The 225,124-nt window shown below is 58.1% G+C and carries 227 protein-coding genes, 1 tRNA gene and 1 riboswitch (2 of these 229 only partly in view); of the genes, 133 read left to right on the forward strand and 95 right to left on the reverse strand.

The features are described from left to right. Positions 1–631, reverse strand: partial view of an alpha/beta fold hydrolase gene (locus tag ACR0MJ_RS00250; protein ID WP_480758333.1) — the 5' portion only. 197 nt of this gene lie to the left of the window's left edge; the window shows 631 of its 828 coding nt (coding positions 1–631); the start codon lies at positions 629–631; its stop codon lies beyond the left edge, outside the window. Then, positions 631–1,317, reverse strand: coding sequence for a haloacid dehalogenase type II (locus ACR0MJ_RS00255; protein WP_480758335.1), 687 nt, complete (start codon positions 1,315–1,317; stop codon positions 631–633). The genes ACR0MJ_RS00250 and ACR0MJ_RS00255 overlap by 1 nt, the downstream gene beginning before the upstream one ends. A gap of 124 nt (positions 1,318–1,441) precedes the next feature. Between ACR0MJ_RS00255 and ACR0MJ_RS00260 the strand changes: the two genes are divergently transcribed. Beyond that, positions 1,442–1,870: an FKBP-type peptidyl-prolyl cis-trans isomerase gene (locus ACR0MJ_RS00260; RefSeq protein ID WP_170397592.1), complete on the forward strand. Its 429-nt coding sequence runs from the start codon at positions 1,442–1,444 to the stop codon at positions 1,868–1,870. Positions 1,871–1,881: 11 nt separating this feature from the next. Here ACR0MJ_RS00260 and ACR0MJ_RS00265 read toward each other — a convergent pair whose 3' ends face one another. Genes ACR0MJ_RS00265 through fabA form a run of 4 tightly spaced genes read right to left on the reverse strand, consistent with a single transcriptional unit; the run spans position 1,882 to position 4,696 of the window. Further along, on the reverse strand, positions 1,882–2,070 hold the full coding sequence (locus ACR0MJ_RS00265; RefSeq protein WP_480705656.1) for a hypothetical protein: 189 nt from the start codon (positions 2,068–2,070) through the stop codon (positions 1,882–1,884). Positions 2,071–2,129: 59 nt separating this feature from the next. Beyond that, positions 2,130–2,921 (reverse strand): enoyl-ACP reductase FabI, encoded by a 792-nt coding sequence (locus ACR0MJ_RS00270; RefSeq protein ID WP_480758337.1) that lies wholly within the window; start codon positions 2,919–2,921, stop codon positions 2,130–2,132. A 5-nt stretch (positions 2,922–2,926) separates the two neighbouring features. Further along, the gene (gene fabB, locus ACR0MJ_RS00275) at positions 2,927–4,156 is read right to left on the reverse strand and encodes a beta-ketoacyl-ACP synthase I (protein ID WP_480758340.1); all 1,230 of its coding nucleotides are present in this window, start codon (positions 4,154–4,156) and stop codon (positions 2,927–2,929) included. Between the two features lie 30 nt (positions 4,157–4,186). Then, positions 4,187–4,696 (reverse strand): bifunctional 3-hydroxydecanoyl-ACP dehydratase/trans-2-decenoyl-ACP isomerase, encoded by a 510-nt coding sequence (fabA, locus tag ACR0MJ_RS00280; protein ID WP_170397581.1) that lies wholly within the window; start codon positions 4,694–4,696, stop codon positions 4,187–4,189. Between the two features lie 187 nt (positions 4,697–4,883). Between fabA and irrA the strand changes: the two genes are divergently transcribed. Beyond that, positions 4,884–5,300 (forward strand): iron response transcriptional regulator IrrA, encoded by a 417-nt coding sequence (gene irrA / locus ACR0MJ_RS00285; RefSeq protein WP_170397577.1) that lies wholly within the window; start codon positions 4,884–4,886, stop codon positions 5,298–5,300. Between the two features lie 3 nt (positions 5,301–5,303). Here the strand turns inward: irrA and ACR0MJ_RS00290 are convergent, their stop codons facing one another. After that, positions 5,304–6,200 (reverse strand): LysR family transcriptional regulator, encoded by an 897-nt coding sequence (locus ACR0MJ_RS00290; protein WP_480758344.1) that lies wholly within the window; start codon positions 6,198–6,200, stop codon positions 5,304–5,306. Between the two features lie 85 nt (positions 6,201–6,285). Between ACR0MJ_RS00290 and ACR0MJ_RS00295 the strand changes: the two genes are divergently transcribed. Next, complete coding sequence (locus tag ACR0MJ_RS00295; RefSeq protein WP_480758349.1) at positions 6,286–7,083, forward strand: phytanoyl-CoA dioxygenase family protein; 798 nt, start codon at positions 6,286–6,288, stop codon at positions 7,081–7,083. Positions 7,084–7,086: 3 nt separating this feature from the next. Here ACR0MJ_RS00295 and ACR0MJ_RS00300 read toward each other — a convergent pair whose 3' ends face one another. After that, entirely contained in the window at positions 7,087–7,950 is an 864-nt protein-coding gene (locus tag ACR0MJ_RS00300) for a glycosyltransferase family 2 protein (RefSeq protein WP_480758353.1), read from the reverse strand. A 120-nt stretch (positions 7,951–8,070) separates the two neighbouring features. Between ACR0MJ_RS00300 and miaB the strand changes: the two genes are divergently transcribed. The 10 genes from miaB (at position 8,071) to cmk (ending at position 18,557) form a co-directional block, all read left to right on the forward strand. After that, positions 8,071–9,390 (forward strand): tRNA (N6-isopentenyl adenosine(37)-C2)-methylthiotransferase MiaB, encoded by a 1,320-nt coding sequence (gene miaB, locus ACR0MJ_RS00305; RefSeq protein WP_480758357.1) that lies wholly within the window; start codon positions 8,071–8,073, stop codon positions 9,388–9,390. A 165-nt stretch (positions 9,391–9,555) separates the two neighbouring features. Further along, positions 9,556–10,320, forward strand: a complete 765-nt coding sequence (locus ACR0MJ_RS00310) for an outer membrane protein (protein ID WP_480758361.1) — start codon at positions 9,556–9,558, stop codon at positions 10,318–10,320. A 146-nt stretch (positions 10,321–10,466) separates the two neighbouring features. Next, positions 10,467–11,489: a PhoH family protein gene (locus ACR0MJ_RS00315; RefSeq protein ID WP_170404555.1), complete on the forward strand. Its 1,023-nt coding sequence runs from the start codon at positions 10,467–10,469 to the stop codon at positions 11,487–11,489. Positions 11,490–11,530: 41 nt separating this feature from the next. Beyond that, the gene (ybeY, locus tag ACR0MJ_RS00320; protein WP_170404552.1) at positions 11,531–12,025 is read left to right on the forward strand and encodes an rRNA maturation RNase YbeY; all 495 of its coding nucleotides are present in this window, start codon (positions 11,531–11,533) and stop codon (positions 12,023–12,025) included. A gap of 36 nt (positions 12,026–12,061) precedes the next feature. Beyond that, positions 12,062–12,946, forward strand: coding sequence for a hemolysin family protein (locus ACR0MJ_RS00325; protein ID WP_170397541.1), 885 nt, complete (start codon positions 12,062–12,064; stop codon positions 12,944–12,946). After that, positions 12,943–14,475: an apolipoprotein N-acyltransferase gene (lnt, locus tag ACR0MJ_RS00330; RefSeq protein ID WP_480758366.1), complete on the forward strand. Its 1,533-nt coding sequence runs from the start codon at positions 12,943–12,945 to the stop codon at positions 14,473–14,475. The genes ACR0MJ_RS00325 and lnt overlap by 4 nt, the downstream gene beginning before the upstream one ends. A gap of 15 nt (positions 14,476–14,490) precedes the next feature. Further along, positions 14,491–14,539: riboswitch (SAM-SAH riboswitch) on the forward strand. Positions 14,540–14,544: 5 nt separating this feature from the next. Continuing rightward, positions 14,545–15,726, forward strand: a complete 1,182-nt coding sequence (metK, locus tag ACR0MJ_RS00335; RefSeq protein ID WP_480561127.1) for a methionine adenosyltransferase — start codon at positions 14,545–14,547, stop codon at positions 15,724–15,726. A 93-nt stretch (positions 15,727–15,819) separates the two neighbouring features. Next, a complete protein-coding gene (gene trmB, locus ACR0MJ_RS00340; RefSeq protein WP_170511477.1) occupies positions 15,820–16,530 on the forward strand; it encodes a tRNA (guanosine(46)-N7)-methyltransferase TrmB in 711 nt (236 codons plus the stop codon). Positions 16,531–16,599: 69 nt separating this feature from the next. Then, positions 16,600–17,946, forward strand: a complete 1,347-nt coding sequence (aroA, locus tag ACR0MJ_RS00345; protein ID WP_480758371.1) for a 3-phosphoshikimate 1-carboxyvinyltransferase — start codon at positions 16,600–16,602, stop codon at positions 17,944–17,946. Beyond that, positions 17,943–18,557, forward strand: coding sequence for a (d)CMP kinase (gene cmk, locus ACR0MJ_RS00350; RefSeq protein WP_480758373.1), 615 nt, complete (start codon positions 17,943–17,945; stop codon positions 18,555–18,557). Before aroA ends, cmk begins: the two co-directional genes overlap by 4 nt. A gap of 26 nt (positions 18,558–18,583) precedes the next feature. Here cmk and ACR0MJ_RS00355 read toward each other — a convergent pair whose 3' ends face one another. Continuing rightward, on the reverse strand, positions 18,584–19,060 hold the full coding sequence (locus ACR0MJ_RS00355; RefSeq protein WP_170424393.1) for a YHS domain-containing (seleno)protein: 477 nt from the start codon (positions 19,058–19,060) through the stop codon (positions 18,584–18,586). Between the two features lie 219 nt (positions 19,061–19,279). Between ACR0MJ_RS00355 and ACR0MJ_RS00360 the strand changes: the two genes are divergently transcribed. From ACR0MJ_RS00360 to ACR0MJ_RS00400, 9 genes are all read left to right on the forward strand, one after another. Continuing rightward, entirely contained in the window at positions 19,280–19,816 is a 537-nt protein-coding gene (locus tag ACR0MJ_RS00360; protein ID WP_170397520.1) for a hypothetical protein, read from the forward strand. Between the two features lie 200 nt (positions 19,817–20,016). Further along, on the forward strand, positions 20,017–21,702 hold the full coding sequence (locus ACR0MJ_RS00365) for a tryptophan halogenase family protein (protein ID WP_170404526.1): 1,686 nt from the start codon (positions 20,017–20,019) through the stop codon (positions 21,700–21,702). A gap of 336 nt (positions 21,703–22,038) precedes the next feature. After that, positions 22,039–23,715 carry a 30S ribosomal protein S1 gene (gene rpsA, locus ACR0MJ_RS00370; RefSeq protein WP_039532111.1) on the forward strand — a complete coding sequence of 559 codons (1,677 nt, stop codon included), beginning with the start codon at positions 22,039–22,041 and terminating at the stop codon, positions 23,713–23,715. A gap of 270 nt (positions 23,716–23,985) precedes the next feature. After that, positions 23,986–24,270, forward strand: coding sequence for an integration host factor subunit beta (ihfB, locus tag ACR0MJ_RS00375; RefSeq protein WP_050603110.1), 285 nt, complete (start codon positions 23,986–23,988; stop codon positions 24,268–24,270). Positions 24,271–24,277: 7 nt separating this feature from the next. Beyond that, the gene (locus ACR0MJ_RS00380) at positions 24,278–24,628 is read left to right on the forward strand and encodes a LapA family protein (protein ID WP_170397774.1); all 351 of its coding nucleotides are present in this window, start codon (positions 24,278–24,280) and stop codon (positions 24,626–24,628) included. A gap of 9 nt (positions 24,629–24,637) precedes the next feature. Continuing rightward, positions 24,638–25,282, forward strand: a complete 645-nt coding sequence (locus tag ACR0MJ_RS00385; RefSeq protein WP_170424387.1) for a phosphoribosylanthranilate isomerase — start codon at positions 24,638–24,640, stop codon at positions 25,280–25,282. 45 nt (positions 25,283–25,327) lie between these two features. Beyond that, positions 25,328–25,663: a hypothetical protein gene (locus ACR0MJ_RS00390; protein ID WP_170424385.1), complete on the forward strand. Its 336-nt coding sequence runs from the start codon at positions 25,328–25,330 to the stop codon at positions 25,661–25,663. A 67-nt stretch (positions 25,664–25,730) separates the two neighbouring features. Beyond that, positions 25,731–26,978, forward strand: coding sequence for a tryptophan synthase subunit beta (gene trpB, locus ACR0MJ_RS00395; RefSeq protein ID WP_170397508.1), 1,248 nt, complete (start codon positions 25,731–25,733; stop codon positions 26,976–26,978). Between the two features lie 51 nt (positions 26,979–27,029). After that, positions 27,030–27,662 carry a class I SAM-dependent methyltransferase gene (locus ACR0MJ_RS00400; RefSeq protein ID WP_170404514.1) on the forward strand — a complete coding sequence of 211 codons (633 nt, stop codon included), beginning with the start codon at positions 27,030–27,032 and terminating at the stop codon, positions 27,660–27,662. Here ACR0MJ_RS00400 and ACR0MJ_RS00405 read toward each other — a convergent pair. The 7 genes from ACR0MJ_RS00405 to ACR0MJ_RS00435 form a co-directional block, all read right to left on the reverse strand. Beyond that, a complete protein-coding gene (locus tag ACR0MJ_RS00405; protein ID WP_170511469.1) occupies positions 27,659–28,039 on the reverse strand; it encodes a DUF2237 domain-containing protein in 381 nt (126 codons plus the stop codon). The genes ACR0MJ_RS00400 and ACR0MJ_RS00405 overlap by 4 nt on opposite strands. A 9-nt stretch (positions 28,040–28,048) precedes the next feature. Then, the gene (locus tag ACR0MJ_RS00410; protein WP_480758377.1) at positions 28,049–29,212 is read right to left on the reverse strand and encodes a serine hydrolase domain-containing protein; all 1,164 of its coding nucleotides are present in this window, start codon (positions 29,210–29,212) and stop codon (positions 28,049–28,051) included. A 72-nt stretch (positions 29,213–29,284) separates the two neighbouring features. Continuing rightward, entirely contained in the window at positions 29,285–29,968 is a 684-nt protein-coding gene (gene pth, locus ACR0MJ_RS00415; RefSeq protein WP_170511466.1) for an aminoacyl-tRNA hydrolase, read from the reverse strand. 130 nt (positions 29,969–30,098) lie between these two features. After that, positions 30,099–30,752 (reverse strand): 50S ribosomal protein L25/general stress protein Ctc, encoded by a 654-nt coding sequence (locus tag ACR0MJ_RS00420; RefSeq protein WP_170397494.1) that lies wholly within the window; start codon positions 30,750–30,752, stop codon positions 30,099–30,101. Positions 30,753–31,006: 254 nt separating this feature from the next. Next, complete coding sequence (locus ACR0MJ_RS00425; protein ID WP_170397492.1) at positions 31,007–32,173, reverse strand: alpha-hydroxy acid oxidase; 1,167 nt, start codon at positions 32,171–32,173, stop codon at positions 31,007–31,009. A 163-nt stretch (positions 32,174–32,336) separates the two neighbouring features. Then, a complete protein-coding gene (gene trpA, locus ACR0MJ_RS00430; RefSeq protein ID WP_170511464.1) occupies positions 32,337–33,128 on the reverse strand; it encodes a tryptophan synthase subunit alpha in 792 nt (263 codons plus the stop codon). Positions 33,129–33,207: 79 nt separating this feature from the next. Further along, positions 33,208–33,693, reverse strand: a complete 486-nt coding sequence (locus ACR0MJ_RS00435) for an acyloxyacyl hydrolase (protein WP_170404502.1) — start codon at positions 33,691–33,693, stop codon at positions 33,208–33,210. Between the two features lie 202 nt (positions 33,694–33,895). Here ACR0MJ_RS00435 and ychF point away from each other — a divergent pair, with 202 nt between their 5' ends. Further along, complete coding sequence (ychF, locus tag ACR0MJ_RS00440) at positions 33,896–34,993, forward strand: redox-regulated ATPase YchF (protein WP_170626499.1); 1,098 nt, start codon at positions 33,896–33,898, stop codon at positions 34,991–34,993. Positions 34,994–35,021: 28 nt separating this feature from the next. Here ychF and ACR0MJ_RS00445 read toward each other — a convergent pair whose 3' ends face one another. Continuing rightward, complete coding sequence (locus ACR0MJ_RS00445; protein ID WP_255612130.1) at positions 35,022–35,414, reverse strand: DUF4275 family protein; 393 nt, start codon at positions 35,412–35,414, stop codon at positions 35,022–35,024. Between the two features lie 305 nt (positions 35,415–35,719). Between ACR0MJ_RS00445 and ACR0MJ_RS00450 the strand changes: the two genes are divergently transcribed. From ACR0MJ_RS00450 to fdhF, 3 genes are all read left to right on the forward strand, one after another. Then, positions 35,720–36,601, forward strand: coding sequence for a LysR family transcriptional regulator (locus ACR0MJ_RS00450; protein WP_170397481.1), 882 nt, complete (start codon positions 35,720–35,722; stop codon positions 36,599–36,601). An 85-nt stretch (positions 36,602–36,686) separates the two neighbouring features. Further along, on the forward strand, positions 36,687–38,390 hold the full coding sequence (locus ACR0MJ_RS00455) for an NAD(P)H-dependent oxidoreductase subunit E (RefSeq protein ID WP_170564607.1): 1,704 nt from the start codon (positions 36,687–36,689) through the stop codon (positions 38,388–38,390). An 11-nt stretch (positions 38,391–38,401) separates the two neighbouring features. After that, on the forward strand, positions 38,402–41,188 hold the full coding sequence (gene fdhF, locus ACR0MJ_RS00460; RefSeq protein WP_480758383.1) for a formate dehydrogenase subunit alpha: 2,787 nt from the start codon (positions 38,402–38,404) through the stop codon (positions 41,186–41,188). Between the two features lie 50 nt (positions 41,189–41,238). On the opposite strand, the gene ACR0MJ_RS00465 is transcribed toward fdhF, so the two are convergent. From ACR0MJ_RS00465 to ACR0MJ_RS00475, 3 genes are all read right to left on the reverse strand, one after another. Continuing rightward, entirely contained in the window at positions 41,239–45,321 is a 4,083-nt protein-coding gene (locus tag ACR0MJ_RS00465) for a translocation/assembly module TamB domain-containing protein (protein ID WP_480758385.1), read from the reverse strand. After that, complete coding sequence (locus ACR0MJ_RS00470) at positions 45,321–47,126, reverse strand: autotransporter assembly complex protein TamA (protein ID WP_480758388.1); 1,806 nt, start codon at positions 47,124–47,126, stop codon at positions 45,321–45,323. The genes ACR0MJ_RS00465 and ACR0MJ_RS00470 overlap by 1 nt, the downstream gene beginning before the upstream one ends. 153 nt (positions 47,127–47,279) lie before the next feature. Then, positions 47,280–48,503 (reverse strand): urate hydroxylase PuuD, encoded by a 1,224-nt coding sequence (locus tag ACR0MJ_RS00475; protein WP_480758390.1) that lies wholly within the window; start codon positions 48,501–48,503, stop codon positions 47,280–47,282. 95 nt (positions 48,504–48,598) lie between these two features. On the opposite strand from ACR0MJ_RS00475, the gene ACR0MJ_RS00480 reads away from it, so the two are divergent. Continuing rightward, complete coding sequence (locus ACR0MJ_RS00480) at positions 48,599–49,513, forward strand: LysR family transcriptional regulator (protein WP_170511345.1); 915 nt, start codon at positions 48,599–48,601, stop codon at positions 49,511–49,513. A 2-nt stretch (positions 49,514–49,515) separates the two neighbouring features. On the opposite strand, the gene uraH is transcribed toward ACR0MJ_RS00480, so the two are convergent. Then, positions 49,516–49,872 carry a hydroxyisourate hydrolase gene (uraH, locus tag ACR0MJ_RS00485; protein ID WP_170404478.1) on the reverse strand — a complete coding sequence of 119 codons (357 nt, stop codon included), beginning with the start codon at positions 49,870–49,872 and terminating at the stop codon, positions 49,516–49,518. 163 nt (positions 49,873–50,035) lie between these two features. Between uraH and puuE the strand changes: the two genes are divergently transcribed. From puuE to ACR0MJ_RS00500, 3 genes are all read left to right on the forward strand, one after another. Then, the gene (gene puuE, locus ACR0MJ_RS00490; RefSeq protein WP_480758393.1) at positions 50,036–51,454 is read left to right on the forward strand and encodes an allantoinase PuuE; all 1,419 of its coding nucleotides are present in this window, start codon (positions 50,036–50,038) and stop codon (positions 51,452–51,454) included. Beyond that, entirely contained in the window at positions 51,451–51,936 is a 486-nt protein-coding gene (locus ACR0MJ_RS00495; protein ID WP_170663892.1) for an ureidoglycolate lyase, read from the forward strand. Before puuE ends, ACR0MJ_RS00495 begins: the two co-directional genes overlap by 4 nt. Positions 51,937–52,003: 67 nt before the next feature. Beyond that, the gene (locus ACR0MJ_RS00500; RefSeq protein WP_170511354.1) at positions 52,004–53,431 is read left to right on the forward strand and encodes a nucleobase:cation symporter-2 family protein; all 1,428 of its coding nucleotides are present in this window, start codon (positions 52,004–52,006) and stop codon (positions 53,429–53,431) included. Between the two features lie 39 nt (positions 53,432–53,470). Here ACR0MJ_RS00500 and ACR0MJ_RS00505 read toward each other — a convergent pair whose 3' ends face one another. The 3 genes from ACR0MJ_RS00505 to ACR0MJ_RS00515 all read right to left on the reverse strand — a co-directional run bounded on the left by ACR0MJ_RS00505 (position 53,471) and on the right by ACR0MJ_RS00515 (position 55,774). Next, on the reverse strand, positions 53,471–54,460 hold the full coding sequence (locus tag ACR0MJ_RS00505) for a type I glyceraldehyde-3-phosphate dehydrogenase (protein WP_480758396.1): 990 nt from the start codon (positions 54,458–54,460) through the stop codon (positions 53,471–53,473). Positions 54,461–54,514: 54 nt separating this feature from the next. After that, positions 54,515–54,838, reverse strand: coding sequence for a hypothetical protein (locus ACR0MJ_RS00510; RefSeq protein ID WP_170397457.1), 324 nt, complete (start codon positions 54,836–54,838; stop codon positions 54,515–54,517). A gap of 102 nt (positions 54,839–54,940) precedes the next feature. Further along, the gene (locus ACR0MJ_RS00515) at positions 54,941–55,774 is read right to left on the reverse strand and encodes a bifunctional allantoicase/(S)-ureidoglycine aminohydrolase (protein ID WP_170511358.1); all 834 of its coding nucleotides are present in this window, start codon (positions 55,772–55,774) and stop codon (positions 54,941–54,943) included. Positions 55,775–55,950: 176 nt separating this feature from the next. Between ACR0MJ_RS00515 and ACR0MJ_RS00520 the strand changes: the two genes are divergently transcribed. From ACR0MJ_RS00520 to ACR0MJ_RS00540, 5 genes are all read left to right on the forward strand, one after another. Beyond that, positions 55,951–56,307 carry a hypothetical protein gene (locus tag ACR0MJ_RS00520; RefSeq protein ID WP_170404458.1) on the forward strand — a complete coding sequence of 119 codons (357 nt, stop codon included), beginning with the start codon at positions 55,951–55,953 and terminating at the stop codon, positions 56,305–56,307. A gap of 222 nt (positions 56,308–56,529) precedes the next feature. Beyond that, positions 56,530–57,765, forward strand: a complete 1,236-nt coding sequence (locus ACR0MJ_RS00525; protein WP_480758399.1) for an acyl-CoA dehydrogenase family protein — start codon at positions 56,530–56,532, stop codon at positions 57,763–57,765. Positions 57,766–57,780: 15 nt separating this feature from the next. Further along, a complete protein-coding gene (locus ACR0MJ_RS00530; protein WP_170424351.1) occupies positions 57,781–58,581 on the forward strand; it encodes a thioesterase family protein in 801 nt (266 codons plus the stop codon). 69 nt (positions 58,582–58,650) lie between these two features. Continuing rightward, the gene (locus ACR0MJ_RS00535; RefSeq protein ID WP_170636446.1) at positions 58,651–59,298 is read left to right on the forward strand and encodes a DUF1007 family protein; all 648 of its coding nucleotides are present in this window, start codon (positions 58,651–58,653) and stop codon (positions 59,296–59,298) included. After that, positions 59,283–60,248, forward strand: coding sequence for a HoxN/HupN/NixA family nickel/cobalt transporter (locus tag ACR0MJ_RS00540; RefSeq protein ID WP_170636445.1), 966 nt, complete (start codon positions 59,283–59,285; stop codon positions 60,246–60,248). The genes ACR0MJ_RS00535 and ACR0MJ_RS00540 overlap by 16 nt, the downstream gene beginning before the upstream one ends. 2 nt (positions 60,249–60,250) lie before the next feature. Here ACR0MJ_RS00540 and truA read toward each other — a convergent pair whose 3' ends face one another. Next, positions 60,251–61,018 (reverse strand): tRNA pseudouridine(38-40) synthase TruA, encoded by a 768-nt coding sequence (gene truA, locus ACR0MJ_RS00545; RefSeq protein WP_480758402.1) that lies wholly within the window; start codon positions 61,016–61,018, stop codon positions 60,251–60,253. A gap of 107 nt (positions 61,019–61,125) precedes the next feature. Between truA and ACR0MJ_RS00550 the strand changes: the two genes are divergently transcribed. From ACR0MJ_RS00550 to ACR0MJ_RS00595, 10 genes are all read left to right on the forward strand, one after another. Continuing rightward, positions 61,126–62,541 carry a YcjX family GTP-binding protein gene (locus tag ACR0MJ_RS00550; RefSeq protein WP_480758404.1) on the forward strand — a complete coding sequence of 472 codons (1,416 nt, stop codon included), beginning with the start codon at positions 61,126–61,128 and terminating at the stop codon, positions 62,539–62,541. Further along, the gene (locus tag ACR0MJ_RS00555; RefSeq protein WP_480758406.1) at positions 62,538–62,993 is read left to right on the forward strand and encodes an N-acetyltransferase family protein; all 456 of its coding nucleotides are present in this window, start codon (positions 62,538–62,540) and stop codon (positions 62,991–62,993) included. The genes ACR0MJ_RS00550 and ACR0MJ_RS00555 overlap by 4 nt, the downstream gene beginning before the upstream one ends. Next, positions 62,986–63,975: a YcjF family protein gene (locus ACR0MJ_RS00560; protein ID WP_480758410.1), complete on the forward strand. Its 990-nt coding sequence runs from the start codon at positions 62,986–62,988 to the stop codon at positions 63,973–63,975. The genes ACR0MJ_RS00555 and ACR0MJ_RS00560 overlap by 8 nt, the downstream gene beginning before the upstream one ends. 54 nt (positions 63,976–64,029) lie before the next feature. Next, positions 64,030–64,740, forward strand: a complete 711-nt coding sequence (locus tag ACR0MJ_RS00565; RefSeq protein WP_480758412.1) for a VIT1/CCC1 transporter family protein — start codon at positions 64,030–64,032, stop codon at positions 64,738–64,740. A gap of 289 nt (positions 64,741–65,029) precedes the next feature. Further along, positions 65,030–65,128 (forward strand): hypothetical protein, encoded by a 99-nt coding sequence (locus ACR0MJ_RS00570; RefSeq protein WP_480758414.1) that lies wholly within the window; start codon positions 65,030–65,032, stop codon positions 65,126–65,128. Next, the gene (locus ACR0MJ_RS00575) at positions 65,128–65,547 is read left to right on the forward strand and encodes a DUF2269 domain-containing protein (RefSeq protein WP_170404425.1); all 420 of its coding nucleotides are present in this window, start codon (positions 65,128–65,130) and stop codon (positions 65,545–65,547) included. Before ACR0MJ_RS00570 ends, ACR0MJ_RS00575 begins: the two co-directional genes overlap by 1 nt. 101 nt (positions 65,548–65,648) lie before the next feature. Next, positions 65,649–68,357 carry a DUF2339 domain-containing protein gene (locus tag ACR0MJ_RS00580; RefSeq protein ID WP_480758417.1) on the forward strand — a complete coding sequence of 903 codons (2,709 nt, stop codon included), beginning with the start codon at positions 65,649–65,651 and terminating at the stop codon, positions 68,355–68,357. Between the two features lie 164 nt (positions 68,358–68,521). After that, positions 68,522–71,431 (forward strand): isoleucine--tRNA ligase, encoded by a 2,910-nt coding sequence (ileS, locus tag ACR0MJ_RS00585; RefSeq protein ID WP_480758419.1) that lies wholly within the window; start codon positions 68,522–68,524, stop codon positions 71,429–71,431. Positions 71,432–71,568: 137 nt separating this feature from the next. Next, positions 71,569–72,027, forward strand: coding sequence for a methylated-DNA--[protein]-cysteine S-methyltransferase (locus ACR0MJ_RS00590; RefSeq protein ID WP_170626480.1), 459 nt, complete (start codon positions 71,569–71,571; stop codon positions 72,025–72,027). A 76-nt stretch (positions 72,028–72,103) separates the two neighbouring features. Continuing rightward, the gene (locus ACR0MJ_RS00595) at positions 72,104–72,571 is read left to right on the forward strand and encodes a hypothetical protein (protein WP_170397423.1); all 468 of its coding nucleotides are present in this window, start codon (positions 72,104–72,106) and stop codon (positions 72,569–72,571) included. Here the strand turns inward: ACR0MJ_RS00595 and ACR0MJ_RS00600 are convergent. The 4 genes from ACR0MJ_RS00600 to fsa form a co-directional block, all read right to left on the reverse strand. Further along, positions 72,556–73,269 (reverse strand): CDP-alcohol phosphatidyltransferase family protein, encoded by a 714-nt coding sequence (locus ACR0MJ_RS00600; protein ID WP_170397421.1) that lies wholly within the window; start codon positions 73,267–73,269, stop codon positions 72,556–72,558. The two genes, ACR0MJ_RS00595 and ACR0MJ_RS00600, sit on opposite strands and share 16 nt — an antisense overlap. 54 nt (positions 73,270–73,323) lie before the next feature. Continuing rightward, positions 73,324–74,244: a tyrosine recombinase XerC gene (locus tag ACR0MJ_RS00605; protein WP_170397419.1), complete on the reverse strand. Its 921-nt coding sequence runs from the start codon at positions 74,242–74,244 to the stop codon at positions 73,324–73,326. Beyond that, the gene (locus ACR0MJ_RS00610) at positions 74,241–74,948 is read right to left on the reverse strand and encodes a DUF484 family protein (protein ID WP_170397417.1); all 708 of its coding nucleotides are present in this window, start codon (positions 74,946–74,948) and stop codon (positions 74,241–74,243) included. Before ACR0MJ_RS00610 ends, ACR0MJ_RS00605 begins: the two co-directional genes overlap by 4 nt. A gap of 196 nt (positions 74,949–75,144) precedes the next feature. After that, the gene (gene fsa / locus ACR0MJ_RS00615; protein ID WP_170404410.1) at positions 75,145–75,798 is read right to left on the reverse strand and encodes a fructose-6-phosphate aldolase; all 654 of its coding nucleotides are present in this window, start codon (positions 75,796–75,798) and stop codon (positions 75,145–75,147) included. Positions 75,799–75,886: 88 nt separating this feature from the next. Between fsa and ACR0MJ_RS00620 the strand changes: the two genes are divergently transcribed. The 4 genes from ACR0MJ_RS00620 to ACR0MJ_RS00635 all read left to right on the forward strand — a co-directional run bounded on the left by ACR0MJ_RS00620 (position 75,887) and on the right by ACR0MJ_RS00635 (position 80,783). Further along, positions 75,887–78,082 (forward strand): primosomal protein N', encoded by a 2,196-nt coding sequence (locus ACR0MJ_RS00620; protein ID WP_480758425.1) that lies wholly within the window; start codon positions 75,887–75,889, stop codon positions 78,080–78,082. A 79-nt stretch (positions 78,083–78,161) separates the two neighbouring features. Next, positions 78,162–79,394, forward strand: a complete 1,233-nt coding sequence (locus ACR0MJ_RS00625; protein WP_170397410.1) for an MFS transporter — start codon at positions 78,162–78,164, stop codon at positions 79,392–79,394. Between the two features lie 66 nt (positions 79,395–79,460). After that, positions 79,461–80,333 (forward strand): 50S ribosomal protein L11 methyltransferase, encoded by an 873-nt coding sequence (locus tag ACR0MJ_RS00630; RefSeq protein WP_480758428.1) that lies wholly within the window; start codon positions 79,461–79,463, stop codon positions 80,331–80,333. A 105-nt stretch (positions 80,334–80,438) separates the two neighbouring features. Then, on the forward strand, positions 80,439–80,783 hold the full coding sequence (locus ACR0MJ_RS00635) for a hypothetical protein (RefSeq protein WP_480758432.1): 345 nt from the start codon (positions 80,439–80,441) through the stop codon (positions 80,781–80,783). Between the two features lie 108 nt (positions 80,784–80,891). On the opposite strand, the gene ACR0MJ_RS00640 is transcribed toward ACR0MJ_RS00635, so the two are convergent. Next, positions 80,892–81,107: a DUF1127 domain-containing protein gene (locus tag ACR0MJ_RS00640; protein WP_170397404.1), complete on the reverse strand. Its 216-nt coding sequence runs from the start codon at positions 81,105–81,107 to the stop codon at positions 80,892–80,894. A 333-nt stretch (positions 81,108–81,440) separates the two neighbouring features. Here ACR0MJ_RS00640 and ruvC point away from each other — a divergent pair, with 333 nt between their 5' ends. The 18 genes from ruvC (at position 81,441) to ACR0MJ_RS00730 (ending at position 97,873) form a co-directional block, all read left to right on the forward strand. Continuing rightward, on the forward strand, positions 81,441–81,938 hold the full coding sequence (gene ruvC / locus ACR0MJ_RS00645; protein WP_170404395.1) for a crossover junction endodeoxyribonuclease RuvC: 498 nt from the start codon (positions 81,441–81,443) through the stop codon (positions 81,936–81,938). Next, positions 81,935–82,612 carry a Holliday junction branch migration protein RuvA gene (gene ruvA / locus ACR0MJ_RS00650; RefSeq protein WP_170424326.1) on the forward strand — a complete coding sequence of 226 codons (678 nt, stop codon included), beginning with the start codon at positions 81,935–81,937 and terminating at the stop codon, positions 82,610–82,612. The genes ruvC and ruvA overlap by 4 nt, the downstream gene beginning before the upstream one ends. Positions 82,613–82,628: 16 nt before the next feature. Next, complete coding sequence (gene ruvB, locus ACR0MJ_RS00655; RefSeq protein ID WP_480758435.1) at positions 82,629–83,648, forward strand: Holliday junction branch migration DNA helicase RuvB; 1,020 nt, start codon at positions 82,629–82,631, stop codon at positions 83,646–83,648. Positions 83,649–83,712: 64 nt separating this feature from the next. Continuing rightward, entirely contained in the window at positions 83,713–84,336 is a 624-nt protein-coding gene (locus tag ACR0MJ_RS00660; RefSeq protein ID WP_170397395.1) for a hypothetical protein, read from the forward strand. After that, on the forward strand, positions 84,333–84,716 hold the full coding sequence (ybgC, locus tag ACR0MJ_RS00665; RefSeq protein WP_170404386.1) for a tol-pal system-associated acyl-CoA thioesterase: 384 nt from the start codon (positions 84,333–84,335) through the stop codon (positions 84,714–84,716). The genes ACR0MJ_RS00660 and ybgC overlap by 4 nt, the downstream gene beginning before the upstream one ends. Before the next feature lie 105 nt (positions 84,717–84,821). Then, entirely contained in the window at positions 84,822–85,517 is a 696-nt protein-coding gene (gene tolQ, locus ACR0MJ_RS00670; RefSeq protein ID WP_170397391.1) for a protein TolQ, read from the forward strand. A gap of 2 nt (positions 85,518–85,519) precedes the next feature. Next, complete coding sequence (tolR, locus tag ACR0MJ_RS00675) at positions 85,520–85,990, forward strand: protein TolR (RefSeq protein ID WP_480561152.1); 471 nt, start codon at positions 85,520–85,522, stop codon at positions 85,988–85,990. Positions 85,991–86,005: 15 nt separating this feature from the next. Beyond that, the gene (locus tag ACR0MJ_RS00680) at positions 86,006–87,109 is read left to right on the forward strand and encodes an energy transducer TonB (protein ID WP_480758439.1); all 1,104 of its coding nucleotides are present in this window, start codon (positions 86,006–86,008) and stop codon (positions 87,107–87,109) included. Next, a complete protein-coding gene (gene tolB, locus ACR0MJ_RS00685; RefSeq protein WP_170466163.1) occupies positions 87,106–88,425 on the forward strand; it encodes a Tol-Pal system beta propeller repeat protein TolB in 1,320 nt (439 codons plus the stop codon). Before ACR0MJ_RS00680 ends, tolB begins: the two co-directional genes overlap by 4 nt. A gap of 86 nt (positions 88,426–88,511) precedes the next feature. Next, complete coding sequence (gene pal, locus ACR0MJ_RS00690; RefSeq protein WP_170466160.1) at positions 88,512–89,015, forward strand: peptidoglycan-associated lipoprotein Pal; 504 nt, start codon at positions 88,512–88,514, stop codon at positions 89,013–89,015. 4 nt (positions 89,016–89,019) lie between these two features. After that, positions 89,020–89,850 carry a tol-pal system protein YbgF gene (gene ybgF, locus ACR0MJ_RS00695; protein ID WP_480760251.1) on the forward strand — a complete coding sequence of 277 codons (831 nt, stop codon included), beginning with the start codon at positions 89,020–89,022 and terminating at the stop codon, positions 89,848–89,850. Then, positions 89,847–91,100, forward strand: coding sequence for a tRNA lysidine(34) synthetase TilS (gene tilS / locus ACR0MJ_RS00700; RefSeq protein ID WP_480758441.1), 1,254 nt, complete (start codon positions 89,847–89,849; stop codon positions 91,098–91,100). The genes ybgF and tilS overlap by 4 nt, the downstream gene beginning before the upstream one ends. A 77-nt stretch (positions 91,101–91,177) precedes the next feature. Then, entirely contained in the window at positions 91,178–93,094 is a 1,917-nt protein-coding gene (gene ftsH, locus ACR0MJ_RS00705) for an ATP-dependent zinc metalloprotease FtsH (RefSeq protein ID WP_170397380.1), read from the forward strand. A 94-nt stretch (positions 93,095–93,188) separates the two neighbouring features. Next, entirely contained in the window at positions 93,189–93,764 is a 576-nt protein-coding gene (locus ACR0MJ_RS00710) for an MOSC domain-containing protein (protein WP_480758445.1), read from the forward strand. Positions 93,765–93,930: 166 nt separating this feature from the next. Then, a complete protein-coding gene (locus ACR0MJ_RS00715) occupies positions 93,931–95,607 on the forward strand; it encodes a formate--tetrahydrofolate ligase (RefSeq protein ID WP_480758448.1) in 1,677 nt (558 codons plus the stop codon). A gap of 57 nt (positions 95,608–95,664) precedes the next feature. After that, positions 95,665–95,970 carry a chorismate mutase gene (locus ACR0MJ_RS00720; RefSeq protein WP_170404363.1) on the forward strand — a complete coding sequence of 102 codons (306 nt, stop codon included), beginning with the start codon at positions 95,665–95,667 and terminating at the stop codon, positions 95,968–95,970. A 53-nt stretch (positions 95,971–96,023) separates the two neighbouring features. Beyond that, positions 96,024–96,914: a bifunctional methylenetetrahydrofolate dehydrogenase/methenyltetrahydrofolate cyclohydrolase FolD gene (gene folD / locus ACR0MJ_RS00725; protein WP_170397373.1), complete on the forward strand. Its 891-nt coding sequence runs from the start codon at positions 96,024–96,026 to the stop codon at positions 96,912–96,914. Positions 96,915–97,288: 374 nt separating this feature from the next. Beyond that, complete coding sequence (locus ACR0MJ_RS00730; protein WP_480758450.1) at positions 97,289–97,873, forward strand: LytTR family DNA-binding domain-containing protein; 585 nt, start codon at positions 97,289–97,291, stop codon at positions 97,871–97,873. Positions 97,874–97,876: 3 nt separating this feature from the next. On the opposite strand, the gene pdeM is transcribed toward ACR0MJ_RS00730, so the two are convergent. The 14 genes from pdeM to ACR0MJ_RS00800 all read right to left on the reverse strand — a co-directional run bounded on the left by pdeM (position 97,877) and on the right by ACR0MJ_RS00800 (position 113,122). After that, the gene (gene pdeM / locus ACR0MJ_RS00735; RefSeq protein WP_480758454.1) at positions 97,877–98,539 is read right to left on the reverse strand and encodes a ligase-associated DNA damage response endonuclease PdeM; all 663 of its coding nucleotides are present in this window, start codon (positions 98,537–98,539) and stop codon (positions 97,877–97,879) included. A 40-nt stretch (positions 98,540–98,579) separates the two neighbouring features. After that, a complete protein-coding gene (locus tag ACR0MJ_RS00740) occupies positions 98,580–100,991 on the reverse strand; it encodes a ligase-associated DNA damage response DEXH box helicase (RefSeq protein ID WP_480758458.1) in 2,412 nt (803 codons plus the stop codon). Between the two features lie 49 nt (positions 100,992–101,040). Beyond that, on the reverse strand, positions 101,041–102,348 hold the full coding sequence (locus ACR0MJ_RS00745) for an ATPase (protein WP_170397365.1): 1,308 nt from the start codon (positions 102,346–102,348) through the stop codon (positions 101,041–101,043). A gap of 116 nt (positions 102,349–102,464) precedes the next feature. Then, positions 102,465–103,010: a prepilin peptidase gene (locus ACR0MJ_RS00750; protein ID WP_170404351.1), complete on the reverse strand. Its 546-nt coding sequence runs from the start codon at positions 103,008–103,010 to the stop codon at positions 102,465–102,467. Positions 103,011–103,013: 3 nt separating this feature from the next. After that, on the reverse strand, positions 103,014–103,865 hold the full coding sequence (locus tag ACR0MJ_RS00755; RefSeq protein ID WP_480758462.1) for a tetratricopeptide repeat protein: 852 nt from the start codon (positions 103,863–103,865) through the stop codon (positions 103,014–103,016). 30 nt (positions 103,866–103,895) lie between these two features. Continuing rightward, complete coding sequence (locus ACR0MJ_RS00760; protein ID WP_480503818.1) at positions 103,896–104,438, reverse strand: tetratricopeptide repeat protein; 543 nt, start codon at positions 104,436–104,438, stop codon at positions 103,896–103,898. Between the two features lie 52 nt (positions 104,439–104,490). Next, positions 104,491–105,468, reverse strand: coding sequence for a type II secretion system F family protein (locus tag ACR0MJ_RS00765; RefSeq protein WP_170404348.1), 978 nt, complete (start codon positions 105,466–105,468; stop codon positions 104,491–104,493). A gap of 11 nt (positions 105,469–105,479) precedes the next feature. Then, on the reverse strand, positions 105,480–106,448 hold the full coding sequence (locus tag ACR0MJ_RS00770; protein ID WP_170397358.1) for a type II secretion system F family protein: 969 nt from the start codon (positions 106,446–106,448) through the stop codon (positions 105,480–105,482). 12 nt (positions 106,449–106,460) lie between these two features. After that, positions 106,461–107,900 carry a TadA family conjugal transfer-associated ATPase gene (locus ACR0MJ_RS00775; protein WP_170799817.1) on the reverse strand — a complete coding sequence of 480 codons (1,440 nt, stop codon included), beginning with the start codon at positions 107,898–107,900 and terminating at the stop codon, positions 106,461–106,463. A 17-nt stretch (positions 107,901–107,917) separates the two neighbouring features. Next, the gene (locus ACR0MJ_RS00780) at positions 107,918–109,150 is read right to left on the reverse strand and encodes an AAA family ATPase (RefSeq protein ID WP_170397347.1); all 1,233 of its coding nucleotides are present in this window, start codon (positions 109,148–109,150) and stop codon (positions 107,918–107,920) included. Between the two features lie 201 nt (positions 109,151–109,351). After that, positions 109,352–109,975: an OmpA family protein gene (locus ACR0MJ_RS00785; protein ID WP_480758469.1), complete on the reverse strand. Its 624-nt coding sequence runs from the start codon at positions 109,973–109,975 to the stop codon at positions 109,352–109,354. Positions 109,976–109,992: 17 nt separating this feature from the next. After that, on the reverse strand, positions 109,993–111,399 hold the full coding sequence (locus ACR0MJ_RS00790; protein ID WP_170397343.1) for a type II and III secretion system protein family protein: 1,407 nt from the start codon (positions 111,397–111,399) through the stop codon (positions 109,993–109,995). 197 nt (positions 111,400–111,596) lie between these two features. Continuing rightward, positions 111,597–112,478: a Flp pilus assembly protein CpaB gene (gene cpaB, locus ACR0MJ_RS00795; protein WP_170404333.1), complete on the reverse strand. Its 882-nt coding sequence runs from the start codon at positions 112,476–112,478 to the stop codon at positions 111,597–111,599. 443 nt (positions 112,479–112,921) lie between these two features. Further along, positions 112,922–113,122, reverse strand: a complete 201-nt coding sequence (locus ACR0MJ_RS00800) for a hypothetical protein (protein ID WP_170404329.1) — start codon at positions 113,120–113,122, stop codon at positions 112,922–112,924. Positions 113,123–113,474: 352 nt separating this feature from the next. Between ACR0MJ_RS00800 and ACR0MJ_RS00805 the strand changes: the two genes are divergently transcribed. Further along, positions 113,475–114,341: a lytic transglycosylase domain-containing protein gene (locus ACR0MJ_RS00805; RefSeq protein WP_480758472.1), complete on the forward strand. Its 867-nt coding sequence runs from the start codon at positions 113,475–113,477 to the stop codon at positions 114,339–114,341. 45 nt (positions 114,342–114,386) lie between these two features. On the opposite strand, the gene ACR0MJ_RS00810 is transcribed toward ACR0MJ_RS00805, so the two are convergent. From ACR0MJ_RS00810 to tldD, 5 genes are all read right to left on the reverse strand, one after another. Beyond that, the gene (locus ACR0MJ_RS00810; RefSeq protein ID WP_170397333.1) at positions 114,387–115,013 is read right to left on the reverse strand and encodes a 3-oxoacid CoA-transferase subunit B; all 627 of its coding nucleotides are present in this window, start codon (positions 115,011–115,013) and stop codon (positions 114,387–114,389) included. Then, positions 115,013–115,717 (reverse strand): CoA transferase subunit A, encoded by a 705-nt coding sequence (locus ACR0MJ_RS00815; RefSeq protein ID WP_480758474.1) that lies wholly within the window; start codon positions 115,715–115,717, stop codon positions 115,013–115,015. Before ACR0MJ_RS00815 ends, ACR0MJ_RS00810 begins: the two co-directional genes overlap by 1 nt. A gap of 92 nt (positions 115,718–115,809) precedes the next feature. After that, a complete protein-coding gene (gene topA / locus ACR0MJ_RS00820; protein WP_480754463.1) occupies positions 115,810–118,434 on the reverse strand; it encodes a type I DNA topoisomerase in 2,625 nt (874 codons plus the stop codon). A gap of 169 nt (positions 118,435–118,603) precedes the next feature. Next, positions 118,604–119,740, reverse strand: a complete 1,137-nt coding sequence (gene dprA / locus ACR0MJ_RS00825) for a DNA-processing protein DprA (protein ID WP_480758476.1) — start codon at positions 119,738–119,740, stop codon at positions 118,604–118,606. A 241-nt stretch (positions 119,741–119,981) separates the two neighbouring features. Beyond that, a complete protein-coding gene (tldD, locus tag ACR0MJ_RS00830) occupies positions 119,982–121,403 on the reverse strand; it encodes a metalloprotease TldD (protein ID WP_170564721.1) in 1,422 nt (473 codons plus the stop codon). Positions 121,404–121,579: 176 nt separating this feature from the next. Here tldD and coxB point away from each other — a divergent pair, with 176 nt between their 5' ends. From coxB to ACR0MJ_RS00885, 11 genes are all read left to right on the forward strand, one after another. Then, positions 121,580–122,491, forward strand: coding sequence for a cytochrome c oxidase subunit II (gene coxB / locus ACR0MJ_RS00835; protein WP_170397324.1), 912 nt, complete (start codon positions 121,580–121,582; stop codon positions 122,489–122,491). A 74-nt stretch (positions 122,492–122,565) separates the two neighbouring features. Next, positions 122,566–123,522, forward strand: coding sequence for a heme o synthase (cyoE, locus tag ACR0MJ_RS00840; protein ID WP_170397322.1), 957 nt, complete (start codon positions 122,566–122,568; stop codon positions 123,520–123,522). Beyond that, entirely contained in the window at positions 123,519–123,680 is a 162-nt protein-coding gene (locus ACR0MJ_RS00845; RefSeq protein WP_170397320.1) for a hypothetical protein, read from the forward strand. The genes cyoE and ACR0MJ_RS00845 overlap by 4 nt, the downstream gene beginning before the upstream one ends. Continuing rightward, positions 123,680–124,255, forward strand: a complete 576-nt coding sequence (locus ACR0MJ_RS00850; protein ID WP_170397318.1) for a cytochrome c oxidase assembly protein — start codon at positions 123,680–123,682, stop codon at positions 124,253–124,255. Before ACR0MJ_RS00845 ends, ACR0MJ_RS00850 begins: the two co-directional genes overlap by 1 nt. A 22-nt stretch (positions 124,256–124,277) precedes the next feature. Next, complete coding sequence (locus tag ACR0MJ_RS00855) at positions 124,278–125,093, forward strand: cytochrome c oxidase subunit 3 (RefSeq protein ID WP_170397316.1); 816 nt, start codon at positions 124,278–124,280, stop codon at positions 125,091–125,093. Positions 125,094–125,249: 156 nt separating this feature from the next. Continuing rightward, positions 125,250–125,927: an SURF1 family protein gene (locus tag ACR0MJ_RS00860; RefSeq protein WP_480758480.1), complete on the forward strand. Its 678-nt coding sequence runs from the start codon at positions 125,250–125,252 to the stop codon at positions 125,925–125,927. Beyond that, positions 125,924–127,312 carry a threonine synthase gene (thrC, locus tag ACR0MJ_RS00865; protein WP_480758483.1) on the forward strand — a complete coding sequence of 463 codons (1,389 nt, stop codon included), beginning with the start codon at positions 125,924–125,926 and terminating at the stop codon, positions 127,310–127,312. The genes ACR0MJ_RS00860 and thrC overlap by 4 nt, the downstream gene beginning before the upstream one ends. Then, positions 127,309–128,571 (forward strand): M16 family metallopeptidase, encoded by a 1,263-nt coding sequence (locus ACR0MJ_RS00870; protein WP_170626462.1) that lies wholly within the window; start codon positions 127,309–127,311, stop codon positions 128,569–128,571. The genes thrC and ACR0MJ_RS00870 overlap by 4 nt, the downstream gene beginning before the upstream one ends. Next, positions 128,571–129,155 carry a GNAT family N-acetyltransferase gene (locus ACR0MJ_RS00875; protein ID WP_170397308.1) on the forward strand — a complete coding sequence of 195 codons (585 nt, stop codon included), beginning with the start codon at positions 128,571–128,573 and terminating at the stop codon, positions 129,153–129,155. Before ACR0MJ_RS00870 ends, ACR0MJ_RS00875 begins: the two co-directional genes overlap by 1 nt. Before the next feature lie 128 nt (positions 129,156–129,283). After that, the gene (locus tag ACR0MJ_RS00880; protein ID WP_480760254.1) at positions 129,284–130,075 is read left to right on the forward strand and encodes an MBL fold metallo-hydrolase; all 792 of its coding nucleotides are present in this window, start codon (positions 129,284–129,286) and stop codon (positions 130,073–130,075) included. A 38-nt stretch (positions 130,076–130,113) separates the two neighbouring features. Continuing rightward, positions 130,114–131,526: an FAD-binding oxidoreductase gene (locus ACR0MJ_RS00885; protein WP_480758486.1), complete on the forward strand. Its 1,413-nt coding sequence runs from the start codon at positions 130,114–130,116 to the stop codon at positions 131,524–131,526. Between the two features lie 39 nt (positions 131,527–131,565). Here ACR0MJ_RS00885 and ACR0MJ_RS00890 read toward each other — a convergent pair whose 3' ends face one another. The 3 genes from ACR0MJ_RS00890 to ACR0MJ_RS00900 all read right to left on the reverse strand — a co-directional run bounded on the left by ACR0MJ_RS00890 (position 131,566) and on the right by ACR0MJ_RS00900 (position 132,976). Further along, on the reverse strand, positions 131,566–132,048 hold the full coding sequence (locus ACR0MJ_RS00890; protein ID WP_480758488.1) for a fasciclin domain-containing protein: 483 nt from the start codon (positions 132,046–132,048) through the stop codon (positions 131,566–131,568). A 171-nt stretch (positions 132,049–132,219) separates the two neighbouring features. Further along, entirely contained in the window at positions 132,220–132,759 is a 540-nt protein-coding gene (locus tag ACR0MJ_RS00895) for an adenine phosphoribosyltransferase (protein ID WP_010441681.1), read from the reverse strand. 82 nt (positions 132,760–132,841) lie between these two features. Further along, the gene (locus ACR0MJ_RS00900; protein ID WP_255612018.1) at positions 132,842–132,976 is read right to left on the reverse strand and encodes a hypothetical protein; all 135 of its coding nucleotides are present in this window, start codon (positions 132,974–132,976) and stop codon (positions 132,842–132,844) included. A 107-nt stretch (positions 132,977–133,083) separates the two neighbouring features. On the opposite strand from ACR0MJ_RS00900, the gene ACR0MJ_RS00905 reads away from it, so the two are divergent. Further along, positions 133,084–133,257 (forward strand): hypothetical protein, encoded by a 174-nt coding sequence (locus ACR0MJ_RS00905; protein WP_170404284.1) that lies wholly within the window; start codon positions 133,084–133,086, stop codon positions 133,255–133,257. 2 nt (positions 133,258–133,259) lie between these two features. On the opposite strand, the gene ACR0MJ_RS00910 is transcribed toward ACR0MJ_RS00905, so the two are convergent. After that, positions 133,260–133,889, reverse strand: coding sequence for a LysE family translocator (locus ACR0MJ_RS00910; protein ID WP_170397298.1), 630 nt, complete (start codon positions 133,887–133,889; stop codon positions 133,260–133,262). A gap of 284 nt (positions 133,890–134,173) precedes the next feature. Between ACR0MJ_RS00910 and ACR0MJ_RS00915 the strand changes: the two genes are divergently transcribed. Continuing rightward, positions 134,174–135,031, forward strand: a complete 858-nt coding sequence (locus ACR0MJ_RS00915) for an alpha/beta hydrolase (protein ID WP_480758490.1) — start codon at positions 134,174–134,176, stop codon at positions 135,029–135,031. Positions 135,032–135,033: 2 nt separating this feature from the next. Here the strand turns inward: ACR0MJ_RS00915 and ACR0MJ_RS00920 are convergent, their stop codons facing one another. Next, a complete protein-coding gene (locus ACR0MJ_RS00920) occupies positions 135,034–135,906 on the reverse strand; it encodes an S-methyl-5'-thioadenosine phosphorylase (protein WP_170511367.1) in 873 nt (290 codons plus the stop codon). Positions 135,907–136,111: 205 nt separating this feature from the next. Between ACR0MJ_RS00920 and ACR0MJ_RS00925 the strand changes: the two genes are divergently transcribed. Next, entirely contained in the window at positions 136,112–137,746 is a 1,635-nt protein-coding gene (locus ACR0MJ_RS00925; protein ID WP_480758494.1) for a SulP family inorganic anion transporter, read from the forward strand. A 30-nt stretch (positions 137,747–137,776) separates the two neighbouring features. Here ACR0MJ_RS00925 and ACR0MJ_RS00930 read toward each other — a convergent pair whose 3' ends face one another. Together ACR0MJ_RS00930 and ACR0MJ_RS00935 are read right to left on the reverse strand one after the other, a co-directional pair. Beyond that, complete coding sequence (locus tag ACR0MJ_RS00930; RefSeq protein ID WP_480758496.1) at positions 137,777–138,421, reverse strand: CatB-related O-acetyltransferase; 645 nt, start codon at positions 138,419–138,421, stop codon at positions 137,777–137,779. After that, positions 138,421–139,026: a flavin reductase family protein gene (locus tag ACR0MJ_RS00935; protein ID WP_170397289.1), complete on the reverse strand. Its 606-nt coding sequence runs from the start codon at positions 139,024–139,026 to the stop codon at positions 138,421–138,423. Before ACR0MJ_RS00935 ends, ACR0MJ_RS00930 begins: the two co-directional genes overlap by 1 nt. A 72-nt stretch (positions 139,027–139,098) precedes the next feature. Here ACR0MJ_RS00935 and ACR0MJ_RS00940 point away from each other — a divergent pair, with 72 nt between their 5' ends. From ACR0MJ_RS00940 to ACR0MJ_RS00960, 5 genes are all read left to right on the forward strand, one after another. Then, positions 139,099–139,593: a GNAT family N-acetyltransferase gene (locus ACR0MJ_RS00940; RefSeq protein WP_170397287.1), complete on the forward strand. Its 495-nt coding sequence runs from the start codon at positions 139,099–139,101 to the stop codon at positions 139,591–139,593. A gap of 53 nt (positions 139,594–139,646) precedes the next feature. Next, on the forward strand, positions 139,647–140,414 hold the full coding sequence (locus tag ACR0MJ_RS00945; protein WP_480758499.1) for an EcsC family protein: 768 nt from the start codon (positions 139,647–139,649) through the stop codon (positions 140,412–140,414). A gap of 80 nt (positions 140,415–140,494) precedes the next feature. After that, a complete protein-coding gene (locus tag ACR0MJ_RS00950; protein ID WP_170736487.1) occupies positions 140,495–140,980 on the forward strand; it encodes an NUDIX hydrolase in 486 nt (161 codons plus the stop codon). Between the two features lie 71 nt (positions 140,981–141,051). After that, a complete protein-coding gene (locus ACR0MJ_RS00955) occupies positions 141,052–141,507 on the forward strand; it encodes a DUF1178 family protein (protein WP_170736481.1) in 456 nt (151 codons plus the stop codon). 3 nt (positions 141,508–141,510) lie between these two features. Then, complete coding sequence (locus tag ACR0MJ_RS00960; RefSeq protein WP_480758502.1) at positions 141,511–142,149, forward strand: SDR family NAD(P)-dependent oxidoreductase; 639 nt, start codon at positions 141,511–141,513, stop codon at positions 142,147–142,149. Here ACR0MJ_RS00960 and ACR0MJ_RS00965 read toward each other — a convergent pair. Next, positions 142,143–142,499: a hypothetical protein gene (locus ACR0MJ_RS00965; RefSeq protein WP_170397277.1), complete on the reverse strand. Its 357-nt coding sequence runs from the start codon at positions 142,497–142,499 to the stop codon at positions 142,143–142,145. The genes ACR0MJ_RS00960 and ACR0MJ_RS00965 overlap by 7 nt on opposite strands. 155 nt (positions 142,500–142,654) lie before the next feature. Here ACR0MJ_RS00965 and ACR0MJ_RS00970 point away from each other — a divergent pair, with 155 nt between their 5' ends. From ACR0MJ_RS00970 to ACR0MJ_RS00995, 6 genes are all read left to right on the forward strand, one after another. Beyond that, positions 142,655–143,893: an aspartate kinase gene (locus ACR0MJ_RS00970; protein WP_170397275.1), complete on the forward strand. Its 1,239-nt coding sequence runs from the start codon at positions 142,655–142,657 to the stop codon at positions 143,891–143,893. A 45-nt stretch (positions 143,894–143,938) separates the two neighbouring features. Then, positions 143,939–146,182, forward strand: coding sequence for a phosphoenolpyruvate--protein phosphotransferase (ptsP, locus tag ACR0MJ_RS00975; protein WP_170511353.1), 2,244 nt, complete (start codon positions 143,939–143,941; stop codon positions 146,180–146,182). A 165-nt stretch (positions 146,183–146,347) separates the two neighbouring features. Further along, positions 146,348–147,793 carry a glucose-6-phosphate dehydrogenase gene (gene zwf, locus ACR0MJ_RS00980; RefSeq protein WP_480758503.1) on the forward strand — a complete coding sequence of 482 codons (1,446 nt, stop codon included), beginning with the start codon at positions 146,348–146,350 and terminating at the stop codon, positions 147,791–147,793. 2 nt (positions 147,794–147,795) lie between these two features. Beyond that, positions 147,796–149,601, forward strand: a complete 1,806-nt coding sequence (gene edd / locus ACR0MJ_RS00985) for a phosphogluconate dehydratase (protein ID WP_480754437.1) — start codon at positions 147,796–147,798, stop codon at positions 149,599–149,601. A 4-nt stretch (positions 149,602–149,605) separates the two neighbouring features. Further along, entirely contained in the window at positions 149,606–150,238 is a 633-nt protein-coding gene (locus ACR0MJ_RS00990) for a bifunctional 4-hydroxy-2-oxoglutarate aldolase/2-dehydro-3-deoxy-phosphogluconate aldolase (RefSeq protein WP_170397269.1), read from the forward strand. Positions 150,239–150,289: 51 nt separating this feature from the next. Next, positions 150,290–151,480 carry a pyridoxal-phosphate-dependent aminotransferase family protein gene (locus ACR0MJ_RS00995; protein WP_480758505.1) on the forward strand — a complete coding sequence of 397 codons (1,191 nt, stop codon included), beginning with the start codon at positions 150,290–150,292 and terminating at the stop codon, positions 151,478–151,480. Between the two features lie 80 nt (positions 151,481–151,560). Here the strand turns inward: ACR0MJ_RS00995 and ACR0MJ_RS01000 are convergent, their stop codons facing one another. Beyond that, a complete protein-coding gene (locus ACR0MJ_RS01000; protein WP_480760256.1) occupies positions 151,561–152,670 on the reverse strand; it encodes a pyridoxal phosphate-dependent aminotransferase in 1,110 nt (369 codons plus the stop codon). A gap of 149 nt (positions 152,671–152,819) precedes the next feature. On the opposite strand from ACR0MJ_RS01000, the gene ACR0MJ_RS01005 reads away from it, so the two are divergent. Continuing rightward, positions 152,820–153,602: a crotonase/enoyl-CoA hydratase family protein gene (locus ACR0MJ_RS01005; RefSeq protein ID WP_480758506.1), complete on the forward strand. Its 783-nt coding sequence runs from the start codon at positions 152,820–152,822 to the stop codon at positions 153,600–153,602. Here the strand turns inward: ACR0MJ_RS01005 and ACR0MJ_RS01010 are convergent, their stop codons facing one another. The 4 genes from ACR0MJ_RS01010 to ACR0MJ_RS01025 form a co-directional block, all read right to left on the reverse strand. Continuing rightward, positions 153,603–153,935 carry a DnaJ family domain-containing protein gene (locus ACR0MJ_RS01010; protein WP_480758507.1) on the reverse strand — a complete coding sequence of 111 codons (333 nt, stop codon included), beginning with the start codon at positions 153,933–153,935 and terminating at the stop codon, positions 153,603–153,605. A 39-nt stretch (positions 153,936–153,974) separates the two neighbouring features. Next, complete coding sequence (locus ACR0MJ_RS01015; protein WP_480758509.1) at positions 153,975–155,135, reverse strand: benzoate/H(+) symporter BenE family transporter; 1,161 nt, start codon at positions 155,133–155,135, stop codon at positions 153,975–153,977. A 146-nt stretch (positions 155,136–155,281) separates the two neighbouring features. Then, positions 155,282–158,443, reverse strand: a complete 3,162-nt coding sequence (locus ACR0MJ_RS01020; RefSeq protein WP_480758512.1) for a valine--tRNA ligase — start codon at positions 158,441–158,443, stop codon at positions 155,282–155,284. Between the two features lie 93 nt (positions 158,444–158,536). Then, positions 158,537–159,436 (reverse strand): phytanoyl-CoA dioxygenase family protein, encoded by a 900-nt coding sequence (locus ACR0MJ_RS01025; RefSeq protein ID WP_170404230.1) that lies wholly within the window; start codon positions 159,434–159,436, stop codon positions 158,537–158,539. 177 nt (positions 159,437–159,613) lie between these two features. On the opposite strand from ACR0MJ_RS01025, the gene ACR0MJ_RS01030 reads away from it, so the two are divergent. The 3 genes from ACR0MJ_RS01030 (at position 159,614) to ACR0MJ_RS01040 (ending at position 164,161) form a co-directional block, all read left to right on the forward strand. Beyond that, on the forward strand, positions 159,614–161,905 hold the full coding sequence (locus tag ACR0MJ_RS01030) for a xanthine dehydrogenase family protein molybdopterin-binding subunit (RefSeq protein WP_480758514.1): 2,292 nt from the start codon (positions 159,614–159,616) through the stop codon (positions 161,903–161,905). Beyond that, a complete protein-coding gene (locus ACR0MJ_RS01035; RefSeq protein ID WP_170397244.1) occupies positions 161,883–162,959 on the forward strand; it encodes a DUF2235 domain-containing protein in 1,077 nt (358 codons plus the stop codon). Before ACR0MJ_RS01030 ends, ACR0MJ_RS01035 begins: the two co-directional genes overlap by 23 nt. A gap of 158 nt (positions 162,960–163,117) precedes the next feature. Beyond that, entirely contained in the window at positions 163,118–164,161 is a 1,044-nt protein-coding gene (locus ACR0MJ_RS01040; protein ID WP_480758516.1) for a Hint domain-containing protein, read from the forward strand. A gap of 53 nt (positions 164,162–164,214) precedes the next feature. Here ACR0MJ_RS01040 and ACR0MJ_RS01045 read toward each other — a convergent pair whose 3' ends face one another. After that, complete coding sequence (locus tag ACR0MJ_RS01045; RefSeq protein WP_170397240.1) at positions 164,215–164,784, reverse strand: GcrA family cell cycle regulator; 570 nt, start codon at positions 164,782–164,784, stop codon at positions 164,215–164,217. 126 nt (positions 164,785–164,910) lie between these two features. Between ACR0MJ_RS01045 and ACR0MJ_RS01050 the strand changes: the two genes are divergently transcribed. Further along, positions 164,911–165,714, forward strand: a complete 804-nt coding sequence (locus ACR0MJ_RS01050; protein ID WP_480592168.1) for an ABC transporter permease — start codon at positions 164,911–164,913, stop codon at positions 165,712–165,714. On the opposite strand, the gene ACR0MJ_RS01055 is transcribed toward ACR0MJ_RS01050, so the two are convergent. After that, the gene (locus ACR0MJ_RS01055) at positions 165,696–166,586 is read right to left on the reverse strand and encodes a DMT family transporter (protein ID WP_480758519.1); all 891 of its coding nucleotides are present in this window, start codon (positions 166,584–166,586) and stop codon (positions 165,696–165,698) included. The two genes, ACR0MJ_RS01050 and ACR0MJ_RS01055, sit on opposite strands and share 19 nt — an antisense overlap. A 294-nt stretch (positions 166,587–166,880) precedes the next feature. Between ACR0MJ_RS01055 and ACR0MJ_RS01060 the strand changes: the two genes are divergently transcribed. Genes ACR0MJ_RS01060 through ACR0MJ_RS01070 form a run of 3 tightly spaced genes read left to right on the forward strand, consistent with a single transcriptional unit; the run spans position 166,881 to position 169,423 of the window. Next, positions 166,881–168,068: an aspartate aminotransferase family protein gene (locus tag ACR0MJ_RS01060; protein WP_170424237.1), complete on the forward strand. Its 1,188-nt coding sequence runs from the start codon at positions 166,881–166,883 to the stop codon at positions 168,066–168,068. Between the two features lie 27 nt (positions 168,069–168,095). Next, a complete protein-coding gene (gene argF / locus ACR0MJ_RS01065) occupies positions 168,096–169,022 on the forward strand; it encodes an ornithine carbamoyltransferase (RefSeq protein WP_170404219.1) in 927 nt (308 codons plus the stop codon). A 56-nt stretch (positions 169,023–169,078) separates the two neighbouring features. After that, a complete protein-coding gene (locus ACR0MJ_RS01070; RefSeq protein ID WP_170397231.1) occupies positions 169,079–169,423 on the forward strand; it encodes a tautomerase family protein in 345 nt (114 codons plus the stop codon). Positions 169,424–169,450: 27 nt separating this feature from the next. On the opposite strand, the gene ACR0MJ_RS01075 is transcribed toward ACR0MJ_RS01070, so the two are convergent. Both ACR0MJ_RS01075 and ACR0MJ_RS01080 read right to left on the reverse strand, forming a co-directional pair. Further along, complete coding sequence (locus ACR0MJ_RS01075; protein WP_480592288.1) at positions 169,451–170,047, reverse strand: ferric reductase-like transmembrane domain-containing protein; 597 nt, start codon at positions 170,045–170,047, stop codon at positions 169,451–169,453. Between the two features lie 6 nt (positions 170,048–170,053). Further along, positions 170,054–170,542, reverse strand: a complete 489-nt coding sequence (locus ACR0MJ_RS01080; RefSeq protein WP_480758524.1) for a twin-arginine translocation pathway signal — start codon at positions 170,540–170,542, stop codon at positions 170,054–170,056. A 256-nt stretch (positions 170,543–170,798) separates the two neighbouring features. On the opposite strand from ACR0MJ_RS01080, the gene ACR0MJ_RS01085 reads away from it, so the two are divergent. Further along, positions 170,799–171,764 (forward strand): pirin family protein, encoded by a 966-nt coding sequence (locus tag ACR0MJ_RS01085; protein WP_170424227.1) that lies wholly within the window; start codon positions 170,799–170,801, stop codon positions 171,762–171,764. Between the two features lie 65 nt (positions 171,765–171,829). After that, a complete protein-coding gene (locus ACR0MJ_RS01090) occupies positions 171,830–172,804 on the forward strand; it encodes a 2-dehydropantoate 2-reductase (protein WP_480758526.1) in 975 nt (324 codons plus the stop codon). A 61-nt stretch (positions 172,805–172,865) separates the two neighbouring features. Here ACR0MJ_RS01090 and ACR0MJ_RS01095 read toward each other — a convergent pair whose 3' ends face one another. The 3 genes from ACR0MJ_RS01095 to hrpB all read right to left on the reverse strand — a co-directional run bounded on the left by ACR0MJ_RS01095 (position 172,866) and on the right by hrpB (position 177,523). Beyond that, the gene (locus ACR0MJ_RS01095; RefSeq protein ID WP_480758530.1) at positions 172,866–174,344 is read right to left on the reverse strand and encodes an inorganic phosphate transporter; all 1,479 of its coding nucleotides are present in this window, start codon (positions 174,342–174,344) and stop codon (positions 172,866–172,868) included. A gap of 89 nt (positions 174,345–174,433) precedes the next feature. Continuing rightward, a complete protein-coding gene (locus ACR0MJ_RS01100) occupies positions 174,434–174,892 on the reverse strand; it encodes an NUDIX hydrolase (protein WP_480758532.1) in 459 nt (152 codons plus the stop codon). A gap of 192 nt (positions 174,893–175,084) precedes the next feature. Continuing rightward, on the reverse strand, positions 175,085–177,523 hold the full coding sequence (gene hrpB / locus ACR0MJ_RS01105) for an ATP-dependent helicase HrpB (RefSeq protein WP_480758537.1): 2,439 nt from the start codon (positions 177,521–177,523) through the stop codon (positions 175,085–175,087). Positions 177,524–177,643: 120 nt separating this feature from the next. On the opposite strand from hrpB, the gene meaB reads away from it, so the two are divergent. From meaB to ACR0MJ_RS01130, 5 genes are all read left to right on the forward strand, one after another. Then, on the forward strand, positions 177,644–178,621 hold the full coding sequence (gene meaB / locus ACR0MJ_RS01110; RefSeq protein WP_480758539.1) for a methylmalonyl Co-A mutase-associated GTPase MeaB: 978 nt from the start codon (positions 177,644–177,646) through the stop codon (positions 178,619–178,621). A gap of 170 nt (positions 178,622–178,791) precedes the next feature. Next, positions 178,792–179,985, forward strand: coding sequence for a Hint domain-containing protein (locus ACR0MJ_RS01115; RefSeq protein WP_480758542.1), 1,194 nt, complete (start codon positions 178,792–178,794; stop codon positions 179,983–179,985). Positions 179,986–180,104: 119 nt separating this feature from the next. Then, positions 180,105–180,392, forward strand: coding sequence for a 50S ribosomal protein L28 (rpmB, locus tag ACR0MJ_RS01120; RefSeq protein ID WP_008756960.1), 288 nt, complete (start codon positions 180,105–180,107; stop codon positions 180,390–180,392). Positions 180,393–180,797: 405 nt separating this feature from the next. Further along, positions 180,798–181,148 (forward strand): glycosyltransferase family protein, encoded by a 351-nt coding sequence (locus tag ACR0MJ_RS01125; protein WP_170424215.1) that lies wholly within the window; start codon positions 180,798–180,800, stop codon positions 181,146–181,148. A 45-nt stretch (positions 181,149–181,193) separates the two neighbouring features. Further along, a complete protein-coding gene (locus ACR0MJ_RS01130) occupies positions 181,194–181,658 on the forward strand; it encodes a copper chaperone PCu(A)C (protein ID WP_170597017.1) in 465 nt (154 codons plus the stop codon). Positions 181,659–181,726: 68 nt separating this feature from the next. Here the strand turns inward: ACR0MJ_RS01130 and ACR0MJ_RS01135 are convergent, their stop codons facing one another. Continuing rightward, positions 181,727–182,335, reverse strand: a complete 609-nt coding sequence (locus ACR0MJ_RS01135; protein ID WP_170511483.1) for a DUF308 domain-containing protein — start codon at positions 182,333–182,335, stop codon at positions 181,727–181,729. A gap of 61 nt (positions 182,336–182,396) precedes the next feature. Next, positions 182,397–183,095 (reverse strand): NAD-dependent deacylase, encoded by a 699-nt coding sequence (locus ACR0MJ_RS01140; RefSeq protein WP_480758546.1) that lies wholly within the window; start codon positions 183,093–183,095, stop codon positions 182,397–182,399. A 27-nt stretch (positions 183,096–183,122) separates the two neighbouring features. Here ACR0MJ_RS01140 and ACR0MJ_RS01145 point away from each other — a divergent pair, with 27 nt between their 5' ends. Both ACR0MJ_RS01145 and ACR0MJ_RS01150 read left to right on the forward strand, forming a co-directional pair. After that, positions 183,123–183,572 carry a low molecular weight protein-tyrosine-phosphatase gene (locus tag ACR0MJ_RS01145; RefSeq protein WP_170404179.1) on the forward strand — a complete coding sequence of 150 codons (450 nt, stop codon included), beginning with the start codon at positions 183,123–183,125 and terminating at the stop codon, positions 183,570–183,572. A gap of 357 nt (positions 183,573–183,929) precedes the next feature. Then, positions 183,930–184,796, forward strand: a complete 867-nt coding sequence (locus tag ACR0MJ_RS01150; RefSeq protein WP_480758550.1) for an FkbM family methyltransferase — start codon at positions 183,930–183,932, stop codon at positions 184,794–184,796. 106 nt (positions 184,797–184,902) lie between these two features. On the opposite strand, the gene ACR0MJ_RS01155 is transcribed toward ACR0MJ_RS01150, so the two are convergent. After that, positions 184,903–185,844 carry a LysR family transcriptional regulator gene (locus ACR0MJ_RS01155; RefSeq protein ID WP_170404783.1) on the reverse strand — a complete coding sequence of 314 codons (942 nt, stop codon included), beginning with the start codon at positions 185,842–185,844 and terminating at the stop codon, positions 184,903–184,905. 65 nt (positions 185,845–185,909) lie between these two features. Then, positions 185,910–186,218 (reverse strand): hypothetical protein, encoded by a 309-nt coding sequence (locus ACR0MJ_RS01160; RefSeq protein ID WP_170404173.1) that lies wholly within the window; start codon positions 186,216–186,218, stop codon positions 185,910–185,912. Between the two features lie 244 nt (positions 186,219–186,462). Between ACR0MJ_RS01160 and ACR0MJ_RS01165 the strand changes: the two genes are divergently transcribed. Further along, positions 186,463–187,017: an RNA ligase family protein gene (locus tag ACR0MJ_RS01165; RefSeq protein ID WP_480570806.1), complete on the forward strand. Its 555-nt coding sequence runs from the start codon at positions 186,463–186,465 to the stop codon at positions 187,015–187,017. Between the two features lie 87 nt (positions 187,018–187,104). After that, positions 187,105–188,904: a translation elongation factor 4 gene (lepA, locus tag ACR0MJ_RS01170; RefSeq protein ID WP_480758553.1), complete on the forward strand. Its 1,800-nt coding sequence runs from the start codon at positions 187,105–187,107 to the stop codon at positions 188,902–188,904. Between the two features lie 28 nt (positions 188,905–188,932). On the opposite strand, the gene ACR0MJ_RS01175 is transcribed toward lepA, so the two are convergent. Further along, positions 188,933–189,880, reverse strand: a complete 948-nt coding sequence (locus ACR0MJ_RS01175) for an aldo/keto reductase (RefSeq protein WP_480758556.1) — start codon at positions 189,878–189,880, stop codon at positions 188,933–188,935. Between the two features lie 187 nt (positions 189,881–190,067). Here ACR0MJ_RS01175 and ACR0MJ_RS01180 point away from each other — a divergent pair, with 187 nt between their 5' ends. Together ACR0MJ_RS01180 and ACR0MJ_RS01185 are read left to right on the forward strand one after the other, a co-directional pair. Then, a complete protein-coding gene (locus ACR0MJ_RS01180) occupies positions 190,068–190,388 on the forward strand; it encodes a hypothetical protein (protein WP_170397195.1) in 321 nt (106 codons plus the stop codon). Between the two features lie 130 nt (positions 190,389–190,518). Further along, the gene (locus ACR0MJ_RS01185) at positions 190,519–190,968 is read left to right on the forward strand and encodes a hypothetical protein (RefSeq protein WP_170397193.1); all 450 of its coding nucleotides are present in this window, start codon (positions 190,519–190,521) and stop codon (positions 190,966–190,968) included. Between the two features lie 82 nt (positions 190,969–191,050). Here the strand turns inward: ACR0MJ_RS01185 and ACR0MJ_RS01190 are convergent, their stop codons facing one another. From ACR0MJ_RS01190 to ACR0MJ_RS01205, 4 genes are all read right to left on the reverse strand, one after another. Further along, positions 191,051–191,329: a hypothetical protein gene (locus tag ACR0MJ_RS01190; RefSeq protein ID WP_170635425.1), complete on the reverse strand. Its 279-nt coding sequence runs from the start codon at positions 191,327–191,329 to the stop codon at positions 191,051–191,053. Continuing rightward, the gene (locus tag ACR0MJ_RS01195; RefSeq protein WP_170635424.1) at positions 191,329–191,478 is read right to left on the reverse strand and encodes a type II toxin-antitoxin system Phd/YefM family antitoxin; all 150 of its coding nucleotides are present in this window, start codon (positions 191,476–191,478) and stop codon (positions 191,329–191,331) included. Before ACR0MJ_RS01195 ends, ACR0MJ_RS01190 begins: the two co-directional genes overlap by 1 nt. Positions 191,479–192,307: 829 nt before the next feature. After that, a complete protein-coding gene (locus ACR0MJ_RS01200) occupies positions 192,308–192,445 on the reverse strand; it encodes an entericidin A/B family lipoprotein (protein ID WP_010443271.1) in 138 nt (45 codons plus the stop codon). A gap of 99 nt (positions 192,446–192,544) precedes the next feature. Next, a complete protein-coding gene (locus ACR0MJ_RS01205; RefSeq protein WP_170397190.1) occupies positions 192,545–192,886 on the reverse strand; it encodes an ArsR/SmtB family transcription factor in 342 nt (113 codons plus the stop codon). 309 nt (positions 192,887–193,195) lie between these two features. Here ACR0MJ_RS01205 and ACR0MJ_RS01210 point away from each other — a divergent pair, with 309 nt between their 5' ends. The 6 genes from ACR0MJ_RS01210 (at position 193,196) to ACR0MJ_RS01235 (ending at position 196,937) form a co-directional block, all read left to right on the forward strand. Next, the gene (locus ACR0MJ_RS01210) at positions 193,196–193,828 is read left to right on the forward strand and encodes an ATP-dependent Clp protease proteolytic subunit (protein ID WP_170564807.1); all 633 of its coding nucleotides are present in this window, start codon (positions 193,196–193,198) and stop codon (positions 193,826–193,828) included. Positions 193,829–193,964: 136 nt separating this feature from the next. Beyond that, positions 193,965–195,230: an ATP-dependent Clp protease ATP-binding subunit ClpX gene (clpX, locus tag ACR0MJ_RS01215; protein WP_480758564.1), complete on the forward strand. Its 1,266-nt coding sequence runs from the start codon at positions 193,965–193,967 to the stop codon at positions 195,228–195,230. Between the two features lie 62 nt (positions 195,231–195,292). Then, complete coding sequence (locus tag ACR0MJ_RS01220; RefSeq protein WP_170397754.1) at positions 195,293–195,655, forward strand: RidA family protein; 363 nt, start codon at positions 195,293–195,295, stop codon at positions 195,653–195,655. 79 nt (positions 195,656–195,734) lie between these two features. Continuing rightward, the gene (locus ACR0MJ_RS01225; RefSeq protein ID WP_010443266.1) at positions 195,735–196,118 is read left to right on the forward strand and encodes an NADH:ubiquinone oxidoreductase subunit NDUFA12; all 384 of its coding nucleotides are present in this window, start codon (positions 195,735–195,737) and stop codon (positions 196,116–196,118) included. A 10-nt stretch (positions 196,119–196,128) separates the two neighbouring features. Beyond that, complete coding sequence (gene mlaD / locus ACR0MJ_RS01230; protein ID WP_170397186.1) at positions 196,129–196,581, forward strand: outer membrane lipid asymmetry maintenance protein MlaD; 453 nt, start codon at positions 196,129–196,131, stop codon at positions 196,579–196,581. Continuing rightward, positions 196,578–196,937 carry a DUF2155 domain-containing protein gene (locus tag ACR0MJ_RS01235; protein WP_170424191.1) on the forward strand — a complete coding sequence of 120 codons (360 nt, stop codon included), beginning with the start codon at positions 196,578–196,580 and terminating at the stop codon, positions 196,935–196,937. The genes mlaD and ACR0MJ_RS01235 overlap by 4 nt, the downstream gene beginning before the upstream one ends. Here ACR0MJ_RS01235 and aat read toward each other — a convergent pair. The 4 genes from aat to ACR0MJ_RS01255 all read right to left on the reverse strand — a co-directional run bounded on the left by aat (position 196,901) and on the right by ACR0MJ_RS01255 (position 200,121). Continuing rightward, positions 196,901–197,533, reverse strand: coding sequence for a leucyl/phenylalanyl-tRNA--protein transferase (gene aat / locus ACR0MJ_RS01240; RefSeq protein ID WP_480537205.1), 633 nt, complete (start codon positions 197,531–197,533; stop codon positions 196,901–196,903). The two genes, ACR0MJ_RS01235 and aat, sit on opposite strands and share 37 nt — an antisense overlap. Positions 197,534–197,584: 51 nt before the next feature. Continuing rightward, entirely contained in the window at positions 197,585–198,931 is a 1,347-nt protein-coding gene (accC, locus tag ACR0MJ_RS01245; protein WP_170635420.1) for an acetyl-CoA carboxylase biotin carboxylase subunit, read from the reverse strand. 9 nt (positions 198,932–198,940) lie between these two features. Then, positions 198,941–199,435: an acetyl-CoA carboxylase biotin carboxyl carrier protein gene (gene accB, locus ACR0MJ_RS01250; protein ID WP_170397178.1), complete on the reverse strand. Its 495-nt coding sequence runs from the start codon at positions 199,433–199,435 to the stop codon at positions 198,941–198,943. Positions 199,436–199,584: 149 nt separating this feature from the next. Further along, positions 199,585–200,121 carry a helix-turn-helix domain-containing protein gene (locus ACR0MJ_RS01255; RefSeq protein ID WP_170397176.1) on the reverse strand — a complete coding sequence of 179 codons (537 nt, stop codon included), beginning with the start codon at positions 200,119–200,121 and terminating at the stop codon, positions 199,585–199,587. Between the two features lie 176 nt (positions 200,122–200,297). Between ACR0MJ_RS01255 and ACR0MJ_RS01260 the strand changes: the two genes are divergently transcribed. The 5 genes from ACR0MJ_RS01260 to ACR0MJ_RS01280 all read left to right on the forward strand — a co-directional run bounded on the left by ACR0MJ_RS01260 (position 200,298) and on the right by ACR0MJ_RS01280 (position 206,210). Further along, positions 200,298–201,593, forward strand: a complete 1,296-nt coding sequence (locus ACR0MJ_RS01260) for a short-chain fatty acyl-CoA regulator family protein (protein WP_480758573.1) — start codon at positions 200,298–200,300, stop codon at positions 201,591–201,593. A 78-nt stretch (positions 201,594–201,671) separates the two neighbouring features. After that, positions 201,672–202,052, forward strand: coding sequence for a response regulator transcription factor (locus ACR0MJ_RS01265; protein ID WP_170397172.1), 381 nt, complete (start codon positions 201,672–201,674; stop codon positions 202,050–202,052). After that, positions 202,049–202,369: a hypothetical protein gene (locus ACR0MJ_RS01270; protein WP_480758576.1), complete on the forward strand. Its 321-nt coding sequence runs from the start codon at positions 202,049–202,051 to the stop codon at positions 202,367–202,369. Before ACR0MJ_RS01265 ends, ACR0MJ_RS01270 begins: the two co-directional genes overlap by 4 nt. Further along, entirely contained in the window at positions 202,357–205,038 is a 2,682-nt protein-coding gene (locus ACR0MJ_RS01275) for an ATP-binding protein (protein ID WP_480758579.1), read from the forward strand. The genes ACR0MJ_RS01270 and ACR0MJ_RS01275 overlap by 13 nt, the downstream gene beginning before the upstream one ends. Positions 205,039–205,115: 77 nt before the next feature. Continuing rightward, positions 205,116–206,210 (forward strand): FliM/FliN family flagellar motor C-terminal domain-containing protein, encoded by a 1,095-nt coding sequence (locus tag ACR0MJ_RS01280; protein WP_480758585.1) that lies wholly within the window; start codon positions 205,116–205,118, stop codon positions 206,208–206,210. 5 nt (positions 206,211–206,215) lie between these two features. Here ACR0MJ_RS01280 and ACR0MJ_RS01285 read toward each other — a convergent pair whose 3' ends face one another. Genes ACR0MJ_RS01285 through ACR0MJ_RS01300 form a run of 4 tightly spaced genes read right to left on the reverse strand, consistent with a single transcriptional unit; the run spans position 206,216 to position 208,396 of the window. Then, entirely contained in the window at positions 206,216–206,644 is a 429-nt protein-coding gene (locus ACR0MJ_RS01285; RefSeq protein WP_170397163.1) for a protein tyrosine phosphatase family protein, read from the reverse strand. Between the two features lie 9 nt (positions 206,645–206,653). After that, positions 206,654–207,085, reverse strand: coding sequence for a DUF6691 family protein (locus tag ACR0MJ_RS01290; protein ID WP_480437537.1), 432 nt, complete (start codon positions 207,083–207,085; stop codon positions 206,654–206,656). Beyond that, positions 207,085–207,513, reverse strand: coding sequence for a YeeE/YedE family protein (locus ACR0MJ_RS01295; protein ID WP_480758588.1), 429 nt, complete (start codon positions 207,511–207,513; stop codon positions 207,085–207,087). The genes ACR0MJ_RS01290 and ACR0MJ_RS01295 overlap by 1 nt, the downstream gene beginning before the upstream one ends. Before the next feature lie 19 nt (positions 207,514–207,532). Beyond that, on the reverse strand, positions 207,533–208,396 hold the full coding sequence (locus ACR0MJ_RS01300; protein WP_480758592.1) for an MBL fold metallo-hydrolase: 864 nt from the start codon (positions 208,394–208,396) through the stop codon (positions 207,533–207,535). 242 nt (positions 208,397–208,638) lie between these two features. On the opposite strand from ACR0MJ_RS01300, the gene ACR0MJ_RS01305 reads away from it, so the two are divergent. Continuing rightward, a complete protein-coding gene (locus ACR0MJ_RS01305) occupies positions 208,639–208,854 on the forward strand; it encodes a hypothetical protein (protein WP_170397156.1) in 216 nt (71 codons plus the stop codon). Positions 208,855–208,863: 9 nt separating this feature from the next. On the opposite strand, the gene ACR0MJ_RS01310 is transcribed toward ACR0MJ_RS01305, so the two are convergent. After that, positions 208,864–209,082 (reverse strand): hypothetical protein, encoded by a 219-nt coding sequence (locus ACR0MJ_RS01310; RefSeq protein WP_170397154.1) that lies wholly within the window; start codon positions 209,080–209,082, stop codon positions 208,864–208,866. A 147-nt stretch (positions 209,083–209,229) separates the two neighbouring features. Between ACR0MJ_RS01310 and ACR0MJ_RS01315 the strand changes: the two genes are divergently transcribed. Continuing rightward, positions 209,230–209,496 carry a DUF2312 domain-containing protein gene (locus ACR0MJ_RS01315; protein WP_170397751.1) on the forward strand — a complete coding sequence of 89 codons (267 nt, stop codon included), beginning with the start codon at positions 209,230–209,232 and terminating at the stop codon, positions 209,494–209,496. Between the two features lie 10 nt (positions 209,497–209,506). Here the strand turns inward: ACR0MJ_RS01315 and ACR0MJ_RS01320 are convergent, their stop codons facing one another. Then, entirely contained in the window at positions 209,507–210,382 is an 876-nt protein-coding gene (locus ACR0MJ_RS01320; protein WP_480758594.1) for a hypothetical protein, read from the reverse strand. A 179-nt stretch (positions 210,383–210,561) separates the two neighbouring features. Here ACR0MJ_RS01320 and ACR0MJ_RS01325 point away from each other — a divergent pair. Together ACR0MJ_RS01325 and ACR0MJ_RS01330 are read left to right on the forward strand one after the other, a co-directional pair. Further along, positions 210,562–210,637, forward strand: a tRNA-Thr gene (locus tag ACR0MJ_RS01325). 362 nt (positions 210,638–210,999) lie between these two features. Beyond that, positions 211,000–211,242: a glycine zipper 2TM domain-containing protein gene (locus ACR0MJ_RS01330; RefSeq protein ID WP_170397150.1), complete on the forward strand. Its 243-nt coding sequence runs from the start codon at positions 211,000–211,002 to the stop codon at positions 211,240–211,242. 272 nt (positions 211,243–211,514) lie between these two features. Here the strand turns inward: ACR0MJ_RS01330 and ACR0MJ_RS01335 are convergent, their stop codons facing one another. The 6 genes from ACR0MJ_RS01335 to pepN all read right to left on the reverse strand — a co-directional run bounded on the left by ACR0MJ_RS01335 (position 211,515) and on the right by pepN (position 219,404). Then, positions 211,515–211,961: a DUF4177 domain-containing protein gene (locus ACR0MJ_RS01335; RefSeq protein ID WP_170585997.1), complete on the reverse strand. Its 447-nt coding sequence runs from the start codon at positions 211,959–211,961 to the stop codon at positions 211,515–211,517. Between the two features lie 98 nt (positions 211,962–212,059). Beyond that, entirely contained in the window at positions 212,060–213,298 is a 1,239-nt protein-coding gene (gene pepT / locus ACR0MJ_RS01340) for a peptidase T (protein WP_480758600.1), read from the reverse strand. 153 nt (positions 213,299–213,451) lie between these two features. Beyond that, positions 213,452–214,963 carry an Asp-tRNA(Asn)/Glu-tRNA(Gln) amidotransferase subunit GatB gene (gene gatB / locus ACR0MJ_RS01345; RefSeq protein WP_480758602.1) on the reverse strand — a complete coding sequence of 504 codons (1,512 nt, stop codon included), beginning with the start codon at positions 214,961–214,963 and terminating at the stop codon, positions 213,452–213,454. A 77-nt stretch (positions 214,964–215,040) separates the two neighbouring features. Beyond that, the gene (locus tag ACR0MJ_RS01350; protein WP_480758605.1) at positions 215,041–216,300 is read right to left on the reverse strand and encodes a hypothetical protein; all 1,260 of its coding nucleotides are present in this window, start codon (positions 216,298–216,300) and stop codon (positions 215,041–215,043) included. Between the two features lie 126 nt (positions 216,301–216,426). Beyond that, positions 216,427–216,855, reverse strand: coding sequence for a hypothetical protein (locus ACR0MJ_RS01355; RefSeq protein ID WP_480758608.1), 429 nt, complete (start codon positions 216,853–216,855; stop codon positions 216,427–216,429). Continuing rightward, on the reverse strand, positions 216,852–219,404 hold the full coding sequence (gene pepN, locus ACR0MJ_RS01360; RefSeq protein ID WP_480758610.1) for an aminopeptidase N: 2,553 nt from the start codon (positions 219,402–219,404) through the stop codon (positions 216,852–216,854). Before pepN ends, ACR0MJ_RS01355 begins: the two co-directional genes overlap by 4 nt. A 204-nt stretch (positions 219,405–219,608) precedes the next feature. Here pepN and ACR0MJ_RS01365 point away from each other — a divergent pair, with 204 nt between their 5' ends. The 4 genes from ACR0MJ_RS01365 (at position 219,609) to ACR0MJ_RS01380 (ending at position 224,909) form a co-directional block, all read left to right on the forward strand. Then, complete coding sequence (locus ACR0MJ_RS01365) at positions 219,609–221,744, forward strand: malate synthase G (RefSeq protein ID WP_480758612.1); 2,136 nt, start codon at positions 219,609–219,611, stop codon at positions 221,742–221,744. Positions 221,745–221,825: 81 nt separating this feature from the next. After that, positions 221,826–222,251, forward strand: a complete 426-nt coding sequence (locus ACR0MJ_RS01370; RefSeq protein ID WP_170424166.1) for a heme-binding protein — start codon at positions 221,826–221,828, stop codon at positions 222,249–222,251. 134 nt (positions 222,252–222,385) lie between these two features. Then, positions 222,386–223,165 carry a gamma-glutamyl-gamma-aminobutyrate hydrolase family protein gene (locus tag ACR0MJ_RS01375; protein ID WP_170397133.1) on the forward strand — a complete coding sequence of 260 codons (780 nt, stop codon included), beginning with the start codon at positions 222,386–222,388 and terminating at the stop codon, positions 223,163–223,165. A 403-nt stretch (positions 223,166–223,568) separates the two neighbouring features. Further along, a complete protein-coding gene (locus ACR0MJ_RS01380) occupies positions 223,569–224,909 on the forward strand; it encodes an autotransporter outer membrane beta-barrel domain-containing protein (protein ID WP_480758616.1) in 1,341 nt (446 codons plus the stop codon). 51 nt (positions 224,910–224,960) lie between these two features. Here the strand turns inward: ACR0MJ_RS01380 and ACR0MJ_RS01385 are convergent, their stop codons facing one another. Further along, a protein-coding gene (locus ACR0MJ_RS01385) for a xanthine dehydrogenase family protein molybdopterin-binding subunit (protein WP_480758618.1) crosses the window boundary here: on the reverse strand, positions 224,961–225,124 show its end. It continues 2,077 nt past the right edge of the window; the window shows 164 of its 2,241 coding nt (coding positions 2,078–2,241); its start codon lies off the right edge, out of view; the stop codon is at positions 224,961–224,963.

A 225,124-nucleotide genomic window follows, 5' to 3' on the forward strand; every position in this document is an offset into this window, starting at 1 on the left:
ACAAAGGCCACAGGTCCGGTACCGGGGTGATGGCGGCCTGCTCGATCAGCGCTTGTCGCAATGCGGGGTCATAACGCAGCTGTAGCCCGGTATCGGTTTGAATGTATTGATGTTCTACCTGCAGTTTCCAGACGTCCTGAGCGATGCCCGGGAACTGTGGCGCCATCATCGTTTGCAGGACCTGCGCAGCCTCATCATAGGATTGTGAACTTGGGGGATTGCCGACAAAGTCCATAATCTTGGCAATGCCACCGGGTTCGATCACCGGGCCAACGTCGTTCAGGATAACACCTGCCAGCCGGTCAGGATGGCTGGCGGCCAAGGCCATGGCGATCAGCCCCCCGCGTGATGTGCCCAACAGGGTCACTTTCTTCAAGCCCAGTTGATCCAGCAGATCAACCGCATCCAGCCCCTCGCGCAGGATGTTGTAATTCATGTAGTTCGCATCAAAATCGGACTTGCCGCGCCCGCGATAATCCATCGCAATCATACGAAGATCACTCATATGTGGCGCAAGAAATGAAAAGTCGCGGCAGTTGCGCGTCAAGCCAGCCAAGCAAAGCAGAGGATGGCCCGTGCCGGTATCTTCATAGTACAGGCGTTTGCCGTCCGAGGTGGTGAAATATGCCATCAAAGCCCTGCCAATTGTGGGATCGTCGTCAGGTCCGGCAGCACATGTGCAGGTTTCCACGGCAGGCGATCCATTGGTTCGCCAGCGCGGTTGACCCAAGCTGTGACAAATCCATAGCCGCTTGCACCGGCAGCGTCCCAGCCGTTTGAGCTGACGAACAGAACTTCTTCGCGCGCGCAGCCGAAGCGGTTCTGCACCAGATCGTATACGCTGGCATGGGGTTTGAAGACCCCCACGCTTTCGACCGACAGAACATCACCCAGCACATCACCGATCCCGGCAGACTGCACCGCCCCGTTCAACATCGGGGGTGAACCGTTGGATAGGATGGCGGTCTGCAACCCACCGGCCTTCAGCGCCTTCAACATATCGGGGACCTCGGGATAGGCCTGCAATTCCCAATACAAATCGAGCAGACGCTGCCGAAGGGTGTTATCCCCCTGAAGGCCTACCGCTTCCAAGGCCCAATCCAGCCCATCTTGCGTGACATCCCAAAAGTCACAATGCGCATCAGCGACAGCACGCAACCATGTATATTGCAGTTGCTTCAGACGCCAGTGATTGGCCAACTCAGGCCATTTGCTAGCCAACGCTTCAAATCCGGGCTCTGTTGCGGCCTGCCTGGCGGCGGCGGCCACGTCAAACAGAGTGCCATAAGCGTCGAATACACACGTGGTGATAGCCATCCGATCCTCCCCTGATCGGGCGCAGGTAAACACAACCGGTTCCGGGGTTAAAGAGGGCAGGGTTTACAATGCTGTGTCAGCCTCTAGGCTGCGCCGTTCATTTCATTTCAGGCCGGAGGCCATCATGACCGCAATCAAACAAGGCGACACGGTTCGCATCCACTACACCGGAACTCTGCTGGACGGCAAAGTCTTCGACAGTTCCGAGGGGCGCGATCCGTTGGAGTTTGCGGTTGGTTCCGGGCAGATCATACCCGGACTGGACGCTGCCCTGCCGGGCATGGAGATTGGCGAGAAAAAGCGTGTCGAGATCGATTGCGTTGACGCCTATGGCCCGATCAATCCGGGCATGCGGCAGCAGATCCCGCGTGAAGGCATCCCGGATGACATTCCGCTTGAACCCGGCACGCAGTTACAGATGCAAACTCCTGACGGTCAGGCATTGCCAGTGACTGTCGTCGAGGTAGATGAGGCGACAGTGACCTTGGATGCAAATCATCCACTAGCGGGGCAAGATCTGGTCTTCGATATCGAAATCGTTTCGATCAACTGATGCTGATTGGATCAAAGGCCCGGCATATGTGACAACAACGGCTCAATCGCATCGCGCACGGGCGGTTGGGTCAGAAACACAAAGGCAATCAGCAGCGATGTGAGAATCAGCAGCAAAAGACGCGCACGTCCGCTTCCTGATTTGCGTTTCAAAGCTGGCGAGCGCGTGTTGCTCGCAAGGATCTGTTCAAGTTTGCTCATATCGTAATCCCTGCGGGGCAAAGATGTTCAAATCTTGGCACCCGCAGGGAAAGATATAGTCACATGGCCTCTGGCTGGGGCATGCCCAGAATATGATACCCGCCGTCGACGCGGATGATCTCACCCGAAGTATAGCTGCCGGCGTCGGACGCAAGATAAACGGCGGTGCCTCCGACGGCCTCCAGCGTGGCATTCGAACGCATCGGTGCGTTCTGGTCGCAGAACTTGTAGGTCTTGCGTGCACCACCAATAGCCGCACCCGCCAATGTTTTCATCGGGCCGGGCGAGATGGCGTTCACGCGAATACCCTCGGGGCCCAGATCGTTCGCCAGATAGCGCGTCGCCGATTCCAGCGCAGCCTTGGCGACGCCCATGACATTGTAGTTTGGAACAACCTTGTTCGACCCCTGATAGGTCAGGGTCAACAACGTGCCGCCATTGTCCTTCATCAGCGGATAGGCGCGACGGGCAACTTCGATGAACGAATAGGCCGACACATCCAGCGAGTGTTTGAAGTTTGCCCGCGTGGTGTTCAAGAATCGACCGGTCAGTTCGGACTTGTCCGAATAAGCGATAGCGTGGACAACAAAATCTATTGTTGGCCAGCGGGCGGACAACTCGCCAAACGCGCGATCCAGTGAATCATCATCGATCACATCCGCATTGACCATGAAGTCGCTGCCCAAGCTTTGGGCCAGCGGTTCGAGCCGTTTGCCAAATGCCTCGCCCTGATAGGTGAAAGCCAGCTCAGCGCCCGCTTCGTGCATGGCTTTGGCGATGCCCCACGCGATAGAGCGGTCATTAGCCACGCCCATGATCAGGCCGCGTTTACCCTTGAGAATATCCGACATCTTGTTCACCCGTTATACTTCGACAGAACCATGGATCCGTTGGTGCCGCCAAAGCCGAAGCTATTGGTCATCACGCTGTCCAAGCCTGCGTTTTCAACCACTTGAGTTGCAATTTCACCGGGCAGGATGCCGTCGGCAAGTGTGTCGACATTGATCGACGGAGTAATGAAATCATGTTCCAGCATGAGCAGGCAGAAGATCGCCTCAAGCGCCCCCGCTGCGCCTTGCGCGTGACCGGTCATCGATTTTGTCGATGAAATCGGAGGCACACTGCCTTCACCAAAGATACGGCGTACGGCTTCGACTTCTCCGACGTCGCCCACTGGGGTCGAGGTGCCGTGGGCATTGATATAGCCGACCTTGCGGCCTTCGGGCACGGTCGACAGCGCCAGACGCATCGCGCGCTCGCCGCCTTCGCCGGATGGTGCCACCATGTCGTGCCCATCAGATGTCGCGGCATAGCCGGTTACTTCGGCATAGATTTTCGCACCGCGCGCCAGCGCATGCTCGAGGTCTTCCAGAACCACGATGCCGCCACCGCCGGAAATCACAAATCCGTCGCGGTTCTGATCGAATGCGCGCGAGGCTTTATCAGGTGTGTCGTTGTACTTGGACGACATCGCACCCATCGCGTCGAACAGGCAGGACAGGGTCCAGTCCAGCTCTTCTCCTCCACCTGCGAACATCACATCCTGCTTTCCCAGCATGATCTGTTCAGCCGCATTGCCGATGCAGTGCAGCGAGGTCGAGCAGGCCGAGGTGATCGAGTAGTTGATACCTTTGATTTTGAACGCGGTCGCCAAGTTCGCAGAAATCGTCGAACACATGCACTTTGGCACGGCAAACGGGCCGATCCGTTTGGTTGCGCCGGTATTCAGCACGGTTTGGTGCGCAGTCAACATCGCGCTGGTCGATGGTCCACCCGAACCTGCCACCAGACCTGTGCGCGGATTGACCACCTGATCTTCGGTCAGCCCGGCGTCCGCGATGGCCTGATTCATCGCGATATGGGCATAGGCAGCACCCGGACCCATGAACCGCAGGGTCCGCTTGTCCACGTGATCGGCCACATCGATTTTCAGCGAACCGGCGATCTGGCTGCGAAAGCCGTGCTCGACCATCTGTTCGCTTGCTACGATGCCGGATTTGCCTGCTTTGAGCGAGGCGAGCACCTCTTCGGCATTGTTCCCGATCGAGGACACAACCCCCAGACCGGTGACGACTACTCGACGCATGTGCGTACTCCTTATTGCGGCCGGTCAGGCTCAGGCGTCTGACAGAACGACCTTCATATCCTTGACGTCGTATATCAATTCGCCATCGGCTTCGACGATGCCATCTGCCACACCCATGGTCAGGCGGCGCGTCTGGATCGCCTTTTTGAAATCAATCTTATAGGTCAGCATCTTCCGGTCCGGGCGCACCATGCCGGTCAACTTGACCTCTCCGACGCCAACGGCCATGCCACGTCCTTGCCAGCCGCGCCAGCCGAGGTTGAAGCCGGTCAGTTGCCACAAACCGTCCAGGCCCAGACAGCCGGGCATGATCGGATTGCCAGGGAAATGGCAGTCAAAGAACCAAAGCTCAGGTGTGATATCGAATTCGGCCAGCACATGACCCTTGCCATGCGCTCCACCGTCGCCGGAAATCTCGGTAATGCGGTCCATCATCAACATCGGCGGAGCCGGCAACTGCGCGTTGCCAGGGCCAAATAGTTCGCCGCGGGCGCATTTCAGCAGATCGTCCTTGTCAAAACTGCTCGGGAATTGGGCCATTCTGCCGCCTCTCCTGCCTGGGTCCGTTTATTACATCTGGCCTCGTCTATCACCCGTATGCAAGGTCCTGCAAGACCAGCACTCCATATCTTGTTGTGACTACAATATTCTTTGCGAATGAATTTCATTTGAAATTGCAGGCAGGGCGCACTTATATTAAGGCCAGTAAAACACAGGTATCGGATTCATGACACCTCAGAGCCGTGAGATCGCTGCAAATTGGTTGGTTGACGCAGGTTTGCGCCCCACGCGCCAAAGGGTTGCTTTGGCCGAATTGCTTGTGGGCGACGGTCTGCATCGTCATGTGACAGCGGAAAGCCTGTTTGAATCCGCAAAAGCCAAAGGTGACGCGGTTTCGCTGGCGACCGTATACAACACATTGCGGGCGTTTTGCGATGCCGGGGTGCTTCAAGAGATCACTGTTGACGGGTCCAAAAGCTATTTCGACACCAACACGCATGACCATCCGCATTTCTATTGGGAAGACGAAAGCCGTCTGAGCGATGCACCATCCGACCAATTGGTGATCCAACAATTGCCGGAAGCTCCTGAAGGCGTCGAAATCGCATCGGTCGATGTGGTGATCCGCCTGCGGAAGAAGTAACCTCTAATCCTTACATAACAACGTAACCAACGCATGCTCAGCCTGCCTGATCATCGGATCTGTCGGCCCCGTGCCATGCCGTGCCAATACAACAGATTCGGTTGCGTCTGGATCGGTGATCGGCAGGCTTATCACGCGGACCTGATCATAACTGAAGCCGTTTTTAGGGCTGGTATAGCTTATCCCGATGCCTTCCCCATGAGCGGCCAGACTACGCGAAAGCTCCAATGATTCCGCTCGGTGCGAGATTGTGGGGTTCAAACCTTTGCGTCTGAAAAGCGCGAGTACATGCTGTGCAGACAAACCCTCTTTAGACAGAATCAGTGGATATGACGCTAGCTCGGTCAGGGTGACCTGATTGGCCGCCGCCAGTGTATGATCAGGTGAAAGCAGTGCGTGTGGGGTGCTGTCGAACAACTTCTTGCAGGAAAAACCGGCATCCATGCCGAGGTCATAGGTGAGTGCAAAATCGTATCTGCCATCGATCAAGCCGGATATCAGGCCTTCGAACGTCTCAACCCCGTGTGTCAGGACGACGTCGGGCAAAGCTTCTTGCAGGCGGTGCAGAGATTGGGCCAGAAGAAAGGGTGCCAGATCGACAAAGCATCCCAGGCGCAATCGGCGCTCGCCGGTTATCGGCTGCTTTGACTGTTCCAAAAGCGCAGCTCGCTTCAACAAGGCCTCGGCCTCTTCGATGAATTTGCGGCCCTGCGGGGTCAGCGCCATCGCGGCACCCCGTCTTCGGGCAAACAGTGGATATCCCAAACGTGATTCGACCCGGGTCAGCGCATTGGACAAGGCAGGTTGCGAGACATTTAGGCGTTGTGCCGCAGCAGACAGGCTGCCATGCCGACCGATGGCGCAAACATATTCGTATTGGCGCAGAGTAAGGTATAACATATAGTTAATACCTAAATTGAAAGATATGATTTGAACAGATGTCTTATTCATGCGCAGATCGGGCGACAAATCTAAGGAGACCGCAATGACTCACCCTCTTGTTTCTCAGGCCATGATCGACAACTTCCAGACGGACGGCGTTGTGTTGGTCAAAGGCCTGTTCGCCGATCATATTGAAACCCTACGGGCCGGGGTTGCCGCGAATATGGCCGAGCCGGGTCTTTATGCTTCGGAGAACAGGAAAGATGGCGAAACCGGCCGTTTTTTTGACGACTATTGCAACTGGTCCCGTATCCCGCAGTTTCGTGAAGTGATCGAAAAATCTCCTGCTGCTGAAGTAGCGGCCGACCTCATGCAGTCGCAATCTGTGCAGATGTTCCATGACCATGTTCTGGTGAAGGAACCCGGAACCTCGATGGCAACGCCGTGGCATCAGGATGGGCCATACTATTTTGTGGATGGTCAACAGAATATCAGCTTCTGGTCACCGTTGGACCCGGTGAAACAAGCGACCTTGCGCTGCGTTGCCGGTTCGCACCGCTGGGAAAAAGAAGTGCTGCCTACCCGCTGGGTCTCGGAAGAAGGTTTCTTCCCCGACGAGGGCCAGTACATGCCGATTCCGGACCCAGATGCCGAAGGGATGAAGATTGTAGAATTTGAAATGGAGCCCGGTGATGCAGTGGCCTTCAACTATCGCACGCTACACGGGGCCCGAGGCAATACTTCCGATAGCCGACGCAGGGCATTTTCGCTGCGATTGGTTGGTGATGATGCACGTTATGTCGAGCGTCCAGGCCGGACTTCGCCGCCATTTCCGGGACATGAAATGGTGCCTGGGCAAAGGCTGCGCGAGGACTGGTTCCCAGTTCTGCTACAGCGTTAGAACCTAGAACCACTGGCCCGATTCGATCAGGCCCAGATCCAGCAATTGGCGCGAATCCCACTCGAACGGAGTTGAGTGGTTCCAGCAGAAGTTGGAGATATCAAACGTCGATCCGGCGTTCGTCTTCAATGCTTTGGCCGCCCGGAACGAACAGATCGCGGCGGTCAGGTTGTTGTGCCATGGGCAGGCGTAGGTGTTGTATTCCGGCTCATTGAAAGTGTGATCAGGCAGAAGTTTCAGATCGGGTTTTGCTTTGAACAGCGAAATCCGATCGATCCGGCGTCGTTCATACGGGATATGATCTTCGAACCGCCAGCGCAGACCACCGGACATATCCAGTTGCCGCTCTAGCGGCTTGCCAGATGCGTCATGCCGCGTGTGGGCGTAGTATCCGGTCTTGTCCAGCATTGCGTGATCGGGGGCCACTCCGTTTGGATAGGCCGTCAGATCATTCGCATAAAGATCGATCACATGGGTCAGCATGGCCTGGCGCCGTTCTTCAGAATGGAAGGCCAGTAATTCTCCGACCGAGCGGGTCTCGCAGAAAGGGTAGAACAGAAATTCAGAGTTGTAGCAGTAGTATACCCATGTGCCTTGAGCCGCCTGAATGATCCGATTGACGGCCTCAAATACTACGGTTCTGGGCGCGCAGGTCATCGTCACTCGATGAACTCTTTCCCTCAGCGCTTCATCCAGCGTGAATTCCTGGGGCAGGAATGTGATCACGGATTTGAACCCCAGCTTCAAATGATGGTGCAGCGTCCCTTCTAGCTCGACATTATCTTCGGCAAATATCAGTGCCACGGGTCCCTTGCTCAGGATCGACCGATCGGATTTCAGAAGGTGATCAAGGGATTCGTACTGCATCGTTGGTTTCGTTGCCGCCTTGCTGGAAATTCCCGCCAAATTCGGGTAATTGCGCCAGCATTGCAAGCGGCGTTCGATACGTATAGACGACGCCGACCCAGCGACTGCAAAGGCCAACCCATGTCTGAACCGAAAAAGCTGTTTATCAAGACCTATGGCTGTCAGATGAACGTCTATGACAGCGAACGCATGGCCGAAGCGCTGGGCGGACAGGGCTATGTCGAGACCAAATCGCCCGATGATGCGGATATGATCCTGCTCAATACCTGCCACATACGAGAAAAGGCAGCTGAGAAAGTCTATTCCGAACTGGGCCGTTTCAAGGGCCTCAAGGCGGAAAAACCGGACCTTAAAATCGGTGTCGCAGGTTGCGTCGCTCAGGCCGAAGGCGAGGAAATCATCCGCCGCCAGCCGCTTGTCGATCTGGTGGTGGGGCCGCAAAGCTATCATCGCCTTCCCGAGATGGAGGCGAAGACGCGCGCGGGTGAAAAGGCGCTGGATACCGAGTTCCCCGAAGAAGACAAATTCGAAAAGCTCGAGAACCGCCCCAAGGCCAAGCGCGGACCGACGGCATTCCTGACCGTGCAGGAGGGGTGTGACAAGTTCTGTGCCTTCTGCGTTGTGCCCTATACACGCGGGGCCGAGGTCAGCCGCCCGGCAGATCGCATCCTGCGTGAGGCCCGCGATCTGGTTGAACGCGGTGTGCGTGAGATCACGCTGCTGGGGCAGAACGTCAATGCCTATCACGGGGCTGGACCGGACGGAGACATGACCCTTGCCGGTCTGATCTGGGAATTGAACAAGGTCGACGGGCTAGAGCGCATACGCTTTACCACCTCGCACCCGAACGACATGGATGATGCGCTGATCGAAGCGCATGGCACCTGTGAGAAGTTGATGCCATATCTGCATTTGCCGGTGCAGTCGGGGTCGGACAAAATTCTGAAGCGGATGAACCGCAGCCATACGGCTGAAAGCTATCTGCGATTGATCGAGCGTATCCGAGAAGCGCGCCCCGATATTCTGATGTCCGGCGATTTCATCGTGGGCTTCCCGGAAGAGACGGAAGAGGATTTTCAGGCCACTCTGGATTTGGTCGAAGAGGTCAAATACGGCTACGCCTATTCCTTCAAATACTCGACGCGACCCGGCACACCTGCAGCAGAACGGCCACAGGTCGAGGCCGAAGTGGCGGATGCACGCCTGCAGCGCTTGCAAGGGTTGATCACGCGCCACCAGCGCGAGATTCAGGACTCGATGGTCGGAAAGACAGTTAATGTCCTGTTTGAAAAGCCTGGGCGGCAACCGGGCCAGATGGTTGGAAAATCCGAGTATCTGCATGCGGTTCACGTCGCGGACGCTGATATCGCGAGCGGCGACTTACGTAAGGTAAGGATAAAATCGTCTGGCGCGAACTCGCTGGGTGGTGAGTTGGTCTGATCCCTTGTGGCTGGCCCGCAAAGGGTTTTCGCCTTGAAATTTAACCCTTGATTTATGGCTTGGAACTATGTTCCGAGGAAGGCTAGATTTTTCTGGGCCGAATTTTGGGTGTCGACAAACGCACCGACCCCGCCTGACGGCCCGCCTTTGCGGAGGGTACGAGTAGTGAGCTGGATACGTTTTCCGAGTGTAAACCTTTCCCGTGTTTTGTCGGCGACTGTCGTGTTTCTATCTTGCGCTGCCCCGACTTTGGCCGGCGATGTCGTCGGGGAAGTCACTGAGCCCGACGTAATCTCGTCTCAGCGTTTCGCGCGCGACGTCAATGCGTTCTATCTGGGGGTCAGCGCCGGACATGCCTCGGGCGGTTCGGACGAGTTTGGCCTGCGCGTGAACGACGGAAACACGTTTGCTGCGGGCGACCTTAAGCCAAGCGGAAATTTCGCAGGTTTTCGCGGTGGCTGGCGCGGCATTCTGCCAGCCAGAGGTGGGCGCGACTATGTGTATGGGCTGGAAGTCGGCTATGACTTTGGCACGCTCGATGACATCACCTCGTCCCGATCCGGTGGGGCAGAGGTCAGCGGCAGATCCGCGATCTCGGATGTATTGTCCATCCGCCTGCGGAACGGGCTTACCAACCGCAGCGGCAGTGTCCTCTATTTCGTGACTGTGGGTTATGTCCGCGGCGATATCACCACGTCAGGCTCACTAACTGATGCAAGCGGGACAAGCCGATTTGAGAGCGAGGACCGCCGACAAGGTTTCTCGGCCAGCTTGGGCGCTGAACACAAACTGAACGAAAATTGGTCGATCACCGGCGAGATCGAGTATCTGCAGTTCGAATCAAAAACGGTCGAACTGGGTCCGTCATTCTCGACCAAATCGACGCCAAGCTATCGCGGACTGCGGATCGGGTTGAACTATACATTCTGATATCCGCGCGATTGGCGTTTAAAGTTGGCTGTTTCAGCGTTCATCGGCGCATTTGTCATGAGGTGTGCAAATTTTGAAACTGCCGCTTGCGTCTACCTCTTCAGTTTGTCTACGCTCAAGGTGAACCGCCAAGACAGGAGAACGGATTGGCCATCGGTGCCCTGACCCCACCGCAAGATGACATGCCCCAGCGTGAGGCGCTTGTTGAATTTCCAGACAACAGATTATTGATCGATTTGTGCGGAGAGTATGACCGCAACTTGACCGATATCGAACAGAAGCTCTCGGTGCAGATTGTGCGACGCGGCAATCAGCTTGTCGTGCTGGGCGACGAGGATTCGCAAAAGCAGGCGATTGAGGTTCTACAGGCCCTCTATACACGGCTCGAAGGTGGGCGTGATGTGGAAGCCGCAGATGTCGACCGCGAGTTGCGCATGGGCAATTCCGAGGTCGGAACTGGCACGCGCGATGGTGACCAGCTTGAGATGTTCAAGGGTGGCACGGTCGAGATCAAGACACGCAAAAAACTGGTCGAACCGCGCACCGACGCCCAGAAGGCCTATGTACAGTCGCTGTTCAACAACGAACTGGCCTTTGGCATTGGTCCCGCGGGCACCGGCAAAACCTATCTGGCCGTTGCGGTCGGGGTGTCCATGTTCATTGGCGGGCACGTTGACCGCATCATTCTCAGCCGTCCGGCGGTCGAGGCCGGTGAAAAGCTCGGTTACCTGCCCGGTGACATGAAGGATAAGGTCGATCCCTACATGCAGCCGCTTTATGACGCGCTGAATGATTTCCTGCCCGGAAAACAACTTGCCAAGCTGATCGAAGAAAAGCGGATCGAGATTGCTCCGCTTGCCTTCATGCGCGGTCGTACGCTGGCAAATGCATTTGTGGTGCTGGACGAGGCGCAGAATGCCACAACGATGCAGATGAAGATGTTCCTGACCCGGCTTGGTGAAGGTAGTCGGATGGTTATCACCGGCGATCGGTCTCAGGTTGATCTGCCGCGCGGTGTGCAGTCAGGTCTCAAGGATGCCGAACGGTTGCTGAAAACGATCCCGAATATCAGCTTCAACTATTTCACCTCGAAAGATGTCGTCCGCCATCCGCTTGTCGCCGCCATTATCGAGGCGTATGAGGCCGATGCGGGGCGCGAAACCGGATAACTTTCAAGGCGCCGATTGAAGCTGGGCTCGGAGCCAAAGGTATGAATCTGGAAATCACGCTTGAGGATGATCGCTGGCGCGGGCTGGAGCCTTTGGCCACGCGCGCAATTGCTGCTGTTCTGGAGTATTGCGATCTTGAGGCGGATCAATGCGAAATCAGCTTGCTGGGCTGCGATGATGCACGGATCGCTGAATTGAATGCTGAATTTCGTGAAAAATCCACGCCGACCAACGTCCTCAGCTGGCCTGCCGAAGAACTGGCCCCGGATCGGGCGGGAGACACTCCGCCGGCTCCGCAACCTGACTTTACTGGCGAAATCGTGCTGGGCGACATTGCGATCTCTTATGACACCTGCGCGCGCGAAGCAGCTGAAGCCGGCAAAAGCACCGACGATCACGTGACGCATCTGATCGTTCACGGTACACTACATTTGCTGGGGTATGATCACATTCGTGACCTCGACGCCACTTTGATGGAAAGGGTCGAGGTCGAGATACTTGGCAAACTGGGTATAGATGACCCATATAATGTATGACATGGGCACCTTTGCCCGATCATTTGGAACAGGATAATGGGCGAAACAGACGGCAGTTCTAGGGCGGCGCATGGCGCGCATTCTCAGAACAGCAGCAATGACAGCGACGAAAGAGGCGGGCTTTTTTCTCGCCTCATCGACGTATTTTCTTCTCAGGGCGAAGAGACCAGCCAGCTAAACGGGGCAGAGGTCGTCAGCGCTCAGCCAAGGGGCATGATCAACCTGCGCAGAATGCGGGTCGAAGATGTTGCGATCCCAACAGCCGAAATCGTATCGGTCCCCTCGACAACCCCGAAAGACGAACTTGTCCAGATTTTCCGCGACAGCGGCTTGTCACGCATTCCGGTTTACGATGGCACTTTGGATACGCCCTTGGGGTTTGTGCATCTCAGGGACTTTGCGCTGACCCATGGCTTTAACGGCAACTCCTCCGAGTTCGATCTGAGGTCGATGCTGCGGACATTGCTGTTCGTGCCACCATCGATGCCAATTGGCGTTTTGCTGACCAAGATGCAGACAGAACGTCGCCATATGGCTCTGGTGATCGATGAATACGGTGGAGTCGATGGTTTGCTGACTATCGAAGATCTGATTGAACAGGTTGTCGGAGAAATCGCCGACGAACATGATGCCGACGAAGATCAGTTATGGATACAAGAGAAACCCGGCTGCTACGTGGTTCAGGCGCGCGTACCACTTGAAGAGTTCGAGGCCGAGATTGGCCGCTCTCTGACCAGCCACGAAGATGTAGACGAAGAAGAGATCGACACATTGGGCGGTTTGGTCTTCATGCTCTCGGGGCGGGTTCCGGCGCGTGGTGAGGTTGTATGCCACCCCGAAGGTCCCGAGTTCGAGGTCATTGACGCAGACCCGCGCCGCATAAAACGGTTGCGTGTCATGCTGCCGGATATTGTTGCATGAACCCTGCCGAGGGGTGGCCCTTTTGGCTGCGATTGGTGCTGGCGGCGCTGTTGGGTGTCGCAGCGGCCAGTGGTCAGGCACCATTGGGATATTGGCCAATAAGCTTGCTGTCGCTGGTGCTGATAGCGCCGTTGTATCTGAGCACTGAGACAAATCGTCGAGCGGGTTTGCTGGGTTGGGTCTTCGCAACGGGCTATTTTGCGCACGCATTAAGCTGGATAATCGAGCCGTTTCTGGTTGATGTCCAACGCCATGCGTGGATGGCCCCTTTTGCTCTGATCTTTTTGTCAGGCGGGTTGGCCTTGTTCTGGGCGTTGGCCTTCGGTGTTTCGAAGCGCATCGGTGGAGCGCCCGTCTTGCAGGGGGCTTTGCTGTCTGTAACGCTGGCGCTGGTCGAGTTTGCGCGTGGCTACATTCTGACCGGATTTCCTTGGGCAGGCATCGCGCAGATTTGGGTGGATACGCCATTTGCCCAGACTCTGTCACTTGTCGGCCCCTATGGTTTGGGGGCGCTGACACTGCTTGCCACAGTGCCATTGGGCGCAGCCTTGTTCAGCAATCGTACCCGAAGCGGCATCGTTGTACCGATCGCGTTGACCGCAGGCTGTGCGGTATTGGCTTTGATCTATGCAGCGAACCGACCTCCAGTCATGCCCTCTGGTCATATCGTGCGGCTGATTCAACCCAATGCACCCCAGGACCAGAAATGGGATCCTGCCTATGCGTCAGTGTTTTTCGCACGCCAACTTGAATTCACAGCGGCCGAGCCCCGCCCGGACCTGATCGTCTGGCCGGAAACCTCGGTCCCGGCATGGCTGGGCAGCGCACAGTCCTATCTTTCAGCCATTGGCGAAGCGGCACAGGGCACCCCGGTGATCCTGGGCATTCAGCGTGCAGATGGGCAGCAGATTTATAACTCGATGATCTATCTAAATGAGGAGGGTCAGCAAGACGGGCTATACGATAAACATCACTTGGTGCCCTTTGGGGAATATGTGCCATTTGGTGAAGTGATGGCAAGGTTCGGCATCTACGGGATGGCCGCAACCACAGGGAATGGCTTTAGCGCGGGACCGGGTGCCGCATTGATGGATGTAGGCGTGCTGGGCAAGGCGCTGCCGCTGATCTGCTACGAGGCGGTTTTCACGCAGGATATTTTATCCGCGCCGGATCGTGCGGATTTTCTTTTGCAGATTACAAACGACGCTTGGTTCGGAACGCGTTCCGGCCCGTATCAGCACCTCGCCCAGGCGCAGATGCGTGCAATCGAACAAGGCCTGCCGATGTTGCGCTCGGCCAATACCGGAGTTTCGGCAATGATTGACCCAGCGGGGCAGATCACCGAGGCGCTGGCGCTTGGGCAGGCGGGGTTTATCGACGCCGAATTGCCGCGCCCACAAACTCCGACCGTTTATTCCCGAATTGGTGATAGTCCGGTATTAGTAGCTCTATTGGTGCTATTCGCGCTGCTATGGCGACACACCCGGCGCGTAAACGACCAAATTCCGATTGACCCTGTCAAACGCTAAGCGTATTCGGTCGCACGCCTGTCACAACGGCTTCCTGACGTGGTGGGGTAAACTTAATGGAGCACATTCATGTCCCGACAGAATTATATTTTTACTTCGGAATCCGTTTCCGAAGGGCACCCGGATAAGGTCTGCGATCGTATTTCCGATGCAGTACTAGACGCATTCCTGCGCGAAGAACCCGAGGCCCGCGTGGCCTGTGAAACATTTGCCACTACCGATCGTGTGGTTATTGGCGGCGAAGTGGGTCTGTCGGATCAGGACAAGCTGCATGATTATATGGCGCATATCGACGATATCGCGCGGGCATGTATCAAAGATATCGGCTACGAGCAGGACAAGTTTCACCACGAAACCGTCGAAGTGACGAACCTGTTGCACGAGCAGTCGGCTCATATCGCGCAAGGCGTGGATGCTGCCGATAACAAAGACGAAGGTGCAGGCGATCAGGGCATCATGTTCGGCTATGCCACGACCGAGACGCCAGCGCTTATGCCTGCACCGATCCAATACTCGCATGCTATCCTTCGCCGTCTCGCTGAAGTTCGCAAAAATGGCAGTGAACCCGCCCTTGGCCCGGATGCAAAATCACAGTTGTCTGTTATCTATCGCGACGGCACGCCAGTCGGTGTCAGCTCAATCGTGCTGTCGACGCAGCACATGGATGAGGCGCTGACCTCGGGTGATATTCGCGCCATTGTCGAGCCCTATATCCGTGAAACCCTCCCTGACGGCTGGCTGACCGCCGAAACCGAATGGCACGTGAATCCCACCGGCAAGTTCGTCATCGGCGGTCCGGATGGTGATGCGGGTCTGACCGGTCGCAAGATCATCGTCGACACTTATGGCGGTGCAGCACCTCACGGTGGTGGCGCATTCTCGGGCAAAGATCCAACCAAGGTGGACCGCTCGGCGGCTTATGCAGCGCGTTATCTGGCCAAGAATGTCGTTGCTGCAGGGATGGCAGAGCGCTGCACCATTCAGTTGAGTTATGCGATTGGGGTGTCAAAGCCCCTATCGATCTATGCCGACACGCATGGAACTGGCCAGATTGCCGATGCAGTGATCGAAAAAGCAGTTGGGCAGGTGATGGACCTGACTCCGCGCGGAATTCGCCAACATCTGCAACTCAACAAGCCGATTTATCAGAGGACCGCTGCTTATGGCCACTTTGGTCGTGAACCCGATGCGGACGGCGGATTCAGCTGGGAGCGCACCGATCTAGTGGACGCGCTGAAACAGGCGGTCTGATCAAAAAATTAGAAAAACGCGCCGGTTTCGGCGCGTTTTTTGCAAGTCGGCGACCACTTGCAACAATTTCAGCCCCGCAGTAAGGGCTGCGCCATGAGTACAAAGACCCCACAACGCCCGCGCAGAAATTTTTATGGCCGCTTTAAGGGCAAAACCCTGAAGCCCAGTCAAAAGACTTATCTGTCGGAAGATCTTGCTGCCTTGTCCCCCGGTGCGGTGGATTGGGACGGTAATCCTGAACGCGATCCGCTTGATCTCGACGGTCTATTCAGAGGCAAGCCTGTTTGGCTTGAGGTCGGCTTTGGCGGCGGTGAGCATCTGGTGCATCAGGCTCAGCAAAACCCGGATATCGGCATCATCGGAGCCGAACCCTATATCAATGGTGTTGCGATGCTGTTGGGTAAAATCCGTCAGGCCGGTGTTGAAAACCTTGCCGTACATCCCGGGGACGCGCGAGACTTGTTCGACGTTTTGCCAGAAGCCAGCATATCGCGCGCTTTTCTGCTCTATCCCGATCCATGGCCCAAAACACGGCATCACCGCCGTCGGTTTGTCACACCTGAACACCTGGAGCCCTTGGCGCGCGCGTTAAAGCCAGGGTCGATCTTTCGCGTTGCCACAGACATCCCTGACTATGTGCGCCAAACGCTGGAAGAGGTGCCGCGGGCGGGCTTCGAATGGCTGGCCGAGCGCCCCGCCGACTGGCGTGAGCCGTGGGATGACTGGATTTCCACGCGCTACGAACAGAAGGCGCTGCGCGAAGGCCGTACACCCCATTACCTGACCTTCCGCCGCAAAGACTGATTGTCGCTGGACCAACCGGCCCCAATTCGCTAATCGGCCTGAGGACTGATAGCGAAAACAGGAGCCCCCATGTCCGGACACGGCACGCCCATCCCGATGACGTCGCAGCCTTGCGGCCCGCTGACAGGCACCGCAGAGGTGCCCGGGGACAAGTCGATCTCGCACCGGTCCCTGATCCTGGGGGCAATGGCTGTGGGAGAAACCAAGATATCGGGCCTGCTGGAAGGCGAGGACGTATTGGACACCGCTAAGGCCATGCGTGCCTTTGGAGCCGAAGTAACGGATCATGGCGGTGGCGAATGGTCGGTGCATGGCGTAGGCGTTGGTGGTTTTTCCGAACCAGATCAGGTAATCGATTGTGGCAATTCGGGCACTGGCGTGCGCCTGATCATGGGGGCGATGGCGACTTCTCCGATCACAGCGACCTTCACCGGAGATGCGAGCCTGAACAAACGTCCGATGGCGCGGGTCACCGATCCGCTGGCGCTGTTCGGAACGCAATCTGTCGGCCGAGACGGTGGACGTCTGCCGATGACCATTGTCGGAGCTGCGGACCCCACCCCGGTGCGCTATGAGGTGCCTGTGCCTTCGGCGCAGGTGAAATCCGCCGTTCTGCTGGCAGGGCTGAACGCTCCCGGCAAGACCATCGTGATCGAGAAGGAAGCGACCCGCGATCATTCCGAACGGATGCTTGCGGGCTTTGGTGCCGAAATCACGGTCGAGGACACGGATGAAGGGCGCGTTATCACGCTGACCGGTCGGCCCGAGCTGAAGCCACAAGTCATCGCCGTGCCGCGCGACCCGTCCAGTGCGGCCTTCCCCGTCTGTGCCGCACTGATCACACCGGGCTCGGACGTGTTGGTCCCCGGTATCGGCCTGAACCCGACCCGCGCAGGCCTGTTCACCACGCTGCGCGAAATGGGTGCCGATCTGACCTACGAAAACGAGCGCGAAGAGGGGGGTGAACCGGTTGCCGATCTGCGTGCAAAATACTCGCCCAACATGGAGGGGATCAACGTCCCGCCCGCGCGCGCGGCGTCGATGATCGATGAATACCCGGTGCTGTCTGTTGTGGCCGCAAATGCGACGGGCACAACAATGATGGGCGGCGTGAAAGAACTGCGCGTCAAGGAAAGTGACCGGATCGACGCAATGGCCCGTGGCCTGCGCGCCAACGGTGTGACCGTGAACGAGGGTGACGAATGGTGGTCAGTCGACGGTCTCGGCATCGGCGGTGTGCCCGGTGGTGGGACCTGCGAAAGCTTCTTGGACCACCGCATTGCCATGTCGTTCATGGTCATGGGGATGGGGGCTAAAAAGGCGGTTTCGGTGGATGACGGCGGACCGATCGCAACGTCGTTCCCGATTTTTGAGCCTTTGATGGCCGCGCTCGGTGCCAAGGTCGAGCGTACATGAGATTCACCGTAGCTATCGACGGCCCTGCGGCGGCGGGCAAGGGGACGATTTCCAAGGGCGTTGCTGCGCATTTCGGGTTTGCGCATCTGGATACCGGTCTTCTCTATCGCGCGGTGGGGCGTCGTATGCTGCAAGGTGACGAACCGGTTGCAGCGGCAGGGTCCCTGACAGCAGAAGAATTGCAGCAGGGTGATCTGCGTACGGCTGAGATCGCACAAGCGGCCTCGAAAGTTGCGGTCATTCCTGAAGTTCGAAGTGCACTCGTTGATTTTCAGCGGGGGTTTGCCCGTCGCGCCGGAGGCGCCGTGCTGGACGGGCGCGATATTGGAACCGTGATTTGCCCAAAAGCTGAGGTCAAACTGTTTGTCACCGCCAGCCCCGAAGTCCGGGCGGAACGGCGATATCTTGAGCTTTCGGCCAAAGGTTCGGACGTGTCACGCGAACAGGTGCTCGCGGATGTCAAAGAGCGTGACGCACGTGACGCGGATCGCAGCACCGCACCGATGAAACCTGCAGATGACGCCGTGCAGCTTGATACGTCAAACCTGAGCATTGAGGCCGCGCTGGCACGGGCGCTCGAAACAATTGAACAGAACCTGCCCGCAGCCTGAAGTGGATGCGGACAGGTGTCCGTTAACTACAATTCACCAACTGCGATGCTCTTGATGTTGGTCCACTGGTCATCTGCGGTTTTAGCGGTGCCGGTGACGTCTTTCAGGAAAGCAGCGCGGGTATCAGCATTCAGGAACAGATACAGCTTGCCGTCTGCGATCAGGTACTGATCCGGGTCGCCGTCGAACTTTTTGCCAACAGACACCCCGAACGAACAATAGCCACCGTGCTGGGGCAAGTAAGCCGCCGGATTGGCCTCGAACGCTTCAAGGTTTTCCGCGCTGGTGAAGTAATAGGATGCGCCGTCATAAGTCGCCGAATGATTGGCGAAGCCTTCGACCGGATTGCCATTGTTGACAAGCGCGACCAGATCGACGCCATGGGCTGCCAGGGGTGCACCAGCCGCCGACAGGCCTTTGGAGACGTTGATTTCGTCTGCGGCAAAAGCCGGAGCTGCCAGGGCCAGAGTTGCGGCTAATGCAGTAAGTGCGAGCGATTTCATAGTAGAGGTCCTTTCCCTTTTTGGTTCAAGGCTCGGGTCCGCCCCAAGCCGATGTAACTAAGTTAGAAAAGGTTCTTCGGACGGGTAATCGCAGATAGGTCATGATACTTTGCAGATCGTTCATAGATCAGGGCGTTTTGCAAAAACTGTTCACATAGCTTTGTTTGGCCACCTGTCCGATGGCCGCCTAAGCTTGTTGGACAACCGTAGGAGTGGCCCATGATCAGACTAGCCCTGTTTTTGTTCTTCCTTGCAGGTAGCGTAGCTGCGCAGCAATCAGACGCGCCGGTGCCCGAGGCCGAACCTCCGATGACTTACGAGCGTTTGGGAAAAATCATCTTTGCGCTAGATCCCGAGGCGCAACCGATCGGGCCGGGGTTTGAGTTGACGATATCTGATGTGACGGTGCTGGTTGTCACCGATACCAATGCTGACCGCATGCGGGCGATGGTCGCGATCGGCAGTGCTGCGGATTTGTCGCCAGCCGATTTGCAACGGATGATGCAGGCAAATTTCGACAGCACGCTGGATGCGCGTTATGCGATCGCAAATGGCACCTTATGGGCTGCGTTCATTCACCCGCTTTCGCTGTTGCAAAGGGATCAGTTGATCTCGGGGCTGGCCCAGACTGTGAATATCGCCAACACCTATGGCACATTGTACACCGGTGGCGCGGCGGAATTCGGAGGGGGCGACAGCCATGATCTGCAGCGTGAGTTGATCGAAGAACTACTTAAAAAGGGTGAGGAAATCTAACACTCCGCTAAAACAGGTGCGCAGCCAGAAATCTGACGATGAATGTGCCTGCGGTCCTTGGCGTCATAGGCTCTAGCTGGATGCTGGAAAGCTGTTATAGTCCTTCCACAGCTAAATAAGGGAAAGCTGCTACGAAATCCCCAACACTCAAAAAAGGGGGAAGCAGCTAATAATTCCCAAGCCAACAGGGACAAAAAAATATGAATAATCGTTTGCGTAAGATCACCATCGTGGGTGGTGGTACGGCAGGTTGGATGACTGCGCTCATCCTGGACATGGTGTTCTCCCGCACGTCAGCACCCAAGGATCGCCCACGCATTTGCTTGATCGAAAGCCCCAACATCTCGACTGTGGGTGTCGGTGAAGCGACGGTGCCGCGTATGCCGGTCACGCTCCGTCAGGCGGGCATATCAGAGCGGGATTTCTTCCGCGAAACCAACGCATCGTTCAAGTTGGGAGTTAAGTTCTGCAATTGGAACAACGACGCCAAGGGCAATCGGATCGACTACGTAAACCCGTTTGCCCATGGTCAATTGCTGGAGGGATTGGAGGCTGCCGAGTATTTTCTGCGTTTTGGTAACGGGGATCGGGATTTCACGCAGTCAATCTCACCGCATGATGATCTGGCCCGGTTGTGCAAGGGTGCGCGTCCTTTGGGTGCACCTGAATTCGAGCAGCGGTTTGGCTATGCTTATCATCTGGATGCCGTGAAGTTTGCGGGCATGCTAACAAAGGTCTGCGCCAAGCGCGGCGTAGAGCATATTCAAGACGAAGTGCAATCGGTCGAATTGGACGAGCAGGGCAATGTCAGTCACCTGATGTTAGAGCGCAAGGGACGCCATGACATTGAGATGGTCATAGATTGCACCGGCTTCCGGGGGCTAATCATCAATCAAGCGCTGGGCGAGCCGTTCATGGACTATTCGGACTATCTGCCCAACGACCGCGCCATGGCCTTGCAGATCGAGCACCCTAACCCCGAAAAGATCGAAAGCGTTACACGCTCGACCGCGCTTGGTGCAGGTTGGACGTGGCGTGTGCCACTCTACAACCGTGTCGGTACGGGGTATGTGTATTCATCGGCGCATCGCACGGATGATCAGGCGGCGGACGAATATCTTGAGTGGTTGGGCGACAGCGGCAAGGGGCTGACACCGCGCGTGATCCCCATGCGTGTTGGTCGTGTACGCAATGCCTGGGTTAAGAACTGCTTGGCGATCGGTTTGTCTGGTGGATTTATCGAACCGCTTGAAAGTACCGCGATCCACATGATCGATCACGCGATCCGCTGGTTTGCCGAGCATCTGCCGACCCGCGATATCGAGCCCGCGCTGCGCAACCGATATAACCGGCAGATGAACAAGCTTTATGACGAGGTACTGGATTTTATCTGCCTGCACTACCGGTTGGGTAACCGCACCGATGATCAATATTGGATCGACGCCCGCACCGAGATGAAGATTCCGGATCGGTTGGCCGAGAACCTTGAGCTGTGGCAGCATCGTCTGCCGATGGAACACGATATCGAGTTTGCGACGCTGTTCAATTTCCGCGTCTATCAGACGGTTCTTCTGGGCAAACAGGTGTATGATACGGGCTATGGCGAAGGTATCCGTGATCGTCTGCGACCGCTGAAGAAACCGATTTGGTTCCAGTGGTGGAAGGGGGCAAAAATGGACCTTGCGCAGATCCTCAAGACCATGCCGGATCACAAAACCCTGCTGCGAGATATCCGGGGCGAGTTGGAGAAGCCTGCCTTTGGCAAGGCCGCAATGGGGCAGCCGACTGTCGCAATGCCGGGCGCGAAACCGGCACCCGTGGTGATCGAGAACATGCCAAACCTCGCTGAGATTCAAAGCGGCAAGAAGGATCTGCAACTGTTCTAGCGCCGCATGGTATCATTAGGCAGAACTGACATAGAAGGCCGGGGATCGGATCGCGTTTGCTTCGATGCCCGGACCCGATGTTCGGATTTTGTGGGATTGGCCAGTGTTTAAGGGCTTTGCTCTTGCACATGACACGGAATCCGCCTATACGCGCGCTGTCTGAACAAGGGCGGTTAACGTCCGGATGACGTATCTGAGCAGGGCCGGGTTACCTCGGCCCTTTGTGTTTGTTAGCTCGGGCGCGTTCTGGATCACGCATTCAGGCATCATGAAACAAGACCGGCGGAGACAACCGCTCGGCCAGCAAAAACGTTATGTAAAGGAAAACAACGCCACATGGCTAACGCATCCATGGAGGAATTCGAAGCCCTCCTGAATGAAAGCTTCGAAATGGACACGCCCGAAGAGGGTTCTGTTGTCAAAGGCAAGGTTCTGGCGATCGAAGCCGGCCAAGCCATCATCGACGTAGGCTACAAAATGGAAGGCCGCGTTGATCTGAAAGAATTCGCAAATCCCGGCGAAGCCCCTGAAATCGCTGTAGGCGACGAGGTCGAAGTGTACCTGCGCGCTGCAGAAAACGCCCGTGGCGAAGCCGTCATCTCGCGCGAGATGGCCCGCCGTGAAGAGGCATGGGACCGTCTGGAAAAAGCATATGCCGACGACCAGCGCGTCGAAGGTGCAATCTTTGGTCGCGTCAAAGGTGGCTTCACCGTCGATCTGGGTGGCGCAGTTGCGTTCCTGCCCGGCTCGCAGGTTGACGTTCGCCCCGTGCGCGACGCTGGCCCGCTGATGGGTCTGAAGCAGCCGTTCCAGATTCTGAAAATGGACCGCCGCCGTGGCAACATCGTTGTTTCGCGTCGCGCTATCCTGGAAGAATCGCGTGCCGAACAGCGTGCCGAAGTCATCGGCAACCTGTCCGAAGGTCAGACCGTCGAGGGTGTCGTCAAGAACATCACCGAATACGGTGCATTCGTTGATCTGGGCGGCGTTGACGGCCTGCTGCACGTCACCGACATGGCATGGCGCCGTGTGAACCACCCGTCCGAGATCCTGACGATCGGCGAAACCATCAAGGTTCAGGTCATCAAGATCAACAAAGAGACCCACCGCATCAGCCTGGGCATGAAGCAGCTGCAGGAAGATCCGTGGGATCTGGTTGCTGCGAAATACCCGCTGGGCTCGGTCCATCAGGGTCGCGTCACCAACATCACCGACTACGGCGCGTTCGTCGAGCTGGAAGCCGGTGTCGAAGGTCTGGTTCACGTGTCCGAGATGTCCTGGACCAAGAAAAACGTCCACCCCGGCAAGATCGTTTCGACCAGCCAGGAAGTCGACGTCATGGTTCTGGAAATCGACGGCGCCAAGCGTCGCGTGTCTCTGGGCCTGAAGCAGACCCAGCGCAACCCATGGGAAGTGTTTGCAGAAACGCACCCCGAGGGCACCGAGGTCGAAGGCGAAGTCAAGAACATCACCGAATTCGGTCTGTTCATTGGCCTCGAAGGCGACATCGACGGCATGGTTCACCTTTCCGACCTGTCCTGGGACGAGCGTGGCGAAGATGCGATCCAGAACTACCGCAAAGGCGACATGGTTTCGGCCGTCGTCTCGGAAGTTGACGTTGAGAAAGAGCGTATCTCGCTGTCGATCAAAGCCCTGGGCGGTGACAAGTTCGCTGAAGCCGTGGGCGGCGTGAAGCGTGGTTCGGTCATCACCGTCGAAGTGACCGCGATCGAAGATGGCGGCATCGAGGTCGAGTACGAAGGCATGAAGTCGTTCATCCGTCGTTCGGACCTATCGCGTGACCGTGCTGAGCAGCGCCCCGAGCGTTTCTCGGTCGGCGACAAGGTCGACGTCCGCGTCACCAACGTCGACAGCAAGACCCGTCGTTTGGGCCTGTCGATCAAGGCACGCGAGATCGCCGAAGAGAAAGAGGCCGTGGAACAGTACGGTTCTTCCGACTCGGGCGCGTCGCTGGGCGATATCCTGGGTGCAGCACTGAAGTCGGGCGACTAATTCCGGGGCGTATCCCAAACATGAAATTCGGCCTCGCACCATGGTGCGGGGCCGTTTTTGTTGCGAATCAATATCTTCCAAATAGTCGGCTTAATTTGCCTATCGTTCGCGCATGAAGTGTGGAAATCAGGCCAACGGGCAAAAATTCGCGTGAGATTGTCGCAAAATGCCGCCTTTGCTGGCAGAGTATCCGTTCCCCCGATCCGGGTTTTTTCCTATACTGTCAGAACAATAGGCTTGTCACATCGTCCGCCTGGGAGGGTATTGCGTATGATCCGTTCAGAATTGATTCAGAAAATTGCCGACGAAAACCCGCATCTCTATCAACGCGACGTCGAGCGGATCGTGAATACCGTTTTTGAAGAAGTGACCGACGCCATGGCACGCGGCGACCGCGTAGAGCTGCGCGGTTTCGGCGCGTTTTCGGTGAAAAAGCGTGACGCACGTGTAGGCCGCAATCCTCGCACTGGTGAGACTGTGCAGGTTGAAGAAAAATGTGTTCCATTTTTCAAAACTGGCAAGTTGCTAAGGGACCGTTTGAACGGTAAAGCCTAGCCTCATGATGCGCTACATTCGTTATGCTTTTCTGGCTGCATTGGGGATCGTTCTGGTCTCGGTTTCGCTGGCCAATCGCCAAATTGTTGAACTTAAGCTTATGCCGGATGCTTTGTCCGAGTTGCTGGGGTTCAACCTGTCAACCTCCTTGCCGCTGTTTCTGGTCGTGCTGGGTGGGGTTGTTGCCGGCCTGGTCATCGGCTTCCTGTGGGAATGGCTGCGCGAGCATAAACACCGCAAGGATGTGACCGTGAAGCAAGGCGAAGTGCGCAAGCTTGAGCGTGAAGTTAAGAAGCTCAAGAAAAAGCAGAATGAAGGTCAGGATGATGTGCTGGCCATTCTGGATGAGGCAAGCTGAGGCCCTACGATGCCCGCTGATATCCGAGTTAAAATCTGCGGCCTGACCGCCCCTGACCACGTGCGCGCTGCTGTGGATGCGGGCGCGGGTTATGTTGGTTTTGTGTTTTTCCCCAAATCCCCGCGGCATGTTGAGCCCCAGACAGCTGCGACATTGGCACAGGAGGTGCCCGCGGGCGTCGCCAAGGTGGCGCTGACAGTGAATGCGACGGACGAGGATCTGGACCACATTCTTTCGATCGTGCCTCTGGATATGTTGCAACTGCATGGCAAAGAAAGTCCTGAGCGTGTGCAGCAAGTGCGAGACCACTTCGGCCTGCCAGTAATGAAGGCCATTGGTGTGGCCGAGGCCGAAGACCTCGCGGCCATCGATCTCTATTCAGATGTGGCGGATCAGCTGTTGATCGACGCAAAGCCACCGCGAAACGCGGAGCTGCCTGGTGGTAACGGTTTGTCTTTTGATTGGCGCCTGCTGGCAGGTCGTAAATACTGGCGTAGGCCATGGATGCTGGCCGGAGGTCTGACCCCTGACAATGTCGCAGAAGCGGTGCGAATGACCGGCGCACAGCAGGTGGATGTCTCATCCGGCGTCGAAAGCTCTCCGGGTGTCAAGGATGCCGGGCTGATCCGCGCCTTTATCGACGCGGCAAGTTGATCTGATCTGCACGAACCTGCGTATCTCCTCAAAATGGGGGAGAGCATGCTGGCAGTGATCGGCGGAGTTTCACTTAAACGATGGTATCACGGGCCCGAGTTCTTCTGGCGCGCTCATCAATCCTTGCGGCAGGCACGCGGTGACGCGCTGTGCCTGCATGCCGAGGTATTTGTGCGTCAAGGCTGTTATTTTTCATACACAGTCTGGCATGATGTCGAAGCTATGCTGACATTCGCATATTCCGGCCCTCATCGCCGTGTAGTACGCGCGTCGACCCGTCTGGCCGATATCAATGTGTTCTGTCAATTTCCCTGCATTGCTGTTCCAAGTCGAGTTCAGGCACTTCAGGTGTGGGAACAGCGCGCTCAGGCGGCGGAATGATACGTTTTGCGATGGCAAATCACTCCATCACCTCCTATGAACATCGGGTACGACGAGGGAGACTTCCATGGCCAACGATCTTTTTAATTCCTTCATGTCCGGCCCCGATGAACAAGGCCGCTTTGGCATCTTCGGCGGGCGCTTTGTCAGCGAAACGCTGATGCCGCTGATCCTGTCACTGGAAGAGGAATATGACAAAGCCAAGGATGACCCCACATTTTGGGCCGAGATGGACGATCTGTGGGCAAACTACGTGGGTCGCCCTTCGCCGCTCTACTACGCGGAACGCCTGACCGAACATCTGGGCGGCGCAAAGATTTACTTGAAGCGTGACGAACTGAACCACACCGGCGCGCATAAGATCAACAATGTGCTGGGCCAGATCATTCTGGCGCGGCGCATGGGAAAGACCCGGATCATCGCCGAGACCGGGGCAGGGCAGCACGGCGTGGCCACAGCCACCGTCTGCGCCAAATTCGGCCTGAAGTGCATTGTCTACATGGGTGCCCATGACGTTCAGCGCCAGGCCCCGAACGTGTTCCGTATGCGCCTGTTGGGAGCCGAAGTGATCCCGGTAACATCCGGCAGGGGTACGCTGAAAGATGCGATGAACGACGCTCTGCGCGACTGGGTGACCAATGTGCGCGATACCTTTTACTGCATCGGCACCGTTGCTGGCCCGCATCCTTACCCGGCGATGGTACGCGACTTCCAGTCGATCATCGGCAAGGAAGCCAAGGAACAGATGCAAAAGGCCGAGGGCCGTTTGCCCGACACCATCATCGCCGCCATCGGAGGTGGTTCGAATGCGATGGGCCTGTTCTACCCGTTCCTCGACGACAAGGATGTGAATATCATCGGTGTTGAAGCGGGCGGCAAGGGGGTTAACGAGAAGATGGAGCATTGCGCCTCATTGACCGGAGGTCGTCCGGGCGTGCTGCACGGCAACCGCACTTATCTGCTGCAGGATGATGATGGGCAGATTCTCGAAGGCTATTCGATCTCGGCCGGTCTGGACTATCCGGGCATTGGCCCCGAGCATTCCTGGCTGCACGACATCGGTCGCGCCAACTATGTCTCGATCACGGATAAAGAAGCGCTTGAAGCGTTCCAGTTGTGCTGCGCCACCGAAGGTATCATCCCTGCGCTGGAGCCCTGCCATGCGCTGGCGCATGTTATGAAAATCGCGCCGGAATTGCCCAAGGACCACCTGATCTGCATGAATATGTGTGGCCGGGGGGATAAAGATGTGCAGACCGTCGCACGGTACCTGAACTTTGATATGTCGGATACCGAAGGTCGCGCAGCGGACTGATTAGGCCTAACAGGCTTTGCGCCTTTGAGGAACTGTGCCAGTTTGCATTGCATGTGCAGTGTTTCCTCAAAGGCCGGACCCGACCGACTTGACCAGAAATACGATCAGGCCGCCCCGAGCTGGGCAGACAAGATGCGTCTGCTGGGGTATTTCGATGCCTATCTGGGTTTTCTGTCCTCGGACCCGCAGGTCGAATTGGGCCGTAACGCACTGGATATCGGGTGCGGTACGGGAGCCTTTGCCGAAGCACGCGCCGTGATCCGGCGCGAAGGGCATGTGACGCTTTTGGAACCTTCGGCCCGAATGCTGCAACTGGCAGGGTCAGCGTTGCAACGGCGCGGTGGAAACGCCGAGACTGTCCAATCGCGCTTGGAAGAGTTCCATCCGGCATCCCGTTTTGACTGCCTGTTGGCTGCGCATGTTCTGGAGCATTGCGTTGATCCGATAGATGCTTTGCGCCGCATGCGCGATCTGGCTGAACCGGGTGCAACGCTTTGGTTGGTAGTCAGCAAGCCACATTGGTGTAATGCGATCATCTGGTTCCAATGGCGGCACCGAACCTATCGACCGGATATTGTGGCGGAGATGCTCGCGCGTTCGGGCTGGGATCTGCAGGCCGAGCATGGCTTTCCAACCGGGCCGCCGTCGCGCACGTCTCGCGGATATCGGGCGATCGCCATCTAGTGCTCGTCTTCAGCGCGCTGCATTTTTAGAATATGGAGAGGTACGATATCCAGCGCCCTCTGGTGCGTGGCTTCAAGGTGCACCTTGGGCGCGCATCCCTCGTCATGGGCTTGCAAAAAGCGCCCCGCACACAAGCACCAGCGATCACCGGGTTTGAGCCCGGGAAAATCGAATTCGGGCCGGGGCGTGCTAAGGTCGTTTCCGACATATTTTGAATAGGCCAGAAATTCGGCCGTCATCACGGCGCAAACCGTATGGCTTCCCTGATCCTCGGGGCAGGTGTTGCAGGCGCCATCGCGAAAGAAACCGGTTAACGGTGTGCGCGAGCAAGGCGCGAGCACGCCGCCCAGAACATTGATGCTGTCTTGCTTCTGCATGATGGTATCTTACAGGCTTCGCGCAATTTTGCGGAACATTTCTATGTTTTGCTCACCGACACCGGGATCGCGGAACTTCCGGTCTGCGCCCGTCGTGACAATCAGAACACCACGTGGCTGGTCGAAGTAAATGTACTGCCCATACACGCCCCGCGCCATGAATTCACCTTCATGGGCACCGATCGGGATCCACCATTGATAGCCATACCCTATCTTGCCCGGTTCGGTCGGTGCGCTTGGCCAAGTAGCGGCGTCGATCCAATCCGCGGGTACAATCTGCCGTCCATCGCGTTCGCCATCCTGCAAAATCAACTGCCCGAACCGGGCAAAATCGCGCGTTGTGAAGTTGAGACCACCCAGAACAAATGCAACGCCTGCTCCATCGGTGATGTAGTAGCCTTCTCGCTCCAATCCCAGCGGTGTGATCACTTTCTCGGTCAGTAACGCTGCAACGCTGCGTCCTGTTGCCCCCCGGATGACCATTCCGATCACATGAGTATCGATCGACACATATTGCCACGTTTCACCCGGCGCGACGAAACTGTCCTTCAACGAAGCCGCGAAGTCGTCCAGTTCACCTCCCAGCGCCACGACGCGGCCCATGCGATTGATGTCGGAATTATAGTCCAGATAATCCTCGTCAAAGGTCACGCCGCTGGCCATGTTCAACACGTTGCGGATCGTGGCGGTCTCATAGGCGCTGCCCTTGAGGTCGGGTGCGTATTGTACAACCGGATCGTCGAGCGAATTGATCGCGCCTTCATCCAGCAAAATACCGAACACGGCAGACAAATAGCTTTTAGCAATTGACCAGGAGATCCTGCGATCATCCGGCCCGGTGCCCAGATAGTATTCTTCGAAACGAATTTCTCCGTCCTGCATCACCAACAGGGATGTTACCGAGCGATCTTCGATCCACTGGTCTGTTCCATCGGGAAGATCGAAGCCAAGCCCATACGGCAGCTCCCAGGTCGGGCCATTGCCACGCGGCAGAGTGACCGTCAGAAAGGCTTCGTCCATATTCGAAAAGTTGTGGACGATCTTTTCTTCTGAAAACAGCGAATTCACCGCCATCAGGCGCTGGATTTCCTCGCGTTTCCAAAATCCGACAACCGCCGCTGCCAATGCCAAGGTCAACAGGATACGCAGCAGCCATCTGAGCGCTGTTTTCATTCGTCACCTCCCTTTGCCTCTGACATTGGACTTTGGCCTGAGGCTTTGCGCAAGCGCAACGTTGCGGAATGATTATCTGAATTTATCCAGCAGCTTTTGCATGGCCGAACGCTCATCGGGCGCTGAAACGGCTTCGGCGGCAGCTTTGGGGGGCGTTTCAGGTTTAGTGGGCTGCTTCGATGATCTGGGTGGAGCAGTGCGCAGTGCAACGGCATTCATGAATTTCCCGCTTTCGTCATCGGCAAGATAAGTGGCACCGTCCGAGACGCCGCGCAGCACGTCATCCAGCCAGTCCGCATCCGCCTTTGCAAAGTCGCTTAGAACATAAGGCGAGACCATTTCTTTGCGGCCCGGATGACCGATACCCAGCCGCACGCGATCATAGGCCGGGCTGATATGGTCGTGGATCGACCGCAACCCGTTATGGCCTGCGTGGCCACCGCCTGCCTTAACGCGCACTTTACCGGGTGCCAAGTCCAGCTCATCATGGAAGACGGTCACGTCCGTCGAGTCGAGCTTGTAGAAGCGCATTGCCTCTCCCACTGACTGGCCAGAGCGGTTCATGAAGGTTTGCGGCTTGACTAGCAGCACTTTCTGGCCGCCTAGACGTCCTTCGGCAATTTCCGCCTGGAACTTGGACTTCCATGGACCAAACCCGTGATCTTGGGCAATTCGCTCTAACGCCATGAAGCCGATATTGTGCCGGTTGCGAGCGTATTTTGATCCCGGATTTCCCAAACCGACAAACAGTTTCATCGCTTTGTCCCTTACAGTCTCGCGTCGTTATCTCATTGCATGGATCAGGGGATGTTTTCCAGCCCCGTACACGCAAAAGAAAACGGGGCCCCAGAAGGCGCCCCGTTTCAAATCTGGATTTGATCCGGATTTATTCTTCTTCCTGGCCGATGACTTCAACTTCATCTGCAGCCACTTCTTCCTCATCACCCTCTTCGTCGTCGCTGGTCGACAGACCGGTGGGTGCCGAGACGTTGGCGATCACGAAGTCACGATCGATGGTGGGCTTGGTGCCTTCGGGCAGCACAACCGAAGAGATGGTGACAACGTCGTTGATTTCCATGCCAGTAAGATCAACAGTGATCTTCTCAGGAATGTCACCGGCTGTGCAGAGCAGTTCAACCTCGGGGCGGACAACGGTCAGAACGCCACCTTTTTTGATACCGGGGGCTTCTTCTTCGTTGATGAATTCAACGGGGATGAACAGCGCGATCTTGGTGGTCCGACGCAGGCGCATCAGGTCCAGGTGGGTCGGCAGGTCTTTGACAACGTCACGCTGGACATCGCGGCAGATGACGCGCACGTCTTCGTGACCTTCGACTTTCAGGTTCCACAGGGTCGACTTGAACCGGCCTGCTTTCAGGCGCTTGAACAGTACGTTGAACGGGATCTGGATCGGCAGCGGCTCTTTGTCGCCACCAAAAACAATGCCCGGAACCATGCCATCGCGGCGTGCTTGACGAGCGGCGCCCTTGCCTGTCCCCGTCCGTTCCAGAGCTACGAGATCAGGAATCTCTCCAGCCATGATAATTCTCCAATGTTAGGGCGGGCATCCTCCAAGGCTGTATGCCCGCGTGAAGCCGCGTCCTTAGCTTGATTCAGTTGGTTTGGAAAGGGCTTTTTGTAGTCCGAGGAATTTTGCGAGGCTCTGCCTCGCGCTCCGAGGTATTTACGGCCAGATGAAGGACGGATCCTCTGCTTCATCTGGCTGCAAGTACCTTGAACGAGACACTCAATGGGCGACCATGCGGCGTCTCCATCTACGTGGGAGGCGTAGGATCAAGCCTGCCAGCGACCGCCAAAGTCTTCGGGGACCAGAAGATTGTGGCGTCCAAGATCGGCTACGTTACGTTCACCGCAAAGTGCCATCGTTGTATCGAGCTCTTTCTGGATCACTTCCAATGCCGTTGTCACGCCTTTCTGACCCATTGCACCCAGCCCATAGACAAAGGCGCGACCAATAAAGGTGCCTTTGGCCCCAAGCGCCAGAGCTTTCAGCACGTCTTGCCCTGAACGGATGCCGCTATCCAGATGCACTTCGACATCACTGCCGACGGCATCCATGATCTCGGGCAGAACCCGGATCGAGCTGAGCGCACCATCCAGCTGCCGTCCACCATGGTTTGAGACAACAATTGCATCTGCGCCCAGCTTGGCAGCCATTTTGGCATCCTCGGCATCGAGTATGCCCTTAAGGATCACCTTGCCGCCCCATTGTTCCATCAGCTTCTCGACTTTGCCCCAGTCGAGGCTGGGATCGAATTGCTCGGCGGTCCATGTGCCGAGCGAGCGTGTATCTGTGATGCTATCGACATGACCGACGATATTCCCGAATTCTCGGCGCTTGGCACCTAGCATCTCGATGCCCCAGGCCCATTTCGTCATCAGGTTGGCGATGGTCTTGGGGGTCAGCTTTGGCGGCGCAGATAGGCCATTCTTCAGGTCCTTGTGTCGTTGGCCAAGGATTTGCAGATCAAGCGTAATAACAAGGGCCGAGCATTTCGCATCCTTCGCGCGCTGGATAAGTCGCCCGACATAGTCCTGATCTTTCATAGTGTAGAGCTGAAACCAGAAAGGGGCCGAAGTGTTTTCAGCAACATCTTCGATCGAATTGATCGACATGGTCGACAGTGTGAAGGGTACACCAAAGGCTTCGGCGGCTTTGGCCGCTTTGATCTCGCCATCCGCGTGTTGCATTCCTGTCAGACCTACCGGAGCCAATGCAACGGGCATGGATACATCTTGCCCGATCATCTGCGATGCGGTCGAGCGCCCTGTCATGTCTACGGCGACCCGTTGGCGCAGGCGGATATCTTCGAAATCCGACGTGTTCTCGCGGAAGGTTTGTTCGGTCCAGCTGCCGCTTTCTGCATAGTCAAAAAACATGCGGGGAACGCGACGCTCATAGATCCGTTTGAGGTCTTCGATATTGGTAATGACTGGCATTGATCAGGCTCTCGCAGGATTGGTTAAGTTTCTTTACCAATTATTTTGAAACACTGCAATGCCCGCTTGCTGCGGTTGGTTGCCGCGTGGTCAAAACAAAAAACACCGCAGTAGGCGGCGCGCCTGCTGCGGTGAAGAACCATCTGAAAATGGAAAGAAATTGTTAGGCGGAGTGTGCGCCATCTGACAGTGTTTTGACAAAATCCAGAACCTCGGTCACCGGTTTTCCGGAACCGATCTGGCTGACAATGGCAGATCCAACTACCGCGCCATCGGATACACTCGCGATGTTGCGAGACTTCTCTGGCGTATTGATCCCGAAACCGACGATCACGGGCAAATCAGTTGCAGCTTTGATCCGAGCGACCTCGGGCCCAACATCGGTTGCCTGCGCTTCGGCAGCACCGGTTATGCCGGTAATCGATACATAATACACAAAGCCGGATGTGTTTTGCAGTACGCGAGGCAGGCGTTGGTCATCGGTCGTCGGCGTCGCCAAGCGGATGAAGTTCAGCCCGGCAGCTTGCGCGGGCAGACAAAGCTCTTCGTCCTCTTCGGGGGGCAGGTCGACGACAATCAGCCCGTCGATCCCCGCTGATTTTGCATCTGCCAGGAATTTCTCGACACCTCGGCTGTAGATCGGATTGTAATATCCCATCAGCACGATCGGTGTGGTGTCATCGGATTCACGAAAGGCGCGGGCCAAATCCAGAGTGCGTTGCAATGTCATTCCACCATCCAACGCCCGTTGGCCAGCAGCCTGAATGGTCGGGCCATCGGCCATCGGATCGGTAAAGGGCAGGCCCAACTCGATGACGTCGACACCTGCGCCGGGCAAACCCTTCACGACCTCCAGCGATGTGTCGTAGTCGGGATCCCCGGCCATGACATAAGCTACAAATGCCTTTTTGCCCTGTTCCTTCAGGGCGGCGAATTTGGCGTCGATACGGGTCATCGGAAATCCTTGCACTCGGGTTTGGACCTGATGTGCAGAAACTTTCGCTGAAAATCAATCCCGCTTGGGGGGCTTCCGATCAGAAGGCGTAATGGTATCTCAGCAAAAGTGCGTTTACACCTGGGTTGTCTTCCTGCGTGCTGGCGTTGGATATATGAGTGATAGCGGCAGACAGTTTGTTGCCGCTTTCCAGCGTATAGCCAAGGCCCAGTAAGCTGCGTATCTGAAAACTGCCGCCCAGATCATTCAGTTCGTTGGATTCACTATAGTATCCCGGCATGACACTGCCCTCGATGAACCAACGGTCCGCAAAAGTGTAAAGCCCGATCAGGCCCGCGCCAACATGCGTGTCACCGTCGGTATCAACAGACAGGGACGCACCCCAGGTGGCGCTGAAACGGGTCGCTTCGTAGAAAGAGCGATGCTGGTATTCCAGCGAAACAATTGCCTGATCTTCGCTCTCAGCGCTGGAATAATCTGCGTAGCCTGCTCCGAAAATGATGGATTGGGCCTGTGCTGCAGTAGCGGCTGTCAGCGCAAAAGCCAGAATAACAAGGGATTTCATTTTTACCTACTATGTCCGTCGTTCGTTGGTATTGGTTTTATTGAGGAATGTAGGTGCATGTTTTCAATGGACGCAAGAACACAAATCGATGTCGATTTTGTGATGTGGCAGAATAGACTCGCGGCTGTGTTCAGGCGCTTTGCCTTGCGCATTGCACCGGACCTGCCTAGAAGCGGCGCTCGAATGGTATCAGGAGGCCGTCATGGGCTTTAAAATGGGAATCGTGGGTTTGCCGAATGTTGGCAAGTCGACTCTCTTCAACGCACTGACCAAAACTGCGGCAGCTCAGGCGGCGAATTTCCCGTTCTGCACCATCGAACCCAATGTGGGGGATGTCGCCGTTCCTGATGACCGGCTGGATAAACTGGCGGCGATTGCGTCCTCGAAACAGATCATTCCAACCCGCATGACCTTTGTGGATATCGCTGGTCTGGTGAAGGGCGCTTCGAAAGGCGAGGGGCTCGGCAACCAGTTTCTGGCAAACATTCGCGAGACTGACGCGATTGCCCATGTGCTGCGTTGTTTCGAAGATGGTGACGTGACCCATGTGGATGGCCGCGTTGATCCGGTGGCCGATGCCGATACGATTGAGACCGAGCTGATGCTGGCCGATCTGGAAAGCATCGAAAAGCGTCGCGCCAATCTGGTGCGCAAGCTGAAGGGCAATGACAAAGAAGCGCAACAGCAGGACCGCCTGCTGGCCGAGGCGCAGGAGATGCTGGGAAACGGCAAGCCAGCGCGTCTGGTTGAAGTGTCTGATGAAGACGCCAAGGCATGGAAAATGCTGCAACTTCTGACCACCAAGCCGGTGCTTTATGTCTGCAACGTGTCCGAAGAAGAGGCCGCCGAAGGCAACGAGTACTCTGCCAAAGTCGCTGAGATGGCTGCCGCGCAAGGTAATGCTCATGTCATTATCAGTGCCAAGATCGAGGAAGAGATCAGCCTTCTGGAAGACGACGAGGCACAGATGTTCTTAGAGGAAATGGGTCTGGAAGAGCCCGGCCTCGACCGTCTGATCCGCGCGGGCTACGACTTGCTTAAGCTGGAAACTTATTTCACCGTCGGCCCGAAAGAGGCCCGGGCCTGGACCATCCGCACCGGCACCGCCGCACCACAGGCCGCAGGTGTCATCCACGGAGACTTTGAGAAGGGTTTCATCCGTGCCGAGACTATCGCCTATGACGACTACATCGCTGCCAATGGCGAACAAGGTGCCAAAGAGGCGGGTAAGATGCGGGCCGAAGGGAAAGGCTACATCGTCAAGGATGGCGATGTGATGCACTTTTTGTTCAACACCTGAGAAGCCACCAAAGCAGCCACTGCTCAGCTTATAACCTCGGATTTTCTGCGAAGAACGGGCCGATATCGGGTTGCTCGTGTGTGAATGCCATTGTCCACTTCATGTTGTGGTGGGCTACGTAGATATCCGCGCCAAAAGATGTGAAATCTGGATATGTTTCTGAGACGCAGCGATACGACCATTTGATATCTTCATCAAAGATAACATACGCGGCAGGCCACTGGTTCTTATAGGCATTTAAAGCGTCATCGCCCGCCCGCGCGATTTGAAACCCGTAACTGAAACCATGCCAGCGAAAGCGATTGTGAATCCAGGAACCGGTTGATTTCTTTACGTTCCCGGCGAATGTCTGATGCCAGCATTGAACAACCTCACCACCTTCTTTGGAATTGAGAGGATCAAAATCGACGCATTCACGCACCAAGAAGTCCTCAATTTGGTTTCTCGTAAGGTTCATGGAATAATTCGGTTCTATGTTGTTGTTAAACCGGCATATCGCGCGTTATGGCGAAGTGTCAAAACCGCTCAGGTGGCAAGATGCGATCCTGTTAGTTTCATTTGGGCTGGAACAGCAGTTCGGCAGGCTCAACCACCCGAGTATTGCATGTATCTGAAGCGTCGATCCTGTGGCAGCCAACAAATTGACGATGCTCGCATCTCACACATTTCTCTCGTGCAGAAATGTGGTTAGTTTGGATTTTGACCTGATACTTGAGACAGCTCTAGATGATCGAAATCCGCGACCTGCAATTGCTCAGCGCATTGGCGCGGCATCGTCATTTCGCTAAGGCAGCTGAGGAATGCGGGATTTCACAGCCTGCGTTCTCGATGCGAATCCGAAACCTGGAGGATCGGCTGGGTGTCTCCATCGTTCGCCGCGCAAACCGATTTCAGGGGCTAACCGAAGAGGGCGAGATGATTGTCCAGCGCGCGCGGCGCATTCTCGACGACACCAAGGCTTTGGAACAACAGGTGCTCGCTGCAAAGGGTGAGATCACCGGCACGCTTATTTTGGGTGTGATCCCTACAGCGATTGCCTTCACCGGGCGTCTGACGAAGCGGTTGCGCGATGCGCATCCACGTATCGTGACCCGGATTGAAACAATGTCTGCAACGGCCATTCAGCACCGGTTGGACGAAGGAAGTCTGGATGCTGGCATCACTTATGGCGACAGTATCGGTACCGATCTACGGCAAGTGCAGCGCTTGTACGAAGAAACTTATGTCCTATTGGTCCCCTCGCATATGACCGATGAGACAGGCCCGATCCCATGGGCCCGCGTGGCCGAGTTTCCCCTGAGCCTGCTGGAACCACAGATGCAGAACCGGCGGATTTTGGATCGGATATTCGCCGAACAGGGCTTGCACCCGGATATTGTAGCCGAGACAAGCGGATTCACAGCCTCGATGGTCATGGCACGCGAGGGGCTAGCGGCCACCGTGATTCCACGCGTGCTGGTGCGGGCGCTGGGCGACCTGAAGGACACAAGGGTGCTGTCCCTGATCGAACCCGTGGTGAGCAAGCCGATTTGTCTGGCCACACTCACTCGTGACCCGGAATTGCCTACGGTCGCGGCCTTGCGCACAGTGACGGCGTCTTTGCGGTGATAAACTGTCGTTATCGTGCGATTGAAATATGCGATTTGACGATATGCTAGTCTGATGAGACACGGGGCCTCAATCGGAGGGCATCATGGCACCATTAGACACCAAGCCATCAGGCGCGCCAAAGGGCGTCTGGAAGTCAGGTAAAGGCAAGGGGCGGCACACACCCAAAGGCCGTCAATTCTCGGACGAGGCACAAGCGGAAATTGCACGACTGTTGGGTGACCGCCCGCGACGTCGCGACCTGCTGATTGAATTTCTGCATTTGATTCAGGACGCACACGGCCATATCAGCGCCGACCACATCGCCGCTCTGGCGGTTGAGATGCGGATCGGGCAGGCTGAGATTTACGAAACCGCAACCTTCTATGCCCATTTCGATGTAGTGAAAGAGGGTGAAACGCCTCCTCCGGCGTTGACGATCCGTGTGTGCGATTCGCTGTCCTGCGAAATGGCCGGTGCCCAGCAGCTGCAAAAAGCGCTGGAAGACGGTTTGGATGCCTCGCAGGTCCGCGTTGTCCGTGCGCCCTGCATGGGACGCTGCGACACCGCTCCAGTGCTGGAGATCGGTCACAACCACATCGACCACGCGACCCCCGAAAAGGTGCAGGCCGCGATTGCGGCGAATGACACCCACGCCCATCTGCCCGATTACGAAGCCTTTGCGGTTTATGAAGCCAATGGCGGCTACGCCAAACTGAAAGAGCTGCGCGAGGGCGACGATTGGGAGAAGGTGCAGGAAGACGTCCTGTCCTCGGGCCTGCGTGGTCTGGGCGGCGCTGGCTTCCCGTCGGGCAAGAAATGGGGCTTTGTTCGCATGAATGAAGGCCCGCGTTATCTGGCTGTCAACGGCGATGAGGGCGAGCCCGGGACATTCAAGGACCGCTACTATCTTGAGCGCACGCCGCATGTCTTCCTCGAAGGGATGCTGATCGCCGCTTGGGCCGTCGAGGCAGAGACCTGCTTTATCTATATGCGCGACGAATACCCGGCAGTTCTGGAAATCCTGCGTCGTGAGATTACCGCGCTCGAACAAGCCGGGATCGTCGAAGAAGGCTATATCGACCTGCGCCGTGGTGCTGGCGCTTACATCTGCGGCGAAGAATCCGCGATGATCGAGTCGATCGAAGGCAAAAAAGGCCTGCCGCGTCACCGTCCTCCATTCGTGGCGCAGGTTGGGGTCTTTAACCGTCCGACCTTGGTGCACAATGTCGAGACGCTCTATTGGGTGACCAAAGTTTGCCGTGAAGGGCCTGAATGCCTTAACAGCACTGAAAAGAACGGTCGAAAGGGTTTGCGTAGCTATTCGGTCTCGGGTCGTGTCGCAAAGCCGGGCGTTTACCTTCTGCCCGCTGGCTCGACCATTCTGGACGTGATCGAGGCTGCCGGAGGCATGGCCGGGGGCCAGACCTTCAAGGCTTATCAGCCGGGTGGTCCATCCTCGGGTCTGTTGCCTGCATCGATGGATGACATCCCGCTGGATTTCGACACGTTGCAACCACATGGCACCTTCATCGGGTCCGCTGCGGTTGTGGTTCTGTCCGATCAGGACACCGCCCGCGATGCGGCACTGAACATGCTGCGCTTCTTCGAAGACGAAAGCTGCGGCCAGTGCACGCCCTGCCGTGCAGGCTGCGAAAAGGCGGTCAAGCTGATGCAAGCCGACAAATGGGATCAGGACCTGCTGGAAGACCTGTGTCAGGTCATGGGCGATGCCTCGATCTGCGGTCTGGGGCAGGCGGCCCCGAACCCGATCCGCCTGGTCATGAAACATTTCGCTGACGAAATCTGAGGGAGACAGCCATGCTTGATGCAAGCCCAAACAAGACCGTCACCTTCAACCTGAATGGCGAAGATGTCACCGTGCCCGAGGGCTGGACCATCTGGGAAGCCGCAAAGGGGCAGGGGTTCACTATCCCTCACCTGTGTCACAAGCCGCAACCCGGTTACAAACCCGATGGCAATTGCCGTGCCTGCATGGTCGAGGTAGAAGGCGAGCGCACGCTGGTCGCCTCGTGCATCCGTCCGGCAGCCGACGGCATGGTGGTTAAGACCGACAGCGACCGGGCCGAGAAATCGCGCGCGATGGTCATGGAGCTGTTGGTCGCGGATCAGCCTGAGGAAGCGCACGACACCTCCAGCCACTTCTGGGATATGGCCAAGCTGAACCATGTCAGCGACAGCCGTTTCCCGGCGAAAGAGGCCGAGAAAATCCCGCTGTTGGATGACAGCCACGTTGCGATGCGCGTCAATCTGGACGCCTGCATCAACTGCAACCTCTGCGTCCGGGCCTGCCGCGACGTGCAGGTCAACGACGTGATTGGTATGGCCGGTCGTGGCCACACAGCGCAGGTGGTGTTCGACCAGAACGACCCGATGGGTGCTTCGACCTGTGTGGCTTGTGGTGAATGCGTGCAGGCCTGCCCGACCGGTGCTTTGATGCCAGCAACCGTACTGGATGACCAGCAGCGAGGCGACAGCAAGGACTACGACTCGGAAACGGAAAGCGTCTGCCCGTTCTGCGGCGTGGGCTGTAAGGTTTCGCTCAAGGTCAAAGACGGTAAGGTGAAGTATGTCGAGGGCATCAACGGCCCCGCAAACGAAGGTCGTCTGTGCGTCAAAGGCCGCTTTGGCTTTGACTACATTCACCATCCGCATCGCCTGACCAAGCCGCTGATCCGTCGCGAGGATGCGCCTGCGAAGGGCCTGAATGTTGATCCCAGCGATCTGTCGACTCACTTCCGCGAAGCGACCTGGGAAGAGGCGATGGATCTGGCCGCCACCAAGCTGATGGCTTTGCGTGACGAGGACCCACGCAGCGTCGCGGGCTTTGGTTCGGCGAAATGCACCAACGAAGAAGCCTATCTGTTCCAGAAGTTCATTCGTCAGGGCTTCCGCCACAATAACGTCGACCACTGCACCCGTCTGTGCCACGCGTCATCTGTTGCGGCCCTGATTGAGAATGTGGGCTCGGGCGCTGTGACCGCGACCTTCAACGAGATCGAAAACACGGATGTGGCGATCATCATCGGGGCCAACCCGATTGAAAACCACCCTGTCGCTGCGACCTACTTCAAGCAGTTCACCAAACGTGGTGGCAAGCTGATAGTTATGGACCCGCGCGGCGTCGGGATGCGCAAGTTTGCTGATGAGATGCTTCAATTCCGTCCCGGTGCGGATGTTTCGATGCTGAACGCGATCATGAACGTGATCGTCGAAGAAGAGCTCTATGACAGCCAGTACATCCACCGCTGGACCGAGAACTGGGAAGCCGAGAAAGAACACCTGCGCCAGTTCACGCCTGAGGCTATGTCGCCGATCTGCGGCATCGAACCGGATCAACTGCGCCGAGTGGCGCGTACCTTTGCGCAAGCCAAGGCCGGTCTGATTTTCTGGGGTATGGGTGTCAGCCAGCACATCCATGGCACCGACAACTCGCGCTGCTTGATCTCGTTGGCTCTGATGACCGGCAATGTTGGTAAACCCGGTGCGGGTCTTCACCCTCTGCGCGGGCAGAACAACGTGCAAGGTGCCTCAGACGCGGGCCTGATCCCGATGTTCCTGCCGGACTATCAGTCCGTTACCGACGACGGCATTCGGGCCAAGTTCACCAACGTCTGGAATGACGACCGCGACTTCTCGAACGAGAAGGGGCTGACCGTCACCGAGATCATCGATCAGGCTTATGTGGGCAACATCAAGGGTATGTACATCCAGGGGGAAAACCCCGCCATGTCCGACCCCGATGTGAATCACGCGCGCGACGCACTGGCCAAGCTGGAACTGATGATCGTGCAGGATATCTTCCTGACCGAAACGGCGAACTATGCCGACATCATTCTGCCCGCCTCAGCGCTCTATGAGAAGAACGGAACCGTGTCGAACACCAACCGTCAGGTACAGCGGGTCCGGCCCGCCGTGACCCCTCCGGGTGAGGCGCGCGAGGATTGGAAGATCACCGTTGAGCTGGCGCAGCGGATCGGTTTGAACTGGGATTATTCCGATGTTTCTCAGGTCTTTGCTGAGATGAAGCTGACGATGAATTCGCTCGACAACATCACGTGGGAACGGCTTGAGACGGAGACGATCACTTACCCGTCACTGTCCGAGACAGACCCAGGTCAGGCGATTGTGTTCGGCGATGGTTTCCCACGTGCGGATGGTCGCGCCCGGTTCACGCCAGCCAGTGTCATCCCACCGGATGAGGCCCCGGATGATGAATACCCGATGATCGCCACTACAGGCCGCCAGCTGGAGCATTGGCATACCGGGTCGATGACGCGCCGGTCCAACGTTCTGGATGCCGTGGAACCTGAAGCGAACTGCTCGATGAACCCGCGTACATTGAAACTGATGGGGATTGAGCCGGGCGATATGATTCGTCTGACTACTCGCCGCGGTTCGATTGAAATCATGGTGCGGGCCGACCGGGCGATTGCCGAAGATATGGTGTTCATCCCGTTCGCTTATGTCGAGGCGGCGGCGAATATCCTGACCAACTCGGCCATCGATCCTTATGGCAAGATCCCCGAGTTCAAGTTCTCGGCAATTCGCGTTGAAAAGATCGCAGACGCCGTCGCGGCGGAATAGTCTTCAATCAACTGAAAAAAAAAGGCGGCCCTTTGGGGTCGCCTTTTTTTTCAGTAGTCGCGTTCGAAAAAGATACCCAAGCCCGTCTCACCCCGGCCATCCACCGTGCCGCGCACCGTGAAGCTGTCGGTGACGTCGAGGTTCAAGTTCACCTCGGTGTCACCTTCGGTATTGACGGTGAAATCGGTGTAGAGATTGTCGCTTAGATATGCGCCCGCACCAAGGCTGCCCCCACCGCCCTCAGTCGCGCCAAGGTCGATAGTGTCCAGGCCCGTGGCCTCGCGCACCCCTTTGGTAGTATCCCCGCCGGCGCCGCTGAGTTGGGCCAATGAGGCCGCCATCTGCGCAATGACAAACGGTGACAGTTCTGAGAACCGGTTGCCGAACAAGAGCATTGCAAGTGCTTCCTCGGTCGGGCGTTCAGGATCTGAGAAAACGTCGACCTCGGGTGAGTCCAGCGGCCCGGCGATCTCGATCGTTGCGGTGCCGTCCGAGGTGCTGGAGGACGATTCAAACTCGATATATGGCGTCAGGTCACCCTGCAGAGTGACCACACCCTTAGTCAGCGCAAGGCGGCGACCAAGGATATCGATATTACCGCGGATAAGCTCAATCTGGCCTGACGGCACAACAGAAGTTGTAGTTCCACCAATCTGTATGCGACCGCCCAGTTCCGCGTTCACGCCGCGTCCTCGGACAAAGACTGCCTTGGGTGCAAGCAATCCGATGTCGAGCGACATGCGCGAGTTGCTTTTAGTCTCCTCCTCGGTTTCCACCAGATTGGCGCGTTCCCGCGTTACGAAACCGGCACGGCTTTCGTTCAGGTGTTGGATCGTCGGAATTGGTGCTGCGCCGACTGCTCCTGCGGCGGCTGCAAGATTGATGTTGGTTTCGCCAAAGTTGATCTGCCCGGCCAGCGAACTGTTCCCGGCCAATGCCCCGGTCAGGGCGATCTGACCGTTCAATGTGGTCTCATAGAGCAGCTTGTCTGTCAGCACGAGATTGTTGAGCGCTGTGGTTATCTGGGCGTTGAAGGGTGGCGTCAGATCAATCGGGCCGTTGACGGTAAACCCTCCGCCCGCTCGTAACCCACCCTGCAGTGCAATCGTGGCGCGGCTTTGCGCGATGTTTACGGAACCCCCGATGCCAGTGATTGTCTGTCCCACATCGGGCAAGGCCATCGACGCGCCGGATGTTGAAATCGTTCCGCTAAGCGCATCCAGCGCAGGTGCCCCTTTCAGGGCCAGGTCGAACCGGGCAGTACCGGCCAGATTGTTGGGAGAGATAAATGCATTGGCGATACCGATATTGACACCGCCCTGCATCTTCAGGTCCGCTTCGCCGCTGGTTTCGTTAAAGGTCCCGGCAACTGTCGTATTGATATCGGCGGGGCCATTAGCCTTTGCGTCGATGGTCCACATCCCGGCGTCGCGGCGGGCGGTACCACTGGCGGCGACGGTTCCGGGGAAATCGGGCACAAAACGTTCGACCCGATTCAGGCGGGCGTCAAAGTTTAGATCCGCGGTGCCACCGGTTTCTACAGTTCCGGTTAAATTGGCGTACGAGCTATCTGGTCCCTGCAGGCGCGCATTGCCTTCCAAACCGGACCCTGTAGGGGCGACGTTGCCATCCAGCGTGAGCGGCCCGGACAATGTCGAAGATAGACGGCCGATGTCGTCCAGCATGGCCGAGAAATCGAGGCCACCGGCCTCCCGATCCAATCGGCCCGAGGCATCTGCGGTCAGCGCGGTTCCGTTCAGACTGAAAGTGCGGATGTTCAGCCCCTGATCATCGTTGGCGGCATCCACGTTCAGCGTGGTTCGTCCCTGTACCAACGCATCTACGGCTTGGATACCCGTGGCAAGGTCGTCTGCGCTCAGGTTGCCTTTGATATCAAAGGCCTTGCTGCTTTGCGCGGCCCGACCGGTGACGTCGGCATCAATCGACCCGGCCAGATCAAGCCCGGCGAGGCCGGAGAACAAAGACAGGTCGGGGGCGTTCAGCTTGGCGCTTCCATCCACCGTGATGTTTCCGGTGGGGTCATCGATGGTTGCGCCCACCTCGGCAGTAAGAGCAGCACTTTTGACCGTTGCGTTTCGAATAACGATTTGGTTGCCCGAACGCGCACCGTCCAGATTGATTGATGTCCGGCCTTTCAACAGCGGGTCGAACTCGCTCATCCCGGTTTCGATATTTGTTCCGATCACGCTGGCTTGGCCGTCGAATTCCAACGTCTGTACGGTGCCTTTGCCATCCAGCCGGGCCTGTAATGCGCCCGCCAGATCACGCTGTGCGATGCCTGAGAACACCGCCAGATCGGGGGCGTTCACGCTGGCCTGACCGTCAATTGTCAGATTGCCATTTGGCGTCGTGACCGTGCCGCTGGCCTGCGCTGTCAGAGCGTCGCCATTCACGGTGAAATCGCGAATTGTTACCCCATCGGTGTCGCGTTTGGCATCCAGAACGATTTCGGTTTCACCCGTGATCATTGGATCAATATCGTCACGCCCGGTCACCAGATCACGCCCATTCACCGTGACCTTGCCGTCAAAGCTGCGTTCCAGTGGCGAGCCCTTTCCAGCCACCTGGACCGAAGCCTCGCCACCAAGCTGAAGCTGTGCCAGGTCCGAGAACCGCGACAGGTCGGTCGCCTGCAGCAGTGCCGTGCCATCAACCTGCAACCCGGTCGCAAGCCCGCTGATCAACGCATCAGCGTCTAGAGTATAGTCGCTGCCGACCAGTTCGACCCCGGACAATTGCAATGTCTGGTCGCTGCCGTACTCGAACTGTCCATCCAGTGTGATCTGATTTCCGACGGCGGCATTCAGTGCGACATCTGTCAGATCAATGCCATCGAGCACAGCCTGCAGATCGCCATCGACCGACAGCCCGCTGGATTGATCTAGCGTGCCTTGCCCGCTGATCCGTGCGTGATCGAGGTTCAGGTTGGGGGTTTCAATCTTGTTGGTCGTCAGGCTCAGGTCCCAGAGATTGCCATTCTCGGTATTGTACAAGGCCGAAATCTGAGCCGCGCCGATTGACGTATCGCCGCCGCTGACGGGCAGAACGACCTTGTCACCTTCCGGCGGTGTGATACGCCCTTGCAGGGCGACCAGTTTCAGAACACCACCCGAAGCAAGGCTGAGTTCGCTTTTGAGGTCCAGCGCTTCCGAGGTAATCTCGATATCCGATATATCCAGCGCCCCGTCAGAATGGGTGCGCCCATCTACAAACAGCCGTGTGTCGGTACCGAAGAACGTGTCCATCTCTTCGGCCAGAAACGGCGTCAGGTCGCCTCCGACATCGGCAGTAAACGCGATTCCATCGGAGGCGTTGCCACTCTCTTCGGCCGTGCGCAGTCGTACCTGACCGGACACGCGAAGCTGCTGATCGCTGCTTAGACCGATATCAGCATTAAAATCCGTTATCGGCCCCGAGCCTTTTGCAGTCAGCTCAAGCGGCGGGGCATCGGGGATGGATAGGGCCGTCGCGATCAGCCCGCCTGAGGCTTCGGCTACGGTCAAGTCCAGATCGATCTGGCGGCTGTCGTTCTGAAAGCCTGCTTTCAGATCAATCGTGTCCCCGGCGCGGTCCAGTCGGTCGATATCCAGCGTAGTATCCAGTGTTCCATCAGCCAGCGATAGGTTGCCGTTCACGGCAAGCTCGGCAGCGACGCCGATCAGCGGCTCACCTAAATACAGGTCATCGACACGCAGCTCTCCGATTTCGATCGAAACCGGAAGCTCAGGTAGTTGGAAGGGTTGGGTTTCGGCTGAAGGGGGCGGTGCGTCCTTAGTTGTTGTACCGGGTGCGCGGGCGATATCTATTTCCTGCGCCGATAGTGTGTTGACCGAGAACCGACCGCGCAGCAGTGCCAATCGGTTCCAGTCCAATTCAGCGTTTTTAATGGTGAGCCAGACGCCGTCGTCATCGGCGACTGTGATTTCCTGAATCGTCGCACGCGAACTTAAGGCACCTTCAAGGCCGATCACCCGCACATTCTGATCATCACCGGACAGGGTATCTTGCAGAAACTGCTCGATCATGCTGCCGCCCTCGTCCTGAGCGGTCGCCGCGATGGGAACGGTGATCGCTGCTGAACTTAGCAACAGGGGATATACAACGCGACGCATCAAAAGGCCTGCCCGATCCCGAGGTAGAATTGCAGCCCGTCACCCGTATCGCCCTGAACCGGCACCGCAAGGTCAAAGCGCAAGGGCCCGAAGCCGCCCAGATCATAACGGATTCCAAGGCCCGCGCCAGAATGCTCTTCCGCGCCGCTGCCGATGAATGAGGACGTGTCGACCACACCGTAGTCATAAAACCCAACCAACGAGATTGCGTCAGTGACTTTGCCTCGGACCTCGGCTGAGAGCCCCAGAAAAGATTTGCCACCGGCGACACCATCCCCGACGGGGATACCTAGGCTTTCAAATGGCTGACCCCGTACTGTACCGGCACCACCCGAGAAGAACAGGAAATCTGGAGTCACACCATCTGCCGGAGGTCCGAGGACCGATCCCAACTGCACCCGGCCTGCCAACACCAGCCGACCGGCGGTGCCCAGATCGTTATAGGCGCGACCGTCAAAGAACATTCTCAGGCCGGTATCCGACCCGGAGAACCCGACAAAGGGCATGACTTGCGAGTCTAGATAATAACCGCGCGTAGCACTGACTTTGCTGTCGCGTTCATCCCACTCTGACCGGAACGGAAGAATGAAGTATCGAAACTTGCGACCATCGCCATAGGCGTCATCCGCGTCCGACCATTGGAAACCTGCCGAGGCTTCGGCGTAAAGGCGGTCAGAGAATGTGCGGCGTGCACCATAGGCAAGCGAGGCGACGGTGACGTTGTAGTTTTCGGTATTGCGCCGCTCCAACAGCGCGCTCCAGAATGTATTGTCGTCAGGGCCCAGACGATCAGGTTGATCCAGCCGCAGACCAATGCGTCCATCGATATCCTCGGCCCCGCCGATATTGCGGATTGCCGCCTCGAACCGCAGCCTTTCGGCTCGCCGGAAAACGTTTCGATGGGTCCACGTAGCGGTAAGATCAACCCCGTCGCGCGAAGCAATCTCGGCCCCAAAGGTCAGGCGGCGCGGTGGCAGGTCTTCAAACGTCGCGTCGAAATCAAGCGTGCCATCCGGGTTGGGTTCTTCATGTTCCTTGAGCGAAACCGTAGCGAATGTGCCGGTGCGCCGCAGGCGGGTGCCAACCTTTTGGACCTGTTCAGGCGAATAAACCTCACCCGAGGGGAAGCCCGCGATTTTCTCGATCGATCGATGGCGGACATTTGTATCGCCCTGAATGATCATTTTACCGAACCGCAGCCTTGGCCCCGGAGCCAGATCAATTGTCGCGTCCAGCCGTGCCTGCGCATGGCGCGCTATTACTTTCTGATCTTCCACTTCCGCCTTGGCATGGCCTGTATCGCGCCAGCCCTGCACCCCGGCCGAAGCCGCCTGTTGGATCGCTCCGGTGGTCGCGGTCTTACCCGTGGCGAACTCTTCGGGCAGTTCCGTGCCCAGTGCCAGCGGTTGCACGACAGCCGTTCCGAACTTGAACTTCCGCCCTGGTGTGACAAGGATAGTCGCCCGTTTGAATTGGGCTGGAACGTTCAGCGAATTGATTTTGGCGGCTTCCTGCCCGTCAAGCTTGATGCTGACGACGGGGCTGAAATAGCCTTCGTCGTACATGATTTGAACGATGGTGCGGTAGTCGGACAAAGCTGCCGACAGTATTTCCAGTGACGTATCAAGACCACGCGATTCCGAGGTGAAGATGGATGAAGTCTCTTCCAAGCGGTCGACCAGATCTTCAGATGCACCAGGGGCGGATAGGGTCGTTTCTAGCGCGGTAGCAAGATTGGGGGACAAGGCCACAAACGCACCAAAAAGCCAGCCTCTCAGATCGCTGCGCGGTCTGCTCCCTGTCATTGTCTGGCTCCAACTGCCCCAAGTCGAAATCGCTATGGCCGCGAAACAAAACGAATGCGGCGTGTTGAATTCATTTAGAGCATCTGACGGCGCTTAGGGGAAGAACTAAACAAAGTTCAGGTGTTTTTATTGGCAAACTCGTGTGCCAATCCGCTACAGACCGGCATTTCGGAACCAGCGAACAATCGCATCCCGGTCTTCAGGTTCCATATAGGTCACGTTCGCGGGAGGCATGGCATGTGTGACGCCGGATTGCAGATAAATCTGCTGCGCGTTCTGAGCAATGTCAGCTTTTGTTTCCAGCAGGACACCTTTGGGTGCCCACAGGATGCCTTCCCAGACAGGCTCGCGCGCGTGGCACATAGAACAGCGACCCAGAACTATGTCCTGTGCTTCTTCAAAGCCATCCGCTGATGCGAATTTCTGTTCGTAGGGAGTTAGTTGCCGTGCTTCGGCCTCTTCCAACGGGTCGTTCATCGAAGCAGTCGACAACCACATGATGGTCATGAACAGCAAAGCCGTTACCAACCAGGTCCAGGTTGGGTTTCCAGCGCGCGCATGGCGGGTGTTGAAATAGTGCCGGATCGTGACACCCATCAGGAAGACCAGCGCGGCGATGATCCAATTGTACTCGGTCGCAAAAGCCAGCGGATAGTGGTTCGACAACATCAGAAACACGACCGGCAATGTCAGATAGTTGTTGTGGGTCGAACGCAGCTTGGCGATCTTGCCGTATTTCGGATCAGGTGTGCGCCCGTTCTTTAGATCGTCCACCACAATGCGCTGGTTTGGCATGATGATGAAAAACACATTTGCGGTCATGATTGTGGCCGTGAAGGCCCCCAGATGCAGCATCATCGCGCGACCGGTGAATATCTGGTTATAACCCCAGCCCATAATCACCAGCAGCACGAACAGAAGAATCATCAGCAATGTCGGACGCTCGCCCAATCCCGACTTGCAGAGAAAATCGTAGACCTGCCAACCGACAGTCAACGAGGCAGCCGAGATCAATATGCCTTGCCATAGCGCCAGATCCGCCTTTTGGGCATCGATCAGATAGAGCTCTCCGCCTACCCAGTAGACGATCATCAGTAGCGCGGCACCGCTGAGCCATGTGGCGTAGCTTTCCCATTTAAACCAGGTCAGGTGGTCGGGCATACGCTCCGGAGCGACGAGATATTTCTGGATGTGATAGAATCCTCCGCCATGGACTTGCCATTCCTCGCCGTCCGCCGGTCCGGGGATATCGCGGTTCAAACCAAGATCCAGCGCGATGAAGTAGAAGGATGATCCGATCCAGGCAATCGCGGTGATAACGTGCAACCAGCGCACGCCAAAACCAATCCAATCCCAGAACACGGCGAAGTCGTACATGCTTATGTCTCCGATTGCGTTGCGCCACACTAGGCAAACGGGCTTTTCTTCGGTATTCCCGTATATTGTCAAACTGTATCAAAAAAAACGATAAGATGTCCTATCTCGACAACATTCGAACCTTTGTCCGGGTCTATGACTTGGGCAGCATGTCAGCCGCCGGGCGGGATATGAGAATTTCGCCTGCGGTGACGTCGGCGCGAATTTCGCAGTTGGAGGATCATCTGGGAGTACGCCTGTTTCAGCGCACAACCCGGAACCTGACACCAACGGAACAGGGACGGGCGTTCTACCCCGGCGCGGTTGCAGTTCTGGATGCAGTTGATGAGGCAGAGGCCCAGGTCACGCATCTGACCGAAGCCCCCCGCGGGTCTCTGTTTGTTGCTGCGCCCTTGGGTGTCGGGCGCCGGTTATTGGCGCCTCATGTGCCTGATTTTCTGTCAGAATACCCTGAGATTGATGTGCGTCTAAGACTGACAGACCGCTCGGTTGATCTGACCACCGAAGGCTTGGATCTGGCTTTTTTCATCGGTCAGCCCGAAGACAGCACATTGCGCATTCGCAAGATTGCGGATTGCCAGCGTGTGCTATGCGCGGCCCCTGATTACGTGAGCCGATGTGGGATGCCCGAAGCTGGATCCGATCTGATTTCAGGCAAGCATGAATGCTTGAACCTGCGCTTCCCTGGCGCGGCAGAGTTTCAGTGGATGCTGGAAACTCCCGATGGCCCGAAACGATTTGCTGTCTCGGGCAGGTATGAATGTGACGATGGTGATGTTTTGACCGATTGGGCGCTGTCTGGGCAAGGTATTGCCATGAAACCCGTTTTTGAGGTGTCAGAGCATTTGAAGGCGGGGAGGCTGATCCCGGTGGCGATGAAGACGCCTCCGGTTCCCGTGCAAATGGCCTGCCTGTATACGCATCGCCGCCATCAGGACCCGAAAGCGCGGCTGTTTATGGATTTCATGATTGACCGGATCGGCAAAGTGGTTCGAAGCGCCGAAGTCTAGGGCTAGCTGCCCCGGTAGGTCGAGTAGCCGTAGGGGGACAACAGCAGCGGAACGTGGTAGTGCGCGTCCGCATCGGACATGCCAAAGCGGATCGGCACCTGATCCAGAAACAGAGGATCATCGCCATCCTGACCCGTCGCGCGCAGGTAATCTCCGGCGAAGAATATCAGCTCATAAGTGCCGGTTTTAAAGTCGTCCTGCGGTAAGATCGGGCTATTGGTTCGGCCATCCGCGTTGGTTTCCATCTCGACCAGTTTACGGTGCGAGTTCCCTGACACTTTGTAGAGCGCGATTTTCAACCCCTCAGCGGGGCAGCCGCGCGCCGTGTCGAGAACGTGGGTTGTCAGATAGCCAGCCAAGGGTCTCTCCTATGCGTTTCTTTTGGTGTGCCACAGTCTGGGCCAAACCGCAAAATGGTTGAAATGCCGAAAGAAGTGGAAACAGTGTTCGGATTGATTTGATAATCAATAGACCGTTTCTGCGGTAAAGCTGTCAAAACACCTAATCGGACTGGAAGACCCTATGCAGCCGCCTCGTTACCCCCGCGATATGATCGGATACGGAGCCAACCCACCTGACGCCGCATGGCCCGGCGGGGCGAAACTGGCTGTGCAGATTGTGTTGAACTACGAAGAAGGCGGCGAGAACTGTGTTCTGCACGGGGACGCTGCGTCCGAGGCGTTCTTGTCCGAGATCGTTGGGGCGGCGCAGTGGCCGGGCCAGCGTCATTGGAACATGGAATCGATCTATGAATATGGCTCGCGGTCGGGGTTCTGGCGCCTGCATCGCTTGATGAAAGACCTACCGATCACCGTTTATGGTGTGGCTACCGCGTTAGCGCGTTCGCCAGATCAGGTTGCGGCGATGAAATCGGCAGGGTGGGAGATTGCCAGCCATGGCCTGAAATGGGTCGAGCACAAGGATATGCCCGAGGCGGAAGAACGGGCCCAGATCGCCGAAGCGATCCGTCTGCATGCCGAAGTTGTAGGGGATCGCCCGCGCGGCTGGTACACTGGGCGCTGTTCGGACAACACCGTGCGTCTGGTCGCCGAGGAAGGTGGCTTTGCTTATGTTGCCGATACCTATGCAGACGATCTACCCTACTGGATGCAAACCGGTGGTCGGGATCAGTTGATTGTTCCCTACACGCTGGATTGCAACGACATGCGCTTTGCGACGCCACAGGGGTTCAACGCCGGGGATCAGTTCTATTCATATCTGAAAGACAGTTTCGACGTGCTTTATGCGGAAGGTGAAGCTGGCGCTCCCAAGATGCTGTCGATCGGCTTGCACTGTCGCCTGATCGGGAGACCGGGTCGTGTTATGGCACTGAAACGATTTCTGGATTACGCGCGCGGGTTCTCGGACGTGTGGTTCGCGACGCGATTGCAGATTGCCGAGCATTGGGCCGAAAAGCACCCGGCGGCTGAGCGTCCACAACCCTCGCAAATGGGCCGCGAAGAATTCGTCTCTGCGTATGGAGGTATCTTCGAGCATTCCGCTTGGATCGCCGAGCGCGCCTATGATCTGGAATTGGGCGCGGCGCATGACACGGCAGGCGGATTACACAATGCTTTGACCCGCATGTTCCGGTCCGCCTCAACCGAGGAACGGTTGGGCGTTTTGACGGCCCACCCTGATCTCGCGGGAAAACTGGCGCAGGCTAAGCGGCTGACACAGGAAAGCACGTCCGAGCAAGCCTCGGCAGGGCTTGATGCGCTGACGGATGAGGAACGCGCCACCTTCACCGAACTGAACCAGCGCTATACGGAAAAATTCGGCTTTCCGTTCATCGTTGCCGTACGGGACCACAACAAGGCTTCGATCCTAAACGCATTCGAACGGCGCATCGAACAGGATCGCGAAACCGAGTTCGCCGAGGCCTGCCGACAGGTCGAGCGGATTGCCGAGTTCCGTCTTCGCGATGTGCTGCCCTCATGACACGGATTGTCGCTGAACCGATCTCGGCCGAAGCTTTCGCACCGTTTGGTGATCTGATTGATGTGTCAGGTGAGGCCGACAAGATCATCAACCAGGGCCAGTGCGGGCGGTATCATGATCGGGCAAGGCTGGATTTCGGTGATGCCCAAGCGGGCATCAGCCTGTTCAATGCAAACCCACGCGAACTGCCCTATCAGCTAGAGATGGTTGAGCGTCATCCCGACGGCAGCCAGGCGTTCATTCCGATGACTCACCAGCCCTTTCTCGTGATCGTCGCCCCGGATGAGGAGGGGCAACCGGGTCGTCCTCGCGCGTTCATTACACAGCCAGGACAGGCGGTGAACTATCACCGGGGAACATGGCACGGAGTTCTGACACCCTTGCATGGACCCGGTCTGTTCGCAGTCGTTGATCGGATCGGGGAAGGCCCGAACTTGGAGGAATACTGGTTCAGCACACCGTACGAGGTGGTCAACCGCTGAAACCAGAACCGAAGCCGCCGGAGAAGCGGTAAGAACCCCATTGGATCTTAGGGAGGACAATGAGATCATGGCTGAAACTTCGATAGGGACGCCTGAACAGCTTCGGGACCCGAACTTCACACCCGCCTTGCATAAGGCGATACCGCTGGGCATTCAGCACGTATTGGCGATGTTCGTCTCGAACGTGACACCGGCCATCATCGTGGCGGGTGCTGCCGGGTTTGGATTTGGGTCGAACTCCCCGGATTTTCCCGAACTGCTGTACCTGATCCAGATGTCGATGCTGTTTGCAGGGCTGGCGACACTGCTGCAGACTATCACGATTGGCCCGGTCGGAGCGGCTCTGCCGATTGTACAGGGAACGAGCTTTGCGTTTTTGCCCATCATGATCCCTCTGGTCGCCGGAAAAGGCGTGGATGCCTTAGGGGCGCTGTTTTGCGGTGTCCTGGTTGGCGGCTTGTTTCATGCCTTTCTTGGCCTCTTCATAGGCAAGATACGGTTTGCGCTTCCGCCGCTGGTCACCGGACTTGTCGTAACAATGATCGGTTTGGCGCTGGTCAAGGTCGGCATACAATACGCCGCTGGTGGTGTGCCTGCGATTGGAACTCCTGAGTATGGATCGCTGCTCAACTGGTCGGCTGCACTGGTTGTGGTTGTTGTGACGCTTGGCCTCAAGTTCTTTGCGCGCGGCATGCTGTCGGTGTCTGCCGTACTGGTCGGATTGGCGGTTGGTTACGTCTATGCTCTGATGGTCGGGATGGTGACGTTCGAGGCCATTGGCACAAGTTGGTCACGCGCCTCAGCTTTTGCTCTGCCCGTACCATTCAAATATGGGTTTGAGTTCTCTCTGGCCGCCGTGATCGGCTTTTGTCTCATGTCTTTCGTCTCGGCCATCGAGACCGTCGGTGACGTATCGGGAATCACCAAAGGTGGTGCAGGTCGCGAAGCAACCGACAAGGAAATCGCGGGCGCGACTTATGCAGATGGTTTCGGAACAGCGATTGCCGGTATGTTTGGCGGGTTTCCCAATACGTCCTTCAGCCAGAATGTCGGTTTGATTGCGATGACGGGCGTCATGAGCCGCCATGTCGTGACCTGTGGAGCTATCTTCCTGATCCTGTGTGGCCTTGTGCCAAAAGTCGGGGCAATTATCCGCACCGTGCCTATCGAAGTGCTGGGCGGTGGTGTGATCGTCATGTTCGGCATGGTGGTCGCGGCAGGTATCTCGATGCTGTCAGACGTGGATTGGAACCGTCGCAACATGGTGATCTTTGCGATTTCGCTGTCGATCGGTCTTGGGTTGCAGCTGGAACCCGGCGCGGTTCAGCACCTACCTGATACACTTCGTATCCTGATGACCAGCGGCCTGCTGCCCGCAGCGCTGATCGCCATTGTACTGAATTTGGTCCTGCCAGAAGAATTGGCCGAAGAATCGACTGAAGAGGTTTCAGGGGGTATGGCCGGTCACGGGGCGGGTAGCCTACCTCACGATTGAAGTCTTGAAGTAATCCGCAGCGTGCTTCAGCGCTGCGGATTACCCAGCGTTTGCCATCAGGCGCGCGACATCCAGCATGCGGGCTGAAAACCCCCATTCATTGTCGTACCAGCCAAAGACCCTGATCTGCCTCTCTCCAATCATGCGCGTCTCGGGCCCCGCCACTACCAGTGACTCAGGGCGGGACCGCAAATCAGATGACACCAAGGGCAAATCAGTCCAGCCCAGCACGTCAGAAGCTGCGACCGCGTCGCGAAACGCTTGTTCGAATTGATCTGCGCTCATGCCACGTTCTAGCGTGGCGACAAGATCAACGGCAGATACGCTGGCCGTCGGAACACGCACCGCGGCCCCCGACATACGACCGGCCAGGTCTGGCAAGACGATATCAATCAAATGCGTCGCGCTCGAGGTCGTGGGCACCATCGACAATGCCCCGGCGCGCGATCGGGCCAAATCCCCGCGTGGCGCATCGACCATCGGCTGGCTGTTTGTATAGCAGTGGATGGTGGTCATGTGCCCGGACACAAGCCTGCCGATTTCATCAATCAGCTTGACGAGCGGTGCCAGACCATTGGTGGTGCAGGATGCATTTGAAACGATCCGTGCGCTGCCCAATTGATCTTCGTTTGCCCCCAGTACCAGTGTGACTTCGGCAGCGGGTGAAGGGCCGGAAATCAACACTTTATCCGCCCCAGCAGTCAAGCCCCGGCTGGCCACGTCGGATGTTCGCGCGATGCCGGTGCAATCGAGCATGACATCGACGCCGGACAGATCGACCTGTGCCAAATCGGCGCTGTGAGACATCAGAATAACGCGGCCATCGATATTCAGTGCTTCACCTTCGGTCGTGACCGAACCCTGATAGGGGCCAAACGTGCTGTCATATTTGAACAGGTATGCGCATGTTTCCAGCGGTGCGATATCGTTGATCAGCACCAGTTCTACATCCGAATGCTGCGGCAGGCTTAAGACCTGACGCAGAATGGTGCGGCCGATACGACCGAATCCGTTGATCGCGAGTTTCATGCGCAAGCTATGGCAGGCAGATCAGGCGATCTCAATCAAAGTATTGTACCAATTTCAGTTGCAGCTGACCTGCGAAAAGAACTGGCCCGAAATGTTCTGGTACATGCTGGAATAGATCGCCTTGCAGCCGGTCGCCTTCTGTATCGCGGCCATTGCCTGGATGGTGCGAAGACGTGGCGGCGGGCCAAAGGGGTTCAGATTGTTATTATCCCGCGTCGCCCGATAAACCACAGGCGCGTCCGAGACCTGCGTCACCGCCCATGTGCGGCTCATGACGAAAACGGATTTGGTTTCTTCCTTGGCTGCGACCGGGGCGGCGTTGAACGCCGAAAGGCCAAGGGTGGCAACCAGTGCAATCATCGTACCGCGCAGTAACATCGAACAATCTCCAGTGCTGAAAACTCATTTGATTTCATCAGATTCCAGCGATTCTGTGAACCCCTTTACCAGAACTTGACCCGGTAAAGCCCCGATCGTCAGCTACCTAGACGGTACAGACAACGGCATGTGCCTATTCACATCCTTGTACAACAGATAGCGAAACCGTCCCGGTCCGCCTGCGTAACAGGCCTGTGGGCAGAAAGCGCGCAGCCACATGTAGTCACCGGCCTCGACCTCGACCCAATCCTGATTGAGCCGGTAAACAGCCTTGCCTTCAAGCACATAAAGGCCGTGTTCCATCACATGGGTTTCGGCAAAGGGAATCACGCCACCGGGTTCGAAATTGACGATGTTGACATGCATGTCGTGACGCAGGTCCTGCGGATCGGTGAAGCGGGTGGTAGACCAGCGGCCTTCGGTGCCGGGCATTTCGTTGGGTACCACGTCGCGTTCATTGGTGATGATCGGGTCAGGGGCGGGCAGGCCGGGCACTGCATCATAAGCCTTGCGCACCCAATGGAACCGGGCAACTGAATCGCCATGGTTGTGCAGCGTCCAGTCGCTGCCCGGGGGGATATAGGCATATCCACCGATCTCAAGAACATGATCCGCTTCGTTCAGGGTCAGCGTGACGCTGCCCTCGACCACGAAGATCACCCCTTGCGCATTTGGGTCGGTTTCGGGCGTATCGCTGCCACCGCCGGGCTGCACCTCCATTATGTATTGCGAGAATGTCTCGGCAAAACCACTCAGAGGCCGGGATAAGACCCAAAGACGTGTATTCTCCCAGAAAGGCAGAAAGCTGGTGACGATGTCGCGCATCGTGCCTTTGGGGATTACCGCATAGGCATCGGTGAACATGGCACGGTCGGTCAACAGTTGCTCTTGCCCCGGATGTCCGCCTGTCGGTGCATAATAGTTAGGATGTGTCATCAAATGCCTCTGCTTCGTCTGGGGACAATATGAGGCGATCTCACGGGCGGACCTAGCGCCTGCCTTGCGAAAGGTTTGTTCGGGATAATTTGAAGGTGGCCAAGTGGGGCTTGGCCGCACACGCATAGAGGTATATCTATGGACGTGAAAGTCATTCAAATCGGCGAGGCCCTTTGATGAAAGCCTTTGTTTACACAGCGCTGGTTGCTGCACTTTTTCTGGGGGTGGGTGGAATAGCACAGGCTAAACCACTTTCCCGAATCATCGCGGAAATGGGATTGAGCCCCGCTGACTTTGAGGTGTTGAACGACACCTCAAACGCGTTGCTGTCGACGGGCACTCCATCCGTGGGGCAGGAGAGGGCTTGGCTCAATCAGGACACCGGCTCGAAGGGGACAATCCGCGTGCAAAGCGTTCAGGGCAATTGTGTGATACTTCAGCACTTTGTGCAGCCTGAAGGTGCTGCACAGGCCCGCGATATCAGAACGCGCCGCTGCAAGACCGCTGATGGGAACTGGATCCTGACACCTTAAAGGCCGTTGCACTGGCCAGCACCCGAACTAGCACAGCTGCAACCTTGTGATTTGCTCCAGCTAATTTTACCGCAGGCCCCCTGCTGGGCATCGCATTGATGCTGGACCGGGCTCAATTTGCGTGAATGACGTTCCGTCACTTAGCTGGACACGCTCATGGCCACTAAGCCATCCTCGGACCAAAGCCAAAGACCCGCATTGCGCCACAGGGAAGGAATAGACATGACCATGACTTTCGGATTGCGTGAGGAAAACCGCGCCCTGTTACAGCGGGTGAGGGATATGATTCACGACGAGGTCATGCCGCTTGAAGATGAGTATCAGGCAGAAATCAATAAAGGCGATCGTTGGAAATATACCGAGCGACAGGCCGAGATTCTCGAGGGGCTGAAAGCCGAGGCCAAGGCGGCGGGGCTTTGGAACTTCTGGCTGACAGACAGCGACAAAGGTTTTGGCCTCAGTACAGTTGAATACGCCTATTTCGCCGAGGAGATGGGCAAGACGCCCTTGGGGGCCGAAGTTTTCAACTGCTCCGCGCCCGATACAGGGAATATGGAGGTGTTTGAACGCTACGGGTCAGGCGCGATGAAAGAGCAGTGGTTGAAGCCTTTGCTCGACGGGCAGATTCGCTCGGCTTATCTGATGACCGAACCCGATGTGGCCTCATCAGATGCCACCAACATTTCGATGTCCTGCGTGAGGGACGGGGCCGAATATGTTCTGAACGGCGAGAAATGGTGGTCGTCTGGGGCGGGCGATCCGCGTTGCAAGGTCTATATCGTGATGGTCAAAACCGGCGGGGACGATCTGCCAAAGCACCAGCGCCAGTCGATGATCGTAGTTCCAGCAGACGCGCCCGGGATCGAAGTGCTGCGCCCGATGGAGGTCTATGGCCACGACGATGCGCCCCATGGACACATGCACATCCGTTTCACAGAAGTTCGGGTCCCAGCCGAAAACATTCTACTGGGTGAAGGGCGCGGGTTCGAGATTGCGCAAGGTCGCTTGGGGCCGGGCCGTATTCACCATTGCATGCGCGCGATTGGTCAGGCCGAGTCTGCGCTGGAGCAGATGTGCAAGCGTTCACTACAGCGCCAGGCGTTTGGGAAGAAACTGGCGCAGCTGGGGGCAAACTACGACATCATCGCCGAATGTCGGATGGAGATCGAAATGGCCCGTTTGCTGTGCCTCAAGGCCGCCTGGTACATGGATCAGGGCGATGCAAGGGCGGCGGCCCCATGGATCAGCCAGATCAAGGTCGTTGCCCCCAAGGTCGCGCTGAAGGTGATCGATGAGGCCGTGCAAATGTTCGGCGCACAGGGGATCAGTCAGGATACGCCCTTGGCAAATGCATGGACCCATGTGCGCACCCTGCGCCTGGCGGATGGTCCTGACGCCGTGCATCGCCGTCAGGTCGCTCGCGCCGAGTTGAAGAAATACACGCAGGAAAAAGTCTGAGGCGACAGAACCACAATGACATCGGATGTGTTGGGGCAGGCGTATTTCCACCAAAATGCGCAGGGTGTGTTTGTCGGAAATGACCCCGCGCGCGGGCCTTGGTCAGCCGATCATTGCCATGCTGGGCCAGTCAGCGGATTGATCGTGCGGGCGGCAGAAACCGAAGTCGGCCCTGAGAAGATGTTGACCCGGTTGACCGTCGATCTGCTGCGTCCATTGCCTCTGGCTGGTTTGCGAGTCGCGGCAGAGACGACACGCCATACCAAGACGCTGGCGACCACACGGGTCACCGTACATGATCTGGACGACACGCTTTGCGCCACCGCCACAACCATGCATATGGTGCGCAAAGACCTTGGGGCCGTGCCTAATGTCGAACTGCCCGCGCCCAGGGTCGAAGATATGGTCGATGGCCCGTTTCCGATCGGTGAGATGCGCCATCAGTTGCCCGGTTTTGCCCATCACTCCCAGATCGGCTATCCCGCTGATGGCAAGCAAGGGGCGGGTCCGAAAACCGTCTGGATGCGCACACCTGCCTTGCTGGAAGGAGAGGACCCATCGCCGATCCAAGCGCTCTGCCCGCTTGCAGATTGCGGCAATGGCATATCGTGGAACGCGCCCACATCTGAGATGGGTTTCATGAATACCGACCTGACTGTGCAAGTCCACCGCGAGCCTGTCTCGGACTGGCTGGCCTCTGACTCGATCTCGCACTGGCAACCCTCGGGGATCGGTATGTCGCAGTCAGTTCTATTTGATACGCAGGGGCCAGTTGGGACGGCTTTGCAGACATTGGTCTTGTTCCCGCCGGAGTAAATGGCGGGATTCTGCAGCCTAGTGTTTAGTCGGATTGCCGATACCCGCTGCGCATTCTATCTTTGCAACATGCGCTGGCTTGCCTTCTCCTTGACCTGCCTTCTGCCGATACCGGCACTGGCTCATCCCCATGTTTTTATCGACACGGGGCTAGAGTTCATGGTCGATGACGCAGGCAACCTGACCCATGTGCGTGTGACCTGGGCCTATGATGAGTTCTATTCATTGCTGGTTCTCGAAGACATGCGACTGGATCAGGATGCGGACGGCGTCCTGACCGAGGCCGAAGAGCAGTTTCTAAGCGGCTTCGACGCGCAGTGGGTCGAAGGTTACAATGGCGATCTGGTCATTCGCATGGGCGAAACCGTGATCCCGCTATCTGGCCCGCTTGAGCCGCAGGCCACGACCGAGGATGCGCGCATCGTAACCACACATCTGCGCGCAATCGAGGGAGACCCCGTTCCCGCGGATGCGCTGTCGATCAAAGCCTTTGATGAGAGCTTTTATACCGCATACGAAGTGACCCGCCCGGTTCTGGTTTCAGGCCCCACGACTTGTAATATCGAACGCAACGATCCGGATATCGACAACGAACTGGCCCAGATGCAGGCTTTTTTGCTGACGCTGGATGCCGAGTATGACCTTGAAGAAAACGATATCCCTCTGGTTGGTGAGAAATTCGCAACCGAGATTCGGCTTTCATGTCCAAGTACCTGATCGTTCCCGTTGCCATCGCCTGCGGGGTGCTACTTTGGTTCTGGGGCAGCGGTGGTTTTGACCATCTGGCCGCCTGGGCCGCCGGAGAGCAGCGCGAGTTCCAGAACCAGATCGCCCGCGCCCTGCGTGCAGCACGCGCCGAGCAGCCCGAAGCTGTGGCAACACTGTTGACGGTCTGTTTTGCATATGGGTTTTTCCATGCCATCGGACCGGGCCATGGCAAGGTTCTGATCGGGGGATACGGGCTGGGCCGTCGTGTCGCATTCTGGCGACTTTCTGCGATCAGTGTCCTGTCAAGCCTAGGCCAGGCCGTGACGGCTGTTGTGCTGGTTTATGCTGGGGTATTGGTGTTCCAGATGTCGCGCGAGTCGCTTGTCGGCACGACCGAACAGGTCATGGCACCGATCAGCTACGGCGCAATTGCCGCAATTGGCCTGTGGCTGGTTTTCCGCGCCATCCGCAGTTTTGCCCGGCGTCACAGAAATCAGGCCTCTCAAACCCACGACCACCATCACCATGGGCATGATCACGACCACCATCACCATGGGCATGATCACGACCACCATCATCACGACCACGAGGTTTGCGCTGACTGCGGCCACCGCCACGGCCCGACGGCCGATGAGGTCGCTCAGGTCGGCAGCTTGCGTGAGGCATTGATCCTGATCGCTGGCATAGCCGCGCGCCCCTGTACCGGCGCGTTGTTTGTGCTGATCCTGACATGGCAGATGGGTATCGCAATGGTCGGCATCGCGGGCGCATTCGCCATGGCTTTAGGCACCGCAACTGTCACTACTTTGGTCGGTTGGACGTCTTTTGGGTTGCGGGGCGGTTTGTTGGCCTCTGCCTCGGCTACGCGCTTTGCATCAGTACTGGCCCCAACCATCGAACTGGTGGCGGGTCTTATCATCGCCGTGATTGCAAGCGGGTTGCTACTGCGGGCCTTGTAGACTTAGTCGAAAACCGGCTCTGGATACCCGACCCGTGCCAGATACAATCCTTGCGGCGGGCAAACCGGGCCACAGGCCGCGCGATCAACTGCCACCAGAGCATTGCGCACGTCTTCGGGCGTCCAAGCTCCAGCCCCCACACGCTCCAACGTGCCAACAAAGCTACGTACCTGATTGTGCAGGAACGACCGCGCGCGAACGTGGAAGTGGATTTCGGGGCCAGAGAAGCCCTGCACCTGTTCCACCCGCAACTCATCCAGTGTTTTGACCGGGCTGGCGGCCTGACAGATGGAGGACCGGAAGGTGGTGAAGTCATGCCGCCCGATCAGCATATCAGCCCCGGCCTGCATCGCCTCGACATCGAGCGTATGATTGATCTGCCAGACCTGCCCCCGATCATGGGTTGCGGGCGCGCGGCGCATCAGGATGCGAAACAGATATTGCCGCTCAAGAGCCGAGAACCGAGCGTGCCAGTCATCATCCACTCGTGCGGCTTTCACGATGGCGACAGGCTGCGGCTTGAGGTGATAGTTCAACGCCTCAGACAGGCGGAATGGGTCCCATTCTTTGACCAGATCGCAATGCGCCACTTGTCCTAGCGCGTGAACCCCCGCGTCGGTACGACCGGCGGCGGCGATTGTGTGGTCTCCGGGTTCGATCCGCGAAAGCGCTAGTTCGATCGCGCCCTGAACTGAAGGCAGCTCCTTTTGCCGCTGCCATCCGGCAAACGGTTCCCCTTGGTATTCGACTTGCAGCGCGTATCTGGGCATGGGGCGCTGGTATCGCGCCTTGGTCGGACGGGCAAGGGGGCGAAAGCTCTGGCAAGTGCCGCAACCGCTACCTATCTTGGGCAAAACGATAATTGCGGGGCGACGGCTTGGTCATCTCATCATTGGCAGACAGTCTGGTGCGCGGTGTAGAATCCGTGGGTGACCGTGTGTCTGAGACATTCTTCGAACCGGTCATCCGGCTGGGCGTTACGGGATTGGCGCGGTCGGGCAAGACCGTGTTCATCACATCACTGGTCGCCAACCTGTTGGATCGGGGCCGCATGACCGGCCTTGTGGCGCAGCAAGAAGGGCGGATCACCGCCAGTTATCTGCAGCCTCAACCCGATGATACCGTGCCCCGGTTCGATTTCGAATCCCATCTGTCCGCGCTCACCGGACCCGCACCGCACTGGCCGGACAGCACACGGGCGGTATCCGAGTTGCGCCTGTCTTTCAAAGTCCAGCCCGCAGGTCTGCTGTCAGGGCTGCAGGGACCGCGAACATTGCATCTGGACATCGTGGATTACCCCGGTGAATGGCTGCTGGATCTGGCCCTGCTGGACAAATCCTACGAAGATTGGTCGCGGGGAACGCTGGAGCATATTTCGAGCCGCCCGCAAGCCGAGGCATTTCTGGCAAAGGCTCAGGCGGCCGACCCAACCGCGCCACATGATGAGCCGCAGGCGCAGGATCTGGCTCGCAGCTTCACCGACTACCTGAACGCCGCGCGTGAGGCCGGGTTCTATGATTGCACACCCGGTCGGTTCCTCCTGCCGGGCGACCTTGCGGGTTCCCCTGTGCTGACCTTCGCACCTTTGCCCGTGTCCGGGGGTTCACGTCGCCGCTCGCTACACCGCGAGATGGAGCGGCGGTACGAGGCTTACAAGGCGCAGGTGGTTAAACCCTTCTTCCGCGATCACTTTGCCCGGATCGACCGTCAGATCGTTCTGGTCGATGCGCTGGGCGCGATCCACAAAGGCCCGCAAGCGGTTGAAGATATGCGCCGCGCCATGGCCGATATCTTGACCGCTTTCCGCCCCGGTCGCAACGCGTGGCTGAACAAGCTGCTGCTTGGCAAGCGGGTCGAGCGTATCCTGTTTGCGGCCACCAAGGCGGACCATCTGCACCATCTGCAGCACCCACGCCTGACCGCGATCATCGAGGCCCTGACCCGAGAGGCCCGCGACCGCGCCAGCTTTGCGGGCGCTGAAACGTCGGCCTTATCGTTGGCCTCGCTTCGGACCACGACGGAAGAGATGCGCAGCCATAACGGCGTGGAACTCCCTTGCGTGCGCGGCACTCTGCTGGACAGCGGCAAGCAGGCGGCGTTCTATCCCGGTGATCTGCCGGAAGACCCGGCCCATCTGCTGGGCCAAGCGCGCAGCGGAGCCGAGGGTTGGTTGGGCGACGACTATGGCAATATGGCCTTTGCACCCGCATATTTGACCCTGAATCCCGGAGATGGTCCGCCGCATATTCGGCTGGACCGAGCCGCGCAGTTTCTAATTGGAGACCGGTTGTGAACGTGATCCTCCGCCCCGCGCGCAGTACCGATGCCGGAACCACTGGTGCAATATTGCATGGGTTCGCCCGCGAAAACGACTGGATGCCGGACCTGCATTCCGAGGCTGAAACCATCGCGTTTTGCGGCAGGATGATTGACCTTGGCTGGGTTACGGTGGCCGAATTGCACGGGCAGGTGGCTGGTTTCTTGGCATTGAACGGGGACGAAGTGCAGTCGCTTTATCTGGCGGCGGGCGCGCGCGGGCAGGGGATCGGGCAGCAATTGCTGGAGCGTGCCAAAGCGCAGCGACCCGCGCTCAACTTGCATGCGTTTCAGGCCAATCCCTCCGCCTGCCGGTTCTATGAGCGCAACGGCTTTGTCGAGGTCGCACGCGGCGATGGCTCCGAGAATGACGAAAACCTGCCCGACATCAAATATGTCTGGACACGCGAGGAGGTGGTCGATGGCTAAAGGCCCCGTTCTGATTGATCTGGAAGACGACGCCGAGGCAGTTGATGTCTCGACCGCACCTCCGGTGCCGGACATCGCGCCCCCGCAGGGGCAGGCGATGCAGGCAGCGGTACGATTTGCAGCGCGGAAACCTTCGGTATTGGCGCGTTGGTTCTGGGGGCTGGCATTAGCCGTTGTGGGGGCGGTGGTCTCGGTCGCCGCATGGGATTTCGCCATCTCTCTGCTGGAACGCGCACCAATTCTGGGTTGGATCGTCACCGGTCTGATCGCTGCGCTTTTGCTGGTCGTCCTGATCATTGCACTGCGCGAGTTGGCCGCAATCAGCCGTCTGTCTCGCGTCGATGGGCTGCGGCGCGCGGCGGACACAGCTTTATCAGACGAGGACTTGTCGCAAGCCCGCGCTGTAACCACACGGCTGATTGCGTTCTATAAGGGACGCGATGAAACACGCTGGGGTCGCGACCGTTTGACCGAACGCATGGGAGAGCAATTCGATGCGGCAACCCTGCTGAGCTTGGCCGAAGACGAATTGCTGGCCCCGCTGGACGCTGCTGCCAGCCGCGAGGTCGAGGCCGCAGCCCGGCAGGTTGCCACCGTTACCGCTTTGGTTCCGCTCGCGCTGGCCGATGTCGCGACCGCGCTGGCAAGCTCATTGCGAATGATCCGACGTATTGCCGAAATCTATGGCGGTCGCGCAGGTTTCTTGGGCATTTGGCGACTGACCCGCGCCGTATTCGTGCATTTGGTGGCAACGGGTGCAGTAGCGGTTGGGGATGATCTGCTGGAACCGATATTGGGCGGCTCAGTCCTCAGCAAACTGTCCCGCCGGTTCGGCGAGGGGCTGGTCAACGGCGCGCTCACCGCCCGTGTTGGTGTTGCCGCGATGGAGGTCTGCCGCCCGCTGCCTTTCTCGAAACGCCACCAGCCCTCGACCCGTGGCATGATCAAACGCGCGCTCAGCGGGTTGTTCTCCAGGACTTGATCTGGCGCAAGGCCGTGCCTGAACCTGTCCTGCATAAACAGGACGGAGCCAGCCATGACCGAACACGGCCACAGCCAGCAAGAGATTTTCGAACGGATCAATTCGCCTCCGGGTCGTGGGGTTCTGCGCGATGTGGTTTATGGCGGCATCGATGGCTCAGTCACGACATTCGCGATCGTTGCCGGGGTGGCCGGGGCAGGGTTGTCGCCTTTTGTCATCGTGGCACTTGGGCTGGCCAACGTGCTGGCGGATGGTTTCTCGATGGCGGCGGGCAACTACTCGGGAACCAAGGCCGAGCTCGATAACATCCACCGTATTCGCGCTATCGAGGAACGGCATATCAAGTTGTACCCGGATGGCGAGCGAAAGGAGGTGCGCGAAATCCTCGCACAAAAAGGCCTTTCAGGCAGCGTTCTGGATGACGCGACGGCTGAAATCACTTCGAATCACGACAATTGGGTCGACCTGATGATCGAGGGCGAGTACGGGCTGGGCAGCGTCGACCCGCATCCCCTCAAAGCCGCGATGGCGACGTTCTTCGCCTTTCTGATCGCGGGGATGATTCCGTTGTTGCCGTTCCTCTTATCCGTTGCAAATGCGTTCACGGTATCGGCCTGGATGACTGCGGGCGTGTTCTTTGCCATTGGCGCGATGAAAAGCCGGTGGTCGCTTGCCCCGTGGTGGCGATCAGGCGGAGAAACCCTGCTGATCGGGGGTGCCGCGGCAGCCATCGCTTTCTGGGTTGGCTCGTTGTTTCACCCCTGAATGGTGCTGTTGTCGCGGGCGGGATGATCAGGCTGGTCCTCAGAATCTGATCCGCTAAGGTGTTGTAAACTAATGCGAGGCACCTCGTGGCTACGGACCGTCCTGAGAAAACTGTTTAGGTGCGGGGCGCTTATGGCTTCATCGGCGCTGCGGTGGGTGGGTCGCTGCATGCGGATGGTGCCTGTGTGAAGGGTCTTGTGCGCAGCCGGAAGACGGCTGAACGGGCCCTTTCGGATATTGCGCTGATCTCGAGGGATCTACGTGATTTCAAGTCGGCGGCGGATTGACGGTGCCTGAACTGTGGCTCGACCCTTTGGGACCGTTGGTCAAGATAGCACCGGCTTTGATGCTATCACTGATCGCGCGACCCATGTTGGAGAGCCGCTGATGGACCCGGATCTGATCTTGCGTTGGCTTCACGTGATCGGAGCATGCGTTCTATTGGGCACTTGCGCGGGGATCGCCATTTTCATGCTGATGGCGCACCGCACGGCAGATGCACGGGTGATTGCTCATACGGCGGGAATCGTGTTGCTGGCCCGGCGACTGGGCTGGTCGCTGTCGGAGGGTTGGATCGCGATATCACTGCTGCTTTACATACTGACTGGCCTGTTCTGGCTACCGGTGGTTTGGATTCAGATTCGGCTGAGGGATTATGCAAGGAAGGCTGATCTGGCTGGTGCGACCTTGCCAAGCAAGTACTACAAACTGTTCCGCACATGGTTCGTTTGCGGTATTCCGGCCTTTGCCGCAGTGCTGGCGATCCCTTGGCTGATGCTGGCACGCCCTCACATCCTGCTTTTCTAGGCCGATTACCTGTGCAGCAGGCGGTATCCATGCGGATTTCCAGACTATAAACCAGCCTGTCTGCACGGTACGTTTGGCGCATCGCATCCCGGAGGTTTCGGTTGGAATCCTTGCTTGTCCTCGTTGGTCTGATCGTTTTGGCCATTCCTGTTTCGATCATCGCTTTGCTGATTGGTCAATCGCGGTTGCGTAAGCGCGTCGAACAGCTTGAGCGGCAATTGGCCAGGCAAATACCGGAAAGCGGCGCCGAAACCTCCAAGACATCAAGGCCGGAGCCGACGACGACGCAAACCAAGCATGATCCCTGGGCCGCGGCGAAAACCTCATCTACCAATGACGAAAGCCCATCGGATGCGCCGCAGGCCGTTGAGGCCGCCGATCCTCCTGCCACCATCGTTTTTCGTGTGGAAAAGATCGCCGCGCTGGGCGCGTGGTTGCGTGAGAACTGGTTCTATGCGGTTTCGGCGTTGTCACTGGCGTTGGCAGGGATTTTTCTGGTTCAGTACGGGGTTGAGAACGGGCTGTTGCCACCCACCGCGCGGGTCGCCGCAGCCCTGATCTTTGGCCTTCTGCTGATTGGGTCAGGTGAAGTGATCCGCCGCCGTTTCGGCGATGACGAGGACGCGTCGACCGCTTATCTACCATCGGTCTTCTCGGGCGCGGGTCTGGTGACCTTGTTTGGTGGCGTCCTTGCCGCGCGCCAGCTTTATGATCTGATCGGCCCCGAGGCCGCTCTGGCCGGTCTCGTTATCATCGCTCTGTTTGCGTTGGTCTTGGGATGGTTCCACGGGCCGCTGCTCGCCGCCGTAGGCCTAATCGGAGCCTTTGCCGCGCCCTTTATGGTTGGAGGCGCATCGGACGATCCCAGTTGGCTTTATGGTTATTTCTTTATCATCGCCATTTTGGGCTTGGGTATCGATACCGTCAGGCGTTGGGCATGGATTTCCATTCTGACGCTGGTGGGTGCATACGGGGCGGCGTTTTTGCTGGTGCTGTCTTCCCCCTCCACGGAACCGGGGTATCTGACCTGTGTGACAGCACTGGCGCTTATTGCGATGGCGATACCCGTGCGCAGTATCTGGCCCGACCACACCGGCCCGATGATTGCTGAAGTCATTCGGCGACGGAAAGGGATTCCATGGCCCGTGTTTCCAACCCGAATTGCCTTTGGTGCGGTTCTCACCAGTTCCATCATCCTGTCGCTGCACTGGTCGGACTCAAACGGTGAATTCTGGCTGGGCGTTGCACTGTTTTCTGCGTTGATTCTGGCGCTGATCCTTTGGGCAAAGAATGCGCGCGCCTTGCAAGATGTGACCGTGCTGCCTGCGTTGGGTCTGATCTGGTTTGTTCTGCTGCACGGGTTGGACGGTGGCTCCGTGTGGCGCGGCTTTGCCGACACATACGTGGAAACGGCCGAGGCCGACTATCCTTGGGTAGTCACGCTATTGGTTGCCCTCGGGGCCTTGATCAGCGTGCTCGCTGCGTGGCGGTCCTTCCACGCCGGGCGCGACGCTGTGGTCTGGGCCGGGGGTGCAGCCCTATATGCTCCGACGCTGGCGATCGCGCTTGAAGTCGGATGGCAGCCTGCAAACGTGATCGGAGCTTATGCGTGGGCCTTACACGCAATCGCAATAGGCGCGATGATGGTGGTTTTGGCCGAACGGTTTGCGCGGGCCGATGGTGAGAAACGGATGCGGCCTGCCCTGGCAACTCTGTCTGCGCTATCGTGCCTTAGCTTTGCCTGCATCATCGTACTCAGTTCTGCCGCATTGACCGTAGCACTTGTCGCCATGATTGTTGTGGCCGCGGCGCTGGACCGGCGATTTGTTCTGGCTCCGATGAGTTGGTTCATTTGGGCGGGTGTGTTCACGGTGACCGTACGGCTGGTGCTCGACCCGGGGCTCGATTGGGCCGAAACCGCGCCTTTGATCGAAATGACCTTGGTCTATGCAGTGGCGGTTGCCGGGTTCATCATGGGGTGGGCGTTGCTAAGGTCCTTGGACCGCCCGATTGCCTCATTGCTGCTTGAAAGCGCGGCCTGGGCAACGGCGGGAATACTGCTATCGCTCTTGTTGCTGCGTTGGCTGGAAAGCTTCGGAGAAGGCGGCGCGACAGACAGCCATTGGGGGCTCGGGCTGCTGGCGGTGATCTGGCTGATGCTGGCTTTTGCACAAATACAGCGGTTCGAGCTTGGCGGTAAGCTGAACTACGCGCGTTACGCGCTCGCGGCGTTCTTTGCGGCACACGGCATGATGCGTCTGGTTCAGGCTTTGTCTGAGGCTAACCCGTTGCTCGACCCATTTGCCGATCCCGTGTTCGGCCCGCCGGTGCTGAACACGTTGGCGGTGGCCTATCTGTTGCCTGCGCTGGCCATCGGCTTTTCGGCTTGGCGCGTCGTGACGCAGCCCGTGCTACTGAAGCAGATCAGTTATGGGGTCGCCGGTGCCCTGATCGCTTTTTGGCTGGGGCTTACAATCCGTCATGTCTGGCAGGGGGCGGGTGGCATGTATGAAGGCAACGGCGTCACCCAGCCCGAGCTTTATTCATACACCATCACCTTGTTGGTGGTCGGCGCAGGGTTGTTCTACCAGTCGCTGGCCCGCCGGTCCGATTTGATGCGCAAGGCCGGTTTGGCCGTGATTGGCCTCGCGGTGGCCAAGGTGTTTCTGATCGATATTGCCGGATTGGGCGGGCTGATCCGGGTGTTTTCGCTGTTGGCGCTCGGTCTCGCACTGGCGGGTCTTGCATGGCTCAATCGCTGGGCCAAGCTGCGCCATTCGTCGCAAGACCCGGAACCTCTGGACCATTGAGAGCAGGCGTCCTATAAGCGCGGCCATGTTTGACCGGCTGGCCATCATTATTCGAATTATATCCCCGGCGCTCTGATATCGCGAGACGCCGGGCAAAGGTGCTTGAGTTATCGCACTGACCGCTTCGATCCATACACGACCAGAACATCCTGAGGACGCCCCAAATGTGCGCCGAAACACCTGACTACAAAGACACGCTGAACCTGCCGAAAACCGAATTCCCCATGCGTGCAGGCCTGCCCAAGCGCGAGCCAGCATGGCTGGACCGCTGGGAAAAGATCGGCGTCTATGACCGCCTGCGCGAGAAAGAGGGTCGCAAACCTTTTACCCTGCATGACGGCCCTCCTTACGCGAACGGCCATCTGCATATCGGCCACGCACTGAACAAGACCATCAAGGACATGATTGTTCGGTCCCATCAGATGATGGGCTACGATTCACGCTATGTACCCGGCTGGGACTGCCATGGCCTGCCCATCGAATGGAAGATCGAGGAACAGTACCGCAAGAAGGGCAAGAACAAAGACGAGGTGAACATCGTCGACTTCCGTCAGGAGTGCCGCAAGTTCGCCGAAGGCTGGATCGACATCCAACGCGAAGAGTTCAAGCGTCTGGGCATCACCGGCAACTGGCCCGATCCTTATATCACCATGGATTACCATGCCGAGGCCGTGATCGCCGACGAGTTCATGAAGTTCCTGATGAATGGCACGCTCTATCAGGGCTCCAAGCCCGTGATGTGGTCCCCCATCGAAAAGACCGCGCTGGCCGAAGCCGAGGTCGAGTATCACGACAAGGAAAGCTTCACCATCTGGGTGAAGTTCAAGGTTGTGAACACCGGCGATGTGACGCTGGACAACGCTTATGTGGTGATCTGGACGACGACCCCATGGACGATGCCCTCGAATAAGGCCGTGGTCTATGGCGAGGATATCTCCTACGGCCTCTACGAAGTCATCGGCCGCCCCGAGGAGTGCTGGGCGCGGATCGGTGAACGCTATCTACTGGCCGATGACCGCGCGGCGGATGTGTTTGCCCGCGCGCGTCTGGACGATACGATGTACCGCCGCCTGTGTGATGTCACGCAGGAGGATCTTGCCAAGATCCAACTGGCACACCCGCTGGCCGGGGCCGAAGGTGGCAATGGCGAATGGGACGACATCCGCGATTTCCGCGCCGCTGAGTTTGTGACCGACACCGAAGGCACCGGCTTTGTCCACTGCGCGCCGTCGCACGGGATGGAGGAATTCGAGCTTTACCGTGATCTGGGGATGTTGGAACAGGTCATCACTTACAACGTGATGGATGATGGCAGCTTCCGCGCCGATCTACCGTTCTTTGGCGGTAAATACATCCTGTCTCGAAAGGGCGGTGAGGGTGATGCCAACAAGGCCGTGATCGACAAGCTGGCCGAGGTCGGCGGGCTGCTGGCGCGCGGCAAGATCAAGCACAGCTATCCGCATTCGTGGCGCTCGAAGGCTCCGATCATCTATCGTAACACGCCACAGTGGTTTGCCTCGGTCGACCGCAAGCTGGAGGACGGCATGGGCGAGATGGGCGACTCCATCCGTGAACGTGCCCTGCGCTCGATTGATGAACTGGTGAAATGGACGCCGCAGACCGGCCGCAACCGTCTATATTCCATGATCGAAACACGCCCGGACTGGGTTCTGTCGCGCCAACGCGCCTGGGGCGTGCCGCTGACCTGCTTCACCAAGAAGGGGGCATTGCCGACCGACGCGGACTACCTGCTGCGCAATGACGAACTCAATGCCCGCATCAAAGCCGCGTTTGAGAAGGATGGCGCAGACGTCTGGTACACGGACGGGTTCAAGGAGAAGATCCTCGACGGTATCGCGAACCCCGACGACTACGATCAGGTTTTTGACGTGCTGGATGTGTGGTTCGACTCTGGCTCGACCCATGCCTTTGTGCTGCGTGATCGTGAGGACGGGACCGCGGACGGCATCGCTGACGTCTATATGGAAGGCACCGACCAGCACCGCGGTTGGTTCCATTCGTCGATGCTGCAGGCTTGCGGCACCAAGGGGCGTGCACCATACCGCAACGTAGTGACCCACGGATTTACGCTGGATTCCAAGGGCAACAAGATGTCCAAATCGCTGGGCAACACCATCGTGCCGGAAGAGGTCGTTAAACAATACGGCGCCGATATCCTGCGCTTGTGGGTGGCTCAGACCGACTACACCGCCGACCAGCGGATCGGACCGGAGATCCTGAAAGGGACAGCCGACAGCTATCGCCGCCTGCGCAATACCATGCGGTTCATGCTGGGCTCGCTGGCGGACTTCACCGAAGCGGATCGGGTTGCGCCTGAAGATATGCCGCGCCTGGAGCGCTGGGTGTTAAGCCGACTGGCCGATCTGGATGAGCAGGTGCGCAAAGGTTATGCAGCATTTGACTTCCAGGGTTTATTCAGCGCCGTATTCACATTCGCCACGGTTGATCTGTCATCGTTCTATTTCGATGTCCGTAAAGACGCGCTTTATTGCGACGGTGACAGCCTACGCCGCCGTGCCGCGCGGACTGTGCTGGATATCCTATTCCACCGTCTGACCACATGGCTGGCCCCAGTTCTGGTCTTCACCATGGAAGAGGTCTGGCTGGAACGGTTCCCGGCCGATGATAGTTCGGTCCATTTAATGGATTTCCCTGAAACGCCCGCTGATTGGCGCCATGAAGACCTGGAAGCCAGCATGGCCAAAGTCCGCCGCGTTCGCCGCGCCGTGACCGCTGCGCTGGAAATTCAACGTCAGGACAAGGTGATCGGATCCAGCCTTGAGGCCGCACCGATCGTGCATGTCGAAGATCAGGAAACCCGCGATCTGCTTGCGACCTTCGACGTGGATGACATGTGCATCACTTCTGGTCTGGCCGTCACAGGCGATCCGGCCCCGGCCGAGGCGTTCCGAGTGCCGGAAATCGAGGGCGTAGCTGTAGTGTTCGAAAAAGCCCAAGGCGACAAATGCCAGCGCTGCTGGAAAATCCTTCCTGATGTTGGGCTGCACGCCCATCCGGGCGTATGCGGGCGATGTAACGAGGCGCTGAGCTGACATTCGAACGGAGCGCGAGAGAGAGATCGCTGATGCGAGGCTCTGCCTCGCGCTCCGAGGTATTTTTGGCCAGATGAAGAGGCGGATCGTCAGGATTCGGGTTGCAGGTGAGGTGAAACATCTGCAACCGTTCTCTTATGCCGATGATCGCCGTAGAAACTCAGTTTGGTTGCCTTGGTGTCGAAGAGACCAGCGGCGCCATCACGCGCCTTGTCTGGAATGGCTGTGACGAAGGCCTGGCCACCCCGGTTCTGCAAGAAGCGGCGGCGCAGTTGCGTGCCTATGACGAAGGGCGTTTGCAGCAGTTCGAACTGCCCTACCGGATCAAGGGATCGGAATTTCAGCGTCAGGTGTGCGATGCAATGTATGCTATCCCATTTGGTGATACGCGCACCTATGGCGAGTTGGCTAACGACCTTGGCTACTCGGCGCAAGCGGTTGGGCGCGGATGCGGAGGAAATCCCATCCCCATCATTATTCCCTGTCACCGGGTTCTGGGTGCAGATGGGAAGATGGTTGGGTTTTCAGGCCACGGCGGTGTTGAGACCAAAGTGGCTCTGCTGCGTCACGAAGGTGCTGCCAGCCTGTTGATCTGATCAGTACTTATCTGTTGCAATCGGAGCGGCACGGCCCCAACCTATATCGAATAGTGAATTTGAAGGACCGAATTGAATGACCGGCCAGACAGACCCCGCCGCACGCAAGAAAGCCATCATCGATCATCTGATGTCTTTGGAAGAACAGGAACTGGCAACCGCACAGGCACATTATGATGCCTTCCTTAAGGACTCGCAGTTGGATGACCGAGAAGGGCATGACAAGGACGACATCGCTGCCTCGCGCGAGAATGCAGATCTGGCGGCCGCCTTTGATGCGCCTGTTCATGCGCATCACGCCAAGATTGACGTGATCGAGAACACCGATTTTGGCCTCACGGATACGGTGCAGCCCGGCGCCGTAATCAAGTTCAACAATCGCCGCTTCGTCGTATGTGTCTCAACGACTCGGTTTGAGGTGGACGGCAAAACCTACATGGGCATTTCGACCCAAAGCCCGATCTATCTGGCTATGGTTGGCCTGCAAGAGGGTGACGTGTTCACCCATAACGGGACTGAGTTCGAGGTTCAGGAAGTCTTGTAATCCCGGGCCTTGCGCGGCGGAATGATCTGCTGCGCAATACCGGCCGAGACCAAATACAAGCTGGTGATCACCAGCCCCCAATGGGCCCAGCTTTCGGGGTGAAAGTCGACCCAGGCGGCCCAGCCTGCAAAGAATGTCCACGCAAAAGCCATAGGCAATGACAGGGTGCGCCAACGCTCGGTCCGGACTGGGTGAATGAATTTCAGCGGCAGGAACATTGCGACAGACAGCAAGGTGACCAGCAGCAGGATGACCCAGAAGTTGGGCTCCAGGGCGAAGATCACAATGACGAACATGTTCCAGCAACCTGGAAAGCCAGAGAAGGAATTATCCTTGGTTTTCATACGTGTATCCGCAAAGTACATCGCACTTGCAAAGGTGATGACGATGATTGCGAACCAGCCGGTCCAACCGTCCATCAGACCCGATTTGAACAGGGCAAAGGCAGGGATGAAAACATAGGTCAAATAGTCGATGATCAGGTCCAGCAAGACTCCATCAAACTCGGGTGCGTTCTTCTTAACGTGATAGTGCCGCGCCAGCGGGCCATCGATGCCATCGACGATGAACGAAACAACGAGCCAGAGATACATCAGGCTCCATTTCTCTTCGACTGCTGCCAACATGGCGAGCATTGCGAAAACGGCACCTGTGGCGGTGAAGAGATGAACGGAAAGCGCTTTGAATCTGAGTGTCATGGTGGTGTCATGACGGAAGCAAGGCGCAGATGCAAAGCAAAAAGGGTCTTTGCTTCAGGCTTTTGGGTGCGTGCGGTTATAGACTTCCATCAACCGGGCCGTATCGACTGCGGTATAGGTCTGCGTGGTCGAAAGCGAGGCGTGACCCAAAAGCTCTTGGATCGCGCGCAGGTCGCCGCCCGCAGACAGCAGATGGGTGGCAAAGCTGTGGCGCATCGCGTGCGGGGTGGCTGTTGCGGGAAGGCCAAGTTGCATCCGTGCCTTGGCGACCACAGCCTGAATGATTCCGGGGTTGAGCGGGCCGCCCCTGACACCTCGGAACAACGCCTTATCGGGGGATTGCGGATGTGGGCAGAGGTGAAGATAGCGATCCACCGAAGCCCGAGCGGCAGGCAAGACCGGTACGATTCTTTCCTTATCGCCCTTACCCGATATGCGCAGCGTTTCTGGCAGAGGAGCGTCCACACCGGTCAAAGACAACGCCTCGGAAATCCGCAACCCGCACCCGTAGAGGAGCGTCACAACCGCAACATCCCGTGCAGCGACCCAGTCCGATGAGGATTGTAGCTCGACCGTGTCGATCATTGCGCGCGCGGCATCTTCGGCCAGGGGTCGGGGCAGTTTCTTGGTAAATTTAGGCGCTCGGGTGGACAGCACCGCAGTAGGTTCGAACCCTTCGCGTTCGGCCAACCAGCGATAGAAGGTTTTGACGGCTGAAAGCTTGCGCGCCAGAGATCGCGCGCCGACATCAGAATTTCGCTGCTCTGCCATCCAGGCCCGCATGTCAGAAACGCTGATGCGTTCCAGCGCGGCCAGTCCTTGGCGCTCGCTGTGATGCAAGGTCATGAAGGACAGGAATTCTGTCACGTCGCCGCGATAGGCGTTGAGCGTATTTTCAGACCGCCCCGCCAGCGCCCCCAGACTGTCCAGCCAATGCTGCAGAGCATCGCGGCAGGCTGGGGAAATCAGGCTCACGACAGCCAGTGGCGCATAGAGCGTTCGAACACGCCGGCAAAGAAGGCAAGAAGATCAGTGCCAAGCTGAGGTGAGAAATGCCTCGGATCGCGCGCGCCCATGACAATCATGCCGGGTAGGCGGCCAGTGCCAAGATCGAGTTTCAGGCAGGCCTCGGATCGTAGCTGATCGGCTTGTTTACCGTAAACTTGCGGATTGGGATGGCGGATTTCGCGCAAGGTAACCTCGCGCGGCTGACCGTTGCGGTCAGCGGTCAGATAGCTATCGATAAAACCAGGCTCAGCCACAGTCAGCACGCCGCCGAGCTGGTTCACCACCGGATCATCACGTACGACGGTTGTTTCGAGGACCAGAGTGATGTGATCGACACGCAGGATTTCGGCCACGTCATTGCCTAGCGCGCGCAGGAAATCCTCGAACACGGTTGGCTCCAACAGGCGAAGAATGGCGCGATGCACCTGATTTGTGCCCGCCAAGTTCTCATACGCCGCCGCGATGACTGAGCGATGAGTGTCCTCAAGGCGGTCAAGACGCGCCTCAAGCCGCTGCATGGCGATACCGCGCAGGTCGATAACGTTGTCACCACGCGCCTGCTCATTTGCAGCCACCAAGGCCTGCATCAGGTCTTTGTCATCCAGCACGGCGTCAGGCTCAGCCAGAATTGCGGCGCGGAGATTGTCCTTGAGTTTAGGATCGCTGCTCATGTCCCGTCCGGTCGTTTTTTTGTTTGGCGGGCTTATAACATGGGTTGCTGGATTTGCCTTGGGAAAAATGCACGCGAAAGGCGAATTTCATCGCTGCTGTGGCGGGCGCTCCCGCCTGCCCGGCGCTGATCAAAGATCAGCTTTTGCCGTTGGGCCGGGCGCGGTGCCTGATGGCACCGCGCGGCAATGCTTGGGATCAGAGGATTTTCTGACCTGTCTTGGCCCAGTCGGCCAGGAAAGTTTCAAGGCCTTTGTCGGTCAGCGGGTGGTCGGCCAGTTTTTTGATCACGCCCGGAGGTGCTGTAATCACGTCAGCCCCGATGCGGGCACTGTCGGTCACGTGGTTTACGGTGCGGATCGAGGCGGCGAGGATTTCGGTCTCGAACCCGTAATTGTCATAAACTTGGCGAATATCTGCGATCAGGTCCATGCCATCGAGGTTGATATCATCCAGACGTCCGATGAACGGCGAGATGAAGGTTGCGCCCGCTTTGGCCGCCAGAATCGCCTGATTGGTCGAGAAGCACAGGGTCACGTTGACCATCTGGCCTTCGTCGGTCAGTGTTTTACAGGTTTTCAAACCAGCCCATGTCAGCGGTACTTTGACTGCGATGTTGGGCGCGATCTTGGCCAGCTTACGGCCTTCGGCGATCATGTCTTCGGCCTCGGTGGCGACAACTTCGGCCGAGACGGGGCCGTCGACCAGATCACAGATCTCTTTGGTGACTTCCAGAATGTCGCGGCCCGATTTCAGGATCAGCGAGGGATTGGTGGTTACGCCGTCCACCATGCCCAGATCGTTCAGTTCGGCGATGGCGTCGATCTCGGCGGTGTCTACGAAGAATTTCATGAGGGCAGTCCTTTGATGGGTTGGCCTTGGTCGCGGATGGCTTTACCTCAAAGAGACCCATGCTGGAACCCCCTGCGAAGGATATACCGTGAGCGCTAACGGATTTTTCGACGAAGGAGAGCTGGTTGCGGTGCTGACCACGCAGCCGCTGGACCGGACGTTGGATTACAAAGCGCCCGAGGGCGGGTGCTTTCTTGGGGCGTTTGTCGAGGTGCCTTTGGGCCCGCGCAAAGTCTTGGGTGTGGTTTGGGGGCCGGGGCAGGGTGGTTTTGATCTGGCCAAGGCGCGATCGGTGAACCGGGTGCTTGAGGTCGCGCCGATGCGTGAAGAAATGCGGGTGTTTCTGGGGAAAGTGGCTGACTACACCCTGACGCCGATGCCTGCGATGCTGCGGCTAGCAACGCGCGCGCCGGGGTTGGGCGATCCGCCCTCGATGCGCAAGGTTTATCGTTTGGGCGGTGGTCAACCGGACCGAATGACCGACGCACGAATGCGGGTACTTGAAGTTTTGCGAGACTATGGCGGCTTGGCTTTTACGCTGAAGGAACTGGCCGAGCAAGCGGGGGTCACATCTTCGGTCATCAAGGGGTTGGTCAAACAGAACGCTGTGCGTGAAGAGGACAGCCCGCGTGATCTTCCTTATCCTCATCTTGATCCAGAATTGCCGGGAAAGGACCTGACCGAGGATCAGGCGGAGGCCGTGATGCGGCTTCAGACCGGGCAACGGACGGGAGATTATGGAACGACTCTTCTGAAGGGAGTGACGGGTTCGGGCAAGACCGAAGTTTATCTTGAGGCGGTCGCCGAGGCCCTGCGCGTAGGGCGGCAAGCACTGGTCTTGCTGCCCGAGATCGCGCTGACGGCTGAATTTCTGACCCGTGTCGAGGCGCGATTTGGTGCGCGTCCGGCGGAATGGCATTCGGGCGCGACCATGACTGAACGTCGCCGGGTTTGGCGGATGGTCGGTCAGGGTGATGCGCAACTGGTCGTTGGGGCCCGGTCAGCACTGTTTCTTCCATTTCGCGATCTTGGTCTCGTAGTTGTCGATGAAGAACACGACACCTCGTACAAGCAAGAAGATGGGGTGCATTATAGTGCGCGGGATATGGCCGTTCTGCGTTCGGCCATCTGCGGAGCGCGGGTGATTCTGGCCAGCGCGACGCCTTCACTGGAAAGCTGGGCCAATGCCGAGGCGGGTAAATACGAACGGCTGGACCTGACCTCGCGTTTTGGTGCAGCAGTCCTGCCCGAAATGAAGCCGATCGACATGCGCGCCGAGCAGATGCAGGCCGGGACTTGGATTTCCCCCTCGCTGCGGCAGGCGGTGCAACAGCGTATCGAACACGAAGAGCAGTCACTGCTGTTCATCAACCGCCGTGGCTATGCGCCCGTGACACTATGCCGGGCGTGCGGGGAGCAGATTGCCTGCGATCATTGCGACGCGCGAATGGTTGAACATCGGTTCCTCAAGCGTCTGATGTGCCATCAATGTGGTGAGACCAAGCCAATGCCAGAGGCCTGCCCATCCTGCGGGGTCGAGGGTAAACTGGCACCGGTCGGACCCGGGATTGAACGGCTGGCAGAAGAAGCCGAGGCGGCGTTCCCTGAAGCCAAAATCGCTATGCTCAGCTCTGATCTGTTTGGTTCGGCTCGTGCCCTGAAGGCCAAGATCGAAGAGATTGCCGAAGGCGATGCGGATATCGTTATCGGGACGCAACTCGTGGCCAAAGGACATAATTTTCCAAAGCTGACACTGGTTGGGGTGATCGATGCGGACCTTAGCCTGCATGGTGCTGACCTGCGCGCGGCGGAACGAACTTTTCAATTGATGCGGCAGGTAGCGGGCCGGGCAGGTCGTGCGGAAAAACCGGGGCAGGCGTTGTTGCAGACATTCCAGCCGGTACATCCGGTGATCCGGGCGATTCTATCGGGCGATGAAGAAGGGTTCTGGAAGGCTGAAGCCGCCGGGCGTCAGGCCGCCGGGGTGCCGCCTTATGGTCGAATGGCCGGGATTGTCCTGTCTGGCCCCGAGGTCGGGCCGGTCTTCGACATCGGCAACGCCATGGCGCGCAACGATGCGCCGTTGCGCGATGTTGGTGCTCAGGTATTTGGCCCTGCTCCAGCCCCGATCGCGCGCATACGCGGGCGTCACCGCGTCCGGCTGTTAGTCAAAGCCCCGAAAGGTGCGCCTATTCAGGACGCCATAGCCCGCTGGATCGCCCCGTTGAAGTTGAAAGGCGATATCCGCCTGACCGTGGATATCGATCCGCAAAGCTTCTACTGACCCCTGCATCAGTGCAGAGCCGCTGTGCGCCGGCCGCTTTCCCCTCGCCAAAAAGTACAAATGGGCGTAGAGCATCCTCATGCTGAAACCCATGCCCTTGTCTGAGGCGCAGAGTCTTCCGCTCTGGCGCCGACCTATGACGCTCTTGTTCGTGATGGCGTTGACCATGCCGATCGCGTTCAACGCGTGGAGTGCATTGCTGAACAATTTCGTCATCGAGGCGGCGAACTTCGACGGGGCGGATATCGGGCTTTTGCACACGGTACGCGAGATTCCGGGCTTTCTGGCCGTTGGCGTGATTGCGGTGATCATTTTCATCCGCGAGCAGGTACTGGCCATGATCTCATTGATGATGTTGGGCGTGGCGACGGCGGTGACGGCCTGGTTTCCCAGCCTTGGCGGGCTGCTGTTTGTGACGCTGTTCAGCTCGATCGGGTTTCACTACTATGAGACGGTGAACCAGTCACTGCAGCTGCAATGGCTGCCTAAAGACCGTGCGCCGCAGGTGCTTGGCTGGCTGGTGGCTATGGGCTCGGCTGCGACGGCTGTGGTCTATGGCTTGATCGTCCTGACATGGGACCGCTTCGACCTGTCCTATAACTTCGTGTTCATGGCGGCAGGCGGCGTGACAACTTTGCTGGCAGTGTTTTGCTTGATTGCTTACCCGCAATTCGACGCACCGACGCCGCAGACCAAGAAGCTGATCCTACGCCGCCGCTACTGGCTGTATTATGCATTACAGTTCATGGCGGGCGCGCGCCGGCAGATTTTTGTCGTGTTCGCCGGTTTCATGATGGTCGAGAAATTCGGCTTTGAAGTGCACGAACTGACCAGCCTGTACCTGATCAACCTTATGATCAACATGATGGCGGCTCCGCTGCTGGGCAAGGCAGTCGCACGGTTTGGCGAACGCCGCACGCTGATCTTTGAATATGCCGGACTCGCCATCGTTTTCGCAGCCTATGGCGGCATCTACTGGTTTAGCTGGGGCGTGCTGCTGGCGGCGATTCTCTATGTGATCGACCATGTGCTGTTTGCTCTGGCGTTGGCTTTGAAAACTTATTTCCAGAAGATCGCCGACCCGGCGGATATTGCGCCCACTGCGGCGGTGGCATTTACCATAAATCATATCGCCGCTGTTTTCCTGCCAGCACTTTTAGGTCTACTATGGGTCGTTTCGCCCGGCGCAGTGTTTGGTTTGGCCGCTGCAATGGCGATCATCTCGCTTCTGCTGTCACTACTGATCCCGCGTCATCCGGAACCGGGCAACGAAACCATCCTGTCGAAATACGCCCCCGCGCCCGCCGAATAAGCGACTCCGCTTGACCTTGGCGGTCGGTGCCCCTAGGCGCTGTTTCGATCGAAACAGGAGGCCCCCATGCCAACATTCACTGCTCTGACCACTTTGACCGGCAAGAAAGCCGCCGAAGGATTGGGCGAGGCGATGGAACGGCTGGACCCGGAACCAACCGGCGTCGGCGTGTTCGAGGTCGAGGATGGCTCGGGCCTGTGGGAGGTCGGCGGCTATTTTACCGAAACCCCGGATGAAACCGCGCTGGCGGTTCTGGCCGCCGCGTTCGAGGCCAAGCCCTTTGTGGTCTCAGAGCTGCCCGAAACGGATTGGGTCGCCCATGTCCGCCGCGAACTAGCCCCGGTCGAGGCCGGCCGGTTTTTTGTCTATGGAAGCCATGATGCCGACAAACTGCCCGAAGGCCGCATTCCGCTGCTGATCGAAGCTGCGATGGCCTTTGGCACAGGGCACCATGGGACAACGCTTGGTTGCCTCAAGGCTTTGGACCATCTTCTGGATGTTGGGTTCACGGCCAGCAAGGTTGCCGATATCGGCTGTGGCACCGCCGTATTGGCGATGGCCGCAGCGCGGGTCTGGGAGGGCCAGATTGTCGCCAGCGACATTGATGAGGTTGCCGTCGACGTGGCCGAGGCCAACCTTCGGGCGAACGGTATGGCGGGTGCGGTTAAATGCGTTGAAGCGGCAGGTTTCGATCACCCGGATCTGAAGGCGCATGCGCCTTACGATCTGATATTCGCCAATATCCTAAAAGGTCCGCTCGTGGCCCTTTCGCCTGAAATTTCGGCGAACCTGCGGGGGGGTGGACAAGCGATTCTATCGGGAATCCTCAATGAACAGGCCGATGACGTGATCTCGGTTTATCTCCAAAACGGCTTCAATCTGGTTCGCCAGGATCGAATTGGTGAGTGGGCGACGCTAATCTTAAGCAAACAGGGCTGAATTTAGGCCATTTACGGGAGTTTTGTGGATTTTTGCCACGTTTTTGTCGCATTCTCTAATTACCGTCTTTCAATGCACTCGGGGGGGCGGTTATCGGAGGCTGCCATGACAGGAAAACAACTCGAATTCGATCAACGCATCTCGCGTTTGAACAAAAAGCATCAGAAACTCAGCCGCGGCTATCGTGCCACGTTGCGCTCAGACGGGCTGGTGGTGATGAAACCACAGCGTATGCGTTCAGCAGTTTCAGCGAGGGTTTTGTTGCTGTGTCTGATTGGCTTCTTTGCATTCAAGGCCTTTTTACTGTCCCATCTTGGCCCGACTGCGTACGAAACGCGTGTTGAAAGCCTGAATCAGGGCACGCCGGTTGAGAAAGCTGGCGCCTGGATCATGCAGGCCGATCCGGTGACCGCGTTTTTCTCGAGCCAACTGAACAAGTTATGGTTCTAATCGGATATCTTGCACCCTCCTAATAAAAACACCGCATGCCTCACGGCGTGCGGTGTTTCTGTTTGCCCCACAGGGAGGAGGAAGGGGCGTATGCGGTAGTCCGTTATCTCAGTAACGGCGGCCTTCGGCGACAACGTCGATGTCGCCGCGGCATAGTCCGATATCGTCCAGTTCGCGGTCAGAAAGACCGTTCAGCGCGTTACGGGTTGCGCGGGCGTCATTCCATTCAACAACGGCGTTTACAACCGATGCAAAAAGTGCGCCGATACGGCCGACGAGGCCGAATGAGCCAGTGGTGGTGCGGGTGGTATCCAGTGCAGCCATATCCTGTTTCCTTCTGGTTTGTGTTAAACTCTGATCTTGCGATCTGAGCGGCATCTAGTGATGAGTTTCGCCGTGCGCAAGCTCAGAAATTGCATGTGTCCTATGCATTTTTTGCAACGCTCGAAATTGATGAAAACCCCTTAAATCATTGGTTAAAGTTCGATCGGAAAAGCGTCGAAAACGAACCTAACCCGGTCGCAAACAGGCCGCGAGGAACCAGAGGCGACATGGATGTCGGTTTTGGACCCTGAGTTGATTTCCTTGGAAAATGTTCACGCTTCGTGCTAGTCGATGAAAAAAGATCACACAAACCCGAGCAGGCCGAGACAAAACATGCGAATTCTGGGCATTGATCCAGGGCTTAGAACCTTGGGATGGGGCGTCATCGAATCGCATGGCAGCCGCCTGAGCCACGTTGCGAATGGATTGTGCAAATCCGATGGTGATGATCTGGGGGAAAGGCTGCTGTCGCTACACAATCAAATCGTCGAAGTCATCGCCGAGCACAATCCAGATCAGGCGGCAATTGAACAGACCTTCGTCAACAAAGATGGGGCCGGTACACTGAAACTGGGTCAGGCGCGTGGTGTTGCGCTTCTGACGCTTGCGCAGGCGGGTTTGCCGGTTGGCGAGTACGCCCCCAACCGCGTCAAGAAAACTGTGGTGGGCGTCGGCCACGCCGAAAAAGAGCAGGTTCTGCATATGGTCAAACTCCAACTGCCCGGTTGTTCCCCCAAAGGGGCGGATGCTGCGGATGCATTGGCGATTGCCATCTGCCATTCTTACTATGGCGCCGCACCGCAGGCACGGATGAAAGAGGTACGCGCATGATCGGCAAGCTCACTGGACGGCTGGATTACCGCGCGGCGGATCACGTTCTGATCGACGTGCGGGGGGTCGGCTATATCGTCTATTGCTCGGACCGGACCATGGCGGCCCTGCCGGGGGTGGGTGAGGCAATGTCAATCTACACCGATATGGTCGTGCGCGAAGACCTGATGCAGCTTTATGGTTTTCTGTCCTTGGTCGAGAAGGAATGGCACCGTCTGCTGTGCTCGGTTCAGGGCGTGGGTGCGAAGGTATCGCTGGCCATTCTTAGTGCGCTGGGGCCCGATGGTGTCAGCCGCGCGATTGCCTTGGGCGACTGGGGGGCCGTGAAGGCCGCAAAGGGTGTCGGCCCCAAGACCGCGCAACGGATCGTTCTTGACCTCAAGGACAAGGCCCCGGGTGTGATGGCGATGGGCGGCACGGTGACCGAAGCGATGGATGGCCCGGCACTTGAAGTGGTTGAGACGACCGAGCCTGCGCCTGTTCCGAAACGGGTGGCCAAACCGGCCTCGGGCGCTGCCGCTGCTTCTGCGGATGCGCTGTCGGCGTTGGGCAATCTGGGCTATGGACCGTCCGAGGCGGCATCGGCCGTGGCCGAGGCAGCGGCTAATATGCCAGATGCGGGCGAGGCCGATCTGATACGCGCCGCGCTGAAGCTACTGGCCCCCAAGGGCTGAGTGAAAGGGTAACTGAATGGTAGACGCTGATCCCGCCCTGCGACCCGAACCGATGCCCGAGGACAATGACCGCGCCCTGCGCCCGCAGGGGCTGGATGAATTCATTGGTCAGGCCGAGGCGCGGGCCAACCTACGCATCTTCATCCAGTCGGCCCGCCAACGCGGTGAGGCGATGGATCACACGCTGTTCCATGGTCCACCTGGATTGGGTAAGACCACGCTTGCGCAGATCATGGCGCGCGAGTTGGGAGTGAATTTCCGCATGACCTCGGGGCCGGTTCTGGCCAAGGCGGGGGATTTGGCGGCGATTCTGACCAATCTGGAATCGCGGGATGTCTTGTTCATCGACGAGATTCACCGTCTGAACCCGGCGGTCGAAGAGGTGCTGTACCCCGCGATGGAGGATTTCGAGCTGGATCTTGTCATTGGTGAAGGTCCGGCGGCGCGGACTGTACGGATCGAGCTGCAGCCATTTACGCTGGTCGGGGCGACAACGCGGATGGGGTTGCTGACCACGCCGTTGCGCGATCGGTTTGGCATCCCGACCCGGCTGCAGTTCTATACGGTCGACGAGTTGCACGAGATCGTCACCCGCAATGCCCGCAAACTGGGCGCACCTGCGGATGACGAAGGCGCGCGTGAGATCGCGCGCAGGTCTCGTGGAACACCACGGATCGCCGGTCGTCTGCTGAGACGCGTGGTGGATTTTGCCATTGTTGAAGGCGATGGGCGGATTACGCGCGACTTGGCGGATGGGTCACTGACCCGGCTGGGGGTCGATAACCTTGGTCTGGACGGGGCCGACCGCCGGTATTTGAAGCTGATTGCCGAAAACTATGCGGGCGGGCCAGTGGGGATTGAAACACTCTCGGCGGCGTTGTCCGAAAGCCGGGATTCGCTGGAAGAGGTGATCGAGCCTTATCTCCTGCAGCAAGGCCTGATCCAGCGCACTCCGCGCGGACGGATGCTGGCGCAAAAGGCATGGATGCATCTGGGGATGGCTGCACCCAAAGGACAGAGCGATCTGTTTGGTTGAAGTGGGGCGCATTAGATTTTAAGCCTCAGGCGGTCGTATCTAAATCGAGAAGAAGGACTGGGGCGTGACACCCGATGAGATTGAGGCGCTGTTCACACGCGATAGCGGTGAGTTTCTGTTTGCGCGCTGGGGCAGACCCATCGTGCCCATCGTGTTTGGTGTCGAGGATGAAACGCTGTCGACCGTAAAAGGTGCGTTCGAGGCGGTTGTCACTCTGGCAAATCACAAGATGGCCGAGACGGATCCCGAACTGGGTGCCAATTGCATGGTGTTCTTCTTCCGTGAGTGGCAGGAATTGTTGGACGTGCCCGATCTGGATCGCCTGATCCCGGATCTGGCTCCACTGGTTGACCGGCTGGTGGCTGCCGATGCCAATCAGTATCGCATATTTCGGTTCGAGGATGACGGCGCTATCCGCGCGGCATTTGTGTTTTTGCGCATGGACAAAGAGCTGTCGAAAGTGCCGGCAGAAACGCTGGCGCTAAACCAGGTCGTGCAAACGATCCTGCTTTGGTCCGATACTGCGTTTCGCAGCGCCTCACCTCTGGCGATTGCTGGTGACGCGACGATCTTGCGGCCTGATATTGCGGCCTTGATCCGCGCCGCCTACGATCCTGTTCTGCCCGGTGCCGCGCAGGACCCCTCTCATGCGTTGCGCTTGTTCGCCAGATTGGAGCCGTCGCAATGAAGCATCACTACCCGGTCCGTGTTTATTACGAAGACACCGACATGGGAGGCGTGGTCTATCACGCAAATTATCTGAGATTCATCGAACGCGCCCGGTCGGACTGGGTGCGTAAACTGGGTAATGATCAGAACGCGATGCGGGACGCAGGCATTGTCTGGGTCGTGCGGCGGATCGAGGCGGATTATCTCGCCGCCGCTAGGTTTGAAGACGAGCTGATGGTCGAGACCGAGATGGTTTCGCTATCGGGCGCTCGGTTGACAATGTCGCAATTGGTCAAGCGTGGCGAGACCGAGATTTTCCGCGCCGAGGTAACGGCTGTCTGCATGAACGCGCAGGGTAAGCCCGTGCGCCTTCCGGCAGAGATTCGCGCATTGATGTAACATTTTCAGCCTCCGGGGTGGTTCTGTTGGCTTTTCATCTCCATCTGCGTTAGCGTTTGGCAAAACAAGGCCAAATGGCCATCAGGCAAAACAAAGAGCAGGTTCATGGAAGCTGAAACGCTGGCGCTGGCGCAGGAGATCGATTTCTCCATGTGGGGGCTGTATGCCCGCGCGACCTTTATCGTCAAACTGGTGATGTTGATGCTGATCGGTGCATCCATCTGGTCCTGGGGCATTATCATTCAGAAACTGATCAACTACCGAGCCGCGCGGCGCGAGGCGCAGGTATTCGATGAAAGCTTCTGGTCTGGCAATCCGCTAGATGAGCTGTTCGAGCAGATCGGAACCCAACCCGATGGCAGTTCCGAGAAGATTTTCGCGGCGGGGATGATCGAGTGGCGACGCTCGCACCGCACCGATGGCGGCTTGATCGCAGGCGCGACGGCGCGGATCGATCGCTCGATGGACGTGGCGATCGCGAAAGAGGCTGAGGGGCTGCAAAAAGGGTTGCCCATTCTGGCCACTGTCGGATCGACAGCGCCGTTTATCGGCCTGTTTGGCACCGTTTGGGGCATCATGAATGCCTTTATCGAGATTGCCGAGCAGCAGAACACAAACCTCGCCGTTGTGGCCCCGGGTATTGCCGAGGCGTTGCTGGCCACCGGTCTTGGCTTGCTGGCCGCGATCCCGGCGGTGATATTCTATAATAAACTCAGCGCAGACAGTGACCGCATCGTCGGCGGCTACGAGGCCTTTGCCGATGAATTCGCCACTATCCTGTCGCGTCAGTTGGATAGCTGACGATGGGTGCGGCAGTTCAGCAAAGCTCGGGCGGGAACGGACGTAGGCGCGGACGGCGGCGCGGGCGCGCCCAACCGATGGCCGAGATCAACGTGACGCCCTTTGTTGATGTCATGCTGGTGTTGCTGATCATCTTTATGGTGGCGGCCCCATTGTTGACCGTCGGCGTACCTGTCGATCTGCCCAAGACTGCCGCAAGTGCCTTACCCGGTGACAACGAAGAGCCGCTGACTGTGACCCTGACCGCAGATGGGCGCGTGCAGATCCAGACCACGGATGTGCTGCGCGAAGAACTGATCGGTAGGCTGCGCGCGATCGCAGCTGAGCGCAGCAGCGACCGTGTGTTCTTGCGTGCTGACGGCGCGATTCCCTACGCGCAAGTGATGCAGGTCATGGGTGCTTTGAACGCAGGCGGGTTTTCCAACGTTGGCCTTGTGACCGATACCGGCGGGCCAACGCTGGACGAAGGGTGAGAGTGAGGCTGCGCGGTGGATACCGGCACCAAGATTTCGGCAATTGCGCATGTCAGCCTGATTGGCTGGGCGCTGATCGGCGGGACCTTCCGGTCCGAGCCGTTGCCGATGGCTGTACAGGATGTCTCGGTGATCTCGGCTGAGCAGTTTGCGGCCATGACCGCGCAACGCGAGGCACCCGAGGTGCCGACTGACCCGGCTGAACTGCAACAGCCTGCAGAACCTGATAAGATCGAAATACTGGACCCGACGCCGGAAGAAACGCCCGAACCTGAGCCGGTTGCCCAGCCCGAGCCGGAACCTGAGCCCGAGCCGGAACCGGAAACGGTGGAAGTCCCACCTGAACCCGAACTGATAGAACAGCCTCCAACGCTTGAAGAGCCCGAGCCTGAGTTGGCGGCGCTTCCTGCGCCTCCAGGCCCAGAGGCAGAACCAAGCCCTGCGGATAAGATCGCGCCCGAGCAGATTGCTCCTCCTCCGCCCGAGGCCAAGCCGGATGAAATTGAAACCCCTCCGGTTTCGCTGGATGAAGGGGCGGAAATCCAACAAGAACAGCAGGATCAAACGGCACCGGAAGAGGCCGCGCCCGAGATCGTGACCGAGGCGGAAGAAGTCGAAGATCCGGCCCCGCGAACCTCTCCTCGTCCGCGCGTGCGCCCGAACCGACCGGCACCCCAGCCAGAGCCTGAAGTTGCAGAAACGCCCGAGCCCGCGCCGACTGAACCTGTGCAAAACGAGCAAGCGATCAATGACGCCCTGGCCGAAGCATTGGGCAATGGCACCGAACCTTCGGGCCCACCACTGACAAGCGGTGAAAAAGACGCGATGCGGGTTGCGGTGTCGCGGTGTTGGAATGTCGGGTCCCTGTCGACGGATGCGCTGGAAACCGTGGTTGTTGTCGGGTTTTCGTTAACCAGAGATGGCAAAGTGGTTGGCGGCAGTTTGCAGCTACTCGACAGTACAGGCGGCTCGGCCGCATCAGCAAAACAAGCCTACGAAGCCGCGCGGCGCGCAATTTTGCGCTGTGGGTCTAAAGGATATGACCTACCTGCTGACAAATACGATCAATGGCAGGATATTGAGATTACATTCAATCCCGAGAGGATGCGGATCAAATGATGAAACTTCTGACCAGCCTCTTAATTGGCCTGACCCTTCTTTCGACCTCGGCCTACGCCCAAAGTGGCCCGCTGCGTCTGGAAATCGATGAAGGGATCATCGAACCAATGCCGTTTGCCGTGCCAAGCTTTGTGCCTGACGGTCCCTCGGCGGCACAATATGCACAAGATATCTCGCGGGTGGTCGTGTCTGACCTGACCGGAACGGGCCTGTTTCGTGAAATCTCGTCGGATGCATATATCAGCCGCGTCAGCAGTTTCGATGCGCCGGTACAGTTCGCTGATTGGAAGGCGATCAACGCTCAAGCACTGGTGACAGGGGCGGTCAACGTGTCGGGCAAGCGCCTGACGGTCCGGTTCCGGGTTTGGGATGTCTTTTCGGGGCAGGAACTCGGCAACGGTTTGCAGTTTGCAGGAACAACCGACGGTTGGAGGCGCATGGCGCATAAGGTCGCGGATCAGGTTTATACCCGGATCACGGGAGAGGGCGCCTATTTCGACAGCCGTGTCGCGTTTGTGTCGGAGAGCGGCCCAAAGGATCAACGGCGCAAACGGTTGGCCATAATGGATTACGACGGCGCTAATGTGCAGTATCTGACCGACAGCGCAGCGATTGTTCTGGCGCCTCGGTTCTCACCGACGGGCGACCAGTTGCTCTATACCAGCTACGAGACCGGTCAGCCGCGTATTTACGTTCTGGATGTCGGCCGCGTGAAGCGGCAGGAGTTGAAAACGCAGGAAGGCACCATGAGTTTCTCACCGCGCTTCTCTCCGGATGGTCGTTCAATTGTTTATTCGTTGACCCAAGGCGGAAACACGGATTTGTGGAAAATGGATCTGGCCTCGGGCCAAAGCGTGCGACTGACCAATACGCCCGCGATTGAAACTGCACCAAGCTATGCGCCGGATGGCAGTCGGATCGTGTTTGAAAGCGACCGGTCGGGCACTCCGCAGCTTTACATCATGCCCGCTAACGGAGGTGAGGCAACGCGGATCAGTTTTGGGCAAGGCCGCTATGGCACGCCGGTCTGGTCTCCTCGCGGGGATCTGATTGCGTTCACCAAGCAGAACAAAGGTCGCTTCCACATAGGCGTTATGCGCACGGATGGCAGCGAAGAGCGCCTTTTGACCGCCTCGTTCCTGGACGAAGGTCCCACATGGTCGCCAAACGGGCGGGTCATCATGTTCACCCGCGAAACGCAGGGGGCAAGCGGTCGATCGACGCTTTACTCCGTGGATATTTCGGGCCGTAACTTGCGTCCTGTTAGAACGCCGGATGGCGGTAGCGACCCGTCTTGGGGGCCACTGCAGAATTGATCGGAACTGACAGCAGGTAAAGTTCACAACAAACCCGCAATGTGATAGAAGCGCGGCAATAAACAACGAAACACGAGGCACTTGAGATGAAACTGTTGAGCAAAGTCGCGGCAATTGGGGCGCTGATCCTGATTGCGGCCTGTTCCAATAATGATCCGTCGGCTCTGGGTGGCGGCGCTGGTGGCAGCGGCGCGCTGGTTCCGGGCTCACCCAGTGATCCGCGCTCACCGGCTTATTTCCAGCAGACAGTTGGTGACCGGGTCCTGTTCGCAGTCGATCAGTCCACGCTCAGCCCGCAGGCGCAGACGATTCTGCAAGGGCAGGCCGATTGGCTGCTCGCGAATCCGGATTTTGTCGCCAATATCGAAGGCCATGCGGACGAGCAGGGCACGCGCGAATACAACCTTGCGCTTGGAGCTCGCCGGGCCAATGCGGCGCGGGAGTATCTGATCTCGCGCGGGGTGGCAGGCAACCGGTTGACCACCGTCAGCTATGGCAAGGAACGCCCGATCGAAATTTGCAGCACCGAGGATTGCTATTCGAAAAACCGCCGCGCGGTGACGGTGCTGACCGGTTCAACCTTGGGGTAAGATGATGCGAATTGCAGGTTTGGTTCTGGCGGCGGTCGTGACTGTCGCTGGTATGGCACAGGCACAGGATCAGCAGACGCTGGCGGATATCCGTCAGGAATTAACCGTGCTGCATGTGGAAATTCAGCGTCTCAAGCGCGAGTTTTCAACCACTGGTTCCCCTGCGCCAAACCTGTCCGGCAGTTCCGTGCTTGAGCGCGTTGATGCGATCGAGGCCGAACTACAGCGCCTGACTCGTCAGACCGAGCAGTTGAACCAACGGGTGCAGAATGTCGTGACCGATGGCACCAACCGTATCGGTGATTTGGAGTTTCGTCTGGTTGAACTTGAAGGCGGTGATCTGAGCGCGCTGGGCGAAACCTCAACGCTGGGTGGTGAGACATCGACCGATGTGGCTGTGGCACCCACCCCCAACCCTACGCAACCCACGGTCACTGATCAGGGTGAGCTTGCAGTCGGTGAACAAGCGGATTTTGATGCCGCTTCGCAGGCCCTGGTGGATGGAGAATTCCAGACCGCGGCCGATCTGTTTGCGCAATTCGACCAGTCCTATCCGGGCAGCCCGCTGGCGAGCCAAGCCAACCTGCGGCGCGGGCAGGCGCTGAAAGGGGTGGGCGATACACGCGAAGCGGCGCGCGCCTTTCTGGCCAGCTTCACGGGCGACTCCGAAGGACCTCTGGCACCCGAGGCGTTGTTTGAGTTGGGCGCAGCGCTTGGACAGCTGGGCCAAACCGATCAGGCTTGCATCACCCTCGGCGAAGTTGGCGTACGATTTCCGGCATCGGCACCAGCTGCTTCGGCCACACAGGAAATGGCAACGCTGGGCTGTTCTTGACCTCTGACGCCGATACGCTTCGGGCCAATTTGCGGGCAGGTCTGCCCGATCCACTGCCGCGCCGTCTGGGGGTGGCGGTTTCAGGGGGCAGTGATTCGACTGCCCTGTTGCGATTACTTGTTGATATCGCGCGACAAGAGCAGATCGAGCTGTTTGCGGCGACCGTTGATCACGGCCTGCGAGCTGAATCTGCGTCAGAGGCCTTGGCCGTCGCGACACTGGTGCAGCGCTTAGGCATTCCTCATGAAACGCTGAAATGGCAGGGGTGGGATGGATCCGGAAATCTGCAGGATCAGGCGCGGCGTGCGAGATACCGGTTGCTGGTCGCGTGGGCCGAATCGAAGGGCCTAGAGGCAGTTGCGCTGGGCCACACGGAGGATGATCAGGCTGAAACGGTACTGATGCGGCTGGCCCGTGCTTCGGGCGTTTCGGGGCTTTCGGCCATGGCTGTATCGCGAAAAGAAGGTCGGGTCACATTGCTGCGCCCCTTGCTGTCCACAACACGCTCAAATCTTCGGGAATATCTGACTGTGCAAGGTATTTCGTGGATTGATGATCCGTCGAATCAGGACCCTCGTTTTGACCGGATCAAAGCCCGCCAGGCACTTTCCGGATTAAATCAAATCGGGATCACGGCAGAGTCATTATCACGGGTCGCTGAAAATATGGCGCAAGCGCGTGAAGCATTGGCGCAATACGCGCAAGAATCCGCTTTCCGGTACATGACGGTGGCGGATGGCGATCTTTGCATTGATCGCGAAGGTTTCGAAACTCTGCCCGAAGAAATCCGTCGTCGGCTTGTGACCGCGTCTGTTTCATGGATCGCAGGGGGAGAATATCCGCCGCGACACAAAGCGGTGGATCAAGTGCTGGATGCGATTTCGTCTGCTCAGACGGCCACCCTGGGGGGATGCATTTTAATCCCGGAAAGCAAAAAAACTTGGATTTGCAGAGAGCTAAACGCTGTCAGCAATCAGCACGCGCGCCCCTCAGAACCTTGGGACAGGCGTTGGATTATATCCGGGCCAAAAACTGAAGTTGCGGAAATCCGGGCGCTTGGTGAGGATGGTATATTGCAGCTGGAAAACTGGCGCTCTGTGGGCAAACCTCGCGCTGCAGTGTTGTCGACGCCCTCGGTCTGGGCCGAAGGCAATCTACTGGCTGCACCCCTGGTCGGTTTTGCAAACGAATGGCGGGCCGAACTGCTTCCAGAAAGGTCCGACTTCGATGCGGTGATTTTATCTCATTGAACCTGCCACAATCCTCTCTATTTTAAGGAACAACCCCGGCAGGTCCCCACCTGCCGAAACCTTTCGGGAGATTTTCCTTGGGCAACGCTCGCAACATCGCCTTCTGGGTCGTTCTGTTTCTGCTGATCCTGGCACTGTTCAACCTGTTCAGTGGACCCAGCGGGTCGCTTCAGAACAATGAACGCACCTATTCCGAATTCGTCAGCGCCGTGGACGCCGGAGACGTCACCAGCGTCACGCTAGATGGCGAACAGATCCGCTATCGCACGAATGAGAATCAGGACTTTGTCACCATCAAACCCACCGATGCCGAGGTGACGAAGCTGCTGATCGACAAGAACATCCCCGTACGTGCTGAAAAACAGCAGCAATCGGGTTTCCAGTCGTTCCTGATCACGCTGCTGCCTTTCCTGCTGCTGATCGGTGTCTGGGTCTATTTTATGAACCGGATGCAGGGTGGCGGCAAAGGTGGTGCGATGGGTTTTGGCAAGTCCAAGGCCAAGATGCTGACCGAAAAGCATGGCCGGGTGACGTTCGACGACGTTGCGGGCATCGACGAGGCCAAGGAAGAGCTGGAAGAGATCGTGGAATTCCTGCGCAACCCGCAGAAATTTTCGCGTTTGGGCGGTAAGATTCCCAAAGGCGCGCTGCTTGTGGGCCCTCCGGGCACTGGTAAGACGCTGCTTGCCCGTGCGATTGCGGGCGAGGCAGGTGTGCCGTTCTTTACGATCTCGGGTTCCGATTTCGTTGAAATGTTCGTTGGTGTTGGTGCATCGCGTGTGCGTGACATGTTCGAGCAAGCCAAGAAGAACGCGCCTTGTATCGTCTTCATCGATGAAATTGACGCCGTGGGGCGCCATCGTGGTGCTGGCTATGGCGGCGGAAACGACGAACGCGAACAGACCCTCAACCAGCTGCTGGTTGAGATGGACGGTTTCGAGGCCAATGAAGGCGTGATCATTCTGGCTGCCACCAACCGGAAGGACGTTCTGGACCCCGCGCTGCTGCGTCCGGGCCGGTTTGACCGTAACGTGACCGTCGGCAACCCCGACATCAAAGGCCGTGAAAAAATTCTGGGCGTTCACGCGCGCAAGACGCCTCTGGGTCCCGATGTCGATCTGCGCATCATCGCGCGCGGCACGCCGGGCTTTTCGGGTGCTGATCTGGCGAACCTCGTGAACGAGGCCGCATTGATGGCCGCCCGCGTCGGTCGTCGCTTTGTCACCATGGAGGACTTTGAGAACGCCAAAGACAAGGTGATGATGGGGGCTGAGCGCCGTTCGATGGTGCTGACGCAGGACCAGAAGGAAAAAACCGCCTATCACGAGGCCGGCCATGCCGTTGTGGGTCTGGAACTGCCGCTGTGCGATCCGGTCTATAAAGCGACCATCATTCCGCGCGGTGGAGCGCTGGGTATGGTTGTGTCGCTGCCCGAAATGGATCGTCTGAACTATCATCGCGATGAGTGTGAGCAGAAGCTGGCCATGACCATGGCCGGTAAAGCCGCTGAAGTGATCAAGTATGGTGAGGACCACGTCTCGAATGGCCCTGCGGGCGATATCATGCAGGCCAGCCAACTGGCGCGCGCCATGGTGATGCGCTGGGGCATGTCCGACAAGGTCGGCAACATCGACTATGCCGAGGCGCATGAAGGCTATCAGGGCAACACCGCCGGGTTCTCGGTATCGGCCCATACCAAAGAGCTGATCGAAGAAGAGGTAAAGCGCCTGATCCAGCAAGGCTATGAACGCGCGCACAAGATCCTGACCGACAAGAACGAGGAATGGGAGCGACTGGCGCAAGGCCTGCTTGAGTATGAGACCCTGACCGGCGAGGAGATCAAGCGCGTCATGAATGGCGAACCGCCCACCGAAAGCGATGATGAGGGTGACAGCCCCGATGAGGGCAACGCCCCCAGCGTAACTGCCATCCCGAAGACCAAGTCCAAGAAATCGCCGCCAGATGGCGGGATGGAACCAGAACCCACTGCATAATTGCAAAACCCGGAGCCAGCCTCCGGGTTTTCTCTTTTCATCAGGGCGTTGCTGGGCATTATGCCTGCTAACCTGTCATTGAAGGGGGCGCCTCATGCCATTCTTGCGTGAAACAGAATATTCAGCCGAGGTGGTATGGCTGGGCCATGTTCCAGCAGGCCAGTCTTTGCGGGCCAAGCCTGTCAACGCTTTGGATCTGAATTTTGATGGCGTTCAGGGGGAACGGCATCAGGGGCTCAATAGGGCGTCCTGTGTTCGGGTAGCGAATCTCTATCCAAAGGGCACCGAGATCCGGAATGTGCGGCAACTGTCAGTGCTGTCGGCAGAGGAATTGGGTGATGTCGCGGCTGAGATGGAGTTGGCAACGCTTGATCCGTCTTACCTTGGGGCTTCGATTGTCCTGAAGGGCATTCCCGATTTCTCTCATATCCCTCCGTCGTCGCGGTTGAAGGCCGAGAGCGGTTTGACGATCACTGTGGACATGGAAAACGCCCCCTGCGTTCTTCCGGGCCGCGAGATCGAGGCGGATCATACCGGTTACGGGGCGGCATTCAAACCTGCGGCCAAAGGGCGACGCGGGATAACGGCTTGGGTCGAACGCCCGGGGGCTCTGAAACGCGGCGACAAGATGCAATTGTTTGTGCCGGATCAGCCCCTTTGGAACCCATAGGTTCAATCCGTTTCCGATTTGCGCATTACGATTTCTCGCAACGCCGTTTCGCGGCATGAAAATGTCGGAATCCTTAGCCATCAGAGTTGTGTACGTCAGTATATGTTGCGCAGCGCCGACGCCCGTGCGTCGGTTTTGCACGGAATTCAATCAGGGACCCTGCCCAATGAGCTACAAATCCGACATTGAGATTGCCCGCGAGGCGAACAAAAAGCCGATTCAGGAAATCGGCGCGAAGCTGGGTATCTCCAGCGATGATCTGCTGCCTTACGGCCATGACAAGGCCAAAGTCAGCCAGGACTTCATCAACTCGGTACAGGACCGCGAAGACGGCAAGTTGATCCTGGTGACCGCGATCAACCCAACCCCCGCAGGTGAAGGCAAGACCACCACCACCGTAGGTCTGGGCGACGGCTTGAACCGCATCGGCAAGAACGCGATGATCTGTATCCGCGAAGCTTCGCTTGGCCCGAACTTCGGCATGAAGGGCGGCGCCGCAGGTGGCGGTTACGCGCAGGTTGTTCCGATGGAAGAAATGAACCTGCACTTCACAGGTGACTTCCACGCCATCACCTCGGCCCACTCGCTGCTGTCGGCGATGATCGACAACCACATTTACTGGGGTAACGAGCAGGAAATAGACACCCGCCGCGTTGCATGGCGCCGTGTGGTCGACATGAACGACCGCGCGCTGCGTCAGATCACTGCCAGCTTGGGTGGTGTATCTAACGGCTTCCCGCGTGAGGCAGGTTTTGACATCACTGTGGCGTCCGAAGTCATGGCAATCCTCTGCTTGGCAAACGACTTGAAAGATCTGGAAAAGCGTCTGGGCGATATCATCGTTGCTTACCGCCGCGACAAGACCCCGGTTTACTGCCGCGACATCAAGGCAGAAGGTGCTATGACCGTTCTGCTGAAAGACGCTATGCAGCCGAACCTGGTGCAGACGCTGGAAAACAACCCGGCCTTCGTCCACGGCGGCCCGTTCGCGAACATCGCGCACGGCTGTAACTCAGTCATCGCAACCAAGACCGCGCTTAAAGTGGCCGACTATGTTGTCACCGAAGCGGGCTTTGGTGCTGACCTCGGTGCCGAGAAGTTCATGAACATTAAGTGCCGCAAGGCGGGTATTGCTCCGTCGGCAGTGGTGCTGGTGGCCACCGTGCGCGCGATGAAAATGAATGGCGGCGTGGCCAAGGCTGACTTGGGTGCGGAAAACGTTGACGCTGTGAAGTCAGGTTGCGCCAACCTGGGTCGCCACATCGAAAACGTCAAATCCTTCGGTGTTCCGGTTGTCGTCGCGATCAACCACTTCGTCACCGACACCGATGACGAAGTTCTGGCGGTCAAGGACTACTGCGGCGAGCATGGTGTTGAGGCGATCCTGTCGCGTCACTGGGAGCTGGGTTCGGACGGCTCTGCGCCTTTGGCCGAAAAAGTTGTCGAAATCGTCGAAAATGGTGCCGCGAACTTCTCACCGATCTACCCAGACGACATGCCGCTGTTCGAGAAGATCGAAACTATCGCCAAGCGTATCTATCGCGCCGACGAAGTTCTGGCCGACAACAAGATCCGCAACCAACTGCGCGAATGGGAAGAAGCGGGCTATGGCAACCTGCCGGTCTGCATGGCGAAAACACAGTACTCGTTCTCGACCGACCCAACCCTGCGTGGCGCGCCCACCGGCCATTCGGTTCCGGTGCGTGAGGTGCGCCTGAGCGCCGGTGCTGGTTTCATCGTCGTTGTCTGTGGTGAGATCATGACCATGCCCGGTCTGCCGCGCAAACCGGCAGCCGAAACCATCTGCCTTAACGACGCAGGTGAGATCGAGGGCTTGTTCTAAGCGCTCAAATAAGACATCTCGTGGTCCGGGGATATCCCCGGGCCTCAGGAGACCAAAATGCCCACTCTGATACCTCCGCAAGACTGTCATTCGATGCAGGAATTGCGGCCTCAGATCGACAAACTGGACCGCCAATTGATTGGATTGCTGGTAACGCGCGCAACCTATATCGACCGCGCGTCGCAGCTGAAACCCGGCGAGGGCCTGCCCGCCCGCATCCCGGAACGTGTCGAAGATGTGGTGCAGCGCGTCCGCAAGAGCTCGGATGAGTTGGGTATGGACCCCGATCTTGCCGAAAAGCTCTGGCGTATACTGATTGATTGGTCGATTGCCCGCGAAGAACGCGTGCTCGGCCCAGACTGAAGAAACGGGCGCCTAGTGCGCCCGATCCGTTTTGTGAAAGAAGGGATCAAAGAATGGTAGCGCAGGTTATCGACGGAAAGGCCTTTGCCGCCAAAGTGCGCGCGCAGGTGGCTGACCAGGTTGCAAAGCTGAAAGAAGAGAACGGCATCACCCCCGGTCTGGCGGTGGTTCTGGTGGGCGAAGACCCGGCCAGCCAGGTCTATGTCCGTTCTAAGGGCAAGATGACCGTCGAGGTCGGCATGAACTCGTACGAGCACAAGCTGGATGTGGACACGTCCGAGGCGGACCTGCTGGCGCTGATTGACAAACTGAACAATGACCCTGCGGTGCACGGCATTCTGGTGCAACTGCCGCTGCCCAAGCATCTGAACGAAGATCTGGTGATCAACTCGATCGATCCGGCAAAGGATGTGGACGGGTTCCACATCTCGAATGTGGGCCTGCTGGGAACAGGTCAGAAGTCAATGGTGCCATGCACTCCGCTGGGCTGTCTGATGATGTTGCGCGATCACCACGGCTCTTTGTCCGGCATGGATGCTGTAGTGATCGGTCGGTCGAACATCGTGGGTAAGCCGATGGCGCAGTTGCTTCTGGGCGACAGTTGCACCGTGACCATCGCGCATAGCCGCACCAAAGATCTTCCCGATGTTGTACGCCGTGCTGATATTGTGGTCGCCGCAGTTGGTCGCCCCGAGATGGTTCCGGGTGACTGGATCAAGGAAGGCGCAACCGTGATCGATGTCGGGATCAACCGGATCGAACGCGACGGCAAGAACAAGCTGGTTGGCGACGTTGACTACGCCACTGCGGCAGAACGCGCTGGTGCGATTACCCCTGTTCCCGGCGGAGTTGGCCCTATGACGATCGCCTGCCTTCTTGCGAACACGCTCACCGCGGCTTGCCGCGCAAACGGCTTGCCTGAACCGGAAGGCCTGACTGCCTAATTGCAACCTCCGAGTTCAATTCGGGCGCAAGGTCAATGATTGAATTGGCCGGAGAGCGAAAAGCTCTCCGGCCTTTTTCATTAGATTAGGATATTTATATAACTACATCTTGACTTGACCTAGCGTCGGTCGGTGATAATCCTTCTATTCCAGCCGTTTAAGGGGTTATAATCCTGTCTGTTCGTGTTTCATGGTTTTACCTTTGGCGAGGTGCGTTACCTGGTATGATGAAGCTGAGTCCGATCTTCTCGTTAATAAGCCTTCAACGGGTAGTGGCGGGCCTCGTTTTTATTCCTTTATTGGCGTATTCCTTTGCCCCCTTTCGGGATATGACACTGCCATTCAGTCAGCGGATGGTGTTCTGGACAGGTGTTATGCTGCTCGCGCTTGCAGCGACTTGGTCGGCTGGAAAGTTTGTACGCGAACGGCTCAATCGATCAGGATTGCTGGTGCGTGATTTTGCCTTCGTCCTGTTGATCCTGACATTGTTTGCCCCGTCGCTGTGGTTGCTGACCTGGATTCTGTTCACGCTAAATGGATTGATGGCACCGGGCATATTGAAAGTCGCCCCTTATGGTCTTCTCTTCGCCACCGGACTTTTGCTGGTGCGTCAGCGGGAAGAAACCGCAGCACCGGAATTCGAACCCAGACCACGTCTTTTCAATCGTTTGCCTGCCAAGTTCGAGGGGCAGGTTTATCGGTTAACCGTGCGCGATCACTATGTCGACGTGGTCACGTCCGATGGTACGTTTACAATTCGCTCGCGCTTTACCGACGCGATTGCCGAGATGGAGCCGGTACAAGGCCATTGTACGCACCGTTCACACTGGGTCGTGGATTCGGCGATTGTTGGGGTCGAAAAAGAAAAGGGAAAATCCTTTTTACACCTAAGCAACGGCGATCAGGTTCCTGTCAGCAGGAAATACAAGCAACAGCTCGTGGACGACGGGTTGCTCTAGAACCTATCTGGGCATCGGGATGAGTTGAGGCTGCGCGCCGGTCAGAATTGCCCGCGCATCCGGTGCCATGATGCCGCTCAGAGCCTCTGCTGAACTGCGCAACCCCCCAGTGTAAGCGCCATAAGCTGGAAGGATCAGACGTGATTGATCCAACAAAAAAGCCGGGCGGGTGATCGAGCGCCCTCGGGCATTCAGGTTAACTTTGGGGTGGTAGTGGCCCGAGACTTCACCTGCACTGTTTTGCTGGGCGATATGGCGAAAAATTAGATCGTGGCAAGCCCACTCGGACAGATGTGTGCCGCCCATTTCTACCGGGCCGGGGTCATGGTTCCCCTCGATCCAGATCCAACGTCGACCAGCCTGCATTGCGGTGATCTGTTGCCTATCCTCGGCAGCCAACGCGCCCGAGGCATCGAGATCGTCAAAGCTGTCCCCCAAACAGATGACCGTCGTGGCACCGGTACGGGCAAGATCACCTGCCAATCGGGTCAATGTTTCGCGGCTGTCATACGGCGGCAATGTCGGGCCGCCCCTGCGGGCGATCCGTTCGGATTTGCCTAAATGCAGATCGGAAACACAGAGCAAGCCCTGTTCCGGCCACCATAGTGCGCCCGACCCAAGCGCAGTCAGGTCTTGGCCAGAAAATGAAAACGCGATCTTGTTCATGATCCGTTCTTCATACGATTTTGCGGATTGCGCAAGTGGTTTATGCCGGTTGCAATCCGGCCGCCTGCAGTAAACGGGCACTTTCTTCCGCAAGCAGGCGTTCCTCGGCTTCACCCTTGACGGGGACTTTGCCAACTTCGAGGAACAGAGGCGCCGCCAGGGGTGAGACGCGGTCCAGCCGCAGCAGGTCAATCCGGTCTCCGATCCGGGCGACCATGGCTTCGATCCGTCCGAAATCGACCAACCCGCGCATGGCCTCTTCGCGGGTGATTTGCATCAGCAGATGTTCAGGATCGTATTTCAGCAAGGTGTCATAGAGGATATCTGACGAAAATGTCGCCTGCCGACCACTCTTGCGGTGCCCACCAGTGTTGCGTTCGATCAAGCCCGCGATTGTGGCCGAAGCACGAAATGTGCGTTTCATCACGGCGTTACTCGCCAGCCAAGTCTCCAATCCTTCTCGTAGCGCGTCCAACTGAAATAGTGGGCGCGGATCGGTCACCGCATCCAGCCCCCAGATTAAGGTGGCATAGTCAGTGGCTACAAATCCCAGCGGCGCAAGGCCGGTTTCCTCCATGCGTTTGGTCAACAGCAAGCCCAGCGTCTGTTGCGCATTGCGGCCGGCAAATCCGTAGACGCATAGATGCTCGCGCCCCCTGTCAGGGAAGCTCTCAATCAACAGGCGGTCACTTTGCGGCAGGCGTGATATCTCGCGCTGAAGACCCAGCCATTCGGCAGTATGTCCGGGCAGTTGAGGCCAATCCGGCTGTGCGAACATCCGTAGGATTCGGTCGCTCAGCTGGGTGGACGTGGCGAACTTGGTGCCCGAAAAGGTCGCGATCTTGGGCTTGCGGTCAGCGCGGCGGCTGACCTCGACCACCATCTCTCGCAGACCCTCATAGCGGACGATCTGACCACCGATCAGAAAGGTATCACCGGGGGTTAGCGAGGCCGCGAATCCCTCCTCTACCTCACCCAGAGGCTTGCCCCCGCGATTACGCTTAAGCCGAACCTTCAGCGTGTCGGTGTCCTGAATCGTGCCAAGGTTCATGCGGATACGCTGTGCCGCCCTCGGGTCGCGCAATTGCCACGCTCCATCCGGGCGCTGCTGAAGCCTCTGCCACCGATCATAGGCTCGCAGGGCATATCCACCGGTGGCGCAGAATTCCAAACAGGCATCGAATTCAGCACGGGTGATCTGCGCATAAGGCCCGGCAGCCGTCATTTCGGCGTAGAGTGCATCTGCATCAAAGGGTCCCGCTGCGGCGGCGATCAGAATATGCTGACACAAAACGTCCCTGGGTCCTGGCCCGCGGGGGTCGCCATCCAGATCATGTTCTTGCACAGCTTCCAGTGCAGCAACACATTCGACCACTTCGAACCGGTTGGCTGGGACGAGAATAGCTTTGGAAGGGGCATTGTAGCGGTGATTTGCGCGCCCGATCCGCTGCACCAGCCGCTTGACGTTCTTCGGCGCGCCGATCTGGATCACCAGATCCACATCGCCCCAGTCGATCCCCAGATCGAGGCTGCCGGTGCAGACAATTGCCCTCAGATCACCCCTGACCATCGCAGCCTCGACCCGTTCGCGTTGTTGCCGATCCAGACTGCCGTGGTGAATACCAATGGGCAGAGCGTCGTCGTTGGCGAGCCAGAGGTTGTGAAAGAAAATCTCGGCCTGCGCCCGAGTATTGTGAAAGATAAGTGTCGTCTTGTGCTTTTTGATCTGCTCCATCACAGCGGGGATGGAATAGGCTGCGCCACCGCCCGACCATGGCGGCATCTCTTGTGTTTGCAGCATCGAGATATCGGGGTCAGGGCCGGGATCAGCCTGAATAACTCGGCAAGGATCGGGATTGCGGGCTAGAAATCGTGCGATGCCTTCGGGGTCTTCAACCGTGGCGGACAAGCCTACGCGGCGCAGATCGGGGCAGAGTGTCTGCAATCGTGCGAGCGCCAGCATCAATTGATCCCCCCGTTTGCTTTCTGCAAGTGCATGTATTTCGTCGACAACAATGCGCTGGACCCCAGCAAACATGCGCGGAGCATCTTCGTATGAAGTAAGTAACGCCAGACTTTCGGGCGTGGTCAGCAGGATATGTGGAGGATCGGCGCGCTGGCGTTTCTTCTGCGTGGCCGATGTGTCGCCGGTGCGATCTTCGATCCGAATTGGCAGGCCGATTTCCTCGACGGGAACGCGCAGATTGCGCCTGATATCCGCTGCCAGCGCCTTGAGAGGAGACACATAAAGCGTGTGCAATCCGTCATGCTGCCCTTCGGCCAACTCGGCCAGGGAAGGTAGAAAACCGGCCATGGTTTTGCCGCCACCAGTTGGAGCGATAAGAAGGGTCGCGGGATCATTCGCCCGCTCAAACATTTCTTGCTGATGCGGATGAATCGACCAGCCTTTGTTCGAAAACCAGTTTTGGATTGCCGGAGGAATCTGCACCATCCGACGAACCTAGCGCAGCCCTCAGGCCATGGAAACCAGGACCAGGGGATCAGTGAATGATCTTTTCTTCCTTCACGAACATGTTGGCCCAGGCTCGGTCGATCAGGTCCGGACTCATCTGATACGGGATACCCTCAAACTCGCAGATTGAGATCATCTGGTCGATCAGGAAGATCGGCTGATAGTTTGCGTAGATGTTGTTGATGGTCGGGTATTTGACCTTCAGCAAATGCACTAGCGCCGCCTCGTCTAGTGGCATACCGCGCTTGCGGGCGACCATGGCAAAGATCTTCAGGAAGTTCTCTTGGTTCGGGCCGTCGATTTTGATCTTGAAGAAAATCCGGCGCAGGGCCGCTTGGTCGAAAATCTCATTCGGGTGGAAGTTGGTCGAAAATATAACCAGCGTGTCGAATGGTACTTCGAACTTCTCACCCGATTGCAGGCCAAGGATATCCTTGCTTTCTTCAAGCGGAACAATCCAGCGGTTGATCAGGGCCTGAGGGGGCTCTGCCTGACGTCCAAGGTCGTCCACGATGAAGATGCCGCCGGTGGATTTCAGCTGCAAAGGCGCCTGATAGGTACGCGCGGTGGGGTTGTAGACCAAATCCAGCATGCTCAGTGACAGTTCACCACCAGTCACAACGGTGGGACGTTCGCATTGAACATAGCGAGTGTCGAACCGCTTGCGACGGCGCAGACTGTTGGGATCGTCCTCTTCTTGCTCGATCGCGGTGTGCACGATCGGGTCGTAGACCGTAATCACCTGACCGGCATATTCGATTGCGCGCGGAACATAGACGTTGTCCCCCAAAGCATCACGAATGCCGTTCGAGATCGAGGATTTACCATTGCCCGGAGGGCCATACATCAGAATTGAGCGACCGGCGCTGACCGCCGGGCCCAGATGATCCAGCAGGCTGTCGGGCAGAACAAGATGGCCCATCGCGCCGGTTAGCTGGTCGCGGGTGACTTGAATGTTGCGGATCGACTGGCGCTTGACCTGCTCGCGGTAAACATCGAGCGGCACGGGCATCGCGCCGAAATACTCAGACTGGCTCAACGCGTCCAGCGCCCGGGCCTTGCCTGCATCGGTCAGCTGATAGCCCATTTCATTGCCGGAGTTGGCGTTCAGAGTCCCGGTCGCTTCAAGCAGTTTCTGCTCGCGTGCGATATCAACTAGTTCCTGTGTCACGGACCCGGGCAGACAGATGGCACCCGCAATTTCGCTGACCGTATCCACGTTCTTGCGAAAGACGGTCTTCAACAGAATGTCCCGCATCATCACCAGCGGAAGTTGCATTTCTCCCAGGCCTTTAGGGGCAGGGGGGGCAATCACAGAGGAGGTCTGCATATTCATGAGCGGGGCTCGTCCATCCAAAAATCACGCAAAAGGCCCTTGCGGGGCCGCTTTGGAAGAATTTGGCGCGGATTTGTGGCAGGACAAAGGCGCGGGCAAGGCGCGCTGATGATTGTTCACGATCCGTGGATTATGCCCAAAATCAAATAAACAACGAGGCTGCCAGCCAGCGTCAGACCCATAGGGAACTGTTTGCCGCGATCCCAGCTTTCCCAATGTGGTGCGATCTGGCGCAGCCGGGTGTATTTCGCCAACCGGTGGGCAAAGAACGCTCCCAGCAGAGTTGCCGTCAGAATCACCATGACCCACATCAGGTCACCGACCCAGACAAACGCTGCGGCTGCGGCACAGAACTTCGCGTCTCCGGCCCCCATCACACCAGCTGCATTTAGCACGATGCCGATAACAAGAACGACAACCATGTGAAGCAGCTGCCATCCGTAGACAGGCAGGGTCAGGGTTAACGGCCCGATGTTGCCGGGGATCCACGGACCGGACCACGGTGGCAATGCGATAAGCCCGACGATGAGATAAACAACCGCCAGCGCGACGACAGCGTGGTTCTTGATCCGCATCTCACGCATATCCGTAAAGGCAACGTAGAAACAGATCGGCAGAACAAAAGGTAGAAACCAGGCCGCCGCTGCCGCTGGTATGATCATGGATCAGGCGTCCTCAAGGGCCCGAAGCGAGCGGACCGCCTCGTCATAATGCTGCGGGTGGGTGGAAATCGCCTCGCGATAGAGGTTCTTGGCCAGGTTGATATTCCCCTGTTTCACGGCTGAAATGGCCATGGTGTTCAACAGTTTCGCCCGTTCGGTCTGCGTCATTGGGACAACAGGGACGCTGTAGTTGCCTTGCGCGCTGCGCGCCAGAACAAGGTTGTTCTTAGCGGTGAACATAGAATTGTCCTGCCTAATGGCGTCGGTAAACAGCCGCTCGGCTTCCGCATATTGCCCGCGCGTTAGTTTGGAATAGCCCCAGTTGTTCATGACTCCGGCAGGGCGGGTCGTCAGGCCCACCGCGGTTTCGTAGTAATGGTCGGCGCGATTCCAGTCTTTTTTGGCATCTGCCACCAGCGCTTCAAGCCGATACCGTTTAAAGGTTTCATATGTAGGGGGGATCTTGTTCAATGTCGCCTTTGCGCCATCCCAGTTGCCGCTGCGAATCTGAGCATCAGCGTATTCGACACGGTCGGCGTTGTTGGCCCCTTTCATGCTCAGCACACGTTTCCACGCGGCGGAAGCTTCAGTGCTGCGCTTGGCACGGGTCAGCGTGATCGCTAGTCCTCGTTGCAGGTCGATGCGGTCGGGGTTCTTGGCGGCCGCACTTTGGAAATAGGTCACCGCCTCATTGGGATCGGCCGCATTCAGCATCACGTCATTCAGGTTGGTCTCGTCGATAACGTTCACTTCCTGAAAAGTACGTTCAACCTTTTCCTCTTCGGTTTCCTTTGCGCAGGCGGCCAAAACCAGCCCGCACGCCAGCATCGTCGGAATCAAGAAGGGTTGGCGCATTTTTGTGCGTCCTTTACTGCTCTGCCTCTATTACTGGATTTTACGCAGAACAAATTGCCCGTTGCCGCGCTGCTCCAGTTCAAATTCTTGTTCTTGTGGGGTATTATTAACAGGATTTTCCATTTTTGCGAGTGCTAACCGCAGATTGTCGCGGATTGCGTCACTTTCGCCATTGTCCAGCGCATAGGCTCTGCGGAACATCTGCGCGGCTTCGGCATATTCGCCCGTTTCCACCAAGAAGACACCCAGGTTGTTCCATGCCACAGGCCACTCGGGATCGTCCTCGACAGCACGACGCAATAGCGGTTCAGCTTGGCCAATCCGGCGCAATCCCAAATTAGCTGTCCCAAGCGAAGTCAGGATTTGCGGGGTCATACCCTGTTGCAACGCGGCACGGGTGAAGGATTCAAGTGCAAGCTCATATTCGCCCGCCGCCATCAATCGGTTTCCGACCGTCACCTCATCTACCGCAGGCCCATCAGGATCGACGCCAGGGGCAAACGGATCGTCTGTCGCGCCTGTTTCAGTGCAAGAGGCCACCATGGTGAAAACCATGGCGGCCGGAATTGTCATACGAAGGTGCCAACAACCTGATTTGGCAACCCAGCGAAGAAGCGGGAAGGCGTTATCGGTTTCCAAACTCCATAATACCTTTTGCCGAAGGTCCAACAAGGATGACCAGCAGAGGAGGGACGGTCAACATCATTGTCGCAAGCGTCATTTTGGTTGGCAACTTATTCGCTGCCTCTTCGGCGCGCATCACGCGTTTGTCACGCATTTCATCGGCATAAACCCGCAACGCTTCGGCAATGGATGTCCCGAATGTCGCCGATTGGATCATCACGGTGACGAACGCGCTAACGTCCTGAACGCCGCATCGCGTCGCGAAGTCGCGCAAAACGGTGTCTTTTTCTTTACCCGCTTTCATTTCGTAGGCGACAACCTCGAACTCAAGCGCGATGTCTGGGTAAGATGCTTTCATCTCGGACGCGACCCTTACAATGGCCTGATCCAGGGACTGCCCGGCCTCGACGCATACCAACATCAGATCGAGCGTATCAGGAAAACCTTTTACGATCGCTTCCTTGCGTTCCTCTACGCGCCGCGTGATCCAGTATCTAGGCACGAAGTATCCCGCAGTACCAGGTCCAAGTACGCGTATGAGGATTTGTGTTGAGTCAAATTCCTGATCGCCGGCAAACACGGTAACCAGTGAGACGCCGATCAGTATTCCGATTATGCCCAATGCGAACTGAGCGAAGTGATAGAAACGAACCGCGTCCTTGGACTGGTAGCCGGCTTGCCGTAGCTTGAGCTGAACAGCGGTATACTCTTCCTCATTCTTTGGTTCGAGGAAATTGGCAAATTTTTCAAGCTGCTCGTTTCGGCTGGCGGTTCTGAGCCGTTCTTTCTTCTCTTTTTTATTGTTTTTGGGCGGTGAATTTGACCGCTGCAACTTCTTTAGTGGGTCCTCCGGCTGGTTCAGCATCAGCGGGATTGTGACAAGGATCATGAACAATCCCAAAACACCCACGACAATCAGCGGACCGAATTCACCCAAGTTCTGCTTCAACAGTTCATTGATCTGGTTCAAAAATTCCATCTTTGGGCCTCTTAAACCTTAATGTCGGTCAGGATACGCATGACGATCAGGTTCAAGGTCAGCGTGATGCCGACGAAGAAACATGCCGGAATGAAAAGCGGATCGTCTATCACGGCGTCGTAATAGTTCGGATCTTTGACCATGATGAACAGCAGACAGGCGACCGGGAAGCCCGACAGGAATTTGCCCGACCATTTGGCTTCTGCGGTGATGGCGTTCACCCGGCGGAACAGTCGGAAACGTGCGCGGATCACCTTGGCCAATCCGGCCAAAATATCGGCAAGGTTCCCCCCCGATTGCTGCTGGATCGAAACGGCGACGGCCAAAAACCGTAAATCCTGCATGTCCAGCCGCTCTGCCATATCCTTGAGTGCTTCACCGACATCCCGGCCATAAGCGGATTCATCCGAGATAACACCGAACTCGGTCGCAAGGGGGTCCTCGACCTCGTTAGCAACGATTTGGATCGAAGAAACAAATGGGTTTCCGACGCGAAGTGACCGAACCATCAGTTCCACCGCGTCGGGCAATTGTTCTTCAATCAAGGCCATACGTTTATTGGCTTTGTTATTGACCCAAGCGTACACCGCTCCGACCCCGATCGCGACCGATAGAGCCGCCCGAAGCGTCGGTTCGGTAGCTGTTCCTACGCTCAAACCTACAAAAGCCAGCCCTGAAACCAGTGCCATGATCACAATCAACTGCCGAGGAGAGAAGGCGATCGCCGCCTTCTGCGCCTTGTCTGCCAATAGCGAGTAGAGCGGTATGCTCTGCGACTTCATGTGCTGCTGCATTTCCTTGCGCAGCTGCTCCAGTACTTGCTCGCGCCCGACGCCCTTATCGATCATGTCCAGCCTGCGATTGACGCGGCTGTTCAGGCTGATCGATTTTCCGAATGCGACGAGATAGATACCTTCGACCAGGGCAAAGACCCCGACGAAAATCACGATGTAGATGAGCGCCTCGACAGGCAGTTGCATATCTTGGTTCTCCTACATCGTGGTTGGATCGTAGATCGAGGCGGGCAGATCGAAGCCCCACAGACGGAAGCGCTCGGAATAGTGGCTGCGCACACCTGTGGCGGTGAAATGACCGATGATCTTGTTGTCTGGGGTCAGGCCAACACGTTGAAATTTAAATATTTCCTGCATCGAGATGACGTCACCTTCCATGCCGGTAATTTCGGTGATTGATGTCATCCGGCGCGAACCATCCTGCAGACGGCTGGCCTGAACGATCAGATTCACAGCCGACGAGATCTGGCTGCGGACCGCTTTGATCGGCATTTCGATCCCCGCCATGGCGATCATGTTTTCAAGACGCGAAATACCGTCACGGGCCGAGTTGGCGTGGATCGTGGTCATTGATCCGTCGTGGCCGGTATTCATGGCCTGCAGCATATCGATTACTTCGGCGCCACGGGTCTCGCCCACGATGATGCGGTCGGGGCGCATCCGCAGGGCGTTTTTCAAACAATCGCGCGGACTGACCTCGCCTTTGCCTTCAACGTTGGGCGGACGGCTTTCCATCCGACCCACATGGGTCTGCTGCAGCTGAAGTTCCGCCGTATCCTCAATGGTCAGAATGCGCTCGGCGTCGTCGATAAAGCTCGACAGCGCGTTCAGCGTTGTCGTTTTACCGGAACCGGTACCGCCCGAAACAATGATATTCAGACGGGTCGACACAGCGGCTTGCAGATAGGCTGCCATTTCTTCGGTAAACGCACCGAAATTGACCAGATCGTCGATGCCGAGCTTGTCTTTCTTAAACTTACGAATGGAAACAAGCGAACCATCCACCGCAATCGGCGGCACCATCGCATTGAAACGTGAGCCATCAGCCAAGCGGGCGTCAACATACGGGTTGGATTCATCGACACGGCGACCAACGGCAGAAACGATCTTGTCGATGATCCGCATCAGGTGCTTTTCGTCTTTGAACGTGATGTCGCTGATCTCAAGCTTACCGGCCCGTTCGACAAAAATCTGCTGGGGGCCGTTGACCAGAATATCGTTGACCGAGTCGTCTTGTAGCAGCGCTTCCAGCGGCCCGAGGCCAGTGACCTCGTCATAAAGCTCTTTGTTTAGCTGGCTGCGGTCTTCACGGTTCAGAACGATGTTGCGGGCTTCCAGAACTTCGCTGGCAATCGCGCTGATTTCTGTCCGCAGTTCTGATTCTTCAGCTTTTTCAAGGGCTGCGAGGTTCAGGTTTTCAAGAAGCTCGCGGTGCAGCTCAAGCTTGATTTCGCCCAGCCGTTCCTTGCGCTTGCGTTCCTTGTCGTTTCCAACAACTTCTGCTGCCTTTTTCTTGACCGGCTTGCGCGCAATTGCGTTGGCAGCTGGTACCGCCGCTGCTGCTGCCGGGGCCTCGACTTTCGACGCCTGGGTTTCAACCGGCTGCGCCGAAGGCTGTTTTTTGTATCTTGAAAACACGGCAGCTCCCCTTTGAGTTATGCGGCTTCGGCGTCACTACTGCCAAGGCTATGAAGCGATTGAGCCAATTTGGCGATTTCCCGGCGCAGCGGGTTCTTGGCCGCTGAATTTGCCAGCGGTAAACCGTGGTCGCCGCTTTGCATGACGGGTTTGCCACCATCAGGCAGAAGCAGATCAATGGAAATACCCAGACTTTCACCCATACGTTTAACCCGGCTTTTACCGTTGAGATCGGTAAATTTAGGAGCCCGGTTCATAGCAAACCGCAGTTTGTTGAAGGGTAATTCTTCGGCCTGCAGTGCCCGTTTCAGACGCAATGCGTTCTGGGCCGAGCGCATATCCAGCTCAAGCAACGCAAAATAGACATGGGCGGCCTGCAGAACCGTTTCTGACCAGTGAACAAGTGTTTTTGGCATGTCTATGACGACATAATCAAAATTCGCGCGTGCGGTGTCGATCACACGCTGAATGTCCTCAGGCGTGATGATGTCCAGCGGCACCATGTCAGATGGTGCCGTTAGAACTTGCAGCTTCTCTTCAAACGTCTGGAGCGCTTGTCCAAAGGAGTCTTCGTCCATCGAATCCGTGTCTGAGAGCATTTCGAACACGGCTTCATGACGAGGCAGATCCAAATAGGTCGAAACAGTGCCGTATTGCAGATCCAGGTCGATCAGGCACACTTTCGGGGCTTCTTTGGCTGAAACCGTTACAAGTTCCCATGCCAGATTGACCGCCATGGTTGTAGAACCGACACCACCTGCCAGACCCTGTACGACAAAAAGCGCCCCTTCTTTCGAGGAGCCGTTCGTCGCAGTAGGCGCTGCTTGTGGTGCCACAACCGGATCGGGTTGTTGCATACGATCGATGGCTTCCTGAAGTTCATTTTCGGGAAGCGGGTAGGGGACAAACTCGTCCGCACCTCTGCGTAGCAGCTGATGCAATGCGGCAGGGGTGACATCCTCGGCGATCAAGACAACCTTAATGCCTTTTTCCTTGGCCTGAGTGATAATCTCACCCATCAGTGTCAGGTTGTCTTCGTCATCGCCGTCCAGCGCCAGCGCTACAAATTGAAGCGTCTTGGCTTCGGGTTGGCTAAAAAACGCAAGCGCTTCGGCAAATCCAAGATCACCCCAGCGTTCGCCCAGCGCAGCTTCCATATCCTCGATCAAAAGGTCGAAGTTCTGGACATCACGGCTGATGGTGCAGGCCAAAATGGCGTTATTATCGTCTTGCGGCGTCGCGCTCGTCATTAACACAATCCTCATCGAGAGGGCTGAGCAAACCATTTGAACGCGAGAAGATTCAGTTCTGGTATGCTGTCGCCCGATGCGGTCGATTTTGGCCGCAGGTCACCCAATTGTTCACAAAGTGGCTTGGAAGTTGGGCGAGAATTGGGCGCAAAAGAACCAATTGTAGGGAAATGGGCGACAATGTCGCCCATCTCCCGTTTATTATTCGCCGCCGCTGGCGTCTTCTTGCCTTTGGATGTAGCTCTGCGGGATCGCGCTTGAGATGTATTCGCGATAGATCACGTCCGCATACTTTCCATCGAGAATATTTGGATGCCGGTCGAAGAAGCCGGATACCTCGGTCACTGTCCGCCGATTGCGTCGATCCCGATCTTGCGTGGCAACCAACGGCCTGGATTTACCAAAAGAAACAACGGCTTCCAACCGTGAGCGCGATATTCCTTGTCGTGTCAGGAATGCAACGGCGGCATTGGCGCGGCGCTGGCCCAATCGCTTGTTATATGCCTCAGAGCCAACGGCATCCGTGTGCCCATAGACACGGAACCGCGCCTCGGGGAACTGTTTGATCCAGGCCGCCTGCTGCAACAGGATTCGTTGCGCCGAAGCGTCCAATTGCGCGCTATCGAAGGCAAAGTTGATCTGTGTTGGCACCTCGGCAGCGAAACGCCGCGCGAGGATTTGGCCATACGTCAACTCACCATTCATGACCTGAATGTTGTTCAGTGTAGCGTTACCAAACGTGCCCTGGTCGATTTCGTACCCGGCCTCGCGTGTACAACCGGCGACAGCAACCGAAAGACCCAGTGTGATGATCCACTTTTCCATTGGTTCTATCCTCTCTATCAGTCCAGCACGTAGCCGTAAGAGGTGCCAAAATCCTGATTGGCAACTTCAGAGGCTGCACCATTTCCGGCGCGTTCAGTCCGAGAGATCTTGCCGTTTACGAACAAATCGAACTCGCTGGGCGGTTTCACACGATCGGTCGGCAGGGCAAGCGCCTCGCCACGAGTGGGCGACACCAGATGCGCGGTAATGATGATGATCAATTCGCTCTGCTCACGCTGATACTGAGCGCTCCTGAACAACGCGCCCAATACAGGCACATCGCCAAGCCAGGGAACCTGGCTGTTCAGATCCGTGAAATCATCCTGGATTAGGCCTGCAATGGCAAAGCTCTCACCGTCGCGCAACTCGATGGTTGTCCGTGTTTGACGCGTGATGAAGCTGGGAACATTGTCGCCGTTGATCGTGAAGTTCGCACTCTGGTCGATGCTCGATACTGATGCACCCAGTTCCAGGTTGATCAGGTTGCCATCGACGACGCGCGGAACAAACAGCAGCTGTACGCCAAACTGACGATACTCGATCGCAACGACACCGTCGCCTTGGGGTACTGGGATTGGCACCTCACCACCGGCAAGGAACTCCGCCTCTTGGCCAGACAGTGCAGAAAGATTCGGTTCTGCCAAGCTGCGAACCAAACCCTTGGTTTCAAGGGCTTCCAAAAGCAGTCTAACCTGCGTTGAACCCGCGCCGAAACCGAACAGAATGGCACCGGAATTTGTCTGAACAAACGGGATGTTGTTCGCCAGTGCGTTGTTCAGTGCGCCCTGGTTATTCAAGGAATTGAAGCCCGCAGTGGTGTCGCCACCGCCAAAGCCCAACGATGCCGACAAGTTTTTGGCTACAGAGCGGTTCATTTCCGCAAAGCGCACTTTCAGCATGACCTGCTGCACGCCACCGACATTCATCAGGTTCGATACACGTTCAGGGGCATACCGTTCTGCCAACTCAAGCGCACGCGCCAGTTTGGCACTGCTGGAAACTGTTCCCGACAAGACGATCCCATCATTGGCGGTCCGAACCTCGATTCGCTCACTGGGAAGAATCTGACGTAAGCGTTCTTTGAATTCCGAAACATCAGGTGAAACACGCACACGCACGTTGGTAATCAGATTACCCGCGCCGTCGAACATTGTCAGGGTGGTTGTACCCGGTGCCCGACCGAGAACATAGATAGTGCGGTCCGACAGGGTCGAAATATCCGCTATGCCTGCATTGGCAATGCTGATGTCTGCGAACGGTTGTTCGCTTTCCACCACGATTGCGCGATTTACGGGGACATCCAGCGTTTCCGCTGTACCCTTTTTAACCACGCGAAGGTTTTGGGCCCAAGCGGCATCGCCGATTGGGCTCACAACTAGCGACAACCCCAGCAGGGTTGCGCTGATCCAGGAACGTATTGTCATGTGACCTGCCTCTCCGATCACCACTCGATTTTTTTTTGGGTCTTATGCCCTATGCTATGAAACCCTGCGACAGAACCAGATTTATTGCAATAATCAATGGTTTCTGGAAAGTTCCTTATGTGGATTATGCGCAACAACACAAAGAAAGAGACCGCGCAAAATGCGCGGTCTTTGTCTCGTAAAGGTCTGAAACTTAGTTAGTTTGTGCAGGGAATTGGGGTCTCTACCGTCTCGCCACCACGACGGGTGCGGATTGTGCAGACCTTCTCCGGAGCTGCGACGGGGGCCGGGGCCCTCTCTTCAATGCCAAGCAAAGACTGCTGATCGACTTCAACCACCTCTGCCACCTTGTCATCTTGAGCGCCAACCAGTGCCAGCGACATGCGACCCGTGTTCTGAGCCTGTGCCAAAGCGGCGATCTGTTGTGGCGTCGCTGCAACTGTGACCGTGCGAGCAATGGTTGTGCCGGTCACATCCAGACCCGCCGACTGATCAACAGCGACCAATTCGATGTTCGTCAGTACCAAACGAGTAATCTCACCGCGGCCAGAATCGCTGGTGCCACGCAATGAGCCGGTCCAATACACGTCCACCGTATCGCCCGGGCGCAAAAAGCCCGATACGCCAGATGCCACATCAACGCTTATCGCAAATGCGCGCATTCCCTTGGGCAATTGTGACCTGAGGCCAGCAGTCTCGCCTGGATTGGTGACTTTGACTTCCATAATCGCTTCGTCTTTCTCCATCGCGCGGAGAACGAATCGTTCATTGTTTTTGATTTCCGGGAATAGGGTTGTCATGTCCACAAAGGCACCCTCGGGAATCGCATCCTCTGGCCACTGAACGACGCGGATATCTTCCTGGTTCAAACGTTCGCCGTATTTGAAGGAGCGATTCGAAACCAAAACGCCTACTGTCGGGACAATGCCCGCCTGCGCATTGGCAAGCGCCTCTTCGCGCAACTTGCGTTCGTTCGCGAGTTTGGCCTGATTGTCCGTAATGTACTCGCGTGCCATATAGACAGCACCACCGGCCAAAGCGACCCCGATGATAAGAACAAGTCCAAAAACAGCTCGCATTTGTCCCTCATTATTTTCCGTAGACCGCGACTCTGGAAGTCACATCGTTTCAGGGTCCAAGATATTATTCAATTGTGTCGAAAAAGCGGACAATCACACGATTATTTTGCAAAAATATGTATATGTGCACGATAATGGTGGTTGGATAACGTGCCAGCGCGATACTTCAATTGAAATCCATCTCTTCAACTTCGACATTTCTGATTGGCTGCCCTGAAGTTGAAAGAGATTGACTAAGGATACTGTACATTAATGTCGCAAGACCAATGACAGCAGCAGTCAGAACGACCCAGTCCACTGTAATCGCACCGGTTTCATCGGCTTTGTATCTCTTAATTTTGTACAACATTGGTTCACGCCAAAGCGATTTCATTGAAAATAATAGGGGCCACGCCTTTGAATAAAGACATGGCCCCCATTTGTTACTCTATACCAAGACTGGATTAGTTGCCGTCTGGGTCCGGAGTGGTCACAGTAACGCCGGACAGAGCAGTATCAATGTCGCCCGCCAAGTTGCTGGCGCCGTTGTAGATCTGGTTGTAAGCAACGGCTGCCAGGCCAACAACGGCTGCGGTCAGAACGACCCAGTCTACAGTTACGGCGCCGTCTTCGTCTTTGCGGAAGTTCTTGATGAACTTGATCATGTTACGTCCCTCCTAAAGGATCAAAAAGTAATTAACCTCGGCGTCTTTCAGAGCTTTCTCTCTCAGTCCGCTCCCGATCGTCTCGGTATGCATATATGTTTGACCTCTGTGCGTGGCAGGAATTGGGCCAAACCAATATTTTTTTGCTAAAAGCCTAATTTTTCGTTGGTGAATTTGGTAACAGACTGAAAGTAAATAAGAAAAATAGAATATTTTTTGCACTTCAATTGTGTGGGCGATGCAAAATGGCGGCAATTGAGGCGAAATTGCCCCAATTCGCTTGGTTTTTCTGGTGTTGCGGGCCGTTATGATGTTCAAAATGCTTCAAAAGATAAGAAATCGAGGCAGGCAAATGTATTTCCGGGACGCAGTATTATGCGCCGGTGCAGCGGTGTTTCTGATGGCGGGTGCGATTCCTGTCACTGCAACCGAAACCGAGCCGCGCGGCGTCTATAAGCGCATAAAGGCCCCTAAACCGGGGACACGTCCGCGCGTGACGATTCAGATCACGCCCGAACAACATGCAGCATCACCATCAGCCCCCAGCACTGGCGCCAAGCTGGAAGTGCCTGAGATTGCCGCTATCGCAAAGCCGCCCCCATCGGTTCCTCAGAAGATTGCGGCGGCGACCAAGCCAGTTGGCTCTTATAGAGCATTCTGGAGCCGGGTATCCCCCGATCTAGCGCAGGCCAGCGCAGGTAGGCTGAGAGAGGCCGTTCAAGCGCTTACTGCCACGGGTGTCGCGGCGCCGCGTCTGCAGACCTTGCAAGACATCGCAGAAAAGCGAGGTGTGGATATTCTACGTTCGACCGTAGGGACGAATGTCTCACCCGCACTTGTCCTAGCCGTTATCTCGGTAGAATCTGCGGGCCGCACACAGGCTGTCAGTTCTGCCGGGGCGCAGGGCTTGATGCAATTGATGCCTGCTACCGCCGAACGTTTTGGGGTAGAGGACAGCCTGAAACCTGAACAGAATATCGAAGGTGGAGTCAAATACCTGCATTGGCTCATGAACGAGTTCGACAATGACCCGATTCTCGTATTGGCAGGTTACAATGCCGGCGAAGGGGCCGTGCGCAAGCATAGTGGTGTGCCACCTTATGCCGAGACCAGAGACTACGTGCCCAAGGTTCTGGCCGCGTTTCAGGTCGCGAGTGCGCTTTGCACCACAACACCGCAATTCGTTTCGGACCCCTGCATTTTTCAGACTTCGAACTAAAAAAGGCCCGCGTCGCAGCAGGCCTTATATTTCATTGGCCTGAGGTCAATCTACGATTGTTGCCTGAGTCGCTCCTCGCATCTCGTCCTCGCTGACGCCATCGGCCAGTTCGACGATCTTCAGGCCGCCTTCGACGACATCCAGAACACCCAGATTGGTGATGATGCGATCCACAACGCCCTGGCCAGTCAGAGGCAGCGTGCATTCCTTCAGCACTTTTGAATCACCATGCTTGTTGGTGTGATCCATCACTACAATCACGCGACCAACGCCAGCGACCAGATCCATCGCACCGCCCATACCTTTGACCAGCTTGCCGGGGATCATCCAGTTGGCCAAGTCTCCTTTCTCGTCCACTTCCATCGCACCCAAAATCGCAGCAGCGATCTTACCGCCTCGGATCATGGCGAACGAGGTCGCGCTATCGAAGTAAGAGGTGCGGGACAGTTCGGTAATCGTCTGCTTGCCCGCGTTGATCAGGTCAGCGTCTTCCTCGCCCTCAAACGGGAAAGGCCCCATGCCCAGCATACCGTTTTCGGACTGTAGGGTGATGTCCTTGTCCCCTACATAGTTCGCCACCAGCGTCGGAATACCGATGCCGAGGTTCACATACATGCCGTCTTCCAGCTCTTCTGCCGCACGTGCGGCCATCTGATTGCGATCCCAGGGCATTATGCGTCCTCCTTCTTGCGGGTGGTGCGCTGTTCGATGCGCTTTTCGTGGCTGCCTTGGATAATGCGATGCACATAGATGCCGGGTAGGTGGATGCCATCCGGGTCCAGCGAGCCGCGCGGGACGATTTCTTCAACCTCAGCCACACAAATCTTGCCGCAAGTCGCTGCGGGCACGTTAAAGTTGCGGGCGGTCTTGCGGAACACGAGGTTCCCGGTGTCATCGGCTTTCCACGCCTTTACGATCGCGAGGTCGGCGAAGATGCCTTCCTCCATGATATAGGTCTCGCCGTTGAATTCCTTGTGCTCTTTGCCTTCCGCGATCACCGTTCCCACGCCCGTCTTGGTGTAAAACCCGGGGATGCCAGCGCCACCGGCCCGCATCCGCTCGGCCAGTGTGCCTTGTGGATTGAATTCCAGCTCCAGTTCTCCACTCAGATACTGGCGCATGAATTCGGCGTTTTCCCCAACGTAAGAGCTGATCATCTTTTTGACCTGCTTGGTTTGCAGTAGGATGCCGATGCCAAAATCATCCACACCTGCGTTATTCGAGGCAAATGTCAGATCCTTCGCGCCTGAGGCCTTGATTGCTTCAAGCAGCATTTCCGGGATACCGCACAGCCCAAAGCCGCCCGCAGCGATCAGCATGCCGTCCGATATCACCCCATCGAGCGCCTCATCGGCATTGTCATAGATTTTCTTCATGGAAAACTCCCCCAATGACATGGTGTTGGGCCGATTTGTGCCGCCACGTCACGGGGAAGTCAACGAATCCAAGGGGCAGGTGGTATTTCTACCTAACTTGCTTTCTTGGTGGTCTTCTTGGCAGCAGCTTTCTTCTTGGGGGCTGCCTTTTTCTTTGTGCCTTTCTTGGCCGCGCGTTCATTGACCAGTTCGATGGCCATTTCCTGGGTCACATCCTCGGGTTTGATGTCTTTGGGGATCGTCGCGTTGACCTTTTCCCATTTCACATACGGCCCATAGCGCCCGTCCAACACCTGCATCGCGCCGCCGTCGGGATGGTCGCCCAGCTCTTTCAGCGGCTTCGCGGCCGCCCGACGTCCGCGACCTGGATTGGCGCGTTTTTCGGCCAACAGTTCGACGGCGCGGTTCATGCCGATCTCAAACACATCGTTCGGGTCTTTGAGGTTGGCGTAGACGGGCTTTGCCTCGTCGGCCAACTGATGCATTAGATAAGGTCCAAAGCGACCAAAGTTCGAACTGATCATGCCGCCTTCGGGGTGCTCGCCGATCTGACGGGGCAAGGACAGAAGAGTCAGCGCTTTCTCCAGATCCATGTCGTCTTTGCTCCAGCCACGGGGCAGGGACGCACGAGGAGGCTTCTTGTTCTCAGGCGTGGGCTCTCCACGCTGGACATATGGCCCAAATCGACCGGATTTCAGCCAGATCTCATCGCCCCCATCTTCGCCCAGCAAACGCTCGTCACCTTCCGCGCCCTCACCAGCGATCGGACGGGTATAAGTGCACTCAGGATAGTTGCCACAACCGACAAACCCGCCGGTGCGCGAAGTTTTCAGATGTAACTGGCCAACACCGCATTTCGGGCAAATGCGCGGGTCCGAGCCATCTTCACGCGGCGGATACAGCTGCGGTGCCAGCGCTTCGTCCAGCTTGTCCAGCACTTCCGAGATACGCAGCTCCGATGTCTCACCAATCGCGGCAGAGAAATCGCGCCAGAACTTGCCCAGCAGATCCTTGTAGTCGCGTTCACCTGCGCTGACGTCGTCAAGCTCTTCTTCCAGATTGGCGGTGAACTCGTAGCCCACATACTGGCGAAAGAAATTCAGCAGGAAGATGGTGACGATCCGGCCCTTTTCTTCGGGGATCAGCCGATTCTTGTCTTTACGTACATATTCACGATCCTGAATCGTGGTGACAATCGAGGCATAGGTCGACGGACGCCCGATCCCCAGCTCTTCCATCCGTTTGACCAGCGTCGCCTCTGTATAGCGCGGGGGCGGTTGGGTGTGATGCTGCAGCGCCAGAACGGATTCGTTCTCGGCCAGAATGGCGGCCTTTTCCGAGTCGGCGGTGGCCTTGGCAAACTGATCACGCAGCGAGGTCTTGGCAAAACGTGCGGGATCGCCCTGCATGATCTGTGGCAAACGCTTGTCGTCATCGTCGACCACGTCATCGCGGCCTTCTTCGTAAACGCGCATGAAGCCATCGAACAGCACCACCTGACCGGTGGCGCGCAGGCCAACCTGACCGTCCGTGCTGGTAATCTCGACAGTCGTGCGTTCAAGCCGTGCGGCAGCCATCTGACAGGCAATGGTGCGTTTCCAGATCAGATCATAAAGCTTGCGCTGATCCTCATCGGTCACCTTCAGCGCCTTGGCATCGCGCGACATATCTGTCGGGCGAATACACTCGTGTGCTTCCTGAGCGTTCTTGGCCTTGTTTTTGTACATGCGCGGGCTGTCTGGCACGTATTCCGCACCATAACGGTCGGCGATTGCATCGCGCGCTGCCGCCACGGCCTCGGGGGCCATGTCGATACCGTCGGTTCGCATGTAGGTAATGTATCCGGCCTCATACAGCCGCTGGGCCACCTGCATCGCATGGCGTGCACCCATGCCGAACTTGCGGCTGGCTTCTTGCTGCAAGGTCGACGTCATGAACGGGGCAGAGGGGTTGCGCGCGGCAGGCTTGGCCTCGACCGATGTCACGCTCAGATCACGGCTGGTGATCGCCTGAACCGCCAGCTCAGCCTGCGTTGCGTTGGCCAGATCGTGCTTGTCCAGTTTCTTGCCTGCCAGCGTGACTAGACGCGCCTCGTAGGTTTGTCCCCTAGGCGTCTCGAACACAGCCTTGACCGACCAGTATTCGACCGGCTTGAAGGCTTCGATCTCCATCTCGCGTTCGACGATGAGGCGCAGGCAGACCGATTGCACGCGCCCCGCTGAACGGGCACCTGGCAACTTGCGCCACAGAACGGGCGACAGGTTGAACCCTACCAGATAGTCCAGCGCGCGGCGGGCCAGATAGGCCTCGACCAGCGGCATATCGACCTCACGCGGGTTCTGCATCGCCTCGGTCACGGCGTCCTTGGTGATCGCGTTGAACGTCACGCGGCTGACTGGCGTGTCCTTCTTGATCGAACGCCGCTTGGTCAGCGCTTCTTGCAGGTGCCAGCTGATTGCCTCGCCTTCGCGATCAGGGTCAGTCGCGAGGATCAGTGCGTTGTCTTCTTTCAGAGCGTCGGCGATCGCCTTGACATGCTTACGGCTGTCATTGCCGACCTCCCATTTCATTGAAAATTCATGCTCGGGATCGACCGACCCATCCTTCGGCGGCAGGTCCCGCACATGGCCATATGAGGCCAAAACGGTGTAGTCGGGGCCAAGATATTTATTGATCGTTTTTGCTTTGGCCGGAGATTCTACAACAACTACGGGCATTTAAGAGGAATCCTCGCTCGACGGATTTTGCGCTTTGTATGACCGTGCAAAATGTGTGGGGCAAGATCGAATTGTCAATGCGTTCGTTTTCACTACTAAAAATACTCTGAATTCAAGCCGGTTCTGGCCGCACCGCTCGCGGAATCCGGTGTCGAATCCGTTCGATAGCTTAGGCGCAAAGTGATAGCAGGCCGCCTGGTTGCCGCTGAATCTTGCCCTCAAGCTCCAGATCGACCAACACAGGGCCGACTTCGCCCGCAGATGCAGCGATGTCCCGGATCAACTGGTCTTCCGCGATCGGAGATGGGCCAAGTCGAGTCAGAATCGCCTCGTGCAAGGCTTGGGGCGTGATTTCGGCTGTGTCTGCCTCGGGTCCAAGGGGTAGGATTTGTTTGGCGGAGGATTGTAGCTGTTGCTTGGGCAAAGCATCAATCACGTCTTCTGCATTGCGGACGAGTATAGCCCCGTCTCGGATCAGCAGATTGCATCCTGCCGCGCGGGCGTCAAAGGGATGGCCGGGCACGGCCAGAACCTCGCGCCCTTGGTCCAGGGCGTCCCGCGCGGTGATCAAGCTGCCGGATTTCGCCGCGGCCTCGACAACGACCACTGCCTGCGCCAGACCCGAGATAATGCGATTGCGGCGCGGAAAATGTCGTGCCTGAGGTGTTGTGCCCATCGGTTGTTCAGACAGGCGAAGACCGGTTTCTGCGATATCTCGCGCAAGATCGGCATTTTCGGCCGGATAAATCACATCTACCCCACCTGCTAACACTGCCACAGTACCGGTCGCCAACGTGGCGAGGTGCGCCGAGGTGTCAATGCCGCGGGCAAGCCCCGAGACCACGACATAGTCTTGCTTACCCAGATCCGTCGCCAACGCCCGCGCCATGCGCGCGCCCAGCGAAGAACAGTTCCGTGCCCCGACCATGGCAATTGCCCGGCGTTTCAAGATCGACGGATCGCCGATTGCCCAAAGCATCGGGGGCGCATCCGAAAGGTCACATAACGCGTAAGGGTAATCGGCGGCCCCAAGGCACAAAAGCCGCGCTTTGGCGACCTTTGCGGCCTTGAGCTCCGCCTCAATTACGCCGGGCGGGCAGATTTCATAATCCTCGATCCCGGCAGCGCGCGCCATTTCCGGCAACGCGGCCAGCGCGTTCTGCGCCGAGCCATGTTCGCGCAATAAGCGCCGGAATGTTGCCGGCCCTACTTTGCGTGAGCGCAACAGACGGAGCCAGGAAAACCGGTCCTCTTCCGTGGTGGGTGGGAGTGGGGGGTGATTGGAAGAAAGCTGCTCTTCGGTCATCCGATGCTCCGCCTGATTGCAAAACTGGTTTACGGTGCAGCGGGTTAACAGCCTGTGAATCTTAGAAAATTAGATCGGTATTTTTCGAACCCATCCCTCGGAGAGGTGATTATCTCATTGAAAGAAAAAGAGAAAATTCGTGCGAATTTTCTTGGCACACATAGTCCATGGATGAGTTTTTGATTTGACGCGAAGGGTAGTGTGTTAACCCTTCGCGCCTTGATTCTTCTTTTGAGCTGACTCAGGTGGCAGAGCCGCCCACAGTCAGCCCATCCATCAAAACGGTAGGTTGGCCGACACCGACCGGCACCCATTGCCCATCCTTGCCACATGTGCCCATGCCGGGATCCAGCGCCATGTCATTGCCCAGTCCCCGAATGCGTTTTAGCGCCGAGGGGCCGTCGCCAATCAGCGTCGCGCCTTTGACCGGAGCGCCGATCTTGCCGTTCTCGACACGATATGCCTCGGTGCAGGAGAACACGAACTTGCCGTTGGTGATGTCGACCTGGCCACCGCCGAAGCCCACAGCCCAGATGCCGTCTTTGATATCTGCCACCAACGAGGCCGGATCGGCATCGCCACCCAACATGATTGTGTTGGTCATGCGCGGCATCGGTTTATGGGCATAGCTTTGACGCCGGCCGTTCCCGGTTGGAGCAACGCCCATCAGGCGTGCGTTCTGGCGGTCCTGCATATATCCGGTGAGGATTCCATCCTCGATCAGAACTGTACGCGAACTGGGTGTACCCTCGTCATCCACTGATATCGAACCGCGTCGGTCTGCAATCGTCCCATCATCCACGACTGTTACACCTTTCGAAGCGATCTGCTGCCCCATCAGCCCGGCAAAAGCGGAACTGCCCTTGCGGTTGAAATCACCTTCAAGCCCGTGGCCGATGGCCTCGTGCAACAGAATACCGGGCCAACCGGGGCCCAACGCGACTTCCATCACGCCGGCAGGTGCAGGGACGGCATCCAGATTGACCATCGCGATCCGCAGAGCCTCACGCGCCTTATCTTGCCAGTCTGAGGGATCGATCAAGCCATCCAGCCCCACGCGACCGCCACCTCCGGCAGAACCGCTTTCGCGTCTGCCGTTCTGTTCTACGATAACCGAGATGTTCAGGCGGGTCATCGGGCGTATATCGCGCACCTGCACACCATCGGGGCGAAGAATCTCGACCTCCTGCACTGCAGCGGCAATCGTGGCGCTGACTTGCACAACCCGGGAATCCAGACCACGGGTAAAAGCGTCTATCTCGCGCAGTGTCTCGATTTTGACCGGGAAGGCGGCGGATTCGATCGGGTCTTCATCGGTATATAACCTGGTATTGGTGGCACGTGGTGGCCCGGCCAGCGTCCCACCACCATCGCCGACCGCCAACCGTGCGGTTTCGGCTGCGCGCTTCAGAGAGGGAATCGAAACATCCGTTGAATGCGCGTATCCAGCCACTTCACCCTGCACCGCGCGAAGACCGAATCCCTCGGAAGCGTCGTAAGAGGCCGTGCGCAATCGACCGTCATCAAACACCAAAGATTCGGATTTGCGCCGTTCTACGAACAGTTCCCCATCCTCGGCGCCATCAGTTGCAGCCTTCAGTACAGCAAGCGCTTCATCCTTCGGAAGGACGCTCTCAAACGGGCGAAACGGGGCCTGAGTCATCAGTTGTGACCTTTCGGGTTTGATCCAGATCAAAAATAGCGTCTGTTTGACGCAAGCATTTTGCTTTATCTACCCGACGGAATATGGTTTTTAACGCGGCCAAAGACAACGGGAGAGGTGCGACCGATTCACACCTTTTCGCGAGAGACGCAAAGATCAAACGATCAGGACAGAAAATGAAGAATGCTTTGATGCTTTCCGGGCTTGCTACGGCCCTCTCCAGCCTTCCCGCCATGGCTCAGGAGCTTGAGATTATTGGCAAGCCGGTTGACGGCGGCATGGGGTTCCAGCCTGCTGCCACCAGCCTTGCCGAAGGGATTCAGTCGCTGGACAACATGATTCTGGTGATCATCACCGCGATCTGTGTGTTTGTTGCGGGTCTGCTGGTTTACTGCATCGTACGCTACAACCAGCGCGTAAACCCGAACCCGGCTCGGTTCTCGCATTACACTCCGGTTGAGATTGCCTGGACTTTGGGCCCGATCCTGATTCTGGTCTTCATCGGGGCTTTCTCGCTGCCGGTTCTGTTCAAACAGCAGGAAATTCCTGAAGGCGATATCACCATCAAAGTCGTGGGGAACCAGTGGTACTGGACCTACGAATATGTCGATCATGACTTTGCCTTCGATAGCTATCTCCTGGGCCACCCGGCCACCCTCGACGAGGGCGCGCGCCCGGCGGATGCCGACGTAACCCCATTTGTTCTAGACGATGCGATGCGGGCGAAGCTGGCCGATGCAGGCTATGGCGAAGACGAATGGCTGCTCGCCACCGACACCGCGGTCGTTGTTCCGGTCGGCAAGATTGTCGTGATGCAGGTTACTGCATCGGACGTGATCCATTCCTGGACCATTCCTTCGTTCGGCGTGAAGCAGGACGGCGTTCCTGGTCGTCTGGCCGAACTGTGGTTCGAAGCAGACAAGGAAGGCGTCTATTTCGGACAGTGTTCTGAGCTGTGCGGTAAAGACCATGCCTATATGCCAATCACTGTCAAAGTGGTCAGCGAAGAGGCATATGAACAGTGGCTGCAGGGTGCGCTTGAAGAATATGCAGGTCAGCCTGCTTCCTACCAAGTGGCCTCGAACTAAGCCCTTTGCGGCCTAGGTAAACACATGCGGGCTGCGCGGAAATCGCGCAGCTTTTGCCCCGAAAAGGACCGGATATGAGCGACGCAAGCTTCAATGCCAGCACCGTCTCTGCGCAGACCCGCGCGGACGAGGCCAGCTTTGGCGATTATTTCGCCCTGCTGAAGCCGCGCGTGATGTCGCTGGTCGTATTCACGGCTTTGGTCGGACTGCTTGCGGCTCCGGTTCCGATACATCCATTTGTTGGCTTCTGCGCCATCCTGTTCATCGCTATTGGTGGCGGTGCATCCGGCGCGCTGAACATGTGGTGGGACGCGGATATCGACCGCGTGATGAAGCGCACCAAAGGCCGTCCAATCCCCTCTGGCAAAGTTGAAGAAGGCGAGGCATTGGCGCTGGGTCTGGCTCTGTCTGGCCTGTCCGTGATTATGCTGGGTTTGGCAACCAACTGGTTTGCAGGGGCGTTTCTGGCCTTCACAATTTTCTTCTATGTCGTCGTCTACACGATGTGGCTGAAACGCTCGACTCCGCAGAACATCGTCATTGGTGGTGCCGCGGGGGCGTTCCCGCCGGTCATCGGATGGGTCGCGGCCACTGGCTCGATGACTCTCGAACCGTGGTTGATGTTTGCCCTGACATTCATGTGGACACCTCCGCATTTCTGGGCGTTGGCTTTGTTCATGCGCTCGGACTATGACGATGCCGGGGTGCCGATGTTGACCGTCACGCACGGCCGCCGTGCAACGCGCTGGCACATTCTGGTCTATACCGCGTTGCTGGCGTTGCTGGCGGTGGGGACTGCGTTCTCGGATATTGGAGGTCCGATTTATCTGGTCGTTGCGCTGGTTCTGAATGGCTTGTTTCTGCGGGGGGCCTGGCAGATTTCTCGTCGAAACGAAGACGATTCGGAGGCCGACAACTTCAAGGTCGAACGCAGTTTCTTCAAACTGTCGCTGCTGTACCTGTTTCTGCATTTCGGCGCGATTCTCGTCGAGGCCCTGTTGAAACCTTACGGATTAGGAGGCTGGTCATGAGCCTGCGCAAAACTCACGAACTTCACCAAAGACGGTTCAGCCGCAATCTGGGCGTCGGCCTGACACTGGCCGCGTTCATCGTGATCATCTTCGGCCTGACAGTCGTCAAGGTCTCGAACACAGATTTTAGTCTGGCGACGCAGCAGGTGCAGAACTGATGAAGTTGACGGGGCCACAGAAAACGGTCGCGCAACTGGTCGGCGTCGTCGTCCTTATGGGCGGTTTGGCATGGGCAGCGGTGCCGTTTTATAATTGGTTCTGCCGGGTCACGGGGTATGGAGGGACCACGGGGGTTGCCGAGAAAGCCCCTGATGACATTCTCGACCAAGTGGTGACGGTCCGATTTGATGCCTCCAAGGCCAAGGGTATGCCGTGGGAATTCAAGCCCGTCGAACGCGAGATGAAAATACGTATCGGTGAGACAGGTCTGGCGTTCTACGAAGCGTACAATCCAACCGACAAGCCCGTCGCAGGGCAGGCGTCCTACAACGTGGCGCCCTATTCCGCCGGGGGGTATTTTCAGAAAATCGCCTGTTTCTGCTTCGATGAACAGGTGTTGGAGCCGGGTGAGCGAGTCGAGATGCCCGTTACGTTCTTCGTCGATCCCGAACTGATCGAAGATCCCGAAGCAAAATATGTGCATACGATCACGCTGTCGTATACATTCTATGAGATTGATCTGCCCGAGGGCTATGCCGCCCTTGATGTGCAGGCTGAAACAAACAAGAACTAACGCCTGTAGGTGAGGGACGCTGATGGCACACGCAAAAGACCATGATTACCACATTCTGAACCCGTCAATCTGGCCACTGATCGGCGCGGTAAGCGGATTTGTGATGTTGTTCGGGGCCGTTCTTTGGATGCACGGGATCACCCCGTGGATCTTCTGGATGGGGCTGGTCGGGGTTCTTTATACCATGTTTGCATGGTGGTCCGAAGTCGTGGTTGAAAGCCGTCAGGGCGATCATACGCCGGTCGTGCGTATCGGCCTGCGCTATGGCTTTATCCTGTTCGTGATGTCCGAGGTGATGTTCTTCTTCGCCTGGTTCTGGTCGTTCTTCAAACATCGCATGTATCCGATGTACGACTATGCCGGTACTGAATACATCCAGCCGGATATCCACGCCGTTGATCCGTTCCACCTGCCGCTGATCAACACTTTGGTCCTGTTGCTGTCGGGTTGTGCGATTACTTGGGCCCACCACGCGCTTGTTCATGACAATGACCGCAAGGCGCTGATCAATGGTCTGGCCATTGGTATCGTTCTGGGCATCGCCTTTACTGCGCTTCAGGCGTTTGAATACTATGAGTTACTGGCCCATGAGGGTTGGGAGTTCGGTGGCGATCAGTTCTATTCGAACTTCTTCATGGCAACCGGTTTCCACGGCGCGCATGTGATTATCGGCACCATCTTCCTGTCGGTCTGTCTGATCCGCGCCCTGAAGGGGGACTTTACGCCCGAGAAACACGTCGGTTTCGAGGCTGCCGCATGGTATTGGCACTTCGTTGACGTCGTCTGGCTGTTCCTGTTTTTCGCCGTCTACATCTGGGGTCAGGCCCCGCTGATGTAACGCCACGCAGGTGATCCAATTGCAAAAGCCGCCCCACGGGGCGGCTTTTTCTCAATCAGGGGCGCAAGATTGCGCCCGATACAATTACATGGTTGCACTTCGGTTCACGTGCCCCTTAACAAGGCGCCGGTTCCCGCAATAAGGTCTGATCCCACCATGCGCAGCTTTCTGTTTCTGCTTATCTTCGGTCTTGCCGGTCTGGGCCTGCTGCTGTCGCTGGGCATTTGGCAATTGCAGCGGCTGACCTGGAAACAGGAGGTGCTGGCCGAGATCGAAAGCCGCATCGCTGCCGATCCTGTCGCCTTGCCAGAGCAAGTCTCCGAGGATGTGGACAAATACCTTCCGGTGACGGTCGCAGGCGAGATCGAACCGGGCGAGATCCACGTTTTGGTTTCGGTCAAGCAGGTGGGGCCGGGGTATCGGATCATCCAGTCCTTTGCCACCGACAACCGGACTATTCTGGTGGATCGCGGTTTTGTGCCGACCACAGCCAGGCAGGCTGATCGACTGACTGGCCCGATGGAAATCACCGGCAACCTGCACTGGCCCGATGAAGTCGATGGCTACACGCCTGACGCAGATATTGACGGCAACATCTGGTTCGCCCGCGATGTGCCCAATCTGGCTGCCGTGCTGGGGGCTGAGCCTGTGTTGCTGATTGCCCGCTCGGAAACCGATCCGAATGTAACGCCAATGCCGGTGGATACGGCGGGCATCCCCAACGATCATTTGCAATATGCAATCATCTGGTTTGGTCTTGCTCTGGTCTGGGCCGCAATGACCGGATACTTCCTGTGGCGCAGCCGTGCCAATTCCGAAAGTGACGCGACATGAAATACATCTCGACCCGCGGGCAGGCGCCCGAACTGACCTTTGAAGAGGCGATGCTGACCGGACTGGCCCGTGATGGTGGTCTGTACTTGCCCGCTGAAATTCCGGTGATGTCGCAGGACGAAATTGCTGCGTTGGCTGGCCTGTCCTACGAAGAAATCGCATTCCGCGTGATGTGGCCCTATGTGAGTGGCTCGTTCTCCGATGATGAGTTCAAAAAGATCATTGCGCGCGCTTATGAGGGCTTCGGCCATGACGCCCGCGCGCCGTTGAAGCAGCTGAACGAGAACCATTTTCTGCTGGAGCTGTTTCACGGACCCACACTGGCTTTCAAAGATTTTGCCATGCAGCTAATCGGCCAGCTGTTCCAGGTCGCGCTCAAACGGCGCGAAGATCGCGTGACCATTGTCGGCGCGACGAGCGGTGACACCGGTTCAGCCGCAATCGAAGCGTTCCGTGGGCTGGATGCGGTCGATGTGTTCATCCTGTTCCCACATGGCCGTGTGTCCGAAGTGCAGCGCCGTCAGATGACTACGCCTGCAGACAGTAATGTGCACGCTTTGGCGGTAGACGGCGATTTCGATGACTGTCAGGCCGCGCTCAAAGACATGTTCAACGACTTTGATTTCCGCGACGGTGTGAAACTTGCAGGCGTCAATTCGATCAACTTCGCCCGCGTGTTGGCACAGATCGTTTACTATTTCTCCGCCGCCGTCAGCCTCGGCGCGCCACATCGCAAGGTCAGCTTCACCGTGCCGACAGGGAATTTCGGCGATATCTTCGCAGGCTATCTGGCCAAACGCATGGGGCTGCCCATCGATCGTCTGGTGGTGGCGACCAACCAGAACGACATTCTGCATCGCTGTCTCTCGGGCGAGGGATATTTCAAGGGCGATACGATCCCCTCAATCAGCCCTTCAATGGATATTCAGGTTAGCTCGAACTTTGAGCGCGCACTGTACTACGCCTATGGCGAAGATGGCGGCGCAGTCGCTCAGTTGATGGATGAACTCAAGAGCGGAGGCTTCAATGTCAGCCAAGGCGCGATGGAGGCTCTGCGAGAAAGCTTTGACTCGGGCCGCGTTTCTGAGGACGAGACGCTTGAGAAGATCAGGCGCACGATGGTCCACAGCGCCGAGTTGGTTTGTCCGCACACCGCCGTTGGGATCAAAGTGGCTGAAGACCACCGCGCTGCCGATGTGCCCATGATCACGCTCGCAACCGCGCATCCCGCGAAGTTCCCGGCGGCGGTCGAGAAGGCAAGCGGCGAACATCCGCCTCTTCCATCCCGCATGTCTGATCTGTATGAACGTCCGGAACGGGTGACCCGCGTTGCGAACGATCTGGGTGCCTTTGAGGATCATATCAGAAGGCATATTGCTGAGTGACAGTCAGACAGGACCAACTGAAGAACGGATTTCGTATCGTCAGTGAACATATGCCGGGGCTGCAATCTGCGGCCATCGGCATCTGGGTAACCGCCGGTGGTCGGCACGAGCGGATCGAGCAGAACGGTATCGCGCATTTCCTTGAGCATATGGCGTTCAAGGGAACCCAGCGGCGTTCTGCGCTGCAAATCGCCGAAGCGATCGAGGATGTGGGCGGGTACATCAACGCCTATACCTCGCGCGAAGTTACGGCCTATTATGCACGCGTACTGAAGGACGATGTGGCGCTGGCCATGGACGTGATCGGCGACATCGTCCTGAACCCGGTATTCGACCCGCGCGAGATCGAGGTCGAGCGCGGCGTGATCCTGCAGGAAATCGGTCAGGCCTATGACACACCTGACGATGTGATCTTTGACTGGCTGCAAGAGCAGAGCTATCACGACCAACCCCTTGGCCGCACCATTCTGGGCCCGACCGAGCGCGTCAGTGCGTTTTCCCGCGAGGACTTGTCTGGTTTCGTGGCCGAACACTACGGGCCGGAACAGATGATCCTGTCTGCAGCTGGAGCTGTGGACCACGATGCGCTGATGAAACTGGCCGAAGAGATGTTCGGCCACCTGCAGCCGCGCAAGGGTCTGATCCCCGACGCTGCGCGGTTCACTGGTGGTGAGGCGCGGCAGGAGAAAGAACTGGAGCAGGCGCATTTCGCGCTGGCGCTGGAAAGTCCGGGCTATCGCGATGATGCGATCTATACGGCCCAGATTTACTCGACCGCTCTGGGTGGAGGCATGTCCTCGCGCCTGTTTCAGGAAGTGCGCGAGACGCGCGGGCTTTGCTATACGATCTTTGCTCAGACCGGTGCTTATGCGGATACCGGTACGACAACGATTTACGCAGGCACCTCGGCCGATCAGGTGGGCGAATTGGCGACGATTACCATCGACGAGATGAAGCGCGCTGCCGAAGACATGAGCGCAGAAGAGGTTGCCCGCGCGCGGGCCCAGATGAAGGCCGGGATGCTGATGGGGCTGGAAAGCCCGTCGAACCGGGCCGAACGGCTGGCGCGGCTGGTGCAGATCTGGGGACGTGTGCCCTCGCTTGAGGACACCGTGGCCAAGATCGATGCGGTCAGCACCGAGGACGTGCGTGCTTTTGCCGAAGACATGGCAGTCAAAGCCCCTGCAGCGCTGGCGCTATATGGGCCGGTCTCGGGCGCACCGACGCTGGTGGATCTGCAGGAGAGGCGTGCGGCGTGATGCTGTTAGGCAGACGCAAGCTAAAACTCGAAACCGAGCGCTTGACGCTGCGCCCGCCCATGCATTCCGACTTCAACGACTGGACCGCCTTGCGGCGTGCTTCAAAGGACTATCTGGTGCCGTGGGAGCCGGTTTGGGCCAAGGACCATCTGAGCCGCAAGTCGTTTACCAACCGGGTCTATTGGGCCCAGCGCTCAGTCGCGAGTGGAACGGCGATACCTCTGTTCCTGTTTCGTCGCACAGACAATATTCTGCTGGGGGCGATCACGTTGGACAATGTTCGCCGTGGTCCGGCGCAGGCTGGCACCTTGGGCTATTGGACCGGGCAGGCCTTTGCGCGTCAGGGGTTCATGCGCGAAGCAATTGGCGCCGTTGTTCATCACGCCTTCACCCGTCTGGATTTAAGCCGGATCGAGGCCGCGTGTTTGCCTGAGAACAAGGCCTCTCGCGGTCTGCTGGAAAGCTCAGGCTTCAAATACGAAGGCGTGGCGCAGTCTTATCTGCAGATCAATGGGCGCTGGCGAACGCATGTTCTGTATGCCAGCTTAAGGTCCGATCGTCGGGGCAAGACTGAGGCAGGCTAGAGGGCTCTGCCGCCAGGCATGGCAAGCCTCCTGTCATGGAGATATCCGTGGCCAGATCAACAAGGGCATGACTTGTTGGCCCATTGCGCTACACTTGCCCTATGTGGCGGTTTGTTGCGGGACTGATGATGATTGCAGGCGGGGCTGTGGCGCAGGAGCGGCGGCCTAGTCACTGTATCGCCATCGCAGATGCGGCACCGGGGATTGAATATCTTCACAAAGCGGCGTGGCAGGATCCCGTGCCCGAGTTTTCGGTTCGTATCAGCTATGTCGCGCATGCATCGTTTCTGATCCAGACACAGGGCGGGCTGAACGCGGTGACCGATTTCACCGGTTTTATCGGCGGCGCTGCGCTAATTCCTGACGTGGTCACAATGAACCATGCGCACAGCACCCACTGGACTGCCCATCCCGATCCGGCCATCCCGTATGTCTTGCCGGGCTGGGGCGAGTTCGGCGAAGGCATCGAGCACCATCTTGATCTGGGTGAGATGCTGATTCGCAATGTGTCGACCGATATCCGTTCGGCCTATGGCGGTATTGAAGATCGCGGAAACTCGATCTTTGTGTTCGAGGTCGAAGGGTTGTGCATCGGCCATCTGGGGCATCTGCATCACATTCCGTCGGATGAACAATTCGCTGCACTGGGTCGGCTGGATGTGGTCATGGCGGCGGTGGACGGAGGCACCACGATGCCCTTGCCCGAGATGGTTCAGGTTCTGAAACGCCTCAAAAGCTCGGTCATTATCCCGATGCATTGGTTCTCGAATTTCTCGCTTGAGCGGTTTCTGGTGGATATTCGGGATGAATTCCCGGTTGAACGGGATGGGGTGTCCGAGATTGTCGTCTCGTTGCGCACGCTGCCCGATAGGCCGACGGTTGTGGTGCTGGAGCCTCAGTACCTCATAGAGCTGGAATAGGGCTTGTCGCGGCCCGTGGCCTTTGGCAGGGAAGAGCCATGAAACTGAACTCTGCAGACAGCCGCCTTGCCGAAGCAATCAGAGCCCGATTGGGTGCTGACGTTTTGCGCCCGATTGCAGATCGTTACCTTGAAGAGCCGCGTCAGCGGTTTGTCGGGCAGCCCGGTTTGCTTGCCTTGCCACGCACTGTGGAAGATGTGTCGGCTCTGGTGCAATTGGCCGCAGACGCTCGGGTGCCTGTTGTCCCTTATGGCGGCGGCACCGGTCTGGTAGGAGGGCAGGTTGTTCCGGATGGTCCCGCCCCTTTGATCGTTTCCCTGGAACGGATGACGGCGATACGCGCGACTTACCCCACCGAGAACATACTTGTGGCCGAGGCCGGTGCCATTCTGGCCGACGTCCAGACCGCCGCTGAAGATGCGGACCGTCTATTTCCCCTGTCGCTGGCTGCGCAGGGTTCTTGCCGGATTGGTGGCAATCTGGCCACCAATGCGGGTGGCGTGAATGTGCTGCGCTATGGCAATGCACGCGATCTGTGCCTGGGGCTTGAAGTGGTATTGCCCAGTGGTGAGATATGGCACGGGCTTAGCCGGTTGCGTAAGGACAACACCGGTTATGACCTGCGTAACCTGATGATCGGGTCCGAAGGGACACTTGGCATAATTACGGCGGCGGCGTTGAAGCTGTTCCCGCGACCCAGGGGCGTTGGAACCGCAATGTTTCAGGTCTCCTCACCCGAGGCTGCCATTGATCTGTTGTCAGTGGCGCGGGATCAAGTGGGGGAAGCGGTCAGTACGTTTGAGTTGATCCATGGGCAGGGACTCAAATTCCTGACCGAGGTTTTGCCCGACGTGCGGCAACCCTTTGCGGCAAAACCGGAATGGAGTGTGTTGATCGAGCTGGGCCTGTCTGTCGGCCAAGACCCTTCGGACATGCTTGAGGCGATTTATGTCGCCGCTGATGAGCGCGATCTGGTCCGCGATGCGGTCATCGCGCAGAGCGAAGCACAGCGGTCAGATCTCTGGGCCGTGCGCGAGCGCATCCCCGAGGCCAACCGGCTGATCGGGTCAGTTTCCAGCCATGATATCTCGGTCCCGATTTCCCGCATTCCAGAGTTCATTCGGCGCGGTGCGGATGTGGTGGCTGGGCAGGGGCCGTTTCGCGTGAACTGCTTTGGACATCTGGGCGACGGTAATCTGCACTATAACGTGTTTCCACCTGCCGGGCAGGATAAGGCGGAGTTTGTCGCACAGCGGGGCGCGGTCAAACGCGCGGTACATGATCTGGTTCAAGAATTTGGTGGATCGGTCAGCGCCGAACACGGTGTTGGTAGGCTCAAGACAGATGATCTGGAACGCTATGGTGATCCGGTCAAGTTGCAGGCCATGAGGGCGATTAAAACAGCGCTTGATCCTCAGGGGATTATGAACCCCGGGGCGGTTCTGGCCTAATAGACGCGCCCCGGACGTATACCGGGGCGCTGCGGTTCTTTACGACGCGGGCAGAATGACCTTGTCGATCACATGGATCACGCCGTTCTCGGCTTCGATATCGGCTTGCACAACGTTGGCATCATTCACCATGACGCCATTGTCGAGATCGATGGTGATATCTCCGCCCTGCACGGTGGCGGCGGTCATGTCATCGGACAGATCACCCGACATCACTTTGCCCGGGACAACGTGATAGGTCAGCACTGCGACCAACTGGTCCTTGTTTTCGGGCTTCAGAAGATTTTCGACCGTGCCCTCGGGCAGCGCTGCAAAAGCCTCATCCCTTGGGGCGAAAACGGTGAACGGCCCTTCGCCTTTCAGCGTTTCAACCAGTTCGGCGGCCTGAACGGCAGCGACGAGCGTTTCAAAACTGCCCGCGCCCACCGCAGTATCGACGATATCCTTGGCGTGCCCATCTGCCAAAGCAGAGGTGGTCAACAGAAAACTGGCAACTCCAGCAACAGCGAATTTGCGCAACATGACATGATTTCCCTTGTTGAGAATGCCTTAGGTGGCATCATTCGGGGTACGCAGTCAGGTCGCGACAAGATCACAGAATCCAGAGGCAACTGTTTCTTGAATGTGACCCCAATCGCGCTAAGCCTGCGGCGCACGCGATTTCCAGTCACGAGTTTGTGAAGTTTGTGGAGATCAGAGCCCTTCGAACTCGCACAGAACGTGCACGTCCATGCCCAAATCTTCCAGCGCTTTGCGACCACCCAATTCGGGCAGATCGATGATGAACGCGCATGAGATGATCTCGCCGCCCAGCCGTTCGATCAGCTTGATCCCCGCGGCGGCGGTGCCTCCGGTAGCCAGAAGATCATCAACGACCAGGATCTTCTCACCCGGCTGGATGGCGTCATCGTGAATTTCGACGATCGCCTCGCCATATTCCAGCTTGTAGTCCTGGCTGATCGTGGTGCCGGGCAGTTTGCCCTTTTTGCGGATCGGCACGAATCCAACGCTCAGCTGGTGGGCAATCGCACCGCCCAGAATAAAGCCGCGCGCCTCAAGGCCCACAACTTTGTCGATTCGCTCACCGGCGTAAGGGTGCAACATCTGGTCGATTGCCATGCGGAACCCACGCGGGTCGGCAAACAGGGTGGTGACATCGCGGAACATGATCCCTTCATGCGGGAAATCGACGATGGTCCGAATGTAATCCTTGACCGTTTTGTTTCTGGACATGGGCCACCCCTTTGGCATCAAACACGCGCGGGGTATTTCGCCCATAAGGTGCGGTCATGCAAGAGAACTCTGGCCCCTGCGGCTACTTGCTGCGGCCGCGCATGGCGTTAGGCAGGCCGTAGTAGCGATACAGCGCGTTCGGAAGCCAGGACAGGTGCGGCTTGCGCCAGTTGCGTTGATCCCGAAGAAGAATGGCTTGCGCGACATGAAGGTTCATTGCTTTAATCTCACTTTTGCTGTTATGTGCGCGATATCTACATTTTATATTCTATGTATATACAATGCATCGCGCTTAGAATCAAGGGCAGGACGGGGACTGGACGTGTGACCAAGAAAGATGGAAAGAAATCTACCAAGAAAAACAGTCAGTTGATTTTGCGTCTCGACAAGGATGAGCGCGATGCATTCGTCGAGTTGTGCAGGGATCTGGACACCTCCGCCGCCCGCGAAATTCGCCGGTTTATCCGGGGGTTCATGAAGGAAAACGCTGAAAACTGAAATCACGCCGGGCGGCGCAGAACCGCTGTGGCGATGCCCATTCCGATCAGGGTCAACCCTCCGAACCGGGTCATGGTCGTGATGACATTCGCGCGTCCGATCATCCGGCGCAGCTTGTCCGCCAGCAGCGCGTAGGCCAGCGCGTTCAACCCCGCGAGACCCACAAATGTTGCGATCAGGATCGCGAATTGCGGACCCAAAGGCTCGGCTGGACGCAAGAATTGCGGTACGAAAGCGATGAAGAAGGCAATGGATTTCGGGTTCAGCGCGGTGACTGCAGCGGCATGGCCAAAAACACTGCGGGCGGTCACGTCACGTTCGGTTTCAATTGCTTGCAGCCCGCCCGACGGTGCGCTGCGCAGGAGTTTTACACCCAGCCAGACCAGATAGGCTGCCCCAACCCATTTCAGCACGGTAAACAGTGTGGCAGAGGCCAGCACCAGCGCCCCCAGCCCCAGCAGCGACGCGGTCATCGCCACCAAATCCCCCAATGCGACCCCAGTGGCCGAGGCAACCGCCACACTGCGTCCTTTCGACAGCGCATAGCTAAGCACCAGCAACACGGTCGGGCCTGGGATCAGCAGCAGCGCAGTCGAAGCGGCCACAAAGGCCAGCCAGATTTCAATGGACATGGAGTATCCTATTAGAGTGTTTCCCACACCAAGCCTTGGCACGACGTATTGGTCAAGGCTTTGCGGGCACATTCTCGTGGTGAAACACCGGCTCCAACGGGTTGGCGTTCGGATTTGCGAAGCCGGGGTCGCCTAAATACCGAGGACATGGGGCAGGGAATTCAGGCGTGCAATGCGATCTGGGATTGCCGCAACAGGTTTAAGATTGGATGAAGCTTGGCTTATGCATCTTGAAACGCCTCCAATGTACCCCACTCTCGCAATGCGACCCAAAGGAGGGAGCCATGGTTCAAACCCAACACGCTGAGGCCGATACCGGCCGCGCCAGATCCGGTGTCGAGCGCCTCAAAAGCATCTTGGTAGGACTGCTGTTGGCCGGGGCGATCTTGTATGCGGGCGTCCTCGGATACATGTTTTTCAACCAGCAATCTCTGCTGTACAAACCCGAAGGTACGTTACCGGATCCGGCTTCGGTGGGGTTGTCGGATGTTGATGCGCTGTCGCTGACAATGGCTGATGGTACTGCCCTGACGGTCTGGGCTGCACCCGCTGCAATCCCGGATGCACCGACCGTCCTATTCTTCCACGGCCAAAGCGGCAATCTGGGGGACCGTGCTGAACGGCTGCGCGAAATCCTCAACTCGGGCTACGGGCTGCTTGCCCCCAGCTATCGCGGCTTTCCGGGCAGCGAAGGCGAGCCCTCGGAACTGGCGCTGATCTCTGATGGAGTTCAGCTCTATGACAGGCTGGCGGGTCAGGGCGAAGCTGTGGTGCTGCACGGTCAGAGCCTCGGCACCGGCATTGCTGCCGCTGTGGCAGCCGAGCGTCCCGATGCAGAACTTCTGGTGCTTGAGGCCCCGTTCACTGCAACCGTTGATGTCGCGGCGGAACGCTATCCTTTCCTGCCGGTCTCAGCCTTGATGAGGGATCAGTTCGCCACACGTGATCTTATCGAACAGATCTCGGTGCCGACGTTGATTTTTCACGGCACCGAGGATGAAACTATTCCACTGCATCACGGAAAAGCTCTGGCCGAGATGTCCGATACCGCGCAGATTTACGTGATCCCCGACGGCACCCACAACGATTTGTGGTCGCGTGGCCTATGGGACGAAGTGCAAAAGAAACTGTCGCAGTACTGAGTTTATAACACCCGCCCAGCCACAGCATCCAGCTTGGCCAACAATTCCGGATCGCGCTTTTCAGGCGCGGTCAGGATGGCATACTCCAGCGCCCGGTCGCAGCCATGCGGGCAGGGCGCACGGTCGGTCCCCAGCATAGCGGGTAGACCTTTGACCAATGCCCGGCCTTTTTCCGCATTACCGGTCAGCGTGGCGATGATGGCGGCCACGTCGACTTCACCGTGATCAGGGTGCCAGCTGTCATAGTCGGTGACCATCGCGATTGAGGCATAACAAAGCTCGGCCTCGCGGGCGAGTTTCGCTTCGGGCATGTTGGTCATGCCGATCACGTCGCACCCCCATTGCTCGCGGTATAACTTGGATTCCGCCAATGACGAGAATTGCGGTCCTTCCATCGCCAGATAGGTTCCACCTCGGTGGATGGTGATGCCAGCCGTCTTGCCAGCAGTCTCGCAAGCGTCCGACAGGCGCGGGCAGGTCGGATGCGCAACACTGACATGGGCGACGCAGCCAGTCCCGAAAAAGCTCTTTTCACGGGCAAATGTTCGATCGATGAACTGATCCACGATCACGAAATCACCCGGCGCCATATGTTCGCGGAACGACCCGCAGGCCGAGACCGAGATCACATCCGTTACGCCAAGCCGTTTCAACGCGTCGATATTGGCGCGATAGGGCACCTCGGTCGGCGAGTGCACATGTCCGCGACCGTGACGCGGCAAGAAGGCCATTTCGACCCCATCCAGCGACCCGGTCAGGATCTGATCCGACGGATCGCCCCATGGCGTTTCTACTGTGACCCACTCGGCATTCTCCAGACCATCGATGTCATAAATGCCCGATCCTCCAATGACGGCGATTTTTGTTTGGGTCACGAGCGCTCTCCGTTGAAAATTCCTGCTGTGTGAGTTCTGCGGGCCACAGCTTCATTTGACAAGTGGGTTCAACGGTTTGTGTGCGTTTGGGTCAAGCTATGCGCACGGCGCATATCAGGGTCCCGCCTGGCGCGGTATCTCAAGACCGGTTTGACCGCTAGAAGGCCCCTTTCGCGCGAACAATACCGACCAACAGGACCGATCCATGCCCCGAGCCATGCTGGCAAGCTTTGCCAATCGTATAGCCAAACCCGATTTGCGCTGGGTCCCGGATGAGGGATTGACCTTTTCCCGCCTGCGGATCGAACTGCTGTCCGGTCTCACCGTCGCCTTGGCGCTGGTCCCCGAAGCCGTAGCCTTTGCCTTTGTCGCCGGGGTGCACCCTCTGGTCGGGCTTTACGCGGCGTTTCTGGTCGGTCTGATCACTGCGTTGATCGGTGGTCGCCCCGGCATGATCTCGGGCGCGACCGGGGCGCTTGCGGTTGTCATGGTCGCACTGGTCGCACAACACGGGGTCGAATACCTGTTCGCAACGGTGGTGCTGATGGGGATTATGCAGATCATCGCAGGTGCGATGCATTGGGGCCGGTTCATCCGACTTGTGCCGCATCCGGTGATGCTGGGCTTTGTGAACGGCCTGGCGATTGTGATCTTTCTGGCGCAGCTGGGGCAATTCAAAGTGCCCGGAACCATGGAAAATACCGGCCACGGCATGGGCGGTGGCGAGTGGCTTTCGGGCGTTCAGCTCTACACAATGCTGGGTCTGGTCGCTCTGACCATGGCTGTGATCTGGATCATGCCCCGCATCACCCGCGTCATCCCAGCGCCTCTGGCCGGGATTTTTGTTGTCGCTGCTTTGGTCATTGGCATTGGGCTGGACGTCCCGCGTGTCGGTGATCTGGCTTCGATCGAAGGCGGCCTGCCCAGCTTCCATATACCTATGGTGCCGCTGAACTGGGAGACCTTTGAAATCATCCTGCCCTATGCCCTGATCCTTGCCGCAATCGGTCTGATTGAATCCCTGCTGACGCTAAACCTTGTGGGTGAGATCACCGGCAAGCGCGGTGGTGCTTCGCAGGAATGTATCGCGCAGGGCACAGCGAACGTAGTCACCGGTTTCTTTGGTGGTATGGGCGGTTGTGCGATGATCGGTCAGTCGATGATCAACGTGAAGTCAGGCGGGCGCACGCGTATCGCAGGTATCGCTGCAGCGCTATTTCTGTTGCTCTTCATCCTGGTGGGTTCGCCTCTGATCGAGCAGATTCCACTGGCCGCACTTGTCGGTGTGATGTTCATGGTGGTGATCGGAACCTTCGCCTGGAATTCGCTGAAGATCATGCGGAAGGTGCCTTTGATGGATGCGTTCGTGATCGTACTGGTGACAGTCGTCACCGTGATGGAAGACCTTGCGGTGGCTGTTGTGGTTGGTGTGATTGTCTCAGCCCTGGCTTATGCATGGAATAACGCCAAACGCATCCACGCGGTTACGCGCGACTCGGAAACGGAAGAAGGGGCGAAGGTCTATGAAATTCAGGGCCCGCTGTTCTTTGGTTCGTCCGAGGGCTTCGTGGAGCTGTTCGACGTAACAAACGACCCCGAGACCGTCATCATCGACTTTGCAGCCAGCCGTGTGGTGGACCAATCCGCGCTGCAGGCTATCGAAAACATCGCCGCCAAATACGAAGCGGCTGGCAAACGCGTCATGCTGCGGCACCTGAGCCGTGACTGTCATACACTGCTGAACAGGGCCGGCCATCTGATGGTCGACAGCGATGATGACCCGGATTACGAACTGGCTGTGGATTATTCGGTCCGCACCGGTATTCTGGGCGGGCACTGAATACGCGAAAGGGCGGCCGGATTGGCCGCCTTATATCTCAGAAGCAATGCGCTCCAACGCATCGATATTGCCTGAAAGCAAGGCATCTTCGGCCCGAGTGATTGTTTCTGCGGGCCAATCCCACCATCGCAAGTCTTGCAGCCTTTCAATCACATCGCGATCAAAACGATAGCGCCGGACTTTTGCCGGATTTCCGGTAACGACTGCATAGGGTGGAACCTGACCCCGCACGACCGAGCCTGCGCCAACAATCGCGCCATTTCCGATCTGCGCTCCGGGTAAAATCAAAGCTCCGTAACCGATCCAGACATCGTGCTCGATAACGGTATCACGTGTATCAGGCTGGTAGCCTGACATGCGATCCGGATCGAAGATTGGAAATGGAAAGCAGGTCAAGCCATCGGTCGCGTGATTTGCGGAGGCAGTGATAAACCTTACTCCATGAGCGATTTGGCAGAACTTGCCCAGCATCAGCTTTTCTTCTGAAAAGGGAAACAGATACGGTGCAAGCCGCTGCGCCCAGTCCTTCGGCGCATCGAAATCCGAAGCATAAGTGTAAGCTCCGGCCTCAAAGCGGGGATGATCGATGGCCTGAGACAGAAACACTGTTCCGTTGTGGCTAGAGCCGTCGGGCAGAACAATCGGATATCTGCGTGTAGGATCAGGCAGTGGCATTAGTCATCCGGGCGTGAAAGGCTGAACAATTCTGTCACCACAGAATAGTCCCGATAACCCAACCGCGCGAGCGGGTTGAATGAGGTCACGTCAAATTTGCCGTCACGGATGTGGTCATCGTGCAGGTGCACACCAGTGACCTCTCCGAACACCACCCGATTGGACTCACCCGGCAGAGTTACGATCTGAGTAAGTTTGCATTCCAGCGCTGCGGGCGCTCCCTCGACCCGAGAGCAATTGATGGTTTCGCATTCAACGGGTGTCAGCCCAGCATGAGTGAACTCGTCGACGTGCTTTCCCAAACCCTCTGAGCTGGCATTCATTGCGTCGCGATGCGCATGGGCCACCACGTTGACGCAGAATACCTTCGTGGCCTCGATATTGGCGATGCTGTCCTTGCCGCCATCCTGATCGTGTTTGGAGCCGGTTGAGGCGAACATCACCTGAGGCGGTGTATAAGCGACACCATTGAAGAAGGAATACGGGGCCAGGTTGTTGATCCCGTCAGCATCGCGCGTCGAAATCCAGCCGATCGGGCGTGGGGTTATGATGGCGTTGAAGGGGTTGTGCGGCAGGCCGTGGCCGTCTTCGGGGCGATAGAACATATGGACTCCAAGCGTTTGCCCAAGGCCTATCGAAGTGCTAGGGCGATTTCCAGCAAGGATAAGAGGGCGCGCGTGCAGCAATTCAAGATCAGGCCGGAAGAGCCGGAAGACTGGTGGGAGGTCGAAGCGCTCTATGACCTGTGCTTTGCTCCGGGGCGCGAGGCGTTGTCGTCTTATCGTCTGCGCGATGACGTGCCGCCTGTCGCTGGCCTGTCGCAGGTCGCGCGCGATGGGCAGGGCATTCTGGCCGGTGCAATCCGGTTCTGGCCCGTGCATGTGGGTGAACATGACGCGCTGCTGCTAGGTCCAGTGGCGGTCCACCCGACCCATCAAGGCGAAGGGTTGGGCGGATATCTGATCCATCAGGGGGTAGAGGCCGGGCGCGCCAAAGGGTGGGATCGCGTCATGCTTGTGGGCGATGCGCCCTATTATGCCCGGTTCGGGTTCACCCCGCTGACGGGTGTCGAAATGCCCCCGCCCACCAACCCTGATCGCATACTGGGTTTGGAACTGACCCCCGGAGTTTGGTCCGAAATTCAGGGGCTTGTTAGTCGCTGGACCCGTTGACCCATTGAAAACCCGCTGCAAAGTCCCGATGTTTTCAGGACAGGAGGGCACAGATGCAGGACGTGGTTCTTGTCGAAAAACTCGATCCCGAGGCCGAGCTTGATCGGCTTGCGCAGCTGTACGGTGCGGCAGGTGGCGCAGGAGTGAATCTGCTGAACAAGCTTGGTGGTTCGGCGGAATCCTTATTGGATCAGTTACCTAAGCCGGTGCGAGAAGGTCTGACCGAAGCAACCGAACAGGCGCTTTGGCTTGCCATGCATGCGGCCGAAGGCTCTCGGCGTGCCGTGCCGGACCAGAAACCATGGGTCAACACAGCCTTGACTACTGCCATGGGCGCAGCCGGAGGTCTGGGTGGAGTTTCCACAGCACTTGTCGAGCTGCCCGCGACAACCGCCATGATGCTGCGCGCGATCCAAGGCGCAGCGATGCGGGAAGGATTTGATCCGACCGCCGAGAACGTGAAATTCGACTCGATCCGAGTGTTGTCAGCCGCAGGTCCTTTGGTCGAGGATGACGGGGCTGATCTGGGCTTTTTCTCAATGCGCATGACCCTGACCGGACCGACCATGCAACGCCTCATTGCGATGGTGGCGCCGCGCCTGTCCGTAGTGCTGGGCCAGAAGCTGGCGGCGCAGTCTGTACCGTTGCTTGGGGCGCTTGCCGGGGGCGGTACAAATTTTGTCTATACCCGCTACTACCAGCAGATCGCGCATGTGCATTTTGGGCTGCGTCGATTGGCGATTGATGCCGACATACCTCATGACGAGCTGGTGCGGCGCTTGTCGGGGCGGATGGCTCTTAATAAGGGCGCTTTCCCGTAAAGCTTGGCAGACTTTGCCGGATATGTTAAATATCACTTTATAAACCGCAACATAAGCGGAGCGAGCAGTGGATATGAACCGTGTTTGACGGACGCAGTATTGATGCGATTGCCGGGCTTTCGGCGGAAAACCTCTCCCTTTCCGGGGCGCTGCCTGTTTATGCTCAATCCGCTGCGCTTTGCTATCGAACCAATGATGACCTGCCAGAGATTTTGTTGATCACAACGCGCAGGGCGCGGCGCTGGATCATCCCGAAGGGGTGGTTGATCAACGGGCTGACCCCGTCTGAAACAGCCGCCCGCGAGGCCTGGGAAGAGGCTGGTGTTTTGGGGCAGTGCGGAAGCGAAAGCCTTGGTCGGTTTGCCTATATCAAGAACCGGCCTGGCAAGCCATCGGCGCTGTGTCTAGTTGATGTGTTTCCGCTGCATGTGCAGCGATTGGAGGCGCAGTTTCCCGAAGCGGGTGAGCGCAGGCGCAAATGGGTTTCGCCCAAAAAGGCATCGTTGAAGGTGTCGTCGCCCGATCTCGCTGCGCTTTTGGGCGGATTCGGGTTGCATCGGCAATAGCGGGCCAAGATCAAGACTTGATATTGCCATGTTGGTCGGTATCTATTCGCCAACCGGACTTTGGATGTGATATGATTCAATACGCATTGAAATGCAGCAATGACCACAGCTTTGACAGTTGGTTTCAATCCGCAGCCGGCTTTGACAAACTGTCAGCGGCCGGGTTGGTAACCTGCGCGGTATGCGGCTGCGACAAGGTAGAAAAGGCGGTGATGACACCGCGTGTCCGGCCTGCGCGCAAGGCGGTGACCGAGGTTGCACCAGCGCAGCCTTCTGCGGATGAGATCAGCATGGCAACACCTTCGCCCGAGATCGCTGAGGTCCTCAGCGAACTGCGTCGAAAGGTCGAGGAAAACTCGGACTATGTGGGTAAGGATTTCGCCAAAGAAGCCCGCAAAATCCATCTGGGGGATGCGCCCGAGCGCGCGATCTATGGTGAGGCCAAGCCCGAAGAGGCGCAATCGCTGATTGAAGACGGCGTGCCGGTCGCACCGTTGCCGTTTGTTCCTAGCCGCAAGACCAACTGACCCATGCACATCGTTATTACGGGCACGAACCGAGGGATCGGGAAATCCATTGCGGATCAGTATCGTGCAGAAGGTCATGAAGTGACCGGAACTGCCCGGGACGGTAGCGCAGATATCGTGCTGGATGTCACGGACCCAGAACAGCACGCTGCAATGGCCGAGCAACTGCGAGGCCGCCAGATTGACCTGCTGATCTGCAATGCGGGCGTTTATCTGGACAAAGGACACGACATTAGTGGCTATCCCGCCGAGATGTGGGCGCAAAGCTTCGCCGCCAACGTGACAGGCGTGTTTCTTACCATCCAGTCCTTGTTGCCGAATCTGTGTACCGCGCGGGGCCGGATCGCCATCGTTTCGTCTCAGATGGCGTCACATACGCGCGCGCCGGGTGGCAGCTATATCTACCGTGCGTCAAAGGCGGCGGCGCTGAATTTGGGCCGCAACCTAGCGACTGACCTACTGGCGGATGGCATTGCGGTGGGAATCTACCATCCGGGCTGGGTGCAGACGGACATGGGCGGATCTGCAGCAGAGATCACGGTCGATCAGGCGGCAAACGGCTTGATCGAGCGATTTGCGGCTCTCTCGCTCGATACTACCGGTTGTTTTGAAACCTGGGATGGTCGGGCGCACCCTTACTGAGAGTTCAGGGCCGCCTTGGGGATTTCGTAGACTTCACCGGGATCAATGAAGATCACCATGATATCACCGCGTGTCTCATAGGTCAGTTTCGATGTCGAACTGCTGGAATCCGGCACGCCTTTGGTGAAGTAAATCCGCCGGACCTCGCCAGTGTTCAACTGAACCGCCAACGTCGCCGTTCCATCTTCGCGCTTCCGCAATTCGGCCGGACAACTGGCCAGTGTATCACCTGCCAATGCAGCGCATGGAACGGTGCCTAATGAGTTCTCGCCATCCGTTCCCGATAGGGTGGCCACTTGGGCATTTGCGGCAGTCGAAACCAGGCTTAGGGCAAGGGCAAAGCGGAACATTGAAATCCTCGTGGAATAAGACTTTGACCGAACGCTTACACCACGCACGACCAAAGTAAAGCACTGCGGTGCAGACTTTGCCCACTTGCCCTTGCGCCCCCCCTCGCATAAGAGGCACGGGATCAGAAATTCAAGGCGCGGAGACACTAGCCCCCATGCCCGTACTCGTGATGAAATTCGGCGGCACATCGGTCGCCAATCTGGACCGGATCCGCCGTGCTGCCAAACGGGTTGGTGTCGAGGTAGCCAAAGGCTATGACGTCATCGTCATCGTTTCGGCGATGTCCGGCAAGACCAACGAGCTGGTGGGCTGGGTCGATGAAATCTCTCCGCTCTATGACGCGCGCGAATATGATGCCGTTGTCTCCTCTGGTGAAAACGTTACAGCTGGCCTGATGGCGCTGACCCTGCAGGAAATGGACATCCCGGCGCGCAGCTGGCAGGGTTGGCAGGTGCCGCTGATCACCAACGGTGCCCATTCAGCGGCCCGGATCGAAGAAATCCCGCCCGAGAATATCAACCAGAAATTCGGCGAAGGGATGCGCGTTGCGGTGGTCGCGGGCTTCCAGGGCATCAGCCCCGAAGGTCGCATCACCACGCTGGGTCGGGGCGGTTCGGACACCACTGCCGTGGCTTTTGCTGCCGCTTTCGAAGCCGAGCGCTGCGACATCTATACGGATGTGGACGGTGTCTATACGACCGACCCGCGCATCTGTGAAAAGGCGCGCAAGCTGGACAAAATCTCGTTCGAGGAAATGCTCGAACTGGCCTCGCTGGGGGCCAAAGTGCTTCAAACCCGCTCGGTCGAGCTGGCGATGCGCTACAAGGTGAAACTGCGCGTTCTTTCAAGCTTTGAGGAACAATCCGACGAGGCCGGTACACTGGTCTGCGACGAGGAGGATATCATGGAATCCAATGTTGTGGCCGGTGTGGCCTATTCCCGCGACGAAGCCAAGATGACCGTCGTTTCGGTGGCGGACCGTCCCGGCATCGCCTCGATCATCTTTACCGCGCTCAGCGACGAGGGCGTGAACGTGGACATGATCGTCCAGAATATCTCGGACGAAGGGCGCACCGACATGACCTTTTCCTGTCCGACCAATCAGGTCTCCCGCGCCGAAAAGGCATTGCTGGCGATCAAGGATCAGGGTGAGCTGAACTACGCCGAACTGGTTGCGGATGAGGACGTTTGCAAGGTCTCAGTTGTCGGGATCGGCATGCGCTCGCAATCCGGTGTTGCGGCCAAGATGTTCAAGATTCTCTCGGATGAGGGGATTAACATCAAGGTCATTACAACCTCCGAGATTAAAATTTCCGTCCTGATCGACAGGAAATACATGGAACTTGCGGTTCAGGCACTGCATGATGCCTTTGAACTGGACAAGGCGGCCTGAGCTTTCAGCCAAGTGTCCTGTCTGAAACCGTAACGTGGGTGGGCCATGGCGGAAGGCACGGAAACAGAATCTCGCAAGTTGCTGGGACGGCTGCGCGAAGAAATGGCGAGCGAAGCCGCCGGTCAGGAACGTCTTGACCGGATCACGCACCTGATCGCCGACAGTACCGGTCGTGAAGTTTGCTCGATCTACCTGTTTCGGGATGAGGATACGCTTGAACTGTGCGCCACCGAAGGTCTGTCCCCAGAAGCGGTGCACAAGACGCGGATGCGTATGGGCGAAGGGCTGGTCGGTCGCGTCGCCAAATCTGGCAAGGTGGTGAATACGGCGGACGCGCCCTCGGCCAAGGGCTTTCGGTACATGCCGGAAACCGGCGAGGAACGGTATTCGTCCTTTCTTGGTGTGCCGGTACAGCGTCTGGGTCAGAAACTGGGCGTGCTGGTGGTTCAGTCCCGGGACGCGCGCGAGTTTTCAGCGGATGAAGTTTATGCGCTGGAAGTTGTCGCGATGGTTCTGGCCGAAATGGCCGAACTGGGCGCGTTCGTCGGCGAAGGCGCGGCCTTGTCACCGCTGCACCAGCAATCGGTGCAACTTACCGGTGGCCCGGCGCAGGAGGGATCTGCTGAAGGCCATGTCTGGCTGCATGAACCTCGTGTTGTTGTCACCAATCCCATTGCCGAAGACCCGCATCGTGAGCGTGAGCGGCTGACCGAGGCCGTTGAAGAGCTACGCGTCGGCGTCGACAAGATGCTTGAGATTTCTCAGGGTGGCGACAAGGAGCAGTTGCAGGTTCTGGAAGCCTACCGGATGTTCGCCAACTCCAAGGGTTGGATGCGCCGGATGGAGGAGGACATCGCTCTTGGTCTCAGCGCTGAGGCGGCGGTCGAGAAAGAACAATCTCAGGCGCGGGCCCGCATGGGGCAGGTCACCGATCCGTATTTACGTGAACGGTTGGCCGATCTGGACGACCTCAGCAATCGGTTGCTGCGAATTTTGACTGGACAGGGCAACGGCAACGGGGCTGACCTGCCGCCCGATCCGATCCTAATTGCGCGAAATATCGGCCCCGGTGATCTGCTGGAATATGGCCGTTCTCTCAAAGGGATCGTATTGGAAGAAGGCTCGGTCGGAAGCCATGCCACTATCGTGGCGCGCGCGTTGGCGATCCCACTGGTGGTGCATGTAGGCCGCATCACCACCGAAGCGCTGAATGGCGATCACATATTGGTGGATGGGGATAGCGGTGTCGTACATCTGCGCCCCGAGGACACCGTCGTTAGTGCTTTCCGTGATAAAATCGCGATGGAAGCCAAGGCGCAGGAACGCTACGCCTCGATCCGTGAAACGCCCACCGTCACGCAGGATGGTGCGCGAATCAACATGGTGATGAACGCGGGCCTGATGGCCGATTTGCCCTCGCTTAGTACCTCTGGCGCCGAAGGAGTGGGCCTGTTCCGCACCGAACTGCAGTTTCTGATCCGCAATCAGATGCCCAAGCGATCCGAGCTGGTGACGCAATACAAACGTGTCCTGGATGCTGCGGGCGAAAAGCGCGTGGTGTTCCGCACGCTCGATATCGGGTCAGATAAGGTTCTGCCTTATATGAAACATGTGGAAGAGCCGAACCCGGCGCTGGGCTGGCGGGCGATCCGGGTGGGTCTGGACAAGCGCGGCGTGATGCGGATGCAGTTGCAGGCGCTGATCCGGGCCGCCGATGGCCGCCCCCTGACGATCATGTTCCCGTTTGTCGCGCAGGCTGACGAATTCCGTGAGGCGCGCTGGGAGGTCAAGAAAACGATCGAGCGTGAACGGCGTCTGGGCCATGTTCTGCCTGAATCGCTCGAAGTGGGGGCGATGCTGGAAACGCCTTCACTTGCCTTTGCGCCGCAGAAGTTCTTTGACGAAGTCGGCTTTATCTCGATCGGTGGGAACGACCTGAAACAGTTTTTCTTCGCCGCCGACCGCGAAAATGAACTGGTTCGCCGTCGCTACGATACGCTGAATGTCAGCTTTCTGAGTTTCATTGAACGTATCGTTGAGAGATGCTCGATCTCGGACACACCGCTCAGCTTCTGTGGCGAAGATGCCGGTCGCCCGGTCGAGGCGCTGTGTCTCGCGGCCATGGGCATCCGTACCCTTTCGATGCGCCCGGCCTCAATCGGGCCAGTCAAAAGCCTGTTGTTGCGGTCGAACCTTCAGGATGTGCGTAAAATTATCGCCGATGCCCGCCATCGTGGGGAACAATCCGTGCGTCCGGCGGTGATGGACTGGCTGCGGACGCAGTCCTGACTGATCTTCCGCGATGCCAGCTGCAAATCCGCGCTTGATTTTTGCGCTCAGGTTTTCTATTCAGCCGGTGAATGTTAGCGATAACATAGCTAATGACGCACATGCGTTTTAATCCCGGGCTGAAACCTCGCTTATGCTGGCGGGGAATTCGAAAGGAGCCTTGCAATGGTCTCACGCGTAATTCCGGTAGATCCGTTCGACCTTGTGTTGTTCGGCGCGACGGGCGATTTGGCGCAGCGTAAAATCCTGCCGGGCCTCTATCATCGCTTCGAAGTCGGCCAGATGCCTGAGAATGCGCGCATCATTGGAACCGCCCGATCCGACATGGACAGCGACGGGTTCCGTGAACAGCTGCGTGCGTCGATGCAAGAGTTTGCGCCGGGTTTCAATAAGGATACGCTTGATCGCTTTCTGTCCCGCGTCGAGTATGTTCCGGTAGATGCGCTTGGCGATGCGGGTTGGTCTGACCTAGCGAAAACGCTGCGACCGGATGTGGTACGCGCCTTCTATCTGTCAGTAGGCCCAAGCCTTTTCTCGGGCATCGCCCAACGTCTGAACGAGCATGGCCTGTCCACACCTGACAGTCGTATCGTGGTCGAGAAACCCTTTGGTCACGATCTGGCATCAGCCAAAGCGTTGAACGAAGGGCTACGGGCCTGTTTTGAAGAACATCAGATTTACCGGATCGATCATTATCTGGGCAAGGAAACCGTGCAGAACCTGATGGCGCTGCGCTTTGCCAATTCGCTTTTCGAACCGCTCTGGAACGCCACTCATGTTGATAACGTCCAGATCACCGTGGCCGAAACCGTGGGCGTCGAAGGGCGCGGTGCTTATTATGATCAGTCCGGCGCGATGCGGGACATGATCCAGAACCATCTGGTTCAATTGCTGTGCCTGACGGCGATGGAACCGCCTTCGAAATTCTCACCCAACGCGGTGCGCGATGAGAAAGTCAAAGTGATCGAAGCGCTGGAGCCGGTGGAACCCAAGGATATCGCTCGTGGTCAGTACCGCACCGAAAAAGGGGGCGATGGCTATCTGGATCACGTCGGCAACCCCGCCAGCCGTACCGAAAGCTTCATTGCGCTGAAGGCGCATATCGGCAACTGGCGCTGGGCCGGTGTCCCGTTTTATCTGCGGACCGGCAAGCGCCTGCGCGCACGTGAATCCGAGATTGCAGTGTTCTTTCGCGATCCGCCGCATACGATTTTTCCGAATGTCGGACCATTGCATGGCAACGTGCTGGTGATCCGCCTGCAACCGGACGAAGGCATCACGCTCCGCACCACCATCAAGGAACCGGGGCAGGGCGGGTTCCGCCTGTCCGACGTTGCACTCGATATGAGTTTCGCTGATGCGCTGGGCGACGACGGCCAATCCCCGGATGCCTATGAACGCCTGATCATGGATGTCATCCGCGGCGACCAGACTTTGTTCATGCGAGGCGATGAGGCCGAGGCCGCATGGGCCTGGGTCGATCCCATCATTCACGGCTGGGAAGAGCGTGGCGATAAGCCCGCGAAATACGATCAGGGCAGTTCGGGGCCTGAAGAAGCATTGATGCTGATGCATCGCGATGGGCGCCGCTGGCGTCAGATCGGAGGGTAATCATGGTCAACACAGTTATATCCGACGTCACCAAACGCATCATCGACCGCAGCGCCGATCTGCGTGGCCCGCATCTTGAACGAATGGAGCAGGCCAAATCCAAAGGCCCTGCGCGTGCGCACCTGTCCTGCAGCGGGCAGGCCCACGCCTATGCCGGGGCGGGCGAAGATCAGGACTCCATGGCCACCGGCACGGCTGGCAATCTGGGGATCGTCACCGCCTATAACGATATGCTCTCGGCCCATCAGCCTTTCGAACGCTACCCGGCCCTGATCCGCGATGCGATCCGCGCAGCAGGCGGCACAGCGCAGGTTGCAGGCGGCGTGCCAGCCATGTGCGACGGCGTCACTCAAGGCGAGGCGGGGATGGAACTCTCACTGTTCTCGCGCGATGTGATCGCGCTGGCGACCGGAGTGGCGCTAAGCCACAACACTTATGACGCCGCCGTTTTCCTGGGCGTCTGTGACAAGATCGTGCCCGGCCTGATCATCGGCGCGCAAGCCTTTGGGCATCTTCCTGCCGTCTTCCTGCCTGCAGGTCCGATGACGAGTGGCCTGCCGAATGACGAAAAGGCCAAGGTCCGCCAGAAATTCGCCGCCGGAGAGGTGGGCCGCGAAGAGCTGATGAAGGCCGAAATGGCCGCATATCACGGCCCCGGCACCTGCACCTTTTATGGCACCGCCAACACCAATCAGATGCTGATGGAGTTCATGGGCTTGCACCTGCCGGGCTCCAGCTTCGTCAATCCCAACACGCCCCTGCGCGATGCGCTGACCGAAGAAGGTGCGCGCCGCGCCCTTTCCCTTAGTGCACTAGGCAATCACTACACACCGGTCTGCCAGATCCTTGATGAGCGCGCTTTCGTCAATGGCATCGTCGGCCTGATGGCCACCGGCGGTTCCACCAACCTACTGATCCACCTGATCGCCATGGCGCGTGCCGGTGGTATCGTGCTGGACTGGGAGGATTTTTCCGACATCTCCGCTGTCGTGCCTTTGGTCGCGCGCGTCTATCCCAACGGTCTGGCAGACGTGAACCACTTCCACGCTGCGGGTGGCCTGGGCTTTGCCATCGGCACGCTGCTGGAAGATGGCTTGCTGCACCCCGATACGCTCACTGTCGCGGGGCAGGGCCTGCACAACTACACCAAAGAACCCAAGCTGAAAGACGGCGAGTTGGTCTGGGAAGAGGGCGCGGGCCACAGTCTGAACGAAAAGATCGTTCGCCCGGCCAAAGACCCGTTCCAACCCACGGGCGGGCTCTCTCGCTTGACGGGCAATCTGGGCACAGGGGTCATGAAGGTGTCGGCTGTAGCACCTGAACACCAAGTGGTCGAAGCGCCCGTGCGTGTATTCCACGACCAGAACGCCGTTAAAGCCGCTTTCAAAGCCGGAGAATTCACCGATGACGTCATCGTTGTTGTTCGCTTCCAAGGGCCAAAAGCCAATGGAATGCCTGAACTTCATTCGCTGACGCCGATCCTGTCGATCCTGCAGGGCAGGGGGCAGAAGGTGGCTCTGGTCACCGATGGCCGTATGTCGGGCGCATCCGGCAAAGTGCCCGCCGCCATCCATGTCTGCCCCGAGGCGCTGGATGGTGGACCGATCGCCTATCTGCAAGACGGTGACCTGTTGCGCGTTGATGCGGTCAAGGGCGAGTTGGAAATCCTGACCCCCGGTGTTCTCGACCGCAATCCGGCCACCGCCGACCTTACGGCAAACCAACACGGTGTTGGCCGTGACCTCTTCGGCGCCTTCCGTCAGAATGTCGGCTCAGCCGACACCGGCGCCAGCATTTTCGGAGTGTAACCCAATGTCCAAAACCCAACGCACCCGCGAGATCTGCGCGCTGGCCCCGATTGTTCCAGTCCTGGTCGTCGACGACGCGGCCCATGCGCGCCCGTTGGCCGAAGCTTTGGTCGCCGGTGGCCTCCCGGCGCTTGAAGTCACCTTGCGCACTCCCGCCGCGCTCGACGCGATCCGCGCCATGGCCAACGTCCCCGGCGGTGTTGTCGGGGCGGGTACACTGGTCACGCCCGAAGATGTCCGCGCTGCCAAAGAGGCTGGCGCTCAGTTCGGCGTCTCGCCCGGTGCGACCGATGCCCTGATCGCCGCCTGCGAAGCCGAAGGTCTGCCCCTTCTCCCCGGTGCGGCTACTGCAAGCGAAGCCATGGCTCTGCTGGAAAAGGGCTATGACATGCTGAAATTCTTCCCCGCCGAGGCCTCAGGAGGGGCTCCCGCCCTAAAAGCCATCGGCGCACCGCTACCGCAGATCACCTTCTGCCCAACTGGTGGCGTATCGCCGTCAAATGCCCTCGATTACCTGTCACTGTCGAATGTTGTCTGCGCCGGCGGCAGCTGGGTCGCGCCCAAGCAGATGGTTCAAAACGGTGATTGGTCCGGGATCGAAACACTTGCCCGCGAGGCCGCCAGTCTGCTGGATTGACGCCGCAGGGCAAGACGCTAGGGTAGGCCTCAATTCAAACAGGTTGCCCTCATGACAAACCAAACCTCCCTCGCGCATGGGCGCGAGTATCTGGCCATCCCCGGCCCTTCGGTCATGCCCGATACGGTGCTGCAGGCGATGCACCGTCCGTCGCCCAATATCTATGACGGCGAATTGATCGAGATGATGCCCGCGCTCACCCGAGACTTGAAACGCGTTGCTGGAACCCAGCACAACGTCGCCATCTATATCGCCAATGGTCACGGTACATGGGAGGCTGCGCTTTCCAACGTCATTGCACCCGGTGAAACCGTGCTTGCCCCGGCCTCTGGCCGATTCACCCACGGTTGGGCCGAGATGGCCGAAGGAATCGGCGCTAAGGTTGACCTGATCGATTTCGGAATGTCCTCGCCCTGGGATCTTGACCGCATCGCCGAGGCCCTGCGTAACGATACAAGCCACAAGATCAAAGCGGTCCTTGCAGTCCACGTCGATACGTCCACATCGATCCGCAACGATATCACGGCCTTGCGAGCGTTGCTCGACGACATTGACCACCCAGCCTTGCTGATGGCTGACTGCATCGCGTCGATGGGCTGCGACCGGTTCGAGATGGATGCCTGGGGTGTCGACGTCACTGTCACGGCTTGCCAAAAGGGGCTTATGACCCCGGCGGGCACCGGCTTTGTCTTCTTCAACGAAAAGGCGCAAGCCAAGCGCGCCACAATGCCCCGCGTCTCGCATTATTGGGACTGGCAACCACGCGCCAATCCAGATCTGTTCTATCAGTATTTCAACGGCACCGCGCCAACCCACCACCTGTATGGCCTGCGCGCCGCGCTCGACCTGATCCATGGCGAAGGGATCGAACAGGTCTGGGCCCGCCACGAACACCTGGCAACGGCCATCTGGGCCGCCTGTGAAATCTGGGCGCAAGGTGGCGCGCTGCATTTCAACGTCGCCGACCCGGCCCATCGCAGCCACGCGGTCACTGCCCTCCGCCTGACCGAGGGGCGCGGCACGCCGCTGCGCAGCTATACCGAAACCCAACTGGGTCTGACGCTGGGCATCGGTCTGGGAATGGAGGATTGGGATGGCTGCTTCCGCCTTGGCCACATGGGGCACGTAAACGCTCAAATGGTCATGGCCATGCTGGGTGGCGTCGAAACCGCTATGGCTGCGCTCGATATCCCCCGTGGTCAGGGTGCGCTCGAAGCCGCCGCCGCGACGCTGGCCGGATAAGCCCGATCCGCCTCTTCATCTGGCCTAAAATACCTTCGGGGAAATCGCACTTGGGCGCGATAGGGGGCAGACAGCCCCCTTTACGAGGCTCGGGCTTTTGCTAAGGCCGTGGGCAGAGCAGCTTCAAACGCCGCCATTTCCGCCTCACCTCCGCAGCTGACCCGAATGCACCGGTTCTGGGGCGCGGCAAATGGCATCCGCACGAACACGCCTTGTTCAACGAGCGTGTCCAACACGGCCTTGGCAAACACCCCATCGCGCCCACAATCAATCGCCACAAAGTTTGTCGCAGACGGCAAAGGCACCAGACCATTCGACCGTGAAATCTCTTCGATGCGGTTCCGGGACCCGGCAATCCTTTGCTGCACATGCGTCAGCCAATCTTCATCTTTTAGCGCGGCCAATGCCCCTGCCTGCGCGGCTCGGTTCATGCCGAAATGGTTGCGCACTTTGTTGAAGCTCGCAATCAACTCGGGCGAGCCGATAGCGTAGCCTACCCGCGCCCCGGCAAGGCCATAAACCTTGGAAAACGTTCGCATCCGGATCACACGCGAATCATCAGCAGCGACAGGTGCAGCGGTCCCTTCGGGCGCGCATTCGACATATGCCTCGTCAAGAACCACCAAACAGCCCTCTGGCAAAGCCTCCAGAGCGGACACGATATCCTCACCTGAATGCCATGTTCCCATCGGGTTGTCCGGGTTGGCCAGATAGACCAACTTGGCGTCTACCTCCGCCGCTTTAGCGAACAGCGCCGTCGGGTCCTCGTGATCGTCGTGGTAAGGGACCTTGTGCAATACCCCACCAAACCCGGCCACGTGGTAATTGAAAGTCGGATAAGCTCCATCCGAAGTCACAACTGCATCGCCGTGACCAACCAGCAGGCGCACCAGATAGCCCAGCAACCCGTCAATGCCTTCGCCAACCACGATATTTTCAGGCGCAACCCCATGATGTACCGCCAGCGCATGGCGTAGTTCGTAATTCTCGGGATCGCCATACATCCATATCTCGCCTGCGGCCCGTTGCATTGCATCGATGGCGCGCGGGGACGGGCCAAACACGCTTTCATTCGCACCGATCCGGGCCACGAAGGGCGCGCCACGTTGGCGCTCCTGCGTTTCGGGGCCGACAAAAGGCACGGTCGCGGGCAGTGTGAGGGCAAGCGGGGTATAGCGAGGACCAGTCATGGCCGCAGATAAGCGCAACCGATCAGGCGGGGCAAGCCTTGCCAGAAGTTCAACGGAGGCTTCGGATGCTCGGTTTGCCCTGACGTCGCTGTGGCGCTGCTGGCGTCTTGCTGGCATGTTTATACAGCAAATCACGCCCCGGAGGTCCCATGTCCCGCGTATCCGTCGAATACAAAGACCACATCGCCCATGTCACGCTGACTCGCGGCGACAAGATGAACGCGCTGGACGATGCGATGATCAAGGCGATCCTTTCGGCAGGCCAAGAAGTCGCCGCAGCCGATATCCGCGCCGTGGTGCTATCGGGAGAGGGCAAGAGCTTTTGCGCAGGGCTCGATATGGCCAGCTTTGCCAGCATGGCACACACAGACCCAAGCGAATGGCTGATGACCCGCAGCCACGAAGATGCCAACGAAATGCAGGAACTTGCCTTGATCTGGCGGCGCGTCCCGGTGCCGGTGATCTGCGCTATTCAAGGCGTCGCCTATGGCGGTGGGCTACAGATCGCGCTGGGTGCCGACATCCGCATCGCGCATCCCGAAGCCAAGCTGGCAGTGATGGAGATGAAATGGGGCATTATCCCCGACATGGGCGGCATGGTTCTGCTGCCAGAGCTCGTGCGCTCGGACGTGCTGCGCCTGCTGACCTATACCGCCCGCCCTATCGGTGCGCCACAGGCGGCAGATTGGGGGCTTGTTACCAAACTGTCGGATGATCCCCTGACCGAAGCGCTGGCGCTGGCCGAGGACATCGCGGGTAAAAGCCCGTCCGCCATCCGCGCCGCCAAACGGTTGATTGATGTGGCCGAAACCCGTGACCGTGCTGATGTGCTGTTGGCCGAATCTACCGAACAGATCGACCTGATCGGTAAGTCGGATCAAATGGAAGTTGTCATGGCACAGATGCAGGGTCGAAAGCCCGAGTTCAAATGATCACCGCATGAATGCGCGCCGTGCATCGCGGGCCATGTTGTATCGCATCTCAAGATCAGCAATCTTTGCCATTGCGGCCCTGCGGTCCTGATTGTCAGTCAGCGCTGCAAACTCCTTGCGGGCGGCGTCGAGCTGTTTCTTGATGTCGAACTCCTCGGGCAGAACTCCGGCCTGCGCCATGATCCGATGACCCGCAGCAATGGCGGGATCGCCTTGTGCCTCGCCCGAGCGGTCGGGTAACGGGGCACCTTCGCCTTCAAGACCCTGCAGTTGGCCCTCGGCTTGCGCCTTTATGATCTGGCGTTCAATCAGTTTTCCAAGCGATCCGAACATGCGCTTATTTTACCGCCTGAAGGGTTCTGATGAAAGGGCTCAGCGCACTCGGTTTGTTGCCAGATATGCGATACCCCCAGCCAACAGCCCCCAGACTGCCGCGCCCAACCCAAAAACCGTTATGCCAGAGGCTGTGATGGCCAGTGTCAAAATAGCCGCTTCGCGCTCGACAGCGACGTCCAGCGCGGCATGCATGGCATTGGCCAGGACCCCGATCAGGGCCACACCTGCCAGAGTGCCCATAAGCAGCGGGTCGGCATGGGCGGCAAAACTGGTGATCGCCACGGCAAAGATACCGAAGAGGCAGTAGAACACGCCACCCATGATTGCCGACCAATAACGCTGCGCCGGTTCGGGGTGGCTTTCCTCGTTGGAACACATCGCTGCGGTGATTGCGGCCAGGCAGGTTGCGGGCGCCCCGAAAGGGGCCGAAAGCATGCTTGCGCCACCGACGGATGAAAACAACCGGCCGGGAACAGGATCAAAGCCAAAGCTGCGCATCACCGCGACGCCGGGGATATTCTGTGTCGCCATCGTGACGATAAACAGCGGTACGCCGATCCCGATGGCCGACGCGACCGAGAATGATGGCATGGTCCAGATCGGAGCCGCGATCAAACGATCCGGCATCAATTGGGCATCTCCTGCGTTCAGCGACACAATGATAGCCGCCGCGACCACAGCTGCCGGAACCGCGATCAACCGATTGAAACGGCCCGCGACAAACCACGTCAGGATCACCGGCAACGCCTGCCATGGAATCTCGACCGCCGCCTGGAAGGGCACAAGGCATAGTGGCAAGAGCACGCCTGCCAGCATTGCTTGCGCCAGTGTTGTGGGAATTGCTGCTGCCAATCGTCCCAGCGGCTTCCACAGCCCTGCCAGAACCGTTAATGCTCCGGCGCACAGGAACGCACCAATCGCGCCTGAAAATCCCTCGACCGGGGTGGCCGAGACGGCTAACAGAGCGGCCCCCGGGGTCGACCACGCAACGCTGATCGGCATTTTGTACCGCAGGCTGAGGACGATGGCTGCAAGCCCCATGGCAATCGCCGCACTCATCAGACCCGAGGCGGCTTCCTGCGATGAAGCTCCCATCGCGCCCAACCCTTGCAGTACGATGGGAAACGAGCTGAAGAACCCGACAATGGCCACAACCAACCCGGTTGAGACGGTCTGCATCGGAGGGAAAGATCGCATCGTCAGTGCCTCGCCAGGTTGTGTCGTCGAAGTGCTAACAAGCGGGGCGTGGCGTGAACAAGGGGAAAGCTCTGAGGGTAAAGAAAAACCTCACCGCCGGTTGGGTGGTGAGGTTCGATTTCAATATATCAGCAGCAGGAAAAAGATCAGGCGATTTCAGCCAAACGGGCGAGAGCTTCGTTTAGCTTGGCTTCTTCTTCTTCGCGGGCGGCAAGGTTAGCTTTGGCTTCCGCAACAACCTCTTCCGGGGCCGATGCCACGAATTTCGGGTTGTTCAGGCGCCCGCGCAGACCGCCGAGTTCCTTGGCCAACTTGCCTTTGGCTTTTTCCAGCCGTTCCTTTTCCGCACCAATGTCGATGATGTCCGCCAGTGGCAGGCCAAAGGAGGCACCGGGGGCGGCAATCGAGATCGTGCCCTTGGGCAGTTCAACCGCCTTGGTCAGGCTGTCGATCCGCGCCAGACGTTTGATCAGCGCTTCGTTGCGGTCCCATGCCGCTTGGCCGTGCGCGTCAATCTCAGTCACCAGCATCGGCACGTAGAGGCCAGCAGGAACTCGCATCTGCGCGCGGGCCGAGCGGGTGTTTTCGATCACCGAGATCACCCAGTTCATTTCTCGATCCGCATCCGCGTCGATCAGGTCGGCAGCCGCATAGGTCGGCCAATCTGCGTGTACAACCATTTTGGCACGCTTACCGGTCAGGCCCCACAGCTCTTCGGTGATGAAAGGCATGATCGGGTGCAGCAGAACCATGCACTGATCCAGAACCCAGCGCATGGTGGCGCGGGTCTCGGCCTGTGCCTCGGTGTCGTCGCCTTGCAGCAAGGGTTTAGAGAGTTCCACGTACCAGTCGCAGACCTTGCCCCAGACAAAGGCGTAGAGCCCGTTGGCCGCGTCGTTGAAACGATAGCTTTCCAGCGCCGCGTCGACCTCTTCCCGCACACAGGCGGTTTCACCGATGATCCAGCGGTTCACGGCGGCTTTGGGTTTCAGGTCAGCCACGTCCAGTTGCGGGACAGCGTCGGTGAAGACCTCATTCATCTCGGCAAAGCGGACGGCGTTCCACAGTTTGGTGCCGAAGTTACGGTAACCTGTGATGCGCTCGCGCGACAGTTTCAGTACCCCGCCAATAGCCGCCATCGAGGCATTGGTAAAGCGCAGCGCGTCAGCACCGAATTCGTCCACGATCTCCAGCGGATCGATCACGTTGCCGGTGGTTTTGGACATCTTCTTGCCCTTCTCGTCGCGGACGAGCTGGTGCAGATAGACGGTGTGGAACGGGATCTCGTTCACTACGGCCAGTTGCATCATCATCATCCGCGCGACCCAGAAGAACAGGATGTCAAAGCCGGTGATCAACACATCGGTTGGGAAATAGCGCTCTAACTCTTCGGTCTTTTCGGGCCAGCCCAGCGTGCCGATAGGCCAGAGGCCGGAAGAGAACCATGTGTCGAGCACGTCGGGGTCGCGCCAGACCGGGTAGACCAGCTTGGTCGGGTCTTGTTCGACTGCGTATAGGGCAAGGCTTTCGGCGAACTGATGGATCGCTTCCTGCTTATCGGCAACTTCGATGACCGTCGCGTGGCTCAGCGGGCTGGGTATATTGGCATTGTCGTCGAGGAATTTCTCTGTAACGGCCTCAAGGCTTGCCGCGCATTCCATGACATTGCCACGATGCAGCATGCCACCTTCGTTCAGCAAACGACCCAATTCGACCAAATCAAGGTCGCCGTCGTTTTCGTCGTCCTTGAAATTCTCAGCCGAGAGATCGAGGCCATACCAAACAGGTATCTGATGCCCCCACCACAGCTGGCGCGAGATGCACCACGGCTCGATGTTTTCCAGCCAATGGTAATAGGTCTTCTCGCCCGACTCGGGGATGATCTTGACCGTGCCGTCCTTGACCGCGTCCAGCGCAGGGCCGACGACCTTGGCGGCGTCGACGAACCATTGGTCGGTGAACATCGGCTCGATGACGACTTTCGAGCGGTCGCCGAAGGGCTGCATGATCGGTTTGCTTTCGACCAGCGGCACCAGCTTGTCCGCGCCTTCGTGTTCCGGCGTTAAAGCGGTCGAACCCAGACGTGGATCATCGGCGCGAGTCATGACAGCCAGACCGTCTGCAGTGATCTCCTCAACCACCTTCGCACGTGCCTCGAACCGGTCGAGGCCGCGCAGATGATCAGGGATCAGGTTGATCGCGTCGATCTCGTTCTCGGTGAACTCACGCCCGCGCGCGTATTCCTGCGCCTTGTCCGCCTCTTCGGCATAAGGCGCACCATCGGCGCGCATTGCGCCTTTGGTGTCCATCAGGCGATACATTGGAATGCCGCCGCGCTTGGCGACCATATTGTCGTTGAAGTCATGTGCACCGGTGATTTTCACCGCGCCCGAGCCGAAATCTGGATCAGGGTAATCATCGGTGATGATCGGGATCTGACGGCGATGCTCTTTCGGGCCTACCGGGATTTCGCAAAGTTTTCCGACGATGGGCGCATAGCGCTCATCGGATGGGTGAACCGCAACTGCGCCGTCGCCGAGCATGGTTTCGGGGCGGGTCGTGGCGATCGAGATATAGTCGCGCTCTTCCTCCAGCACGATATTCCCGTCCTCATCTTTCTCGACGTAGGTATAGGTCTCACCGCCCGCCAGCGGATACTTGAAGTGCCACATATGGCCCGCAACTTCGATATTCTCGACCTCAAGGTCCGAAATCGCGGTCTCGAAATGCGGGTCCCAGTTGACCAACCGCTTGCCGCGATAGATCAGACCCTTTTCGTACATGTCGACAAAGACCTTGATCACCGCGTCGTGAAAATTCGCAGAATTTTCGTGCCCGGTGCGCGGGTCACGCGGCGCACCCGCCATGGTGAAGGCGTTGCGCGACCAATCGCAGGACGAGCCCAGGCGCTTGAGCTGCTCGATGATCGTGCCGCCGTATTCTCCCTTCCATTCCCAGACCTTGTCCAGAAACGCCTCACGTCCCAGCTCACGACGTCCCGGCTGCTGGGTGTTGGCCAACATCTTTTCCACCTGCATCTGCGTGGCGATACCAGCGTGGTCCTGACCGGGCTGCCATAGCGTGTCGAACCCGCGCATCCGGTGCCAGCGGGTCAGAATATCCTGCAGTGTGTTGTTGAACGCGTGGCCCACATGCAGCGCACCCGTCACGTTCGGTGGCGGGATCATGATGGTAAAACTCTCGTCGCGCGATTTGTTCGCGCCTGCCTTGAAGGCTCCGGCCGCTTCCCAGGCCTGATAGATGCGGGCCTCGGCCTCGGCCGCGTTGAATGTCTTTTCCATCGCCATGGGATGCGTCCTGCGTCAACAATATCGGGTCAGCGCCTGCAATAGCGAATGGACGCAGGAAGGGGAAGGCCCTGCGCGGCGGTCCTGCAATGATCAGCCGGGATTTGATGGGGCGGGCGCATAAAGATCCAGCTTTTCGCTGGCCCCTTGCCCCATCGCCTTGGCCTGATCGCTGCGGATGCGCGCGTGCAGGTCCAGCGCCTCAGGAGCAAACAGCTCGGTCGGCTCAGGGATATGGATGAAATTCCCCACCCGGTCCTCGCCCCGCGCCAGAATGGCATAGTCGCGATCCGCCACTTTTTGCTGCGCATTGGGGTTGAGATAACGGATAGCCAGGCCAATTCGACGATCATCAGATACGTTCGGCCCTGACCCATGAATGGTCAGCCCATGGTGCAGCGACATCTGGCCGGGCTGCAACTCGATATGGGTTTTGTCTTCCTCCGCGACATCGACTGCCACCTCTTGCCCACGCGACAGCAGGTTGTTGTCGGAGAACGTATCATTATGCGGCAGGATCGGGTTCTTGTGGCTGGCCTTCACGAAATCCATGCAGCCACTCTCAACCGTCGCAGGGGATAGGGCGATCCAGGCGGTCAACTGGTCCGAGGTTTCACCCATACCCCAATATGTCAGGTCCTGATGCATGCCCACCACTTGCGTCGTGCGCGGTTCCTTGATGAACAGCTCAGCCGACCACAACAGCAGGTCTGGGCCCAAAACACCTTCGACAACGTCCAAAACGCGCGGGTCCAACGCGATGCGAGTGGCAAATGGCATCACCACATGCGCGTTGATGCGTTTGTACATGTTCAGGGGTAGCGGCAGGTCAGCCTCGCGCCAGCTGGCCTCGACATCTTCCAACTCGGCACGGTACCCGGCGGCTTCTGCGGCAGAGAACACGGGGATCGGAAATATAAACCCATCATCCCAATAGGCCTCGGCACTTTGGCTGTCCAATCGGCCATTCGTCAGCTTGATTTCTTTGGGCATGGAAACCTCCACTCGACTGAATTTAGGTTCAGCCTAGGCGCGGCCCAGATCGGCGCGCAACGCTGTTTCCAGACATGAATGTCGCTTTCAGACCGTGCGGGGTTAATTTTCTCAGCCACTGGACAAGGTCCTGCTTCACGCTAGGGTCGCGCATTCAGGCAGCCAGAGGATCATCCCATGGAAAAATTCGGCAAAAGCCAGCCCATCAAACGGACCGAGGACCAGCGGTTTCTGACCGGGCAGGGGCAATACATGGACGATTCTGTGCCCGAGAATGCGCTGTTCGCAGCATTCTTTCGCAGCCCGGTGGCGCATGCCACGATCACGTCGCTGGACCTTGAAGATGCACGTACAGCGGATGGGGTGCGCTTGGTCATGACGCTGGAAGATCTGACTGCTGCCGGGATCGATACGGTGATGAACGCGACTACAGTCGCCAACCGCGACGGCAGTCAAGGCGCTGCGTCCGAGCGGAACATGCTGGCCAAGGACCGCGTGCGTTTCGCCGGAGAACCCGTTGCGGTCGTCATTGCCGACTCGTTGTTACAGGCCCGCGATGCAGCCGAATTGATCTGGATGGAAACCGAGGACCTGCCGGTCAAGATGGATGTCGCTGCGGGTGGGGAACCTTTGCATCCACAAGCCCCCGACAACCGCGCCTTTGACTGGGGCTTGGGTGATGAGAAGGCGACCAATGCCGCCTTTCAGGCAGCGGCGCGCACCGTCGCGCTGAACGTGCATGACAACCGGGTCATCGTGAGCTCGATCGAACCGCGTGGCTGTCAGGCCGATTGGTCGGATGGCCGTATGCATTTCTCATATGGCGGGCAGGGTGTCTGGGGGATGAAAGCGCAACTGGCACAAAAGCTGAAACTGGACCCCGAGGCGATCCGCGTCACTACGCCAGATGTCGGCGGCGGATTTGGTATGAAGGCGATGCCTTATCCCGAATATTTCACCGTTGCTGTTGCTGCCATGAAACTGGGCCAGCCGGTGCACTGGATGTCGGACCGGTCCGAAGCGATGTTGTCCGATCACCACGGCCGCGACCTGACCTCACTGGCGGAGCTCGCCTTTGATGCCGATCACAAGATCACTGCTTACCGGGTCCACAGCAAGATCAACCTTGGCGCTTATAACAGCCATTTCGCGCAGGCGATCCAGACCAGCCTGTTCAGTAAGGTTTTGATGGGTGTCTACGATGTTCAGACCACCTACTTGCGGGTCGAAGGATTCTTCACCAACACCACGCAGGTCGACGCCTATCGCGGTGCCGGGCGACCCGAGGCGATCTATGTGCTGGAACGCGTCATGGACCGTGCTGCGCGTGAGTTGGGGATTGATCCGTGGGAGTTGCGGCGCAAGAATTTCATCCGACCCGAAGCCTTCCCCTATAAGACCGCAACCGGCGAAACCTATGATGTGGGTGAGTTCAACATGGTCCTCAGCCGCGCCGCCGAACAGACTACGGGCTTTGAGGCCCGCAAAGCGGCGGATGCGGAAAACGGCCTGATCCGGGGGCAGGGGCTTTGTTACTATATCGAAAGTATTTTGGGAGACCCTTCCGAAGGCGCGAAGATCGAGTTTTGCGAGGACGGAACGGTGAACCTCTATGTCGGCACTCAGTCCAATGGGCAAGGGCACGAGACCGTCTATGCCCAGTTCCTATCGGACCAGACAGGGATTCCTTCGCACCTGATCAATGTTGTGCAAGGCGACACGGACAGGCTGGCGCAGGGCGGCGGGACTGGCGGATCACGCTCGGTCACGACCCAAAGCAACGCGACACTGGTCACAGTTGATACGATGATCGCCGCATTCACGCCCTATCTTGCGGATAAGATGGGGGTCGAGGAATGCGATGTGACCTTCGACCATGAAACCTTCCGCGCGCCGGGGTCCAACCTGACCCCCACGCTGACCGAGGCGGCCGAGATGGCGCGCGCAGACGGGCGCACCGATCTGTTGCAGCACGAAGCCCGCGCCACGCTAGATGCACGCAGCTATCCCAATGGTGCACATGTTGCCGAAGTCGTTATCGATTCTTTCACTGGTGAAACATGGGTCGACCGCTACACGGTGGTGGATGATTTCGGCAATCTTATCAACCCGATGCTGGCCGAGGGGCAGGTACATGGCGGCGTGGTTCAGGGTATCGGCCAAGCACTGACAGAGCATGTTGTTCATGATGCCGAGGGGCAACTGCTCACGGCTTCGTTCATGGACTACGCCTTGCCCCGCGCTGCTGAGATACCCATGATAGAGTTTACCTCGGCGCCGGTTCCGTCAACCGCCAACCCGATGGGGATGAAAGGCTGTGGCGAGGCAGGCACCGTGGGCGCACTGGCCGCAGTGGCGAACGCGGTACACGATGCGCTCTGGGATCACGGGGTGCGGCAGGCGGATATGCCTTTCACACCTCACAAAGTTTGGGAATTGTTGACGCATGGTTCTGTCGCGGCTGAGTAGAAAGGTACTGGGATGGCTCGGACGGCCTCTGCGGTCCGAGCACTCGGCCGAAACGCGCCACCGCGAACCTGTCAGCCATGTCATCATTCTTGACGGCACCATGTCGACGCTGGAAGCAGGGCGGGAAACCCACGCGGGCCAGACCCTGCGCCTGTGCTGCGAGATGGGCAGCCAGGTTTCGGTTTTCTACGAATCCGGCGTGCAGTGGGAAAGCTGGAAGTCGACTATGGACGTGATGATGGGGCGGGGTATCAACCGTCAGATTCGTCGGGCCTATGGTTATTTGGCTTCGCGTTACAAACCCGGTGATAAGATCTTTTTCATCGGCTATTCACGCGGCGCATACGGGGTCCGCAGCCTTGCGGGCGTGATCGATGCTATCGGGTTGCTCAAGGCCGAACACGCCACTGTCCGCAATATCAAACAGGCCTATCGACACTATGAATGTAACGCCAATGGCGAAGCGGCGGCGGTCTTTCGTCGGGAGTTCTGTCACGAGGATGTCGCCATCGAGATGGTCGGCGTCTGGGACACGGTCAAGGCGCTGGGCCTGCGCCTGCCGCTGCTGTGGCGCTGGGCCGAGGAACGCCATGCCTTCCACAACCACCAGCTTGGCCCTGCCACCCGCCACGGCTATCACGCCATGGCGCTGGACGAGACCCGCGAAGTGTTCGAGCCGGTGCTGTGGAAATGCACGCCTGACTTCAAAGGCCATATCGAGCAGGTTTGGTTCCGCGGCACCCACGGCGATGTTGGCGGCCAGCTGAACGGGTTCGAAGAGGCCCGCCCCCTCAGCAACATCTCCCTGATCTGGATGCTGGACAAGGCCGAGCTGCACGGCCTGCCCCTGCCCGAAGGTTGGCGCGACCGTTTCCCTACCGATCCGCATGCGCAATCCGTGGGCACCTGGCGTGGCTGGGGTAAGATTTTCCTGCTGCGCAAGCATCGCAAAGTAGGGCGTGACCGGTCAGAGAAACTGCATGTCTCGGTTTCGCCCGAGGAACTACCCCGATGGGTGCCGATGCCAAATCTGCCTTCGCATCCGGCGCAGTAACAGAAGCAACAGCTTGCCTTCCTATGAAAGTTGTATCAACAGCAGCCACAGCATTTCTGTCCCGTCAGTGCCGGGTGGACGTCTTAGCATCATCGAAAGACATGTGATTTATGCCGGATCCATACTTTTCTGAGCTCAAATACTTAGGTGGCCCGACCTTGGATTTTATTGAGGTCGCGGTTGACGCTGGTACGGATGTCTCGGGGTTGGTCGTGACGATCTATTTGAGCAATGGCTCGATCCGAACCACCAATACTCTGGCCGGTATCACGCCGACAACGGTTGCCGGTCGCGATATCTATGTCATCGACACGACAAGTTCCGGGACATTTAACGGATTGGGTAAAACCAATGGTATCTCGCTTTCCGAAGGGACAACGGTTTATCAGTTCAATTCTTTCAGCGATCCTCCAAGTCCCGGCCCGATCACTGCGAACACTGGCCCGGCCAATGGTATGCAATCCACAGTCATCGGGCAGGCCGGCGCTGGCGATTCCCTGATTTCGACCGACAATGGCGGCACATATACAGTCAATACCGATCCCACCCCGGGCAGCATCCCCTGTCTGACTGCGGGCACACTCGTATCCACTGATTTGGGTCCGGTGCCGGTAGAAGATCTGAAGCCTGGCCAGTTGCTTTTGCTGGCGCGGGGTGGCAACCAGCCTTTGCTGCAGATCTTGCGCCGTTCACTCACTGCGCGCGAGTTGCGCCGCAATCCGAAACTCTATCCAGTGCGAATTTGCGCGGGCGCACTTGGACAAGGCCTGCCCCGACGTGATCTGCTTGTCTCGCGTCAGCATCGCATGCTGGTGTCCTCGGCGATTGTGAAACGCATGTTCGGTCGTTCTGAGGTTCTGGTCGCCGCGATAAGGCTGACCGATCTGCCGGGGATTTATGTCGATGAAACCGTAGACAGCGTCACGTATTTCCATCTGGTCCTGGCGACGCACGAAGTGATTATCGCCGAGGGTGCCCCGACCGAGAGCTTGCTGATGGGACAGGAAGCGTTGAATTCACTCCCTCCTGCAATGGTCGAGGAACTTACTGTATTGTTTTCGGGCATTTCGACCGGGAGCCTATCGGATACCAGTTATCTGGTGCCGGACAACGCGCGTCAGAAACAGCTGGTGTCGCGCCACGCTCAACACGCCCGATCATTGCTATCCGACTATACGGAAAGCACCCGTTCCGCAGACTAATGTCGATCGGGCGCCGGCCAATCAAGGCCAACGCCCGCTGTCATGTCTAAGAATTACCGCCGACGATCTCTGCGCGAACTCATCGGCTGGAACGCCACGCCCACATGCGCTTCGCAATAGGGTTTGCCTGCCTCGACGGGCAGGCCGCAGAACCAGAAATCCTCGGTCGCGGGGTCGCCGACAGGCCATTTGCAGGTCTTTTCGGTCAGCTCCATCAAAGACAGCTTCTTGGCCTTCTTTTCAATCTCGTTGACCTTGGCCAAAGCCTCGGGGCTGATCTCATTGGCCGACGGTTGCGGAGGCAGCGGCTGGCCGGCGGGTATGATCTGGCGACGGGCCGGGGTGACCGGTTTGGCCTCGGGGGCTGGCACCGGACGGGCCGGTTCAGTCTTGGGTGTCGGTTTCGGTTTGGCCTCGGCCTTGGGCGCGGGGGCCGGTTTTTCCTTGGGCTCGGCCTTTGCCGGGCTTGCACCGGTGGCGCGATTCGACAGACCCAGACGGTGCACCTTGCCGATCACCGCATTGCGGGTCACGCCGCCCAGTTCCTTGGCGATCTGGCTGGCCGACTGGCCCTCGCCCCACATCTTTTTCAGCAGCTCTACACGCTCGTCAGTCCAGGACATCATTTGCCTTTCAAAAGCGGAAAGCGGCCCCGGATTCGGGCCGCCTTGGGAAATCATCTCAGCGCCCTATTCTAAACACTGCGGCCCGAGTTACAAGCGGTCTTCGAATCAGGTATGGGGCAGAGCATGCATAATCTCATGGATCACGACGCACGCCGCTTTGGCGCGGTGAATTGGATGGGCCTCTATACACTGGCGCAGCGCGAAACCCTGCGCTTTCTGGCCGTGTGGACGCAGACCCTGCTGGCACCGCTGGTGACGGCAGGCCTGTTCCTGCTGATCTTCAACATTGCCATTGGTCCCAGCCGACCGGATGTGATGGGGGTGCCGTTTCTGACCTTTCTGGCACCGGGCATCATGATGATGACCGTGATTCAGAACGCCTTTGCCAATACATCGTCATCGATGGTGATCGCCAAGGTTCAGGGCAATATCGTCGATACGCTGATGCCGCCGCTATCGCCGCTGGAAATCCTGTTGGGTTATCTGGCCGGAGGCATCGCCCGCGGAATCCTGATCGCCCTTGTTGTCGCAATCGCTCTGGCGTTGGTTCTGGGCATCGTGCCGCAGAACCCGCTGATCGCACTGATATTCGTAGTTTTAGGTGGCGCGTTCATGGGCGCGCTTGGGCTTTTTGCCGGGATTTTTGCCAACAAGTTCGACCAGATGGCGGCGATCACCAACTTCATCGTCACGCCTTTGGCTTTCTTGTCCGGCACGTTCTATTCTGTGCAGGCGCTGCCGCCAGTTCTCAATCGGCTTAGCCATGCGAACCCGGTCTTCTATCTGATTGACGGGTTGCGCTATGGGATGATCGGCGTGTCCGACAGCTCTCCTTGGTTGGGCATGGCGATCTGCGCCGGCGCGACGTTGTTGGTTGGAGGATTGACCTGGCAGATGTTGCGCACCGGCTACCGGCTCAAGGCCTGACGGTGTATCGCCTCGCGCCAGACCAGAATCAGACCTCCGGTCAGGATGATGGCCGAGCCGATCAGGCTGATCCCATCCGGTATCACCTTGAATACCGCGAAATCGTAGACGGCAGCGAAGATCAGGGTGGCGTAGCTGATCGGTGCCACAAAAGAGGCATCCGCCCGCGCCATTCCGTTGACGAAACAAGCCTGCGCACAGGCCATTAGCACACCAATCGAGGCCAGCGCCGCCCATTGCTGAGGCGTCGGCATCTGGAAAACGAAACTTACCGCGACTGTCGCAATGGTCAGACCCATCGCATTGTTGATCAGCAGAATCTGGATTGGTATTTCTCGGCCCGAGAGCTTTTTGATAAAGATCAGTTCCATCCCAATTATCACTGCTGCGGTCAGGGCCAGTAATGCAGCGGGTTGAAAGCTAGCGGGCGTCGGACGCAACAGAACCAAAGCACCGATCAAGGCCACGATGGCGGCCAACCAGCGCCACGGGCCGACACCTTCTTTCAGCAGCGGGATCGCCAACATCATGGCAAAGACCGGGTTCAGGAACGAGATAGCCGTCGCATCCGCAATCGGTATGAAAGCAACGGATGCAAACATCAGCGTGATCCCCAGCCAGCCGAAGCTTGTCCGTCCTAAATGCAGACCCCAATGCGGGCGGCTCAGGCGGGGGCGCATGATGCCGACGGCTGTCACGATTACCAGAAAGGCAAACAGAAACCGTCCATGGCTGATCTGCATCGGATGCAGGGCAGGGCCAAGCACATCCGTCCCCAGTGCTTTCGCCAGCAATGTGGTCCCTGCGAGAAGGGCGCTGGCCGCAAGGATCAGCAGGGCCGCAAGGGCAGGATTCTGACGTATCGGTGTCATGGTTCAGCCGTGCGCCAGCGTCGGGTAAATGACAAGCGGTAAATCCCGGTCTCAGAATGATTTTTGCCCCGATCGCAAAAACGGGGTTTTCAGACCCGGTGCGCCCCGCTATATGGCTTCACATGATCAATACCGCACATATCCTGCGCCTCCGACGCCGACGCCTGACCGCATAATCGGCCCGTTTGATCCATTTGCGCTGTCCAAATCCGCGCAAACCCCACCAAATCAGTTGACGACCATGGCCCCAGTGTATCACTCACAGGGCTCAAGCTATTCGAAAAGGATGATCCGATGATCCCGTCCGTTCTGCCGACCTATAACCGCGCGCCCCTGACATTCGTGAAGGGCGAAGGCGCCTGGCTGACCGAGGCGGATGGCCGACGTTTTCTGGATCTGGGCGCGGGCATAGCGGTAAACGCGCTGGGTCATGCGCATCCGGCGCTGGTGGCGGCCCTGACAGAACAGGCGCATGCGCTGTGGCATGTTTCAAACCTCTATAACATCCCGCAACAGCAGGCACTGGCGGACAAGCTGGTGGAACACACCTTTGCCGATACGGTGTTCTTCACCAATTCGGGCACCGAATCCTGCGAATTGGCCGTCAAAATGGCCCGCAAGTATTTCTATGACAAAGGTCAGCCCGAGAAGGTCGAGATCATCACTTTCGACGGCTCATTCCATGGCCGGTCATCGGCGGGTATCGCCGCCGCCGGGTCAGAGAAAATGACCAAAGGTTTCGGCCCGCTGCTGCCAGGCTTTGTCCATCTGACATTCGGAGACCTCGACGGTGTCACCAACGCCATCACCGACAACACGGCGGCCATCCTGATCGAACCGGTTCAGGGCGAAGGCGGCATCCGCCCCGTTCCGGATGCAGAGCTGAAAGCCCTGCGCCAGATTTGCGATGATAACGGCCTTTTGCTGATCCTCGATGAGGTCCAATGCGGCGTGGGGCGGACCGGCAAACTCTTTGCCCATGAATGGGCCGGCATCACGCCGGATATCATGATGGTCGCCAAAGGCATCGGCGGCGGTTTTCCTCTGGGTGCGGTTCTGGCCACCGAAGAGGCCGCCAGCGGCATGACGGCAGGCACCCACGGCTCGACCTATGGCGGCAACCCCTTGGGCTGTGCCGTTGGCTGCGCGGTGATTGATCAGGTCGCTACTCCGGCCTTCCTCGAAGGTGTGAATCGCAAGGCAGGCCTGCTGCGTCAGAAGCTCGAAGGCCTGATCGCGGACCACCCCGAAGTATTCGAGGAGGTGCGCGGCTCAGGCCTGATGCTAGGCCTGAAATGCAAGCCCGCCAATATCGACGTGGTCAACGCTGGCTATGACAACGAGGTCATAACGGTTCCCGCCGCAGATAACGTGATCCGCCTGCTGCCGCCGCTGACCCTCACCGAGGATGACATCGCACAAGCCCTGATCCGCCTCGAGAAAACTGCGGCACAAGTCGAAAACGCAATGGCTTCGGCCTGAACTCGCCTGATTAAAAAGTGAATTAAAATGAACCACTTCCTTGATATCCACAAAACTGACGCAGGTGATCTGCGGAACATGATCGATCAGGCCAGCGCGATGAAACAGGCGCGCCTTGGGCGTCCCAAAGCAGCCCCGGACGACGAACAGCCTCTGGCAGGCCGCATGGTTGCGCTGATCTTTGAAAAGCCGTCAACACGGACCCGCGTGTCCTTCGATGTCGGTGTGCGCCAAATGGGCGGGCAGACCATGGTGCTGTCCGGCAAGGACATGCAGCTGGGCCATGGTGAAACCATCGCCGACACCGCCCGCGTCCTGTCGCGCTATGTCGACATGATCATGATCCGAACCTTTGATGAAACCATCCTGACCGAGATGTCCGAATACTCGGACGTTCCCGTCATCAATGGTCTGACCGATCGTACACATCCCTGCCAAATCATGGCCGATGTGCTGACCTATGAAGAGCATCGCGGTCCCATCGCAGGAAAAAAGGTCGTCTGGACCGGCGACGGCAACAATGTCTGCGCTTCATTTCTGCATGCCGCCGGTCAATTCGGTTTCGACCTGACATTCACCGGCCCGGCGCAGCTGGACCCAGAAGAAGAATTCATGGGGCTTGCGCGCCAGAAGGGCTCGAAAATCGTGATCGAACGGGACCCGCACAAAGCTGTTGAGGGTGCCGACCTTGTAGTCGCCGACACCTGGGTCTCAATGCACGATTCCCAATCCGCGAAGGAGCGCCGCCACAACATGCTGCGCCCCTATCAGGTCAACGCCGAGCTGATGTCGCATGCCAAGCCAGACGCGTTGTTCATGCACTGCCTGCCTGCGCACCGCGAAGAAGAGGCCACATCCGAGGTCATGGACGGCCCGAACTCGGTGATCTTTGACGAGGCCGAAAACCGCCTGCATGCGCAAAAAGCCGTGATGCGCTGGTGTCTGGGCGTCTGAGGCCGACAGCAATCTGGGAGAGCCATAGATGGCTCTCTTAAATCTCGGAGCAACCAATGCCACACATCACTCTGGAATTCTCTGCCGGGCTCGAAAAAACTCATGATTTTCAAGCCATCTGTGAGCAGCTCTATTCCGAGCTTGCCGCGCATGAAGAATTCGATGCCCCAACACTCAAAATCCGTGCCACCTCGTTTCCGTATTTCCGCATCGGGACCGAACCGCAGACCTTCATTCATGCCACGCTCTTGTTGCTGCAAGGCCGAGATGAGGCAACGCGCGCCGAGTTGAACGCGATCATTCTGAATGTTCTGGCTGCGTCTGCGCCCACGGTCGGCAGTATCACCGTGCGGGATGTTGAAATAGATCGCGCGACCTATGCCAAACGCCTGTCAGCCTGACGCGGCCCCGGTATGCGTATGGGATGACTAAACGCGTCGGGTCACATCCCAGACCCGTAGTCTGGCGAGCGTAGCGACGCACGCCAGAACTACCAGCACACACAATGCGATCTTGGTCATGATCTCCATTGTGCCCTCAATCAGCAGGGCGTGTACGACACTGCCCAGAATGGTTACCAGCGCCAGTCCTGTGTGCCCCAGACGCCAGAGCCGAAATCGCAGGTTCAGGCGTAGCCGCAAAACACCCATTGTTGCTGCAGCAAAACCCGTCCACATCGCGATCACACCCCAGACGGAAAAGGGTGTGGCTGATACGAATAGAAGCGCGTCCACGGCATCCGGCGGGCTCGTGATCCACAAACCGCCCACATGGATTACGATCGCTGCGACAAGGGCCAGACCGCACCGCCTGTGCCATAAGCGGCTGCGCACAGGTGAAAGCCCAGGCAACCAGCGTCCGGCCAGCAAGGGTTGCATCAGCAGAAGGCACATCCCGACGATGCCCGCAAACCCGGCTAGGATGTAGATCGGCTCGCGCCACGCCAGATAAGGGCTGAATGCTGCCGCGATAACCGGCACCAGAAGGGCGACAATCAACGCTGCCCAGATCAGTATGCGCCTCAACACGTATCAGGCAGGCTGCAAGACGAAATGCGCGGCAAGCGTTTTATCCTTCGCGCTCGACATCACCGGGCGTAGGAAAACCGTTTCGAATTCGCCGCTGTCATAGGCGAGATGCCCATGCGGTTGGCCAAAGGCGGGTACGATTTGTGGCATCTCAAGCCGAAATTCACCGTTCGCATCCGTCAGCGTCGCCCCATGGCTGCGCTGGTCGCGCTCGTGCCCCTCGGTCGTATGCGCCCAGATCTGGATACGCTGGCCGGGCAAGGGGGCTCCGTCGCCTGCGCGGCGCACGGTGCCGGTCATCCAGAAACCTCCGCCGCCGATGCGCTGCACAATAGGGGCGCCGGGGCGATAGTTGTTCGATCCGCCCCGCATGGACGGGGTCGGTGCAACGCCCTGCGCCCGCGAGGGCGTGGTCAGCCCGGCCGTGCCTAGCGCTGCAAAACAGCCCGCCGTAACCAACGCGCTGCGGCGGGTAAGAAGAACGTGCGACATCGAGAGGGCTCCTTTCGATAACGGGCATGTTGTCTGGCCTGATACTCAATCTAGCACGTTTGTTGCGAAAGCCGAGTTAAGCTGGTCTGAAGATCGGGTCATTTCATCACCGTCACGTGAGCGTTGCCGCCGTTTCCGCCCATCGTGCACTGTATATGTGCACTCATGCGCTATGCCAGATAATAAATCATACTATATTCCACATTATCAAACATATTGAAGCCCAAGCCAGATCCTGACCTAAGGGAGAGCGAGAATGAGCTGGAATCCGACCCATACCCCCGACTGCCGGTCCGAGAACCCGGCGCTAGACAGCCTGATCATCCCCCGTGCCCGTGATCTGGGCGGGTTCGAGGTGCGCCGCGCGCTACCCTCGGTCAAACGGCAACTGGTCGGCCCTTTCATCTTCTTCGACCAAATGGGTCCGGCCGAATTCATCACCGAAGGCGGTATTGATGTTCGGCCGCATCCCCATATCGGACTGGGTACCGTGACCTATTTATATCAGGGCGAGTTTGAACACCGCGACAGTCTCGGCACGCATCAGATGATCTATCCCGGCGAGGTCAACTGGATGGTCGCTGGGCGTGGTGTGACCCATTCCGAACGTACCAGTGACCAAACACGCGGCAAGAAACACAGCCTGTTTGGCATCCAGACTTGGATCGCCCTGCCCGAAACTCACGAAGATATGGCCCCCGATTTCGAACACCACAAACAGGGCGCGTTGCCTCATATTCAGGATGCAGGCGTCAGCGCCCGCCTGATCCTTGGTTCCGCCTATGGCGAAACCAGCCCGGTCACCATGCTGTCCGAGACCTTTTATCTCGACGTCCAGCTCGAACCGGGTGCCTCCTTCCCACTGCCCGACAATCACGAGGATCGCGGTGTCTATGTCACCACAGGCTCGGTCGAGATCGCAGGCGACAGCTTCGAGGCGGGTCGCATGATGGTCTTCCGCCCCGGCGATCACCTGTCCGTGAAGGCCGGACCACTGGGTGCGCGGCTGTTGCTGCTGGGCGGCGCGACCTTGAACGAAGATCGCTACATCTGGTGGAACTTCGTCTCCTCTTCGAAGGAGAAAATCGAAACCGCCACACGCGAATGGAAAACTGCCGACTGGGCGAACGGCGCCTTCCACCTGCCGCCCGGTGATGATCAGGAGTTCATTCCGATCTCAGAAGACCTCGAACGCACCCGACCCAGACGCGCCCGCGTCTGACCTCACGTCACGCTGGCTCCGTTGAACGATCCCGGCGATCCTTGGAGGCACAGCGGAGGTAAGCCATGAATATCGTCATCGCCGGTGCAGGCAGCATTGGCTGCTTTTGCGGCGCATTGCTGGCCGCAGCGGGACACAGCGTGACGCTGCTGGGCCGCGCGCGGGTGCTGGACGCCATCCGGGGACAGGGGCTGACGGTGACAGATTTCTCGAACCTGCATCGGCACGTCGCCGCCGCACAACTCCTGCTCAGCGAAGACCCTGCCTGTCTTGGGGATGCCGAGTTAGTCATCGTCACGGTAAAAACCGGCGCGACCGCCGAGATGGCCACGCTGATCGCCGCATACGCCACGGAAACGGCCCCGGTTCTGTCTTGGCAGAATGGGCTCGAGAACGCCCGCACCCTGCGCACCGCTCTTCCCGGACGCGACGTTCGGGCTGGAATGGTGCCCTTCAACGTGGTGCCGACGGGCCCGGCAACCTATCACCGCGCCACATCGGGCGAGATCGTCATCGAGCGTGGCTCCCGGTCTCTGGCTGAACGCCTAAGCGCCCCAGATCTACCCGTCAGCGAAAGCGATCAGATCGAGGCAGTGCAATGGGGTAAGCTGGTGATCAACCTCAACAATGCATTGAACGCATTGTCCGGCCTGACCTTGCAAAACCAACTGCTCGACCGAAACTGGCGTCGCCTGATGGCTGATCAGATGGCCGAGGCGCAGCGTGTTTTGAAAGTCGCCGAGATCGAGGCCACCTCCACAACGCCACTACCCGCATGGATGACACCGCACATTCTACGTCTGCCAACGCCAATTTTTACACGAATTGCGGCAAAAATGCTGACCATCGACCCAAATGCGCGCACCTCGATGGCTTATGATCTGACGGCGGGTCGCCCGACCGAAATCGACAGTCTACAGGGCGAAATCATCAAACTCGGCCAACAGTACGCGATCCCAACCCCGATCAATAGCCGAGTCTCTCAACTCATCCACCAATCACCGGACACGCCGCTCACAGTCGACCAGATCATAACCTGATCCGTCTCTTCATCTGGCCTAAAATACCTCGGAGCGCGAGGCAGAGCCTCGCAAATTCCGATCAAGCGAACGCAGTCAAAACCCAGAAAATTAGCGCCGACATCACTGCCGCTGCAGGCACCGTGATCACCCAGGCCGCTACGATGGTCATGAAATGCGACCGCCGCACCAGCTTGCGCCGCCGCCGTTCCTCGCGCGCCAGTCGCAGCTCTGCAGGCCGCTGGCGGTTCGAGTATTTCCACCGCCGTTCTGCATGCCACTCCCGATAGAAGCCAACACCAAAGACGGCCCCAACCGCGATATGAGTCGAACTGACCGGCAGACCCAGCCAACTGGCGACGATGACCGTGATCGCCGCCGATAGCGCGACACAGAACGCCCGCATCGGGTTCAGCTTGGTGATCTGGCTGCCGACCATACGGATCAGCTTGGGACCGAACAGGAATAGGCCGAACGAGATGCCAAACGCGCCGATCACCATGACCCATGTCGGGATCGATACTTTCGTGGCAAAATCTCCGAACTCGGCCGCATGCACGATTGCCGCCAATGGACCCACCGCATTGGCCACATCATTGGCCCCATGCGCAAAGCTCAGAAATGTGGCCGAAATCACCAGAGGCAGACCAAACAATGTCTTCAACGACCGGGTCCGGTTCTCCAACCCTTCAGACTTGCGCTTGACCCACGGTACCGTCGCAGCCCAGACCAGGCCGCCAAAGGTCAGACCGATCAAAAGGGCAAATTGAAGATCAATTTTGACGATCCGCTTCAGGCCTTTGACCGACAAGTAGGTGGCAAACGCCCCTGCCATCACGGCAACCAGAATGGGCACCCAGCGCCGCGCTGCCGCGATCTTGTCGTCCTGATACTGGATCTTGTGTTTGATCAATGCCAGAAAGGCGGCTGCAATCATCCCGCCCAAAACGGGTGAGATCACCCAACTGGCGGCAATCGCGCTCATCGTGCCCCAGCTCACCGCACTTAGGCCCGCGGCAGCGATGCCCGCGCCCATCACGCCGCCGACAACCGAATGCGTGGTCGAAACCGGTGCTCCGACCCAGGTGGCCAGATTGACCCACAGCGCAGACGAGATCAGCGCCGCCATCATCGCCCAGATGAACACATTGCTGTTCTGCACAGACATCGGATCGATGATGCCCTTTGAGATGGTCGAAACCACATCGCCCCCGGCCAGCAACGCGCCCGCGCTTTCCGCGAGGGCGGCGATCAGGATCGCACCGCCCATCGTAAGCGCGTTGGCCCCCACGGCCGGGCCCATATTGTTGGCCACGTCGTTGGCGCCGATATTGATCGCCATATAGGCCCCGAACGCCGCCGCCGCGACCACGATCAACCCGCCATCGGCCCGCCCAAACAAAAGCGCTGCTGCCAAGCCTGCCAGCGCAATAAAGACCAGTGCAATTCCAGGCGCCAACAGAGGGCGTGCGACTTGGGCATTGGCGTGCTCAACACGCGAGATGCGCTTAAGGTCACGGTCCAGCGCGTGCCAACGGGCTTTGGTGGGGTGGTCTGACATCGGTTCACAACGGCTGTTTTGATTGATGCCCGCCGCTAAACGGTTCCGATGGACGCGGCAACCTTTGTCATGAGTTTTTTACAGAATTGTTACAATTGCAGTAGCAAGTCGCGCAATTCCGGCTCTTGCACGCGTCCGGCGGCCACCTTCGGGGACACCCAGCAGCGTTTGCGTTGATCGGCCTCGGGGTATTCATCCGCCAGATCGGTGACTTCAATCCGATAGACGCTGGTGATTACCGGCTGCGCCGTGCCGTCATTCAATCTTTTGTCGTAGGAGTAATGACCAACCGGATCTTTCTGCACTTCGGTTGCGCGCACCCCGGCCTCTTCCCAGGCCTCCCGCAGCGCGGTTTCCGGCCCGTTGAGCCCATCAATGGGCCAGCCTTTGGGGATAATCCAGCGTCCGGTGCCCCGGCTGGTGATCAACAGAACGTCGCTTTCTGGGCCTGCCTTGCGGGTACACAAAGCAGCAACCTGCACCTGGCTAGGGCGCTGGATCAGCGGTCGCGCGACCTCTTCCCAGATGTTGCGTATCCATTTCGTCATGTCAGGCCTGCTCGGGCGTATTCTTTTTGTAATTCGAAGAAGTTACATAATCATGTATCGCTGAGTTAACAATACCACCCCCGGATAGCCGCGAAATATGGCCTGATTTCTTCGTATTTCGTGTATTTTTGCAGCGATTTTGGCGCTTTGCGCCGTTTCTGCCAACGAAGTTTGCCCGCCCGACGGATCAATTCATCCTTTGCGCCGCTTCGCGCGCAGCGTCGGATCCGCCTGAGTTGGGTCTTCGGGCCAGGGGTGTTTCGGGTACTGCGCCCGCATGTCCTTACGCACATCCGCATAAGACCCGGCCCAGAATCCGGGCAGATCCCGGGTGATCTGGATCGGTCGCTGGGCAGGTGACAGCAGAGTGATCTTCAAAGGCTCGCCCCCAACCACCGGATGTTGCGTCACGCCGAACACTTCTTGCAGCCGGACCGAGATTTCGGGCACCGCACCGCCGTAGTCAATCGGCAGCTTGCGGCCCAACGGAGTCACAAACGAGCCCGGCGCCCGCCGATCCAGTTCCTGCATCTGGTCCCAGTCCAGCCGGGCGCGCAGGGCGGGCAGCAGGTCGAACCGCTTCCAGTCGTCGGCGTTGCGCACGCCCGAGAGCATCGGCAGCAACCAGTCTTCCAGCGTCTCCATTAGCCCTGTTTCCGAGAAATCCGGCAGGTCAGCGCCTTCCGCGCGGATCAACTCGACCCGAGCGGCCAATCTCGCCGAGGCCCCGTTCAGCCGCACGCCCAGATCGCGCACCCCGTCCAACATCGCGCGCGCCACTGCATCCTCGGTGACATCTTTCCAGATGCGGTCGTCCAGCGTGATCGCCCCGAACCGCTCTTGCCTGCGCGCCACGACGCGGCGTTCGCGTTTCGACCAGTCGCAGCTGTCGACCCATGCGATCTGATCGCCGAATAGATCGCGGATTTCCCCCTCGGAAATCTGAGCTGCCATGCGCACGCGCGCCTCACGCGGGTTCCCATCCGTATCCGTCACCACGAGATATGGCGCACCTGCCAGCGTATCACCAGCTTCCAGCACGACGCCTTTGCCACCCGACAGGACATATCGCGGGACATCTCCCTTGCGCCGCTGGCCGATGCGATCGGGATAGGCCAGCGCCGCCATCGTCGCCGGGCCCAGACCGCCCGCACCCCTGGCCTGCGCGCGCAGCCGCTTTGCTTCACCCTTGATCCGATCCAACGCGCCCATGTTGACCTGCCAGACCCGATTGCGCTGAAACGCGCGCATGTCCCTCAACGCCTCAAGCCGCAAAAACAGATCGACCGGAGCGCCCCGCAGCGGATCACGTTCCGCCATTAGCGCCGCCAGGGCCGCGGCCTCAGGTCCCGCGCGCAGCAGCATATGCCCCAGCCGAGGATGCAAAGGCAGCGCCGCAAGCGCGCGACCATGTTCGGTGATCCGGCCTTTGCCATCCAGGGCACCCAGCATCGCCAGCAACGCGCGCGCCTCGGCCAGCGTACCTTCGGGCGGCGCGGTCAGAAACGCAAGATCACCCGGTTCTGCGCCCCAGAGCGACAATTCTAACGCCAGCCCGGTCAGATCGGCAGCCTCGATTTCGGCAGGCGGGTAGGCGACCAGTGCACCTTCTTCGCCCTTGGACCACAACCGATAGCAGACACCTTCGGCCACACGCCCCGCACGGCCTGCGCGCTGCGTCGCTTCGGCCCGCGTCACCCGCTCGGTCACCAGCCGCGACATGCCTGATCCGGGATCGAACCGCGCCCGCCGGGCTTGCCCCATATCGACCACCACGCGGATATCGGGAATAGTCAGCGAGGTTTCGGCAATCGACGTCGCCAGAACCACCTTGCGACCTTGCTTAACCGGCGCAATCGCCGCGCGCTGGGCGGCAAAGGGCAGTGCTCCGAACAAAGGCCACACTGAACAGGTGTCGGGTAGACGGCTGGCCAAAGCCGCCTCGGCCCGCCGAATTTCACCTTCACCGGGCAGGAACACCAGCATGCCCCCTTTGGTTTCCCGTTCGGCTCGCACCACCAGATCGATCAGCGCGTCCAGTCGCCGCGCCTGCGGCCCCAAAGGCCGGTCCAACCAGCGGGTCTCGACCGGATAGCTGCGCCCTTGGGAAGTTACCAGAGGCGCGTTCATCAGTTGGCCCACCGGTTCAGCATCCAGCGTCGCGGACATCGCCAGCAAGATCAGGTCATCGCGCAACGCTCCAGTCACCTCAAGGCACAGTGCAAGCCCAAGATCGGCGTTCAGGGACCGTTCGTGGAATTCATCGAATATCACAGCACCGACGCCGGGCAGGTCAGGTTCGGATTGCAGCATCCGTGTCAGGATACCTTCGGTCACAACCTCGATGCGCGTCGCCTTTGAAACTTTCACGTCTCCACGGACACGATAGCCCACGGTCTGGCCCACGGGTTCACCCAGCGTCTCGGCCATGCGTTCGGCGGCGGCGCGGGCGGCCAGCCGCCGGGGTTCCAGCATGACGATCCGGCCCTCGCACAGACCAGCCTGCAGCATCTCAAGCGGCACGCGGGTTGTCTTGCCCGCACCCGGCGGCGCCTGCAGCACCGCGCGCCCATGCGTTCGCAAGGCGTTCAGAAGATCGGGAATGGCGTCATCAATGGGCAACCGGGTCATATCGCCTTATCGCCAAAGCCTCGGCCAAGGTCCAGCGTCGCCAAACTCGGCTCCGGTTGGGGCTGGACAAACCGGGTCATCCCCCCTCATCTAGGGCAAATTCCAGCCGGGGACTTACCGATGAACATTGCCGAGCTTGGCGACAGGATCTTGAACGGAGAGCGCAGGGCATTGGCCCGTGCGATCACACTGGTCGAAAGCGGGCGTGAAGATCATCGAGCGCAGGCAACCGCGCTGCTGGATCAATTGAGCGGCGCCGGACGCCAGGCGTTGCGGATCGGGTTGTCGGGCACGCCGGGTGTGGGCAAATCGACCTTTATCGAAAGCTTCGGCATGATGCTGACGGGGCTGGGGCTGCGCGTTGCGGTTCTGGCGGTCGACCCCAGTTCGGCCCGCTCGGGCGGTTCGATCCTGGGCGACAAAACCCGAATGGAGCGGCTGAGCCGCGAGAAAAACGCCTTTATCCGTCCATCCCCCAGTCAAAGCCATCTCGGCGGCGTGGCGCGCCGCACGCGTGAAGCGATTGCGCTTTGTGAGGCGGCGGGTTTTGACGTGGTGCTGATTGAAACCGTCGGCGTTGGCCAATCCGAAACCGTGGTGGCCGAGATGTCTGACCTGTTCCTGCTGCTGCTGGCCCCGGCAGGCGGGGATGAGTTGCAGGGCGTCAAGCGCGGCATCATGGAGATGGCCGACATGATCCTGATCAACAAGGCCGATGGTGACCTGAAAGCGACTGCCACCCGCACCTGCGCCGATTACGCGGGCGCGCTGCGTCTGCTGCGCAAACGCCCGCAGGACCCCGAAGGGTTTCCCAAAGCCATGACCGTTTCAGCGGTTGAAGAGCATGGGCTGGAACAGGCCTGGGACGAAATGCAGGCCCTGACCACTTGGCGGCGCGAAGCCGGACACTGGGCATTGAACCGCGCTACACAGGCGCAATACTGGTTCAAACAAGAGGTACGCCACGCCTTGCTGGCGCGTCTCGACACGCCACAGATGCGCGACCGGATGAGCGATCTGGGCACGCAGGTCAGCGCGGGCCGCCTCAGCCCGTCGGCGGCAGCCGAACAAATCCTCGCCGGGCTGTCCGACACGTAACACTCGGGCGGTATGATGCGTGCGCGGCTGGTGCGCTGACCGCTAATCGTGTATTAAAGCTACATATATTGTTGTGTTTGAGTGTAAGTCACTGCGTTTGAACCGGGTTGAGAAAGGGCTTGGTCAGCTCGGATCGTGCCCGGATTCTCCGAGGAACGGGACACGTCAGAATGCCCAATATCAATGGTACCAACGGCGACGACGATATCGATGTCACAAATGACAACGGTACTCTGAACGGAAACCCGGCGACGCCTCCGGTGACCGGTATCCGTGGCCGTGGCGGCGATGACGATATCACCATCACCAATAGCACCATTGCCAACAATGTCCTGGGCAATGCAGGCACCGACACGATCATTGTCACCAACAGCACGGTTGGCGGGCGCATCGCTAGCGGGTCCGATGCGGATACGGTTGATATCAGGGGGTCAACCGTCGGCGATATCCGGCTTGGTGCCGGTAATGACACGCTGAATTTCACTAGCACCACGGTGTCGGGTGACATTCGCGGCGGCAGCGGAACCGACACGCTGAACCTCCCTGAGGGCACTGTTATCACGGACGATACTTTCGGGGTGATTACGGTCGAAGACGGGGTTGGTTATTCAGTCTCTAGCGGCACATTTACCCTGCCTTCAGGCATCACCGTCACGTATTCAGCGTTCGAGAACGGGTCGGGTATGCCCTGTTTCACGCGCGATACATTGATCACGACGCAGCAGGGCCAGACCCCCATCCAGTCGCTGTGCACCGGTGACCTGATCCCCACGCTGGGGCAGGGCCTGCACCCGATCCGTTGGATCGGGCGGCGTGAATTTGATCGCTTCCAGCTTGAAGCCAACCCCAGACTCTGGCCTGTGCGTATCCTTGCAGGGGCATTGGGCGAGGGGCTGCCGCATCGCGATCTGCTGGTCTCGCGCCAGCATCGGATGCTGGTGCACTCAAAGATCGCCCAACGCATGTTCGGCACGACCGAGGTTCTGATTCCGGCCATCAAACTCACCGCAATGCCGGATATCTACGTTGATGAAAGCGTGGAAAGCGTCGAGTATTACCACCTGCTGTTCGACCGCCATCAGGTGATCTTTGCCGAGGACGCGCCAACCGAAAGCCTCTATACCGGCCCCGAAGCGCTGAAAATGCTGAGCGCCGCGTCGCGTCGCGAGATATTCGAGATTTTTCCCGAACTGACAGACCTTGACTATCGCGCCGACCCGGCCCGCATGATCCCCGGCGGGCGGCTGCAAGCGGAGTTGATCACGCGGCATTTGAAGAATAACAAGCCGCTGTTGCGGATGTCGCCGATCTTGACCTCAAATGAATTCAACTCGGGTGCAAAGATTTCGCCGCAGCCGTCTTGACCCTTCGCGCGATTCCCACTAAACGCATCCAACCAGTTTTCGGGCGCGACTTCGGGTTGCGCCCCTTGTGATTTGGCCGCGGGTCTTGTACCCGGCCTCCAGAAACAAAGGAAGAAACCATGTCGCGCCGTTGCGAACTGACCGGAAAAGGCCCGATGACTGGCAACAATGTCAGCCACGCCAAAAACAGAACTCGTCGCCGTTTTCTGCCCAACCTGAACGACGTTACCCTGCAGTCGGAAACTCTGGGTCGTGGCGTCAAGCTGCGCATCTCGGCAGCTGCCCTGCGCTCGGTCGACCACCGCGGAGGTCTGGACGCGTTCCTGGCCAAAGCCAAGGATGACGAGCTGTCGGCGAACGCCCTGAAAGTGAAGAAAGAAATCGCCAAGGCACAAGCCTCGGCCTAAGCGCTTTCTCACGCAAGAATTCAGCCCTGCACCCTGCGGTGTGGGGCTTTTCTTTTTTGCATTCGCTGCCCCTGTGCGAATGATTGTCTCTGAAATGGTAATAAAACGCCCCGCTTCGTGACGTTGTTCACAGAACGCCTGCTGAATATCGCATATGTTTATGCATATTCATGTTGAGGGGGTTACCATGTCACTCAAAGCAAAGAATTTTCTGTTTTTACTGCCACGATCAATTGCAAAAGCCGTGATCCGCTGCACCCGGATGCAGCGCCGGGTAAACCGACTGCATACGGGGATGAATGCCGAGGCGTTCAGGCCGCCGAAAAGCTGAGCTAGGCCATACTGTCTCAGCTACTGCTTTGCGCTTGAAGCCGGTTCAGTGGGCGGCGTATATACCAAGCTGACATGACAGGCTTTTTCCGCACATTTCTGCCTTATGCGCTGTCCTTGATGGTGATCCTCACCGGGCAGGGACTGGCCGTGTCGCGGGGTATGGAGCGCGCGGTCGGGCAGATGGTTTTGTGCACCGGCAGCGGGCCGGTCGTCGTCTATATGGACGAAGACGGCCAACCGACCCGCGCACCGCAATACTGCCCTGACTATGCGCTCAACCTGCTGGGCGCGATACATGAAGCCTCGGTTGCCGTACCTCCGGCTCCGTCGCGCGCGCTCCCCGCGCCGTCGCTCCTTTCCCAGCATCTGATTGCCGCGCCGCTGCCGCGACACCCAGCTCGTGCCCCGCCGGTTTCTGCCTGATTCCAGTTTCCAAATTCTATCAGACAGTTACCAAGGAGAGGCACAATGACCCTCAAATCCAGCCTGCTTGCAGTCCTGACTACCTTTTCGCTGACCGGTGCGGCGCTGGCTGCCGATACCATCTCGGTCGAAGACCCTTATGCACGGTCTTCGGGCAAAACCGCGAAGGCGGGTGCCGCCTTCATGATGATCCAGAATCAAGGCGTTACCGATGACCGCCTGATCGGCGTGACCTCGGATGCGGCTGCCCGAGTGGAACTGCACACTCATAAGGTTGACGAAAACGGTGTCGCCAAGATGGTGCATGTGAAGGAAGGCTTCGCCATTCCGGCGGGCGAAACCCACATGCTGAAACGCGGCGGTGATCACGTCATGTTCATGGGCCTGACCGCGCCTTTCGAACAGGGCGGAACCGTTCCCGTCACTCTGATCTTCGAAAATGCTGGAGAGGTCGCGGTCGAGATCCCGGTCGATCTTGAGCGCCAGGACAAAGGCGGCCATTCGAACTAACGCCTGTCTTCAGGCTGTGGTACAGCCATCATCCATACGTCAGGCCGGGCAATGCCCGGCCTGTTGCGTCATCTGTTGACGGTTTTCATCCCCAATCGATCGCCCGCTTTTTTGAACCGTGCCGCCAGAAAGAACATCACCACCGCCGAGGTCAGCGCGAAGAAGGCAATTGCCCAGCCCAACGCCACCATGCCGCTGCCGGGCCAGAAGATCAGCACCAGCCCGACGATGAGTGCGAAGATACCTGAATTACGCACCGTTGCGCGCTCGGGGTCTTGTGGATGCATTTGCGGCAGCGCCATGAACGAGCCGATCGCAACGAACAGCGCCATCGCCCCCATGAGGGTGAAGGCCAGCCAGGCCACGCCCTGTGGCCAGATCAGCAACACCAAACCGATCAGCGCGGCACCGATCCCGACGCCTCCGATCAGCCCGCGCCGCCCAAAACCCAGCCAGGTCAGCGCGCCATCCAGAATCAGCAGCGCCCCTACCAATCGCAGCAGTAATGAGATGCTGCTGGTCGGCCAGAACAGCGCTGCAATTCCGATCAGACCTGCGAGAATTCCACGCAGCAGAAAGGTCCACCACAGGCTGGCCAGATTGGTACTTAACGTATCGCGCGCGTCGATACTGCTGTCGTCAAGGATTTCTCCGTCTTTGGGCGGTAGATCGGTCATGTCACTCACTCGGGTTTGCGTTTTCTGCACCATAGACGGGAAGACGCGCCGCTGTCTGCCCCTATCGCGTGCTGCCTCGCGCCAACAGCTCATCGACCCAGCGCGGTACTGCCTTCGAGGCTGGCCCCAGCCGGGTTTCATCAAATATTCCGGCGGATGGCTCAAGGTTCAATTCGATCGTCCGCGCGCCCACGGCCCGCGCCTCTTGTACAAACCCTGCCGCCGGATAAACCTGCCCTGAGGTGCCGATCGAGGCGAACAGCGATGCTTCCATCAGATGGTCGTAGATCTCATCCATGAAATATGGCATCTCGCCGAACCATACGACGTCGGGCCGGGCCGAGGGCTGGTGACAGGACGGGCAGGGCTCATACACATCCATTTCGGGTGGCGAAGCCCAACGATATCCGCACGCCGCACACAAAGCCCCAGCCAAGGTGCCATGCATATGGATCACATGCGCGGCCCCTCCTGCCTCGTGCAGGCTGTCGACATTCTGGGTGACAAGGATCACCTCTCCAGGCCAGCCCTGCTGCAACCGGGCCAGCGCCTGATGCGCCGCGTTGGGCTGCGCCTTGGCGGCCTGTACTCGGCGGGCATTGTAAAACTGATGCACCAGCGACGGATTGCGGGCAAAGCCCTCGGGCGTGGCCACATCCTCGATCCGGTGCTGCGCCCACAGGCCCCCTTCATCGCGGAACGTGCCCAACCCGCTTTCGGCGGAAATCCCGGCCCCGGTCAGAATGACGATCTTTTCCATATCCGCCCCACGCGCTAAACCACTCTTATGACACACCGTATCCTTTTCGTCTGCCTGGGCAATATCTGCCGATCCCCCGCCGCCGAGGGCGCTTTTCGCGCCCGCGCCCCGCATCACCAGACCGACAGCGCCGGAACCTCGGGCTGGCATATCGGAGACCCGCCTTACGGCCCAATGCAAAAGGCCGCCCGCGCGCGTGATATCGACCTCAGCGACCTACGCGCGCGCCAGTTCGTGGCCGAGGATTTCAACCACTTCGACCTGATCATCGGAATGGACGCAGAAAACATCGCGAACATCGAAGATTTGCGCCCGGACGGCAACGACACCCCGGTCCGCCTGTTGACCGATTTCGCCCCCCATACCGGTGCCGACCATGTGCCTGACCCGTACTACACCCGGGATTTCGACGGCGCTCTGGACCTGATCGAAGAGGCCGTGGCGGGGCTGGATGCGCATGTACGGGCTCAGCGGTAGTTTTGCCTTGCGTATTCAATCAATCCAGAGCGACAGCATGTTTGAGCCCAAAACCAACGTTTATTCGGCCTCCGCAGGCTGCATCGCAATCAGCGACAGGGGTCAAATCATCTGCCCTCTTAGCGCAAACCCTTGTGCCTATGCAGATAGTCGCATTAAGTGCATGGAATAGTAGTCCGATCCCCAATGGTCATTTGATGGAATGATACAAATTCCTGATGCACGCACGAGGCTGTCATCAGCACACATAAATCTCCAAGCTCCAAGAGCGACTACAGCCAGCTAATCCAAGTGAGTTAGACATATGATCACAGGCACGTTTAACCAGCTGAATACCCCAAAGGTTAGTGACAAAAAATGAACGACGAGCGCGCGCTGTTCCTGCACGAAGTTCTGTCACCGGAAAGACTGACACGGGTGGTGGATGTGGGTGCCAATCCTCTTGGCGCTACCCCATATTCAACCCTCCTGAAGAACCGCATATGCGATGTCTGGGGTTTCGAACCACAGCAAGATGCATTTGCACGGCTCTCTGAAGAGGGAGGAGAAAATGAAACCTATCTTCCTTATGCGATCGGCAGAGGAGGAAGTGAGCGCCTTCATGTTTGCAAGGGAAGTGGCTTCACTTCGCTATTCGAGCCCAACCCCGACTTCATCAGAGTTATGGGAAGGTGGCCCAGGCAAATGCGGGTCGAAGAAGTTGTACCAATAACCACCCATCGGCTGGACGACCTGAAAGAGCTGCCAGAGTTCGATCTGCTGAAGATTGACGTGCAGGGCGGAGAATTGGACGTATTCAGGAATGCGCGCGAAAAACTCAAGAATGCGGTCGCTGTGATATCCGAAATCGCCATGGTTCCGCTTTACAAGGGTCAGCCACTGCTTGACTCACAAATGAGCGAGTTGTCTGCGCAGGGATTTCATTTCCACAAGTTTCTTTTTCTAAAATCGATGGCGGTCAAGACCCGTGCCTCGTCCCGCCTGAAGATGCGCGCTATGCGCAATCAGGCCATCGATGGCGACGCCGTGTTCCTGAAAAGGTTCTTCGCACTGGAGGACTCACCGACAGAAAGCTTGAAACATCTTGCGATCCTGGCGGACGCAGTGTTTCAAAGCCCCGATGTCGCACTTATGGCTCTGGAATTGCTGGCTGATCGCGACGTTGTCAAAGAGGCTGAACTGGACGCCTACGAGGCGTTAGTAGAAGCTGAATTCAGCAGGTAAGAACAGCCTTTATTCCGGACATACTAACGCTCATTAAACGTCTTTTGGTTTGCAGGACGGATCACGCATGGCTCAAATAAAAGAGCCTGGATGCTCACTTTCCGGTTCACCCCACCACCTTCAACTGACCAGCTAACCACGGCAATTGCGCAATCGCTGGATCAACGATCTGGCTGCGCATCAGGCGTCGGATCATGTCGGCCACCTCCTGCGGTACCTGATCGGACCAGTCGGTCCGTGTAAACAAGGAAATGGTGCGCGCGAATTCACCGAACGGGGCAGGGTGCGCCTCCATCCCGTCGTGGAAGCGGGCGGCGCGCATATAGCCCAGCGGCGTGGTAATCGCCCAGCCGAGGCCGCGCGCAACCATCGCCATCAGCGCGAGGTGTGAGCCGATTTCGAACCGTTCCTCGAACTCCAGCTGCTGCCGGGCCAGATGGCTTTCGATCTGACGGCTGATCAACTGCTCGCGGGCATAGCGCAGAAAGGGCAGATCCTGCACTGGTTGCGCAACGCCCTTAGGCGCGACCAGAATGAACGGATCCTGCACCAGCGGATATTCGACCACGCCCTCCAGCACCTCGCCAGAATGGGCCGAGACCGCCATGTGCAGGCGCTGCGCTTCCAGCTCGGCAAACAGGTCCAGGCTGGGCAGCGTGATCAGCTTGAATTTCGACCGGGTCAGACTGTCGGCCAGCAACGTCGCCAATCGCGGCGTCAGGTCGTTGTCGAAATCGTCGATCAAGCCGATGGACAGGGTGGTCAGATGCCCCAGATCCATCACTGCCAGTTCGCCTTGCGCCATCTGCAACTCGGCCAGCACTGCCTCGGCCCGCGCCAGGAAACTGCGGCCGGCCTGCGTCAGTCGCATCGGTCGCCGCCCGTGATCCACCAGATCGGTGCCCAAAGCCTTTTCCAGATTGCGCAATTGCTGGGAAACCGAGGGCTGGCTGAGCCCCGTGATCTCGGCCGCCTGCGCCACCGATCCGGTCCGCGCCAGCGCCTCGAACACTTCAAGGCCCCGCAGGGTCAGCCCTTTCATCACCATCGCACATACCTTTCGCTGCGCCATTTCTGAGGCGCAGCGGGCATCAGGTCAAGGATTGACAGGGCTCAGTTGCAGATCGCTTGCGCCATCTGGCCAAAGTTCTGATACCGATCCCACAGCGCATCATCGCGCGCGGTCTGCGACATCTTCAACTCCTGCGCCTGATGCGGGTTGGTGAACCACTTGGCGACGGTCTTCTGATCACTACGCGTCAGCGCCTGATCCGCCACGCGCTGAATACACCGGCACCGCGCCCGCGTCGCCGCTTCACGGTCTGATGCCAGACACGCCCGCTTGATCTGCGCCGCGTCCACTGTGTGGGCCACCGACGTCAGCGATGCCGCACAAAATGCGATTAAGAGGAACTGTTTCATACTCGAGCCTCGTTTTTTGCCTGCCCGGACGGGTCTTATGCCCCTCTCGGTCTGCGGCGGAGTATGAATCAAAGTGGATTCGGGATCAATTGGGTGGTTCGAAAAAGTGATTGCACGCGGCTGGGATGTCGCGTTTTCTGGCCAGACATTGTTTAAATCTCTTTCATGAGACCACTATGCTTAAGAAATACGGGCGCACTTCCATCTGCCGGAGTCTCCCGGGGCGACCAGCGATGATAAGATCATGTCCAGCGTTGATAAACTGGCTTCGGCTGATGAGGTCGTCTTCACCGAAAAACTGGACGGTGAGAATACAACGATTCATAGTCAGGGCTGCCACCCCCGCAGTATTGACGCGCGTTACCACCCGTCCCGAGATTGGATGAAGGCCTTCGCTACCGGAATTTCGCCACAGCTTGACGAAGATGAGCGCATAGTCGGTGAATATCTGTTTGCGCGCCACTCGATAGCGTACTCGGCGTTGCCGACTTATTTCCTGGGCTTCGCCTGGATCAAGGCAAAGCGCGTGCAATCGTGGGACGCGACGTTTTCACGCTTTCTCGAGCTGGGGATTGCTGCCGTTCCCGAACTCTATCGCGGACGGTTCTCTGTTAAGGTTCTGGCAGATGTGATCGCGGGCCTGGATCTGGATACTCAGGAGGGTTTTGTCGTTCGCACAACTGCAGCGTTTAACGAAGAAGACATGCCCACTCACCACGCGAAATACGTGCGCGAGGGTCACGTGCAGAGTGATACGCATTGGATGAACGCGGAGTTGGTCAAAAACAGGTTGCTCTGAACGGTCAGAGGCCTCGCAATCAAAGGGTTTCACTGGGGCTTCGTCCCACCTTGACCACAGCCCATTTCCGACGCATATCCCCAACCCATGACAGACCTCGCTCATATCCGCAATTTCTCCATCGTCGCGCATATCGACCATGGCAAATCCACCCTTGCTGACCGGCTCATCCAAGAGACCGGAACGGTCAAGGATCGCGACATGAAGGAACAGCTGCTCGACAGCATGGATATCGAGCGCGAGCGTGGCATCACCATCAAGGCCAACACGGTTCGCATCGACTATACCGCCGACAATGGCGAGCAATATGTGCTGAACCTGATCGACACCCCCGGCCACGTGGACTTTGCCTATGAGGTCAGCCGCTCCATGCGTGCGGTCGAGGGCTCTCTGCTGGTTGTGGACTCGACCCAAGGTGTTGAGGCTCAGACGCTGGCGAATGTGTATCAGGCCATCGACGCCGACCACGAAATCGTGCCGGTCCTGAATAAAATCGACCTGCCCGCGTCCGACTGTGACCGCGTGGCCGAACAGATTGAGGATGTGATCGGCATCGACGCGACCGACGCCATTCAGGTCAGTGCCAAGACGGGGCAGGGCATTCACGAAACGCTTGAGGCAATCGTGCAGCAACTGCCCGCGCCGCAGGGCAATCTGGATGCGCCGCTCAAGGCGATGCTGGTGGATTCGTGGTACGACGCCTATCTCGGCGTCATTGTTCTGGTCCGCATCATGGACGGCACGCTGAAAAAGGGCATGCGGGTCAAGTTCATGTCGAACAACACCTTGCACCATGTGGACCGCGTCGGTGTCTTCCGCCCCGAGATGGAGATGGTCGACTCGCTTGGCCCCGGTGAGATCGGCTTCCTCACCGCCTCAATCAAACAGGTCCGCGACACCCGCGTCGGCGACACCATCACCAATGACCGCAACGGCACCGAAGAGGCCCTGACGGGATTCAAACCCGCGCAGCCGGTGGTGTTCTGCGGCCTCTTCCCCGTCGACAGTTCCGAATTCGAAGACCTGCGCGATGCGATCGACAAGCTGGCGCTGAACGACGCCAGCTTCAGCTTTGAAATGGAAACCTCGGCCGCGCTTGGCTTTGGCTTCCGCTGCGGCTTCCTTGGCCTGCTGCACCTTGAGGTCATCCGAGACCGCATCGAACGTGAATATGATATCGAGCTCATCACCACCGCGCCGTCGGTGATCTATCACGTCTACATGAAAGACGGCGAGATGATCGAGCTGCACAACCCCGCCGACATGCCTGATCCGTCAAAGGTCGACCATATCGAGGAACCGCGCATCAAGGCGACCATTCTGGTGCCGGACGAATACCTCGGTGACGTGCTGAAACTCTGCCAGGACCGCCGCGGCATCCAATTGGACCTGACCTATGCGGGCACCCGCGCCATGGTCGTCTATGACCTGCCGCTGAACGAGGTCGTCTTTGACTTCTACGACCGCCTGAAATCGGTGACCAAGGGCTATGCCTCGTTCGACTACCAGATGATCGGCTATACCGAGGATAATCTGGTCAAGATGTCGGTGCTGGTGAATGACGAACCCGTTGACGCGCTATCGACCATGGTTCACCGCGACCGGGCCGAGATGCGGGGCCGTGCCATGTGCGAAAAGCTCAAGGACCTGATCCCGCGCCACATGTTCAAAATCCCGATCCAGGCCGCCATCGGAGGCAAGGTCATCGCCCGCGAGACCCTCTCGGCCTTGCGCAAGGACGTGACCGCCAAATGCTACGGAGGCGACGCCACGCGGAAACGCAAACTGCTGGACAAGCAGAAGGCCGGTAAGAAAAAGATGCGTCAGTTCGGGAAGGTCGATATCCCGCAGGAGGCGTTTATTTCAGCATTGAAGATGGACAGCTAAGGCTGTCCTTCCTCTCCGTTGATCGGTTCTATACGGCCTCAGGATCAGCGTCACTCTGACCAAGTTCCGCGAGTTCACTCCAAACCGCTCTTGGGATATCCCAATCCGCCCATTCGAGTGTTTGTCTCACATGCTGTGGCCAAGTCACTCCACACACCGTTGACGCAATTTTTGCGTCCCGCATCGAGAATTGCAGCGCTAAGGCGCCTAAGGGCACGTCATAGCGGGCACAGATTTCCTCAACCGCGCGCACAGGTGCGAGCGCTTCTTCTGTTGCTGGCCGATAGACGTAGAAATGATGGATTGCGCTGCCTCTGGCCAAGATTCCGCCGGCGTAAGGCGCTGCGTTCAATACCGTAACGTCCTTCGAGTTGGCCAGTTCGATCAGCGGCGCCGCATTCATGTTTACAAGCGTGTGCCGGTTGTGAGTCATCACCACGTCGAAATCCCGTTCGCGCAGCATTGGCATCAACACATCCAACTGCCCGCCCGCCAGACCAACTGCAGTTGCCAATCCTTCCTCTTTAATTTTGAATAATTCGTCCAGCGCACCTCCGCTGCGGGTAATCTCAGTTACGTCACCAGCGTATTCCGGGTCGTGCAGATGAAGGATGTCCACGCGATCTACCTCAAGAGCCTTGAGGCTTTGTTCAAAGGACCGCCGCGCTTGGGCGGCGTCGAAAACATTCGTTTCCATGTCACGGTCTACTTTTGTGGACAGAACGCGGCCTTTCGGCCAGCCACCGAGTTCACGGATGACACTCCCGATGCGCTCCTCGCTACGCCCCAACGCATAGCCTCGGGCGGTGTCGATAAACCCATCGGGCCGGGCAAGTATGGCGCGTATGGTCTCGTGCGCCCTATTCTCATCAACTTCGTAACCGTAAATCTGTGGAATGTTGCCTATACCGGTTGATCCAAAGCCAATTCGTGGGATTCGCACTCCGGTTTGACCTATTTCGCAAAGTGTTGTCATTGCACCCCTCCCCAGTCGCATATGAATAATTGAATTTTGAACAGGTCGACCCATCACTGCAAGTTCGGGGGCAAAAAAACACAAGAAGAAAAGCGAGAATGGAACCTGAAACTGTGACCCACCTCACAGCCCTAAATCAGCCCATCTGCTACAGTTGACCTAACGGCAACCTTTGCAGGAGGCCCTTATGTCTACATCGCTTGTTCCCCTTATCGCTTTTGGATCAGCAGGCCTTTATTCCGTTGCCATGATCGCGATGAAGTTCTGGTGGAAACTCCCCGGCGTGGGTCTTGGTCTACTGATCGTCGCGACCCTGCTGGCCGGGGCCACGCTGGAACTCGCCGCGCTGCGCGAGGAACGGCTGGGCATCATCTATACCGGCATTCTGGGGGCCGAGGTGGTTCTGATCGCCATCGCCTCATTCTTTCTGTTCGGCGAGAACTTCTCGTATCGCGAGGCGGCAGGTATCGGTCTGGTCATCCTCGGCACCGCGCTGGCCTGGGCCTGACGCAAACATTACCGGTTCATGAAGTTTCCCTTAGGTAAGTTGTAACCGGCGCACCTCCGCCCAATCTGTATGCCACAGCAAGGATGTTCGCTTTTGAACTCCAAAGGGTCGCTTTCAGGAGGAGATCCCCATGACCAGATACATGACTGCCGGAGCCGCCGCTCTGGCCACGTCCCTCGCCCTCGGAACCGCTGCACTGGCCGATACCACACCGGACCTGCGCGGCACATGGGTCGGGTCTTATACGACCGTGCAGCCCAGCCATTATTACAAGGGCGATCAGCCCCGCTTTAATCAGGCCGAATGGATGCTCGACGTCCAGATGCAGGAAGACAATGTCTTCTGGGGCCCCAGCAAATGGCGCCGCGAGGGTGACACTGAATGGAACGAATACGAAGCCACCGGGACCATCAGCCTCGACGGCTCGGGCGCGATCGGCATCGTTGAAACATCCCCGCTGGTGATTGGCGCCAATGCGTTGATCGATGCGCGGTACGAGGACGGCAAAATCTTTGCCGATTTCCGTAGCCTGCGGAACGGAACGACCTACAGCACCGTTCTGGAACGTCAGGTGAACTGAAGCGTTTCCGGCCCGATCGGATGTTAAAGGGGGTTAATGCCGCTGAGATTTGTGACTGCGGCAGGAGTAGTAGGTACCCCGGTCAGGTCGGAGCGCTTCTCATAAACAACAGTCTCCACAGGGAGGCGACGGGCCGGGCGGCGATCTCGCCGCCCGCGACAGGGTCCAGACCCCCGCGTTTGAGAATGCGGCGTTCCTCGGCACGGGTCATCTGGATCTCGCGGACCTTCAGCGCGGCGTCGCGCGCGGTGAGGTAAGAACCGTCCGGCCCAGGTTCCATCCCCGGAATACCACGCCCCTTCGACCACCACCCGCGCACCCCGCTAAGCGGGTGTTTGCGTCCGATGGTGTCATCATCCATTAACTCCCAAATCCGCTGCGCCTCGTTATCGACACCAGTGCGGCGATCGGTTTGCCATAACGGGTCAGCACGATCACTTGCCGGGGGTCTTGCGACAAGGTGGCCAGTTCGCCCAAACGGGCGCGAGCTTGAGAAATGGTCAGGCGCATAGACGAATCTCCGGTTGTACGATTCGAAAGATTGGGGGCTTGAGTGTTGTACAACTCGGACAATACCCCCCCTAATTCAGCGCACGGGACCTTCGCAGGTGCAGAAACCAAGCGAATTCTGGCCCGAGATCCATATTTGACTTTTTCCATCTCCAAGCCTGCGCGATGACGCGAATTCTCGGGTTATCCACATGGCTCTCCCGGCGGATATCAACAGCTTATCCCCGTCTAATTTTTATGCTGCAGTGCTATTTTCTTGCCGGATCATGACGCTGATGTAACAGTCTGGTTACTGCTTCTGATCTTCGGAACAGGGGCGGGACGCAAGGGCCAAGGGGGCCACAGCAGCGAAGGCGGATTTTAGGATTTGTTTGTAGTTGCAATGGCTTACCGGTGGTGGAGCAGGTGGTCTGGGCTTCGGTTCGGGTTAAATGCTCAGCCTCTCAGAAGGTCCGCGCGGACTGCGACGCGACATAGCGCGTGTGGCAGTGGCCAAAGTCCCTTCGGGGGCCGAGGCAACTGGACCGGGAAGCCCCTCGGGCGGAACGGACCGGCAAGGCGTCAGGAGTGTCCGCAAGGATGCATGCAAAGACCGCGTCTGAGCACCTGACGCCTTTTCCTTTTTGAGAACCCAAGGTTCATACAGGCTACCACGCACCACCCTCCGGACCAGAACGGGGTTCTTTCGCTTGCGCAAAAGAACCCCGTCAAAGTGTCAGAAATGCAATGCCGCGTCTATGCACCTGTACCGGCACACTACTCGGGTTGGGTCGGTGTGGCAACTACATATTGCGTGTAAGCGTTGCCTGAACGCAACATCCCGTCACGATCAGATGTTTTCCTGAACGTCCTCGGCCGCGTTCTGGATGGCATCTCCGGCGTTTTCGATATCTTTGCCAGCGCCCTTTGCGGTTTCGCATGCGGTCAAGGTGAACAGGGCCAGGCCAATCAGAATTGCGCGGATCATCGGTTGCTCCATAAGTGCTTGTTACGAATTGACTAGCAGCTTTCCCGGGCCATAGCTACAGGTTTTGCATGGCCGATTTCGAAGGGCTAAATACTAGGCTCAGGTCGCATCCTGAGCGCAAAACAGTTCGTACACCACTTCCAGTATTCGGGCTGGTCGATCATCTGCCAGCCGGTAATATATCGCCTTGCCTTCGCGACGAGGAACAACCAGCCCCTCAAGTCTGAGCCGCGACAGTTGCTGAGAAACGGCGGCTTGGCGGGCCGATAGCAATTGTTCCAGTTCAGTAACGGATTTCTCGCCCGAGACGAGGTGACACAGGATCATCAAACGCCCTTCGTGGCTTATGGCTTTCAGAAAGTTCGACGCGCGCGTTGCGTTTTCAACCATCCGGTCAAGGTCGCCGGGTGACATATCCTCGGTCATTTGCGGAAAAGCCATGATCGTATTCCCTCGTTAGTGCCGCCGAATCCCGACGCCTGACCGGCGCCGCATCCGCAGCGAGAACTCTTGGTACAATTTCCAGGCATGTATTTCCATATGCATGGATCAAAATAGCGTGATGTAACCAGCACGTTTCCGCGCAATCCGTCAACCGACCTGTAGCGGCGTGTGCATTCGGGTTGTGCAGGTAGACGGAATTCGTGGGAACGTTCGGCCCCCCTTGCAGCCCCCCTGTGGCGGCACTAAGACTCGGGTAACTACTCTTCGGGTAATGTCCCGATCCATCGCAAAACAGGCAGGTTCCGAATGTTCGATCCAGTTGATACATATATGAACACACTCGTCCCCATGGTCGTCGAGCAGACCAGCCGGGGCGAGCGCGCATACGACATCTTCTCGCGCCTTCTGAAAGAGCGGATCATTTTCATCAACGGCCCCATCCATGACGGTATGAGCCATTTGGTGGTCGCTCAGCTGCTGCACCTTGAGGCGGAAAATCCGAACAAGGAAATCTCGATCTACATCAACTCTCCCGGTGGCGTGGTCACCAGTGGTTTGTCGATTTACGACACAATGCAGTATATCAAGCCGAAATGTTCCACATTGGTGATCGGTCAGGCGGCGTCGATGGGTTCGGTTCTGCTGGCCGGGGGCGAGAAGGGAATGCGCTTTTCGCTGCCTAACAGCCGGATCATGGTGCACCAGCCCAGCGGCGGTTATCAGGGCCAGGCGAGCGACATCATGATCCACGCGGCCGAGACGCAAAAGCTGAAAGATCGGTTGTATGACATCTATGTGCGCCATACCGGGCAGACCAAAAAGGCGGTTGAAAAGGCGCTGGATCGTGACAATTTCATGAGCCCGGAAGAGGCAAAGGATTGGGGCCATATCGACGAGATCGTCGAGAACCGCGCCAAGATGGATGGTGAAGAGGCCTAGGTTCAAATCCGCGCGCGTCCGGCGTGAGGGATGATTTTGAGATTGTAGCTGCCAGAACGCTGGCCTAAGCTGCAGGCATATACGGCAAGCGCGGCCCTTGAGAGGGGCCGCTGAGACGGAGCCCGAGGGGTAAAGCATGGCGACGAATTCAGGCGGTGACGGCAAGAACACGCTCTATTGCAGCTTTTGCGGCAAAAGCCAGCATGAGGTGCGTAAGCTGATCGCAGGCCCAACCGTGTTCATCTGCGATGAGTGTGTCGAGCTGTGCATGGATATCATTCGCGAGGAAACCAAGTCCAGCGGTCTGAAATCCTCGGACGGTGTGCCAACACCCAAGGATATCTGCGAAGTGCTGGATGACTATGTGATCGGTCAGGCCACCGCCAAGCGGGTGCTGTCGGTTGCGGTACATAACCACTATAAGCGTCTCAATCATGCCCAGAAAGCGGGCAGCGATATAGAACTGGCAAAATCCAACATCTTGCTGATTGGCCCCACCGGCTGTGGCAAAACCCTGCTGGCGCAAACGCTGGCGCGGATTCTTGACGTGCCGTTTACGATGGCGGACGCGACCACGCTTACCGAAGCCGGTTATGTGGGTGAAGATGTTGAAAACATCATCCTCAAACTGCTGCAGGCCAGCGAGTACAATGTCGAACGCGCACAGCGCGGCATCGTCTATATTGACGAGGTCGATAAGATCACCCGCAAGTCTGAAAACCCTTCGATCACCCGCGATGTATCGGGCGAGGGCGTTCAGCAGGCCCTGCTGAAACTGATGGAAGGCACCGTTGCCAGCGTTCCGCCGCAGGGCGGACGCAAACATCCGCAGCAGGAATTCCTGCAGGTGGATACCACGAACATCCTGTTCATCTGTGGCGGTGCATTCGCCGGACTAGACAAGATCATTGCACAGCGTGGCAAAGGCTCGGCCATGGGCTTTGGTGCCGACGTGCGTGACAATGACGAGCGCGGCGTGGGCGAGATCTTCAAGGATCTGGAACCCGAAGACCTGCTGAAATTTGGCCTGATCCCCGAATTCGTCGGCCGACTGCCGGTTCTGGCGACGCTGGAAGATCTGGACGAAGACGCTTTGGTCACCATCCTGACCAGCCCGAAGAACGCTCTGGTCAAGCAATACCAGCGGTTGTTTGAGTTGGAAGATGCGGAACTGGCCTTTACCGATGATGCGCTGAAGGCGATCGCCAAGAAAGCGATCGAGCGTAAAACCGGTGCGCGCGGTCTGCGTTCTATCCTGGAAGACATCCTGCTGGATACAATGTTCGAACTGCCGGGCATGAAGAACGTGACCGAAGTTGTGGTCAACGAAGAGGCTGTGACGTCGGACTCTCAGCCTTTGATCATCTACGCAGACGCAGCGGAATCGGCTTCGGCGGGTTGAACCGCATAGAATAATGCACACACGGCGCGGCAATGTCCGCGCCGTTTTCGTTTGAGGACACGATGACAGTAAGACGTATCTCTTCGGGTGGTGAGTTTGAAGCCAAGGTTGGCTATTGCCGCGCGGTTGTCGCGGGTGGTTGGGTTCATGTTGCGGGAACTGTTGGGCAAGGTGAAACGGTCGTGGAGCAATGCCGCTCGGCGCTGTCTATCATCGAAAACGCGCTGGCCGAGGCGGGTGCTTCATTCTCTGATGTCGTGCGCATCACTTATATGCTGCCGGATCGAACCGAATTTGAACCTTGCTGGCCCATTCTGGCCGAAACCTTTGGTGCGAACCCTCCTGCAGCGACGATGATCGAATGCGGATTGATCGATCCGAAATACCGGATTGAAATTGAAGTCACCGCTATCCTGCCGGAATGACGCAGGTAGCGCTGGCAGTACTGGACCTTAGCGTGCCTTTGGTCCATATCTTCGGTGACAGAAATGCCGGAGGCAGCCGATGGGAATCCTGAACAGTCTTTTGCGGGCCGTGACCTGGTGGAACGGGGCCACCCTGAACACGCAGTTCTACACTGCGCGCAAGGGGATCAAGGTCGGTGAGGACGACGAGGGCAACGTGTTCTATCGCAATGCCGACGACAGCAAGCGCTGGGTGATTTTCAATGGCGAAGCCGAGGCCAGCCGGATCGATCCCGATTGGCATGGCTGGCTGCACCGCACATGGGATGAACCGCCTACCGATAAACCTCTGGCGCACAAGTCCTGGGAAAAACCGCATCAGGAGAATCTGACCGGCACCGCGCTGGCCTATGCACCTGCCGGTTCTCTGCGTCGTGCCGATCCGGTTGAACGTAGCGATTACGAGGCGTGGAGCCCGGAATAAGCGAGGCCTGATGTCTACTCATACGAAGACCGAAGTTATCGTCGGCGGTGCCGTGCTGGCCTGCGCCATTGCGTTCGGTGTCTACGCCAGCCAATCCACAGGCCTGTCTCAATCCGGCGCAGGATACGAGCTGGGCGCGTCTTTCCGCTCGCTCGAAGGTGTGGGCGTTGGCACGGATGTACGCCTTGCCGGGGTCAAGATTGGGACGGTGACCGGCGTTACGCTAAACTCTGATACGTACCGCGCGGACACCCGATTTTCCGTGGCAGATGGTATTCTTATTCCAGACGATAGCGCCGCTGTGATTTCTTCCGAAGGCTTGCTGGGTGGCAACTTTGTTGAGGTTATGCCGGGCGGTTCCCCGTTCTATTTTGAGGCGGGTGATGAGATTACCGATACGCAAGGCGCGGTCAGCCTGATCTCGTTGCTGGTCAAATTCGTGGCCGGGGACGGAAGCGAATGATCCGCCCTGCACTGGTGGCTCTGATAGTCACCGCAACCGGAGCTGCTGCGCAGCAAAAGGTCGAATCCGGCCCCGGCGCCATGTTGCGCGGGTTGGACAAGGTCAGCGGGCAGACGGTGGACATCGAAATGCAGAACGGCGAGACCACGTCGGTCTTTGGTCTGGATGTCGCGCTGGGTGATTGTCGCTATCCAGCCGAAAACCCGACAGGTGACGCCTTTGCCTATCTGACCATCTGGGAGCAGGGTAAGGCGCAGCAGCTGTTTGATGGCTGGATGATTGCGACCTCACCCGCGCTGAACGCGTTGGATCACGCCCGCTACGATGTCTGGGTGATCCGTTGTATCACACCCTGAGGGACCTGTTGCAGATCAGCGGTGAAATCTGCTTTCAGGTCAAGCGCTTGTTTCAATTCGCTATGATAAACCGCACGCGGGATCTCGATCGCGCCCAACGAGGCCAGATGCGCCGTCAGAAACTGCGTATCGAACAGCGTGAACCCGGTTTGGCGCAGTCGATCCACCAGATAGGCAAGTGCAATCTTCGATGCGTCCGTGCGACGCGAGAACATGCTTTCGCCAAAAAAGGCCGCGCCGAGGACTACGCCGTAAACGCCGCCAATCAGTGAAGCGCCGTCCCAGACTTCGAGGGAATGCGCGCGGCCGGTCCGGTGTAGTTCCTGATACAGATGGCGCAGTTCGGGATTGATCCAGGTATCCGATCGGTCGGCGCAGCCATCCACGACGCCCGCAAAATCGCGATTGATGCTTACCGAAAACCCACAGGTCCGGATACGCCGCGCTAGGCTGCGGGAGATGTGGAACCCATCCAGGGGGAACACGCCGCGAAACTTCGGGTCGACCCAGAACAACTCGGGGTCGTCGCGATGCTCAGCCATCGGAAAAATGCCGATGGAATAGCCATGGAGCAGAAGTTCAGGGGAAAGGCTCATGCCGGGTGCCTCGGGGCCGAAGGGGGTTTGTCCTTCGGCCTTTTGGTCAGATTAGGCCATGTTCTCCGCAAGCCAGTGCTCCAGCCAGTGGATGTTGTACTCGCCGCTGTGCAGGTCAGGTTCCTGCAGCAGCGCGTGGAACAGCGGCACGGTGGTGTCGATACCGTCGACGATCAACTCGCCCAAAGCACGTTCCAGACGGGCCAAAGCTTCAGCCCGGTCACGGCCCTGAACGATCAGTTTGGCGATCAGCGAGTCGTAGTATGGCGGGATCGAGTAGCCATCATACAGCGCCGAATCCATCCGCACACCCAGGCCACCCGGCGCGTGATACGCAGTGATCTTGCCCGGGCAGGGCGAGAAGTTCGGCAGTTTTTCCGCGTTGATGCGAACCTCGATGGCGTGGCCATTGATCTCAAGATCGTCCTGACCGAACGACATGTCCTCACCAGCGGCGACGCGGATTTGTTCGCGCACCAGATCGACGCCGAAGATGCCTTCGGTCACGGGGTGTTCCACCTGTAGACGCGTGTTCATCTCGATGAAGTAGAACTCGCCATTTTCATAGAGGAACTCGATGGTGCCCGCGCCGATATAGTTGATCTTGGCGACCGCATCGGCACAGATCTTACCGATCTTGGCGCGTTCTTCCGGCGTGATACTGGGGCCGGGGGCTTCTTCGAACACCTTCTGGTGGCGGCGCTGCAGCGAACAGTCGCGTTCGCCCAAATGCACTGCCTTTCCCTTGCCATCGCCGAAGACCTGAATCTCGATATGGCGGGGGGTGGTCAGATATTTCTCGATATAGACCTCATCATTGCCAAAGGCGGCCTTGCCTTCGGCGCGTGCGGTCATGAAGGCGCTTTCCATTTCATCAGCACTTTGCGCGACTTTCATGCCGCGACCGCCGCCGCCGGCGGTGGCCTTGATGATCACGGGATAGCCGAATTCCTCGCCGATGCGCTTGGCGTCGGCCAGCGTTGGCACACCGCCGTCAGAACCCGGAACACAAGGGACGCCCAGTTCTTTCATCGTGTCCTTGGCGGTGATCTTGTCACCCATGACACGAATATGTTCGGCGGTGGGTCCGATGAAGGTAATGCCGTGATCTTCGACGATCTGCACGAACTCGGCATTCTCGGACAAGAAGCCATAGCCGGGATGGATCGCCTGCGCGCCGGTGATTTCACAGGCCGAGATGATCGCGGGCACGGACAGATAGCTTTGCGGGCTGGGCGGAGGACCGATGCAGACCGATTCGTCCGCCATGCGTACATGCATCGCGTCGCTGTCGGCGGTGGAATGCACGGCGACCGTCTTGATCCCCATCTCGCGCGCGGCACGGATCACACGCAGGGCGATCTCGCCTCGGTTGGCAATCAGGATTTTGTCGAACATGGGCCCGCCTTACTCAACGATGACCAGAGGCGTGCCGAATTCCACAGCATCACCATCGCCGACCAGAATGCGTTTGATGGTGCCCGACTTGGGTGCGTGGATGTGGTTCATTGTCTTCATGGCTTCGACAATCAATAGCGTGTCACCTTCCGAGACCGATGCACCGACCGAGATAAACGCAGGCGCGCCCGGTTCCGGTTGCATGTAAACCGTACCCACCATGGGCGAGGTCACAGCGCCTGGATGGCTGGCGGGATCATCCACGGCAGCGGGTGCTTCGGCAGCGGCCGGCGCGGCAGCAGGTGCGGCAACCGGTGCAGCCGCAGGAACCGCAACCTGAACCGGAGCGGCCACGGTCTGCGACATGCGGCTGACACGGACATTCAGGCTGTCTTCCTCGCCATATTCGCGCTTGACCTGCAATTCGGTCAGGTCATTCTCGCGCAGCAGTTCGGCCAGTGCCTTGATAAACGCGACATCCGCTTCGTGTTTGGTATCTGTCATGAGTGTCCTCGAAGGTTCCCCTATGCCCGTCTGTTTGCTGCGGGCTTGGTTTGATTACGCAGGGTTATAAGCCATGCAGACGGCCATGAAAAGCGCCGTCTAAGCCTGCCAAATGGGGGTTTTTGCGCGAATTACGAGGGCTGTCGCGATTACAGCGGCGTTCCAGACAATTTTGCGACCAGTTCTGGTAGCTTGCGGGCTCCGTATTTTTCCAAAAGTCGGGCGCGATAGGCCTCGATCGTGCGGTAACTTAGCCCAAGTTCAACGCCAATTTCCTTCGCGGATAAACCCCGGCATGACAGGATGGCCACTTCGCGTTCGCGGGTTGTCAATTGCACCAAGGGGCGCTCTTCCGAGATGTCCGAGAAGCTCCATATCCCGTGCCGGAACGGATCGTCTGGCGTCAGCGAACGCCCCCGCGCGCGGCACCAGAACAGGTCACCGTCGCGTCGCCGCATCACCCGTTCGTCTGTGTAATAGCCTGTATCGCGCATCACCTGCAGACTACGCGCGCCGATCCGTTCCCAATCGGCGACCGAAGGATAAAGATGCAGCAGGGGCATGTTGCGATAGTCAACCTCATCCCCGCCAAAGGTCCGCGCAAATTGCAGATTGCACCGTCGGATGATCCGGTTCTCAAGCTCAACAAGGCCGATGGGGGCGTATTCAAAGGCGGGATCGCTCATGTTCTTATGGTGACGGGTATTGCGTCGAAAGAGAAGGGTGGGCGGCAGGAAAGGGCGGGTTTCTTTCTGTTGCTGTTGTCAAAGCTGTAAATCTTCTTTGAAAATTAGTCAGCAACAGATAATAAACACTTAGTTAATCTGCAAATCCAGCCGCAACAGCCAAGGATCTAAACGCCATGCGCGACACGCTGACCGGCAGCCGGATACGCGAAAGACGGCAAATCTCTGGGCTGCGACAGGCGGAACTGGCGCGGCAGGTGGGGATTTCGGCATCGTATCTGAACCTGATCGAGCACAACCGCCGCCGCATTGGGGGCAAACTGCTTGTCGATATCGCGGCGGCTTTGTCCGTCGAGCCGTCGCTGCTGACTCAAGGGATCGAAGAGACGCTCATCGCCGCTCTGCGCGAGGCCGCGGCGGATGCAGTCGGCCAAAAGGCCGAGGTGGACGGGTTGGAAGAATTCGCCGGCCGCTTTCCCGGTTGGTCGGGTGTTCTGGCGCAGATGCATCGCCGCGTAGTGTCGCTGGAGCGCACTGTCGAAGTTCTTTCCGACCGACTGACCCATGACCCGCATCTGGCGGCCTCAATGCACGAGGTGCTGTCGACCGCCGCCGCCATCCGCTCAACAGCTGCAATCTTGGCTGAACCGGGAGAGATCGAACCGGAATGGCGCGACCGTTTCCATCGCAACCTGCATCAGGATGCCGAACGACTGGCCGAAAGCTCAAAAGCGCTGGTGACCTATCTGGATGACAGTGACGGGCAGCGCGATCTGCGCGGTATCCCACTGGACGCGGTCGAGGCGTTTTTTGCCGAGCAAGGATATCATTTCCCGGAACTCGAAGCCGGCGGGCAATTGACCGAAGTGCCGCTGGATGGGCTCGATTCCGCTGCAGCCAACACTGTGGCCTCGGGGTTGCTGGACCTTTATGCCGCCGACGCGCGCGCTATGCCGCTGGATCAGGTGTGTGCCGCGCTGGATGCAGCAAACCCCGATCCTCTGGCGTTGGCGAAGGTGTTTTCAGTGGACCTTGCTACGGTGCTGCGACGGTTGGCCTTTCTGCCTGAAGGCACGCTGGCGCGTCCGGCTGGCTTGGTGATTTGCGACGCCTCCGGCAGCGTTCTGTTTTTTAAACCCGCGCCGGGGTTTGCCCTGCCGCGCCATGGCGAGGCCTGTCCGCTCTGGCCCTTGTTCACCGCCTTGAATCGGCCCTTGGTCCCGATCCGGAAACGGGTCGTTCAGCTTGGTCGAACCGCTGCTGAGTTTGAGTGTTTTGCAATCGCAACCCCTCAGCCAGCTAAGGAATTCGGGGCCGAGCCGGTCTATCGTTCGGTCATGCTGGTGCTGCCGGTCGAAGACACGGTGCAGCCTGCGGAAAACGCGGCGCAAGCCGGAGCCAGTTGTCGGATATGCCCGAAACGCGAATGCAGCGCGCGGCGCGAGCCATCGATCCTGAGCGAAGGGTTTTGACAGTTTCGTGACACAGCGCTTAATCTGGGCTGGACGGGTGGCCGGACGTGCAATCCGTCATGGGGAGGATATGCAAATATGAGCCGCAAGGTTCTGTTGATCGAGGATGAGCCCAACATCACCGAGGCGATCCGGTTTCTGCTGACACGCGAGGGGTGGCAGGTTGAAACCCATGCCGAGGGAACGGATGCGGTGCAGGTGATTCTGTCCGCGCGGCCCAATCTGGTGATTCTGGATGTGATGTTGCCGGGAAAAAGCGGGATGGATGTGCTGCGTGATCTGCGCGAACATGATGATATGAAGGCGTTGCCGGTTTTGATGCTGACCGCGCGCGGGCAATCCCGCGATCGTGAAATGGCCGAGCAGGCAGGGGTCAGCCGATTCATGACCAAGCCGTTTTCGAACACCGAAGTCCTGACAGCGGTGCGCGACCTGCATGCGCAGGCGTCTCAGTTATGAGCCCCGCGGGCGACGGCAAAGATCGGCCCTCGCCAGTTCGTCCGTCCCTGTTTCTGGAACGGCAAAGCTATCGTCGGCGCAGGCTGGCGGATGCAGCGCGGCTGCTGCCGTTTCTAGGTGCCGCAATGCTCGCGCTGCCGCTTCTATGGCCGGATGATAGCGCAGGCGCCGAGGCTCTGTCGCTGTCGACGGCCATGTTCTACATCTTTGCGTGCTGGGGTGTTCTGATCCTGATCAGCGTCATCTTCGGCTTCGTCGCCAAACGCATGACCGCGCGCGAGACTGCCGAGCCCGAGGCCGAGACATGGCAACCCTGAATGTCCTGATTCTGGTCTGTCTGGGCTATGTGGTTCTTCTGTTCGGCGTCGCCTTCGCAGCGGACCGGCTGGCTGCGCGTGGCGGCGGGAAATGGTTGCGTTCCCCGCTGATCTACACCCTGTCACTGTCGATCTATTGCACTGCATGGACGTTTTATGGCGCGGTTGGCAACGCCGCGCGTTCTGGGCTTGAATTCGTAACCATCTATCTGGGTCCTACACTGGTGATGATCAGCTGGTGGTGGGGCCTGCGCAAACTCGTGCGCATCGGACGCAGCCAGCGCGTGACGTCGATCGCTGACCTGATCTCGTCACGATACGGCAAGTCCAACACACTGGCGGTCTGCGTGACCATTCTGGCGGTGTTGGGCGGCACGCCTTATATCGCGCTGCAATTGCAGTCGATCACACTGTCCTTTTCGATCTTTGCCGAGGCCGATCCCTCAGGTCTCTATCGCGAAGGCTCCAGTGTGTTCTGGGTCGCGGCGGGCTTGGCCGTCTTCGCGATCCTCTTCGGGACGCGCAATCTGGATGCCAATGAGCGCCACCACGGCGTTGTTACCGCTATTGCGTTGGAATCTGTGGTGAAACTCTTCGCCCTTCTGGCCGTTGGCATCTTTGTTGTCTGGGGCGTCGCTGGCGGCTTGGGGCCGATGATGGATCAGATCGATGCCTCGGAAATTGGCCAATGGCATGTGGATGCCGGGCGCTGGACCACTTTCATTTTCCTTTCGGCGGCGGCCTTTGTCTGCTTGCCGCGGATGTTTCAGGTCATGGTGGTCGAGAATGACGATGAGAGCCACCTGCGCACCGCCGCCTGGGCCTTTCCGCTCTACCTGCTGCTGATGAGCTTGTTTGTCGTGCCCATCGCCGTCGTTGGGTTGGACCTGATGCCCGAAGGCTCGAACCCCGACCTGTTTGTGCTGACCGTGCCGCTGTCGCAGGGCAATGACTGGTTGGCGATGCTGTCGTTCATCGGCGGGTTTTCCTCGGCCACATCAATGGTGATCGTTACCGCGATGGCGCTGTCAACCATGGTTTCGAACCATGTGGTCATGCCGATCTGGCTGAATACGCAGGAAGGCACCGCGTCGGTCTCTGGTGATGTGCGAACAGTCGTGCTGATGGCGCGGCGCGTCTCGATCGCGGCGATCATGGCGTTGGGCTATTTCTACTTCCAGCTTTCGGGGGGCGGGGCTGCCCTGACCTCGATCGGGCTGGTGGCCTTTGCCGGGATTTCCCAGATTCTGCCCGCACTGGTGGGCGGCCTGTTCTGGCGCGGCGCGACCCGAACTGGGGCGTTGGTCGGGCTCAGCGTCGGGTTCTTTCTCTGGATTTACACACTGCTGCTGCCTGGCATGGGTGGCGGCATTGTCCCGGCATCGGTGATTGAAAACGGACCCTTCGGCTGGGGCTGGCTCCGCCCGCAGGCGCTGTTCGGGATCGAAGGGATCGACCCGATGGTGCATACGGTCATGTGGTCGCTGTCGCTGAATACAATCGCCTTCTGTGTCGCCTCGATGCTCAGCTTCCCCAGCCCGCTGGAACGCCTTCAGGGTGCGCAATTCGTAAATGTATTTGACCATTCGGTTTCAGCCCGTGGCTGGACCGGTTCGGTGGCGCAAAGCGAAGACCTGATGATTATGACCCAGCGGATTCTGGGCACTATTCCCGCGCAAGAGTTCTTTCATGCCGAAGCCGAGCGCCAGAATGGTCGCCCCGGACGACTGCCCGAGCCTACGCCGCAGTTTCTGGAACGGCTGGAACGCGAACTCAGCGGCTCGGTCGGGGCCGCAACCGCCCATGCGATGATCGGTCAGATCGTTGGCGGGGCGTCTGTTTCTGTCGAAGACCTGTTGGCCGTTGCCGACGAATCCGCGCAGATGTTGGAATATTCCAGCCAGCTTGAGGCGAAATCGACTGAGCTCAGCCGCACAGCGCGTCAATTGCGCGAGGCGAATGCCAAGCTTACGCAAGTCTCGAAACAGAAAGACGCGTTTCTTAGCCAGGTCAGCCACGAATTGCGCACGCCCATGACCTCGATTCGGGCGTTTTCTGAAATTATGCGCGACACCGATGGCCTCAGCGCCGAGGAACAAATCCGTTATGCTGCGATCATACATGATGAATCGCTGCGTCTGACCCGGCTACTGGATGATCTGCTCGACCTTAGCGTGCTGGAAAGCGGCCAGGTTAGCCTGAACATGGGCGAAGCCACCCTAAGCGAAGTTCTGGACCGCGCCGTTTCAAGCGCGCTGGCGGGCAGTGATCGAAAGATTGGCGTACGGCGGGTGCGCGCAAGTGAACGTATCCCGCTGCACACGGATCTCGACCGGCTGGGGCAGGTGTTCATCAACCTGATTTCCAACGCCCAGAAATATTGCGACGCCATTGAACCGGTGCTGACCATCTCGGCCCATGATGTCGGCGGGCAAGTGGTAATCGATTTCATCGACAACGGTGGTGGTATCCCGGCCGAGGCGCAATCGATGGTATTCGAGAAATTTGCCCGCGTCGGCTCGGACAAGGCAGGCGGGGCAGGGTTGGGGCTGGCGATCTGCCGTGAGATTATGCAGCGCCTAGGCGGCGAAGTTGCTTATCTGCCGGGGCAGGGAGGGGCGGCCTTCCGCGTCAGCCTTCCGCTGGCCTTTCGTCAGGCCGCGCAATGAGGGCGTCATAAAGACATTCGTAACCTCCGCCGGGTTAGACAAATTGTCATCGCATCGACAAACGGCGGAACGGGGCCATGACCACATCAGCACTGGCACGAAAGCTTTCAGCGGGGCAATGCGGTGCCGACACGCCCCGCTCGGTCCTGCGCGCCTTGCGGCTGGGGTTGGCACGCGCCTCCGGCGAAAGCATGGGGCTGGCGCTGTCGGTCATCGGGGCAAAGCAGGCCGTACGTGCGCAGGAAGATATAGCCGACCGGCTGAATGAGGGGTGGTTGATGCTGCTGTTTACCTCGGATCAGGGCGGCCTGGCTGCGGCCTGTCTGGACCCGGGTTGCGTCTCTGCCATCGTCCAGCAGCAAACGATTGCCATGGTCACCTCTGACCCACCACCCGAGCGTGCGTTTACCGACACCGACGCTGCCATGGTCGCCCCTCTGATCGAGGATATGCTGAGCAGGGCTCTGAAACTGGTTGAGTCTCCGGCAGACATGGCCAGCCTGTCCGGGTATGAGTTCACCTCACGCGCCGAAGGTCGGCGCGCACTGAACCTGGCGCTGGTGGATGAGGTCTATCGCATGTTTGATCTGACGGTCGAACTTGCCGGTGGTCCGCGCCAGGGCGAGGTCTGTATCCTGCTGCCCGAGCGCCCGCTCTCGGATCAGGAACAGGTTGCGGATATCACCCAATCGGGGGTGAATCTGGATCAGGCATCCGGGGTAATTCGGGCTGAGCTGAACACCGTGATCTGCCGCCTGTCTTTGCCGCTGACAGCGCTTTCGGAATTGTCCGTCGGGGATGTCCTGCCGCTGCTGGGCGCGCGGGTGGATCGGGTTGAAGTACTGTCAATCGATCGTGCCCGAACCGCCATCGGACGTCTGGGACAGTGCGGCGGAATGCGTGCGGTACGGATCAACGAACAAGGCCCTCCTTCTGCGTTGCCCTCCAAAGACTGCGCCGGATTTTTGGCCAGCAATTCAAGCTTGACGCCCTCGGCCCCGGATGACGAGATGTCGTCCCCGCTTGATGACGATATTGTAGCGCATGATCTGACGACCGAGGATTCCCTCCTGGAACCCGACGACTTGTTGCCTGCCAGTTCCGAACAGCGTGTCACGGAAATCTCGCACCTCGCCGGTCTGCCAGCGCCCAAAGGCAATGGCCGCGATTAAGAGGCTTATCCGCGCCCTCGCAGCTGTTCCAATGCCGGGCGCAACCCGTCGAGCGCATAGCCCGCTTTTCCGGTCGCATCGAGGATTTCATCCGTGCTTAGCCGATCGCACTGTCCCAGCGCCCAGACCACCGAGCATCGTGTGCCAGAGGCGCAATAGGCCAGAACCGGCCCGCTGCAGCTTTCGGCCAGATCGCGTTGCAGCGCCACGTTTTCCGGTGTCATCGTCTGGTGTGTCAACTCCAGAACCTCATATTCCATCCCGGCCTCGCGAACGGCTTGACCGATGGCGTCTGACTGCTGATCCGGCGGAACTTCGGTATTGGGACGGTTGCAGATCACCTTGACGAAACCGGCCTCGGCAATGGCTGGCACGTCCTCCACCGAGATCTGAGGTGAGACGGCGTAGCGGGGGGTTATCGGTCGAATCTCCATGGCAATTGCTTAGGCTGCGTCGGCGATCCTGTCCAGTTGCGCACCCAGCTTTGGTGCCGCAAACATGCCCGCGATCATCGCAATCAGGAACACAATCCCGCCAACGCCTCCATATCCAAGCGAGGCCATCGCCGGGCCCGGGCACAAACCCGCCAATCCCCAACCGACGCCGAACAGGACCGACCCGACGATCAGACGGCGATCCAGTTCAACACGGGGCGGGGCGGGGAACTGTCCGCCCACTACAGGGATCCTGTTCCGTGTCAATCGCCACGCCACCAGCATCGGCAGGATCGCCCCGCCCATGACAAAGGCGAGCGTCGGGTCCCAATTGCCGAACACATCCAGCCACCCCTGCACCTTGGTGGTGTCGGTCATGCCTGAGATCAAAAGCCCGATGCCGAACAGCGATCCGGCGAGAAAAGCAAACACTGAGCGCATTAGATCACCCCCAAAGCATGGCGAAACAGCGCAACCGTCAGACCACCTGCAAGAATGTAGAACACCGTTGCGACGATCCCGCGCAACGAGAAGCGAGAAATCCCACAAACGCCGTGACCCGACGTGCAGCCATTGGCGATCCGTGTTCCAGCCCCCACCAGCAGCCCAGCAAGGATCACGATCGCCATATCCGGGGTCAAATGGGTCTCGGCCTGCGGCGCAATCAATGGGCGCAGCAATAAGGGCATCACGATCAAGCCCGCGACGAAAGCCAGGCGTTCAGTCATTACGCTCCGGTCGCTGCGTTCCAGCAGCCCGCCCAATATGCCGCTCGCCCCCATGATCCGCCCATTACACAGCAGATAAACGCTGGCACCTAGCCCGATCAGCAGACCACCAGCCAGACCCGAAATCCATTCGATATTCATTGTCTCATCTGCCCTCTTATCAAAGCTTATTGACTGGGATTTTCATGAAAACGTCGCCCTGCTCATCCGCTGGTGGCATCTGACCGGCCCGCATATTGACCTGCAGCGAGGGCAAAATCAGGCGCGGCATCGCAAGGGTTGCATCCCGCGCATCGCGCATCTCGACAAATTCTTCGACGCTGCGGCCCTGACCGATATGAACGTTCAGCACCTTCTGTTCGCCAACCGTGGTCTCCCACGCGTATTCATCGCGACCAGGCGCTTTGTAATCATGGCCTACAAAAATCCGCGTCTCGTCAGGCAGAGACAGGATTTTCTGGATCGAGGCATACAGGTCCGCCGATGACCCGCCGGGAAAATCGCATCGGGCAGTTCCGAAATCTGGCATGAACAGCGTATCGCCCACAAAGGCCGCATCGCCGATCACGTAGGTCATGCAGGCTGGCGTATGGCCTGGCGTGTGCAAAACGTCCCCGCGCATCTGGCCGATGTGAAAGCTGGACCCTTCGGCAAACAGTGCATCGAACTGGCTGCCATCACGCTGAAACTCGGTGCCTTCGTTGAAGACCTTGCCGAACGTGTCCTGAACGACCACGATATTCTCGCCAATCCCGATCTGACCACCCAGCTTTTCCTGTAGGTAAGGGGCTGCTGACAGGTGGTCGGCATGGACATGGCTTTCCAGAATCCATTCCACCTTCAGTCCCTGTGCCGTCACATAGTCGACAATCTGGTCGGCCGAGCTGGTATCGGTCCGCCCCGAGGCGTGATCGAAATCCAGTACACTGTCGATGATGGCGCAGGCCTGCCCCTGAGGTTCCTGCACAACGTATGAGACGGTGAAGGTCTGCGGGTCGAAAAAAGCTTTCACACTGGGCGTCATGGGTTCCTCCGTTCAGCTTGCATACATATAACAATAGTGGAATATGTTTAAAGCCCCTAATCACGAGTTGATGTCTGTCAAAGCAATCTCCGCAATTTGAGCGTATGCTTTAGGCGACCACGGACATATTGACGGTTTTTTGCCTGAATAGGCAAGAATTCGCGATGTTTTGTTCCGGTCTCGTGCTCGTCTTAAACTCGTTACCTATATCAGGCACATTGGCACCATATGGGAGGAAGGAAATGACTGCTCAGGATCTTTTTACCGAAGCGGAACGGCTTGAACAAAAGCTGAATGGTGCGTGTCTTGAGACCCGGCTAGAGCTTCAGCCACATGTCAGCATGGTTCTGGATAAAATGCGCGCGCAGGGGGTTCATATCCCATCGCGCTTGCGTCGGCTGGATGCTGCGCTATGCGAAGACGTGCTTGAGGCGCGGTTCGACAATATGCCGATCTGATCGATCTGGTTATCCCAGCGAAATGCCCAGGATAACCATCATCAGCCCAAGTACCGACAGGAAAAGCGACGCCAGATTCCAAGGCAGAACACCCTGAACTGCAGCGCGCAACTCGTCATCCGTCAGGTTGGCTTTGCGCGCTTTCATCACTTGCAGGATGCACCAGACCAGACCGACCAGCCCGGCCACAGACAGGGCGGCCCCGCCCCAGACGATAATGTCGAACATGGTTGTTTACGCTCACCCTTTGAATCCGTGACCGCGCTTATCGGATCGGCGCAGGTCAGACAAGCCCGCCGTGCAGAATGCACGCTTGCGGTCGGGTCGGTGCCGATGTATCCGGCACCTTATTTTCAGCCCTTGGGAGAGACGCAGATGGAAGACATCACCGAAGATCAGGCCGCAGCCAACTACCGAGTGACCGCAGGCGAGCTGCGCCAGTTCGTCGAACGGTTCGAGCGTCTTGAGGCCGAAAAGAAAGATATCGCTGACCAGCAGAAAGAGGTCATGGCTGAGGCCAAGGCCCGCGGCTACGACACCAAGGTCATGCGCAAGGTCGTCGCTCTTCGCAAGCGCGACAAGGACGACATCGCCGAGGAAGAGGCGGTACTGGAAATGTACAAGGAAGCGCTGGGCATGTAGCGCCAGCCGCTTACGGGTTCAGAAAACGTATATCTGGCATGGTCTGCAGCCGTGCCAGATCCTGCTCATAAAGCTCGGTAAAGGCGGTAACGATATCTTCGTTCCAGCCAGGCAGCTCCACCTCTTCTTCGATTTCATCCGTCAGCGCATGCTGCTGAAACACCTGCGCCAGCCTGCCCCTGAGCACGGGATCATTGGGGGCCGCTTGATGCTCTAACAAGCTCTGAATCTCCTGTTTGCCCATGTCTGAGACAAGTGAGGACAGCAGCGCGTATTCCTGTTCCAGCGGCGTGTCCTCGGGTAGCCCCACTAGCGCGCGCGCGATGTCGCCGCAGATCAGCGGCGAATCCTCATTGCTCCACAAGGTGATTTTGACATCTGGTGCTAGATCGCGAATGTCTTCGATCATCGCAAGCCAACTCAGGCAGCTCAGGTCGGTGGTCGACAGAATATGCGCGCGTTCCGGTGCCGATAGCAACATCAGCACCTTTGGAATAAAGCTGCCGGGGTTGCGCAGACCTACGAGCAGTTCCACCGTCGAGTCGCTGAACAGTTGTTCCAGATAAGCCATCCGCTGCCCGGCATTGGCGTAGAACTGCCCGTCCATGATGATCGAAGCCCGCTCTCCCAGATACAGCGCGCTCGACAGGATCGCCCGATCCACCTGTTGCCCGTTGGGGAACAGTTTATGAAATCGCGCCAGTGTATCCTGATGTGATGGCCGGTCGGCAGAGGGTTTCAGCGCAGGTCGAAAGATCTTTCTGAACGGACGAAGCCCCCAGAAGGCGGTATGATTTCCCGCAACCAGATCCGCATTCGCCTGCAGTAGATTGAGCAGGTGATCATGGTCGGTAAAGTGCGCTCCGGCTTGGATAACCATCTGCATATCGGAATTGTCCTTACCTCGGTCGGGATCGCCGCTTGGGTTACAACCTGTCCCCGGTGCAGTCAAATTCGGATGAGGCCTGATATTACTGTTATCCTAAGGCAAACCAGCACAAAGTTAAGATGACCCGAAATTTCGGGCTTGCAGTCCCTGTTCCGAGATATTAATCGACACCCAGTGCCCCTATAGCTCAGCTGGTAGAGCAACTGATTTGTAATCAGTAGGTCCGCGGTTCGAGTCCGTGTGGGGGCACCATCTCTTCAGATATCTATGTATATTTGCTCGATCTGGCTCGCGACCTATGTGGTTTTGGGGGAATAAAGGGGAACAGAAGATTCAGTAGTCGCGCTTTATTGTGCGTCAAATCTTACTGTGATGCTCCGCGCTCATCGCCCGCTTTCTACAATTAAAACACGGCCGTCCAATGTCGGGGTTTACCAGGAACCCGGCACCCGCAACGATCGGAAACCAGCAAATATCGCTTTAGGCGCTCGACCCTTAGTCTTCTTTATTAAGTTTTGATTAATCTCGAATCAAACAGACGCTGATCTCTTGTACGCTAGACGCGCCAGAGCCACTTACTCAGATAACTATTTGGTATTTGAGAGGCAATCGAGATGAACAAAGCACTGACAACCTGTGCGCTTGCGACCTCACTGCTCTTGGCTGCTTGCGGGGCTCCGACGACGCCAACTCAGGCGCAGGTACAGCAAGACGCCCGCTGCGCTGCGGGAATCCTTGGTGGCGCTGCCCTTGGGGGAGTGGTTGGAAATCGGTTCGGTGGCGGTACAGGCAAGACACTCGCGACTGCAGCAGGTGCAGGCGCTGGGATGTATGCAGGGCAATCAGCTTGCAATTGATAACCTTGCAATAAACCCTCTTACCCCACGCTCGTTTTTGGCTCCGCAATTATTGGTTTCGCAGGTCATTTAATTGCCCTGTCTGGCGGTTGCGCGCCTAGCTTCCTGGATGTGCCAAATTCAAGGTCAACTGGCTCAGCAGCAATCCCCTTACTGCGTCGTTTCTCGCCGATGGGGTTCGCGGGTCGGAACTGACAAAGCATAACCGTTATGGGGCAGGATATAAGGGCCTTGCCCCTTCACGCGGTATCCTTCGATTGATTGTTATCCAATCACGGCTCGGCTGGGCGTGCTTGCTCGGGGCGCACTTCGTCATCCGCCACTTCGTCCGAAGGTTTCAAAGACAAGGGCGGGTCTTCGGGCTCTTCCGAGATTGGGGCAGGGGCGGCAGGAGTTTTGGCCAAAACCTCTTCGGGTCCCGGGACTGCGCGCGCGGTTGGGGCGGTGTCCTCTTCGACGGGTTCGGGCTGTTCAGGTTTTTCCAACGCCAGAGCCCGGCGGAAAACCAACACGTTGCGCCAGTTGGTGGTTGACCCGGTCAGCCCCGAACGTTCTTCGCTGGGCAGCAATTCGGCGCGCTGATACTCCCAGCCATCCTGTCCCATCTGGTTCAGCAGTTGCTCAATCGAGGTGGCAAACCGGCCCTCGGGCGTTTTCACGCCCTTCGCCTTGGTGCCCTTTTGCGGAGCGGGGACAACTTTGTATTCGTAGCGCTGCATCAACTGGTCCTGATTGCCGTGTCGGGGCAAATTAACATTTTGACAGGCGGGCGAAAGCCAAGATCGCGCATTGGCGAATTTCGGCCCGCACTGTTGCTTTAGCCTCGCGCCGCTTTGCTGACCAGCGACAGGCAGGTTTCTGTAGCGACTGCCATGTCCTGCACCGAAATCCACTCTAGCGGTCCGTGAATACACTGCATGCCCGTGAAGATATTAGGTGTCGGTGTGCCAAATTCGGTCAGGCGCGAGCCGTCGGTGCCACCCCGGATCGGCACCGAGACCGGCTCGATCCCTTGTTCACGGCAGGCCTCGCGGGCCAGATCAACCGGCGTCATGTCCTTTTCCAGCCAATAGCGCATGTTGCGATACTGATGGGAGATGTCGCAGGTGATGGTCGCACGCGGCTCGGTGGCCTGTACGGCGGCGCAGACTTGTCGGACGATCTCGCGCTGGGCTTCCAATGCATCCATCTCGAAATCGCGCAGGATCAGTTTTATCTCCATCTCGGACGAGCCGCCGTTCATATCGGTGACATGGATGAATCCCTGGCGCCCATCCGTCACCTCGGGCGTCATCGTTGCCTGAGGTAGGGTCTGCACGATCTTTGCAGCCAGATGTGCCGCGTTTACCATTTTGTCCTTGGCCAGTCCCGGGTGGATCGACACGCCGGTGATCTTAATCACCGCTCGGTCGGCCGAGAAGCTTTCGTATTCGATTTCACCCAGTTCCTGCCCGTCCAGCGTATAGGCGAAATCCGCGCCCAGGTCTTTGGGCAGCTGTTCGGTAACACCGCGCCCGATCTCTTCATCCGGGGTAAAAGCGATGCGAATCGGACCGTGGTGCACGTCCTTGTTCTCAAGCAGGTGTCGCGCCATCGTCATCAGGATCGAAACGCCCGCCTTGTCATCAGCCCCCAGTAGCGTGGTGCCTGAGGCGGTTATCAGGTCATGCCCGATCTTCTCGGCCAGATAGGGGTGTTCTACGGGCGAAAGCACCAGATCGGGGTCATCGGGGAATGTAATTTCGCCGCCATTATACCCCTTGATCACCCGCGGCTTGACCCCGGTTGCGTTGAACTGAGGCGCGGTGTCGACATGCGCCAGAAACCCGATGGTCGGTCCTTCGGCCGTACCGGGGATGGTTGCCACCACGACGCTGTCACCAGTCATCTCAACATCCTGCGCACCGATTTCGGTAAGCTCTTGCTTCAGCAGGTTCAGCATGTCGAACTGGATTTCGGTGCTGGGGGTCGATGGCGAGGTCTCATCGCTCTGGCTGTCGATGGCGGCATAGCGCACCAGCCGGGTTTCCAGTTCCTGATCGAAACGATTTTTCATAGATGCTCACCTCTCTGACTTGGCGAGATGAGAATGCGCATTCAGGCGGGGAGTCAAGCCGATGGCTTGCCCGATTTGAGCGCTCTGAAATTAAGTTTTCGTTATGTACAAGTCGAACAAACCCCTGTCCGGGGTTTGTACAACTCGGAAGATTTACGAACCCAGCTTTTTGCTGACCAGTTCGTTAACGGCCTTCGGGTTGGCCTTGCCGCCGGTGGCTTTCATCACCTGACCGACGAACCATCCGGCCAGTTTCGGGTTCACCTTGGCCTTCTCAACCTGTGCCGGATTGGCCGAGATGATCTCGTCCAAAGCGGCCTCGATCGCGCCGGTATCTGTCACCTGTTTCATGCCGCGGTCTTCAACGATCTGCGCCGGGTCACCGCCTTCGGTATAGACGATTTCGAACAGATCCTTGGCGATCTTGCCCGAGATGGCATCCGACGAAATCAGATCAATGATACCCGCCAACTGAGCCGGAGACACCGGAGACTCGGTGATGTCGTGGTCTTCTTTTTTCAGGCGACCAAACAGTTCGTTGATGACCCAGTTCGCGGCCAGCTTGCCGCTGCGCCCCTTGGCAACCTCTTCGAAATAAGCAGCCGATTCCACCTCGGCGGTCAAGACCGAAGCATCATAGTCGGTCAGGCCGAACTCACTGATAAAACGAGATTTTTTGTCGTCAGGTAGTTCCGGCAGCTTGGCAGCGATGTCATCCACCCACGCCTGTTCGATCTCCAGCGGCAGCAGATCGGGGTCGGGGAAGTAGCGATAATCATGAGCCTCTTCCTTGGACCGCATCGAGCGTGTCTCGCCCTTGTCCGGGTCGTACAGACGGGTTTCCTGATCGATGGTACCGCCGCCTTCGACGATGGCAATCTGACGGCGGGCTTCGACCTCGATCGCTTGCTGGATAAAGCGCATTGAGTTCATGTTCTTGATCTCGCAGCGCGTGCCCAGATGCGAAAAGTCCTGTGTTTCCTGATACTTCTCGTAAGCACCCGGCAAACAGATCGAAACGTTTACGTCCGCCCGCAGGTTGCCGTTCTGCATGTTGCCGTCGCAGGTGCCTAAGTAACGCATGATCTGACGCAGCTTGGCTATATATGCCGCGGCCTCTTCCGGTCCACGAATATCGGGGCGCGAAACGATCTCCATCAGGCACACACCGGTCCGGTTCAGGTCGACAAAGGACATATGCGGGTCCATGTCGTGGATCGATTTGCCCGCGTCTTGCTCCATGTGGATGCGTTCGATGCGGACCATGCGCGCGGTACCGTCGCCCATCTCGACCAGAACTTCTCCTTCACCTACAATAGGCTGATAAAGCTGGGAAATCTGGTATCCTTGCGGCAGGTCGGGATAGAAATAGTTCTTGCGGTCAAAGGCCGATTTCAGGTTGATATCCGCTTTCAGACCCAGCCCGGTGCGCACGGCCTGTTCAACGCAATACTCGTTGATCACCGGCAGCATCCCCGGCATTGCGGCGTCCACGAAGGCCACGTTCGAATTCGGCTCGGCCCCGAATTGGGTCGACGCCCCTGAGAATAGTTTGGCGTTGGACGAGACCTGAGCGTGCACCTCCATCCCGATCACCAGTTCCCAATCGTGCTTGGCCCCGGCAATGGTTTTGGGTTTGGGCATTTCGTATGTCAGGTCGAGCATGGCGCGCCTCATTTCCGCAGAAGTCTAAGCCTGCGTATTAGGCCCGGCGCGCCAAAGGGGCAAGGGGCAATGGCGCATTAGTTCCCCGAGAACTGCAGCCCTGACGGTGTAAAGGTCACACTCTGCCCACTGCGCAACTCATCCCTCAACAGATTGGCGATTGCCTTCAGCGCATCGCGGCGACCACGGGCGGCAAAACGCTCGGCCGAGTTGACGCGAAGGCTGTTATTGAACCCGTTCGCCGCGTGGGCCCAGATCAGCGGATGCAGTTCAGTCATGTGATCGCGGATCAGCCAGTTTGCGGCCTCGCAAATCTGTTTGCGGGCGATATCGGCGCGCGGGTTCTGGCCCATTCTGTTCTGCAATGTGACCGAGCAATAGGCCGCCAGCAGGTTGATTGTCTGCTGATCCGGACGACGTGCAACGATATCGCGCAAACCTTCAAGGAAGTATTCGACATCTACCCGCGCGCAGGCCTCGTCATCCAGCGCGATGGCGTCGAATTGCACCCAGGTATACCCACCCGCACCCCAATTTTTCTGGGTCCGTGCGGCGTTGCGCAAGGCTTGCACTTCAAGTTGTTCATAGCTGCCGAACCAGCGTGGCAGCAGGTGGCTGCCCATCGCGCGCATGTGGCGATGGTTCTGGGGATCCAGCGTGATCAGGGCCTCGTATTTATCAGCAACGCGGGTGCGCGGATCAATGTGTCCTGCCAGCAAGGCGCAATCCGCTGCAGCAATCGCCGGACTGTCGGGCAGCGCAGCGCGGCATTTCGGAAGCAGCGCAGCAGCCCGGTCGAAATGCGCGGCACAACGGGATTGGTGCAGCGCCGGCAGCGTGTCCGGGTGCGCCGTCCCGCGCCAGGCCCACGCCAAATCGATATGGGCCAAGGCAACCACAAGCGTGATCATCGGATCATCGGGATGGTTCTGAATCTCGCCTTCCAATTCCGAGATCCCGCCCAGCAGATCATAGTCTGACAGTGCTTTGCCGTCCGACAGCGCGTGCTCGGCCGCCAAAACCACATCGGACCGGGCCCCAAATGCCAACAGCTCGGAGATCGGCTGCCCGCAAGGGGTAGCCTTGCGCCCCTCATCTGCAGCGCGCATCTCCAGCGACAGTTCTGCCCACATATCCTGCCGCGCCAGATGGCGGCCACGTTCGATCACCTGATGCCCGATCGCATCATTTTCATCTGTTACTGCGATTGGGATGTTCAACTGCCCCGAGGCGACAAGCCATGCAGTAGCATCGGCGACGGACGCAGGCAGAGGTGTAGGGGTGGGATCAGAAGAACCGACAATGCGGGCGGCAAAAGCCTTCAAAGACCAAAACATGGCAAAACTCGAACTGGAACAAACTTGTAACCCGTCCAGTTTGCCAAAAAATCTGCTCAAATCAAGACTGCGTCGCGGAGAACCCGCGATTCAGGTGCCAATGTGGCCCAGACTCCATGAATCGTTTCAGAAAACTCTAAAATGATGTCGTTCGACCGCGAATCCCGCCTGATTCAGGACCATTTCGAATTGCTTGTGTGGTGGCAGTGATTCATCGGGTAAACGCACGCGTTTGTCGGATTTCAGAACCGCTGAGACGCGCACCGAGAAATCCCACCGCGTGTCAAACCGGAATCGATCCACCTCGGACAGCTTGAGTTGTCCCTGACGTTGGCCGGTGTGCCAACGCAGGGTTTCATCGGTCAGCTCCATACCTGCGCTGGTGTCCTTGACGACATCCCACAGCGCGGGCAGGGTAGTCAGGGCCAGAAGCGCCATCAGCCACCAGACCGCGTTCAGCAGGATCATCAAAGCGATCAACATCGCGTAAACGCCGATCAGGATCAGAACCGTTCGCTGATTTCGGTTCTGTCGAGTGAACGTAAACGCGGTCATGCGCCCAAGATGCGCGTGACCATTTCGGTCGTGTCCCGGGACAGGTTCGGCGTGTCGGCAATGCGATTCAGTTGTGCAAGTATTAAGGCCTGACGGTCGGCGTCATAGCGTTTCCAAGTTTGGAACACGCTGCACATCCTGGCGGTGGTCTGCGGGTTTACTGGATCAAGTCGGATCAACCAGTCTGCCAGCAGCGCGTAACCTGCTCCGTTCGCTTGGTGGAAGCCTGCGTGGTTGCCTGCCAGGGATCCCATCAAGGCGCGGAAACGATTTGGGTTTTTCCAATTAAAATCAGCATGCTCGGTCAACCTGTGCGCGGTCTCAACCGTTTTTTCCGGTCCGGTCATCAAGACCTGCATGGCGAACCACTTGTCCATGACCAGCCGGTCATGCTGCCATCGATCATAGAAGGCGGCCAGCTCACGTTCGCCTTTGCCCGCGCGGAGCAGACAAGACAGCGCGGCCAACTGCAGGGTCATGTTGTCAGCACGTGCATATTGCTCTGCGGCCTTGGCACCTCCATCCAGTCTCGAGGTCAGCGCAAGCGCCGCGCTGCCCAAGGCGCGTTTGCCTGATTGTTCAGCGTTCGGCTGATAAGGCGCGTCCACCAGCGTTTCACTGTTCAGACGGGGGAGCAGGTCTTGAACGTGTTGCGCAGTGGCTTGACGCAAAGTCTCAACCGCTCGCCAGATCGCCATCGGGTCGGGGGTGATGCCCTTGTCAAATAGTGTTGCGGCCAGTTCCGATTGCGTCGGCAGACCCAGCATCAGTGCCCGGTAGGCCGGGTCCAGCGCCTCATTCCGTAGCACTGCCAGCAAGCCGTCAAGATAGTCGGTATCAGGCGTTGCCTCATCGGTGATCATGCGCAGCAGGGTGTCCTCGGCTAGTGACCGCCCTGCCTGCCAGCGGTTGAACGGGTCGGTGTCATGAGCCAGAAGGAAGGCGCGTTCGGCATTGCTGATCTCATGTTCAAGGATCGCAGGGGCCGAGAAATCGCGCAGGATCGAGGGCACAGGTTTGGCCGCGAGACCGGTAAAGGTAAAACTCTGCTCGGCTTCGGTCAGTTCCAGCACTTCGGTCGCACGTATCTCGTCCCCGTTCGGGCCAAGCAGACCCACAGCGATAGGGATGACCTGAGGTTGCTTGTCTTCTTGCCCCGGCGTCGGCTCGGTCCGTTGGCGCAGCGTCAGGGTATAGGTGCCATCGGTCCAATCGTCGGCAACTGAGACACGGGGGGTACCGGATTGGCTGTACCAACGTTTGAACTGGGTCAGGTCGCGGCCCGTAGTGTCTTCGAATACTTTCAGCCAATCTTCGATCGTGCAGGCCTGCCCGTCGTGGCGATCGAAGTACAGGTCCAGTGCTATGCTGTAGGCCTCATCCCCGACCAGCCGTTTCAGCATCCCGATCACCTCGGCGCCTTTTTCATAGACGGTTGAGGTGTAGAAGTTGTTGATTTCCTGAAAGCTTTCGGGACGGACCGGGTGCGAGAGCGGCCCGTTATCTTCGGGGAATTGCCGCGCGCGCAGGTCGATGGCATCGTGGATACGTTTTACAGGGGCCGAGCGCATATCCGAAGTGAACTGCGCGTCGCGGAACACAGTCAGCCCCTCCTTCAGGCACAGTTGGAACCAGTCGCGGCAGGTGATGCGGTTGCCGGTCCAGTTGTGGAAATACTCATGTGCGATGATCGCCTCGATCCGTTCGAAATTCATATCGGTCGAGGTTTCAGGGCTGGCCAGAACGGCTGAGGAGTTGAAGATGTTCAGCCCCTTGTTCTCCATCGCGCCCATGTTGAAATCGTCCACGGCCACAATGTTGAACACGTCCAGATCGTATTCACGGCCATAGACGTCCTCATCCCATTTCATCGACTTTTTAAGGGCTTCCATGCCAAAGGCGCATTTGCCTTCATCGCCGGGGCGGACCCAGAGATTTAGTTCGACGTCGCGACCGGATTTGGTGGTGAACTGGCCGGGATGGGCGATCAGCTCTCCGGCGACCAGCGCGAACAGATAGGCGGGTTTTGGCCATGGATCGACCCATTCAGCCCAGCCCTCGCCTTTGCCCGAAGGGTTGCCGTTCGATAGCAGCACGGGAAGGTCGCCATTGATGCGCACCGTGAAGGTAGACATCACATCCGGGCGGTCGGGGTAATAGGTGATCTTGCGAAACCCTTCGGCCTCGCATTGGGTGCAATACATGCCGTTCGACATATACAGCCCCTCAAGCGCGGTGTTATTGCCGGGATCGATCTCGACCACGGCCTCCCACACGAAAGGCGCGTCTGGAACCGGTGCGGTGAGGCCTTCGGTGGTCACCTCAGGCGTGATCACGTCGCCATCAATTGCGGCACGGATCAGCTTTAGCTCTTCGCCATGCAGAAAAAACGTGCGGTCGGTCGCTTCGGGGTTCGAGCGGAAGGCGATGCGGGAAGTGACGCGAGTGGCGTGTGCGGCCAGATCGAAGGTCAGATGCACACTGTCCACTAGAAACCCGAACGGAGTGTAGTCTTTCAGATAAATCGTTGTGGGGGCGGCGTCGCGCATCGGGGGCCTCATCGACTGGGAATCTGGCGCGACGTTATGGGCTTCGCGCGGACGCTGCAACCGATGTGCCATTGCCGCTGTTCATTTGAGACGGTTCGCGCTGGGTCAAATGCCTCTCATGTCGGGACAGAAGTTGCCTATCGGAAACGAACGCCCTAATTGAGGAGCGCATACAATGGCACACAATCGTAGGGGATTCGGAATATGAGCAGCAGAGAGACCCGCAACGGGCTGCAGATTGACCCGGTTCTGGTGGATTTCATCGAACAGAAGGCGCTGCCGGGCACGGAAGTTTCGGCAATTGATTTCTGGGCGGGTCTGGCGCGCTTGGCCAATGAGCTTGGGCCGAAAAACCGGGCGCTGCTGGACAAGCGGGCTGACATTCAGGGCCGGATCGATGGCTGGCACGCGGCGCGGCGGGGGTTGCCCATTGACGCGGCTGAATATCAGTCTTTTCTGCGTGAGATTGGGTATCTGGTAGAGGAAGGCGACGATTTCGAGATCGAGACAGCCAGTGTCGACCCTGAAATCGCGCTAATCCCCGGACCGCAATTGGTTGTGCCAATCACCAACGCGCGCTTTGCGTTGAATGCCGCAAATGCGCGCTGGGGCAGTTTATATGATGCGCTTTACGGAACAGATGCGTTAGGCGATCTGCCGACAGTCAAGGCTTATGACGCCGGGCGCGGTGCGCGGGTCATCGCCTGGGCGAAGGCGTTCCTGGATGAGGCTGTGCCGCTATCCGAAGGGTCCTGGGCGGAAGTCTCCGGGTTAAGCGTTAGGGACGGTGCGCTGATACCGAAGCTCGCCGACCCGTCTCAGTTCGCAGGCCACGCTGGCGCGGCTGAAGCACCGGAGTTTGTATTGCTGCGCAACAACGGGTTGCACATTCAAGTCAGGATTGATGCGCATAGCACAATTGGCGCCACCGATCCTGCAGGTATTTCTGATGTCCGTTTGGAATCCGCGCTTTCGACCATCATGGATTGCGAGGATTCTGTTGCTTGTGTCGACGCGACCGACAAGGTGTTGGCCTATGGAAACTGGCTTGGCTTGATGGCCGGCAACCTGACCGAAGAGGTTACGAAAGGCGGCACAACCTTCACGCGCAAGCTTGCTGGGGATTTGGCCTACATGGCTCCGAATGGCACGCCAGCCACTCTGAAAGGTCGGTCGCTGATGCTGGTGCGAAATGTGGGCCATCTAATGACGAACCCCGCAGTGCTGGATGCCGAAGGGCGCGAGATTGGTGAAGGTTTGATGGACGCGCTCTGCACAACGCTGATCGCCATGCATGACCTGAAGCGCGAGGGCGGGAACTCGGTCAAGGGGTCGGTCTATGTGGTCAAACCCAAGATGCACGGGCCCGAGGAGGTGGCGTTTTCGGTCGAGTTATTCGACATGGTCGAGGACATCCTGGGCCTGCCACGCAATACGGTGAAGCTGGGCATTATGGATGAAGAGCGGCGCACATCGGCCAACCTCAAGGAATGCATCCGGGCCGCAAAATCGCGCGTGGCCTTTATCAATACCGGATTCCTGGATCGGACGGGGGATGAGATTCATACTTCTATGGAAGCAGGCCCGATGCTGCCGAAGGGCGATATCAAGGATACGCCATGGATTGCGTCTTACGAGGATCGCAATGTGGATATCGGACTGGTCTGCGGCCTGAAAGGCAGAGCGCAAATTGGCAAGGGTATGTGGGCCATGCCCGATCGGATGGCGGACATGCTGGCGACCAAGATCGGCCACCCGCAATCCGGTGCAACCTGCGCCTGGGTGCCGTCACCTACTGCGGCAACGCTTCATGCAACTCACTATCACAAGATCGATGTGTTGGCGCGCCAGGATGAATTGGCCGCTGGCGGGGCTCGGGGTACGTTGAATGATCTGCTGACCATACCTCTGCTGGGCGGTCGTAATCTCAGCGCTGGTGAGATCACCCGTGAGATCGAAAACAACGCACAAGGAATCTTGGGCTATGTTGTGCGCTGGATTGATCAGGGAGTTGGCTGTTCGAAAGTTCCGGATATCAACGACATAGGTCTGATGGAGGACCGCGCGACCTGTCGGATTTCTTCGCAGGCGCTGGCCAACTGGTTGCATCACGATGTGGTCAGTCAGGAACAGGTGATGGCGGCGATGCAGAAAATGGCCGCGGTAGTGGACCGTCAGAACGAAGGAGACCCGGCCTACAGGCCCATGGCACCGGGTTTTGACGGGGTGGCGTTTCAGGCGGCTTGTGATCTGGTGTTCCGGGGGCGGGTGCAGCCTTCGGGTTATACCGAGCCTGTGCTGCACGCCCGTCGCCTGGAACTGAAGGCAAGTTTGAGCTAGGGGCAAGGGCAGGAACGAGGGGGCTGTCTGCCCCCTCGTGCTCCCCCGAAGGTATTTTTGGCCAGATGAAAAGGATCAGGCATGAACATTTCATTGCGCAAAGCGCGGACCATCATTCGGAAAGCTCTGGAAAAAGGGCGCGAGATGGAGCTGAAACCGCTCTCGGTTGTTGTCCTGGACGCCGGCGGTCACGTGATCGCGTTCGAACGCGAAGACGGTGCTGCGCCGGGGCGTTTTGCAATCGCACATGGTAAGGCCTACGGATCGGTAATGCTAGGTATGGCGGGGACCGCGCAGATGCAGCGGGCCGAAGGGCAGGCCTATTTCATGGCGGCCGTGAACGGGGTTTATGGCGGTCAGGTTGTTCCGGTTCCTGGCGGTGTGCTGCTGCGTGACCGCAAGGGCGCGGTGATCGGTGCCGTAGGTGTAACCGGCGACACTTCGGATAATGACGCAGCGGCCGCGTTGGCAGGTATCGAAGCCGCTGGGTTGACGGGCGAGATCTGATCCCTATGCCGAACTTCATCGGGGATGTGCGTCGCTGAACACGCGCTTGCGCTACCATGCAGGGTCTGTGCCGTTGCGCGCGGCCAAACCTGCCGATAGGTTTTGCAGGAAATGAGCGATACAAGGGACTTGGAATGGCGCGCCCCGTCGTTGGAATAATCGGCAACTCTTATCTGATGAATGATCAGTATCCGACCCATGCGGGCGGAACGATGAATTCCGAGGCGGTCTCGAACGTGTCTGACTGTCTGCCGCTACTGATCCCCGCCGACCCGCGCTATGTTGCGGTTGATGAGTTGCTCGAGGTTTGCGACGGCTTCCTGTTGACCGGCGGCCGTCCGAACGTTCACCCCGAAGAATATGGCGAGCCCGCGACCGAGGCGCATGGTGAGTTTGACCGCGCGCGGGATGCAATCACGCTGCCTTTAATCCGGGCTTGTGCTGAGCGGGGTCAGCCGTTCTTTGGGATTTGTCGCGGGTTTCAAGAAGTAAACGTCGCCTTGGGTGGTACGCTCTACCCTGAGATTCGTGACCTCCCGGGGCGTCAGAACCACCGGATGCCACCCGACGGCACTTTGGAGGAGAAGTTTGCTCTGCGCCATGTCGTGTCGCTAACCGAAGGTGGTGTGTTCCACCGCCTGCTGGGCGCGGCCGAAGTGATGACCAATACGTTACACGGACAAGGGATCAAGACGCTGGGCGAGAATGTGGTGATCGATGGCCACGCGCCTGATGGCACGCCCGAGGCGATCTATGTCGAGGATGCCCCCGGCTTTACCCTTTCGGTCCAATGGCACCCTGAATGGGACGCGGCGAATGACCCGGTTTCGCGGCCATTGTTCAAGGAATTTGGTCGCGCCGTATACGATTGGAAAAACGCGAAAACGGTCGGGGCGATCCGGCAGTCTGCTTAGTCACGCTAATCTTTCGATGGATCGTTCTAAGGTTTGTCGGCAACATTCGAATAAAAAGATAATTGGATATCTTCCCTGAACCGCGAATTTGCGCCGAGATACCCTTGGCCATATTCAAATCTGACTGGGTTCGGAGCAGTTCATGCACAGCTTTTCAGGAAAGTACCCTCGCGGTTTAAGAGAATTCGTTCCTGCGGCACTTTTTTTGGCGGTCCTGGGAACTGCTGGGCATGCGCAACAATGCAGCTCGGCCGGAGACCTGCTTTACATCGGGCGAACACCTGACTCTTCATCCTCATTGTGGTTATCGCAGACGGAAAGCGGTGCTTTTCGTCTGGAAGCTGCACAGGGCAACACGACCGTTGATACCTGGAGCCGATCTCGGCCCGGAGTTCATCTAAGCTTGTCTCCCTTCGTATCTAATGGATCAGGGGGCGTTCATCGTCTGTTCAAACGCGGAGGGGCACCAAATGGGCGCGACTGTCTGATCGATACGCAAAACCAAAAAAGAGATTGGACGCTGCCGGGTTGGGGTGGTGGCAATGGTGGCGGCGGGGGAGGAAACGGAGGCGGCTCGGGTGGATCCGGCGGCGGTTCCGGTGGTGGCTTCGGCGGTGGCGGCGGCTCGGGTGGATCAGGTGGCGGATTCGGAGGCGGGGGCGGCTTTGGAGGCGGCGGTTCCGGGGGTGGCTTCGGCGGTGGCGGCGGCTCGGGCGGATCCGGTGGTGGCTCTGGTGGCGGTTCTGGTGGTGGCTCTGGTGGCGGTTCCGGAGGGTCGGGCGGTGGAATTGGCAACATAGGCGAGACAGGTCGACCCGTTAATCCGCTCTACGTAAGTGGGCGACCTTCGGGCGATGATCAAGCCTGCGTGGCGGATGCGACGGGTAAGCTTGACCCTGCCTTGTGCGATCCGGTTGTCGGCCCTCCGCTGACGGAGGGGCGCGAGTTTGGGCCAGGATCTGTTTGGAATGTATGGACCAATTTCACCTACACAGACATTGAAGACACCCGTGGAAACAGCGAACTGGATGTGAACGACAGCTTTTTCGAAATTGGGATCGACCGTCTTGTCCAAGAAAACCTCGTGCTTGGTTTGCAGCTTGAATACGAAAACACTCAGCTGGACGGCTTTCAGGGGCAGTTTTCTCAGGATACTTCGGGATTCGCAATCGGACCCTATTTCGCCTGGCGGATGTCTGAGAGGTGGGTTCTAAACGGTCTCGCCACGATCGGTCGCTTTTCCACGGATGTGGATGTGCTGGAGCTGAGCGGTGATTTTGATCGCACCCGTTGGCGCGCGAATCTCGAGGCAATCGGACAATATGAGGCTGGAGCTTACTTAATTCGTCCGTCGATCTCGTTTGATTACTATAATTACAGTGCCGAGGATTACGATCTCACCGGGACGTATCTGGGAAATCCAGCCGAGTTTATTGGTGAAATCCAAGAAGCAAAATACAGTGCCCTAACGCCCGAGGTCGAAGTAAGTCGTCCGTTCTTCAATGGCAGCTCTGTCATTTCACCTTATGCATCGCTCAGCGCGACCTATTGGTTTGAACGCGAGAACTTAGGGGGTGGAACAGTTGCAAACACTGACAATGATGTTGTTTGGTCAACCCGTTTGGGTGTGAGAGGACGCACAAGCAAGACGGTGTTTCTGGAGGCTTCAATCGGATATCTCGACATGTTCGAAAGTGATTTTGAAGCGACGGAAGCTGCAATCTTTCTCTCTGTCAACTTCTAAGGCCATCAGAAAGAGCGAGCGCCGACCCATAGCCGGGTCGGCGCAAATTGATCATACGAGCAAGTCGAACTGCTTGTTCAGCGGCAAGCTGCGCGCGCGTTGGCCGGTCAGGTCGAACAGCGCGTTGCCCAAAGCGGGCATCGACGGCGGTGTCCCCGGTTCACCGACACCGCCCAGATGTTTGTTGGTCTCGAGTATCCGGACTTCCGTGATCG

The organism is Ruegeria sp. C6 (genome assembly GCF_056537625.1).

Coding starts and splice junctions, on each gene's coding strand:
- ACR0MJ_RS00255 (WP_480758335.1), bottom strand. CDS start 1,317: ATGGCTATCACCACGTGTGTATTCGACGCTTATGGCACTCTGTTTGAC.
- ACR0MJ_RS00260 (WP_170397592.1), top strand. CDS start 1,442: ATGACCGCAATCAAACAAGGCGACACGGTTCGCATCCACTACACCGGA.
- ACR0MJ_RS00265 (WP_480705656.1), bottom strand. CDS start 2,070: ATGAGCAAACTTGAACAGATCCTTGCGAGCAACACGCGCTCGCCAGCT.
- ACR0MJ_RS00270 (WP_480758337.1), bottom strand. CDS start 2,921: ATGTCGGATATTCTCAAGGGTAAACGCGGCCTGATCATGGGCGTGGCT.
- fabB (WP_480758340.1), bottom strand. CDS start 4,156: ATGCGTCGAGTAGTCGTCACCGGTCTGGGGGTTGTGTCCTCGATCGGG.
- fabA (WP_170397581.1), bottom strand. CDS start 4,696: ATGGCCCAATTCCCGAGCAGTTTTGACAAGGACGATCTGCTGAAATGC.
- irrA (WP_170397577.1), top strand. CDS start 4,884: ATGACACCTCAGAGCCGTGAGATCGCTGCAAATTGGTTGGTTGACGCA.
- ACR0MJ_RS00290 (WP_480758344.1), bottom strand. CDS start 6,200: ATGTTATACCTTACTCTGCGCCAATACGAATATGTTTGCGCCATCGGT.
- ACR0MJ_RS00295 (WP_480758349.1), top strand. CDS start 6,286: ATGACTCACCCTCTTGTTTCTCAGGCCATGATCGACAACTTCCAGACG.
- ACR0MJ_RS00300 (WP_480758353.1), bottom strand. CDS start 7,950: ATGCAGTACGAATCCCTTGATCACCTTCTGAAATCCGATCGGTCGATC.
- miaB (WP_480758357.1), top strand. CDS start 8,071: ATGTCTGAACCGAAAAAGCTGTTTATCAAGACCTATGGCTGTCAGATG.
- ybeY (WP_170404552.1), top strand. CDS start 11,531: ATGAATCTGGAAATCACGCTTGAGGATGATCGCTGGCGCGGGCTGGAG.
- ACR0MJ_RS00325 (WP_170397541.1), top strand. CDS start 12,062: ATGGGCGAAACAGACGGCAGTTCTAGGGCGGCGCATGGCGCGCATTCT.
- lnt (WP_480758366.1), top strand. CDS start 12,943: ATGAACCCTGCCGAGGGGTGGCCCTTTTGGCTGCGATTGGTGCTGGCG.
- metK (WP_480561127.1), top strand. CDS start 14,545: ATGTCCCGACAGAATTATATTTTTACTTCGGAATCCGTTTCCGAAGGG.
- trmB (WP_170511477.1), top strand. CDS start 15,820: ATGAGTACAAAGACCCCACAACGCCCGCGCAGAAATTTTTATGGCCGC.
- aroA (WP_480758371.1), top strand. CDS start 16,600: ATGTCCGGACACGGCACGCCCATCCCGATGACGTCGCAGCCTTGCGGC.
- cmk (WP_480758373.1), top strand. CDS start 17,943: ATGAGATTCACCGTAGCTATCGACGGCCCTGCGGCGGCGGGCAAGGGG.
- ACR0MJ_RS00355 (WP_170424393.1), bottom strand. CDS start 19,060: ATGAAATCGCTCGCACTTACTGCATTAGCCGCAACTCTGGCCCTGGCA.
- ACR0MJ_RS00360 (WP_170397520.1), top strand. CDS start 19,280: ATGATCAGACTAGCCCTGTTTTTGTTCTTCCTTGCAGGTAGCGTAGCT.
- ACR0MJ_RS00365 (WP_170404526.1), top strand. CDS start 20,017: ATGAATAATCGTTTGCGTAAGATCACCATCGTGGGTGGTGGTACGGCA.
- rpsA (WP_039532111.1), top strand. CDS start 22,039: ATGGCTAACGCATCCATGGAGGAATTCGAAGCCCTCCTGAATGAAAGC.
- ihfB (WP_050603110.1), top strand. CDS start 23,986: ATGATCCGTTCAGAATTGATTCAGAAAATTGCCGACGAAAACCCGCAT.
- ACR0MJ_RS00380 (WP_170397774.1), top strand. CDS start 24,278: ATGCGCTACATTCGTTATGCTTTTCTGGCTGCATTGGGGATCGTTCTG.
- ACR0MJ_RS00385 (WP_170424387.1), top strand. CDS start 24,638: ATGCCCGCTGATATCCGAGTTAAAATCTGCGGCCTGACCGCCCCTGAC.
- ACR0MJ_RS00390 (WP_170424385.1), top strand. CDS start 25,328: ATGCTGGCAGTGATCGGCGGAGTTTCACTTAAACGATGGTATCACGGG.
- trpB (WP_170397508.1), top strand. CDS start 25,731: ATGGCCAACGATCTTTTTAATTCCTTCATGTCCGGCCCCGATGAACAA.
- ACR0MJ_RS00400 (WP_170404514.1), top strand. CDS start 27,030: ATGTGCAGTGTTTCCTCAAAGGCCGGACCCGACCGACTTGACCAGAAA.
- ACR0MJ_RS00405 (WP_170511469.1), bottom strand. CDS start 28,039: ATGCAGAAGCAAGACAGCATCAATGTTCTGGGCGGCGTGCTCGCGCCT.
- ACR0MJ_RS00410 (WP_480758377.1), bottom strand. CDS start 29,212: ATGAAAACAGCGCTCAGATGGCTGCTGCGTATCCTGTTGACCTTGGCA.
- pth (WP_170511466.1), bottom strand. CDS start 29,968: ATGAAACTGTTTGTCGGTTTGGGAAATCCGGGATCAAAATACGCTCGC.
- ACR0MJ_RS00420 (WP_170397494.1), bottom strand. CDS start 30,752: ATGGCTGGAGAGATTCCTGATCTCGTAGCTCTGGAACGGACGGGGACA.
- ACR0MJ_RS00425 (WP_170397492.1), bottom strand. CDS start 32,173: ATGCCAGTCATTACCAATATCGAAGACCTCAAACGGATCTATGAGCGT.
- trpA (WP_170511464.1), bottom strand. CDS start 33,128: ATGACCCGTATCGACGCCAAATTCGCCGCCCTGAAGGAACAGGGCAAA.
- ACR0MJ_RS00435 (WP_170404502.1), bottom strand. CDS start 33,693: ATGAAATCCCTTGTTATTCTGGCTTTTGCGCTGACAGCCGCTACTGCA.
- ychF (WP_170626499.1), top strand. CDS start 33,896: ATGGGCTTTAAAATGGGAATCGTGGGTTTGCCGAATGTTGGCAAGTCG.
- ACR0MJ_RS00450 (WP_170397481.1), top strand. CDS start 35,720: ATGATCGAAATCCGCGACCTGCAATTGCTCAGCGCATTGGCGCGGCAT.
- ACR0MJ_RS00455 (WP_170564607.1), top strand. CDS start 36,687: ATGGCACCATTAGACACCAAGCCATCAGGCGCGCCAAAGGGCGTCTGG.
- fdhF (WP_480758383.1), top strand. CDS start 38,402: ATGCTTGATGCAAGCCCAAACAAGACCGTCACCTTCAACCTGAATGGC.
- ACR0MJ_RS00465 (WP_480758385.1), bottom strand. CDS start 45,321: ATGCGTCGCGTTGTATATCCCCTGTTGCTAAGTTCAGCAGCGATCACC.
- ACR0MJ_RS00470 (WP_480758388.1), bottom strand. CDS start 47,126: ATGACAGGGAGCAGACCGCGCAGCGATCTGAGAGGCTGGCTTTTTGGT.
- ACR0MJ_RS00475 (WP_480758390.1), bottom strand. CDS start 48,503: ATGTACGACTTCGCCGTGTTCTGGGATTGGATTGGTTTTGGCGTGCGC.
- ACR0MJ_RS00480 (WP_170511345.1), top strand. CDS start 48,599: ATGTCCTATCTCGACAACATTCGAACCTTTGTCCGGGTCTATGACTTG.
- puuE (WP_480758393.1), top strand. CDS start 50,036: ATGCAGCCGCCTCGTTACCCCCGCGATATGATCGGATACGGAGCCAAC.
- ACR0MJ_RS00495 (WP_170663892.1), top strand. CDS start 51,451: ATGACACGGATTGTCGCTGAACCGATCTCGGCCGAAGCTTTCGCACCG.
- ACR0MJ_RS00500 (WP_170511354.1), top strand. CDS start 52,004: ATGGCTGAAACTTCGATAGGGACGCCTGAACAGCTTCGGGACCCGAAC.
- ACR0MJ_RS00505 (WP_480758396.1), bottom strand. CDS start 54,460: ATGAAACTCGCGATCAACGGATTCGGTCGTATCGGCCGCACCATTCTG.
- ACR0MJ_RS00510 (WP_170397457.1), bottom strand. CDS start 54,838: ATGTTACTGCGCGGTACGATGATTGCACTGGTTGCCACCCTTGGCCTT.
- ACR0MJ_RS00515 (WP_170511358.1), bottom strand. CDS start 55,774: ATGACACATCCTAACTATTATGCACCGACAGGCGGACATCCGGGGCAA.
- ACR0MJ_RS00520 (WP_170404458.1), top strand. CDS start 55,951: ATGAAAGCCTTTGTTTACACAGCGCTGGTTGCTGCACTTTTTCTGGGG.
- ACR0MJ_RS00525 (WP_480758399.1), top strand. CDS start 56,530: ATGACCATGACTTTCGGATTGCGTGAGGAAAACCGCGCCCTGTTACAG.
- ACR0MJ_RS00530 (WP_170424351.1), top strand. CDS start 57,781: ATGACATCGGATGTGTTGGGGCAGGCGTATTTCCACCAAAATGCGCAG.
- ACR0MJ_RS00535 (WP_170636446.1), top strand. CDS start 58,651: ATGCGCTGGCTTGCCTTCTCCTTGACCTGCCTTCTGCCGATACCGGCA.
- ACR0MJ_RS00540 (WP_170636445.1), top strand. CDS start 59,283: ATGTCCAAGTACCTGATCGTTCCCGTTGCCATCGCCTGCGGGGTGCTA.
- truA (WP_480758402.1), bottom strand. CDS start 61,018: ATGCCCAGATACGCGCTGCAAGTCGAATACCAAGGGGAACCGTTTGCC.
- ACR0MJ_RS00560 (WP_480758410.1), top strand. CDS start 62,986: ATGGCTAAAGGCCCCGTTCTGATTGATCTGGAAGACGACGCCGAGGCA.
- ACR0MJ_RS00565 (WP_480758412.1), top strand. CDS start 64,030: ATGACCGAACACGGCCACAGCCAGCAAGAGATTTTCGAACGGATCAAT.
- ACR0MJ_RS00575 (WP_170404425.1), top strand. CDS start 65,128: ATGGACCCGGATCTGATCTTGCGTTGGCTTCACGTGATCGGAGCATGC.
- ileS (WP_480758419.1), top strand. CDS start 68,522: ATGTGCGCCGAAACACCTGACTACAAAGACACGCTGAACCTGCCGAAA.
- ACR0MJ_RS00590 (WP_170626480.1), top strand. CDS start 71,569: ATGCCGATGATCGCCGTAGAAACTCAGTTTGGTTGCCTTGGTGTCGAA.
- ACR0MJ_RS00595 (WP_170397423.1), top strand. CDS start 72,104: ATGACCGGCCAGACAGACCCCGCCGCACGCAAGAAAGCCATCATCGAT.
- ACR0MJ_RS00600 (WP_170397421.1), bottom strand. CDS start 73,269: ATGACACTCAGATTCAAAGCGCTTTCCGTTCATCTCTTCACCGCCACA.
- ACR0MJ_RS00610 (WP_170397417.1), bottom strand. CDS start 74,948: ATGAGCAGCGATCCTAAACTCAAGGACAATCTCCGCGCCGCAATTCTG.
- fsa (WP_170404410.1), bottom strand. CDS start 75,798: ATGAAATTCTTCGTAGACACCGCCGAGATCGACGCCATCGCCGAACTG.
- ACR0MJ_RS00625 (WP_170397410.1), top strand. CDS start 78,162: ATGCTGAAACCCATGCCCTTGTCTGAGGCGCAGAGTCTTCCGCTCTGG.
- ACR0MJ_RS00630 (WP_480758428.1), top strand. CDS start 79,461: ATGCCAACATTCACTGCTCTGACCACTTTGACCGGCAAGAAAGCCGCC.
- ACR0MJ_RS00635 (WP_480758432.1), top strand. CDS start 80,439: ATGACAGGAAAACAACTCGAATTCGATCAACGCATCTCGCGTTTGAAC.
- ACR0MJ_RS00640 (WP_170397404.1), bottom strand. CDS start 81,107: ATGGCTGCACTGGATACCACCCGCACCACCACTGGCTCATTCGGCCTC.
- ruvC (WP_170404395.1), top strand. CDS start 81,441: ATGCGAATTCTGGGCATTGATCCAGGGCTTAGAACCTTGGGATGGGGC.
- ruvA (WP_170424326.1), top strand. CDS start 81,935: ATGATCGGCAAGCTCACTGGACGGCTGGATTACCGCGCGGCGGATCAC.
- ruvB (WP_480758435.1), top strand. CDS start 82,629: ATGGTAGACGCTGATCCCGCCCTGCGACCCGAACCGATGCCCGAGGAC.
- ybgC (WP_170404386.1), top strand. CDS start 84,333: ATGAAGCATCACTACCCGGTCCGTGTTTATTACGAAGACACCGACATG.
- tolQ (WP_170397391.1), top strand. CDS start 84,822: ATGGAAGCTGAAACGCTGGCGCTGGCGCAGGAGATCGATTTCTCCATG.
- tolR (WP_480561152.1), top strand. CDS start 85,520: ATGGGTGCGGCAGTTCAGCAAAGCTCGGGCGGGAACGGACGTAGGCGC.
- tolB (WP_170466163.1), top strand. CDS start 87,106: ATGATGAAACTTCTGACCAGCCTCTTAATTGGCCTGACCCTTCTTTCG.
- pal (WP_170466160.1), top strand. CDS start 88,512: ATGAAACTGTTGAGCAAAGTCGCGGCAATTGGGGCGCTGATCCTGATT.
- ybgF (WP_480760251.1), top strand. CDS start 89,020: ATGCGAATTGCAGGTTTGGTTCTGGCGGCGGTCGTGACTGTCGCTGGT.
- ACR0MJ_RS00710 (WP_480758445.1), top strand. CDS start 93,189: ATGCCATTCTTGCGTGAAACAGAATATTCAGCCGAGGTGGTATGGCTG.
- ACR0MJ_RS00715 (WP_480758448.1), top strand. CDS start 93,931: ATGAGCTACAAATCCGACATTGAGATTGCCCGCGAGGCGAACAAAAAG.
- ACR0MJ_RS00720 (WP_170404363.1), top strand. CDS start 95,665: ATGCCCACTCTGATACCTCCGCAAGACTGTCATTCGATGCAGGAATTG.
- folD (WP_170397373.1), top strand. CDS start 96,024: ATGGTAGCGCAGGTTATCGACGGAAAGGCCTTTGCCGCCAAAGTGCGC.
- ACR0MJ_RS00730 (WP_480758450.1), top strand. CDS start 97,289: ATGCTGCTCGCGCTTGCAGCGACTTGGTCGGCTGGAAAGTTTGTACGC.
- pdeM (WP_480758454.1), bottom strand. CDS start 98,539: ATGAACAAGATCGCGTTTTCATTTTCTGGCCAAGACCTGACTGCGCTT.
- ACR0MJ_RS00740 (WP_480758458.1), bottom strand. CDS start 100,991: ATGGTGCAGATTCCTCCGGCAATCCAAAACTGGTTTTCGAACAAAGGC.
- ACR0MJ_RS00745 (WP_170397365.1), bottom strand. CDS start 102,348: ATGAATATGCAGACCTCCTCTGTGATTGCCCCCCCTGCCCCTAAAGGC.
- ACR0MJ_RS00750 (WP_170404351.1), bottom strand. CDS start 103,010: ATGATCATACCAGCGGCAGCGGCGGCCTGGTTTCTACCTTTTGTTCTG.
- ACR0MJ_RS00755 (WP_480758462.1), bottom strand. CDS start 103,865: ATGCGCCAACCCTTCTTGATTCCGACGATGCTGGCGTGCGGGCTGGTT.
- ACR0MJ_RS00760 (WP_480503818.1), bottom strand. CDS start 104,438: ATGACAATTCCGGCCGCCATGGTTTTCACCATGGTGGCCTCTTGCACT.
- ACR0MJ_RS00765 (WP_170404348.1), bottom strand. CDS start 105,468: ATGGAATTTTTGAACCAGATCAATGAACTGTTGAAGCAGAACTTGGGT.
- ACR0MJ_RS00770 (WP_170397358.1), bottom strand. CDS start 106,448: ATGCAACTGCCTGTCGAGGCGCTCATCTACATCGTGATTTTCGTCGGG.
- ACR0MJ_RS00780 (WP_170397347.1), bottom strand. CDS start 109,150: ATGACGAGCGCGACGCCGCAAGACGATAATAACGCCATTTTGGCCTGC.
- ACR0MJ_RS00785 (WP_480758469.1), bottom strand. CDS start 109,975: ATGGAAAAGTGGATCATCACACTGGGTCTTTCGGTTGCTGTCGCCGGT.
- ACR0MJ_RS00790 (WP_170397343.1), bottom strand. CDS start 111,399: ATGACAATACGTTCCTGGATCAGCGCAACCCTGCTGGGGTTGTCGCTA.
- cpaB (WP_170404333.1), bottom strand. CDS start 112,478: ATGCGAGCTGTTTTTGGACTTGTTCTTATCATCGGGGTCGCTTTGGCC.
- ACR0MJ_RS00800 (WP_170404329.1), bottom strand. CDS start 113,122: ATGATCAAGTTCATCAAGAACTTCCGCAAAGACGAAGACGGCGCCGTA.
- ACR0MJ_RS00805 (WP_480758472.1), top strand. CDS start 113,475: ATGTATTTCCGGGACGCAGTATTATGCGCCGGTGCAGCGGTGTTTCTG.
- ACR0MJ_RS00810 (WP_170397333.1), bottom strand. CDS start 115,013: ATGCCCTGGGATCGCAATCAGATGGCCGCACGTGCGGCAGAAGAGCTG.
- ACR0MJ_RS00815 (WP_480758474.1), bottom strand. CDS start 115,717: ATGAAGAAAATCTATGACAATGCCGATGAGGCGCTCGATGGGGTGATA.
- topA (WP_480754463.1), bottom strand. CDS start 118,434: ATGCCCGTAGTTGTTGTAGAATCTCCGGCCAAAGCAAAAACGATCAAT.
- dprA (WP_480758476.1), bottom strand. CDS start 119,740: ATGACCGAAGAGCAGCTTTCTTCCAATCACCCCCCACTCCCACCCACC.
- tldD (WP_170564721.1), bottom strand. CDS start 121,403: ATGACTCAGGCCCCGTTTCGCCCGTTTGAGAGCGTCCTTCCGAAGGAT.
- coxB (WP_170397324.1), top strand. CDS start 121,580: ATGAAGAATGCTTTGATGCTTTCCGGGCTTGCTACGGCCCTCTCCAGC.
- cyoE (WP_170397322.1), top strand. CDS start 122,566: ATGAGCGACGCAAGCTTCAATGCCAGCACCGTCTCTGCGCAGACCCGC.
- ACR0MJ_RS00845 (WP_170397320.1), top strand. CDS start 123,519: ATGAGCCTGCGCAAAACTCACGAACTTCACCAAAGACGGTTCAGCCGC.
- ACR0MJ_RS00850 (WP_170397318.1), top strand. CDS start 123,680: ATGAAGTTGACGGGGCCACAGAAAACGGTCGCGCAACTGGTCGGCGTC.
- ACR0MJ_RS00855 (WP_170397316.1), top strand. CDS start 124,278: ATGGCACACGCAAAAGACCATGATTACCACATTCTGAACCCGTCAATC.
- ACR0MJ_RS00860 (WP_480758480.1), top strand. CDS start 125,250: ATGCGCAGCTTTCTGTTTCTGCTTATCTTCGGTCTTGCCGGTCTGGGC.
- thrC (WP_480758483.1), top strand. CDS start 125,924: ATGAAATACATCTCGACCCGCGGGCAGGCGCCCGAACTGACCTTTGAA.
- ACR0MJ_RS00875 (WP_170397308.1), top strand. CDS start 128,571: ATGCTGTTAGGCAGACGCAAGCTAAAACTCGAAACCGAGCGCTTGACG.
- ACR0MJ_RS00880 (WP_480760254.1), top strand. CDS start 129,284: ATGATTGCAGGCGGGGCTGTGGCGCAGGAGCGGCGGCCTAGTCACTGT.
- ACR0MJ_RS00885 (WP_480758486.1), top strand. CDS start 130,114: ATGAAACTGAACTCTGCAGACAGCCGCCTTGCCGAAGCAATCAGAGCC.
- ACR0MJ_RS00890 (WP_480758488.1), bottom strand. CDS start 132,048: ATGTTGCGCAAATTCGCTGTTGCTGGAGTTGCCAGTTTTCTGTTGACC.
- ACR0MJ_RS00895 (WP_010441681.1), bottom strand. CDS start 132,759: ATGTCCAGAAACAAAACGGTCAAGGATTACATTCGGACCATCGTCGAT.
- ACR0MJ_RS00900 (WP_255612018.1), bottom strand. CDS start 132,976: ATGAACCTTCATGTCGCGCAAGCCATTCTTCTTCGGGATCAACGCAAC.
- ACR0MJ_RS00910 (WP_170397298.1), bottom strand. CDS start 133,889: ATGTCCATTGAAATCTGGCTGGCCTTTGTGGCCGCTTCGACTGCGCTG.
- ACR0MJ_RS00915 (WP_480758490.1), top strand. CDS start 134,174: ATGGTTCAAACCCAACACGCTGAGGCCGATACCGGCCGCGCCAGATCC.
- ACR0MJ_RS00925 (WP_480758494.1), top strand. CDS start 136,112: ATGCCCCGAGCCATGCTGGCAAGCTTTGCCAATCGTATAGCCAAACCC.
- ACR0MJ_RS00930 (WP_480758496.1), bottom strand. CDS start 138,421: ATGCCACTGCCTGATCCTACACGCAGATATCCGATTGTTCTGCCCGAC.
- ACR0MJ_RS00935 (WP_170397289.1), bottom strand. CDS start 139,026: ATGTTCTATCGCCCCGAAGACGGCCACGGCCTGCCGCACAACCCCTTC.
- ACR0MJ_RS00945 (WP_480758499.1), top strand. CDS start 139,647: ATGCAGGACGTGGTTCTTGTCGAAAAACTCGATCCCGAGGCCGAGCTT.
- ACR0MJ_RS00955 (WP_170736481.1), top strand. CDS start 141,052: ATGATTCAATACGCATTGAAATGCAGCAATGACCACAGCTTTGACAGT.
- ACR0MJ_RS00960 (WP_480758502.1), top strand. CDS start 141,511: ATGCACATCGTTATTACGGGCACGAACCGAGGGATCGGGAAATCCATT.
- ACR0MJ_RS00965 (WP_170397277.1), bottom strand. CDS start 142,499: ATGTTCCGCTTTGCCCTTGCCCTAAGCCTGGTTTCGACTGCCGCAAAT.
- ACR0MJ_RS00970 (WP_170397275.1), top strand. CDS start 142,655: ATGCCCGTACTCGTGATGAAATTCGGCGGCACATCGGTCGCCAATCTG.
- ptsP (WP_170511353.1), top strand. CDS start 143,939: ATGGCGGAAGGCACGGAAACAGAATCTCGCAAGTTGCTGGGACGGCTG.
- zwf (WP_480758503.1), top strand. CDS start 146,348: ATGGTCTCACGCGTAATTCCGGTAGATCCGTTCGACCTTGTGTTGTTC.
- edd (WP_480754437.1), top strand. CDS start 147,796: ATGGTCAACACAGTTATATCCGACGTCACCAAACGCATCATCGACCGC.
- ACR0MJ_RS00990 (WP_170397269.1), top strand. CDS start 149,606: ATGTCCAAAACCCAACGCACCCGCGAGATCTGCGCGCTGGCCCCGATT.
- ACR0MJ_RS00995 (WP_480758505.1), top strand. CDS start 150,290: ATGACAAACCAAACCTCCCTCGCGCATGGGCGCGAGTATCTGGCCATC.
- ACR0MJ_RS01000 (WP_480760256.1), bottom strand. CDS start 152,670: ATGACTGGTCCTCGCTATACCCCGCTTGCCCTCACACTGCCCGCGACC.
- ACR0MJ_RS01005 (WP_480758506.1), top strand. CDS start 152,820: ATGTCCCGCGTATCCGTCGAATACAAAGACCACATCGCCCATGTCACG.
- ACR0MJ_RS01010 (WP_480758507.1), bottom strand. CDS start 153,935: ATGTTCGGATCGCTTGGAAAACTGATTGAACGCCAGATCATAAAGGCG.
- ACR0MJ_RS01015 (WP_480758509.1), bottom strand. CDS start 155,135: ATGCGATCTTTCCCTCCGATGCAGACCGTCTCAACCGGGTTGGTTGTG.
- ACR0MJ_RS01020 (WP_480758512.1), bottom strand. CDS start 158,443: ATGGCGATGGAAAAGACATTCAACGCGGCCGAGGCCGAGGCCCGCATC.
- ACR0MJ_RS01025 (WP_170404230.1), bottom strand. CDS start 159,436: ATGCCCAAAGAAATCAAGCTGACGAATGGCCGATTGGACAGCCAAAGT.
- ACR0MJ_RS01030 (WP_480758514.1), top strand. CDS start 159,614: ATGGAAAAATTCGGCAAAAGCCAGCCCATCAAACGGACCGAGGACCAG.
- ACR0MJ_RS01035 (WP_170397244.1), top strand. CDS start 161,883: ATGGTTCTGTCGCGGCTGAGTAGAAAGGTACTGGGATGGCTCGGACGG.
- ACR0MJ_RS01045 (WP_170397240.1), bottom strand. CDS start 164,784: ATGTCCTGGACTGACGAGCGTGTAGAGCTGCTGAAAAAGATGTGGGGC.
- ACR0MJ_RS01050 (WP_480592168.1), top strand. CDS start 164,911: ATGCATAATCTCATGGATCACGACGCACGCCGCTTTGGCGCGGTGAAT.
- ACR0MJ_RS01055 (WP_480758519.1), bottom strand. CDS start 166,586: ATGACACCGATACGTCAGAATCCTGCCCTTGCGGCCCTGCTGATCCTT.
- ACR0MJ_RS01060 (WP_170424237.1), top strand. CDS start 166,881: ATGATCCCGTCCGTTCTGCCGACCTATAACCGCGCGCCCCTGACATTC.
- argF (WP_170404219.1), top strand. CDS start 168,096: ATGAACCACTTCCTTGATATCCACAAAACTGACGCAGGTGATCTGCGG.
- ACR0MJ_RS01070 (WP_170397231.1), top strand. CDS start 169,079: ATGCCACACATCACTCTGGAATTCTCTGCCGGGCTCGAAAAAACTCAT.
- ACR0MJ_RS01080 (WP_480758524.1), bottom strand. CDS start 170,542: ATGTCGCACGTTCTTCTTACCCGCCGCAGCGCGTTGGTTACGGCGGGC.
- ACR0MJ_RS01085 (WP_170424227.1), top strand. CDS start 170,799: ATGAGCTGGAATCCGACCCATACCCCCGACTGCCGGTCCGAGAACCCG.
- ACR0MJ_RS01090 (WP_480758526.1), top strand. CDS start 171,830: ATGAATATCGTCATCGCCGGTGCAGGCAGCATTGGCTGCTTTTGCGGC.
- ACR0MJ_RS01095 (WP_480758530.1), bottom strand. CDS start 174,344: ATGTCAGACCACCCCACCAAAGCCCGTTGGCACGCGCTGGACCGTGAC.
- ACR0MJ_RS01100 (WP_480758532.1), bottom strand. CDS start 174,892: ATGACGAAATGGATACGCAACATCTGGGAAGAGGTCGCGCGACCGCTG.
- hrpB (WP_480758537.1), bottom strand. CDS start 177,523: ATGACCCGGTTGCCCATTGATGACGCCATTCCCGATCTTCTGAACGCC.
- meaB (WP_480758539.1), top strand. CDS start 177,644: ATGAACATTGCCGAGCTTGGCGACAGGATCTTGAACGGAGAGCGCAGG.
- ACR0MJ_RS01115 (WP_480758542.1), top strand. CDS start 178,792: ATGCCCAATATCAATGGTACCAACGGCGACGACGATATCGATGTCACA.
- rpmB (WP_008756960.1), top strand. CDS start 180,105: ATGTCGCGCCGTTGCGAACTGACCGGAAAAGGCCCGATGACTGGCAAC.
- ACR0MJ_RS01125 (WP_170424215.1), top strand. CDS start 180,798: ATGACAGGCTTTTTCCGCACATTTCTGCCTTATGCGCTGTCCTTGATG.
- ACR0MJ_RS01130 (WP_170597017.1), top strand. CDS start 181,194: ATGACCCTCAAATCCAGCCTGCTTGCAGTCCTGACTACCTTTTCGCTG.
- ACR0MJ_RS01135 (WP_170511483.1), bottom strand. CDS start 182,335: ATGACCGATCTACCGCCCAAAGACGGAGAAATCCTTGACGACAGCAGT.
- ACR0MJ_RS01140 (WP_480758546.1), bottom strand. CDS start 183,095: ATGGAAAAGATCGTCATTCTGACCGGGGCCGGGATTTCCGCCGAAAGC.
- ACR0MJ_RS01145 (WP_170404179.1), top strand. CDS start 183,123: ATGACACACCGTATCCTTTTCGTCTGCCTGGGCAATATCTGCCGATCC.
- ACR0MJ_RS01150 (WP_480758550.1), top strand. CDS start 183,930: ATGAACGACGAGCGCGCGCTGTTCCTGCACGAAGTTCTGTCACCGGAA.
- ACR0MJ_RS01155 (WP_170404783.1), bottom strand. CDS start 185,844: ATGGTGATGAAAGGGCTGACCCTGCGGGGCCTTGAAGTGTTCGAGGCG.
- ACR0MJ_RS01160 (WP_170404173.1), bottom strand. CDS start 186,218: ATGAAACAGTTCCTCTTAATCGCATTTTGTGCGGCATCGCTGACGTCG.
- ACR0MJ_RS01165 (WP_480570806.1), top strand. CDS start 186,463: ATGTCCAGCGTTGATAAACTGGCTTCGGCTGATGAGGTCGTCTTCACC.
- lepA (WP_480758553.1), top strand. CDS start 187,105: ATGACAGACCTCGCTCATATCCGCAATTTCTCCATCGTCGCGCATATC.
- ACR0MJ_RS01175 (WP_480758556.1), bottom strand. CDS start 189,880: ATGACAACACTTTGCGAAATAGGTCAAACCGGAGTGCGAATCCCACGA.
- ACR0MJ_RS01180 (WP_170397195.1), top strand. CDS start 190,068: ATGTCTACATCGCTTGTTCCCCTTATCGCTTTTGGATCAGCAGGCCTT.
- ACR0MJ_RS01185 (WP_170397193.1), top strand. CDS start 190,519: ATGACCAGATACATGACTGCCGGAGCCGCCGCTCTGGCCACGTCCCTC.
- ACR0MJ_RS01190 (WP_170635425.1), bottom strand. CDS start 191,329: ATGGATGATGACACCATCGGACGCAAACACCCGCTTAGCGGGGTGCGC.
- ACR0MJ_RS01195 (WP_170635424.1), bottom strand. CDS start 191,478: ATGCGCCTGACCATTTCTCAAGCTCGCGCCCGTTTGGGCGAACTGGCC.
- ACR0MJ_RS01200 (WP_010443271.1), bottom strand. CDS start 192,445: ATGATCCGCGCAATTCTGATTGGCCTGGCCCTGTTCACCTTGACCGCA.
- ACR0MJ_RS01205 (WP_170397190.1), bottom strand. CDS start 192,886: ATGGCTTTTCCGCAAATGACCGAGGATATGTCACCCGGCGACCTTGAC.
- ACR0MJ_RS01210 (WP_170564807.1), top strand. CDS start 193,196: ATGTTCGATCCAGTTGATACATATATGAACACACTCGTCCCCATGGTC.
- clpX (WP_480758564.1), top strand. CDS start 193,965: ATGGCGACGAATTCAGGCGGTGACGGCAAGAACACGCTCTATTGCAGC.
- ACR0MJ_RS01220 (WP_170397754.1), top strand. CDS start 195,293: ATGACAGTAAGACGTATCTCTTCGGGTGGTGAGTTTGAAGCCAAGGTT.
- ACR0MJ_RS01225 (WP_010443266.1), top strand. CDS start 195,735: ATGGGAATCCTGAACAGTCTTTTGCGGGCCGTGACCTGGTGGAACGGG.
- mlaD (WP_170397186.1), top strand. CDS start 196,129: ATGTCTACTCATACGAAGACCGAAGTTATCGTCGGCGGTGCCGTGCTG.
- ACR0MJ_RS01235 (WP_170424191.1), top strand. CDS start 196,578: ATGATCCGCCCTGCACTGGTGGCTCTGATAGTCACCGCAACCGGAGCT.
- aat (WP_480537205.1), bottom strand. CDS start 197,533: ATGAGCCTTTCCCCTGAACTTCTGCTCCATGGCTATTCCATCGGCATT.
- accC (WP_170635420.1), bottom strand. CDS start 198,931: ATGTTCGACAAAATCCTGATTGCCAACCGAGGCGAGATCGCCCTGCGT.
- accB (WP_170397178.1), bottom strand. CDS start 199,435: ATGACAGATACCAAACACGAAGCGGATGTCGCGTTTATCAAGGCACTG.
- ACR0MJ_RS01255 (WP_170397176.1), bottom strand. CDS start 200,121: ATGAGCGATCCCGCCTTTGAATACGCCCCCATCGGCCTTGTTGAGCTT.
- ACR0MJ_RS01260 (WP_480758573.1), top strand. CDS start 200,298: ATGCGCGACACGCTGACCGGCAGCCGGATACGCGAAAGACGGCAAATC.
- ACR0MJ_RS01265 (WP_170397172.1), top strand. CDS start 201,672: ATGAGCCGCAAGGTTCTGTTGATCGAGGATGAGCCCAACATCACCGAG.
- ACR0MJ_RS01270 (WP_480758576.1), top strand. CDS start 202,049: ATGAGCCCCGCGGGCGACGGCAAAGATCGGCCCTCGCCAGTTCGTCCG.
- ACR0MJ_RS01275 (WP_480758579.1), top strand. CDS start 202,357: ATGGCAACCCTGAATGTCCTGATTCTGGTCTGTCTGGGCTATGTGGTT.
- ACR0MJ_RS01280 (WP_480758585.1), top strand. CDS start 205,116: ATGACCACATCAGCACTGGCACGAAAGCTTTCAGCGGGGCAATGCGGT.
- ACR0MJ_RS01285 (WP_170397163.1), bottom strand. CDS start 206,644: ATGGAGATTCGACCGATAACCCCCCGCTACGCCGTCTCACCTCAGATC.
- ACR0MJ_RS01290 (WP_480437537.1), bottom strand. CDS start 207,085: ATGCGCTCAGTGTTTGCTTTTCTCGCCGGATCGCTGTTCGGCATCGGG.
- ACR0MJ_RS01295 (WP_480758588.1), bottom strand. CDS start 207,513: ATGAATATCGAATGGATTTCGGGTCTGGCTGGTGGTCTGCTGATCGGG.
- ACR0MJ_RS01300 (WP_480758592.1), bottom strand. CDS start 208,396: ATGACGCCCAGTGTGAAAGCTTTTTTCGACCCGCAGACCTTCACCGTC.
- ACR0MJ_RS01305 (WP_170397156.1), top strand. CDS start 208,639: ATGACTGCTCAGGATCTTTTTACCGAAGCGGAACGGCTTGAACAAAAG.
- ACR0MJ_RS01310 (WP_170397154.1), bottom strand. CDS start 209,082: ATGTTCGACATTATCGTCTGGGGCGGGGCCGCCCTGTCTGTGGCCGGG.
- ACR0MJ_RS01315 (WP_170397751.1), top strand. CDS start 209,230: ATGGAAGACATCACCGAAGATCAGGCCGCAGCCAACTACCGAGTGACC.
- ACR0MJ_RS01320 (WP_480758594.1), bottom strand. CDS start 210,382: ATGCAGATGGTTATCCAAGCCGGAGCGCACTTTACCGACCATGATCAC.
- ACR0MJ_RS01330 (WP_170397150.1), top strand. CDS start 211,000: ATGAACAAAGCACTGACAACCTGTGCGCTTGCGACCTCACTGCTCTTG.
- ACR0MJ_RS01335 (WP_170585997.1), bottom strand. CDS start 211,961: ATGCAGCGCTACGAATACAAAGTTGTCCCCGCTCCGCAAAAGGGCACC.
- pepT (WP_480758600.1), bottom strand. CDS start 213,298: ATGAAAAATCGTTTCGATCAGGAACTGGAAACCCGGCTGGTGCGCTAT.
- gatB (WP_480758602.1), bottom strand. CDS start 214,963: ATGCTCGACCTGACATACGAAATGCCCAAACCCAAAACCATTGCCGGG.
- ACR0MJ_RS01350 (WP_480758605.1), bottom strand. CDS start 216,300: ATGTTTTGGTCTTTGAAGGCTTTTGCCGCCCGCATTGTCGGTTCTTCT.
- ACR0MJ_RS01355 (WP_480758608.1), bottom strand. CDS start 216,855: ATGACCGCGTTTACGTTCACTCGACAGAACCGAAATCAGCGAACGGTT.
- pepN (WP_480758610.1), bottom strand. CDS start 219,404: ATGCGCGACGCCGCCCCCACAACGATTTATCTGAAAGACTACACTCCG.
- ACR0MJ_RS01365 (WP_480758612.1), top strand. CDS start 219,609: ATGAGCAGCAGAGAGACCCGCAACGGGCTGCAGATTGACCCGGTTCTG.
- ACR0MJ_RS01370 (WP_170424166.1), top strand. CDS start 221,826: ATGAACATTTCATTGCGCAAAGCGCGGACCATCATTCGGAAAGCTCTG.
- ACR0MJ_RS01375 (WP_170397133.1), top strand. CDS start 222,386: ATGGCGCGCCCCGTCGTTGGAATAATCGGCAACTCTTATCTGATGAAT.